At 70.8% G+C, this 226117-nt stretch carries 209 protein-coding genes, 1 tRNA gene, 3 rRNA genes and 4 pseudogenes (2 of these 217 cut by a window edge); 94 read left to right on the top strand and 123 right to left on the bottom strand.

Going from position 1 to position 226117, the window contains the following annotated elements; translation table 11 throughout:
- From CFW40_RS20760 to CFW40_RS20750, 3 genes are all read right to left on the bottom strand, one after another.
- Positions 1-272, bottom strand: partial view of an Lsr2 family protein gene (locus CFW40_RS20760; RefSeq protein ID WP_088799303.1) — the 5' portion only. 52 nt of this gene lie to the left of the window's left edge; 272 of the gene's 324 nt are visible here — the first part of the coding sequence; it begins with the start codon at positions 270-272; its stop codon lies beyond the left edge, outside the window.
- A gap of 266 nt (positions 273-538) precedes the next feature.
- Positions 539-832, bottom strand: coding sequence for a DUF6087 family protein (locus CFW40_RS38190; protein ID WP_088799302.1), 294 nt, complete (start codon positions 830-832; stop codon positions 539-541).
- 391 nt (positions 833-1223) lie between these two features.
- Positions 1224-1415 carry a hypothetical protein gene (locus tag CFW40_RS20750; RefSeq protein ID WP_088799301.1) on the bottom strand — a complete coding sequence of 64 codons (192 nt, stop codon included), beginning with the start codon at positions 1413-1415 and terminating at the stop codon, positions 1224-1226.
- A gap of 346 nt (positions 1416-1761) precedes the next feature.
- Between CFW40_RS20750 and CFW40_RS20745 the strand changes: the two genes are divergently transcribed.
- The 3 genes from CFW40_RS20745 (at position 1762) to CFW40_RS20735 (ending at position 4325) form a co-directional block, all read left to right on the top strand.
- Complete coding sequence (locus tag CFW40_RS20745) at positions 1762-2598, top strand: helix-turn-helix transcriptional regulator (RefSeq protein WP_088799300.1); 837 nt, start codon at positions 1762-1764, stop codon at positions 2596-2598.
- The gene (locus CFW40_RS20740) at positions 2595-2792 is read left to right on the top strand and encodes a DUF397 domain-containing protein (RefSeq protein WP_088799299.1); all 198 of its coding nucleotides are present in this window, start codon (positions 2595-2597) and stop codon (positions 2790-2792) included. Before CFW40_RS20745 ends, CFW40_RS20740 begins: the two co-directional genes overlap by 4 nt.
- A gap of 276 nt (positions 2793-3068) precedes the next feature.
- A complete protein-coding gene (locus CFW40_RS20735; protein ID WP_176956433.1) occupies positions 3069-4325 on the top strand; it encodes a hypothetical protein in 1257 nt (418 codons plus the stop codon).
- A gap of 171 nt (positions 4326-4496) precedes the next feature.
- On the opposite strand, the gene CFW40_RS20730 is transcribed toward CFW40_RS20735, so the two are convergent.
- From CFW40_RS20730 to CFW40_RS20710, 5 genes are all read right to left on the bottom strand, one after another.
- Positions 4497-4916 (bottom strand): NUDIX hydrolase, encoded by a 420-nt coding sequence (locus CFW40_RS20730; RefSeq protein WP_088799297.1) that lies wholly within the window; start codon positions 4914-4916, stop codon positions 4497-4499.
- 66 nt (positions 4917-4982) lie between these two features.
- Positions 4983-6506 (bottom strand): CHAD domain-containing protein, encoded by a 1524-nt coding sequence (locus CFW40_RS20725; RefSeq protein ID WP_088802252.1) that lies wholly within the window; start codon positions 6504-6506, stop codon positions 4983-4985.
- A complete protein-coding gene (locus CFW40_RS20720) occupies positions 6433-8715 on the bottom strand; it encodes an RNA degradosome polyphosphate kinase (RefSeq protein ID WP_176956436.1) in 2283 nt (760 codons plus the stop codon). The genes CFW40_RS20725 and CFW40_RS20720 overlap by 74 nt, the downstream gene beginning before the upstream one ends.
- Before the next feature lie 405 nt (positions 8716-9120).
- Complete coding sequence (locus CFW40_RS20715) at positions 9121-10161, bottom strand: ABC transporter permease subunit (protein ID WP_088799295.1); 1041 nt, start codon at positions 10159-10161, stop codon at positions 9121-9123.
- Complete coding sequence (locus tag CFW40_RS20710) at positions 10158-11333, bottom strand: ATP-binding cassette domain-containing protein (RefSeq protein WP_088799294.1); 1176 nt, start codon at positions 11331-11333, stop codon at positions 10158-10160. The genes CFW40_RS20715 and CFW40_RS20710 overlap by 4 nt, the downstream gene beginning before the upstream one ends.
- A gap of 94 nt (positions 11334-11427) precedes the next feature.
- Between CFW40_RS20710 and CFW40_RS20705 the strand changes: the two genes are divergently transcribed.
- Positions 11428-12045, top strand: coding sequence for a GNAT family N-acetyltransferase (locus CFW40_RS20705; protein WP_088799293.1), 618 nt, complete (start codon positions 11428-11430; stop codon positions 12043-12045).
- Between the two features lie 180 nt (positions 12046-12225).
- On the opposite strand, the gene mshD is transcribed toward CFW40_RS20705, so the two are convergent.
- Entirely contained in the window at positions 12226-13164 is a 939-nt protein-coding gene (gene mshD / locus CFW40_RS20700; protein WP_256331356.1) for a mycothiol synthase, read from the bottom strand.
- Positions 13165-13410: 246 nt separating this feature from the next.
- On the opposite strand from mshD, the gene CFW40_RS20695 reads away from it, so the two are divergent.
- Positions 13411-15228, top strand: a complete 1818-nt coding sequence (locus CFW40_RS20695; RefSeq protein ID WP_088799291.1) for a bifunctional UDP-sugar hydrolase/5'-nucleotidase — start codon at positions 13411-13413, stop codon at positions 15226-15228.
- 87 nt (positions 15229-15315) lie between these two features.
- Here the strand turns inward: CFW40_RS20695 and CFW40_RS20690 are convergent, their stop codons facing one another.
- Entirely contained in the window at positions 15316-16074 is a 759-nt protein-coding gene (locus CFW40_RS20690) for a MerR family transcriptional regulator (RefSeq protein WP_088799290.1), read from the bottom strand.
- A gap of 402 nt (positions 16075-16476) precedes the next feature.
- Between CFW40_RS20690 and CFW40_RS20685 the strand changes: the two genes are divergently transcribed.
- A complete protein-coding gene (locus CFW40_RS20685; protein WP_088799289.1) occupies positions 16477-17871 on the top strand; it encodes a DUF2993 domain-containing protein in 1395 nt (464 codons plus the stop codon).
- Positions 17872-18006: 135 nt separating this feature from the next.
- On the opposite strand, the gene CFW40_RS20680 is transcribed toward CFW40_RS20685, so the two are convergent.
- The 7 genes from CFW40_RS20680 to CFW40_RS20650 form a co-directional block, all read right to left on the bottom strand.
- Positions 18007-19518 (bottom strand): HAMP domain-containing sensor histidine kinase, encoded by a 1512-nt coding sequence (locus tag CFW40_RS20680; protein ID WP_088799288.1) that lies wholly within the window; start codon positions 19516-19518, stop codon positions 18007-18009.
- Entirely contained in the window at positions 19515-20252 is a 738-nt protein-coding gene (locus tag CFW40_RS20675) for a response regulator transcription factor (RefSeq protein ID WP_088799287.1), read from the bottom strand. Before CFW40_RS20675 ends, CFW40_RS20680 begins: the two co-directional genes overlap by 4 nt.
- Before the next feature lie 211 nt (positions 20253-20463).
- A complete protein-coding gene (locus CFW40_RS20670) occupies positions 20464-21573 on the bottom strand; it encodes a S1C family serine protease (protein ID WP_088802251.1) in 1110 nt (369 codons plus the stop codon).
- A gap of 115 nt (positions 21574-21688) precedes the next feature.
- Entirely contained in the window at positions 21689-22714 is a 1026-nt protein-coding gene (locus tag CFW40_RS20665) for a LacI family DNA-binding transcriptional regulator (protein WP_088799286.1), read from the bottom strand.
- A 79-nt stretch (positions 22715-22793) separates the two neighbouring features.
- A complete protein-coding gene (locus CFW40_RS20660; RefSeq protein ID WP_088799285.1) occupies positions 22794-23648 on the bottom strand; it encodes a response regulator transcription factor in 855 nt (284 codons plus the stop codon).
- 1030 nt (positions 23649-24678) lie between these two features.
- The gene (locus CFW40_RS20655; protein WP_176956668.1) at positions 24679-26580 is read right to left on the bottom strand and encodes an ABC transporter ATP-binding protein; all 1902 of its coding nucleotides are present in this window, start codon (positions 26578-26580) and stop codon (positions 24679-24681) included.
- A gap of 113 nt (positions 26581-26693) precedes the next feature.
- Complete coding sequence (locus tag CFW40_RS20650; protein ID WP_088799283.1) at positions 26694-28427, bottom strand: ABC transporter ATP-binding protein; 1734 nt, start codon at positions 28425-28427, stop codon at positions 26694-26696.
- 207 nt (positions 28428-28634) lie between these two features.
- Here CFW40_RS20650 and CFW40_RS20645 point away from each other — a divergent pair, with 207 nt between their 5' ends.
- The 7 genes from CFW40_RS20645 to CFW40_RS20615 all read left to right on the top strand — a co-directional run bounded on the left by CFW40_RS20645 (position 28635) and on the right by CFW40_RS20615 (position 33437).
- A complete protein-coding gene (locus CFW40_RS20645) occupies positions 28635-28880 on the top strand; it encodes a MoaD/ThiS family protein (RefSeq protein WP_088799282.1) in 246 nt (81 codons plus the stop codon).
- 10 nt (positions 28881-28890) lie between these two features.
- On the top strand, positions 28891-30321 hold the full coding sequence (locus CFW40_RS20640) for a hypothetical protein (protein WP_088799281.1): 1431 nt from the start codon (positions 28891-28893) through the stop codon (positions 30319-30321).
- A 199-nt stretch (positions 30322-30520) separates the two neighbouring features.
- Entirely contained in the window at positions 30521-31222 is a 702-nt protein-coding gene (locus CFW40_RS20635; protein WP_176956437.1) for a DUF2993 domain-containing protein, read from the top strand.
- Between the two features lie 251 nt (positions 31223-31473).
- Positions 31474-31581 carry a putative leader peptide gene (locus CFW40_RS38970; RefSeq protein ID WP_350252853.1) on the top strand — a complete coding sequence of 36 codons (108 nt, stop codon included), beginning with the start codon at positions 31474-31476 and terminating at the stop codon, positions 31579-31581.
- 191 nt (positions 31582-31772) lie between these two features.
- On the top strand, positions 31773-32618 hold the full coding sequence (locus CFW40_RS20625; protein WP_088799279.1) for a sulfurtransferase: 846 nt from the start codon (positions 31773-31775) through the stop codon (positions 32616-32618).
- Between the two features lie 38 nt (positions 32619-32656).
- The gene (locus tag CFW40_RS20620) at positions 32657-32944 is read left to right on the top strand and encodes a DUF1416 domain-containing protein (RefSeq protein ID WP_030085405.1); all 288 of its coding nucleotides are present in this window, start codon (positions 32657-32659) and stop codon (positions 32942-32944) included.
- A 205-nt stretch (positions 32945-33149) separates the two neighbouring features.
- Positions 33150-33437, top strand: coding sequence for a DUF3099 domain-containing protein (locus CFW40_RS20615; RefSeq protein WP_086718475.1), 288 nt, complete (start codon positions 33150-33152; stop codon positions 33435-33437).
- A 22-nt stretch (positions 33438-33459) separates the two neighbouring features.
- Here CFW40_RS20615 and CFW40_RS20610 read toward each other — a convergent pair whose 3' ends face one another.
- Positions 33460-33825 carry a DsrE family protein gene (locus CFW40_RS20610; protein WP_086718474.1) on the bottom strand — a complete coding sequence of 122 codons (366 nt, stop codon included), beginning with the start codon at positions 33823-33825 and terminating at the stop codon, positions 33460-33462.
- A 314-nt stretch (positions 33826-34139) separates the two neighbouring features.
- Here CFW40_RS20610 and CFW40_RS20605 point away from each other — a divergent pair, with 314 nt between their 5' ends.
- The 3 genes from CFW40_RS20605 to CFW40_RS20595 all read left to right on the top strand — a co-directional run bounded on the left by CFW40_RS20605 (position 34140) and on the right by CFW40_RS20595 (position 36372).
- Positions 34140-34727 (top strand): FABP family protein, encoded by a 588-nt coding sequence (locus CFW40_RS20605; protein ID WP_088799278.1) that lies wholly within the window; start codon positions 34140-34142, stop codon positions 34725-34727.
- Positions 34728-34922: 195 nt separating this feature from the next.
- A complete protein-coding gene (locus CFW40_RS20600; RefSeq protein WP_088799277.1) occupies positions 34923-35360 on the top strand; it encodes a Fur family transcriptional regulator in 438 nt (145 codons plus the stop codon).
- A 31-nt stretch (positions 35361-35391) separates the two neighbouring features.
- Positions 35392-36372 carry a folate-binding protein YgfZ gene (locus tag CFW40_RS20595; RefSeq protein ID WP_088799276.1) on the top strand — a complete coding sequence of 327 codons (981 nt, stop codon included), beginning with the start codon at positions 35392-35394 and terminating at the stop codon, positions 36370-36372.
- Positions 36373-36426: 54 nt separating this feature from the next.
- Here CFW40_RS20595 and dtd read toward each other — a convergent pair whose 3' ends face one another.
- Positions 36427-36852 carry a D-aminoacyl-tRNA deacylase gene (dtd, locus tag CFW40_RS20590; protein ID WP_088799275.1) on the bottom strand — a complete coding sequence of 142 codons (426 nt, stop codon included), beginning with the start codon at positions 36850-36852 and terminating at the stop codon, positions 36427-36429.
- A gap of 175 nt (positions 36853-37027) precedes the next feature.
- On the opposite strand from dtd, the gene CFW40_RS20585 reads away from it, so the two are divergent.
- The 4 genes from CFW40_RS20585 (at position 37028) to CFW40_RS20570 (ending at position 40113) form a co-directional block, all read left to right on the top strand.
- Entirely contained in the window at positions 37028-37765 is a 738-nt protein-coding gene (locus tag CFW40_RS20585) for an ABC transporter substrate-binding protein (RefSeq protein ID WP_088799274.1), read from the top strand.
- Positions 37766-37815: 50 nt separating this feature from the next.
- Positions 37816-38835 (top strand): asparaginase, encoded by a 1020-nt coding sequence (locus tag CFW40_RS20580; RefSeq protein WP_256331359.1) that lies wholly within the window; start codon positions 37816-37818, stop codon positions 38833-38835.
- Positions 38836-38988: 153 nt separating this feature from the next.
- Entirely contained in the window at positions 38989-39420 is a 432-nt protein-coding gene (locus tag CFW40_RS20575) for an ankyrin repeat domain-containing protein (protein WP_088799273.1), read from the top strand.
- A gap of 126 nt (positions 39421-39546) precedes the next feature.
- The gene (locus CFW40_RS20570) at positions 39547-40113 is read left to right on the top strand and encodes an NADPH-dependent FMN reductase (protein WP_088799272.1); all 567 of its coding nucleotides are present in this window, start codon (positions 39547-39549) and stop codon (positions 40111-40113) included.
- Positions 40114-40303: 190 nt separating this feature from the next.
- On the opposite strand, the gene CFW40_RS20560 is transcribed toward CFW40_RS20570, so the two are convergent.
- Both CFW40_RS20560 and CFW40_RS20555 read right to left on the bottom strand, forming a co-directional pair.
- Positions 40304-40714 carry a VOC family protein gene (locus CFW40_RS20560; RefSeq protein ID WP_088799270.1) on the bottom strand — a complete coding sequence of 137 codons (411 nt, stop codon included), beginning with the start codon at positions 40712-40714 and terminating at the stop codon, positions 40304-40306.
- Between the two features lie 111 nt (positions 40715-40825).
- Complete coding sequence (locus tag CFW40_RS20555; protein ID WP_088799269.1) at positions 40826-41278, bottom strand: Lrp/AsnC family transcriptional regulator; 453 nt, start codon at positions 41276-41278, stop codon at positions 40826-40828.
- A 120-nt stretch (positions 41279-41398) separates the two neighbouring features.
- On the opposite strand from CFW40_RS20555, the gene CFW40_RS20550 reads away from it, so the two are divergent.
- Positions 41399-42016, top strand: a complete 618-nt coding sequence (locus tag CFW40_RS20550; RefSeq protein WP_088799268.1) for a LysE family translocator — start codon at positions 41399-41401, stop codon at positions 42014-42016.
- 127 nt (positions 42017-42143) lie between these two features.
- Here the strand turns inward: CFW40_RS20550 and CFW40_RS20545 are convergent, their stop codons facing one another.
- From CFW40_RS20545 to CFW40_RS20535, 3 genes are all read right to left on the bottom strand, one after another.
- Positions 42144-43136: an aldo/keto reductase gene (locus tag CFW40_RS20545; protein ID WP_088799267.1), complete on the bottom strand. Its 993-nt coding sequence runs from the start codon at positions 43134-43136 to the stop codon at positions 42144-42146.
- A 236-nt stretch (positions 43137-43372) separates the two neighbouring features.
- Positions 43373-43690 (bottom strand): transcriptional regulator, encoded by a 318-nt coding sequence (locus CFW40_RS20540; protein ID WP_088799266.1) that lies wholly within the window; start codon positions 43688-43690, stop codon positions 43373-43375.
- The gene (locus CFW40_RS20535) at positions 43687-44106 is read right to left on the bottom strand and encodes a hypothetical protein (RefSeq protein WP_088799265.1); all 420 of its coding nucleotides are present in this window, start codon (positions 44104-44106) and stop codon (positions 43687-43689) included. The genes CFW40_RS20540 and CFW40_RS20535 overlap by 4 nt, the downstream gene beginning before the upstream one ends.
- 362 nt (positions 44107-44468) lie before the next feature.
- Here CFW40_RS20535 and CFW40_RS20530 point away from each other — a divergent pair, with 362 nt between their 5' ends.
- Entirely contained in the window at positions 44469-45404 is a 936-nt protein-coding gene (locus CFW40_RS20530; protein ID WP_176956438.1) for a putative protein N(5)-glutamine methyltransferase, read from the top strand.
- Here the strand turns inward: CFW40_RS20530 and CFW40_RS20525 are convergent.
- Both CFW40_RS20525 and CFW40_RS38185 read right to left on the bottom strand, forming a co-directional pair.
- A complete protein-coding gene (locus tag CFW40_RS20525) occupies positions 45344-46297 on the bottom strand; it encodes an NAD(P)-dependent alcohol dehydrogenase (protein WP_088799264.1) in 954 nt (317 codons plus the stop codon). The two genes, CFW40_RS20530 and CFW40_RS20525, sit on opposite strands and share 61 nt — an antisense overlap.
- An 8-nt stretch (positions 46298-46305) precedes the next feature.
- On the bottom strand, positions 46306-46434 hold the full coding sequence (locus tag CFW40_RS38185) for a hypothetical protein (protein WP_256331360.1): 129 nt from the start codon (positions 46432-46434) through the stop codon (positions 46306-46308).
- A gap of 118 nt (positions 46435-46552) precedes the next feature.
- Here CFW40_RS38185 and CFW40_RS20520 point away from each other — a divergent pair, with 118 nt between their 5' ends.
- A complete protein-coding gene (locus CFW40_RS20520; RefSeq protein ID WP_088799263.1) occupies positions 46553-47155 on the top strand; it encodes a TetR/AcrR family transcriptional regulator in 603 nt (200 codons plus the stop codon).
- A 341-nt stretch (positions 47156-47496) separates the two neighbouring features.
- Positions 47497-47796, top strand: coding sequence for a DUF6342 family protein (locus CFW40_RS20515; protein ID WP_088799262.1), 300 nt, complete (start codon positions 47497-47499; stop codon positions 47794-47796).
- A 282-nt stretch (positions 47797-48078) separates the two neighbouring features.
- Here the strand turns inward: CFW40_RS20515 and CFW40_RS20510 are convergent, their stop codons facing one another.
- Positions 48079-48489: a RidA family protein gene (locus tag CFW40_RS20510; protein ID WP_088799261.1), complete on the bottom strand. Its 411-nt coding sequence runs from the start codon at positions 48487-48489 to the stop codon at positions 48079-48081.
- 216 nt (positions 48490-48705) lie between these two features.
- Entirely contained in the window at positions 48706-49935 is a 1230-nt protein-coding gene (locus CFW40_RS20505; RefSeq protein WP_176956439.1) for an MFS transporter, read from the bottom strand.
- 68 nt (positions 49936-50003) lie between these two features.
- Here CFW40_RS20505 and CFW40_RS20500 point away from each other — a divergent pair, with 68 nt between their 5' ends.
- From CFW40_RS20500 to CFW40_RS20485, 4 genes are all read left to right on the top strand, one after another.
- Complete coding sequence (locus tag CFW40_RS20500; protein ID WP_088799260.1) at positions 50004-51065, top strand: helix-turn-helix transcriptional regulator; 1062 nt, start codon at positions 50004-50006, stop codon at positions 51063-51065.
- 135 nt (positions 51066-51200) lie between these two features.
- Positions 51201-51647 (top strand): helix-turn-helix domain-containing protein, encoded by a 447-nt coding sequence (locus tag CFW40_RS20495; RefSeq protein ID WP_088799259.1) that lies wholly within the window; start codon positions 51201-51203, stop codon positions 51645-51647.
- A 32-nt stretch (positions 51648-51679) separates the two neighbouring features.
- The gene (locus CFW40_RS20490; protein ID WP_088799258.1) at positions 51680-52354 is read left to right on the top strand and encodes a hypothetical protein; all 675 of its coding nucleotides are present in this window, start codon (positions 51680-51682) and stop codon (positions 52352-52354) included.
- A 187-nt stretch (positions 52355-52541) separates the two neighbouring features.
- Positions 52542-52886, top strand: coding sequence for a DUF2516 family protein (locus CFW40_RS20485; protein WP_088799257.1), 345 nt, complete (start codon positions 52542-52544; stop codon positions 52884-52886).
- Positions 52887-53010: 124 nt separating this feature from the next.
- Here the strand turns inward: CFW40_RS20485 and CFW40_RS20480 are convergent, their stop codons facing one another.
- Both CFW40_RS20480 and CFW40_RS20475 read right to left on the bottom strand, forming a co-directional pair.
- Positions 53011-54450: a PP2C family protein-serine/threonine phosphatase gene (locus CFW40_RS20480; protein ID WP_088799256.1), complete on the bottom strand. Its 1440-nt coding sequence runs from the start codon at positions 54448-54450 to the stop codon at positions 53011-53013.
- Positions 54451-54777: 327 nt separating this feature from the next.
- Positions 54778-55863, bottom strand: a complete 1086-nt coding sequence (locus CFW40_RS20475) for a C40 family peptidase (RefSeq protein ID WP_256331361.1) — start codon at positions 55861-55863, stop codon at positions 54778-54780.
- 444 nt (positions 55864-56307) lie between these two features.
- Between CFW40_RS20475 and pstS the strand changes: the two genes are divergently transcribed.
- The 4 genes from pstS to pstB all read left to right on the top strand — a co-directional run bounded on the left by pstS (position 56308) and on the right by pstB (position 60444).
- Positions 56308-57429 (top strand): phosphate ABC transporter substrate-binding protein PstS, encoded by a 1122-nt coding sequence (pstS, locus tag CFW40_RS20470; protein WP_088799255.1) that lies wholly within the window; start codon positions 56308-56310, stop codon positions 57427-57429.
- Between the two features lie 130 nt (positions 57430-57559).
- Positions 57560-58558, top strand: coding sequence for a phosphate ABC transporter permease subunit PstC (gene pstC / locus CFW40_RS20465; RefSeq protein WP_088799254.1), 999 nt, complete (start codon positions 57560-57562; stop codon positions 58556-58558).
- Positions 58555-59634: a phosphate ABC transporter permease PstA gene (pstA, locus tag CFW40_RS20460; protein ID WP_088799253.1), complete on the top strand. Its 1080-nt coding sequence runs from the start codon at positions 58555-58557 to the stop codon at positions 59632-59634. The genes pstC and pstA overlap by 4 nt, the downstream gene beginning before the upstream one ends.
- A 33-nt stretch (positions 59635-59667) precedes the next feature.
- Entirely contained in the window at positions 59668-60444 is a 777-nt protein-coding gene (pstB, locus tag CFW40_RS20455) for a phosphate ABC transporter ATP-binding protein PstB (protein WP_088799252.1), read from the top strand.
- Positions 60445-60619: 175 nt separating this feature from the next.
- On the opposite strand, the gene CFW40_RS20450 is transcribed toward pstB, so the two are convergent.
- A complete protein-coding gene (locus tag CFW40_RS20450; protein WP_088799251.1) occupies positions 60620-61618 on the bottom strand; it encodes an inorganic phosphate transporter in 999 nt (332 codons plus the stop codon).
- A 9-nt stretch (positions 61619-61627) separates the two neighbouring features.
- Positions 61628-62248 carry a DUF47 domain-containing protein gene (locus CFW40_RS20445; RefSeq protein ID WP_042162406.1) on the bottom strand — a complete coding sequence of 207 codons (621 nt, stop codon included), beginning with the start codon at positions 62246-62248 and terminating at the stop codon, positions 61628-61630.
- Positions 62249-62442: 194 nt separating this feature from the next.
- On the opposite strand from CFW40_RS20445, the gene CFW40_RS38180 reads away from it, so the two are divergent.
- Positions 62443-62859 (top strand): metal-sensitive transcriptional regulator, encoded by a 417-nt coding sequence (locus tag CFW40_RS38180; RefSeq protein WP_088799250.1) that lies wholly within the window; start codon positions 62443-62445, stop codon positions 62857-62859.
- 11 nt (positions 62860-62870) lie between these two features.
- Here the strand turns inward: CFW40_RS38180 and CFW40_RS20435 are convergent, their stop codons facing one another.
- Both CFW40_RS20435 and CFW40_RS20430 read right to left on the bottom strand, forming a co-directional pair.
- A complete protein-coding gene (locus tag CFW40_RS20435; protein ID WP_371127189.1) occupies positions 62871-63092 on the bottom strand; it encodes a hypothetical protein in 222 nt (73 codons plus the stop codon).
- A gap of 146 nt (positions 63093-63238) precedes the next feature.
- On the bottom strand, positions 63239-64099 hold the full coding sequence (locus tag CFW40_RS20430; protein WP_088799249.1) for a hypothetical protein: 861 nt from the start codon (positions 64097-64099) through the stop codon (positions 63239-63241).
- 173 nt (positions 64100-64272) lie between these two features.
- Here CFW40_RS20430 and CFW40_RS20425 point away from each other — a divergent pair, with 173 nt between their 5' ends.
- Positions 64273-64464 (top strand): hypothetical protein, encoded by a 192-nt coding sequence (locus CFW40_RS20425; protein ID WP_088799248.1) that lies wholly within the window; start codon positions 64273-64275, stop codon positions 64462-64464.
- Between the two features lie 254 nt (positions 64465-64718).
- Positions 64719-66341 carry an FAD-binding oxidoreductase gene (locus CFW40_RS20420; protein ID WP_088799247.1) on the top strand — a complete coding sequence of 541 codons (1623 nt, stop codon included), beginning with the start codon at positions 64719-64721 and terminating at the stop codon, positions 66339-66341.
- Positions 66342-66470: 129 nt separating this feature from the next.
- Here the strand turns inward: CFW40_RS20420 and CFW40_RS20415 are convergent, their stop codons facing one another.
- Both CFW40_RS20415 and CFW40_RS20410 read right to left on the bottom strand, forming a co-directional pair.
- The gene (locus CFW40_RS20415; protein ID WP_088799246.1) at positions 66471-67190 is read right to left on the bottom strand and encodes a phosphatase PAP2 family protein; all 720 of its coding nucleotides are present in this window, start codon (positions 67188-67190) and stop codon (positions 66471-66473) included.
- Between the two features lie 208 nt (positions 67191-67398).
- Positions 67399-68403 carry a bifunctional lytic transglycosylase/C40 family peptidase gene (locus tag CFW40_RS20410; protein ID WP_088799245.1) on the bottom strand — a complete coding sequence of 335 codons (1005 nt, stop codon included), beginning with the start codon at positions 68401-68403 and terminating at the stop codon, positions 67399-67401.
- A gap of 507 nt (positions 68404-68910) precedes the next feature.
- Between CFW40_RS20410 and CFW40_RS20405 the strand changes: the two genes are divergently transcribed.
- The 6 genes from CFW40_RS20405 (at position 68911) to CFW40_RS20380 (ending at position 76627) form a co-directional block, all read left to right on the top strand.
- The gene (locus tag CFW40_RS20405) at positions 68911-69219 is read left to right on the top strand and encodes a hypothetical protein (RefSeq protein ID WP_031067282.1); all 309 of its coding nucleotides are present in this window, start codon (positions 68911-68913) and stop codon (positions 69217-69219) included.
- Positions 69220-69711: 492 nt separating this feature from the next.
- Positions 69712-70563 (top strand): hypothetical protein, encoded by an 852-nt coding sequence (locus tag CFW40_RS20400; protein ID WP_088799244.1) that lies wholly within the window; start codon positions 69712-69714, stop codon positions 70561-70563.
- Complete coding sequence (locus CFW40_RS20395) at positions 70553-71872, top strand: hypothetical protein (RefSeq protein ID WP_088799243.1); 1320 nt, start codon at positions 70553-70555, stop codon at positions 71870-71872. Before CFW40_RS20400 ends, CFW40_RS20395 begins: the two co-directional genes overlap by 11 nt.
- Positions 71869-73431 (top strand): SCO6880 family protein, encoded by a 1563-nt coding sequence (locus CFW40_RS20390; RefSeq protein WP_088799242.1) that lies wholly within the window; start codon positions 71869-71871, stop codon positions 73429-73431. Before CFW40_RS20395 ends, CFW40_RS20390 begins: the two co-directional genes overlap by 4 nt.
- Positions 73432-73460: 29 nt before the next feature.
- Positions 73461-74903, top strand: a complete 1443-nt coding sequence (locus tag CFW40_RS20385; RefSeq protein WP_088802245.1) for an ATP-binding protein — start codon at positions 73461-73463, stop codon at positions 74901-74903.
- Complete coding sequence (locus CFW40_RS20380; protein ID WP_107446795.1) at positions 74900-76627, top strand: TraM recognition domain-containing protein; 1728 nt, start codon at positions 74900-74902, stop codon at positions 76625-76627. The genes CFW40_RS20385 and CFW40_RS20380 overlap by 4 nt, the downstream gene beginning before the upstream one ends.
- A gap of 233 nt (positions 76628-76860) precedes the next feature.
- On the opposite strand, the gene CFW40_RS20375 is transcribed toward CFW40_RS20380, so the two are convergent.
- The 6 genes from CFW40_RS20375 to CFW40_RS20350 form a co-directional block, all read right to left on the bottom strand.
- The gene (locus tag CFW40_RS20375) at positions 76861-77382 is read right to left on the bottom strand and encodes a TetR family transcriptional regulator C-terminal domain-containing protein (protein WP_256992062.1); all 522 of its coding nucleotides are present in this window, start codon (positions 77380-77382) and stop codon (positions 76861-76863) included.
- Between the two features lie 178 nt (positions 77383-77560).
- Entirely contained in the window at positions 77561-78622 is a 1062-nt protein-coding gene (locus CFW40_RS20370; protein ID WP_256331363.1) for a saccharopine dehydrogenase, read from the bottom strand.
- 108 nt (positions 78623-78730) lie between these two features.
- Complete coding sequence (locus CFW40_RS20365; RefSeq protein WP_088802242.1) at positions 78731-79261, bottom strand: GNAT family N-acetyltransferase; 531 nt, start codon at positions 79259-79261, stop codon at positions 78731-78733.
- A 108-nt stretch (positions 79262-79369) separates the two neighbouring features.
- Positions 79370-79486 (bottom strand): 5S ribosomal RNA (rrf, locus tag CFW40_RS20360).
- Between the two features lie 73 nt (positions 79487-79559).
- Positions 79560-82680: ribosomal RNA gene (locus tag CFW40_RS20355) — 23S ribosomal RNA — on the bottom strand.
- A 299-nt stretch (positions 82681-82979) separates the two neighbouring features.
- Positions 82980-84508 (bottom strand): 16S ribosomal RNA (locus CFW40_RS20350).
- Together the 16S, 23S and 5S rRNA genes form the textbook arrangement of a ribosomal RNA operon.
- Before the next feature lie 949 nt (positions 84509-85457).
- Here CFW40_RS20350 and trpS point away from each other — a divergent pair.
- On the top strand, positions 85458-86489 hold the full coding sequence (trpS, locus tag CFW40_RS20340; protein ID WP_256331364.1) for a tryptophan--tRNA ligase: 1032 nt from the start codon (positions 85458-85460) through the stop codon (positions 86487-86489).
- 252 nt (positions 86490-86741) lie between these two features.
- Here trpS and proC read toward each other — a convergent pair whose 3' ends face one another.
- The 3 genes from proC to CFW40_RS20325 form a co-directional block, all read right to left on the bottom strand.
- Positions 86742-87551, bottom strand: a complete 810-nt coding sequence (gene proC / locus CFW40_RS20335; RefSeq protein ID WP_088799240.1) for a pyrroline-5-carboxylate reductase — start codon at positions 87549-87551, stop codon at positions 86742-86744.
- 145 nt (positions 87552-87696) lie between these two features.
- On the bottom strand, positions 87697-88557 hold the full coding sequence (locus tag CFW40_RS20330) for an ABC transporter permease (RefSeq protein ID WP_088799239.1): 861 nt from the start codon (positions 88555-88557) through the stop codon (positions 87697-87699).
- Positions 88554-89384: an ABC transporter ATP-binding protein gene (locus CFW40_RS20325; RefSeq protein ID WP_088799238.1), complete on the bottom strand. Its 831-nt coding sequence runs from the start codon at positions 89382-89384 to the stop codon at positions 88554-88556. The genes CFW40_RS20330 and CFW40_RS20325 overlap by 4 nt, the downstream gene beginning before the upstream one ends.
- Positions 89385-89741: 357 nt before the next feature.
- Here CFW40_RS20325 and CFW40_RS20320 point away from each other — a divergent pair, with 357 nt between their 5' ends.
- From CFW40_RS20320 to CFW40_RS20310, 3 genes are all read left to right on the top strand, one after another.
- Entirely contained in the window at positions 89742-90155 is a 414-nt protein-coding gene (locus CFW40_RS20320; protein ID WP_088799237.1) for a hypothetical protein, read from the top strand.
- A 368-nt stretch (positions 90156-90523) separates the two neighbouring features.
- Positions 90524-92164 (top strand): SulP family inorganic anion transporter, encoded by a 1641-nt coding sequence (locus CFW40_RS20315; protein ID WP_256331365.1) that lies wholly within the window; start codon positions 90524-90526, stop codon positions 92162-92164.
- A gap of 176 nt (positions 92165-92340) precedes the next feature.
- The gene (locus CFW40_RS20310; RefSeq protein WP_256331366.1) at positions 92341-93747 is read left to right on the top strand and encodes a M1 family metallopeptidase; all 1407 of its coding nucleotides are present in this window, start codon (positions 92341-92343) and stop codon (positions 93745-93747) included.
- A gap of 31 nt (positions 93748-93778) precedes the next feature.
- Here CFW40_RS20310 and CFW40_RS20305 read toward each other — a convergent pair whose 3' ends face one another.
- From CFW40_RS20305 to CFW40_RS20290, 4 genes are all read right to left on the bottom strand, one after another.
- On the bottom strand, positions 93779-94978 hold the full coding sequence (locus tag CFW40_RS20305) for an NAD(P)/FAD-dependent oxidoreductase (RefSeq protein WP_088799235.1): 1200 nt from the start codon (positions 94976-94978) through the stop codon (positions 93779-93781).
- A 149-nt stretch (positions 94979-95127) separates the two neighbouring features.
- Positions 95128-96261, bottom strand: a complete 1134-nt coding sequence (gene sigJ, locus CFW40_RS20300) for an RNA polymerase sigma factor SigJ (RefSeq protein WP_088799234.1) — start codon at positions 96259-96261, stop codon at positions 95128-95130.
- 114 nt (positions 96262-96375) lie between these two features.
- Positions 96376-96966 (bottom strand): hypothetical protein, encoded by a 591-nt coding sequence (locus tag CFW40_RS20295; RefSeq protein WP_088799233.1) that lies wholly within the window; start codon positions 96964-96966, stop codon positions 96376-96378.
- 183 nt (positions 96967-97149) lie between these two features.
- Positions 97150-97473, bottom strand: a complete 324-nt coding sequence (locus CFW40_RS20290) for a peptidase (protein ID WP_088799232.1) — start codon at positions 97471-97473, stop codon at positions 97150-97152.
- A 179-nt stretch (positions 97474-97652) separates the two neighbouring features.
- Here CFW40_RS20290 and CFW40_RS37170 point away from each other — a divergent pair, with 179 nt between their 5' ends.
- Positions 97653-100208, top strand: coding sequence for a serine/threonine-protein kinase (locus CFW40_RS37170; RefSeq protein ID WP_176956441.1), 2556 nt, complete (start codon positions 97653-97655; stop codon positions 100206-100208).
- Between the two features lie 157 nt (positions 100209-100365).
- Here the strand turns inward: CFW40_RS37170 and CFW40_RS20275 are convergent, their stop codons facing one another.
- Complete coding sequence (locus tag CFW40_RS20275) at positions 100366-100590, bottom strand: hypothetical protein (RefSeq protein ID WP_088799231.1); 225 nt, start codon at positions 100588-100590, stop codon at positions 100366-100368.
- A gap of 170 nt (positions 100591-100760) precedes the next feature.
- Between CFW40_RS20275 and CFW40_RS20270 the strand changes: the two genes are divergently transcribed.
- Complete coding sequence (locus tag CFW40_RS20270; protein WP_088799230.1) at positions 100761-101603, top strand: helix-turn-helix transcriptional regulator; 843 nt, start codon at positions 100761-100763, stop codon at positions 101601-101603.
- Entirely contained in the window at positions 101585-101875 is a 291-nt protein-coding gene (locus tag CFW40_RS20265; RefSeq protein WP_088799229.1) for a DUF397 domain-containing protein, read from the top strand. The genes CFW40_RS20270 and CFW40_RS20265 overlap by 19 nt, the downstream gene beginning before the upstream one ends.
- A 97-nt stretch (positions 101876-101972) precedes the next feature.
- Here CFW40_RS20265 and CFW40_RS20260 read toward each other — a convergent pair whose 3' ends face one another.
- The 6 genes from CFW40_RS20260 to CFW40_RS20235 form a co-directional block, all read right to left on the bottom strand.
- On the bottom strand, positions 101973-102707 hold the full coding sequence (locus tag CFW40_RS20260; RefSeq protein ID WP_088799228.1) for a hypothetical protein: 735 nt from the start codon (positions 102705-102707) through the stop codon (positions 101973-101975).
- Between the two features lie 28 nt (positions 102708-102735).
- Entirely contained in the window at positions 102736-103323 is a 588-nt protein-coding gene (locus CFW40_RS20255) for a hypothetical protein (protein ID WP_143034549.1), read from the bottom strand.
- Positions 103324-103792: 469 nt separating this feature from the next.
- Positions 103793-105643: a dihydroxy-acid dehydratase gene (gene ilvD, locus CFW40_RS20250; protein ID WP_088802238.1), complete on the bottom strand. Its 1851-nt coding sequence runs from the start codon at positions 105641-105643 to the stop codon at positions 103793-103795.
- 345 nt (positions 105644-105988) lie between these two features.
- A complete protein-coding gene (locus CFW40_RS20245) occupies positions 105989-106645 on the bottom strand; it encodes a TetR family transcriptional regulator (protein ID WP_088799226.1) in 657 nt (218 codons plus the stop codon).
- Positions 106642-107466: a sugar phosphate isomerase/epimerase gene (locus tag CFW40_RS20240; RefSeq protein WP_176956442.1), complete on the bottom strand. Its 825-nt coding sequence runs from the start codon at positions 107464-107466 to the stop codon at positions 106642-106644. The genes CFW40_RS20245 and CFW40_RS20240 overlap by 4 nt, the downstream gene beginning before the upstream one ends.
- Before the next feature lie 208 nt (positions 107467-107674).
- Positions 107675-108601 carry a Ppx/GppA phosphatase family protein gene (locus CFW40_RS20235; RefSeq protein WP_088799224.1) on the bottom strand — a complete coding sequence of 309 codons (927 nt, stop codon included), beginning with the start codon at positions 108599-108601 and terminating at the stop codon, positions 107675-107677.
- Between the two features lie 75 nt (positions 108602-108676).
- Here CFW40_RS20235 and CFW40_RS20230 point away from each other — a divergent pair, with 75 nt between their 5' ends.
- Positions 108677-109609, top strand: a complete 933-nt coding sequence (locus tag CFW40_RS20230) for a hypothetical protein (protein WP_088799223.1) — start codon at positions 108677-108679, stop codon at positions 109607-109609.
- 84 nt (positions 109610-109693) lie between these two features.
- On the opposite strand, the gene CFW40_RS20225 is transcribed toward CFW40_RS20230, so the two are convergent.
- Positions 109694-111514 carry a sigma-70 family RNA polymerase sigma factor gene (locus CFW40_RS20225; RefSeq protein WP_088799222.1) on the bottom strand — a complete coding sequence of 607 codons (1821 nt, stop codon included), beginning with the start codon at positions 111512-111514 and terminating at the stop codon, positions 109694-109696.
- A gap of 268 nt (positions 111515-111782) precedes the next feature.
- Here CFW40_RS20225 and radA point away from each other — a divergent pair, with 268 nt between their 5' ends.
- Positions 111783-113195: a DNA repair protein RadA gene (radA, locus tag CFW40_RS20220; protein WP_088799221.1), complete on the top strand. Its 1413-nt coding sequence runs from the start codon at positions 111783-111785 to the stop codon at positions 113193-113195.
- Between the two features lie 124 nt (positions 113196-113319).
- On the top strand, positions 113320-114444 hold the full coding sequence (disA, locus tag CFW40_RS20215) for a DNA integrity scanning diadenylate cyclase DisA (RefSeq protein ID WP_088799220.1): 1125 nt from the start codon (positions 113320-113322) through the stop codon (positions 114442-114444).
- A gap of 106 nt (positions 114445-114550) precedes the next feature.
- Here the strand turns inward: disA and CFW40_RS20210 are convergent, their stop codons facing one another.
- The 3 genes and pseudogenes from CFW40_RS20210 to CFW40_RS20200 form a co-directional block, all read right to left on the bottom strand.
- The gene (locus tag CFW40_RS20210) at positions 114551-115543 is read right to left on the bottom strand and encodes an NAD-dependent epimerase/dehydratase family protein (RefSeq protein ID WP_088799219.1); all 993 of its coding nucleotides are present in this window, start codon (positions 115541-115543) and stop codon (positions 114551-114553) included.
- Between the two features lie 130 nt (positions 115544-115673).
- Positions 115674-116500 (bottom strand): annotated as a pseudogene (locus CFW40_RS20205) (hypothetical protein).
- 190 nt (positions 116501-116690) lie between these two features.
- Positions 116691-117224, bottom strand: coding sequence for a pyridoxamine 5'-phosphate oxidase family protein (locus CFW40_RS20200; protein ID WP_088799218.1), 534 nt, complete (start codon positions 117222-117224; stop codon positions 116691-116693).
- Positions 117225-117415: 191 nt separating this feature from the next.
- Between CFW40_RS20200 and CFW40_RS20195 the strand changes: the two genes are divergently transcribed.
- The 5 genes from CFW40_RS20195 to cseC all read left to right on the top strand — a co-directional run bounded on the left by CFW40_RS20195 (position 117416) and on the right by cseC (position 122259).
- Positions 117416-118375: an A/G-specific adenine glycosylase gene (locus CFW40_RS20195; RefSeq protein ID WP_088799217.1), complete on the top strand. Its 960-nt coding sequence runs from the start codon at positions 117416-117418 to the stop codon at positions 118373-118375.
- Between the two features lie 375 nt (positions 118376-118750).
- A complete protein-coding gene (locus CFW40_RS20190; protein ID WP_371127190.1) occupies positions 118751-119356 on the top strand; it encodes a SigE family RNA polymerase sigma factor in 606 nt (201 codons plus the stop codon).
- 258 nt (positions 119357-119614) lie between these two features.
- Positions 119615-120226, top strand: a complete 612-nt coding sequence (locus tag CFW40_RS20185; RefSeq protein WP_256331367.1) for an LppP/LprE family lipoprotein — start codon at positions 119615-119617, stop codon at positions 120224-120226.
- Positions 120227-120235: 9 nt separating this feature from the next.
- Complete coding sequence (cseB, locus tag CFW40_RS20180) at positions 120236-120946, top strand: two-component system response regulator CseB (RefSeq protein WP_088799215.1); 711 nt, start codon at positions 120236-120238, stop codon at positions 120944-120946.
- Between the two features lie 8 nt (positions 120947-120954).
- A complete protein-coding gene (gene cseC / locus CFW40_RS20175) occupies positions 120955-122259 on the top strand; it encodes a two-component system sensor histidine kinase CseC (protein ID WP_088799214.1) in 1305 nt (434 codons plus the stop codon).
- A gap of 278 nt (positions 122260-122537) precedes the next feature.
- Here cseC and CFW40_RS20170 read toward each other — a convergent pair whose 3' ends face one another.
- The gene (locus CFW40_RS20170; protein WP_256331368.1) at positions 122538-124178 is read right to left on the bottom strand and encodes an MDR family MFS transporter; all 1641 of its coding nucleotides are present in this window, start codon (positions 124176-124178) and stop codon (positions 122538-122540) included.
- Between the two features lie 141 nt (positions 124179-124319).
- Here CFW40_RS20170 and CFW40_RS20165 point away from each other — a divergent pair, with 141 nt between their 5' ends.
- Entirely contained in the window at positions 124320-124931 is a 612-nt protein-coding gene (locus CFW40_RS20165; RefSeq protein WP_088799213.1) for a TetR/AcrR family transcriptional regulator, read from the top strand.
- Here the strand turns inward: CFW40_RS20165 and CFW40_RS20160 are convergent.
- Positions 124913-125584 (bottom strand): M23 family metallopeptidase, encoded by a 672-nt coding sequence (locus CFW40_RS20160; RefSeq protein WP_088799212.1) that lies wholly within the window; start codon positions 125582-125584, stop codon positions 124913-124915. The genes CFW40_RS20165 and CFW40_RS20160 overlap by 19 nt on opposite strands.
- 650 nt (positions 125585-126234) lie before the next feature.
- On the opposite strand from CFW40_RS20160, the gene CFW40_RS20155 reads away from it, so the two are divergent.
- Positions 126235-128643, top strand: coding sequence for an NACHT domain-containing NTPase (locus tag CFW40_RS20155; protein ID WP_306427440.1), 2409 nt, complete (start codon positions 126235-126237; stop codon positions 128641-128643).
- A gap of 297 nt (positions 128644-128940) precedes the next feature.
- Here CFW40_RS20155 and CFW40_RS20150 read toward each other — a convergent pair whose 3' ends face one another.
- The gene (locus tag CFW40_RS20150; RefSeq protein ID WP_088799211.1) at positions 128941-131466 is read right to left on the bottom strand and encodes an ATP-dependent Clp protease ATP-binding subunit; all 2526 of its coding nucleotides are present in this window, start codon (positions 131464-131466) and stop codon (positions 128941-128943) included.
- Positions 131467-131965: 499 nt separating this feature from the next.
- On the opposite strand from CFW40_RS20150, the gene CFW40_RS38175 reads away from it, so the two are divergent.
- The gene (locus tag CFW40_RS38175; RefSeq protein WP_088799210.1) at positions 131966-132655 is read left to right on the top strand and encodes an SCO3374 family protein; all 690 of its coding nucleotides are present in this window, start codon (positions 131966-131968) and stop codon (positions 132653-132655) included.
- Here CFW40_RS38175 and CFW40_RS20135 read toward each other — a convergent pair.
- The 10 genes from CFW40_RS20135 to CFW40_RS20090 all read right to left on the bottom strand — a co-directional run bounded on the left by CFW40_RS20135 (position 132586) and on the right by CFW40_RS20090 (position 141439).
- The gene (locus CFW40_RS20135) at positions 132586-132924 is read right to left on the bottom strand and encodes an Lsr2 family protein (RefSeq protein WP_088799209.1); all 339 of its coding nucleotides are present in this window, start codon (positions 132922-132924) and stop codon (positions 132586-132588) included. The genes CFW40_RS38175 and CFW40_RS20135 overlap by 70 nt on opposite strands.
- Positions 132925-133080: 156 nt before the next feature.
- Positions 133081-133599 (bottom strand): amino-acid N-acetyltransferase, encoded by a 519-nt coding sequence (locus CFW40_RS20130; protein WP_088799208.1) that lies wholly within the window; start codon positions 133597-133599, stop codon positions 133081-133083.
- Between the two features lie 9 nt (positions 133600-133608).
- Positions 133609-134103, bottom strand: coding sequence for a BlaI/MecI/CopY family transcriptional regulator (locus tag CFW40_RS20125; protein ID WP_371127324.1), 495 nt, complete (start codon positions 134101-134103; stop codon positions 133609-133611).
- A 171-nt stretch (positions 134104-134274) separates the two neighbouring features.
- Positions 134275-134454 (bottom strand): hypothetical protein, encoded by a 180-nt coding sequence (locus tag CFW40_RS20120; protein WP_088799206.1) that lies wholly within the window; start codon positions 134452-134454, stop codon positions 134275-134277.
- Between the two features lie 45 nt (positions 134455-134499).
- A complete protein-coding gene (locus CFW40_RS20115) occupies positions 134500-135123 on the bottom strand; it encodes a hypothetical protein (protein ID WP_088799205.1) in 624 nt (207 codons plus the stop codon).
- A gap of 213 nt (positions 135124-135336) precedes the next feature.
- Positions 135337-136134, bottom strand: coding sequence for a type III pantothenate kinase (locus CFW40_RS20110; protein WP_030081646.1), 798 nt, complete (start codon positions 136132-136134; stop codon positions 135337-135339).
- 109 nt (positions 136135-136243) lie between these two features.
- Complete coding sequence (nadC, locus tag CFW40_RS20105; RefSeq protein WP_088799204.1) at positions 136244-137338, bottom strand: carboxylating nicotinate-nucleotide diphosphorylase; 1095 nt, start codon at positions 137336-137338, stop codon at positions 136244-136246.
- 65 nt (positions 137339-137403) lie between these two features.
- A complete protein-coding gene (locus CFW40_RS20100; protein ID WP_256331370.1) occupies positions 137404-139206 on the bottom strand; it encodes an L-aspartate oxidase in 1803 nt (600 codons plus the stop codon).
- On the bottom strand, positions 139203-140501 hold the full coding sequence (gene panC, locus CFW40_RS20095) for a pantoate--beta-alanine ligase (protein WP_256331371.1): 1299 nt from the start codon (positions 140499-140501) through the stop codon (positions 139203-139205). Before panC ends, CFW40_RS20100 begins: the two co-directional genes overlap by 4 nt.
- The gene (locus tag CFW40_RS20090) at positions 140498-141439 is read right to left on the bottom strand and encodes a Rossmann-like and DUF2520 domain-containing protein (RefSeq protein ID WP_088799203.1); all 942 of its coding nucleotides are present in this window, start codon (positions 141437-141439) and stop codon (positions 140498-140500) included. The genes panC and CFW40_RS20090 overlap by 4 nt, the downstream gene beginning before the upstream one ends.
- 443 nt (positions 141440-141882) lie before the next feature.
- On the opposite strand from CFW40_RS20090, the gene CFW40_RS20085 reads away from it, so the two are divergent.
- Entirely contained in the window at positions 141883-142983 is a 1101-nt protein-coding gene (locus CFW40_RS20085; protein WP_088802233.1) for a low specificity L-threonine aldolase, read from the top strand.
- Here CFW40_RS20085 and CFW40_RS20080 read toward each other — a convergent pair.
- Complete coding sequence (locus tag CFW40_RS20080; protein WP_143034550.1) at positions 142943-143197, bottom strand: hypothetical protein; 255 nt, start codon at positions 143195-143197, stop codon at positions 142943-142945. The two genes, CFW40_RS20085 and CFW40_RS20080, sit on opposite strands and share 41 nt — an antisense overlap.
- Before the next feature lie 100 nt (positions 143198-143297).
- On the opposite strand from CFW40_RS20080, the gene CFW40_RS20075 reads away from it, so the two are divergent.
- Positions 143298-144407 carry a DUF5937 family protein gene (locus CFW40_RS20075; RefSeq protein ID WP_088799201.1) on the top strand — a complete coding sequence of 370 codons (1110 nt, stop codon included), beginning with the start codon at positions 143298-143300 and terminating at the stop codon, positions 144405-144407.
- Positions 144408-144517: 110 nt separating this feature from the next.
- On the opposite strand, the gene CFW40_RS20070 is transcribed toward CFW40_RS20075, so the two are convergent.
- On the bottom strand, positions 144518-145201 hold the full coding sequence (locus CFW40_RS20070; protein ID WP_088799200.1) for a response regulator transcription factor: 684 nt from the start codon (positions 145199-145201) through the stop codon (positions 144518-144520).
- A 121-nt stretch (positions 145202-145322) separates the two neighbouring features.
- Entirely contained in the window at positions 145323-146525 is a 1203-nt protein-coding gene (locus tag CFW40_RS20065; RefSeq protein ID WP_088802232.1) for a sensor histidine kinase, read from the bottom strand.
- 173 nt (positions 146526-146698) lie between these two features.
- Between CFW40_RS20065 and CFW40_RS20060 the strand changes: the two genes are divergently transcribed.
- Both CFW40_RS20060 and CFW40_RS20055 read left to right on the top strand, forming a co-directional pair.
- Complete coding sequence (locus CFW40_RS20060) at positions 146699-147745, top strand: SAM-dependent methyltransferase (protein WP_088799199.1); 1047 nt, start codon at positions 146699-146701, stop codon at positions 147743-147745.
- 44 nt (positions 147746-147789) lie between these two features.
- On the top strand, positions 147790-148932 hold the full coding sequence (locus CFW40_RS20055) for an NADH-quinone oxidoreductase subunit D (protein ID WP_088799198.1): 1143 nt from the start codon (positions 147790-147792) through the stop codon (positions 148930-148932).
- Positions 148933-149043: 111 nt separating this feature from the next.
- Here CFW40_RS20055 and CFW40_RS20050 read toward each other — a convergent pair whose 3' ends face one another.
- The 7 genes from CFW40_RS20050 to CFW40_RS20020 form a co-directional block, all read right to left on the bottom strand.
- Positions 149044-150366, bottom strand: a complete 1323-nt coding sequence (locus CFW40_RS20050) for a hypothetical protein (RefSeq protein WP_256331372.1) — start codon at positions 150364-150366, stop codon at positions 149044-149046.
- Positions 150367-150811: 445 nt separating this feature from the next.
- On the bottom strand, positions 150812-151303 hold the full coding sequence (locus CFW40_RS20045; protein WP_088799196.1) for a DUF3180 domain-containing protein: 492 nt from the start codon (positions 151301-151303) through the stop codon (positions 150812-150814).
- 122 nt (positions 151304-151425) lie between these two features.
- On the bottom strand, positions 151426-152073 hold the full coding sequence (gene folK / locus CFW40_RS20040; RefSeq protein ID WP_256331373.1) for a 2-amino-4-hydroxy-6-hydroxymethyldihydropteridine diphosphokinase: 648 nt from the start codon (positions 152071-152073) through the stop codon (positions 151426-151428).
- Positions 152070-152429, bottom strand: a complete 360-nt coding sequence (gene folB / locus CFW40_RS20035; RefSeq protein WP_088799195.1) for a dihydroneopterin aldolase — start codon at positions 152427-152429, stop codon at positions 152070-152072. The genes folK and folB overlap by 4 nt, the downstream gene beginning before the upstream one ends.
- A gap of 418 nt (positions 152430-152847) precedes the next feature.
- Positions 152848-153321 (bottom strand): nuclear transport factor 2 family protein, encoded by a 474-nt coding sequence (locus tag CFW40_RS20030; protein ID WP_088802230.1) that lies wholly within the window; start codon positions 153319-153321, stop codon positions 152848-152850.
- A 5-nt stretch (positions 153322-153326) separates the two neighbouring features.
- Complete coding sequence (gene folP, locus CFW40_RS20025) at positions 153327-154265, bottom strand: dihydropteroate synthase (RefSeq protein ID WP_256331374.1); 939 nt, start codon at positions 154263-154265, stop codon at positions 153327-153329.
- A gap of 123 nt (positions 154266-154388) precedes the next feature.
- Positions 154389-156236, bottom strand: coding sequence for a phosphatidylglycerol lysyltransferase domain-containing protein (locus CFW40_RS20020; RefSeq protein WP_088799193.1), 1848 nt, complete (start codon positions 156234-156236; stop codon positions 154389-154391).
- A gap of 141 nt (positions 156237-156377) precedes the next feature.
- On the opposite strand from CFW40_RS20020, the gene CFW40_RS20015 reads away from it, so the two are divergent.
- Entirely contained in the window at positions 156378-157493 is a 1116-nt protein-coding gene (locus tag CFW40_RS20015) for an esterase family protein (RefSeq protein ID WP_088799192.1), read from the top strand.
- Between the two features lie 175 nt (positions 157494-157668).
- On the opposite strand, the gene folE is transcribed toward CFW40_RS20015, so the two are convergent.
- The 6 genes from folE to dacB form a co-directional block, all read right to left on the bottom strand.
- The gene (folE, locus tag CFW40_RS20010; RefSeq protein WP_088799191.1) at positions 157669-158274 is read right to left on the bottom strand and encodes a GTP cyclohydrolase I FolE; all 606 of its coding nucleotides are present in this window, start codon (positions 158272-158274) and stop codon (positions 157669-157671) included.
- Positions 158275-158390: 116 nt separating this feature from the next.
- Positions 158391-160403 (bottom strand): ATP-dependent zinc metalloprotease FtsH, encoded by a 2013-nt coding sequence (ftsH, locus tag CFW40_RS20005; protein WP_088799190.1) that lies wholly within the window; start codon positions 160401-160403, stop codon positions 158391-158393.
- Positions 160404-160685: 282 nt separating this feature from the next.
- Positions 160686-161225, bottom strand: a complete 540-nt coding sequence (hpt, locus tag CFW40_RS20000) for a hypoxanthine phosphoribosyltransferase (protein WP_030077134.1) — start codon at positions 161223-161225, stop codon at positions 160686-160688.
- Between the two features lie 86 nt (positions 161226-161311).
- On the bottom strand, positions 161312-162370 hold the full coding sequence (gene tilS, locus CFW40_RS19995; protein ID WP_088799189.1) for a tRNA lysidine(34) synthetase TilS: 1059 nt from the start codon (positions 162368-162370) through the stop codon (positions 161312-161314).
- 188 nt (positions 162371-162558) lie between these two features.
- Positions 162559-163707 (bottom strand): zinc-dependent metalloprotease, encoded by a 1149-nt coding sequence (locus CFW40_RS19990; RefSeq protein WP_088799188.1) that lies wholly within the window; start codon positions 163705-163707, stop codon positions 162559-162561.
- A gap of 181 nt (positions 163708-163888) precedes the next feature.
- Positions 163889-165484: a D-alanyl-D-alanine carboxypeptidase/D-alanyl-D-alanine-endopeptidase gene (dacB, locus tag CFW40_RS19985; RefSeq protein WP_088799187.1), complete on the bottom strand. Its 1596-nt coding sequence runs from the start codon at positions 165482-165484 to the stop codon at positions 163889-163891.
- Between the two features lie 86 nt (positions 165485-165570).
- Here dacB and CFW40_RS19980 point away from each other — a divergent pair, with 86 nt between their 5' ends.
- Positions 165571-166065 (top strand): inorganic diphosphatase, encoded by a 495-nt coding sequence (locus CFW40_RS19980; RefSeq protein ID WP_088799186.1) that lies wholly within the window; start codon positions 165571-165573, stop codon positions 166063-166065.
- Between the two features lie 156 nt (positions 166066-166221).
- Here the strand turns inward: CFW40_RS19980 and CFW40_RS19975 are convergent, their stop codons facing one another.
- Both CFW40_RS19975 and CFW40_RS19970 read right to left on the bottom strand, forming a co-directional pair.
- Positions 166222-167964, bottom strand: coding sequence for a threonine/serine exporter family protein (locus tag CFW40_RS19975; RefSeq protein ID WP_088799185.1), 1743 nt, complete (start codon positions 167962-167964; stop codon positions 166222-166224).
- Positions 167965-168200: 236 nt separating this feature from the next.
- Positions 168201-168908 carry a DedA family protein gene (locus CFW40_RS19970; RefSeq protein ID WP_088799184.1) on the bottom strand — a complete coding sequence of 236 codons (708 nt, stop codon included), beginning with the start codon at positions 168906-168908 and terminating at the stop codon, positions 168201-168203.
- Between the two features lie 209 nt (positions 168909-169117).
- On the opposite strand from CFW40_RS19970, the gene CFW40_RS19965 reads away from it, so the two are divergent.
- Positions 169118-169486 carry a YbjQ family protein gene (locus tag CFW40_RS19965; RefSeq protein WP_088799183.1) on the top strand — a complete coding sequence of 123 codons (369 nt, stop codon included), beginning with the start codon at positions 169118-169120 and terminating at the stop codon, positions 169484-169486.
- A gap of 96 nt (positions 169487-169582) precedes the next feature.
- Here CFW40_RS19965 and CFW40_RS19960 read toward each other — a convergent pair whose 3' ends face one another.
- A complete protein-coding gene (locus CFW40_RS19960) occupies positions 169583-170341 on the bottom strand; it encodes a MerR family transcriptional regulator (RefSeq protein WP_088799182.1) in 759 nt (252 codons plus the stop codon).
- Positions 170342-170456: 115 nt separating this feature from the next.
- On the opposite strand from CFW40_RS19960, the gene leuE reads away from it, so the two are divergent.
- The 3 genes from leuE to CFW40_RS19945 all read left to right on the top strand — a co-directional run bounded on the left by leuE (position 170457) and on the right by CFW40_RS19945 (position 173336).
- Positions 170457-171122 carry a leucine efflux protein LeuE gene (gene leuE, locus CFW40_RS19955; RefSeq protein ID WP_088799181.1) on the top strand — a complete coding sequence of 222 codons (666 nt, stop codon included), beginning with the start codon at positions 170457-170459 and terminating at the stop codon, positions 171120-171122.
- 158 nt (positions 171123-171280) lie between these two features.
- On the top strand, positions 171281-171904 hold the full coding sequence (gene wrbA / locus CFW40_RS19950) for an NAD(P)H:quinone oxidoreductase (RefSeq protein WP_088799180.1): 624 nt from the start codon (positions 171281-171283) through the stop codon (positions 171902-171904).
- Positions 171905-171920: 16 nt separating this feature from the next.
- Positions 171921-173336: a glutamate decarboxylase gene (locus CFW40_RS19945; RefSeq protein ID WP_088799179.1), complete on the top strand. Its 1416-nt coding sequence runs from the start codon at positions 171921-171923 to the stop codon at positions 173334-173336.
- Positions 173337-173355: 19 nt separating this feature from the next.
- On the opposite strand, the pseudogene CFW40_RS19940 reads toward CFW40_RS19945, so the two are convergent.
- From CFW40_RS19940 to CFW40_RS19915, 6 genes and pseudogenes are all read right to left on the bottom strand, one after another.
- Positions 173356-173760 (bottom strand): annotated as a pseudogene (locus CFW40_RS19940) (transposase); the annotation flags it as partial.
- A 4-nt stretch (positions 173761-173764) separates the two neighbouring features.
- Positions 173765-174106, bottom strand: a pseudogene (locus CFW40_RS19935) (ATP-binding cassette domain-containing protein); the annotation flags it as partial.
- An 84-nt stretch (positions 174107-174190) separates the two neighbouring features.
- Entirely contained in the window at positions 174191-174910 is a 720-nt protein-coding gene (locus CFW40_RS19930; RefSeq protein ID WP_088799178.1) for a PadR family transcriptional regulator, read from the bottom strand.
- Between the two features lie 63 nt (positions 174911-174973).
- Positions 174974-175522 (bottom strand): DinB family protein, encoded by a 549-nt coding sequence (locus CFW40_RS19925; protein WP_088799177.1) that lies wholly within the window; start codon positions 175520-175522, stop codon positions 174974-174976.
- Positions 175523-175674: 152 nt separating this feature from the next.
- A complete protein-coding gene (locus tag CFW40_RS19920; protein WP_088799176.1) occupies positions 175675-177132 on the bottom strand; it encodes an aldehyde dehydrogenase family protein in 1458 nt (485 codons plus the stop codon).
- An 84-nt stretch (positions 177133-177216) separates the two neighbouring features.
- Positions 177217-178080, bottom strand: coding sequence for a helix-turn-helix transcriptional regulator (locus tag CFW40_RS19915; protein ID WP_088799175.1), 864 nt, complete (start codon positions 178078-178080; stop codon positions 177217-177219).
- 313 nt (positions 178081-178393) lie between these two features.
- On the opposite strand from CFW40_RS19915, the gene CFW40_RS19910 reads away from it, so the two are divergent.
- Positions 178394-178876: an ATP-binding protein gene (locus CFW40_RS19910; protein ID WP_088799174.1), complete on the top strand. Its 483-nt coding sequence runs from the start codon at positions 178394-178396 to the stop codon at positions 178874-178876.
- A 95-nt stretch (positions 178877-178971) separates the two neighbouring features.
- On the opposite strand, the gene CFW40_RS19905 is transcribed toward CFW40_RS19910, so the two are convergent.
- From CFW40_RS19905 to rpmG, 3 genes are all read right to left on the bottom strand, one after another.
- Entirely contained in the window at positions 178972-179211 is a 240-nt protein-coding gene (locus CFW40_RS19905; RefSeq protein WP_086718280.1) for a DUF397 domain-containing protein, read from the bottom strand.
- 604 nt (positions 179212-179815) lie between these two features.
- Complete coding sequence (locus CFW40_RS19900; protein WP_088799173.1) at positions 179816-180070, bottom strand: type B 50S ribosomal protein L31; 255 nt, start codon at positions 180068-180070, stop codon at positions 179816-179818.
- Between the two features lie 5 nt (positions 180071-180075).
- On the bottom strand, positions 180076-180240 hold the full coding sequence (rpmG, locus tag CFW40_RS19895) for a 50S ribosomal protein L33 (protein ID WP_088799172.1): 165 nt from the start codon (positions 180238-180240) through the stop codon (positions 180076-180078).
- 73 nt (positions 180241-180313) lie between these two features.
- Between rpmG and rpmB the strand changes: the two genes are divergently transcribed.
- The 3 genes from rpmB (at position 180314) to tatA (ending at position 181164) form a co-directional block, all read left to right on the top strand.
- Positions 180314-180550 carry a 50S ribosomal protein L28 gene (gene rpmB / locus CFW40_RS19890; RefSeq protein WP_088799171.1) on the top strand — a complete coding sequence of 79 codons (237 nt, stop codon included), beginning with the start codon at positions 180314-180316 and terminating at the stop codon, positions 180548-180550.
- Positions 180550-180855 (top strand): 30S ribosomal protein S14, encoded by a 306-nt coding sequence (gene rpsN / locus CFW40_RS19885; protein ID WP_088799170.1) that lies wholly within the window; start codon positions 180550-180552, stop codon positions 180853-180855. The genes rpmB and rpsN overlap by 1 nt, the downstream gene beginning before the upstream one ends.
- A 111-nt stretch (positions 180856-180966) precedes the next feature.
- Positions 180967-181164 carry a Sec-independent protein translocase subunit TatA gene (gene tatA / locus CFW40_RS19880; protein WP_088799169.1) on the top strand — a complete coding sequence of 66 codons (198 nt, stop codon included), beginning with the start codon at positions 180967-180969 and terminating at the stop codon, positions 181162-181164.
- A 90-nt stretch (positions 181165-181254) separates the two neighbouring features.
- Here tatA and CFW40_RS19875 read toward each other — a convergent pair whose 3' ends face one another.
- The 7 genes from CFW40_RS19875 to CFW40_RS19845 all read right to left on the bottom strand — a co-directional run bounded on the left by CFW40_RS19875 (position 181255) and on the right by CFW40_RS19845 (position 186323).
- On the bottom strand, positions 181255-182100 hold the full coding sequence (locus tag CFW40_RS19875; RefSeq protein ID WP_088799168.1) for a nitrilase-related carbon-nitrogen hydrolase: 846 nt from the start codon (positions 182098-182100) through the stop codon (positions 181255-181257).
- A gap of 198 nt (positions 182101-182298) precedes the next feature.
- Positions 182299-182913, bottom strand: a complete 615-nt coding sequence (locus CFW40_RS38720) for a chaplin (protein ID WP_088799167.1) — start codon at positions 182911-182913, stop codon at positions 182299-182301.
- 141 nt (positions 182914-183054) lie between these two features.
- Entirely contained in the window at positions 183055-183450 is a 396-nt protein-coding gene (locus CFW40_RS19865) for a rodlin (RefSeq protein ID WP_088799166.1), read from the bottom strand.
- A gap of 516 nt (positions 183451-183966) precedes the next feature.
- On the bottom strand, positions 183967-184365 hold the full coding sequence (locus tag CFW40_RS19860) for a rodlin (protein ID WP_088799165.1): 399 nt from the start codon (positions 184363-184365) through the stop codon (positions 183967-183969).
- Between the two features lie 398 nt (positions 184366-184763).
- Positions 184764-184958, bottom strand: coding sequence for a hypothetical protein (locus CFW40_RS19855; protein WP_371127105.1), 195 nt, complete (start codon positions 184956-184958; stop codon positions 184764-184766).
- Positions 184959-185324: 366 nt separating this feature from the next.
- The gene (locus tag CFW40_RS19850) at positions 185325-185558 is read right to left on the bottom strand and encodes a chaplin (protein WP_088799163.1); all 234 of its coding nucleotides are present in this window, start codon (positions 185556-185558) and stop codon (positions 185325-185327) included.
- A 363-nt stretch (positions 185559-185921) separates the two neighbouring features.
- On the bottom strand, positions 185922-186323 hold the full coding sequence (locus tag CFW40_RS19845; protein WP_088799162.1) for a rodlin: 402 nt from the start codon (positions 186321-186323) through the stop codon (positions 185922-185924).
- A gap of 481 nt (positions 186324-186804) precedes the next feature.
- Here CFW40_RS19845 and CFW40_RS19840 point away from each other — a divergent pair, with 481 nt between their 5' ends.
- On the top strand, positions 186805-188487 hold the full coding sequence (locus CFW40_RS19840) for a bifunctional 3'-5' exonuclease/DNA polymerase (RefSeq protein ID WP_088799161.1): 1683 nt from the start codon (positions 186805-186807) through the stop codon (positions 188485-188487).
- A gap of 188 nt (positions 188488-188675) precedes the next feature.
- Entirely contained in the window at positions 188676-189761 is a 1086-nt protein-coding gene (locus tag CFW40_RS19835; RefSeq protein WP_088799160.1) for an alpha/beta hydrolase, read from the top strand.
- Between the two features lie 6 nt (positions 189762-189767).
- On the opposite strand, the gene CFW40_RS19830 is transcribed toward CFW40_RS19835, so the two are convergent.
- On the bottom strand, positions 189768-190460 hold the full coding sequence (locus CFW40_RS19830) for a TetR/AcrR family transcriptional regulator (RefSeq protein ID WP_256331376.1): 693 nt from the start codon (positions 190458-190460) through the stop codon (positions 189768-189770).
- A 192-nt stretch (positions 190461-190652) separates the two neighbouring features.
- On the opposite strand from CFW40_RS19830, the gene CFW40_RS19825 reads away from it, so the two are divergent.
- Complete coding sequence (locus CFW40_RS19825; protein WP_088799159.1) at positions 190653-191354, top strand: spheroidene monooxygenase; 702 nt, start codon at positions 190653-190655, stop codon at positions 191352-191354.
- 2 nt (positions 191355-191356) lie between these two features.
- Positions 191357-191836, top strand: coding sequence for a RidA family protein (locus CFW40_RS19820; RefSeq protein WP_256331377.1), 480 nt, complete (start codon positions 191357-191359; stop codon positions 191834-191836).
- A 211-nt stretch (positions 191837-192047) separates the two neighbouring features.
- On the opposite strand, the gene CFW40_RS19815 is transcribed toward CFW40_RS19820, so the two are convergent.
- Together CFW40_RS19815 and CFW40_RS19810 are read right to left on the bottom strand one after the other, a co-directional pair.
- Positions 192048-193316: an acyltransferase family protein gene (locus CFW40_RS19815; RefSeq protein WP_176956444.1), complete on the bottom strand. Its 1269-nt coding sequence runs from the start codon at positions 193314-193316 to the stop codon at positions 192048-192050.
- A 374-nt stretch (positions 193317-193690) separates the two neighbouring features.
- On the bottom strand, positions 193691-194575 hold the full coding sequence (locus CFW40_RS19810; RefSeq protein ID WP_088799158.1) for a glycerophosphodiester phosphodiesterase family protein: 885 nt from the start codon (positions 194573-194575) through the stop codon (positions 193691-193693).
- A gap of 398 nt (positions 194576-194973) precedes the next feature.
- Between CFW40_RS19810 and CFW40_RS19805 the strand changes: the two genes are divergently transcribed.
- The 5 genes from CFW40_RS19805 to CFW40_RS19785 all read left to right on the top strand — a co-directional run bounded on the left by CFW40_RS19805 (position 194974) and on the right by CFW40_RS19785 (position 201649).
- Complete coding sequence (locus CFW40_RS19805) at positions 194974-195492, top strand: hypothetical protein (protein ID WP_088799157.1); 519 nt, start codon at positions 194974-194976, stop codon at positions 195490-195492.
- 15 nt (positions 195493-195507) lie between these two features.
- Complete coding sequence (locus CFW40_RS19800; RefSeq protein ID WP_088799156.1) at positions 195508-195960, top strand: hypothetical protein; 453 nt, start codon at positions 195508-195510, stop codon at positions 195958-195960.
- Positions 195961-195971: 11 nt separating this feature from the next.
- Positions 195972-196649: a two-component system response regulator CseB gene (gene cseB, locus CFW40_RS19795; protein ID WP_088799155.1), complete on the top strand. Its 678-nt coding sequence runs from the start codon at positions 195972-195974 to the stop codon at positions 196647-196649.
- Between the two features lie 5 nt (positions 196650-196654).
- Positions 196655-197863, top strand: coding sequence for a HAMP domain-containing sensor histidine kinase (locus tag CFW40_RS19790; RefSeq protein ID WP_088799154.1), 1209 nt, complete (start codon positions 196655-196657; stop codon positions 197861-197863).
- Between the two features lie 756 nt (positions 197864-198619).
- Positions 198620-201649, top strand: coding sequence for a BTAD domain-containing putative transcriptional regulator (locus CFW40_RS19785; protein ID WP_176956445.1), 3030 nt, complete (start codon positions 198620-198622; stop codon positions 201647-201649).
- A gap of 43 nt (positions 201650-201692) precedes the next feature.
- Here the strand turns inward: CFW40_RS19785 and CFW40_RS19780 are convergent, their stop codons facing one another.
- Both CFW40_RS19780 and CFW40_RS19775 read right to left on the bottom strand, forming a co-directional pair.
- Positions 201693-202121 carry a hypothetical protein gene (locus CFW40_RS19780; RefSeq protein WP_088799152.1) on the bottom strand — a complete coding sequence of 143 codons (429 nt, stop codon included), beginning with the start codon at positions 202119-202121 and terminating at the stop codon, positions 201693-201695.
- 47 nt (positions 202122-202168) lie between these two features.
- The gene (locus CFW40_RS19775; RefSeq protein ID WP_088799151.1) at positions 202169-203659 is read right to left on the bottom strand and encodes an amino acid adenylation domain-containing protein; all 1491 of its coding nucleotides are present in this window, start codon (positions 203657-203659) and stop codon (positions 202169-202171) included.
- Between the two features lie 205 nt (positions 203660-203864).
- Between CFW40_RS19775 and CFW40_RS19770 the strand changes: the two genes are divergently transcribed.
- The 10 genes from CFW40_RS19770 (at position 203865) to CFW40_RS19725 (ending at position 213834) form a co-directional block, all read left to right on the top strand.
- Positions 203865-204677 carry an alpha/beta fold hydrolase gene (locus CFW40_RS19770; protein WP_176956446.1) on the top strand — a complete coding sequence of 271 codons (813 nt, stop codon included), beginning with the start codon at positions 203865-203867 and terminating at the stop codon, positions 204675-204677.
- Entirely contained in the window at positions 204674-205903 is a 1230-nt protein-coding gene (locus tag CFW40_RS19765) for an MFS transporter (RefSeq protein ID WP_088799149.1), read from the top strand. The genes CFW40_RS19770 and CFW40_RS19765 overlap by 4 nt, the downstream gene beginning before the upstream one ends.
- Positions 205904-205950: 47 nt before the next feature.
- Positions 205951-207027, top strand: a complete 1077-nt coding sequence (locus CFW40_RS19760) for a thioesterase domain-containing protein (RefSeq protein ID WP_088799148.1) — start codon at positions 205951-205953, stop codon at positions 207025-207027.
- 44 nt (positions 207028-207071) lie between these two features.
- A complete protein-coding gene (locus CFW40_RS19755; RefSeq protein WP_088799147.1) occupies positions 207072-207566 on the top strand; it encodes an SAM-dependent methyltransferase in 495 nt (164 codons plus the stop codon).
- Positions 207567-207646: 80 nt separating this feature from the next.
- Positions 207647-209116: a radical SAM protein gene (locus CFW40_RS19750; protein WP_088799146.1), complete on the top strand. Its 1470-nt coding sequence runs from the start codon at positions 207647-207649 to the stop codon at positions 209114-209116.
- Entirely contained in the window at positions 209113-210162 is a 1050-nt protein-coding gene (locus CFW40_RS19745; RefSeq protein ID WP_176956447.1) for a PLP-dependent transferase, read from the top strand. Before CFW40_RS19750 ends, CFW40_RS19745 begins: the two co-directional genes overlap by 4 nt.
- Positions 210159-211217: a hypothetical protein gene (locus tag CFW40_RS19740; RefSeq protein ID WP_088799144.1), complete on the top strand. Its 1059-nt coding sequence runs from the start codon at positions 210159-210161 to the stop codon at positions 211215-211217. Before CFW40_RS19745 ends, CFW40_RS19740 begins: the two co-directional genes overlap by 4 nt.
- Positions 211207-211968: a trans-aconitate 2-methyltransferase gene (locus CFW40_RS19735; protein ID WP_088799143.1), complete on the top strand. Its 762-nt coding sequence runs from the start codon at positions 211207-211209 to the stop codon at positions 211966-211968. Before CFW40_RS19740 ends, CFW40_RS19735 begins: the two co-directional genes overlap by 11 nt.
- Positions 211969-211979: 11 nt before the next feature.
- Positions 211980-213323 carry an acetyl-CoA carboxylase biotin carboxylase subunit family protein gene (locus tag CFW40_RS19730; protein WP_088799142.1) on the top strand — a complete coding sequence of 448 codons (1344 nt, stop codon included), beginning with the start codon at positions 211980-211982 and terminating at the stop codon, positions 213321-213323.
- 28 nt (positions 213324-213351) lie between these two features.
- Positions 213352-213834, top strand: a complete 483-nt coding sequence (locus tag CFW40_RS19725; RefSeq protein WP_088799141.1) for an SAM-dependent methyltransferase — start codon at positions 213352-213354, stop codon at positions 213832-213834.
- Positions 213835-213912: 78 nt separating this feature from the next.
- Here the strand turns inward: CFW40_RS19725 and CFW40_RS19720 are convergent, their stop codons facing one another.
- From CFW40_RS19720 to CFW40_RS19710, 3 genes are all read right to left on the bottom strand, one after another.
- Positions 213913-214482 (bottom strand): response regulator transcription factor, encoded by a 570-nt coding sequence (locus CFW40_RS19720; RefSeq protein WP_176956448.1) that lies wholly within the window; start codon positions 214480-214482, stop codon positions 213913-213915.
- The gene (locus CFW40_RS19715; RefSeq protein WP_088799140.1) at positions 214472-215641 is read right to left on the bottom strand and encodes a pyridoxal phosphate-dependent aminotransferase; all 1170 of its coding nucleotides are present in this window, start codon (positions 215639-215641) and stop codon (positions 214472-214474) included. The genes CFW40_RS19720 and CFW40_RS19715 overlap by 11 nt, the downstream gene beginning before the upstream one ends.
- 186 nt (positions 215642-215827) lie before the next feature.
- Positions 215828-216031: a hypothetical protein gene (locus CFW40_RS19710; protein ID WP_088799139.1), complete on the bottom strand. Its 204-nt coding sequence runs from the start codon at positions 216029-216031 to the stop codon at positions 215828-215830.
- A gap of 183 nt (positions 216032-216214) precedes the next feature.
- Here CFW40_RS19710 and CFW40_RS19705 point away from each other — a divergent pair.
- Positions 216215-216924: pseudogene (locus CFW40_RS19705) on the top strand (hypothetical protein).
- Between the two features lie 146 nt (positions 216925-217070).
- On the opposite strand, the gene CFW40_RS19700 reads toward CFW40_RS19705, so the two are convergent.
- From CFW40_RS19700 to CFW40_RS38160, 3 genes are read right to left on the bottom strand one after another with little or no spacing between them, the layout of a single operon-like run.
- Entirely contained in the window at positions 217071-217721 is a 651-nt protein-coding gene (locus tag CFW40_RS19700; RefSeq protein WP_088799138.1) for a response regulator transcription factor, read from the bottom strand.
- The gene (locus tag CFW40_RS19695; RefSeq protein WP_256992061.1) at positions 217718-218716 is read right to left on the bottom strand and encodes a sensor histidine kinase; all 999 of its coding nucleotides are present in this window, start codon (positions 218714-218716) and stop codon (positions 217718-217720) included. The genes CFW40_RS19700 and CFW40_RS19695 overlap by 4 nt, the downstream gene beginning before the upstream one ends.
- Positions 218710-218853 carry a hypothetical protein gene (locus CFW40_RS38160; protein ID WP_256992060.1) on the bottom strand — a complete coding sequence of 48 codons (144 nt, stop codon included), beginning with the start codon at positions 218851-218853 and terminating at the stop codon, positions 218710-218712. The genes CFW40_RS19695 and CFW40_RS38160 overlap by 7 nt, the downstream gene beginning before the upstream one ends.
- A 132-nt stretch (positions 218854-218985) precedes the next feature.
- On the opposite strand from CFW40_RS38160, the gene CFW40_RS19690 reads away from it, so the two are divergent.
- Positions 218986-219741, top strand: coding sequence for a class I SAM-dependent methyltransferase (locus CFW40_RS19690; protein WP_088799137.1), 756 nt, complete (start codon positions 218986-218988; stop codon positions 219739-219741).
- Positions 219742-219847: 106 nt separating this feature from the next.
- On the opposite strand, the gene CFW40_RS19685 is transcribed toward CFW40_RS19690, so the two are convergent.
- The 4 genes from CFW40_RS19685 to tmk all read right to left on the bottom strand — a co-directional run.
- A tRNA-Thr gene (locus tag CFW40_RS19685) sits at positions 219848-219921 on the bottom strand.
- Between the two features lie 103 nt (positions 219922-220024).
- Positions 220025-221611: an alpha/beta hydrolase gene (locus CFW40_RS19680; RefSeq protein WP_088799136.1), complete on the bottom strand. Its 1587-nt coding sequence runs from the start codon at positions 221609-221611 to the stop codon at positions 220025-220027.
- Positions 221612-221926: 315 nt separating this feature from the next.
- The gene (locus CFW40_RS19675; protein WP_088799135.1) at positions 221927-223219 is read right to left on the bottom strand and encodes a DNA polymerase III subunit delta'; all 1293 of its coding nucleotides are present in this window, start codon (positions 223217-223219) and stop codon (positions 221927-221929) included.
- A 286-nt stretch (positions 223220-223505) separates the two neighbouring features.
- Positions 223506-226117, bottom strand: partial view of a dTMP kinase gene (gene tmk / locus CFW40_RS19670; protein ID WP_088799134.1) — the 3' portion only. 808 nt of this gene lie beyond the right edge of the window; only the last 2612 of its 3420 coding nucleotides appear in the window; its start codon lies beyond the right edge, outside the window; its stop codon occupies positions 223506-223508.

The following is a 226117-nucleotide window of genomic DNA, read 5'->3' as shown; positions in this document are numbered from 1 at the left end:
TCGCTGACGTTGTAGCCGCTCGACTTGGCCCAGGCCCGGATCGCGGCAGTGTCCTCAGTGGCGGCCGCCGCCTTGCGCGGCTTACGGCCCTTCCCGGTCTTGCGACCGGCCTTCAAGAACGGCCCAACGGCTTCCAGCAGCTGGTCGTAGCTGTCCGGACTCAGATCGATCTCGTAAGTCACACCGTCAAGAGAAAGCGTGTGCGTGGCGGCCTCGGTGGACTCTTCGCCCGTGAGGTCGTCCGTGTAGATGGTGATTACTTTCTGTGCCATGCAGGCAGTGTAAACCCCTGAAATTGGGGGTCGCCCCTTTCCCTCGGCCTGCTGGTGCGACGAACTGGTTGACGGGAAAAAATCGTGCTCAAGCGGTCTTCGTTCGACGGGTGGCGCTTCAAGCAACCGGTCCTCGCCGGAGGAAAGGCGCCAAGCGCGCGGGCGCTGGAGATCCCGGCGCGGTCGTCCGGGAACCGGCCCCACGCCACGCCTCACAGGGCTCTTCGACGTGGCGCGTGACCCACGGTTTCAGGGATTCAGTTCATTCACCGCGGCGGCTTGCGGTGCTTGCCCCTGCCAGGGCGGAGCGGCTGGCGTGCCGGCACAGCGGCCGGGGGTGCAGCGGCCTCGGGATACAGGATGCGCCCGGCCGCTGCGAAGTCGGCCGCGATCCCGTGGGCCTCCCAAATGTGTCCGTTCCATTGCTGGATTGCACGGGGTGCGTCCGGGGCCAGGTGTGCGCCCCGGTGCCCCTCGCCGGGGACGAGGGGCACGGCACGAAGCCGACCGATCTTCGCGTCACGGCGCTTTGCCCATGCGGACAGCGGTTCGTCGTCCATCGTGCTTCCCTGCGCTTCGGCGGAGTTTCCAGGAGGGTAGTGCGCCCATCGCTCCCATGGGCGCGATCGCGGAGTTGTCACTCAGGCGAGGTGGTGTTGCCAGTGGTTGAGGACTCCGACCTTCTCCAGTCGATCGGCGAAGGCGCCGGGCGGGTGCGGTATCGGTCATGGGGTTTCTCCTTGCGTCAACACGTCGGCGCAGGCTGCGCCCGCACGGCCCGTCGGCGCCGATGGCGGAGGGGCCTGTCGTCCGGATCGAGGGCGCCGGGGCGGGGGACGTAGACCACGCCGGACCTCGGGTCCAGCGCGCCCCCGTACCGCGTCCATGGCCCCTCGGGGCTGTTCTCGTACGGCGTGCCCGCGAACGGGTCGGCAGCAGCGGTAGTGGTCTCTACGGCCGGGGTGCCCACGGCTCCCCCTCGCTCTCCACGCTCTCCACCGGCACCTTGCTCTCCACCGGCCCGCCGTCATGCTGGGGATGGCGCCGCAGCAGCACACGGCAGTCGACGGCCTTCGTCTTGTCGCCGCGCCGCACCGCATCCGCCAGTTCCGCTTCCAGCGTCCGGCACTTCTCACAGTTCACAGCGACCGCCCCAGCGGTCCGTACTGCTGTCGCCGCGCGTAGTCCTGATGCACCCGTGCGCGAAGGCGCGTCAACGCCTCACTGTCGTTGTCGGCGGCGCGCTCATGCGCCGGATCGACTTCATCGTCAGGGGTGTTGAGTGCAGGCCCGTTCACCGGCTCCAGCCCGTCTGTCGGCTCGTCCGCGTCGTTGCGGCCCTGAGCGGTGGGGCGTTCGGGGGAGTGTGCTTCCGGGGCAACGTCCGCTCCTCTCTGTAGTGATTCCACTACCGGGGCGGCACAGCGTGACCTAGAGTCGGAAGCCCCTTCAACCTGTCAGAGCGGGAGGAAGCTTTGGTGAAAGCCCGTTGAATCGCAAGGAGTTGACGCCGGAGAGTAGCCCTCGGGAAGCCTTTGGAGCGCGTTTACGCAGCTCGCGGGAAGCCCGTGGTTGGACCCAAGATGAGCTTGCCGTGCGCATGGGGTATTCCAGCACCCACGTGTCGGCGGTCGAAACTGGTCGGAAGCCCCCGACCTTGCGCTTTTCGCGCAGTGCCGACCGCACGTTCGGCATCGAAGGAACCGTGGACACGTTCGAGCGCGACTGGCGCGAGATCCGGCAGGGCAGCCTGCTGGAGGGCTTCCCGGAATACGTCGGGCACGAGGGCCGGGCAGCGGAGATCCGGTTGTACGAAGTGGGCGTCATTCCTGGTCTGCTCCAGACCTCGGACTACGCGTCCGTGATCGTCGATAGTGCCGTCAAGCGCGGAGCCATCACGCCCGAGCAGGCGGACGAACGGATGTCGCTGGTCGCGGAACGGCAAGCGGCGCTCGTCCGTACTCCCCCACCGCTGGTGTTCGTGGTGCTGGACGAAAGCTGCATCCGTCGGCCCATCGGCGGACTGGCCGTCATGGAAGCCCAGTTGGTGCGGCTGATCGAGTTCGCCGAGCTGCCGAACACGGTGCTCCACGTCGCCCCGTTCGACATGGGGGAGCGTCGTCCGTTCAGCCTGCCGATCACGGTGCTGACGCTGCCGGACCGCTCACTCATGTCGTACGCCGAGTCCGCCCAACGGGGCCATCTTGAGCGAGAAAGTACCTCGGTGCTGCCCATACTGACGGCCTACCATCAACTACAGGCCGACGCCCTCTCTCAAGCGGCGTCCGTGGCCATGATCAATGACTTTCGAAAGGGCACCCCGTGACCGCATCCCTCCGATGGATCAAATCCTCGTACAGCGAAAACGGCGGACAGTGCATCGAATGGGCACCGGAGCACGCGCACACCCACGGTGTCGTGCCGGTTCGGGACAGCAAGGACCCGCACGGCCCGGCTCTCGCCTTCCCTGCCCCTCAGTGGGCCCACTTCGTCGAGTACGCCAAGGGCCAGTCCCGCTGATTTCCGGACGCACAGCCGAGGGCCCTCCCACATCCCGGGAGGGCCTTCGTCGCGTCTGCAACAAACTCAGCCTGGACCCGTGCTGAACGCATACGGTCCGGCACCGAAACCGGAAACCATCTCCCTCAGTTGATGGATGTACCTCCGGCTGCCCACGCCTACGTTGATGCCGCCACGGTGGCCCCGGCGCACGTCACTGTGCCGGAGACGTGCAGAAAAGGCGAAGGGAAATGCCTCGTGCCCACTGAACAAGTGCCACGAAATGCGGCGCGAAGAATGTCTTCGTTCCTTACGGTCGCGCTCGCCGTACCGCTGTCGCTGCTGGCCACCACGCCGGCTCATGCAGAAGACCCCTCGTGTGACAAGAGTTCCAACATCGGATGCATGACCATCGCCGCCGTGCAGCACGATGTCTCCGGAATGGCGATCACCGCGAACCCGAATGGCAGCGTTGACCTGCTCAATGACGACTCATCGGACAGCAATGACGTCGTCCTGCGGCCCACGGACAAGGGCACGGTGCCGAGCGATCAGTGGAGCTTCAAGCCCAACCCCAACAACGACGGCAGCTTCCAGATCGCCAACAACGTCCCCAGCAAGAGCGGCTGCGTCGAAATCGACGACAACGGCTACCTCACCATGGACGTCACCTGCGATGTCACAAACCAGAAGCAGCTGTTCTACGCCCAACCGGTCACCAACGGCCCGGCCAGTACCTACCTGATCCGGCGCGTCGACAACGACGAATGCCTCACGTCGCACTGGGACCAGTACGCTACCCCCTTCGCGGGCGGTGCCGCCCTCCAGATGAACTCCGTTGGGTGCGCCGATGGAGCGGGCACCGCCGGGGGAGCCACCGATGAGCAGTGGACCGCGACCGCGGCCCCCGGTGACGGTGCGAGCGGCCCGACCGTCGACGATCTGGCGACGCAGTACGCGCTGTCCCAGCGCAACAAGGGATCCGGCGTCATCACGGCGAGTTCGTACACCATCACCGACGACTCCCAGCCCGCCCACCTCGGGGACTACCAACTCGTTTCCACATCAAGTGACCAGGGTGGCCCCTCCCCCGTCTGCAAGAACTCCAGCGGACCCAGCGGCGGCAATTTGAGCTGCGCCTTGAACTGGTCGCAGTCCACAGCGGACACCATCACCGACACCAGCACCCTCGGCGTCAGCCTCACGCTCGGCCCGGGCAAAACCGACAGTGGCGATCTGAGCCCGCTGAAGTCCGACGTCCAGATTGGATATCAGCACACCTGGACCAAGACTCAGACCAGCACGGAGACAACGGGCGCCAGCCAGACCATCGATGTTCCGCCCGGCCAGACGGCGTGGCTGGCGCGAGCTTTGGCGATCAAGACGACCACCGGCGACTGGACATTCACCACCGACACCGGGTCGACGTGGACGCACCACACGACCGTCAGTCTGCCGGTGGAGGGCATCGACGGTGTTTACAGCGTCTTCGCGAAATGCACCACGGACTCCACGGACGCCGGGTGCATAGCCTCCAAGCCCGGTGGGGTGTAGTCAGCCGGAGCACGTCGCCTGTGTCTGCGCGGGCTGATTGATCCCGGCTGCCTCGGATATCCGAGGCAGCCGGGATCGGTGTTTGCGAGCGGCCTCCCCGAAACCCAGACGGTACCGGCCGCGTGGCCCTGCCGAGGCCTGCCGAAGAGTTGGGGCTCCGGCTCTCGGGCATCACGCCAGATGCAGCGCCGCGAGCAAGGCGTCCACCAGGGGACGGTCCCGTTCCTGGGTGAGGCGGAGGCGGGCGTCGGCGGGCGAGAGCCAGACCATGCGGTCGACCTCGCTGTTCGGGGTGAAGGCTCCGGCGACCGCTTCCGCCGCCCAGTAGCGGACCTGCTTGGGGCGGCCGCCCGCGAGGTAGCAGGAGGTGGGCAGCGGGGCTCCGGGGCGGCACTCCATGCCCGTCTCCTCCGCCACCTCGCGCACCGCGCCGGCCAGGGCGTCCTCGCCGCTCTTCAGCTTGCCTTTGGGGTGGGACCAGTCGTCGTACTTGGGGCGGTGGACGAGCGCGATCTCCAGCCCGTCCTCGGAGGCCGCGCGACGCCAGAGGACGCATCCCGCCGCTCGAATGGGCTTCTGAGGCACAGTCACATCATCGCTCCCTCTCCGCCTGCCGGGCCTTCAGCCGGCCCGTGTCCCTGGCGCTTCCCTCCGATCTCAGTTCGCCCGCTCCGGTGTCCTGGGCAGCCACACGCGACCGAAGGCGAAGCGGGCCGCCTCCACTTCGTGTCGCTGATCGGCGTGCAGCACTCCGAGGGCGTATGCCGTGGCCGGGGCGATCCGGGGGGTGCGGGCCGCGGCGGCGGCAGCGGCGGCGGCCTCCGCGGCGTCGCGGTGCCACTCCAGCGCCCGGCCGGCCTCCGCCAGCCGGAAGTCGGCGTACTCCGGCGCCAGCACCTCCCGGGCGTAGCGGCTCAGTCGCACCAGCAGCCGGACCTGGTGCCAGGGCGCGTCCTGGCGCTGGTCTGCGGCGAGCGCGGCGGCGTTGTACGGGTACCCGGCGCGGGACAACGGCAGTGCGGCGGCCGCCTCCGCGAGCCGGCGGTGGGCCTGTTCGGCGAGTGGCGGCAGCGCCTCGGCGGCGGGCAGCTCGGTGGTCGTACGGGCGAGCGGCGCCTCGGAGGCGAGTACCGCCACGGAGTCGGCGACGGCGTGGAAGCGGGAGGAGCCCAGGGCCTGCAGCGCGGCGGTGTGGGCGCGGGTGCGGGCGAGGGTGAGCTGGCGGTCGAGCAGGGCTCCGGCCCGCGCCGCACCGGCCGCCAGGGCGCCGTCGGGATCCGGGTCGGTGGCGGAAGTCGCGGCGGCAGTGGTGGCGGAAGTGGTGGCCGAGGTTGCGGCGGAAGCCGCGGCCGACGCGGTGGGCAGGGCGCCGCGGCCGGTGGCGGGTCCCGTGGCAGTGGCCCTGGCCGAGCCCGTAGCGGAGCCCGTGGTCGTCCGGGCTCCCCGTTTGCTGCGGTCCGGCCGGCCCTGGCGGTCGCCTCGGTCATCCCGGTCGGCGCGGCCCTTCCGATCGCCCCGGTCGTTCCGGTCCGCGCGGCCATCCCGGTCGGCGCGGTCGTTCCGTTCCGTGCGGCCGGTCAGGCGTTGCAGTGCGGTCATCAGCCGTTCGCGGCGTGCGGCGCAGGCCTGTTCGCGGGCCAGGGCGCCGGACAGCCAGCCCAGTTCGGCGGTGAGCTGGTCGGCCCAGACCTCCTCGGTCAGCGGACGGAAGGTGTGCAGGGTGGCGCTGATCCGGCGGGCGGCGCGGCGCAGCTGACGGGCGGCCTCGCCGGCGCCCTCCGCGTCCGAACCGCTCTCCCGGTGCAGGCGCAGGCTGCGCAGGAATTCCGCCGACTGCTGGTGCAGATAGCCGGCGAGGACTTCCTCGGCCGTACGCCCGGCGAGGGCGGCGCCGATGTCGGCGAGGTCGTCCGTCATAAGCGGCCGGTACGCGGCGCCGTGCCGGCCGCGGCCGGCGTCATCATCCGGCCGTGGTGTGCCGTCGGCTCCTGGGTACGAGCCGTCCGCTCCTGGGTACGGGCCGTCCACCACTGCCGCACGGGCTCCGGGCGCTGGGCCGGGCTCGTATCCGGTGCCGAGGAGACCCGCGGGCCCTCCGGTCGGCTGGTCATGTCGCTGGGCCACGCCGGCGCCTCCGGGCGTCGATGAGCATTTCCTGAATGTTGCGCAGCGGCGCGCCATCGGCGTCCGCCGCATGCCGGGTCCAGTCGCCGTCCTGGTCGAGGTGCCAGGAGGACGTGGTGTCCGACATCCCCGTCTCCAGCATCCGGTTGAGGGAGGCGCGGTGCGCCGGGTCGGTGACCCGTACCAGCGCCTCGATCCGGCGGTCGAGGTTGCGGTGCATCATGTCGGCGCTGCCCAGCCAGACTTCGGGTTCGCCGCCATTGCCGAAGATGAAGACCCGGGAGTGTTCCAGGAAGCGGCCGAGGATGCTGCGGACCCGGATGTTCTCGCTGAGGCCGGTGACCCCCGGGCGCAGCGCGCAGATGCCGCGTACCCAGATGTCGACCGGGACGCCGGCCTGGGAGGCGCGGTAGAGCGCGTCGATGACGGCCTCGTCGACCATCGAGTTGACCTTGATGCGGACGTAGGCGGGACCGCCCGCCCGCTGGTGCGCGATCTCCTTGCTGATGCGCTGTATCAGGCCGTCCCGCAGGGACTTGGGGGCGACCAGGAGACGGCGGTAGGTCTCGCGGCGTGAGTAGCCGGAGAGCCGGTTGAAGAGGTCGGAGAGGTCGGCGCCGACCTGCGGGTCGGCGGTCAGCAGGCCCAGGTCCTCGTAGAGCCGGGCCGTCTTGGGGTGGTAGTTGCCGGTCCCCACATGGGAGTAGCGGCGCAGCATCTCGCCTTCCTGGCGGACGACGAGCGAGAGCTTGGAGTGCGTCTTGAGGCCGACCAGCCCGTAGACGACATGGCAGCCGGACTCCTCCAGCTTGCGGGCCCACTTGATGTTGGCCTGTTCGTCGAACCGGGCCTTGATCTCGACGAGGACGAGCACCTGCTTGCCGGATTCCGCGGCGTCTATCAGGGCGTCCACGATCGGCGAGTCGCCGGAGGTGCGGTAGAGCGTCTGCTTGATGGCGAGGACGTCCGGGTCGGCGGCGGCCTGCTCCAGGAACGCCTGCACGGAGGTGGAGAAGGAGTCGTAAGGGTGGTGGAGGAGCACGTCACGGGCGCGCAGGGCGGCGAAGATGTCCGGTGCGGACGCCGATTCCACCTCGGCGAGGTCACGGTGGGTGCCGGCGACGAACTTGGGGTACTTGAGCTCGGGACGGTCCAGAGCGCCGATCCCGAAGAGGCCGGTCAGGTCCAGCGGGCCGGGCAGCGGGTAGACCTCGGCGTCGGAGATCTTCAGCTCCTGGACGAGCAGGTCGAGCACGGCCGGGTCGATGGACTCCTCGACCTCCAGGCGGACCGGCGGCCCGAAGCGGCGCCGCATCAGCTCCTTCTCCAGGGCCTGGAGAAGGTTCTCCGCGTCGTCCTCCTCGACCTCCAGGTCTTCGTTGCGGGTCACCCGGAACATGTGGTGCGCCCGCACCTCCATGCCCGGGAACAGCTCCTCCAGGTGGGCGGCGATGACGTCCTCGATGGGGACGTAGCGCTGCGGGGAGGCCTCCAGGAAGCGGGAGAGCAGCGGTGGCACCTTGACCCGGGCGAAGTGGTCGTGGCCGCTGACCGGATTGCGTACGACGACGGCCAGGTTCAGCGAGAGGCCGGAGATGTACGGGAAGGGGTGCGCCGGGTCCACCGCCAGGGGCGTGAGCACCGGGAAGATCTGCTGGCGGAAGAGGGTGAACAGGCGGGCCTGTTCCTTCTCGGTCAGCTCGGGCCAGCGGATCAGATGAATGCCCTGGTCGGCGAGCTCGGGGGCGATGTCCTGCTGGAAGCAGGCGGCGTGCCGGGCCATGAGTTCGCGCGAGCGGGTCCAGATCAGGTCCAGCACCTCGCGGGGCTGGAGGCCGGACGCGGAGCGGGTGGCGACGCCGGTGGCTATCCGCCGCTTGAGTCCGGCCACCCGGACCATGAAGAACTCGTCGAGGTTGCTGGCGAAAATCGCCAGGAAGTTAGCCCGTTCGAGGAGAGGGGTGGCCGGGTCCTCGGCCAGTTCGAGCACCCGCTCGTTGAAGGCCAGCCAGCTGCGCTCACGGTCCAGGAACCGGCCGCTGGGCAGCTCCGCACCGTCCGCGCCGACCACGCCCTCGTCCTCGTAGGCGTCGGGGTCGGCGTCCAGGTCGGGCTCCAGGCCGGGCACGGTGCCCCGGACCGCCTGCGGGCGGTGCGCGGCGATGGAGCCCACGGACGGCTGGGCCGAGGGCGCCGCGGCGCGCGGAGGCTGCGGAGTGGGCACCTCGGGCTGGGCCTGTGCCTGAGCGCTGGGCTGCTGGTTCATGAACCTATTCTTCCGCGTCCGGGGGGTTCCAGGCGCGTCAGACGGAGGCGGCGGCGCGAGATGGAGCCTCGGGTGGGGGCCGTTCGGCACAGCGGGCTGCATTCACCGATGCTCGCAAGCGACGTTGAATCGCCGGTAACGCGGATATGTCGGCCAGGCAAGCGGGGTGCTACTCCCCGGCGTTGGGCGTGGTGCGTGGTCCCGGGCGGGCGGGGCCGTTGCCGGGCCGGGCCCAGGAACCTCGGCCGGGCGGCTCCTGCGGCGATGTGCCCCGGAAGCCGGGCCCGGGGGCCGCCGCCGGGGCGCGTCCCCCTGTGACTCCCCCGGGGCAGCCTTTGTCACACGCATGGTGCCGCCCGGGTTGCGGGCCGCCGCGAAGGGCCCCCGTGCGCCCGTGCGCCCGGTTCAGCCGTGGCGGCGCCGCATCACCCGGAAGGCGATCACCGTCAGCACCGCCGCCACCGCCAGCACGATGCCGGCCTCGATCCACGCCAGCGGCCAGTGGTGCGACGCCGGGTGGTGGTCCATGTACTGGCCGGCCACATCGTGCTGCCGCAGACAGGTCTGGTAGCTGGGGGCCGGATCGCAGGGGACGTCGGGCAGCCGCTCGCCGGAGCGGGTGTAGTTGCCCTGGCCGACGAGCCAGGCGTCGTCCGGCAGCTGGGCCGGGCGGCCGCTGGGGAACTTGGCCGTCTCGACCGGCAGCAGGTAGGGCCTGAGCTGGCTCAGCACCACCTGCAGCGCCACCACGGCGGCGAGCGTGACGCCCATCGACAGCACCGTGCGGCGCAGCAGCAGACCGGCGAGTGCGCCGACCGCCAGGGCCAGCAGGGAGTAGGCGACCGGCACCGGGCCGAGCGCGTGGAAGCCGAGGGTCGAGTACCAGTAGAAGCCGGAGACCTCGTCGCCGGCGACCTGCCAGAGCCAGCTGTAGGCCAGCGAGAGCCCCGTGGCGGCGGTCAGGACGACCAGCGCGGGCAGGCTGATCTTCGCCGCCAGCCAGCGCAGCGGGCCGACCGACTGGGTCAGGACGAGCTTGTGGGTGCCGGCCTCCAGCTCGCGGGCGATCAGCGGGGCGCCGAGGAACAGCCCGACCAGGGCGGGCAGCAGCACCAGGCCCATTTCGGCGAGCCTCAGGGACGGGCCGTAGGTGTCGCGGAAGGTGGTGACCGCCTCCTGAGTGTGGGCGCAGCGCGGATCGAGGGAAATCTGCGAGCAGCCGGCGATGTGGTGGGCGTCGATGAATCCGGCCAGCTGGCCGCGCAGCACCGCGCACCAGACCGCGCCGCCGGCCGCCGCGGCCAGCAGCACGCCGAACACCAGCCGGTGCTGGCGCCACACCAGCCAGGCGAGACCGCGCAGCGGTGCCAGGCCCGCTTCCCGGGTCCCGCCCGGATCGCCCGCTGTGCCGCGCCCGTTCGTGCCGGGGTGTGCCGTGGTGGTCATGCTGCCGCTCCCTTGCCGCTGTGGTGGTCGTGCCGTGTGCCCGGCGGGTCGTGCCGGGTGCCCGGGTCGTGCCGGGTGCCCGCCGCGCCGCCCGGCGGGCTGTTCCATCCGCTCCAGCCGCTCCGTCCGCTCCGTCCGCCCGTACGGCCTGCCGGGCGGGGCGGTCCGTTGCGCGGCATCCCGGGGATTCCCGGATTGCTGCCGGGCCTGCGGCGCCGCCGCGCCGGGACCGGCTCCGCGCCCGGCGCGATCAGCGGGGGCGCGTCGGGCGCGTCGGGCGCGCGCAGATAAGCCAGCAGAAGTTCCTCCAGGGACGGTTCCGCGGTCTCCCAGGGCCCGGCGGCGACCGTGCCCTTCCGCCGTACGACGGTGGTGAAATGACGCCCTGACGTCTGGGTCTCGACGACCGTGTGCGCGGCGATCGCGGGCGGCAGCGCGCCGTCCCGGTGCGCCCCCATCACCAGGGCGTGCGCCCCGATGACGTCATCGACCTCGCCCGCGAGCCGCACCCGGCCGCCGCCCAGGAGCAGCAGGTAGTCGCAGACCCCGTCGAGCTCGGCGAGCAGGTCCGACGACAGCACGACGGTGGTGCCGTGCTCGGCGGCCTGGGCCAGCAGCAGTGCGGTGAACCGGTGCCGGGCGATCGGGTCGAGCCCGGCCAACGGCTCGTCGAGGAGGAGGAGTTCGGGGCTCCTGGCGAAGGCCAGGGCGAGCCCGAGGCGGGTGCGCTGCCCGCCGGAGAGGGCGCCGGCCCGGGCGTCGAGGGGCAGCCGGCCCTCCCGGACGATCCGTTCGGCGCACGCCCCGTTCCAGCGGCCGGGGTTGAGCGCGCGGCCCATCCGCAGCGTCTCGGCGACCGTCAGCCGCGGATAGAGCGGCTTGCCCTGGGTGACATGGGCGGTCCGGGCGCGGGCCGCGGCGCCGGCCGGGTCCTCGCCACCGATCCGTACGGCCCCCTCGCTGGGGCGGGTCAGGCCGGAGAGGAGCGAGAGCAGGGTGCTCTTTCCGGCGCCGCTGGGCCCGACCAGTGCGCAGATACGGCCGGCCGGCAGCCGGAAGGTGCCCTCGCGCAGGGCCCAGCGGCGGCGGTGGCGCCTGCCGAGGCCGATCGCCTCGACGGCGGTACGCCCCGAGGCCCGGCCGGCCACCTCATCCGTACCCACTGGCCGCATCACTCGCCCCCCCTGAGCCATTCCACTAATTAAGTAGTGAAAGGGTGGGGGAAATGGGCTGCACCTGTCAACCTCCGCTGCCTACGCTGCCGGCGTGCCCCCGCTTCCCACGCCCGTGACGCCGCCGCTGCCGTACACCCCCGACTACCCGATACGCACCGAACGCCTGGATCTGCGCCCGGTCATCCACGACGATTTCGCCGCGATCCACGCCTACCAGCGCCGCCCCGAGGTCTGCCGCTACCTCTACTGGGGCCCCCTCGACGAGGCCGGGTCCCGGGCCTCCGTCACCGCCAAGACCACCCGCACCGCGCTGCGCGAGTCCGGCGACGTCCTCCAGCTCGCCGTCGTCGTCCGCGAGAGCGGCACCCTGGTCGGCGACGTCACCTTCTTCTGGAAGAGCCGCACCCACCGCCAGGGCGGCATCGGTTACGTCTTCCACCCGGACCACGCCGGCCACGGCTACGCCACGGAGGCGGGCCGGGCGCTGCTGAAGCTGGGTTTCGAGGAGCTGCACCTGCACCGCATCCAGGCCGAGTTGGACGGGCGCAACACCGCTTCGGCCCGGGTGCTGGAACGGCTGGGCATGCGCCGGGAAGGCCAGCTGCGGGAGAACGAATTCCTCGACGGGGAATGGTCCGACGAGGTCGTCTACGCGATGCTGGCGCGCGAGTGGCGGGCGCAGCAGGAAGAGCGCGCGCAGCAGCAATGACACAGCGGGGGCGGACCCCGGTGGGCCCGCCCCCGCTGCAGGTTCGTGCGGGTGAGCGGTCATACGCCGCGCGCGCTCGTACGCCACTCGCTCATCCGCCGCCCGGTCGCACCTCTCCGAGCGGTCTCGCCGCTCCGTCCGGTCGCACGCCTCCGAGCGGTCGCGCCTCTGCGCCCCGTCTCACGTCTCCGAGCGGTACATCAGGTCCGTCTCGTGCGTGGCGAAACCCATCCGCTCGTACACGCTCACCGCCGCCGAGTTGTCCGCGTCCACGTACAGCATCGCCGTCGGCAGGCCCTGGCCGGCCAGATGCCGCAGCCCCACCGAGGTCAGCGCCTTGCCCAGGCCGCCGCCCTGGGCGCCCGGCCGCACCCCGAGCACATAGACCTCACCCAGGCCCTCGTCGGCGTGCACCTTGGTCCAGTGGAAGCCGACCAGCCGGCCGTCCTTCTCCGCCAGGAAGAAGCCCTTGGGGTCGAACCACGCCTCGCCCTTGCGGTCGTCCAGATCGCGCTGGATCAGCGAGCCCTGCTCCGGGTGGTGCGCAAAGGCCTCCGCGTTCACCTCCAGCCAGGCCTCGTCATCGGTGCCCGGCTGGAAGGTCCGCAGGGACACCCCCTCGGGGAGCACCGGCTCCGGCAGCTCCAGGTCCGTCAGCGAGCGCCGCATCTGGCGCAGCTCCCGGAACATCGTCAGCCCCAGGGTCTGGGCGAGATGCCGGGCGGCCGGATGCCCGCCGTGGGCCCAGACCCGCAGCCGGCGCCCGGACTGCTCCAGCAGCTCGCTGCCCAGGGCCCGGCCGTGCCCGCGGCCGCGGTAGCCCGGGTGCACCACCAGCTCGGCGGCCGGTGCCTCCACCGGATCGGTGTCCTCCAGCTGCCCGTACGCGACCAGCTCCTCGGCCTCGTCGCCAGGCAGGTACAGCAGCACATGGCGTACGCCGGGGCGCGCGCCCCCGCGCAGCTGCAGCCGCCCCTGCTCGGACACGGCGGGCTGCCCGTCCGTACGGGCCGCCCGCTCGATCAGCTCGGCGACGGCCGTGGCCTCTTCCGGCGCGAGCTCGTCGACCACCTGGATCCGGCGGCCGGCCCGGCCCATCTCCTGTGCAGCGTCAGTCATGTGTGAAGCGTACGACCCAGTCGGGTTCCCGGAGGGGCACCACCCACGTTCCCGGAGGGGTACCACCCATGTTCCCGGAGGGGCACCACCCGCGTTCCCGGAGGGGCACCACCCGCGTTCCCCACCCTTCGCGACAACCGGCTCGCCACCCGCCCGGCAACCAGCTCGTCACCCGGTAACCCCTGTTGCACTACGCGCGTCGACAATAAGCTGCCGTCCGCTCAGGACCATCCAGGAGGGGAACACATGCCAGCGACACCGCAACGGGGCCGCGCCCTGCGAAGATTGACGATCGGCGCCGCCGTACTGGCCGCCGCCGGGCTCACCGCCACCGCCCTGCCGGCCGGGGCCGACACCGGAGACGCCGGCCACTCCGCCCGCGCCGGCCGCACCGTCGATGTGCAGCTGCTCTCCTTCAACGACTTCCACGGCAATCTCGAACCGCCGCAGGGCTCCTCCGGCACGGTCGAGGAGGCCCAGCCGGACGGCAGCAAGAAGAGCATCCCGGCGGGCGGCGCGGAGTACCTGGCGCAGTCCCTGCGGACGGCCCGTAAGGGCCACCCCTACTCGGTCACCGCCGCGGCCGGCGACCTGGTCGGGGCCAGCCCGCTGCTGTCCGGGCTGTTCCACGACGAGCCGACCATCGAGGCGATGAACAAGCTGGGCCTCGACGTCACCTCGGTCGGCAACCACGAATTCGACGAGGGCCGGGCCGAGTTGACCCGCCTTCAGAAGGGCGGCTGCCACCCCAAGGACGGCTGCTACGAGAAGGGCGAGACGTTCCGGGGCGCGGACTTCCCGTACCTCGCCGCCAATGTCACGGACGAGAAGACCGGCAAGCCGCTGCTCAAGCCGTACACCGTCTGGAAGCACAAGGGCGTCAGGATCGGCTTCATCGGGGTGACGCTGGAGGGCACCCCCAACATCGTCAGCGCCAACGGCGTCAAGGGCCTGAAGTTCCACGACGAGGTCGAGACGATCAACAAGTACGCCAAGGTGCTGAACAAGCAGGGCGTGAAGTCGATCGTCGCCCTCATCCACGAGGGCGGTCTGCCCGCCTCCACCTCGTACAACTACCGGTGCGACAGCCCCGGCCCCGGCGACGGCATCTCCGGCCCGATCACCGACATCGCCAAGCACGTCACCCCGGCGGTCGACGCGCTGGTCACCGGCCACACCCACCAGGCCTACGCCTGCACCATCCCGGACCCGTCCGGCCGGCCGCGCACCGTCACCTCCGCCGCGTCCTACGGCAAGCTCTACACCGACACCACGCTGACCTACGACCGCCGCACCCGCGACATCGTGCGGACCAGCGTCAAGGCGCCCGGCGCGGTCAACCACGTCGTCGACCGCACCCAGCCCAAGGCCGCGGACATGACGTCGCTGATCACCCGCTGGAACAAGCTGGCCGCACCGGTCGCGGCCCGTCCCGTCGGCCACATCTCCGCCGATATCGCGGGCCGCGGCGCCGCTGCCCCCGAGTCACCGCTCGGCGATGTCATCGCCGACGCCCAGCTGGAGGCCACCAAGGCGGGCGACAAGGGCGGCGCCCAGCTCGCCCTGATGAACCCCGGCGGGGTGCGCTCCGACCTCGCCTTCAAGGCGTCCGGCTCGGAGGGCGACGGGGTGGTCACCTACGGGGAGGCGTTCACCGTACAGCCCTTCACCAACATGATGAACGTCGTCGACCTCACCGGCGCCCAGCTCCTCACCGCACTTCAGCAGCAGGTCAGCGGCCCCAACGAGGCCTCCCCGAAGATCCTTCAGATCTCCAAGGGCCTCACCTACACCCTCGACATGACCAAGTCGGGCGCCGCCCGCATCGTCAAGGACTCGGTGAAGCTCGACGGCACCGCCCTCGACCCCGCCAAGACCTACCGCGTCGCGATGAACGAATTCCTGGCCGGCGGCGGTGACGGCTTCACCGCCTTCAAGGACGGCAAGAACAAGTACGTCGGCCCCTCCGACCTGGACGCCTTCACCGGCTACCTGACCGCCCACTCCTCGGCCGACAGCCCCCTCACCCCGCCGAAGGCGGACCGGATCACGGTCGTGAAGTAGACCGCGGCGGCCGGCCGGCGCACACCGCAGGGCCGCCACCGCAGGGCCGCCGCCGCAGGCCGTTCCCGTGGCGGCGGCCCGGTTTTCTCAGCTCAGCCGGGTCGTGGCGTACGCCAGGATGGCGTCCCGCTGGTAGGCGGCCAGGCCCGGCGCGATCGCCTCGTACGCCGCGCGCCACGGCTCGTTCTCCACGCAGGCACGCCCGAGCGCGCGGTACTCCTCGGTGGAGACGGGGCGGATTCCGGTGAGCGCCCGGTACTGGGCGTCGATCTCGGCCTGCACGGGTGCGGCGTCGACCGGGGTGCCTGCGGCCATCAGCTCGGCCAGCCGGACCATCTGGGCCGTGCGCTCACGCTGTCCGGCCTCGATCTGGTCGTCGCTCATCGTCGCGGTGTGTCGGTCGATCGCCTCGGCCAGCTCCGGGAAGCCGTGCAAGGTCGCCTGGTACTGGGCGGGCTGGATCCCCTCGAAGAGGTTCTCCGGTCGGTTGATGGTCATGGGTCTGCCGTCCCTCCTGGCATGCTCCAGTTCGGTGATCGTGCGGGCGACGGTGCCGGCCAGGCCGTCGAGCCGGTCGCGCTCGGCGAGCAGGCGACGGTGGTGGCCCCGCAGGGCCTCCACCTCGTCGACCTGCGCGGACAGAACCTCGCCGATCGCGGGCAGCCCCAGCCCCAGCGCCCGCAGGACGAGGATCTGCTGCAATCGCAGCAGCTCGCCTTCCTCGTAGTAGCGGTGGCCGTTGGTACCGGTCCAGGCGGGCGGCAGCAGACCGATCTCGTCGTAGTGCCGCAGCGTACGAGCCGTCACGCCCGACATCCGGGCGACCTCCGCAGTCGGCCAGGCCATCGCCGCCTCCCCTCACGAACGCTTCACCGGGCCGGTGTTTCCGGCCCTGGTCAGGACGGTAGGAGCTTCCGCTGCGGCAGCTTCAAGTCCCCGCACCCAGAATCCCGGCGCACCACCGTCGCGCCCCTCTTGCCGGTTGCCCGGTCAATGACGATCATGGAACGGCCTTCGTGCGACGTCATGGGATGACTGCGCTCTTCGGTTTGCGGGCCGGATGGCCCGGACGGATCTGATCCCCTGCAAGGCGCATGTCGGCTTGGTCACCAAGAGGTGTGACGGTCGTTCAGGTCACCCCACAAGCGCGGCAAATTTTTATCAAGACCGGCGGGACAACCCTCGCGTATCCGACTTACTGCCGGTACAACTTGCATTCAAGGGTCCCGCCCGTGGTCAGATGTACGAATGCGAACCCCCACACGCATATCTTCACCTTCGCCCACGCCCGTCAGCAGGCCGCACTCCGACACCGCCGCGACGGGCGAACCGGACGGCCCCACGGGCGACACCAGAAAGCTTGGCATGGTCAACCCGTACGCGGATCTGGCGGCCCTCGCCGACCCAGAGCCGGAGCTTGAACCGGAGTGGGGATCCGGCTCGTTGGACGCCGCCGACGCTCCCCGCCGCCGCACATACCTCAATGAGCGTGATGACAGCGACGACCCGCTGGGGCTCGGCCTGCGCTCGGACGACGAGACGGACGGCGAGGCCTGGAAGCGGCCGAACCACCGCCGCAAGAAGCGCGGCCTCAGCCGGTTCGCCGCCATACCGTTCGCCCTGAAGCTGCTGGTCACCGCCCTCGTCGGCGTCTCCTTCCTCGGGCTCTTCGACCGGTTCGCGGTGCTGTACGCACAGAACGCTGCCGCAAAAAAGGTGAAGGATGCCCTGCATCTGAACGCCACTCCCGAGGTCGATATCGAGGGATTCCCGTTCCTCACCCAGGTCTTGGACAAGCGCGTCGACCAGGTGAAGGTCACCATTCCCGACCTGGCCGCCGACCGGGTTTCGCTGGCGAAATTCGAGGCCACCGCCAACGACGTACGTCTCGACGGCGATCTGCCCAGCTCCATCAAGGGCGCCACGATCGGGAAAATGCACGGCAGCGTGCTGCTGGCCTTCGACGACATGAACCGCGAACTGGGCGCCTCGCAGGTGAAATTCAGCGAAATGGGCCCGAATTCCGTGCGCGCGGTCGGTCAACTGCCGATCGCCGGCCACGATTTGCGGGTACGGGCCGAGGCGCGCATTCAGCGGGCCGGCGACCGCGGCATCTCCACCGACATCAGCCGTATGCGCCTGGACATCGGTGACATCGCCGTCTACCGCCCCGGCACCGGCAAGGAAGAGGGCCTGCGGCTGACCCGCAAGACCGCCGCCGAGCTCAGCCGGCAGGCCGCCAAGGTCAAGGCGATGCTGAGCATCCCGGCGATCGTCGACCGGATCGGCATTCCCAAGCCGTACATCCAGGAAGCGCTGCAGAGCGAGGAGAAGCTGCACGAGCTGACCGGTTCACCGCGCTTCGTCCAGCACCTGATGAAGGTCAATCTCGTCGATGTGGTCGCGGACCACCCCTGGCTGCTGCAGAAGGTGGGCATCGACCCGAAGATCCTCGGCACGCTGACCGGCCTCACCAAGCCGCAGCTCGCGGACCGGCTGTCGCTGTCCTTCCAGCTCCCCAAGACGCCCGGAGACGTCCGGCTGCGGCACATCTCCGTGGAACGGGACGGCATCCGCGCCGACCTTTCGGGGTCGAACCTGCCGTTCGGGGACGCGGCGAAGAAGCCGGCGGAGAAGAAGTAGAGACGCAGGGAAGCAGAGAAGTCAGGGCTCGACCCCGGCAGGGGCGGGCCGTAGGGGCGGCGTCTTGGGGGACGCCGCCCCTACGGCGCTCCCGGGGCGCCGCCCTTGCTCCGTTCCGTTCCCGGGACTTGGCCCTTACTGCGCCTCCGGCGGCGGGCCCTGGGGCCTCGGCGGCTCCGGCATCCCCGGCTCCGGTATCCCCGGCGGCGGCGTCGCGGCGCCCGGCAGCGTCAGTACCGCCTCCGTGCCGCCGAGGTCCGCTGACCGCAGCCGTACGGCGCCGCCCGCCTGTTCCGCCGTACGCGCCACGATCGACAGCCCCAGGCCGCTGCCCGGCAGGCTGCGGGCGGACGGCGAGCGCCAGAACCGCTCGAAGACATGCGGCAGTTCGTCCTGCGGAATGCCCGGCCCGTGATCGCGCACGGTCAGCTCGCCACCCGCCAGCCGGACCTCGACGGTGCCGCCGGGCGGGCTGAACTTCACCGCGTTGTCCAGCAGGTTCACCACCGCCCGCTCCAGCGCGGCCGGCTCGGCCCGTACGTACCAGGGGGCGAGGTCCGCCGCGATGGTCAGGGACGGGCCGCGCAGCCGGGCCCGCTGCAGCCCGGAGCCGACGATCTCGTGCAGCGCCACGACCTCGATGGCGCTCTGCCCCGGCGCCGGGGGCCGCGACAGCTCCTGCAGATCGCCGATCAGCGCCGCCAACTCCCCCATCTGCGCCTTCACCGAGGCCAGCAGTGCCGCCTTGTCCGCCGCCGGGATCGGCCGGCCGGCCTGCTCGCTGCGCACCAGCAGGTCGATGTTGGTACGCAGCGAGGTCAGCGGCGTACGCAGCTCATGGCCCGCGTCCGCGATCAGCTGCTGCTGGAGATCGCGGGAGGCGGCCAGCGCGGCGGTCATGGCGTTGAAGGAGCGGGAGAGCCGGGCGATCTCGTCCTCGCCGTCGGCCGGGATGCGGATGGTCAGGTCCTGGGTCCGGGCGACATGTTCGACGGCGCCGGTCAGCCGGTCCACCGGTTTGAGGCCGGAGCGCGCGATGACCAGTCCCGCCGTGCCCGCGCCGATGACGCCCAGCCCCGCGACGGCCGCCAGCAGCAGCGCCAGGCGGTTCAGCGCGCTGTCGACCTCGGTCAGCGGACGGGAGATGGACACCGCGAACTGCACTCCCTGGACGCCGATGTGCTTGGTCAGCACCCGGACGTCCGTGCCGTCGGGGGTGACCGCGTCGTGCAGGGTGTCGCGCTGTACGCCCTGCGCCACGGCGACGTCCGAGCGCTGCACCTGCACGGGCTGGGAGTTGGGCCCGATGCAGCGTGAGCCGTCGACCTGGACGATCTGGACGTTGAAGTACGAGGGCGGAGCGTTCTTGCTCTCGGTCGGGTCGGTGGGCCGGCATTCGGTGTAGGTCTCCTGCAGATATCCCGCGGCGATGCCGACGTTCTGCAGCGAGTTGTCCACCTCGTCGCGCAGCTGGGCCCGGGTGAGCAGCCAGCAGGCCAGGGCGGAGACGGCCACCGCCACCGCCACCGCCACCGCGGTGAGCAGGGTCAGCCGCGAGCGCAACGGCAGCCGCGCGATCCGGGCGCCGAGCCGGCTGTGGGCAAAGCCCGTGCCGTGTGCGCCGTGCGCGGGGGCCGGGCCGGTCATTCCGCGCCGCCCTCCGCGCGCAGGACGTAGCCGACCCCCCGCACGGTGTGCACCAGCCGCGGCTCGCCGCCCGCTTCCGTCTTGCGGCGCAGATACATCACGTATACGTCGAGGGAGTTGGAGGTGGGCTCGAAGTCGAAGCCCCATACGGCCTTCAGGATCTGCTCACGGGTGAGGACCTGCCGAGGATGCGCGAGGAACATCTCCAGCAGGGTGAATTCGGTACGGGTCAGCTCGACCTGCCGGCTGCCCCGGGTCACCTCGCGGGTCGCCAGGTCCATCCGCAGATCGCCCAGGCTCAGCGTCTCGCCCTCCTCGGGCGGAGCACCGGCCTGTGCCGCATACGAGCTGCGGCGCAGCAGCGCGCGGATCCGGGCCAGCAGCTCGTCCAGCTCGAAGGGCTTGACGAGGTAGTCGTCGGCGCCGGCGTCCAGTCCCGTGACGCGGTCGCCGACCGTGTCACGGGCGGTCAGCATCAGGATCGGCACCCGCGTCCCGTTCGCCCGCAGCCTGCGGGCGGCGGTCAGCCCGTCCATCCGGGGCATCAGGACGTCCAGCACGATCAGTTCGGGGTCAAATGCCGCGACCTTCTCGACCGCGTCGAGACCGTCCACGGCCTGCTCGGTGATGTACCCCTCGAAGACCAGTGAGCGCTGCAGTGCCTCCCGGACCGCGGGCTCGTCGTCGACGATCAGGATGCGGGCGGGATGATCACCGTGCTCGGCGGGGCTCATGCGTGACTACCTCGGGTGGGAAACGGAACGGCTGGTGCTCAGCCTTGCACGGCGCGGGCCGTCTGACAGGGGGAGACGCGAGAGGGGCGCCGCGGACGGCATCCGGGGAGTCCCGCACGGGGACCGGGGCGGAGCCGGGGCGCGCCGGCGGCACGCGCCGGCGGTCGCCGGGGTACGTCCCGGCGACCGCTGGGGGAAAGGGAGGGGGCGGTCAGACGCCGCTGTTGCTGCCACCGCTCCCGCCGTCACGCAGTGCGTCCAGGTCGTCCTTGACGGTGTTGATCGGGATGGCGAAGCCGAGGCCGATGCTGCCGGCCGTGCTGCTGCTCGCCGAACTCGGCGAGTACATCGCCGAGTTGATGCCGATGATCTGCCCCTGCATATTGATCAGGGCGCCACCGGAGTTGCCCGGGTTGAGCGAGGCGTCGGTCTGTATCGCCTTGTACGAGGTCTTCGAGGAGCCGGTGTCGCCGTTGTAGTGGTTGCCGCCGAACTCGAACGGCCAGCCACCGCCGTCATCCGGCCCGCCCTGCCCCTGGTCCTGCCCCTGGCCCTCCTCCTTGGGGACGGTGACATCCCGGTTGAGGGCGGAGACGATTCCGCTGGTCACGGACCCGGTCAGGCCCTCGGGCGAGCCGATCGCCACCACCTGGTCGCCAACCGTGATCTTGTCGGAGTCGCCGAGCGAGGCCGCGGTCAGGCCCTTGGCGCCGCGCACCTTGATCAGCGCCAGGTCCTTGCCGGGGTCGGTGCCGACGACCTCGGCCGTCTTCCGGCTGCCGTCACTGAAGGTGACCGCGGCCGTGCGCGCCCCCGCCACCACATGGTTATTGGTGACGATCTCCCCGCCGCTGGTGACGACCACACCGGAGCCGGTGGACTCGCCGCTGCCGGTCCGCGCCTTGATCTCCACGATCGCCGGGCTGACCGCCTTGGCCACCCCCGAGACGCCGCTGCCGCTGGGCTTGCCCGCGTTGACGAGCGGGGTGGAGGGACCGCTCTGTACCGCCTGGGTGGTGGCACCGGCGATCAGCGCCGCGCTGCCGCCCCCGATGAGACCGGAGACGAGTGCCACCGCCGCGATCAGCGCGACCGGCCGGCGGGCCCGCCGCCGCGGCTCGGGTGCGTACGGAGGCGGCGGCGGAAACGCCTGCTCCCCGGCGCCCCCGGCGCCCGGCACCCCCTGGCCCGCCCCGTGGCCGTACGGACGGCCGTAGTCATGGCCATGGTCGCCGCCATGGCCGTCACCGAAATCGTTGCCGTACGCGTACGGCCGGTCCTGTGGCACCTCATCGCCGCTTCGGCGGTAGCTCTCGGTCATGGAGATCACTCTGCCGCCGGTCCATGAGAACGACCTGAGAATGCCCTGAGAGACCCGACAGAAGAGGGTATGACCGATATAAAGACGCCCGGATCAGTGGTAGGTCCCGGCCCGTTCAGCCGCCACAGCCACAGGACCGCCGGACCACCAGCCGCGACGGGAACTGCCGCAGCCGCTCCCGCCGGGAACCGACGATCCGCAGCCCGTCGTCGAGCACCAGATCCACCGCCGCGCGCGCCATCGCCTGGCGGTCCGAGGCGACCGTGGTCAGCGGCGGATCGGTCAGCCCGGCTTCCTTCACATCGTCGAAGCCCGCGACCGCCAGCTCGCCGGGCACATCGATCCGCAGCTCGCGGGCGGCCCGCAGCACCCCGATCGCCTGGTCGTCCGTCGCGCACATGATGGCCGGCGGCCGGTCCGGACCCGCCAGCAGCTTCAGCGCGACCTGGTAGGCGTCGTAGCGGTTGTACGGCGCCTGGAAGTAGCGGCCGTCCGTGGACTTCCCGGACTCCAGCATGGCCCGCCGCCAGCCCTCGACGTGGTCGGTGACCGGGTCGCCGGACTTCGGGGTCTCCTCGGTGCCGCCGAGGAAGGCGACGTAGGGATGGCCGTGCTCCAGCAGATGCCGGGTCGCCAGCTGCGCGCCCCACACGTCGTCGGTCATCACCGCGACGTCGTCGATGGCGTCCGGCCGGCGGTGCAGCAGCACCACCCGGGCGTCCCAGGCGTCGATCTCGGCGGCGGCGTGCTCACTGGGCCCCTGGCTGATCAGGATCAGCCCGGACACCCGCATCCCGAGGAAGGCGCGCAGATAGTGCACCTCGCGCTCGTCGAGATAGTTGGCGTTGCCGACCAGGACCATCTTTCCGCGCTCGGCGGCGGCCTGTTCGACGGCGTGCGCCATCTCCGCGAAGAACGGCTGCCGGGTGTCCGGCACGATCAGGCCTATGAGGTCGGTACGGCGGGACGCCATCGCCTGCGCGACACGGTCCGGCCGGTAGCCGAGCTCCTGGATGGCGGCGAGCACCCGCTCGCGCGTGGCCGGAGCGACCGGCCGTGGTCCGTTGTTGATGACGTAACTGACAACAGCGGTCGAGGTACCCGCCAGTCTTGCCACATCATCCCGCGTCACCTTGGCCACGCGCGGCAGTCTACGCGGGTGGTGCAAGGGCGTGTGCGGCAGTTCTCCGCGGGTTCACGGGCCTGCCGCACCACTCCCGCTACCTGCGCCCGGCCCGTACGTCGGGCGAGTCCGCGCCGGCGGCGACCGCCTTACCGGAGCCGTCACCGCTCTCCGGCGCCCGGCGCTCGGCCGGCGCCGCGTCCGGCGCGGGCTTCGCCGCCTTCACCGCGTCGTCCTTGGCCTTGGCCTCCTTGGCCTTGGCCTCCGCCGCCCGCTCCACCTTCTCCGGCGTCACGAAGCGGTAGCCGACGTTACGGACCGTGCCGATCAGCGACTCGTGTTCGGGGCCTAGCTTGGCCCGCAGCCGCCGGACGTGCACATCGACCGTCCGCGTACCGCCGAAGTAGTCGTAGCCCCACACCTCCTGCAGGAGCTGGGCCCGGGTGAACACCCGGCCCGGGTGCTGCGCCAGGTACTTCAGCAGCTCGAACTCCTTGAAGGTCAGGTCCAGGACCCGCCCCTTCAGCTTCGCGCTGTAGGTCGCCTCGTCCACCGAGAGATCGCCGTTACGGATCTCCATCGGACTGTCGTCGGTGGTGATCTGCTGGCGGCCCATCGCCAGCCGCAGCCGCGCCTCGACCTCGGCGGGGCCCGCGGTGTCCAGCAGTACGTCGTCGATCCCCCAGTCCGCGCTGACGGCGGCGAGTCCGCCCTCCGTCACGACCAGGACCAGCGGGCAGCCGGGCCCCGTGGACCGCAGCAGCTGGCACAGCGACCGAACGTGCGGGAGGTCACGGCGGCCGTCGATCAGTATGACGTCGGCGCCTGGGGTGTCGATGAGAGCCGGGCCCTCGGCGGGAGCCACCCGGACGCTGTGCAGCAACAGGCCGAGCGCGGGAAGCACCTCCGTCGACGGCTGGAGTGCGTTGGTCAGCAGCAGAAGTGAACTCACCTCCGACCACCTACCCGCATCTCGGGGTGTTCCATCCTCTGCGTGCGGTCCTGCCTGCTTCGCTCGCCCATGACGTCTGGTTCCTCCTCGGTCCCTGCGACGGGGCTCCCGGCCTCGGCCGGGGGAGTCTGCGGCACTGCTTCGTACGGTTCCCTCAGCCACGCGACGGGGGCGGCTGAAAGCACAAAAGGATCCGGGGGCAACGCTGCCCGGATCCTTCTTGCCCAGCAGAATAGCTCACCTGGCCTCCCGACCGGAGGCGGAGTTTGCAGCTTTTTGTGTTTCTCCGGTCACTTCGGGTGGTCGGCGGGCCGCTGTGTTGACCGCCGCCGGCGATCGTTTCCGGGGCTCCCGTACCCCCGGCAGGGCCCCATCTGAAGGGGATCCGGCCTCCTCGGCCGTGTTGCACGGACCGACCCGCACGGGGCCTCGCCGACGCGTCGAGGGGCCACGCAATTCTCCTGGGCGCCGTCCCACGATGTGGACTGGCTTCCCACGTTTTCGGCTGCCCCGCCGTGGGGGTGCTCGCCGTTTTTCGCCCGCTGCGCGGTGCGCCCGCCGTTTCGCCTGGCGGCGGGCGGGTCCGCTGCGCGGGGCGGGGTCCGCTGCGCGGGGCTGTCGGGGTGCGGTGACGGGCCTGCGCGGGTGGGTGTCCGGACTGCTTCGCTTTACGTCCGGACACCCACCCGCTCCGGCCCGTCCCCTCCCGTTGGGGGTGGGAAGAAGGCCGGTGGGGGTGGGCCTGGGTGGTCCGGTGCGCCTTGTCGGTACGAGGAAATCGGCTACCACCGTGGCCAGCCCCCACCGACGTTTACCTACTCCTCCACGGGAGGGGACGGGCCGGAGGGGCAGGGGTGTGGGACGTAAAGCGAAGCAGTCCCACACCCCTGCCCCGGAGGTCCGTCACCGCACCCACAGCCCCGCGCAGCGGACCCGGCCCGCCGCAGGCGCAACGGCGGGCGCACCGCGCAGCGGGCGAAAAACGGCGAGCAACCCCCACGGCGGGAAAGCCAAAAACGTGGGAGGGGCCTCACCCCGTCTCCGCCACCGCCTCCGCGAACTGCGCCGCATACAGGCGCGCATACGCGCCGTTCGCGGCCAACAGGGCCTCGTGGGAGCCCTGTTCGACGATGTTGCCGTTCTCCATGACGAGGATGACGTCCGCGTCGCGGATCGTGGAGAGGCGGTGGGCGATGACGAAGCTGGTGCGGCCGGTGCGGAGTTGGGCCATGGCGTGCTGGATGAGGACTTCGGTGCGGGTGTCGACCGAGCTGGTGGCCTCGTCGAGGACGAGGATCGCGGGTTCGGCGAGGAAGGCGCGGGCGATGGTGATCAGCTGCTTCTCGCCGACGGAGACATTGCTGCCCTCGTCGTCGAGGACCGTGTCGTAACCGTCCGGCAGGGTGCGTACGAAGCGGTCGACGTGGGTGGCGCGGGCGGCGGCCACGATCTTGTCCATCGGGGTGCCCGCGGGGGCGCCGTAGGCGATGTTCTCGGCGATCGTGCCGCCGAAGAGCCAGGTGTCCTGGAGGACCATGCCGATGTGCGCGCGCAGTTCCTCGCGCGACATCGCGGCGATGTCGGTGCCGTCGAGGGTGATCCGGCCGCCGCGTACCTCGTAGAAGCGCATCAGGAGGTTGACGAGGGTGGTCTTGCCGGCGCCCGTCGGACCGACGATCGCCACCGTCTGGCCGGGGTGGACGGCCAGCGACAGGTTCTCGATGAGCGGCTTTTCCTCCGCGTAGCGGAAGGAGACGTCCTCGAACGCGACCCGGCCCTCGATGCGGTCGGGCCGGGCCGGCCGCTCGGGGTCGGGGCCCTGCTCCTCGGCGTCGAGGAGTTCGAAGACCCGCTCGGCGGAGGCGACACCGGACTGGACGAGGTTGGCCATCGAGGCGACCTGGGTGAGCGGCTGGCTGAACTGCCGGGAGTACTGGATGAAGGCCTGGACGTCGCCGATGGACAGGGCGCCGGAGGCGACGCGGAGGCCACCGACCACGGCCACCAGGACGTAGTTGAGGTTGCCGATGAACATCATCGCGGGCTGGATGATCCCGGAGATGAACTGGGCCTTGAAACCGGCGGCGTACAGGGCCTCGTTCTGTTCGCTGAACAGCTCGGCGGACTCCCGCTGGCGGCCGAAGACCTTCACCAGGCTGTGGCCGGTGTACATCTCCTCGATGTGCGCATTGAGCTTGCCGGTGGTCTTCCACTGCTGGACGAACTGCGGCTGGGCGCGCTTGCCGACCTTGGTGGCGACGACGACGGAGACCGGGACCGTGACCAGGGCGACCAGCGCCAGCAGCCACGAGATCCAGAACATCACGCCCAGCACCCCGACGATGGTCAGCAGCGAGGCCACGATCTGGCTGAGGGTCTGCTGCAGCGTCTGCTGGATGTTGTCGATGTCGTTGGTCGCCCGGGAGAGGACTTCACCGCGCTGCTGCCGGTCGAAGTAGCTCAGCGGCAGCCGCGCCAGCTTCTCCTCGACCTGTTCGCGCAGGCGGAAGACCGTGCGCTGGACGACGCGGGTGGCGATCCTGGCCTGGACGAAGCCGAACAGCGAGGCGCCCACGTAGATCAGGGTGACCCAGAGCAGGATCCGGCCGACGGCGCCGAAGTCGATGCCGTGGCCGGGGACGACCGGCATCGCGGCGATCATGTCGGCGAGACCGCCCTGGCCGTGGGCGCGCAGCTGATCCGCCGCCTGGGCCTTGGTGAGGCCGTCGGGCAGCTGGCGGCCGATGATGCCGGACATGATCAGGTCGGTGGCGTGGCCGAGGACCTTGGGTCCCACGACCGTGAGCGCCACGCTCAGGACGCCCAGCGCCAGCGCGACGGACATGACGGCGCGCTCGGGCCGCATCTGGGCCAGCAGCCGTTTGCCGGAGCCCTTGAAGTCCATCGACTTCTCGGTGGGCTGGCCGCCCATCATCCGGGCGGGCCCGACCGCGGGGGCCGGGCCTCGTCTCGGGGCCGCCTGAGGTGTCTCCCCGGTGGCCGCCGGGGTCTCGGCACGGGGGGCCGCCCCCTTGTCCGCGGTGGTCACGCCGCCTCCTGCTCGGTGAGCTGGGAGAGCACGATCTCCCGGTAGGTCTCGTTGCCGGCCATCAGCTCGGTGTGGGTGCCGGTGCCGACGACCCGGCCTTCGTCGAGGACGACGATCCGGTCGGCGCCGCGGATGGTGGCGACGCGCTGGGCGACGATCACCACCGTCGCGCGGTCGGTCTCGCGGGAGAGCGCGGCCCGCAGCGCGGCGTCCGTCGCGTAGTCCAGCGCGGAGAAGGAGTCGTCGAAGAGGTAGATCTCGGGGCGGCGCACCAGGGCGCGGGCGATCGCCAGCCGCTGGCGCTGGCCGCCGGAGACATTGCCGCCGCCCTGCGCGATGGGCGCGTCCAGGCCGCCTTCCATCCGCTCGACGAAGTCCCGCGCCTGGGCGGTCTCCAGGGCGTGCCACAGCTCGTCGTCGGTGGCGTCCGGGTTGCCGTAGCGCAGGTTGGTGGCGACGGTACCGGAGAAGAGGTACGGCTTCTGCGGGACCAGGCCGATGGCCCTGGCCAGCGTCTCCTGGTCGAGGGTGCGGACGTCCTCGCCGTCGACCAGGACCGTGCCGCCGGTCGCGTCGAACAGCCGCGGGACGAGCCCCAGGAGGGTCGATTTGCCGGAGCCCGTGGAGCCGATGACGGCGGTGGTCTCACCGGGGCGGGCGATCAGCGAGATGTCCTTGAGGACCGGCTGTTCGGCGCCGGGGAAGCGGAACTCGACGCCGCGCAGCTCCAGTTCGCCGTGGCGGCGGAGTTCGGTGACGGGGTGCTGGGGCGGAGTGACGCTGGAGTCGGTCCCCAGCACCTCCTGGATGCGCTCGGCGCAGACCTCGGCGCGCGGCAGCATCATCACCATGAACGTCGCCATCATGATCGACATCAGGATGTACATCAGGTAGCTGAGGAACGCCGTCAGCGCGCCGATCTGCATGGACCCGCTGTCGATCCGCAGCCCGCCGAACCAGACGACGGCCACGCTGGAGAGGTTCCCGATCAGCATGACCAGCGGGAACATCATCGACATCAGCCGGCCGGCCCGGAGCGACACCTCGTAGAGATCGGTGCTGGCCCCGGCGAACCGCTCGCGCTCGTGCCGGTCGCGGACGAAGGCGCGGATGACCCGGATGCCGGTGATCTGCTCCCGCAGCACGCGGTTGACGGTGTCGATGCGCTCCTGCACCCCGCGGAACAGCGGCCGCATCCGGCGCACGATCAGTGAGACGAGAATCCCGAGGACCGGGACGATGGCCAACAGGAGGCCGGAGAGCGGCACGTCCTGGTTGAGCGCCATGATGACGCCGCCGACGCACATGATCGGCGCCGAGACCATCATCGTGAACGTCATCAGCACCAGCATCTGGACCTGCTGGACGTCATTGGTGGTGCGGGTGATCAGCGACGGCGCGCCGAAGGTGGCCATCTCGCGGGCGGAGAAGGACTGCACCCGGTCGAAGACCGCGGCACGGATGTCCCGGCCGAGCGCCATGGCCGTACGGGCACCGAAATAGACGGCACCGATCGCGCAGATGATCTGCAGCAGGGTGACGGTGACCATGAAACCGCCGACGCCGAGGATGTAGCCCGTGTCCCCCTTCACGACACCGTTGTCGATGATGTCGGCGTTGAGGGTGGGCAGATAGAGGGTTGCCAGGGTCTGGATCAGCTGAAGCAGCACGATCACGGATATCGAGCGCCGGTGGGGCCGCAAATGCGCCCGTGCGAGTCGGACCAACACGACATGAGCCTAGGCGAACACTTGCCCACGGCAATCGAATTTCCGGCGTACGTCCTGCACGGCCGTGGAGCCTTTGCCAGAACTTGCCCGGAGCCGGATCACCCGCCGCGTAGGCCATCATGGAGGCGGCAACGACGGGGTCCCTCCAAGACGGGGGCGTCCCCCGACCGACACGACGAAGAGGCCGCCGTGACAACAACTGGCACCGTGCGCTACTGGGCCGCGGCCAAGGCCGCCGCCGGCACGGCAGAGGAGCCGTATGCGGCCGCGACGCTCGCCGAAGCGCTCGACGCGGCGCGCACGGCGCATGCCGCGAACCCCGAGTTCGCGCGCGTCCTGCTGCGCTGCTCATTCCTGGTGGACGGCGATCCGGTCGGCACCCGTGACCACCGGGCGGTGCCGCTGGCCGAGGGCGGCACCGTCGAGGTCCTGCCGCCGTTCGCGGGAGGGTGAACACACGACCATGAGCGACAACCAGCCGCAGCAGCACCGGCAGCCGTACGAGCCGCACGACCCCTACGCCCAGCAGGCCCCTTACGGGCAGCAGACTCCCTACGGGCAGCAGGCACCTCAGTCCGCGCAGGCCCCCTACGGGCAGCAGGCGCCGTACGAGCGACAGGCTTCCTACGGACAGCAGCAGCCGCACGGGCAGCAGGCGGCGCACGGGCAGCAGGCGGCGCACGGGCAGCCGTCCCCCTACGGGCAGGGTCAGCAGGCCTACGACCCCTATGCGCAGCAGCAGCCGAGGCCCGAGCAGTACGGGCAGGGCACGCACGGGCGCGGCCGGCCGGGGTCCGACCCCTACGGACGTGACCCGTACGGGCGCGGCCAGTACGGGTACGACGCCTACGGACAGCAGCAGCCGCAGCAGCACCGGCAGCCGCAGCAACCACACCAGCCGCAGCCGCAGCGGCCGGCCCACGGTCAGGACGGCTACGGCGCCCCGCACCCGGCGGAGACCGCGCCGCTGCCCCTCCAGCACCAGACCGCCCGCCCGGCGGACGAGCCGTACGCCCGCCGGCACCCGCAACACCCCCAGCAGGCCCAGCAGGCCCGGCCGGCGGCCGCCCCCGCACCGGCCGCGAGCGCGCCGGTCTCCACCGCCCCGGTCTCCACCGCGTCGGTCTCCTCCGCGCCACTCGCCCCCAACCAGCGCGCCCGCGCCGAGGGCCGCTCGCCGATCATCCCGCCCGGGATCCAGCCGGCCGCGCTGACCGCCGGGCTCGCCCTGCTGCTGGCCCTGACCGCGTCGCTGGGCCGCCCGGTGCTCGCCGTACCGGTGGCGCTGCTGCAGGCCGTCACCGCCGCCGGCTGGTTCCGGCTCAACGGCATGTGGCCGGCCCGCCAGGGCATCGCGCTCGCCTTCCTGGGCGGCCTGACCACCGATGTCGCGCTGCTCGCCACCGACCGCGCGAGCGCGCCGCTGGTCGGCATCGGCACGCTCGGGGTGTGGTGCCTGCTCGTCCTCGTCCTGCAACTGCGCAATCGCAGCAGCGCCGACGAGCGGATGTACGCGCTGACCGCCGGTCTGACCTCGTCCGCGCTCGCGGTGTTGGCCGCCGGCCACCTCGCGGCGAGCCCGCAGGCGGTGGTGGCAGGCGCCTGCGCGGTCGCGGTGGCCACCCTCGCCCGTGCGCTGCCGCTGCCCTCCGCGGCCTCGATCGCCATCTGCCTGGTGGCCGCCGCGGGCGCCGGTATCGCGGCCGGGCAGCTGACCGGCCTCGGCGCGTCCGGTGCGCTGCTGGGCCTGGCGGCCGGCGGCTGTGCCCTGATCGGCCTGCGGGTGGCCAGCTACGACTACCCGTCCCGCTTCGTCCACCTGACGGCGGGCGTGGCCCTGCCGCTGGCGCTGGCCGCGCCCGCGGTGTACGTCCTGGGGCGGGCGCTGGGTTAGGGGGTGTCTCCCCCTGACCCCCGGACCCCCTCGATGCCGTGAGCGGCACCGGGCGGCGGCCGCCGGAAGCGTCCCTGGCGCGTTCCGGCGGCCGCCGCTGCCGTTTCCCGGACCACGTCGTCTAGGCTCCCCGGAGCGCAGGCAGGGGGCCTGCACGGACACGGCCGGAATCCGGCCCAGGTGTGGGGGAAGTGGTTCGATGCGTGCACTACGTGTGCTGTTGGTCGTCCTCGTCATATTCGGCGGCCTGTTCGTCGCCGCCGACCGGGTGGCGGTGAACCTGGTCGAGGACAAGGCCGCGGACAAGATCCGCAGCAGCCAGGGGCTCGACAAGACCCCGGAGGTCTCGATCAAGGGCTTCCCGTTCCTGACCCAGGTCGCCGGCCGCAGCCTCGACGAGGTGGACGCCGAGCTCGGGGGGATCGAGGCCCGCGCCCAGGGGCATGCGCTGCGCATCGACCGGCTCTCGGCGCAGTTCCACGAGGTCGGGCTGACCAGCGACTACACCTCGATCGAGAGCGCCGCCACGGCGACCGGCAACGCCCGGATCAACTACGCCGACCTGACCCAGGCGGCGGGCGGCGGCGTCACGATCGGCTACGGCGGGCAGAAGGGCGGCCGCGGCCAGGTCAAGATCTCGCCGAAGATCCCGGTCCTCAGCTCGCTGGACGTGACCGGCTCCATCACGATCGTGGGCGGCAACACCGTCCGGCTGCGCGCCGACGGGCTCCCGGCGGTGTGCCGGGCCCTGCCGGGCTGTGAGAGCAAGGTGCGCTCCCAGACCGACCACGACTGGAAGCTGGACCAGCTGCCCGGCAACCTGAAGCTGGAGAAGGTCGTGACCACGCCCGAGGGGCTGTCGATCTCCGCTGCCGGCAAGGACGTCAAGCTTCCCGGCTGACCGGACGTCCGCGGCGGGCCGCCCCACCGGCCCACCGGCACCGATCCGCCGGCCGATCCACCGGCCGATCCACCCCTCGTCCACTTCCTGAGACGACCGAGTCCGTACGCCAGACCCCCCACCGGCGTACGGACGCCCGGGGCTCGTGAGCCCTAGGTGGCGACACCACCGATCCCACATTGCGGACAAACGCGTCTCGCCATTCGACACGCCGGTGACACGCCCCGCTCCGCGTCCCTACGATCGGTGCCATGCAGAGCTCATTGAGCGGTCTCCGTCCGCGGGGACGTGCGGTACTGACGAAGCGGCGGGCAGTAGACCTGTGCCGCGTCGCCGCCATGCTCTGTCGCCCTGTCTGACGGGCTCTTCGACCCTCTCCCGGCTCCTGCCGGCAGGTGTCCCCAGCCCGGCCGGCCACTGCGGCCGCACCCTCACGCGTCCCGGCGCAGCGCCGCCCCGGAACCCCGTCCGGAAGTCACCGGCGCCCGCCCGGCCTACCCGCGTGCCCTCTCTGCCACCGCCCCCCGTAACTGCCCCGGAGGAGAAGAACATGAGCCGTAGCGACGTCCTCGTAGACGCCGACTGGGTCGAGGCCCACCTCGAGGACCCGAAGGTCGTCCTCGTCGAGGTTGACGAGGACACCTCGGCCTACGACAAGAACCACATCAAGAACGCCGTGCGGATCGACTGGAAGCAGGACCTCCAGGACCCGGTCCGCCGCGACTTCGTCGACCAGGAGGGCTTCGAGAAGCTGCTCTCCGCCAAGGGCATCGCCAACGACGACACCGTGGTCCTCTACGGCGGCAACAACAACTGGTTCGCCTCCTACGCCTACTGGTACTTCAAGCTCTACGGACACGACAGCGTCAAGCTGCTCGACGGCGGCCGCAAGAAGTGGGAGCTGGACTCGCGCGACCTGGTCGACGGCTCCGAGGTTCCCCAGCGTCCGGCCACCGACTACAAGGCCAAGGCCCAGAACACCGCCATCCGCGCCTTCCGGGACGATGTCGTCGCCGCGATCGACAACCTCAACCTGGTCGACGTGCGTTCCCCCGACGAGTTCAGCGGCAAGCTGCTCGCCCCGGCGCACCTCCCGCAGGAGCAGTCGCAGCGCCCCGGCCACGTGCCCAGCGCCCGCAACATCCCGTGGTCGAAGAACGCCAACGACGACGGCACCTTCAAGTCGGACGACGAGCTCAAGGCCCTCTACGAGGGTGAGTCGGTGGACCTGGCCAAGGACACCATCGCCTACTGCCGCATCGGCGAGCGCTCCGCGCTGACCTGGTTCGTCCTGCACGAGCTGCTCGGCCAGACCAACGTCAAGAACTACGACGGCTCCTGGACCGAGTACGGCTCGCTGGTCGGCGTCCCGATCGAGCTCGGCGCCAACAAGTAAGCAAGCAGCTTCTCCCTCACCCTCAAGGAAGTACCCCTATGTGTGGAGCACAGGCAGGCGGCCCGGACGCCTCGACCATCAAGCCCGGTGAGACCACGATCCAGGGCAGCGTGACCCGCGACGGCGAGCCCGTCACCGGTTACGTCCGCCTCCTGGACAGCACCGGTGAGTTCACCGCCGAGGTTCCCACCTCCGCGACCGGACAGTTCCGCTTCTACGCGGCCGAGGGCACCTGGACGCTGCGTGCGCTCGTCCCGGGCGGCACCGCCGACCGCACCGTCGTCGCCCAGCAGGGCGGCCTGGCGGAGGTCGCCATCGCTGTCTGACGGTCGCCGTGGCCGCGCTCCGTAGCACAGGGGCCCTCGCCACGATCCGTACGGCCGGAAGGGCCGCACTCCGGAGGTTTGGACGCCTTGGCCGGGGTGCGGCCCTTTTGTGCCATGCGGGGTGCCGTCCGGCGTGCCGTCCGGGCGCGAACGGCGTCTCCCCCGCCGACTTCTGTCCTGCCCCGCGCGGACTTACCGTGGATTTATGGACGCGCACCGCCGGTCGCCCGTACAGCGCCGCCATCGCAGGTACTTCGTCCTGATGGGCGTGTGCCTGGTGCTGTTCGTCCTGGCCTGGGGCGTGGTGCGGCTGTGGTCGGTGCCGGCCGCGGTGGGCATGTGTGTGGTCGCCATGGTCATTCCGCCGGTCGCGGCGATCATCGGCAACCGCCGGGAGCCCGGGGAGCGCTGGTGGGACGAGTCCGGTGACCCGGAGTCCGACCGCTGGTGGCGCGAGCTGGACGACCGGGGCGACGACAAGCACACGCAGTAGCCGCCCCGGGACGCCGCGGACCTCAGTACACCAGCGCCTGGACGTCGTCCGGCATGATCTCGCTGACGAACAGCTGGGAACCGGCGATCCCGGCACCCTCGATCAGGTCCTTCTGCTCGATGTCCCGCCGCGCCGCGCACTGGGTGCAGACGGTGATCGCGCCGCCACCGGCCCGGATCCCGTCGATCAGCTCCGGCAGGGGGGCCGCATGCGGCAGCTCGAACTCCGCCGCCCGCCCCGGGAGCGCGAACCACACCGATTCCCCGGTCAGCCACAGCGACACCTCGACACCGCTGGCCACCGCCACCGCCGCCACCGTGAACGCCTGCGAGCACCGCTCGGGCGCATCCGCACCCGCCGTCACCTTGATCACGAGCTTCTTCGCCATGAGCCAAGAGTAGGGGCGGCGGACCTCACAGCGCCGTTGTCACCGCCGCCGACTAGACTCTCAGGCGGTCCGTTACACCCTCACTCCGTTCAGGGAGCGCGCTCGTGCTTGAGGCATTCTTCACCACCCTGCTGGTTCTGGTCGCCATCGGCGTGATCTCGTTCGCCGGTCTGACCTGGAAGAAGCTGTACCAGGGCCAGCGCTGAGCGTTCGCTCCCCCAGCCCCCGGCGGGTGGCAGCCCCACCCACCAGCCTCCACGGAGCGCCGTGCGCGCCCCTGTCGGTTCCCCTCCACATAGATCGCCTGAGCTCTCATGATCGAGATCCCGTCCGACCTGAACCCGGCCCTGGTGCCGCTCGCCTTCCTCCTCGGCAACTGGGAGGGCGCCGGCGTCGCCGAATTCCCGGGCACCGAGAAGTGCAACTTCGGGCAGGAGGTCAGCTTCAGCCACGACGGCCGTGACTTCCTGGAGTACACCTCGCACAGCTGGGTGCTCGACGCCGAGGGCAAGAAGGTGCGCCCGCTGGAGAGCGAGAGCGGCTACTGGCGCATCGACGCGGACCGCAAGGTCGAGATCGTGATGTGCCGCGACCAGGGCGTGGTGGAGGTCTGGTACGGCGAGCTGGCCGACCAGAAGCCGCAGATCGACCTGGCCACCGACGCCATCGCCCGCACCGCCGCCTCCGGCCCGTACAGCGGCGGCAAGCGACTCTACGGCTACGTCAACAGCGACCTGATGTGGGTCGGCGAGAAGTCCACCCCGGACGTGCCGCTGCGGCCGTACATGTCGGCGCATCTGAAGAAGGTCGCCGACCTCAAGGAGTGGGCGGAAAGCCTCCCCGAGGACACACCGGACGGGGTCTCCTTCTTCCGTCCTGACGGCACGCCCTACAACCCGTAAGCACGACGGGAGAGCCCCGCTCTCCTCGCCGGCGCCCCACTCCTGGACGACGGTCGGCCGGGAGACCGTCGTCCTGACGCCGCATATGGGCGGGGGCTGACGCGGCGTACGGACGGTGGCTGACACCGCACCCGGCAGGCGCCCTGACGCGGCCAGCCCACGGCCGCCCGCCGTCCGTCCTCCTACACTGGCTGTGTGGTGACCACCGACTGGCAGAGCGACCTCCGCAGGCGCGGATACCGCCTGACCCCCCAGCGTCAGCTCGTACTGGAGGCTGTGGACAGGCTGGAGCACGCCACCCCTGACGACATCCTCACCGAGGTGCGCAAGACCGCGGGCGGGGTGAACATCTCCACGGTCTACCGGACCCTGGAACTCCTCGAAGAGCTGGGCCTGGTCAGCCATGCCCACCTCGGCCACGGCGCCCCCACCTACCACCTCGCCGACCGCCACCACCACATCCACCTGGTCTGCCGGGACTGCTCGGACGTCATCGAGGCGGATCTGTCGGTGGCCGAGCCGTTCACGGCCCAGCTGCGCGGACAGTTCGGCTTCGAGACGGACATGAAGCACTTCGCCATCTTCGGACGCTGTGCCGCCTGCCGTGAGAAGGCCGCCGAGGGCGACGGCTGAGACAGTCGCGAGCGGGTCGTAGGCTGGCCTCATGCTGCGACCATCACCCGCCAGCCCCCTGCTGTCGCTGCCCGGCGCCGTCCCCGCCGAGGCTCCGGACGAAGGCGTCGCCGCGCACTACGGAGACCTCTTCCGTGAGCAGCGCGCCCTCGCCGACGGCTCCGGCTTCGTGGACCTCTCCCACCGCGGCGTGGTCACCGTCACCGGCCCCGAACGACTGAGCTGGCTGCACCTGCTGCTCACCCAGCACGTCAGCGAACTCGCGCCCGGCCATGCCACCGAGGCGCTGATCCTCTCCGCGCACGGCCACATCGAGCATGCGGTCTACCTCGTCGACGACGGCGAGACGACCTGGATGCACACCGAACCGGGCCACCAGGAGGCGCTGATCGCCTACCTGGAGAGCATGAAGTTCTTCTACCGGGTCGAGGTCGCCGACCGCACGGACGAGATCGCCGTCGTCCACCTGCCGGCCGGCTCCATCGCCGAGGCGCCCGGCAGCGCCGTGGTCCGCGAGACCGCGCACGGCCGCGATCTGTTCCTGCCGCGCGCCGAGCTGGAGCCGTTCGCCGCTGGAAATGGCCCGGCGGCCGGTGTCCTGGCGCTGGAGGCGCTGCGCGTCGAGGCCCACCGCCCCCGGCTGGGCCTGGAGACCGACCACCGCACCATCCCGCACGAGCTGGGCTGGATCGGCACCGCCGTACACCTCCAGAAGGGCTGCTACCGCGGCCAGGAGACCGTCGCCCGGGTCCACAACCTGGGGAAGCCGCCGCGCCGGCTGGTCTTCTTGCACCTGGACGGCAGCGAGGTCCATCTGCCGCCGCACGGTGCCCCCATCCGTCTCGCCTCGGACGGCGAGGAGGGCCGGCAGCTCGGCTTCGTCACCACCTCGGCCCGCCATCACGAGCTCGGCCCGATCGCGCTCGCCCTGGTCAAGCGGAATGTGCCGCCGGCCGCGCAGTTGACGGCGGGCGGCACGGCGGCGGCGCAGGAGATCGTGGTCGAGCCGTAGGACGCCCCGTCCGGCGCGGGGCCGCCCCGCGCCGGATTCCGCCCCCGGCCCGGCCTACACCTCCACCAGCACCGTGAACGGCCCGTCGTTCGTCAGCGACACCTTCATGTCCGCGCCGAAGCGGCCGGTCTCCACCTGGGCGCCCAGCGCCCGCAGCTGCGCCACGACCTCGTCGACCAGCGGCTCGGCGACCGGCCCCGGGGCAGCGGCGTTCCAGGTGGGGCGGCGCCCCTTGCGGGCGTCACCGTAGAGAGTGAACTGGCTGATCACCAACAGCGGCGCGGCGGTGTCCGAGCAGGACTTCTCGCCCTGCAGAATCCGCACCGACCACAGCTTGCGGGCCAGCTGCGCCGCCTTCTCCGGGGTGTCCTCGTGCGTGACCCCCACCAGCACGCACAGCCCCTCACCGACGATCTCCCCGACCGTCTCGCCCGCCACCTCGACGCGTGCGCCGTCAACCCTTTGCACCACAGCTCGCATACCCGCCATCATGCCCGGCGGCCCACCGTCTTCGGACAGCCGTGCCCCTCCGGGGGCCGTTCGGGTGCCATGGCCCTGCAGAAGGACCGCCCAGAGTGGCACGATGCGTGCACGTGGTGCGTTTCATGGACAACATGCCCAGGAAGCGGCACCGGACGAGGGGACGGAACGACCCATGAGCACTCTCGGCGCCGGACAGACACCCGGTCCCGTACCAACCACCCGTACGACACCGACCGGCCGGACGACGTCCACCGCCCCCACGCCAGACACCGCACGTCCGCCCGGCACGCCACCACCCCCCACCGCCCTGACGACGACCACGGCAGCGGCTCGCGTCGAGCCCCCCGGCACCGAGGACGGTCCCATGCCCAAGGCAGGCCAGGCGCAGCACCCCCGCCCCCCGCAGCAGCGCGACCGCTGCCGTCCGGCCGCGGCGCCCGAGCTGTCCGGCCTGGGGCTGCCCGAGCTGCGGGTGGTACGGCGCGACTCACAGCAGGAAGAGGCCGATCTCAGCTATCTGCGACGGCTGTTGCAGGGCCGGATCGACATTCTGCGTGCCGAGATCGCCCGCCGGTCCGCGCAGCACTCCCCGCTGCTCGACCGGCTGCCGGAGATCCTGACGGACCTGCCGTCCCGGCACCGCTCCTCGGCACGGCATGTGACCGTCGGCACGCCGCACAGCGAGGAGAACCGCAGGCTCGCCGAGGAAATCCTCGGTGAGGTCGAGCTGTCCGACCTCACCGCGCGCACCGACCAGGAACTGCAGGAGGCCATGGGCCGGCTGATCCGCTACGAGCAGCAGGTGTCGCGTCGCCGTCAGTCACTGCAGCGCACCGCCGACGATTGCAGCGCCGAAATTGCCCGCAGGTACCGTGAAGGCGAAGCGCAAGTAGACGACCTGCTGTCCTGACCGGGCCACAAGCCTTCGGGGGCGACGGGTCACTCCCCGGAAGGCCGCCGATGACCTCGCCCACTCCGATATCCGCACCGACCCCGGAAGCCGGCGCAGAAGCCGGCGCGGCAGCCGGCCTGTCGTCGCCGGTGTCCCCCGTGCTCGCCGAGGTCGTCCGCTCCGGCTTCGTCGAGGGCCGGCACCGCGGGTCCCTGGTGGTGCTCGCGGCGGACGGCAGCGTGGAGTGGTCGCTGGGCGAGGTGACCGCTCCCGTCTTCCCCCGCTCCACGAACAAGCCGATGCAGGCCGCGGCGGTGCTGCGGGCGGGGCTGGACCTCTCCGGCGAGCGGCTGGCGCTGGCCGCCGCGAGCCATTCCGGCGAGCCGTTCCACCTTGACCTGGTGCGGTCCATGCTGGCCGAGCACGGGCTGACCGCCGGGCAGCTGCAGACGCCGGCGGACCTGCCCCTGGACCCGGAGGAGGCGGAGGCGTACCTCGCCGCCGGACGGGTCCGTGACCGCCTCACGATGAACTGCTCGGGCAAGCACACCGCGATGCTGGCCGCCTGTGCGCGCAACGGCTGGCCGCTCGGCTCGTACCTCGACCAGGCGCACCCGCTGCAGCAGCTGGTGGCCGAGGGGGTGCGGGCCGCGAGCGGCGAGGACGTCGCGCACATCGGCACGGACGGCTGCGGCGCGCCGCTGCTCTCGCTCTCCCTGACCGGCCTGGCCCGCGCCTTCCGGTACTTCGTGCTCGCCGAGCCCGGCAGTCCTGAGCGGCGGGTCGCGGATGCGATGCGCGCCCACCCGGAGTACGTCGCGGGCACTCGGCGGCCGGACACCTGGCTGATGCAAGCCCTGCCGGGCACGCTCGCCAAGATGGGGGCCGAGGCGGTCCAGGCCCTGGCCCTCCCGGACGGCCGCGCCCTCGCCTTCAAGATCGACGATGGGGCGGGCCGCACCCTGGGGCCGGTTCTCGCCCGGACGCTGCGCCTGATGGGGGTCGACGCTGCCGTGCTGTCCCGGCTGGAGGACGCCCCGCTCTTCGGTGGAGCGGCACGGGTGGGGGCGATCCGCGCGACGTTCTGAGGCCGGGGCTTGCCCGGCACGACCTGGGGTAAGCGGGGCGTGAGCCACCGTGCGGCGCGCCCCGCGCCCGCTGCCCCATGGGCGATGGCCTGCATAAGGTGGCGCTACACAGTGCAGGCACGCACCACCCACCACAGCAGGAGGCCGGCGACCATGAGCGACGCGAATTCCGAGCCGCAGGGGCCCGAGGCGATCGAGCACGCGCACGACCCCGAGGTGCTGCAGCTCGCGGCGAAGGTGTTCGACCTGGCACGGCACGGCGACACCGACACCGTCGCCGCATACGTGGACGCGGGTGTCCCCGCCAATCTGACGAACGACAAGGGCGACTCGCTGGTGATGCTGGCGGCGTACCACGGTCATCCCGCCACCGTGGAGGCCCTGTTGCAGCGCGGCGCCGACGCCGACCGCCCCAACGACCGTGGCCAGACCCCGCTCGCCGGCGCGGTCTTCAAGGCCGAGGACGAGGTCATCAAGGTCCTGATGGCACACGGTGCGGACCCCTCGGCGGGCAGCCCCTCGGCCGTCGAGACGGCGCGGATGTTCGAGAAGCCGGAGCTGCTGAAGCTGTTCGGGGCGGAGTGACCCGAGGGCTGCTCGCCCGTGGACGAGGCCCAGGCGTGGCCTGCGCGCTTGACCTCAAGCTCACTTGAGGTCCTAGCGTCGGTGGTCGGCGGCGCTTTGCCGCTCACACGCCACGAAAGGCCCCGCATGTCCGCGCACCCCTACCGTCTCGCAGTGATCATCGCCAGCACCCGGGAGGGCCGGTTCGCCCCCGTCATCGCGAACTGGTTCTCCCGGCACGCCGGGACCCACGCGCATATCGACCTCGACGTCATCGACCTCGACACCGTCCGCCCCTACGAACTCCGTTACGGCAGCGAGGAGTTCGAGTCGTTCGCCAAGCGCATCGACGAGGCCGACGCCTTCGTCGTGATCACCCCGGAGTACAACCACTCGTTCCCGGCCCCGCTCAAGCACGCCATCGACCTGCTGCACCGCCAGTGGCAGGCCAAGCCGGTCGGCTTCGTCTCGTACGGCGGGATCTCCGGCGGTCTGCGCGCCGTCGAGCAACTGCGGTTGGTTTTCGCGGAGTTGCACGCCACCACGGTCCGCGAAACGGTGAGCTTCGCGCTCTGTGGCAACCTCTTCGACGAGGCGGGCAGCCTGCACGACCCGGCCCCCGCCACACAGGCCGCCGACACCCTGCTCAACCAGCTGACCTGGTGGGCGGTGACCCTCCGCGAGGCCCGCGCGACCCGCCCGTACGGCGGCTGAGGCTCGTAGCCAGAGCGCCGCTGCCGGATCGCCGCCGCACCGCCGTCGCGAGATGTACGTTCATCGCGCACGGAATGCTGCCGTCCGGCAGCGCTGCCGTCGCCGACTCCGCCTCGAAGCGGGCCCGTAGATCCGCGTGCCCTGCCGACGCGGAGGTCCGCACGCACGCCCCTCAGCCCTGTCCGCCCTGTCAGCCGTCGGAAGGCCGCTCCTGGAGTGCCCAGCCGTTGCCGTCCGGGTCGCTGAAGTAGACGAACGAATTCCACGCACCGCCGGGGCCGTCGGCCATCGCCCCGTCCTCCACATGCTGCACGGGACCGGCCGCCACACCCCGTTCGAGCAGTTGCGCACGGGCCGCGGCGATATCGGAGACCACCAGCTGGAGCCCCTGCACGGAACCGGGCTCCCCCTCCGTGACCCCGTCGCCCGCGCCGATCACGATCGAGCAGCCCGACCCCGGCGGCGTCAGCTGCACGACGCGCACCGCGTCCCCGACGCACATGTCGTGATCGACGGCAAAGCCCATCTGCTCGCCGTAGAAATGCTTGGCCCGCTCCACATCGGCGACCGGCACCGGCACCAATTCGAGCTTCCAGCCCATGGCGCGCCGCCCTTCCGTACGGCCAACGGCCGCGGCAGCGACCGCCGACACCGGCCCCCTCACGCTGCGAAAAGTCTAAAGCAGCCTCCTGCGGCAGTGCTCGCGGTGGGGCTACTCGGGCAGCGGGCGGTCGTCGACGACGTGCTTCATGACGAGGGTGGAGGTCAGGCGTTGGACGCCCGGCAGTCTGGCCAGGCGCTGGTCGTAGAGCTGCTGGAAGGCGGACAGGTCGGTGGTGGCGATGCGCAGGAGGTAGTCGGGTTCGCCGAACAGGCGTTGGGCCTGGAGCACGTGGGGGACGGCGGCCACTGCCTCCTCGAAGGCGGTGACGGTGTCACGGTCCTCCCAGCGCAGCGTGGCGAAGACGAGGGCTTCGAAGTCGAGGCCGACGGCGGCCGGGTCCACGACGGCGCGGTAGCCGCGGATCGCGCCTGCTCGTTCGAGGTCGCGCAGGCGGCGGTGGCAGGGCGACACGCTCAGCTGCACCCGGGCGGCGAGCTCGGTGACCGTGAGACGGCCGTCCAACTGCAGCTCGGTAAGAATCTTCCGATCCAAGGCGTCCATGAAGAAGATTCTCCCTCAGTGCACGCGATCATGAGGTAAATGCGGAAACATTTTCGGGCAGATCAGACCTAACCTTCCCCTCGTAGCGCAGAACGCGGAACGCAAGAGAAGGACCGGCCCATGGACACGACGACGCTGGCGGCTTTCCTGGCGGTGGATCTCCTGCTGGTGTTCACCCCTGGCGCGGACTGGGCCTATGCGATCGGGGCGGGGCTGCGGGACCGGTCGGTCGTTCCGGCGGTCGCGGGGCTGATAGCCGGGTACGCGGGATACACGCTGCTCGCCGTCGCGGGCCTGGTGGTGATCGTGGCGAGCTCGACGACCCTGCTCACCGCGCTGACCGTCGCGGGGGCGGGCTACCTGGTGTGGCTCGGCTGCAGCGTGCTGAGGCAGCCGGCCACGTTGACGGCCTCCGGTGCGGCCATGGGCTCCTCCCGCTTGCAGATCATGCTCAAGGGGGCCGGGACCAGCGGCCTCAACCCGAAGGCGTTGCTGCTGTACTTCTCGCTGTTCCCGCAGTTCATCGACCCGGCGACGGGCTGGCCCATCGCCGCGCAGACGGGACTGCTCGGCACGCTCCACATGACCGCATGCGCCGTCGTCTACCTCGGCGTCGCCGTGCTCGCCCGGACCGTCCTGAAGACCCGGCCGTCCGCGGCCCGGGCGGTCACCCGGTGCTCCGGCGCCATGATGATCGTCATCGGCGGGCTCCTGCTGGTGGAAAGCCTGACAGGCTGACGGACCCGCTCCTCGCTTCGAGCGGAGGGGGCGGCCTTGTTGTTACCCTCCCCCTCTTCCTCCCCTCCCCCTCGCCTCACTCCTCATGCGGGCATGGCACTTTGGCGACAGTTGCCCGCCTGGCCGGTCAGCGGTTGACGAAGGTCATGCTGGCCTCGTCGTACCGCGTACCGGCGACCCGGGCGGCCGGCGCCGCGGCGTCGATCGCGGCGAGTTCTTCGGTGGTCAGCTCCACGGCGAGCGCCCCGAGGTTTTCCTCCAGGTACTTCACCCGGCGGGTTCCGGGGATCGGCACGACGTCATCCCCACGGTGCTGCACCCAGGCCAGCGCGAGCTGTCCGGCGCTGACGCCCTTCTGTGCGGCGAGCGCGTCCAGCTGCTCGACGATGGCCAGGTTCTGCTCCAGGTTGCCGTCGGCGAAGCGCGGCTGGCTGCGGCGCAGATCGGACTTGGGCAGGCCCTCCACCGAGGTGTAGCGGCCGGTCAGGAAGCCGCGTCCGAGCGGCGAGAACGGCACCAGGCCGATACCGAGTTCACGGCACACCGGCGCGATCTCCTGCTCCAGATCACGGGTCCACAGCGACCACTCGCTCTGCAGCGCGGCGATCGGATGCACCGCATGCGCCCGCCGCAGGGTCGCCGCGCTCGCCTCGGACAGCCCGAGGTGCCGCACCTTGCCCGCCGAGACGAGTTCGGCCATCGCACCGACGGTCTCCTCGATCGGTACGTCGGGGTCGACGCGGTGCTGGTAGTAGAGGTCGATGTGATCGACCCCGAGCCGGCGCAGCGATGCGTCGCAGGCCTCCCGTACGTAGGCGGCGTCGCCGCGGATCGCGGTCGGCTCACCGAGCCGGTTGGCGAACCCGAACTTCGTCGCCAGCACCACCTCGTCCCGCCGGCCGGCAATCGCCCGGCCTATCAGCTCCTCGTTGTGCCCCGCCCCGTAGAAGTCGGAGGTGTCCAGCAGGCTGACACCGAGGTCGAGCGCCCGGTTGATGGTCGCGATCGACTGCGTGTCGTCCGACGCCCCGTACCCATGGCTCATCCCCATGCAGCCGAGCCCCTGCGCGGAAACCACCAGATCGCCGAGGCGACGCGACGGGATGCTCATCGTGGTCATGCTGCTGCTACCTCCTGAACGTACGGTGGACGGACCCGGGGCGCCGAGCCTCTGAGTCGCCGAGCCTCTGCCTCTGATCCCGTCCTGATTGCTGAACTCCGGCCCCTCGTAGCGGGCTTGTGCCGGAGTCACGTCCCGGACGGTATGAGTTGGAGCGCACTTCAAGTCAACACGGCGTCGCAATGGCGCTGGCGGGGCTGTCCTCCCTGAGCCGTCGGCCGTCGTCGGTCTCGGTTTCAGCCGCCGTCGCCCGCTATGGCCCGCAGGGCCTGACAGTGTGCGGCGAAGGCGGTGCGGCCGGCGGGCGTCAGGGCGAGCCAGGTGCGCGGGCGCTTGCCGACATATCCCTTCTTGACGGCGACATAGCCAGCCTTCTCCAGGGTGGCCACCTGCCGCGACAGGACCGAATCGCTCACCTCGACGGTGTCGCGGACAAAGGCGAATTCGGCCTTTGCGGCAGCCGCGAGGGTCGCCACGATGGAGAAGCGGACCGGTGCGTGTATCACGTCGTCGAGCGCGTGTCGCGGATGTGCCCCGTGAAGCGGGTCGGTCACCGCCGGGCCTCCAAGTAAGCGCCTATCAGCCCGGGAAGGGCAACCACCAGTGCGCCGGGCACCCACCATGCCAGGGCCCCCGGGAACCACATGGTGCCAGGGAACAGCACCGCGCCGTAGAGCAGACCCCAGGACGCGATCATGATGCCGTGCCTCCATCCGAACCCGCGCCGGGCCACGCGCTGCCGGGCCGCATAGACCGACAACCCGGTGATCGTGGCGCACCACAAACCGCCGCCGATCGCCGAACCGTAAGGCCGGCCCAGCAGTCCGATGCAGAGCACCAGGACCGCGGAAGCGCAGCCGTAGATCAGCTGGTACCCGACGTACCACCTCGTGCCGTCCCGCACCGTCGAGCTCAGCTTCCGCGCACGGTCCAGTGCGGCAGCTGCTTCCTGCGAGGCGTACTCCGCCATGTCGTCCCCCCGACAACTGGTGCTGCTCCGGCTTCCTGCGTTCAGCGTGACAAGTACTTTCCGATATGACAAGTACTTTCCGGCCATTCGCTGCCCACGCGAAGTGCCCGCCGTCCGCGAGCCGTTGCCCCGTCGCCCCGCCGCGGCGCTCCGTCGCGCTGCCACAGCCGCCCACCTGCGCGTCGCGGTCCAGGTCAGGTAATGTTGCGCCCTCAGCAGTGGACCGACCCAGGAGGTGAGACCGATTCCCCGCCAGATCAGGCAGGCGCTCCCGGCTCACGCCTCTGCGGTCCCTCCGATGCAGGTGACCGTCCGACACACGTGAACCCCGGGAAGCGCCGTCGGCGCCCCGAAAGGCTCACATGTCGTCGTTTCAGATGTCGCCCCGTCCCTCACCGTTTTCCTCTTCCTTCCCGGCCCCCGCCTCCGCGCCGCTCTCCCGTTCCGCCGTCGTCGCCACGCTGCGCGCCGCCGGCTGCGTCTTCGCCGAGGACGAGGCGGAACTGCTCCTGTCCACCGCCCATACGGCGGACGAACTCACCGCCATGGTGGAGCGGCGCGCCTTCGGTCTGCCGCTGGAACATGTCGTCGGCTGGGCGGAGTTCCACGGGCGACGGATCACCGTCGATCCCGGGGTCTTCGTACCGCGCCGCCGCACCGAGTTCCTGGTGGGCCAAGCCGTCGCCCTCGGTCGGCGGACCGCCGAGCGCACCGGGCGGCCCACGGTCGTCGTCGACCTGTGCTGCGGATCGGGCGCGGTGGCCGCGGTACTGGCCGCGACCCTTCACCGGGTCGAGCTGTACGCCGCCGACATCGAACCCGCCGCGGTGCGCTGCGCCCGCCGCAACATCACCGACGCCGGGGGCCGGGTCTACGAGGGCGACCTCTTCGATGCGCTCCCCGTCGGCCTCCGGGGCCGTATCGACATCCTGGTGGCCAACGTTCCCTACGTACCGACCGAGGAGGTCGGGCTGTTGCCGCCCGAGGCCCGCGAGTTCGAGCCGCTGGTGGCGCTCGACGGCGGCGCGGACGGGCTCGAGGTCCTGCGGCGGGTGACCGCGGCGGCCCCGCAGTGGCTGGCGCCGGGGGGCCATCTCCTGGTCGAGACAAGCGAACACCAGGCACCGCAGGCCGTCGAGGCCTTCACCCGCAACGGGCTGCTCCCCCGGGTGGCCGAGTCCGACGAGCTCTACGCCACGGTCGTCATAGGAACCCGGGCGCCTGAGCCTGGTGCCTCCTACCTCCCGGACACCGACACCACCTGCTTGCCCACCACACCGCCCCGCTCGAAGGCCTGATGCGCCGAGGCGATGTCCGCCAGCGGGTACACGCTGTCGACGACGGGCCGCAGTGCGCCAGAGGTCACGTAGTCGGCCAGGTTACGCAGCACAGCGGTGTCGGGGTTGGAGCTCAAGGTGCGGATGCGGCGGGCGCCGTGCACGCTCGACGCGGCGATGGCCGCCATGGAGGATGCCGACAGCGCGATGGTGGCCATCCTGCCGTCGTGGGTCAGCCGGCGCCGGTAGGAGTTCAGTTCCGAGCCGACGGTGTCCAAGACGACGTCGAACGGTCCGATCCGGTCCGGGGTAGTGGTGCCGTAGTCGAAGACCTCGTCGGCGCCCAGCTCTCGCAGCGCCCCGGCATGGCGGCCCCGGGACAGCGCGGTGACGTGCCCACCCATGGCCTGGGCGAGTTGTACGGCGGCCGTGCCGACTCCGCCGGCGGCGCCACGCACCAGGAGGCGTTCACCGCTCGCGAGGTGCAGGGTCTCCCGCAGTGCGGCCAACGCCGTCGTTCCCGCCACGACCAGGGAGGCCGCCTCCACCGACGAGAGGTCTGCCGGTGCGGGGCCGACGCGGCTTGCGGGGACCAGCACGTATTCGGCGGCTGCGCCGACGGCGTTCCGCTTGAGCGGGGGCACCGTGCCCCACACCCGGTCTCCCACCTGGTACTGCGGGACGCCGGCGCCGGCTGCCGCGACGACACCGGCGAAGTCCAGTCCCACACCGATCGGGAACCGGCGTCCGGACACGATCCGCAATCCCCCGGCGCGCACGATCGTGTCGAGCCCGTTCACGCTCGACGCCTCGATCGAGACCAGGACCTCGCCCGCACCGGGGGCGGGACGGTCAACTTCGTTGACCCTGAGGACATCCGGGGTGCCGTAGCCGGTGATCTGAGCGGCCTTCATCTCATTTCCTATCGGTAGGTGCTGGTCAGGGCTGCGGGGGTGAGGGGGACGGTGATCGGGATGCGGGAGCGCAAAGACAACGGCATCGACATCACCATCGGCATCGGCATCGGCATCGGGAGAGCGATACCCACCATCAATCATCCATTGCGTGTGATTCTTTGTATCATACGCCCCGGATGATTGATGGTTTACGGACGGATCCCTGTGACCAGAATCACACGACTCGTATGATTCGTGGTTAGGATGGGGCGCATGCAGCAGCCCCTCCACCGCCGCCGGCCGACCCCGAGCAACCCGCGCGTCCAGCGCACCCGCAACCGCGTACTGACCGTCGCCCGTGAACTGCTGCCCCAGGTCGGACCGACCGGGCTGACGTACGCCCTGCTGGCCGAGCACGCCGACGTCACCCGCCAGACCCTCTACCGCCACTGGCCCAACCGGGCCGCGCTGCTCTTCGACCTGATCCTGGAAGGCCCCGACCTCGGCAACTACCCCGAGCCGGGCAGCGACGTACGCACCGTTGCGGTCGGCTGGCTGACGAGCCTGCGCGACGGCATCAGCGAACCGGCCATCCGCACGGCAGTACTGGCCATCACCGTCCAAGCCGACCACGACCCCGACAGCGCCCAGGCCCTGGTACGCATCGGCCAGGACCGCCGCGCGGCCCTGAACACACTCCTGGATCCCTCAGGCGTCCAGATCGACGACACCGAACACACCCTGCTCTACGGGCCGGTGCTCGCCAGACTCTTCCTCGACCGCGGCCAGGTGACCGACGAGTTCATCGACACCGTCGTCACCCAATGGCTCACCACGCTCGAAAGACTGCGCGGCCGGAAGCTCAGCGAGAGGTAGAGCCAGTTGCGAAGTGAATCGTGCTCGTCGGCCCTTGCCCGTTCGGCCCTCGCGGCCTGCGGGGCGAGGCCGGGCGGGACAGGTAGCCCGACAGGCGGTCAACGGGGCAGATCGGAACTATCACGCCAACTTCATAAGAACCAGTCATATTAACGGAGTTCAACACCACCGGGTGACCGAGTTGTATAGGTTCTGGCTCGGCTCAGGTGATGCCGCACGTCACCCGTCCCACGCATTTCTTTCACTGGAGAGCGGGCACGTCCTGTCGGCTTCACGCACGGAACGACGCGGCTGAAGCCCTACAGGAAGGGGACGGCCCGCCGGACTGGAGAGGAAGCCTCATGACAGAAATCGATCTCGGACTGGCGTCGGACTGGGATGAGGGCGACACCCACGGCCGCATCAAGCTGCGGCAGAACCAGGTCTATCCCACGTCACCCAAGAAGGACGTGCTGATCAGCTCACCGGTGAGCATCGAACTGTCGGTGAACACGAACTGCTCCTCCTCCCAGGAGGCGGACAAGATCTACTTCACGACCCACCACGGCTCCACGAAGAAGATCATCGCGGTGCTCGACTCCGACGGCAATCTGCACATCGCCGGCCGCCTGATCACGGAGCAGAAGGACCTGTCGTACTAGAAGCGGACGCCCGCCCCGTCTAGAAGCGGACGTCCGTCCCCTCCCTCCTGACCGGCAGACACCGAGGTGGTCCGGAAGGAACGCCCAGCGTTCAGAGCAAGGCACGAATTTTGAGAACCTGCTGTAAAAGTGCTGGTCACAGCCGTTCACCAAGGGCTGTGACCAGCACGCTCGCGGCATGGCGGACGGCGAACCCGCCATAACGGGTGGCGACGTCCGGGCGACGCTTGAGGCAGTCGATCCCTCCAGAGCTGTTCGCCCTTGCAGGGATGTTCCGTCGGTTCAGGAATCGAGCACGGCGGCGATGGCCTCGATCTCTACGAGCTGGCCGTCGTAGCCGAGCACGGTGACACCCATCAACGTGCTGGGCACGTCGTGGTCGCCGAACGCAGTCCGGACAACCCCCCACGCCGTCACCAGGTCCTCCCGCCGCTGGGAGGCAACGAGAACGCGGGTGCTGATGACATCGTGGAGTGACGCGCCGGAGTCTGCCAGAGCGGTCCGCATGTTCTCCACGGCCTTGGCCGCCTGCCCCGCGACGTCTCCGATTGCCGCAGTGGAACCGTCCTCATTCAGCGGACATGCTCCGGCCAGGAAGATCAGCCGCGACTCGGCCGGGGCCGTGGCAGCGTAGGAGTACTCGGCAACATCGGACAGGGATGCAGAACGAATCAACGTGACAGCACGCGGCACGGGCTTCCTTTCGCCGTAGACCCGGTAGACCCGGGACGCTCACGACCTTCTCAAAGATCGACTCCGCGTTCGACGCAATTTCCTGTCCGCCAACTCCCGCGATGGGCCGCTGCCGTCGGCCTCCGAATCGCTCTGCCATGGTCAGCCCGTCAGCACCCATCGCATACTGATCCCCGTACCCAAACTCGACGAATCACCTGATCGAAGAGACACGGTCTAGTCCACGTAGTCCACCGCGGCCGGCTCCGGCACAGCCCCCGGACGCGTATCGGGAACGACCCGCCCTCGTCCCTCGTGCCGGCCCAGCGCCGCGAGGGTCAGGGTCACCGTGACCGAGCCGGCCGCCAGCAGCGTCATCGCCGTGGCCGGGGAGGTCAGTTGGGCCAGAGTGCCCGCCAAAGCGGCGCCGACGCCCTGCAGGGTGGACATACCGACGAAGTGCAGGCCGAGGGCCTGGCCCGCGAGGTCGTCGGGGGTGAGGGACATCAGGCGCTCCTGCAGGACCAGACTCGCGGCAAAGCCGACCGCGGCGACGGCGACGGCCACGGCCGACAGCGCCACCCCCGGCCGGAGGGCGAAACACAGGTACGGCGTCGCCAACAGCAGGCGCAGCGGGACCGCGAGGCGGGGACGCCACGCCGGTGGCACCAGGCGGCCCACCGTCACATCACCCGCGAACATGCCCAGCGCCCCGCACGCGAACAACGTCCCGGCCGCCTCGGGGGCGTAGGAGACGAAGAGCGAATCGCAGCCCACCACCAGGCCGTTGGGGATCCACAGGCCCAGGTACGTCAGACGGCGGGGGCGCGAGGACCACAGGAGGGCGTTGGTGCGCCAGGTCGCCGAGACGGACGGGCGGCCGGAGGAGCGCGGCGGGCGGGCCGTGAGGCCCAGACGGGTGCCGAGGGCCGCCAGCACATACAGCGCCGCCGCCAGGAGCAGGCACCTCCCCGGGGTCAGGAGCGCCAGCAGCGCGCCGCCCGTGGCGAAACCGGCCACCTGCATCAAGCCCCAGAGCATGTTGAACACGGAACGGCCCAGGACATAGCCGTCCTTGGGCAGGATGTCGTTCAGCAGTCCCGCGCGCACGCCCCCGCCCAGGGACGCGATCAGGCCCTGCGCCAGTACGACGGCGAAGACCGCCCCGACCGGCAGGCCGGGCAGCGCGAGCACCGCCGTACCGGCCGCGAAGGCGAGGGCGAGGCCGGTGAGGGCCGCGCGCGGGGGCAGGCGGTCGGCGCCCGAGAGCAGGAAGGTGGCTCCCAGCACCTGTGCCAGCTGCGGGCCGAACATGCTCACCGCCAACAGGAGCGGGGATCCGGTGGCCCGGAAGACCAGGGTGCCGAGGGCCAGGCCGCCGATCGTCTGGGCCGCGGCGTGGGCGGCGAAGGAGAGCAGGAACGGGGTGAACTCCGGGGTGCGGATCAAGGTGCGATAGCTGCGCATGCACCGGAGTCTCGGAGCGGCCCGGGGACCGTGTTTACTGTTTCGCCGACGCGCGAAAGGTCGTACGCATGGGCTTATGGCAGATCGACACCGACACCCTCGCCCGCAGTCGGTTCGTGCTCTCGCCGTTCGCCGAGACCTTCGCGAGCCTGAAACTGCTGCACGCGGGGACCGGCGCCCATCCCGGCGAGGAGGCCTGGCTGCGCGCGCACCTGCCCGGCTACCGCGCACGCCTCGCGGCCGACCCGGTGACCGCGCTGCTGGTGCGGGCGGCCGTCGGCACGTCCTGGATCGCCGACTTCCTCTGTCCCACCTCATGCGTCGGGGAGCGCTTCGAGGAGAGCGTGGCCCGGGTGCAGGCGGCCGGGGCGGAGCAGGCGCGCGCCGACCTGCGGGTGTCCCTCCGGGGTCCGCTGCCCGCCGCCCTGGAGCGGGACGACCTGCCCGAGCGGGGGGCCGCGCTCCTGACGTACCTCTGGGACGAGACCGTACGGCCGTACTGGGAGCGTCGGCGGCGCGTCCTGGAGGCCGACATGGTCGCCCGGACCACACAGGTGAGTCAGGGCGGCTGGGCGGCCGTGCTGGATTCCCTGCGGCCGGGCACGCGGTGGCTCGGGGAGAGCCGGTTCCAGGTCAACCTGCACGCATATCCGCCGCGGGAGATCGCCACCGGGGCCGAGCTGTTGTTCATGCCGGTGACACCGAGGACCGGGTGGGTGTCGTGGGAGGGGCGCGAGCGGTACGCCGTCGTCTACCCGTGTCTCGGGGTACTCGCCGAGGACCACGACCGGCGGCCCGTCCCGGGCGGCCTCGGAGCGCTCATCGGGACGGCCCGGGCCCGGTTGCTGGTGCTGCTGGGGACTCCCCTGAGTACGACCCAGCTGGTCGCCGTGACCGGGCAGGGGCTGGGGTCGGTGGGACGGCATCTGCGGGTGCTGCTGGACGCGGGGCTGGTGGGCCGGCGGCGGGCCGGGCGGTCGGTGCTGTACCTGCGGACGGCGGCCGGGGAGGGGCTGGTGGAGGCTTCGGGGGCCGGGGTGGGCGACCGGGAGCCGGAACCGGGGAGCCACCCGCAACCGGGGGGCCATCGGTCAGGTGCGTTGTGCGGCCGTCGAAAGGGCACACGCTGAGAGGCGCCCGAACGGCGGCCGTTGGCCGGTGACCGGTGGCACCTCGCGCGCCCGGCCCCCTCGCCCACGCCCCTCCACACCACTCCTGCTAGCGCTGCGCTTGCAATAGTTAGCACTTCCCGGCACCATCGAGGTATGGCATCACTCAACGTCGGCAATCTCGGCGAGTTTTTGCGGGAGCAGCGGCGCACCGCGCAGCTGAGTCTGCGGCAGCTCGCGGATGCCGCCGGGGTGTCCAACCCGTACCTCAGCCAGATCGAGCGCGGCCTGCGCAAGCCGAGCGCGGAGATTCTGCAGCAGCTCGCCAAGGCGCTGCGGATATCCGCCGAGACGCTGTACGTCCAGGCCGGGATTCTGGACGAACGGCAGGGTCTGGACGGGGTCGAGGTACAGACCGCGATACTCACCGACCCGGCGCTGAACGAGAGACAGAAGCAGGTCCTGCTGCAGATCTACGAGTCCTTCCGCAAGGAGAACGGGCTCGGGAGCGGCGGCAAGGACACCGCTGTGAGCGGACCTGAGGACGGGCGCGACACGGACTCCCTTGAGACAGAGGCCGACGGCGGCCCGCACGCCACCTGAGCAACCGATTCGTTTCCAGGAGGAATAACGTCATGGCCATCACCACCGATGACCTCCGCAAGGCCCTGACCGATGCGACCCCGCTGTACGCCCTGGCCGGCACCGTCGACCTGGCTGCCGAGAAGCTCGGCGAGGTGCCGCAGTTCGTCGAGAAGATCCGGGTCGAGGCGCCCAAGCGCTTCGAGTCCGTCCGCAGCACCGACCCCAAGGACGTCCAGGCCCTGGTCACCAAGCAGGCCAAGGACGCCAAGGAGAAGCTGACCGAGCTGCTGGGCTCGCTGGACGGCGACATCAAGAAGGTCCGCGACCAGGCGCAGGAGCTGGCGCTGCAGGGCGTGGGCCGCGCGGCCGAGGCCGTCGTGAAGACCCGTGAGGGGTACGAGGAGCTGGCCGAGCGCGGTCGTGGCGCGGTGGCGACCTGGCGCGGCGAGGCCGCCGACCAGGTCGAGGACCTCGCGGTGGCGATCGAGCCGGAGCCGGCGCCGAAGCAGGCCGGCAAGAGCGGGGCGAAGGCCCAGGCCACCACGGGGACGAAGAACCAGACCACGAACGGCGCCAAGGCGGAGACCAAGGCGACCCCCTCGGCGCAGCCCAAGCAGGCCGCCACGAAGAAGCCCGTCGCGCAGCGCAAGCCGACCCCCGCGCCGCCGCAGCGCAAGCCGGCCGCGGCGCCGGCGAAGAAGGGCACCCCGCCGTCCGCCAAGTGAGGACGCCGGGCGCACCCCACGAGGCGAAGTGAGCCCGCTCACTCTTCGCCGAGGCCCCCGTTTCACGGGCCGGGCCGGGCACACTTCGGGTGCCCGGCCCGTTGTCCGGGTACGGTGGGGCCGCACGGGCGGCAGTCGGGCCGCCGCAGACCGAGACGACACGACTGGCGAACGGGCGGTGTAAGGCGTGCTGATTTACGGGTTCCAGAGCATTCTGAGCTGGGTGCAGCTCGCCCTGGGCGTCTATGCCGCCGTGATGCTGATCGACGCCGCCGTGCGCCGTGAGGATGCCTATCGCGCCGCGAGCAAGCAGACCAAGGGCATGTGGCTGATCTTCCTCGCCCTGGCCACGGCGCTGCTGTTCATTCTCCCGCTCATGTCGTTCCTGCCGGTCATCGGCGTGATCGCAGTGATCGTCTACACCGTCGACGTACGCCCGGCGCTCCGGGAGGTCACCGGCGGCAGCCGCGGGCCCCGGCGCGGGGGCTCCAGCTCGGACGGGCCGTACGGGCCGTACAACGGCGGGCGCTGAGCGGGAGCGGGAAGCGTAAGGGCCGAGAGAGGCCCGGAGAACGCCGGAGACGGCCGAATACGGCCGGAGGAGAGTCCGGCACATGCCCCGGCCTTCCCTGCCGCCGGTCCGGCAGCAGTAGGCCCTACCGCCGGTCCAGCAGCAATACGGCCACGTCGTCCGTCAGCTCGCCGCCGTTCAGATCGCGTACCTCTCTGACCGAGGCTTCCAGCAGCTCCTCGCCCGTGAGGCCGGCGGCCATCTGCCGGCTCACCAGCTCGGTCATGCCTTCCTGGCCGAGGCGCTGGTTCCCCTGGCCGATCCGGCCCTCGATCAGGCCGTCGGTGTACATCATCAGGCTCCACGAGCCGCCCAGCTCCACCTGCCGGCGCGGCCAGCGGGCGTGCGGCAGCAGGCCGAGCGCCGGGCCGCCGAATTCGTACGGCAGCAGCTGCGGAGGCCGGCCGGCCTGGGCCAGCAGCGGTGCGGGGTGGCCGGCCAGGCACAGACCGGCGCGGCGGCCGTCCGCGGAGATGTCGACGGTGCACAGCGTCGCGAAGATCTCGTCGTCCGCCCGCTCGTGCTCCAGGACCTTCTGGAGCGTGGCGAGCAGCTCGTCGCCGGAGAGACCGGCGAAGGTCAGCGCGCGCCAGGCGATGCGCAGCTCGACGCCGAGGGCGGCCTCGTCGGGGCCGTGGCCGCAGACGTCGCCGATCATCGCGTGGACGGTGCCGTCCGGGGTGCGGACGGTGTCGTAGAAGTCGCCGCCGAGCAGCGCACGGCTGCGGCCGGGGCGGTAGCAGGCGGCGAAGCGCAGATTGGAGCCGTCGAGCAGGGGCGTGGGCAGCAGGCCGCGCTCCAGGCGGGCGTTCTCCTGGGCGAGCATCCGCGACTCGGTGAGCTGGCGCTGCGCGAGGTCGGCGCGTTTGCGTTCGACGGCGTAGCGGACCGCGCGGCTGAGCACCGCGCCGTCCAGCTCGTCGCGGAAGAGGTAGTCCTGGGCGCCGACGCGGACGGCGTCGGCGGCGCGCTCGGCGTCCGTCTCGTAGGTGAGGACGAGGACGGCGTGCGAGGTGGCCATCCGCAGCACGTCGCGCAGCATGCCCAGCTCGTCGTCGGGGGCGTCGCCGCGGCTCGGGTCGCGTTCCGTGCGGTCGCCGGGCGCCCGCGGGGGAAGGTCGAGCAGGATGCAGTGCACATCGTCGGTGAGCAGCCGCCCGGCCTCGGTGAGGTTGCGGGCGGTCCGCAGACGCACTTTGCGGCCCGCCCAGTCCCACATATCGGGGACATGGCTGTTGGGGTCCTCGCCGATGAGGAGCAGGGTCAGACCCTGGTGCGCGGGCGGGTGGTCGGCCGGAACCGGCTGTGCGGCCGGCTGCGGCTGCTCGGGCTTCTGGAAGCCGTGGGAGCCCAGAGGGGCCGACGGCCGGCCCACGGCGGTCGCCGGGGCGCTCAGGCCCTGGGCCGTCGTGTCCCCCGCGCCCGGCGCGTCGGCGACCCGCGCAGTGTCCGCGCAGGCGTCGTCCACCGGTCCTGCCTGGTGCGGCAGCACGACCGCCCGCTGGTGCGGTACGGGTACGGGCATGGGTCTGCTTCCTTCCCTCCCCCCGAGGGGTGCGGCGGAGCGCCGACCGGCGCACCACCGTGCCCGGCTTCCCGCCACTCGTCGGTCAGCGGAGCGGGGCACACCGGGCACTGCCAGGCGACCATAGCGCCAGTACGGAGTGGGATGGAATGCCCGGCGGCAATCGGCCATCGTCATATGCCGCATCCGATAAGCCATTTGACCTGGGGAGGGCGGAATGCGGAATGACGAACATCACCCCGCCCGGGTGCTTTCCGCTACGCGACGACAACTCTCGGACAGGAAACGATCCGGTCATTTATCGCGCGTGTGATCCGCGCCATCGTGTCAGCCGTCACCGTCCGGGCGGACGACACCGAGGATCGGCATCGAGCCGGCGCCGGTGATCGTGACCTGCCGGCCGGGCCGCGGTGCATGCACAATCGCGCCGTCACCGAGATACATCCCGACATGGCTGGCATCGGAGAAATAAATGATCAGATCGCCCGGCCGCATGTCCTTGAGCGCGACCCGGGGCAGTTGGCGCCACTGCTCCTGCGAGGTCCGCGGAATGGTCCGGCCGCCGGCCTGCCACGCCCGCAGGGTCAGCCCGGAGCAGTCGAAGGTGTCCGGCCCTTCCGCGCCCCAGACATAGTCCTTGCCGATCTGCGCGGTGGCGTACGAAATCGCCTTCTTGCCGAGCGCCGAGGCCTTGTTGCTGATGTCTTTCAGTACGCCCGAGTCCAGCCACTTCTGCTGCTGCTTGAAGGCCAGCTCGTCCTCCAGCTTCTTCAGCCGGTCCTTTTCCCTGGCGGCCAGCCGGGATTCCAGCTCCTTTGCCTCGTCGATCTTTTTCTTGATGTCCCGCTGGGCGCTTTCCTTCTTCTTGCGGTTCGCCTCCAGCTTCTCCCAGCGGTCCGTGGCCGCGTCCGAATAGCCCTCCAAGTCGCCTTCCAGGTGCGACAGTTGGCTGATCATTCGCTTGGCCGCCAGCTGCCCCTTGCGCGCCAGGGTGGCATTGTCGAGAAAGCCCCCGGGGTCGACGTTGAGCATCAGCTTCGCCTCGGCCGGCATTCCGCCGCCGCGGTACTGGGCGCTGGCCAGCGCGCCCGCCCGCCGCTTGAGGTTGGCCAGCTGCCGCTGAGTGCTGTCGATGCTCCGCGCCAGCTTGACGATCTCCTTCTGCTGGAGATCGACCTGTTCCTTGGCGGCGTTATAGGCATCGGTGGCCTGCTCGGCCTTGCGGTAGAGGGCGTCGATCTTTTTGCGGACCTCGTCGAGGCGCCGGGCGTCGGCGTCGGTGTCCGCGGCCTTTCCGGCGCCGGTGGCCCGTCCCGCGTCCGCGGGCGGGTTCTTCGGATCATCGGCGTAGGCGGCCGTCGCCGTGCCGCCGAGCAGCCCCATCACGCACAGGACGACGGCGGTGCACGCCACGAGCCGGCCGCCCCGTGCACCCCATGGCCCCCCTGCACCCCACGGCCCCCGCCCGGCCTTCCCACCCCGTACGTCCCGAACGCCCTGCCGTGCCCCCTGGCTCCCCACCAGCCACCTCCGGTCGTTCCGCACCGATTCGCGTATTCCTACAGGCGCGGATGCTGCCATACCGGCTGGTAATTCAACAGGGCGACGGGCCGTTTCGTACGGGCTGGCGAGCACTTCTCCCCCGCACCCACCCGATGGCCGAGGTTCACCGTGCGTTCACTCCCCTCCATCGGCCGCTTCACCTGATCTGCCTACTTTCAGCCGTACCGAGTGCGCGCCTCGCCTGATGCGCAAGCGCGACACGGCCCTCCGGCATCGCGGACCGCGATAGCCCTCAGATCACTCTCCACCTCGCACGCCGACGAAGCGGCGCGCCCCAGGAAGGAACTTTCGACAGTGAAGCTTCAGCGCAAGAACCGGGTTCGCGCCCTCGCCGTTGGCGCTCTCGCCGTCTCGGGTGCCCTGGCCCTGACGGCGTGCGGCTCCGACGACACCTCCGGCGCCGGCGGCGGTGCCGCCGCCAAGCCGTCGAACATCAAGTGCGAGGGCAAGGGCAAGCTGCTCGCGTCCGGCTCCTCCGCGCAGAAGAACGCCATGGACGTCTGGGTACAGGCCTACTCGGGCGCCTGCAAGGGCACCGAGATCAACTACCAGCCGACCGGCTCCGGCGCGGGTGTCACCACCTTCCTGCAGGGCCAGACCGCCTTCGCGGGCTCCGACTCCCCGCTCAAGCCCGACGAGATCACCAAGTCGAAGCAGGTCTGCAAGGGCGGCCAGGCCATCGACCTGCCGATGGTCGGCGGTCCGGTCGCGATCGGCTACAACGTGCCCGGTGTGGACAACCTCGTGCTGGACGCCCCGACCCTGGCGAAGATCTTCGACTCGAAGATCACCAAGTGGAACGACCCCGCGATCAAGAAGCTGAACCCGGGCGCGAAGCTCCCGGACCTCAAGATCCAGGCGTTCCACCGCTCGGACGACTCGGGCACCACCGACAACTTCACCAAGTACCTCAAGGGCGCGGCCCCCGGTGACTGGAAGCACGAGCCGGCGAAGAAGTGGGAGGGCACGGGCGGCCAGGCGGCCTCCGGCTCGGCCGGCGTCTCCTCGCAGGTCAAGCAGACCAGCGGCGCGATCTCGTACTTCGAGCTGTCGTACGCCACGGCCGGCAAGATCCCGACGGTCAAGCTGAACACCGGCGCCAAGGCCCCCGTCGACGCCACCGTCGACAACGCCTCCAAGGCCATCTCCGAGGCCACGCCGGCCGGCAAGGGCAACGACCTGGCCCTGAAGCTCAACTACACCACCAAGGCCGAGGGCGCCTACCCGATCACCCTGGTGACCAACGAGATCGCCTGCGACAAGGGCAACAAGCCCGCGACGCTGGCCGCCACCAAGTCCTTCCTGACCTACATCGCCAGCAAGGACGGCCAGAGCGCGCTCAAGCAGCTCGGCTACGCCCCGCTGCCCCCCGAGATCGCCGACAAGGTCCGCAAGACCGTCACCACGCTCTCCTGACCCACCGGGCGGCGGCCCGCAGACCGCCAGGCCAAAGGGGCCCCTTCACCAGGGCCCCTTTCGGGCCGCCGCCCGTCCGGTGCACCGCCGCGCCGTGAGCCCCCGCCGGGCTCCGCAGACCGGAGAATCCATGAATTCAGCTACCTCACCCACCGATACCCCGCCCCTGCCAGGGAACGACGGCCGCTCCGCGGTCTCCGGCAAGGCGGTCCGCCCCGGTGACCGGATCTTCCTCGGGCTCTCCCGGGGCTCCGGGATCGCCCTCCTGGTGATCATGGCCGCCATCGCGGTCTTCCTCACCTACCGCTCCGTGCTCGCCATCTCGGGCGACAAGGCCAACTTCTTCACCACCCTGGACTGGAACGCCACCGGGACCGACCCGAAGTTCGGCATCGCGGTCCTCGCCTTCGGCACCGTCGTCAGCTCGGTGGTCGCGATGGTCATCGCGGTCCCGGTCGCGGTCGGCATCGCGCTGTTCATCTCGCACTACGCCCCGCGCAAGCTGTCCGCACCGCTCGGCTACGTCATCGACCTGCTCGCCGCGGTGCCCAGCATCATCTACGGCCTGTGGGGCGCGCTCTTCCTCGTCCCGCAGCTGACCGGCCTCTACACCTGGCTGGACGACTACCTCGGCTGGACCGGCATCTTCTCCTACGACGGCGGCGCGGCCCGTTCGCTGTTCACCGTCGGCATCCTGCTCGCGATCATGGTCCTGCCGATCGTGACCAGCGTCAGCCGCGAGGTGTTCCTGCAGGCCCCGAAGATGCACGAGGAGGCCGCGCTGGCGCTCGGCGCCACCCGCTGGGAAGTCATCCGGATGTCGGTGCTCCCCTTCGGCCGCTCCGGCATCATCAGCGCCTCCATGCTGGGCCTGGGCCGTGCGCTCGGCGAGACGATGGCCGTCGCCACGGTCCTCTCGCCCAGCTTCCTCATCAACACCAGCCTGCTGGACCCGGGCGGCGGCACCTTCGCCCAGAACATCGCCAGCAAGTTCAGCGAGGCCGACACCTTCGGCCAGGACGCCCTGATCGCCTCCGGCCTCGTCCTCTTCGTGATCACGCTGCTCGTCAACGGCGCGGCCCGCCTGATCATCGCCCGCCGCAAGGAGTACTCGGGAGCCGCCGCATGAGTATCACGACCGACCGTCCCGCGGTCTCCCACGGCGACACCCCGCTGCCCGTCTCGCTCAAGCAGGCCCGGCTCCCCCGCTGGACCCCGCCGGTCCTCGCACTGGTCGCGGCCGGTGCGGGCTGCGGCATCGGGCTGGGCGCCGGCCTGGACAGCACCGTCCAGTGGGGCCTGATCGCCGCCCTGCTCTTCGTCCTCGGCACCTTCGCGCTGGCCGCGGCCGTCGAGGGCGGCCGGCAGGCCAAGGACCGGCTGGCCACCTGCCTGGTCTGGATCGCCTTCCTGATCGCCGTCGTACCGCTGGCCTCCCTCCTGTGGGAGACCGTCGCCCGCGGCACCAAGGTCCTCAACGGCTACTTCCTGTCCCACTCCATGGGCACCACCCCGGACGCGCTGCCCGGCGGCGGCATCAACCACGCGATCATCGGCACCCTGGAGCAGGTCGGCCTGGCCACCCTGATCGCCGCGCCGATCGGTCTGCTCACCGCGATCTACCTCGTCGAATACGGCCGCGGCCGGCTCGCCCGCGCCGTCACCTTCTTCGTCGACGTCATGACCGGCATCCCGTCGATCGTGGCCGGCCTGTTCATCCTCTCCGTGTGGATCCTGATCCTCGGCTTCGGCCCGTCCGGCTTCGCCGGCGCGATGTCCCTGGCGATCCTGATGATGCCGGTCGTGGTCCGCTCCACCGAGGAAATGCTCAAGCTCGTCCCGAACGAGCTGCGCGAGGCCTCACTCGCCCTCGGCGTGCCCAAGTGGCGCACCATCCTCAAGGTCGTCCTGCCGACGTCGATCGGCGGCATCACCACTGGCGTGATGCTCTCCATCGCCCGGATCACCGGTGAGACGGCGCCCGTGCTGCTCCTGGTGTGGGGCGCGAAGACGATCAACAACAACCCCTTCGAAGACGCCCAGCAGTCGCTGCCGCTCTACGTTTTCCAGCAGTGGCAGCAGGGTTCCGAGGCCTCGTACGACCGCGCATGGGCCGCGGCGCTGGTCCTCATCGCCTTCGTCATGATCCTCAACCTGGTGGCCCGCGGAATTGCCCGCTGGAAGGCCCCCAAAACCGGCCGCTGACCCACCCGGCGACAGAAAGAAGCAGTGATTTCCATGGCCAAGCGAATCGACGTCAGCGGCCTCTCCGCGTACTACGGCGGCCACAAGGCCATCGACGACATCTCGATGACCGTCGAGCCGCGCTCCGTGACGGCCTTCATCGGCCCGTCCGGCTGCGGCAAGTCGACCTTCCTGCGCACCCTGAACCGGATGCACGAGGTCACCCCCGGCGGCCGCGTCGAGGGCAAGGTGATGCTGGACGACGAGAACCTCTACGGCTCCGGGGTCGACCCGGTCGCCGTCCGCCGCACCGTCGGCATGGTCTTCCAGCGTCCCAACCCGTTCCCCACGATGTCGATCTTCGACAATGTCGCGGCCGGTCTGCGGCTGAACGGCTCGTACAAGAAGAGCGAGCTCAAGGACATCGTCGAGAAGTCCCTCAAGGGCGCCAACCTCTGGAACGAGGTCAAGGACCGCCTCAACAAGCCCGGCTCGGGCCTGTCCGGCGGCCAGCAGCAGCGGCTGTGCATCGCCCGCGCCATAGCCGTCGAGCCGCAGGTGCTGCTGATGGACGAGCCCTGCTCGGCGCTCGACCCGATCTCCACCCTCGCCATCGAGGACCTGATCGGCGAGCTCAAGGCGCGCTTCACGATCGTCATCGTGACGCACAACATGCAGCAGGCGGCGCGCGTCTCGGACCGTACGGCGTTCTTCAACCTCGCCGCCGTCGGGCAGCCCGGCAAGCTGGTCGAGATCGACGAGACCGAGCGGATCTTCTCCAACCCGTCGGTCCAGGCCACGGAGGACTACATCTCCGGCCGCTTCGGCTGAGCGCCGAGCGCGGCCCGGCCGCTCGGTCCGGGCCGCCCCCACCACGTCCTGCGGTGCTGCATGGCGGTGCCACCGCAAGGCGAAGGGCCCGCCCCTCTTCCCGGGGGCGGGCCCATTCTGTGTGCTCCGAGTGCTGCCGGATGCGCTGTTTTCCTGCGCCCGGCGGCCGGGCCGGTCAGCCGAAGGCCAGCCGGATCAGCCAGAACGCGAGCGCCGCGACCAGCGCCGCCGCCGGCATGGTGATGAACCAGCCCATCACGATGTTCTTGGCGACGCCCCAGCGCACCGCGCGCGAGCCCTTGGTCGAGCCCACACCCATGATCGCGGAGGTGATGACATGGGTCGTGGAGATCGGCGCCTGGAACATGAACGACGCGGTGTACATGACCGAGGCCGCGGTGGTCTCCGCGGCGAAGCCCTGCGGCGGGTCCAGCTCGATGATGCGGCGGCCCAGGGTGCGCATGATGCGCCAGCCACCCGCGTACGTGCCCAGCGACAGGGTGAGCGCACAGGCCAGCTTGACCCAGATCGGGATGGCGTCGTTCGCGTCCTCGACATCGGCGATGACCAGGGCCATCACCACGACACCCATGGTCTTCTGGGCGTCCTGCAGACCGTGTCCGAGCGCCATACCGGCGGCCGAGACGGTCTGGGCTATGCGGAAGCCGCGCTTGGCCTTGTGCGGGTTGGACTTACGGAACATCCACAGGATGACGACCATCACCAGATAGCCGAGCACCAGGCCGATCACCGGCGAGATGAACATCGGCAGGACGACCTTCTCGATCACGCCGCCCCAGATGACCTTGGTGCCACCGGCGAGCGCCGCACCGACCATGCCGCCGAACAAGGCGTGCGAGGACGAGGACGGCAGGCCGAAGTACCAGGTGACGAGGTTCCAGACCACCGCGCCGAGCAGCGCGGCAAAGAGAATGCCCATCCCCTGGTTGCCCTGGGGAGTGGCGATCAGCCCTTCGCTGACCGTCTTGGCGACCCCGCTGCCGAGAAACGCACCGGCGAGGTTCATCACGGCGGCCATCGCCAGCGCCGCGCGCGGGGTCAGTGCCCGCGTCGAGACCGAGGTCGCGATGGCGTTCGCGGAGTCGTGGAAGCCGTTGGTATAGGTGAATCCGAGCGCGACCGCAATGGTCACGACGAGCGCGAAGGTCTCCATGGGCGGCGCTCAGGACTCCTTGACCGCGATGGTCTCGACCGTGTTGGCGACATGCTCGAACGCGTCCGCCGCCTCTTCCAGGATGTCCACGATCTGCTTGAGCTTGAGGACCTCGATGGCGTCGTACTTGCCGTTGAAGAGGTGCGCAAGCAGCTTGCGGTGGATCTGGTCGGCCTGGTTCTCCAGGCGGTTGACCTCGATCCAGTACTCGGTGAGGTTGGTCATGGTCCGCAGATGCGGCATGGCCTCGGCGGTCAGCTCGGCCGCCCGCGCCAGCACCTCGATCTGCTGGTCGATGCCCTTGGGCAGCTCCTCGACCTTGTAGAGGACGACCAGGTCGACCGCCTCTTCCATGAAGTCCATGATGTCGTCGAGCGACGAGGCGAGGTTGTAGATGTCCTCGCGGTCGAACGGCGTGATGAACGAGGAGTTCAGCTGGTGGAAGATCGCGTGGGTCGCGTCGTCACCCGCGTGCTCCGCCGCCCGCATCCGCTCGGCGATCTCTGCACGAGCGGAGGCGTCCGCCCCGAGCAGTTCCATCAGGAGCTTGGAGCCCGTGACGATGTTGTCCGCGGAGGCGGCGAACATGTCGTAGAAGCTCGTCTCCCTGGGGGTCAGACGAAAGCGCACGTGAAATCCTCGGGGTGCATCGGATTCGGTCGAGTTGATGCTAGGCGCATCATCCAGCCACAGCTAACCGGCATTCCTTCAGTGTCGCCCATCGTGCAGCATGCTCTGCACGGGGTACCACAGGTGCCCGCAAAGTTCGGTACCATATACCCACCAGGGGTATATAGATCGCCTAGATACCACGGGAGACGGCCATGACGACCACGGACGCCGACACCACCGGCAGCGCCGCAGCCGCCGCGGCCTGCCACCCCCGGCAGCCGGACACCGACCCCCGGGGCGCAGCTCAAACCGTGACCGATAACGCAGAGACTTCGGCGACATCCGGCCCCCACGGCTACGCACAGCAGAAGGATGCACACATCAAGCGACTGCGCCGGATCGAGGGCCAGATCCGCGGACTGCAGCGGATGCTCGAAGAAGACGTCTACTGCATCGACATACTCACCCAGGTCTCGGCGAGCACGAAGGGCCTGCAGTCCTTCGGCCTCCAGCTGCTGGAGGAACATCTGCGGCACTGCGTCGCCGACGCAGCGGTCAAGGGCCCCGAGGCCATCGACGCCAAGGTCCAGGAGGCCACCAAGGCCATCGAGCGGATGCTGCGCACCTGAGCCGGCCCGCACTAGCCGGGAGGGCATCCCGCGGGCCCGAGCCGGTGGCACGCCCGGTCCGTGCCGTCGCCGCCCTCCCCGTCGACCTCCAGCACCTCGTCGATGCGGTCCGGGCTGAGCCGGTCCTCACTTGCGGCCGCGGCCGCGATCATCAACTCACCGGCCAGGTCGATCTCGACGAGGGCTACGTAGTCCTGGACCGTCGTAGGGCGGTGTCCGGCCACGTACAACACCTCCTCCTTCGAGCGCCTTCCCACGCCTTGGGTGGTTACCGTCAGCGTAAGGACGGGCGCACGCTCCGGGCATGGCACGGATGGACCATTTCCGCCATCCGGCAAGCGCCCCCGTCACATGCCCTGCCGCACCGCCGCACCCGGCCCTACGGCGCGGGCGAAGCGATCTTCCCCGCGTAGATGTCGCGTTCGTCCGGCAGGCGGACCACGACCCTTGTCCCGAAATCCGAAAGCTCCGTGGTGGACGTCACCGCGGCCCCCTTCGGCGCACCGTTGGCATAGCGGAACCACTGGCGCACCTTGCGCAGCCGCCCGTCCTCGTCCAGATACACCTCGAACGGCACCGCGTCGGTGGTGAACCCCTGCTCCGCGGCGACCAGCGCGGGCCTCGTACGCGGTGACGCCTGCTGGGCGGCCGCCTGGATGTCCGTCGTCCCGCGGTAGTGCCGCACCCGCACGCCGTCCAGCCGCTCCTCGCCCTGGTACGTCACCTCCCGTGCGCCGCGCAGAAGTTCCGCCGCGGCCAGCGGATCGGTCGCCCCGCCGGTGACCAGATTCCCGTCGCTCAAGGCGGCGGTGGCCACCCGCACCCACTTGTCGGCGGGCACCCCGGCCCCGCGGTTCTTCATGAACAGCGCACCGGGCGCAAGGATCTCGGTGACCGGCTGATGGCCGCCGCCGGTCCGGCCCGCGGGATCGGGCAGGACGACCCGCAGCCGGCCCGTGCTCGTGGCGAAGTCGTAGCCGCCGGTGCCCCGGATGGCGACCCGGGTACCGCCGCTGACCGTCTCCATGGACGTACGGAGCCTGGCGGAGCCGGCTCGCAGCAGGGCGGCGGCGCTGCCTTTGACCTCCGCGGCGGCAGCGGACCGGCCGGACGGCTCCTGGTCGTCGGCCGCGGCTCCGTCCGGCGAACAGCCCGTCGTCAGCAGCCCGACCGCCAGACCCGTCCCGCACGCCACGGCCACGACGACCACGCCGCCGCCTCGCCACTCCTGCACCACCATCGCGTACGAGCCCCCTCGGCCGCTGTCTTCGGGAACGGCCTGGGCCGGCCGGTCCGCTCGGGAGGGTCACCCGGTCCGCCACCGCCGCATCTGACGTTCCGTCGACCGCCCGGTTCAACGACCGTCAAGGGGGCTCGTCACGCAAGGGCACCTGGCACGCGTAGCGTGACGGGGTGCCCCACCGAGCTCCCCATACGACCTTCACCACCGAGAGCGGTTCCTTCTGCACGGCCCGCTGCACCTGCGGCTGGCGGGGTCCGGCCCGTCGTGCCCGCTCTCAGGCGCGTACGGACGCCGAGCGCCATCTGGCCGACGTGGCCGCCGGACCGGGTGCGGGCACCGACCCCGAGCGCCCCTCGGAATGAGAGAGTCCGTTCCGGGAACCCCCAACGCCCTTACGGCATCTGCCTAGTGAGGGGAGTACGCGCACCGCACCGGTAACGGACGGCACGGACGACACCGGACAGTGCGGAGCAATCCCGGGCACAGCGGAACGCGAGGGCAGACGCCGCCGCGGCCGTCCGGTGCGGCCTTCCCTGCACGCGCCCCGTGACCTGCGGCCGGGCCGACGGCAGGCGGGGCAGGACCGTATCCACGACATCGAGGGGGATTCATCCCAGTGAAGCGGCGCACACTCCTGCAGGCGGGCGGCGGACTGGCGGCGGCCTCGGCGGCCCTGGCCACCGGCTGCGACAACAAGACCGGCAAGGCGGGTGCGGCGTCCTCCGCCTCGGACACCGGCGCCGCGACCGGCACCGCTGCGGCACAGACCAATGCGGCCTCCTCCGCGGGGGCCGCCGTCCACAGCCGGGCCTCCCAGGCCTCCTGGACCGCGCTGGGCAAGAGCCTGGACGGCAAGCTGGTGCGGGCCTCCGACGCCGCCTACGCGACCGCCCGCCGCCTGTACAACACCCGCTACGACACGCTGAAGCCGGCAGCCATCGCCTACGTCGAGCACCCAGCGGACATCGCCGAATGCCTCGCCTTCGCCCGGCGCAACGACACCCCGGTCGCCATCCGCAGCGGCGGCCACTCCTACGCCGGCTGGTCCAGCGGCAACGGCAAGCTCGTCATCGACGTCTCCGCGCTCTCCAAGGTCGGCGCGCCGTCCGGCGGCACCACCGCCATCGGCGCCGGCGCCAAGCTCATCGACGTCTACGAAGGCCTCGGGGCGCACGGCGTGACGATACCCGGGGGCTCCTGCCCCACCGTCGGCATATCCGGCCTCACCCTCGGCGGCGGCCATGGCGTGGTCTCCCGTGCGTACGGGCTGACCTGCGACAGCCTCGTCGGCGCCACCCTGGTCACGGCCGACGGCAAGACCGTCGACTGCGACAAGAGCCGCCATTCCGACCTGTTCTGGGCGCTGCGCGGCGCCGGCAACGGCAACTTCGGCGTGGTGACCGAACTCCGCTTCCGTACGCATCCGGCGCCCCGCGCGGTGATGGCGTACCTCACCTGGCCGTGGTCCAAGGCGGCGAAGGTCGTGGCGTCCTGGCAGAAGTGGGGGCCGGTGCAGGCCGACGAGATCTGGTCCGCCTGCCATCTCGACGCCCGCCCCGGCAACACCCCGTCGGTCTCCGTCGCGGCCTTCTCCCTGGGCAGCTACGGCGACCTGAAGAACGCCCTCGACAAGCTCGCCGACCAGCCGGGCGGCCCCGGCCCCGCCAAGAGCGTCCACCTCACGCCGACCGGCTACCTGGACGCGATGGAGTCGTACGCGGGCTGCTCCTCCAAGTCCACCGCCCAGTGCCATATGCCGGGTTCGCTGCCCGGCCACACCGGCGCCGGGCAGCTGGGCCGCGAGACCTACGCGGCCCGCTCGCACTTCTTCGACCGCTCGCTGTCCACGGCCGGCATCCGCACGCTGATGGACCAGATCGAGGCGGGCGGCCGCAAGGGCGTGGCCGGCAACGTGGCGCTGACGGCGCTGGGCGGCGCGGTCAACCGCGTCGGGCGCACCGACACCGCCTTCGTCCACCGCGGCTCGCGGTTCCTCGCCCAGTACTTGACGTCCTGGCCGGCTGGGGGAGGGTCGTCCGCCACCCGCACAGCGTGGCTGAATTCCTTCCATGACGCGATGCGCCGTTACTCCTCGGGCGCCGCCTACCAGAACTACACCGACCCCGGCCTGACCGACTGGAAGTCCGCCTACTACGGCGCCGCCGCCACCCGGCTCGCCCAGGTCAAGCGCACCTACGACCCGCAGCGGCTGTTCAGCACCTTCCCGCAGGCGCTCTGACACCGCCCGGCACACCGGCGGACACACGGACGGCCCGGCCCCCGCGAGGGGTCCGGGCCGTCCGCATCCGCCAGGTCATCGCTCCCTGGGGCCGCCGGACCGGTGCGTGCCACCCGGTCCGGCGCTCCCTCAGGCCGCCAGGTCCTTGTCCCGCTCCTTCTGTCCCCGCCCCATCGCCGAGCCGGTGGCCACCACCCGGCCGCCCTCGGCGTCCGGCCCCGCGGAGCCGTCCGCACCCGGTGCCCGCACCAGCCAGGCCAGCTTCGACCGGGCGATCGCCGTCGTCAGCGGCACCAGCAGCGCCTGCGCGAGCGGCGCGAGCAGCAGCGCGACGGCGGTGCCCAGCGCGAAGCCGCCGATCACATCGGTCGGGTAGTGCACGCCCATGTAGACGCGGCAGAAGCCCTCCGCGAGCGCCAGCGCGATCCCGATCAGGCCGTATTTGCGGTGGGCGAGGAACAGGCCGACGCCGACCGCCATGGTGAGCGTCGCGTGATCGCTCACGAACGAGAAGTCGCTCTTGCCGGGGATCAGCACTTCCAGCCCGGCGTGGTCCTTGAACGGCCGGGGCCGCTCGACGAAGTTCCGGATCGGGATGTTGGCCAGCAGCGCGAGGCCCGCGGCCAGCGGCGCCCACATCAGGCCCGCGACGGCCGACGGTGCGCCCGGCCGGCGGCGCGCGGACCACCAGGCGATCAGACACAGCACCCCGAGGCCGGCGATGATGCCGTACTCGCCGATGTACTCCATGGCCTTGTTGACCCAGTGGGGGGCGTCCTTCGCGAGACCGTTGATGCCGTCGAGCACGTCGACATCGGGGTTCGGCCCCTCGAGTGCGAGTCCAGCCATCTGCCGCGGCCCCTTATCTTTCGCGCGCGCGAGCGCCGTCGTGTGCTGCCTGCCCCCGTGGTCGTCGAGCGTGTGCCGTGTCGAACTGCTCCGCTACGTCCCCACGCCAAGGAAACGCGATGTCCACCCCAGCCGTTCCACTCTCTACCGGATGATCACCAGGACGTTATCGAAGCTTGATTCATCACTGCAGTTCAGGGCCCTATGTTCACGCAGCGTTCGCACCGGGCAGCGCTTTTGCGCCATCGGACGTGACGCGGGTGGCACCGATGTAGTCCGGCGTATCGATCTTGTCGAACCGGATCACGGCCCCGGTGTACGGCGCATTGATCATGTACCCACCACCCACATAGAGCCCCACATGGTGGATCGACCGCGGGTCCTTGAGGTTGTAGGCGAAGAACACCAGGTCCCCCGGCAGCAGCTCGTCCCGCTTCGGATGCGGTCCGGCGTTCCACTGGTCGTTCGCCACCCGCGGCAGCTCGATGCCCACGGAGCGGTACGCCGCCTGGGTCAGCCCCGAACAGTCGAACCGCCCGCCCTGCGCCGCCGTTCCCGTACCACCCCACAGATAGCGCGTGCCGAGCTTCTCCTGCGCGAAGTAGATCGCCCCCGCGGCCTGCTTCGACGGCGCCACCGGACCCGAGGGCGCCTCGAAGCTCTTCGCGAGCGTCGTGATCGTCTTCACGTAGTTCCGGGTCTCGCGGTACGGCGGCACCCCGTTGTACTGGATCACGCGGTACGCCCCCGCGTTGTACGCCGCGAGCATGTTGTGCGTGGCGTTGCCCGGCGCGCTCTTCACATAGCCGGCCAGCTCGCAGTCGTACGAGGCCGCCGACGCGATCGCGTCCTGCGGGTCCCACACGTCCTTCTTGCCGTCGCCGTTCCCGTCGACGCCGTGCGTCTGCCAGGTCCCCGGGATGAACTGCGCCATGCCCTGAGCGGCCGCCGGGCTCTGCGCCCGCGGGTTCCACCCGCTCTCCTGGTAGAGCTGCGCCGCCAGCAGCGCGGGACTTATCGCCGGACAGAGCGTCCCCCACTTCTGCACCAGGGGCTGGTACTCGGCCGGCACCGCCCCCTTCGCCAGCCCGAGCGCCCGCCCGCCGGCCCCGGCCAGCCGGGCCGCCACCGTGTACGTACCGATCACAAGCAGCCCGAGCAAGCAGAGCACCAGCCCTGTCCCGAGCCCTCCGGCCACCCAGAATTTCCGCACGCCCCAACCCTCCCCCATTCAGCCCCGGTTCACTGCCTTTTTCCGGCCGCTCCGCGCGCGCCGTGCCGCTCCGGCGCGGCACGGCGGCGCATGACCCGGCGCAGGGGGCGCTCCGGCCCGGGGGCGGACGCTGCTCCCGACGGCCCCCGGAACACCGCCGGATGAGCGACACTCATCAAGAGCGCCGCGGCGGAACGAGGTCCGCCGACCGGCACCATGACAGCAGATGACCGCCACCCGAACGGCCCCGGCCGCAACGGCACGCCGGACCGGCCACCACTCTTTCCGATGATCATTGCCCAGGGGTGACCCCCGTGATACACACGGTGATACCGGTCGGTTCAATGGACGGCGTGCGCCCACACGTCCACGCGACTCCCACGGGATCCGTCAAAGAAAGCCGCCAAGACGACAGCTGACGGCCCGTTCGTCAGCGAAGATAGAGAGCGACCCGCGCCGCGTCGGCACGGGCACACAACTACCCACCAAGGGGCGGTGAGTTCACACATGTTCATTGCGGCCGAAAAAGGCGACATCACCACCATCATCGGCGGAATCGCCCCGGACTGGGGACCGTTCGGGAGCCTGGGCAACGAGGCCCGCGTGATGGTCGAAGTGGTCATGGCGGTGGCGATCCTGCTCTGCCTCGGCATCGCGATCTGGGGCGCCGCCAAACAGCGCATCGGCGCCACCGCGCTGCGCGACACCTTCAGCGCCGAGCAGGGCAAGGGCCTGATCGTGGCCGGCCTGACCGGCGTCTTCATCATCGGCTCCCTGGGGACACTGTTCACCATCGTCTACGGCATGGCGGTCTAGCGCACCCACACCCGAGGGCCTGCCGGGGCCGGCCGAGCGGTGCACACCCCCGTCCGCACCCGGCCCCGGGCCGCTCCCCCTGCGCCCCCGCCCGCCATCCCTCCGCCGCCCCGTGCCCCCACTCGCTCCCACCGGCCCCACCTTCCTGCCGAGGCCCCATGCTGACGCCCCATCACGCCCGGCCCGACGGCCCCGTCTCCCGCGCCCGGGCCACCCCCGCCACCAGCGGACCGATTGGGCGGGCCGCTGCGCGGGGACAGGTGGACCCGGAAGCAACAAGGCGCAAGAAGGCGACGGCAACCGGGGAGCGGGCGATGAGCACAAATACCCCAGAGTCCCCCATTCGCCGCTGTCGTACCGCATCTGAGGACCCGTCACGGTGAGATGTACTCGTACCGCTGCACCCGAGCCGCCGCCCGCGCGGCTACGGTCATATGAGGGCGGCACAACTACGGCATGCACGGCGACGGCGGCAGAGGGGGCACAGGCGCGATGAGTCTCAGTGACGACGGCGGCTACGGCGGCGACGGCCACCGCGGTCCCGAGACGGGCCAGACACGGACCAGACTTCCCGACAGCGACGGTGACATCTACGGCTCGGGACGGCGGCCTCGCGCCGGCATGTCCAGCCGCAACCTCGTCACCATCGTCGGCGTGATCGTCCTGCTGCTCGCGGCCATCGCCTTCGCCAACCGCGGCGGAAGCGGCAACAGCGAAACCCCCTCCGGCGACTCCCCCAAGGACACCGACCAGTCCCAGCCCACCGCCCCCACCGGCACCAAGCCGGTGACGGGCAAGAACGGGGGGATCGCGTCGGGCTTCGCCAAGACGGAGCAGGGGGCGCAGTCGGCGGCGGCTAATTATGCGGTGGCGCTGGTTTCCGCCAACATCCTGAAGCTCAACGAACGCCACGCGATCGTCAAGCAGGCCTTCGCCCCCGCCAAGGTCAACGAGATGCAGGGCAAACTCGACGCCGCGTACTCGACCGCCTTCCTCAAGAAGCTCGGTCTCGACGCGAACGGCAACGCAGCCCAGGGCATGACCTACATCTCACGCACGGTTCCCGTCGGCACCAAGCTCGTGAAACTCACGGGTGACACCGCGAACCTCGAAGTGTGGTGCACGGGCTTGTTCGGTACAGCCGGCGCGAAGTCGACCACGCCGGTGACAAGTGACTGGTTCACCATGCGGCTCCAGCTGACGTGGGCAAGTGGCGACTGGAAGGTCGAGGGCTTCTCCCAGCAGGACGGCCCCGCCCCGGTCAACGGTGACAACAAGACGTCCGGTGCCGACCAGATCGCCAAGGCAGTCGAGCAGTACGGAGGGTTCACCTATGCGCGGTAACCGAAGGCGTGCCCTCACCGTCACCGCTGCGCTGGCGTCCGTACAAACCACTGTGTTCCTGCTGGCCACGCGCGTCCTGGCGGCACCCAACCCCAGCCCGTCCCCCAAGGACAACTGCGACCTGATCGTCGGCCCCGCCAAGAACTACTGCCAATCCGGCGACAAAGCCGGCTCCGGCGCCCCCAAGCCCCCCGGCGGCCTCACCGACAACAACCCCCTCGACCCCCTCGACTCCCTCGCCAAGGGCTGTGCCAAAGCCGCCGCCTGGATCGTCACCAAGCTCTCCGACGCGGTGAAGGCCACCTCCCAGGTCGACTTCACCAACACCGCCTTCCTGCGGCAGTACGCGGTCGTCTTCGCCGCCTCCACCATCCTCACCCTGGTCCTGTGGCTCCTGGCGGTCGCCAAGCGCGCGGTGCGCGGGGTGCGGCTCACGGAGGCGATCAGTGAGGCGGTCGGGTTCCTCTGGCTGACCGTGCTCGCCTCCGCGTTCACCCCGCTGATCCTCTACACGATCGTCTCGGCGACCGACGGGGTCACCGAGATCATCGCGAAGGGGACCGGGGCCCAGACCGACACCTTCTTCGGGGCGTTCTCGCAGGCGCTCACGAAGGGCACGGACATCGGCGGCGGCCCGATCATGCTGATCGTGGTCTCGCTGGTCTCCGTGCTCGCCGCCGGTGTGCTGTGGCTGGAGCTGGTCATCCGGGCCGCGCTGCTGTACGTCGGGGCGCTGCTCGGCACCGTCGTCTACGCCGGGCTGGTCGACAAGAACATGTGGGGGCACGTACGCCGCTGGGCGGGCATCATGATCGCGGTGATCATGGTGAAGCCGGTCATCGTCATCGTGCTCGGCATCGCCGGTGCGCTCTCCCACGACAAGGGCCCGAACGCCTTCTCCGCCGTCGTCTCCGGCCTCGCGATCATCGTCCTCGCCATCTTCGCCAGTGCGGTGATCTACCGCTTCGTCCCCGGCTTCGGCGACGAGATGGTCTCGGCCCGTACGAACAAGGGCCGGGCCACCGACGGCAGCCAGGCCGCCGCGATGATCTCCTCGCCCGCCGCGCTGGTGTCCCAGGGCATCAAGACCCACAGCTCCCGCCGGTCCGGCGGCGACGGCGGCGGGCAGCAGGGCGCGCAGGGCGGCCAGTCCCGGCCGGCCGACGCGGTGGCCGGCGGTGTCGCCGCGCACAGCTCCCGCACCGGCGGCGGCCGCTCCTCGGCCCCCGCCACCCCCGCCCCCCGTACGAACCCCGGCCCGGGCAGCAGCTCCCGCACCGGCAAATCAGCAGGAGGTGAGGGGCGTTGAGCACGCAGTCCCACCCGATCGCGCCACGTCGCACATACCTGATCGGCCGCGCCCGGCCCAACGCGATCGTCGGCAAGAACCGCGAGACCGGTGAGATCGCGCTGATCATCGCGGGGGCGTTCCTCGGCATGATGTGCGGGCTGCTGGTGCCCATGCTGCCGCTGCGGATCGTGTCCCTCACCGGCTTCCCCGTGCTGGCGCTCGCCCTCGTCTACGTGCCGTACAAGGGCCGTACGTTCTACAAGTGGTTCGAGATCCGGCGCAGCTTCCGCCGGACGGTCCGCCGCGGCGCCACCTACCGCTCCGGCGCCGCCGAGGCGGGCGTCCGGCTGGACGGCCGGGAGATCGAGATCGGCCCGCCGCCCGGCATCGGCCGGATCAACTGGCTCTCCGCCCCGTTCGGCCCGGACGAGATCGCGGTGCTGCTGCACGCCGACCGCAAGACGGTGACGGCGGCCATCGAGATCGAGGGGCCGGGCGTCGGCCTGCGCGACAGCGAGGACCAGGAGGCGCTGGTCGACCGCTTCGGGACGCTGCTCAAGCATGTGGCCAACGGCGACGGCTTCGTGACCCGGCTGCAGATGCTGGCCCGGACGCTGCCGGCCGACCCGGACGCCCATGCCAAGGACGTCGCCCAGCGCGGCGACAAGAACTCCCCCGACTGGCTGCAGGACTCCTACGACCAGCTCCAGTCGATGGTCTCCACCTCCTCCGAGCAGCACCGCGCCTACCTCGTCGCCTGTATGCACTACACCCGCGAGCTGGCCGCCGAGGCACACACCATGGCGCGCGCCGCCCATATGCACCAGGGCGGACTGCTGCGCAAGAAGCTGGACCGCGACGCCGGCCTCGCCGTCGTCATGGCCCGCGAGCTGACCGACATTTGCGCCCGGCTCGCCGAGGCCGACATCCGCGTCCGCCAGCCCCTCGGGCAGGCCCGCCTCGCCTCCCTCGTGCACTCCATGTACGACCCGGACCACCCCATCGACCACATCCAGGCGATGAGCAAGCGCAACGCCTGGCCGGCCGAGCTGGACGCGATGGAGCCGACGTATCTGCAGGCCAAGACGCGGGAGTCGACGACCCGCGCGCCGTGGTGCCACGCCACCGCCTGGGTCAAGGAGTGGCCGCTGACCCCGGTGGGCGTCAACTTCCTCGCGCCCCTCCTGGTGCACACCCCGGACGTGATCCGTACGGTCGCGGTCTGCATGGACCTGGAGCCCACCGAGATCGCCATCGAGCGGATGCTCACGGAGAAGACGAACGACGACGCCGAGGCCAGCCGCGCCGCGAAGATGAACCGGGTCGTCGACCCGCGGGACGTCGCCCACCACGGCCGCGTCGACCAGCGCGGCGAGGACCTGGCCTCCGGCGCCGCCGGCGTCAACCTCGTCGGCTACCTCACGGTCTCCTCCCGCTCGCCCGAGGCGCTCGCCCGTGACAAGCGGACCATCCGCGCCTCGGCCGGCAAGTCCTACCTCAAGCTGGAGTGGTGCGACCGCGAGCACCACCGGGCGTTCGTCAACACCCTGCCGTTCGCGACCGGAATCCGCCGCTAAAGCCGCTGGGAGGCGCGTACGTCATGGCCATGCTCGATCCGCTCGGAGCGCTCACCGACGCGTTCACCAGCTTCCTGTTCGGGAAGGTGGAGACGACCCGGCTGCCCGTACGCACCTCCACCGGCCAGGCACAGGCGGTCTACCTGCCCACCGCAGCCCCCGGCCTCGGCGACTCCGGCGTGATCATCGGCCGTGAGGTCTACAGCGGCAAGGGATACATCTACGACCCCTTCCAGCTGTACGGACAGCAGCTGCCGGCCCCGCACTGGCTGGTCCTCGGCGAGTCCGGCAACGGCAAGTCCGCGCTGGAGAAGACCTACGTCCTGCGCCAGCTGCGGTTCCGCGACCGGCAGGTCGTCGTCCTGGACGCGCAGGGCGAGGACGGCGTCGGCGAGTGGAACCTCATCGCCCAGGAGCTGGGGATAACCCCCATCCGCCTGGACCCGACCGCCGCCCTCAACGGCGGCATCCGCCTCAACCCCCTCGACCCGTCGATCACCACCACCGGCCAGCTGGCCCTGCTGCGCACGATCATCGAGGTCGCGATGGGCCACGGCCTGGACGAACGCTCCGGCTTCGCCCTCAAGGTCGCGCACGCCTACGTGAACGACACCATCACCAACCGCCAGCCCGTCCTGACCGACATCGTCGAGCAGCTGCGGCACCCGGAGGCGGAGTCGGCCGAGGCGATGAATGTCGACATAGACGACGTCCGGGCCTGGGGCCTGGACGTGGCGCTGGTCCTCGACCGGCTCGTCGACGGTGACCTGCGCGGGATGTTCGACGGGCCGACTTCGGCGGGCATCGACCTCGACGCACCGCTGATCGTCTTCGACCTCTCGCACATCGACCGCAACTCCATCGCGATGCCGATCCTGATGGCGATCGTCGGCGTCTGGCTGGAGCACACCTGGATCCGCCCCGACCGCAAGAAGCGCATCTTCCTGGTCGAAGAGGCCTGGCACATCATCAACTCGCCCTTCGTCGCCCAGCTCTTCCAGCGGCTGCTGAAGTTCGGCCGGCGGCTCGGCCTGTCGTTCGTGGCCGTCGTCCACCACCTCAGCGATGTGGTCGACGGCGCCGCCGCACGGGAGGCCGCGGCGATCCTCAAAATGGCCTCGACCCGCACCATCTACGCCCAGAAGGCCGACGAGGCACGGGCCACGGGACGGGTCCTCGGCCTGCCACGCTGGGCCGTCGAGATCATCCCGACCCTCACCCCCGGCATCGCGGTCTGGGACGTCAACGGCAATGTGCAGGTCGTCAAGCACCTCATCACCGAGGCCGAACGCCCGCTCGTCTACACCGACCGGGCGATGACCGAGGCCTCCGCGATGTCCGAGGCGTCCGCGATGCCGACGGATGAGGCGCGCGCCCTCCAGGCGGCGGCGGACGCCGAGGCCGAGGCACGCGCCGAAGCCATGGCGATGGAGCGGCAGTGGAGAGACGAGTCGAGCGAGACGGTGGCGTGACGCGCGGATACGACGACGAACGAGGCGCCGACCGGGGCTACTACCGCGATGCCGCCCGTGGCCGGGGACGCGGCATCCCCGACTCCCTGCTGGTCGGACTGCTCGCCTTCCTGCTGGGCCTGACCCTGCTGGTGTGGACCGCAACCGGCCTGGCCGGCCTGTTCACCCACGGCGCCTGGCCCGACGGCGTCACCTACCCCGGTACGCCGATGGCACTGCGGCACCTCGTCTCGGCACCGCACGACATGGCCGCCGCCTGGCCCGACACCCCCAAGGACCAGCTCTCCGGCTACGGCCTGTTCTGGGGCATCCTCATCGGCGAACTGATGGTGCTGCTGGTCCTGACGATCTTCACGCTGGGGACCGTCACCCGCTATCGCGCCGTACGGGCGGCACGGCGGGCGAAGACCAGGGAGGCCCGGGGGCTCCGGGATTCGGCGATCGGCGCCGACCAGACGGGATGGAACCCGCGGCGGGCCGGGGAGGCACAGCAGGCCGGGGAGACGCGGCCGGCCGGCGGGGCACCGGACGCCCCTCGCAGCGCGGTCCGCGAAACGCCCCCCACCACTCCGGGAACCCCGGAGCCCCCGCCGCACAGCGAACACGCACCGACCGGCCCGGCCGTACCGACCACACCCGCCACACAGGCCACACCCGCCGCACCGCCCCCTCCGCCCCTCGACACCGCGAACGCGGCCGCCGCCACCGGCCCCGTCCCCGAACAACGCACCGCTCCCCCGGCCGCCCCAGCACTCCCGGGCACCGAGCTCCCCGACGCCCGCACCGAACCCGCCCTCCCCCGCCTCCAGTTCGCCACCGACCGCGCCGTCACCCTCGCGGCCTCCCTCACCACCGCGGCCGCCGCCCCGGGCCCTCTGATCGTCGCCACGACGGACCCCACCCTCTGGTCCGAGACCAAGGACACCCGCGCCAAGCTCGGCCCCCTGCTGACCTACGACCCCACGCACCGCCTCGACACCCCGGCCCGGCTGCGCTGGTCACCGACCTCCGGCTGTACGGACCTCGCCACCGCCGCCGCCCGTGCCGCCGCCCTGCTGGCCCCCGTACGTCCTTCCGGGGCACTGGACTCGGCCGTCGCGGACGCCGCCCAGACCCTGCTGCGCTGCTGGCTGCACGCCGCCGCGGTGGACGGCCGCCCGTTCCGCCAGCTCCACCGCTGGGCGCACACCACCGGCGCCGCCCAGGAGCCCGTACGCATCCTGCGCACCAGCACCAAGGCTTCCGGAGGCCAGGCCGGCGAGCTGGAGTCGGTGCTCACCGCCCACCCCGAACGCCGCGAAGTGGCCCAGCAGTTGGTGGGGCGGGCACTGGCCTCCCTCTCCTCCATCCACATCCGGGACGCCTGCAATCCACTTCGAACGGATTCGGCCATCCTCGAATCATTTATCGATGAGGGGGGAACGCTTTACGTGGTAGGCGACCCCATCGAGGATCCGCGTACCGACCCGGGTGCGATGCCCTTGCTCACCGCACTCCTCTCGCACGTGGTCGAGCACGGCCGCCGCATGGCCGAACGGTCATCTGACGGTCGGCTCGACCCACCACTCACCCTCGTCCTGGACGACATCGCGGCCCTCGCCCCCCTGCCCGCGCTCCCCACCCTCCTCCGGACGGGCCGCAGCCGCGGACTGCTCACCCTGGCCACCATGCGCTCCCAGGAACAGGCCCGCGCCCGCTGGCCACATCACTCCCTGCCGGCCTGACAGCCGCCCGAGGCCGGACGCCCGCGCGCCGGCCTTGCGCCGGATCCGTCCGGTGCACGATGAGGCGGTAGTGCCCGATACCCGATGACGCGGAAGTGTCTGCTGGGGCGAAGTGCCTGCTGGGGCGGAAGTGCCCGCACCGCACCCCCACAGGCCCGGGCGGCCCCCTTCGCCGCCCTGCCCCTTCCCCACCGGGACCTCAGTCCCGCCCGGAGCTCAGTAGCGCCCGGAGCTCAGTCCCGCAGCAACCGCGACGCACACCACGCCAGTTGCTCATCCATCGCGGCCGACCGGCTGCCGGCGATACCCGACCGCAGCAAGGCCGCCCCTTCCACCAGCGCGACAAAGGTCTCCGCCCGAGCCCGGCAGAACTCACCCGGCCAGTCCGGCCGCCCCTGCCGGACGAACGCCTCCACGTGCGCGACGTACTTCCGGTAGAACTCCCGGACCACCGCGGCGATGTCCTCGTCCCGTGCCGCCAGCGCCCAGACCTCGACATAGAGCCGCACCAACTGCGGATCCTCCTGCTCGGCGAGGAGCACCGCCACCACCTCGCCGGGGTTCGCCGCCCCCTCAGGGCTTTCGAGGGCCGACGGATCGTCGCGCACCGTCCGCAGCCCCGTCGCCTCGGCCAGCCTCTCCAGGGAACGGTCCAGCGCCCGCTCCAGCACCGCCTTGATCAAATCGGCCCGGGCCGGGAAGTAGTGCTGCAGATGCCCGACCCGCACCCCCGCCGCACCGGCAATGGCCCGCAACGAGGCATCCGCCCCTTGGCCACCAGCACGGCCTCGGCGGCATCGAGCAGATGCGTACGCCGCACACTCCCCTGCCGCGTCAACGCCGAAGCCTTCCCCTCACCCAAGCCCTGCCCCTCCATCCCTTTCCACTCCTCCCTCTCCTTGCTTCACCCTTTTCCTCTCCTCCCTTCCTCCCTCACGACACCTCGACCTGCACGCCCGCCTTCTCCAGGGCGGGGATGACGTCCTGTGGCCTCGGCACCATCTCGGGAAAGGCCACCCCACGAGGTGCCGCGGCACCGTCCGCTCCCACCACCCGGCGCAGTCCCAGCAGCCCGCCCAACGCCGTCAGATGGGCCTGTCCGGCCGGATCGGCGACCGTCGCCGTACGCCGCTCACCGCTCCGGCCGTGCACATCGATCCGCAACAGTGCGCTCCCGCCCTCACCCGGCGCATACAGCATCGACCGCCGCACCGACTCGAACCGGTCGCCACGCCCCCACCGAAAGAACCCAGTCCGCTTGAGCGCCAGCAGCACGGACGTCGAGGAGTTGGCGCTGAAGCCGATCCGGGTGACGGCGGTGTCCACGCCGAGCACCAGCGGCAGCGTGAACTGCTCCGGCGTATCGATCCGCGCCACCTTGGTCCGGTGCCCGCCCACCACGACATGCCCCACACCACTGAGCGGCATGATCATCCGCCGCCGCCCGCCCTCGGTCACCTCGTAATCAAGACCGAGCCGGTCCATGAACTCCACCGAGTCGGCACCCGCCCGGTCCTTGAGGTCGTAGCGAATCGCGATCTCGACCGCCGAGGCCCCGCCGAGCTCCGCCGCCAGCGCCGCGGAGACCAGCCCGCTCACCCCGCCCATCCAGCCGGACGACAACAGCACCGGAGCCCGGGGCCCCTCCACGGCCGCCACCGCGACGGCCCGCTGGAGCCGCGTCGTCCACCGCGTGAGGTCCGCATATGGCACACCACCCCGGGTCGCCGCCAACAGCACCCGGTCCTCGGGGTCGTTCACCGCGCTGATCACGGCCCGCACCTTCGCCGAGAAGGGCGTCGGGTCACTCAGGTCCCACCGTCGCACCTTGGCCCCGACCTCCTCGGCGAGCGCACGACCGCGCTCCGGGGTACGCCCGGTCAGCACCAGCGGCCAGTAAGGCGCCGCAAGCCGGGCCAACTCTCCCCCCACGGTGCCGTATCCGCCCACCACTAGCACCGGGCCCGTCAGCTCTAACTGGATGTCATCGTCCACGACGCCGAGATTAGGTCACGTGACCTAGAAACTCAATGACACCAAGCGCCCAGGCCACCACCGAAGCCGGCCCACCGCTCGCTACGGGGCAGCTGCTACGGGACGGCCCTACGCCCTGCCCCTGGTCAGCGCCATCTCCCGCTCCAAAGCACCGGCATCCTTCGGATCGGCAAGAGTCCGCCCGGTCGCCACAAACCCCACCGCTCGATAGAACGCCTCGGCCCGCAGGTTCTCCTCGTGCACCCACAGCCGTACGCGCTCCACCACCGGCTCGCCGAGCCCCCACGACCACTCGATCGCCGCCCGGAACAACTCCCGGGCCAGCCCCGTCCCTCGGTGTTCGGGCCGCACATACGCCCCCACCACATGCGTCTGCGGCACCTCCTCGCCCTCCTCGACCAGGACCACCACCATGCCGCCCCAACTACCGTCCGCCGCCTGCCCGACGAACGTCACCGCCGCACCGCCCTCGTCGGGGGACGATGCCTGCCGCTGCCAGAACGCATCCGGCCGGCCGGCCGCGGCCTCCAGGGTCTCGTTGAACGCCACACGAGCGACCGGGTCACCCAACGCCGCCAGCCGCAGCTCCTTGAGCTTCTTCCACTCATCCGCCGTCACCGGCCTGATCACATGCGCCATGCTTCCCAGCATCCCAGCCCGTGATCCCGCCGGGCCAGATTTCCGTTTACGGCCCCGGAACGCAGAAAAGCCCCGCACCATAAGGTGCGGGGCCTTCCCACAAAGATTGTTCGGCGGCGTCCTACTCTCCCACAGGGTCCCCCCTGCAGTACCATCGGCGCTGAAAGGCTTAGCTTCCGGGTTCGGAATGTAACCGGGCGTTTCCCTAACGCAATGACCACCGAAACACTATGAAGATATCAACCCGGACATGACACAGGTCGTTACTTCAGAACCTACACAGTGGACGCGAGCAACTGAGGACAAGCCCTCGGCCTATTAGTACCAGTCAACTCCACCCGTTACCGGGCTTCCATATCTGGCCTATCAACCCAGTCGTCTACTGGGAGCCTTAACCCCTCAAAGGGGGTGGGAGTCCTCATCTCGAAGCAGGCTTCCCGCTTAGATGCTTTCAGCGGTTATCCTTTCCGAACGTAGCCAACCAGCCATGCCCTTGGCAGGACAACTGGCACACCAGAGGTTCGTCCGTCCCGGTCCTCTCGTACTAGGGACAGCCCTTCTCAAGACTCCTACGCGCACAGCGGATAGGGACCGAACTGTCTCACGACGTTCTAAACCCAGCTCGCGTACCGCTTTAATGGGCGAACAGCCCAACCCTTGGGACCGACTCCAGCCCCAGGATGCGACGAGCCGACATCGAGGTGCCAAACCATCCCGTCGATATGGACTCTTGGGGAAGATCAGCCTGTTATCCCCGGGGTACCTTTTATCCGTTGAGCGACGGCGCTTCCACAAGCCACCGCCGGATCACTAGTCCCTACTTTCGTACCTGCTCGACCCGTCAGTCTCACAGTCAAGCTCCCTTGTGCACTTACACTCAACACCTGATTGCCAACCAGGCTGAGGGAACCTTTGGGCGCCTCCGTTACCCTTTAGGAGGCAACCGCCCCAGTTAAACTACCCACCAGACACTGTCCCTGATCCGGATCACGGACCCAGGTTAGACATCCAGCACGACCAGAGTGGTATTTCAACAATGACTCCACCCTAACTGGCGTTAGAGTTTCACAGTCTCCCACCTATCCTACACAAGCCGAACCGAACACCAATATCAAGCTATAGTAAAGGTCCCGGGGTCTTTCCGTCCTGCTGCGCGAAACGAGCATCTTTACTCGTAATGCAATTTCACCGGGCCTATGGTTGAGACAGTCGAGAAGTCGTTACGCCATTCGTGCAGGTCGGAACTTACCCGACAAGGAATTTCGCTACCTTAGGATGGTTATAGTTACCACCGCCGTTTACTGGCGCTTAAGTTCTCAGCTTCGCCGACCCGAAGGTCGACTAACCGGTCCCCTTAACGTTCCAGCACCGGGCAGGCGTCAGTCCGTATACATCGCCTTACGGCTTCGCACGGACCTGTGTTTTTAGTAAACAGTCGCTTCTCGCTGGTCTCTGCGGCCACCACCAGCTCACCGAGTAAATCGGATCACCAGCAATGGCCCCCCTTCTCCCGAAGTTACGGGGGCATTTTGCCGAGTTCCTTAACCATAGTTCACCCGAACGCCTCGGTATTCTCTACCTGACCACCTGAGTCGGTTTAGGGTACGGGCCGCCATGAAACTCGCTAGAGGCTTTTCTCGACAGCATAGGATCATCCACTTCACCACAATCGGCTCGGCATCAGGTCTCAGGCTTCATGCTGTCCGGATTTACCTGGACAACGCCCTACACCCTTACCCCGGGACAACCACCGCCCGGGCTGGACTACCTTCCTGCGTCACCCCATCACTTACCTACTACCACCTTGGGTCAGCGGCTCCACCACTCCCCTTCACCCGAAGGATCCAGGGCGGCTTCACGGCCTTAGCATTAATGGATTCGATATTGGGCGCTTCAAAGCGGGTACCGGAATATCAACCGGTTGTCCATCGACTACGCCTGTCGGCCTCGCCTTAGGTCCCGACTTACCCTGGGCAGATCAGCTTGACCCAGGAACCCTTAGTCAATCGGCGCACACGTTTCCCACGTGTGTATCGCTACTCATGCCTGCATTCTCACTCGTGAACCGTCCACAACTCGTTTCCACGGCTGCTTCACCCGGCACACGACGCTCCCCTACCCATCACAACGGACGTTGGTCCTCATGTTGCAATGACACGACTTCGGCGGTGTGCTTGAGCCCCGCTACATTGTCGGCGCGGAATCACTTGACCAGTGAGCTATTACGCACTCTTTCAAGGATGGCTGCTTCTAAGCCAACCTCCTGGTTGTCTCTGCGACTCCACATCCTTTCCCACTTAGCACACGCTTAGGGGCCTTAGTCGATGCTCTGGGCTGTTTCCCTCTCGACCATGGAGCTTATCCCCCACAGTCTCACTGCCGCGCTCTCACTTACCGGCATTCGGAGTTTGGCTAAGGTCAGTAACCCGGTAGGGCCCATCGCCTATCCAGTGCTCTACCTCCGGCAAGAAACACACGACGCTGCACCTAAATGCATTTCGGGGAGAACCAGCTATCACGGAGTTTGATTGGCCTTTCACCCCTAACCACAGGTCATCCCCCAGGTTTTCAACCCTGGTGGGTTCGGTCCTCCACGAAGTCTTACCTCCGCTTCAACCTGCCCATGGCTAGATCACTCCGCTTCGGGTCTTGGGCACGCTACTCAACGCCCTCTTCGGACTCGCTTTCGCTACGGCTTCCCCACACGGGTTAACCTCGCAACATACCGCAAACTCGCAGGCTCATTCTTCAAAAGGCACGCAGTCACGACACAAGGACAAGTCCTTGTGCGACGCTCCCACGGCTTGTAGGCACACGGTTTCAGGTACTATTTCACTCCGCTCCCGCGGTACTTTTCACCATTCCCTCACGGTACTATCCGCTATCGGTCACCAGGGAATATTTAGGCTTAACGGGTGGTCCCGCCAGATTCACACGGGATTTCTCGGGCCCCGTGCTACTTGGGTGTCTCTCAAACGAGCCGCTAATGTTTCAGCTACGGGGGTCTTACCCTCTACGCCGGACCTTTCGCATGTCCTTCGCCTACATCAACGGTTTCTGACTCGTCTCACAGCCGGCAGACTGTGAAAGAGAGATCCCACAACCCCAACCACGCAACCCCTGCCGGGTATCACACGTGACTGGTTTGGCCTCATCCGGTTTCGCTCGCCACTACTCCCGGAATCACGGTTGTTTTCTCTTCCTGCGGGTACTGAGATGTTTCACTTCCCCGCGTTCCCTCCACACTGCCTATGTGTTCAGCAGCGGGTGACAGCCCATGACGACTGCCGGGTTTCCCCATTCGGACACCCCCGGATCAAAGCTCGGTTGACAGCTCCCCGGGGCCTATCGCGGCCTCCCACGTCCTTCATCGGTTCCTGGTGCCAAGGCATCCACCGTGCGCCCTTAAAAACTTGGCCACAGATGCTCGCGTCCACTGTGCAGTTCTCAAGCAACGACCAGCCACCCACCACCCCAACCCGAAGGCTGAGTTCACTGGGGCCGGCATCGCGAAGGTCCAGACCACAGTCCGTACCCTCAGATACCCAACAACGTGCCCGACACGACCAGCCGACTCCTGTGTTCCACGCCGAAGCAGTACTAACAGTCCTCATCTGACCGTGCCGAATAGTCAACGTTCCACCCATGAGCTGACCACCGTCGGACGTTTGCCGACGTAGTGGCTCTGGATCTCTTGCGAGATCTAGATGCTCCTTAGAAAGGAGGTGATCCAGCCGCACCTTCCGGTACGGCTACCTTGTTACGACTTCGTCCCAATCGCCAGTCCCACCTTCGACGATTCCCTCCCACAAGGGGTTGGGCCACCGGCTTCGGGTGTTACCGACTTTCGTGACGTGACGGGCGGTGTGTACAAGGCCCGGGAACGTATTCACCGCAGCAATGCTGATCTGCGATTACTAGCAACTCCGACTTCATGGGGTCGAGTTGCAGACCCCAATCCGAACTGAGACCGGCTTTTTGAGATTCGCTCCACCTCGCGGTATCGCAGCTCATTGTACCGGCCATTGTAGCACGTGTGCAGCCCAAGACATAAGGGGCATGATGACTTGACGTCGTCCCCACCTTCCTCCGAGTTGACCCCGGCAGTCTCCTGTGAGTCCCCATCACCCCGAAGGGCATGCTGGCAACACAGAACAAGGGTTGCGCTCGTTGCGGGACTTAACCCAACATCTCACGACACGAGCTGACGACAGCCATGCACCACCTGTACACCGACCACAAGGGGGACCCTGTCTCCAGGGTTTTCCGGTGTATGTCAAGCCTTGGTAAGGTTCTTCGCGTTGCGTCGAATTAAGCCACATGCTCCGCTGCTTGTGCGGGCCCCCGTCAATTCCTTTGAGTTTTAGCCTTGCGGCCGTACTCCCCAGGCGGGGAACTTAATGCGTTAGCTGCGGCACGGACGACGTGGAATGTCGCCCACACCTAGTTCCCAACGTTTACGGCGTGGACTACCAGGGTATCTAATCCTGTTCGCTCCCCACGCTTTCGCTCCTCAGCGTCAGTATCGGCCCAGAGATCCGCCTTCGCCACCGGTGTTCCTCCTGATATCTGCGCATTTCACCGCTACACCAGGAATTCCGATCTCCCCTACCGAACTCTAGCCTGCCCGTATCGAATGCAGACCCGGGGTTAAGCCCCGGGCTTTCACATCCGACGTGACAAGCCGCCTACGAGCTCTTTACGCCCAATAATTCCGGACAACGCTTGCGCCCTACGTATTACCGCGGCTGCTGGCACGTAGTTAGCCGGCGCTTCTTCTGCAGGTACCGTCACTCTCGCTTCTTCCCTGCTGAAAGAGGTTTACAACCCGAAGGCCGTCATCCCTCACGCGGCGTCGCTGCATCAGGCTTTCGCCCATTGTGCAATATTCCCCACTGCTGCCTCCCGTAGGAGTCTGGGCCGTGTCTCAGTCCCAGTGTGGCCGGTCGCCCTCTCAGGCCGGCTACCCGTCGTCGCCTTGGTAGGCCATCACCCCACCAACAAGCTGATAGGCCGCGGGCTCATCCTTCACCGCCGGAGCTTTCCACCACCAGACCATGCGGTCGGAGGTCGTATCCGGTATTAGACCCCGTTTCCAGGGCTTGTCCCAGAGTGAAGGGCAGATTGCCCACGTGTTACTCACCCGTTCGCCACTAATCCCCTCCCGAAGGAGGTTCATCGTTCGACTTGCATGTGTTAAGCACGCCGCCAGCGTTCGTCCTGAGCCAGGATCAAACTCTCCGTGAATGTTTACCGGTAATCCGGTGAACACACACGAGAGCGGAACGAGCGGACGGAATAGGTCCGGTCGTTCACAGCGTCCTCGCTGTGTGTGCCACCCCGACCGCTCGGGCCGTGGTGGACTTTCAAAGGAACCTCATCTCCATGATGGAGACGGGGTATCAACATATCTGGCGTTGACTTTTGGCACGCTGTTGAGTTCTCAAGGAACGGACGCTTCCTTTGTTCCTGTTTCACCAGGATCTCCGGGCGCTTCCCTTCGGTCTTGCGTTTCCGACTCTATCAGATCCTTGCGGTCCCGATTTTCGCCGGTGCGTTTCCGCCTTTCGGCTTCTTCGCGCTTTCCAACCGTACCAGATCCGTTTCCGTGTCCGGCGCCCTGTTGGAGCGGGTCGGCCGTTCGGCTTTCGCTTTCCGGCCTTTCCGACTCTAGCAGACCCGATTTCGATCCGTTGCCGGTCCGAATTCGTTTCCGATTCCCCGTCGGAGGGGTTTGCCTGGGGTGCGGCTTCTTGCGTTGCCGCGCCTTTCGGCGTGATCACTACTTTAGCGGAATTCCTCGTTGCCGCATAATCACGTCACGGTCGAATTTCGGCATGCCGAAATTGGTCCCGGTGAGGGGCCGTGCAGTAGTGGTGTGCCGCTGTTGCGGCGGGATGGCTGCCCGGCGCCTGTCGGCTCCGTGGCAACTCGGAGGACACTACACGAGGGGTTGGGGTTGTTCAAACCCGTGACCGGGGAGGGTTTGCCGGGTACTTTGGGTGCATGACTACGCATGCGCTCGTACAGCTGTGGTGGCTCGCCTGACGGCGGCCGACCAGCAGCGCATGCATGACCACGGCCGCCGCTTCGGCGGCCGTTTGCGTATCTCCTTCTCGTAGCCGGCCGGCGAGGTCGGCGGTCTCGGCACGCACTTTGCGGAGTGCGGGAGCTCGGGAGACGAAGGATGAACGAGATGGCGACGGCCACGGCGATGGCGACCGGTGCGCGTACGCGGATCTTCAGTGGGGTGCAGCCGACGGGGCATCTGACGCTGGGGAACTACCTCGGGGCGATGCGGCGGTGGGCCGAGGTGGACCAGCATCGTGCAAAGGCGCTGTTCTGCGTGGTGGATCTGCATGCGCTGACCGTGGAGCACGATCCGGCGCGGGTGCGGCGGCTCAGCCGGCAGGCCGCGACGTTGCTGCTGGCCTCGGGGCTGGATCCGGAGCTCTGCACGGTGTTTGTGCAGAGTCAGGTGGAGGAGCATCTGCGGTTGTCGTATCTGATGGAGTGCACGGCCTCCGACGGGGAGATGCGGCGCATGATCCAGTACAAGGAGAAGGCGGCGCGGGAGCAGGCGCGGGGCGGGAGTGTGCGGCTGTCGTTGCTGACGTATCCGGCGCTGATGGCGGCGGACATCCTGGCGTACGGGACCGATGAGGTGCCGGTCGGGGAGGACCAGGCGCAGCATGTGGAACTGACGCGGGATCTCGCGGTGCGGTTCAACCAGCGGTACGGGGCGACGTTCGTGGTGCCGAGGACCGTGCATCCGCCCGTGGCGGCGCGGGTGAAGGATCTGCAGGAGCCGACGGCGAAGATGGGGAAGTCGCACGCCCGGACCGCGGGGGTCGTCTATGTGCTGGACGAGCCGGAGGCGGTGCGGAAGAAGGTGATGCGGGCGGTGACGGATTCGGAGCGGGACGTCTCGTACGAGCCGGAGCGGCGGCCCGGGGTGGCGAATCTGCTGGAGGTGCTGGCCGCGTGTGCGGGGGGTGAGCCGGAGCGGTTGGCCGACGAGTACGACTCGTGCGGCGCGTTGAAGAAGGACGTCGCGGAGGCCGTGGTGGAGATGCTCCGGCCGGTGCGGGCACGGCATGCGGAGCTGGCGGCGGAGCCGGGGCTGGTCGATGCGGTGCTGCGGGCCGGGGCCGAGCGGGCACGGGGGCTGGCCAGGCCGCGGGTGGACGCCGCGTTCGAGGCGGTGGGGTTGCTGCCCGGGAGGTGAGGGGGCGTGGGGAGGCGTGGGGGGGCGGGCGGCGGCCCGTCGGGGCGGCCCCGCCCCTTCCTCCCCCAGTTGCCGGTCTCGTGAGGGGAGGGGGCTCTGCTGCGTGGGCGGTTTCCTTCTCCCGTCGGGAGCTCCGGCGGGAGCTCCGTCGGTTGTTCCGGCGGAGCTCCCTCTTCTGTCGGGTTCCCCCGCCGGTTTTCCCGCCCGTGCCTTCCGTCGGGTCCCCCGCCGGTTCCGGTGTCCGCGTTCGCGTCAGCCGTTGCCGGAAGCGAGTTCGCGGCTGCGGTCGCGGGCGGCCTCCAGGGCGGCGATCAGGGCGGCGCGTACGCCGTGGTTTTCGAGTTCGCGGATGGCGTTGATGGTGGTGCCGGCCGGGGAGGTGACGTTCTCGCGGAGCTTGACGGGGTGTTCGCCGCTGTCGCGGAGCATCACCGCGGCGCCGATGGCGGCCTGGACGATGAGGTCGTGGGCCTTGTCGCGGGGCAGCCCGAGGAGGATGCCGGCGTCGGTCATGGCCTCGACGAGGAAGTAGAAGTACGCCGGGCCCGAGCCGGAGAGTGCGGTGCAGGCGTCCTGCTGGGACTCCGGGACGCGGAGGGTCTTGCCGACGCCGGAGAAGATTTCCTCGGCGCGGGTGAGGTGGGCGCCGGTGGCGTGGGTGCCGGCGGAGATGACGGACATCGCCTCGTCGACGAGGGCGGGGGTGTTCGTCATGACCCGTACGACCGGGGTGCCGGCGGCCAGGCGTTCCTCGAAGTAGGAGGTGGGGATGCCGGCGGCGCCGCTGATGACCAGGCGGTTGGTGGGGACGTGCGGGGCCAGCTCGGTCATCAGGGCGCCCATGTCCTGGGGCTTGACGGTGAGGATGAGGGTGTCGGCGGACTTGGCGGCCTCGGCGTTGCTGACCGCTTCGACGCCGTAACGGGCGTGCAGCTGCTCGGCGCGTTCCCGGCGGCGGGCGGTGACCAGGAGGTCGGAGGGTGCCCAGCCGCCTCGGATCATTCCGCTGAGCAGGGCTTCGCCGATCTTTCCGGTGCCGAGTACTGCGACCTTCTGGGTCATCGTGCGGGTTCACCTTTCCGCTGCGCTGGGCGTTTCCCGGCCATCCTCGCACCGTGGGGGTTCCGCTTCGGGTTCCGCATGGGGTCCGGCATCGGGTTCGGCTGCCTCGCCGTGGGGTGCCGCCTCGCCCACCCGCCGGGCGGGGTCATGTCGTACGGCGGCGGAGGGTGGCGGCGCCGAGGGCGAGGACGAGGAGGGCGCAGCCGCTGACGACGAGGACGTCGCGGAGGAAGTCGCCGGTGAGGTCAGGGTGGGTGAGGACCTGGTTCATCCCGTCGACGGCGTAGGACATCGGGAGGAGGTCGGAGAGCTTTTCCAGGGCAGGCTGCATGGTGTCGCGCGGGGTGAACAGGCCGCAGAGCAGTAGTTGGGGCATCAGGACGGCGGGCATGAACTGGACGGCCTGGAATTCGGAGGCGGCGAAGGCCGAGACGAACAGGCCGAGAGCGGTGCCGAGGAGGGCGTCCAGGACGGCGACGAGCAGGAGCAGCCAGGCGGAGCCGGTGATGTCGAGGCCGAGGCCCCAGACGGACAGGGCCGTGGCCAGGGCCGACTGGACGATCGCCAGCAGGCCGAAGGCCAGGGCGTAGCCGCTGATCAGGTCGGCCTTGCCGAGGGGCAGGGCGAGCAGGCGTTCCAGGGTTCCCGAGGTGCGTTCGCGGAGGGTGGCGATGGAGGTCACCAGGAACATCGTGATCATCGGGAAGATGCCGAGGAGCGAGGCGCCGATGTTGTCGAACGTCTCGGGGCGGGCGTCGAAGACGTAGCGGAGCAGGGCGATCATCACGCACGGGACGACGAGCATCAGCGCGATGGTGCGGGGGTCGTGGCGGAGCTGGCGCAGGACCCGGGCGGCGGTGGCCAGGGCGCGGGACGGGGAGAAGGGGGCGGGGCGCGGCGCGGGGGCGGAGCTCGGCGGCCCGGCGGGGAGGGGCCCGGTGGCGAGGAGGGGCCCGGTGGCGGGGAGAGGTTCGGGGCGTGGTTCGGGCAGAGGTGCGCTGGTCATCGTGCTGATTCCTTGGGGGTGGCGATGTCGGGCGCCGAGGGGGCGGCCGCGGTCCTGGCCTCGTCGACCAGGTGGAGGAAGGCGGCCTCGACGGTCGGGGAGCCGGTGCGGTCGCGGAGTGCGTCGGGTGCACCGTCGGCGAGGATGCGGCCCTCGCGCATCAGGAGCAGCCGGTGGCAGCGCTCGGCCTCGTCCATGACGTGCGAGGAGACGAGGAGGGTGGCGCCGCGGTCGGTGGCGAGGGTGTGGAAGAGGTGCCACAGGTCACGGCGGAGGACGGGGTCCAGGCCGACGGTGGGTTCGTCGAGGACGAGGAGTTCGGGGGCGCCCAGCAGGGCCACCGCGAGGGAGACCCGGCTGCGCTGGCCGCCGGAGAGGTTGCCGGCGAGGGCGTCGGCACGGCCGGTGAGGTCGACGTCCTCGATGACGCGGGTGACGCTGTCGCGGCGCCGGGCGCGGGCCGCCCGGCCGGGGTGCAGGACGGCGGCGAAGTAGTCGAGGTTCTGCCGGACGGTGAGGTCGTCGTAGACGGACGGGTCCTGGGTGACATAGCCGATGCGGGGGCGCAGCCCGGGGTCGCCGGCGGGCCGGCCGAGGACGTCGAGGGTGCCGGTGACGTTGGCCTGGGTGCCGACGATGGCGCGCATCAGGGTGGATTTGCCGCATCCGGAGGGGCCGAGGAGGCCGGTGACGCGGCCGCGGGGGACGTCGAAGGCGAGGGCGTCGAGGACGGTGCGGCCACCTCGGATGACGGTGAGGTCGTGGGCGTGGATGGCGGGGTCGGCGGGGTCGGCGGGGTCGGCGGGGTCGCGGCCATAATTCATCATGCGATGAATAATGCTCCGGGTGGGGTGGAGCGTCAAGGGCTCGGACAGGGTGGTGGGTGCGGCAGGACGAGGGGGGTGTGGGCGTGCCGAGGGGCCGGAGGAGCGGCGTGAGCGGCGTGCTCAGGAAGGAGGGCGAGGAATGGCCGAGGCATGGGGGTGGTGATGCGGCCGGGTGTGGTGCAAGGGCGGCGCATGGCGAGGAACTGTGCACACCGGCGGGCGCCGTAGTGAAGAGAACCGGCCGTTCGTGGTCCATAACTCCGCGTTTACAGGGTGGTTACAAATCGGCCTGTGGTCCTGCGCGTTGGCTTGGACACAATGGGGGTGACCTGTCCAGCCGCGCCGGGAGGGGCGACGATGGCGAAGATCCGGGTCCGCGGCCTCGGCCGGCTCCTGTTGATCGTCGTGACCGTGGTGCTGGCCCTGTCCCTCGGCGCGGAGGCCGTGTACGGAGAACACGCGTCGGCCGCACCGGCCATGAACGGCGCCGGCCGTACCGCGCCCTCGGGCACCGACCCCCGGGCGTCCGACACCTCGGCCTCGGAGCATCCGGAATCCGGCAGTGACCGCTGCCCGCCGCGCCGCGACGGGCGTTCCGCCGCCTCGGTGAGCGCGCCGACGCCACCGGTCACCACCGTCTCGACCGCCGGACGGGGACGGGACCGGACCGAGGGCGGGCTGGGCCTGACCGCCCCGTTGACCGGACGGCAGGCCGTACCGCTGACGAGATCCGGCGAACTGCCGCTCCAACACGCCGTCTTCCGCTGCTGAGAGCGGAGAGGGCGGAGCGGGCGGAGCGGGCGGAGCGGGCGGAGCGCTAAGAGCCGAGAGCCACTCCTAAGACGCCGTCCAAGGGTCTCCTCTGCCGCGCATCCGGAGGGCCTTCCCGGTCCTCGTATCCGACGGATCCAGCCCTCGCCATCGCCATCGCCCGGCGTCTGCTCGTGCGCATCCGTGCGCGTCCACTCGTGCGCGTCCATCGTGCGCGTCAGTTCGTGCGCGTCAGTTCGTGCGCGTCAATTCGTGTCCGTTCGCGGTCGTTTCGCGGTCGTTTCGCGCTCGGCCTCGGCCGTGCGTACCCGTGCGTACCCGTGTGTATCCGTGCGTCACCGCATCTCACACTCGTTGGAGGCATCCCCATGCGTAGGTCCCGTGTTGCCCGTCAACGTCAGTTCCGGCCATCCATACCGTCACGGCAGGCGCTGTCGGTCTGGCGCGCCGATGTCACCGCTTCGCTCGTCGTCTTTCTCGTCGCCGTCCCGCTGTGTGTCGGGGTGGCCGTCGCGTCCGGGGTGCCGGCCGAACTGGGGCTGGTCACCGGGATCGTCGGCGGGCTCCTCACCGGATTGCTGCCCGGCAGCAGTCTGCAGGTCAGCGGCCCGGCCGCGGGGCTGACGGTGCTGGTCTACGAGGCCGTGCAGGAGTACGGGCTCGGCACGCTGGGTGCGCTGGTGCTGATCGCCGGGGTGCTGCAGCTGGCCATGGGGGCGCTGCGGCTCGGGCGCTGGTTCCGGGCCATCTCCGTGGCGGTCGTCCAGGGGATGCTCGCGGGCATCGGGCTGGTGCTGATCGCCGGGCAGTTGTACGCCCTGGTGGACGCCAAGGCGCCGGGCGGCGGGCCGGCGAATCTGGGCGGGCTGCCGAAACTGGCGGCGGACACCGCCGGGTCCGGCGCCTCGCTCACGGCGCTGGCGGTGGGCGCGGGGACCATTGTGCTGCTGGTGCTGTGGCCGAAGTGGCGGCGCGCGGCGCGGGTGGTGCCGGCGCCGCTGGTGGCCGTGGCGCTGGCGACGGTCGTGGTGTGGATGCTGGATCTGCCGGTGGCCCGGGTCGAGGTGGCGGGGCTGCTGGAAGTCGTCCAGCCGCCGGGCGGCGCGGATTTCCTGCGGCTGACGGAGGCGGGGGCGGTGGCCGGTGCGCTGGGCACCGTGCTGGCGTTCACCCTGATCGCGTCGGCGGAGTCGCTGTTCTCCGCGGCCGCGGTGGACCGGCTGCACGACGGGCCGAAGACCGATTACGACAAGGAGCTGATGGCCCAGGGCGCGGGCAACACGGTGTGCGGCCTGCTGGGGGCGCTGCCGATGACCGCGGTGATCGTCCGCAGCGCCGCGAATGTGCACGCCGGGGCCCGTACCAAGGCCTCGCGGGTGATGCACGGGGCGTGGCTGCTGCTCTTCGCGGTGGCCCTCCCGGCGGCACTGGGCGTGGTGCCGCTCGCGGCACTGGCCGGGGTACTGGTGCATGCGGGCGGCAAGTTGCTGCCGGTGAAGCAGTGGCGTCCGCTGTGGCGTGAGCACCGGGGTGAGGCCGTGGTGCTCGGCGCGACGGCGGTGGCGATCGTGGCCACCAACATGTTCGAGGGGGTGCTGCTGGGGCTGCTGATGGCGGTGGCCAAGTCGGCGTGGGAGACCTCGCACGTCCACCTGGAGATCGTGGGGCTGGACGAGCCGGTGGCACCGGCCTCCGGAGGCGTGAAGGCCGGCGTTGTCGCGGCCGGTCCCGGGGCGGACGGGTGCGGGACGGACGGACACGGGCCGGACGGCTCCGGCCCCCGGCGCCCCATCCTCGTACGGGCCTTGGGCCATGCCACCTTCCTGCGGCTGCCGAAGCTGCTGGACCAGTTGGAGGCGCTGCCCAAGGACCGGGAGATCCAGCTCGATCTGTCGGGGCTGCGGCATCTCGACCATGCGTGTGCGGCGGCGCTCGGCAACTGGGAGGAGCAGCAGCGGCGCGGACCGGACGGGACCACCCGGCAGAAGACACCGTCCGTCGCCCCGTAGGGAGCCCAGGCCCCGTAAGACAACGCAGCCCCGTCGGGCAACGCAGGCCCGTAAGGCAACGCAGGCCCCCTGACGCAACCCGGGCCCCGTAACGCAACCCAGCGGGAATGGCCCGGCGTTGCGGCGGAAATGACCGTAGGGTCGGCATGCTCGTGACCGCCGACCCTTGGAGCGCTGTGATTCGCCGGCCTTTCCGCTACTGCGGTGCGACCGCCGCCCTGTCCGTCGCCTTGCTGCTCTCCTCGTGCACGAACGGCGCCGGGGGCGTCCGGGGAGCGGCGGGCAGCGGCGGGGTGGGCGATCCGCTCTTCCCGGCGCTCGGCAACGGCGGCTATCAGGTGCGCCATTACGGGCTCGATCTCGACTACGACGTGAAGAAGAAACGGCTGGACGCGACCGCCCAGATCACCTCCGAGGCCACCGAGAACCTGCGGTCCTTCCAGCTCGATCTGCAGGGGCTGCGGGTGTCGGACGTACGGGTCGACGGCAAGGACGCCGCGTTCTCCCGTAAGGGGCACAAGCTGATCGTCCGGCCGGCCGAGGGCCTGAGGAAGGGCGCGCAGTTCCGTACGACCGTCGACTACGGCGGCACACCGCAGGAGCTCAAGGACCCGGACGGGACGACGGAGGGGTGGGTCAAGACCGCCGACGGGGCGTTCGTCTCGGGTGAGCCCGCCGGGTCCATGACCTGGTTCCCCGGCAACAACCACCCCGAGGACAAGGCGGCCTACGACTTCACGATCACCGTGCCGAAGGGCTATACCGCCGTCGCCAACGGGGATCTGCGGTCGGAGCGAACGGCCGGCGGCCGGACCACCTTCCGGTGGCACAACGGGCAGCCCATGGCCAGTTACCTCGCCACCGCCACCATCGGCCGCTTCGACGTCCACCGGTCCCGTACGGCCGACGGGCTGCCGCTGTACGTCGCGGTGGACCCGGCGGAGGCCAAGGCGAGCAAGGGACCGCTGGAGCAACTGCCGGAGATCCTGAAGTGGGAGAGCGGGCTGTTCGGCCGCTACCCCTTCTCCTCCGCGGGCGCGATCGTCGATGACACCCCGGCCCGGATCACGTGGATGGCGCTGGAGACCCAGACCAAGCCGGTCTATGCCGGGGCGCCGGACACCGTGACCGTGGTGCACGAGATGGCCCACCAGTGGTTCGGCGACTCGGTGACCCCGAAGACCTGGAAGGACACCTGGCTCAACGAGGCCTTCGCGACCTACGCCGAGTGGCTGTGGGAGGAGCACAAGGGCGGCAAGACCCCGCAGCAGCAGTTCGACGCGCTCTACAAGGACAAGACGGACCCGCAGCGCTGGGCCTTCCCGCCGGGCAATCCGGGCGAGGCGAAGAATGTGACCGGGGTGCCCGTCTACGAGCGGGGCGCGATGCTGCTCCAGGAGCTGCGGAACGCGGTCGGCGACAAGACCTTCTTCCGGATCCTCAAGGAGTGGCCCGCCAAGTACCGCTACTCCACCGCCGACGCGAAGGAATTCATCGCCTTCTGCCAGGAGCGCACGGAGGTGGATCTGACCGGGCTGTTCGACAAGTGGCTGTACCGCAAGGGGAAGCCGGAGCGGGAGTAGCGCCCACAAGCACCAGCCCCCGGCCCACCACTCACCGGCCGATGCCCGGGATGAGGCCGACGACGTCCGGGCGGCGGGCCGCCAGCCGCAGGACGCGGACGGCGTTGCGGACCACCTGCTCCTTGACGCGGGCGGCCGGACGGCCCGTCAGCACCCGCTCGCGCGGGGTGTCGTCGGCCCGTAGCGACTGGATCAGACCGTCGTGCCGTCCCAGGCTCACGCACTGCACGAAGAACGTGTACGACAGCGGGCGGGGCACGGCGCCGCGCGACTCGGCGATGATCGCGCCGGCCACGTGTGAGCCCGTCGGCAGCGCGGTGGCACAGGCCATCCGCAGGGCCCCGGCGCGGGGTGTGCGGGCCGCGGCCGCGTCGCCCGCGGCGTAGACGTCGGGGTGACTGGCCGAGCGCAGTGCACCGTCGACCAGGATCCGGCCGGTGACCGGGTCGGTGTCCAGCCCCGCGTCCCGCGCGAGCCCCCCGGCGGCGGTCATGGCGCCGGTCCACAGCACTGCGTCGGCGTCGGTATCGTCCCCGTCGGCGACCCGGCGGCCCTCCTCGACGCGGACGTGCAGGCGGTCGAGGACGGTACGGACATGCTCCCGGCCGCGGGCCGACAGCCCTGCGCCGATCACGCCGCCGGTCAGCAGCCGGACCTGCCACCCGGGGTGGGATTCGGCGATCTCGGCGGCCATCTCGATGCCGGTCAGGCCGCCGCCGACCACGGCCAGCGTGCCCGGACCGTCCCGCAGCCGCTTGTGCAGGGCGACGGCGCTCTCGGCGGTGAAGGCCCGCTCCCACGGCCCTCGGGCGGGGGCGCCCGAGGGGCCGGTGCCCCGCAGGTCGGCGCCCCGCACGTCGGCGCTCCGCACGTCGGTGCCCCGCAGGTCGGCGCTCCGCAGGTCGGTGTGGCTGCCGAGGGTGTAGACGAGCCGGTCGTAGAGGAGGGTGCGGCCGCAGTCGGTGTGCACGGCGCGGGCGTCCGGGTCCAGCGCGGTGGCGCGGGCGGCCAGATGCTCGATGCCGGTGCCGTGCAGCATCGCGGCCCGGGAGTGGTCCACCACGGGGCGCCCGGCGGCCAGTTCGTGCAGGCGCACCCGTTCGGTGAAACGGTCGCTGGGGTCGACCAGGGTCACCTGCGCATACGGGGCGAGCCGGAGCGCGGCCATGGTGCCCGCGTAGCCACCCCCGAGAACCACGACCCGCAGCCGCTGCCGTGCCACGCTCTTCATGCTGCCTCCTGCTCGTGCGTGCCCTGTTCCTGCTCGTGCCCTGCTCGTGCCCTGCTCGTGCCCTGCTCGTGCTCCTGGGGCACGGGGCGCCGCGCCGGGTCGTGCGGCGCCGGAAGGGGGACGACGCAGGGTGGCGCGGTGTGACACCCCTAGAACCGGTCGGAGTTGGGGCCAGGGCCAGGGCCGGAGTCGAGAGGGAGGTGGAGGCCGAGGTCGAGGTGGCCGAGTTTGTCGGGGTTGATGACGGCGTCCACCTCCGTGATCCGCCCGGCGTGGACGGTGAAGGCGAACACCCCGGCCTGCTCGCCCACCGGGTCGACGAAGACCAGCCCGGTGGCTCCGTTGACCTCCGCCAACGCGACCCGCAGTCCCTGCCGTTGGGCGCCACGGGTGACCAGGCCCCGCACATAGCGGGCCACCTTCTCGCGGCCCAGTACCGGCCGGCGGGCGCTACTGACCTTGCCTCCGCCGTCCGAACGCCAGACGATCTCCGGGTCGAGGACGGACAGCAGCGCATCGAAATCGCCGCCCATGACGGCGGACAGGAAGGCCTCGACGGTGCGGCGGTGCTCCGCGCGGTCGACGGTGCGGCGCGGCGCCTCGGCCCGTACCCGCTTGCGGGCGCGGGAGGCCAACTGCCGTACGGACTCCGGGGTGCGGCCGACCGCCTCGGCGATCTCCGGGAAGGGGACCGCGAAGACGTCGTGGAGGATGAAGGCGGTGCGTTCGGCCGGCGTCAGCCGCTCCATGACGGTGAGCAGCGCCATCCCCACGGATTCGTCGAGCGTCACCCGGTCCTCGGGGCCGCCGGGGCTCCCAGGGCTCCCGGCGCCTGCCGCGACGAGGGGCAGCCGGCCACCGGTGCCGTCGAGCAGCGGCTCCGGCAGCCAGGGCCCGACATAAGTCTCGCGGCGGGCGCGGGCCGAGCCCAGCAGGTCGTAACAGATGCGGCTCACCACGGTGGTGAGGAAGCCGCGCGGGCTGGCCACCGGCTGATCGTCGGGCAGCGCCTGCCAGCGCAGCCACGCCTCCTGCACGGCGTCGTCGGCATCGGTGACCGTCCCCATGATCCGGTAGGCGATGGCCCACAGCCGCCCGCGCTGCTCCTCGAACTGCGCGAGCCGGTCGGTGTTCGGCGCGGGCCGGTCAGCTTCCTGCGCGAGCCGGACGGCGTCCCGCTCCGGCCGGTCGGCGTCCCGCGCGCCCCTCGCTCCGTCCGGCCCCGTCCCCGTCTCCGTCTCCGTCCCCGTCTCCGGCTCCGGCTCCCGCCCCGGCTGCGTCATCGTCCGTTCCTCCGCTTCCGTTCCGGCCCTTCGGCATCCGCCCCTTACGACGAGGCAGGCGGTCGGAGTGTGACAGTCAGGTCGAGCGCGTAGGCCTCCGGAACAGGTTCTTCTTCAGCGGCGCTTCTTGGGCCGGGACTTCTTGGCGGCCGGATTGCCGGTACGGGCGCCGCGGCGGCGTTCGTACCGCTCACGGGCCGCGGTGTACTCGGCGCGGCGCAGCTTCTCCCCCGGGGCCTCGACGAGACTGCGGCAGAAATAGGCGAGCAGCGAGCCGATGAAGCCGATCAGCATCAGGCCCTGGGACGACGTGTCGGCCGCGCTCCGGGCGGCCGGAGCGCGGCGGCGGACGAAGCCGTCCCAAGTACGGCGGAAGGCCAGGGCGCTGCAGATGGCGAAGCCCGCGACGACGAGAATGCCGACGAACGGGCCGACGGCGGCGATCTCCAGGCCCTGGAACGCGAAGCGCAGCACGACCGCCCCGGCGGCGGCGAGCGCGAGCGAGCCCACCGCGACACCGGCCCGGCGCAGGCCGTAGCCGCCGTCGTGGTGGACCCAGGTGGTGCCGAAGAACCGGATCTCCGCCGGCTCGGGGACGCCACGCTCGGGCGCCCCACGCTCGGGGCCGTCACGCTCGGGCGCCCTGCTCCCGCTCCCGGGACCGCCGGGCTCCGAGCTTGCGGCAGGCGTCTGGTCCTCGCTCATGGCAGTGATTATCTACGGCGGGTCCGGTTCCAGCGGTGCGGTGGTGGTGGCGGCGGTGCGGTGGTGGCGGCGGTGTGCTGAGTGGCGGCGGTGTGCTGGGTGGCGGTATGGCAGTGGTGCCGCGACGTGCGCGGCCGCGAGCCTGTGTGCCCCCGCCGCCGCGTGGCGCTCCGGTCCCGCGCCTCAGCTCGTGCAGCGCGGCGCGACCATGCCGCTGCTGCCCGTCCGGACGTAGGCGTCGGAGACGTACTGGCCGGCCCCGATGCTGTCCCAGATGTCCGAGGTGCCGTACGGGCCGCTGACCGACTGCCCGTGCCGCTGGCAGCGGATCTGGACCCGCGCCCCCTCCGCCAGCTGGCGGACGACCGGGTAGTTGGTGCCGGGCCCCTGGCGGACCTTGAGGCGGTAGCCGGGTGCGACCGGATAGGTGGAGCCGCCGGCCTCGGCGGCGGCGAGCATCTGCTCCCCGGCCGGTTCCACGGAGCCGAGATCGTCCTGAGTCGTCATGCTGTTCTCCCCCGTTCACGAAGCGCGTGACGGCGCTCCTGATGATGCCCGCGCCAAGCGGCGGCGCGGTTCTGCCACGGCACGCTAGCAAGCCTCACTCCTTTCGTACGCGCCATCGACTAGGCTCCGCGCGTCGCGTCTGCGACCGAATGGCAAGGGCACAACACGGGGGTGGAACCATGCCATCGCTGCGCAGTTCCGGGGTCGGCCCGGAAGCGGAGCATCCGGAATACGCCGGCCAGTACCGCCTGGAGGCGCGGCTCGGCTCCGGCGGCATGGGCGTGGTCCACCTTGCGCGCTCGGCGTCCGGACTGCTGCTCGCGGTCAAGGTCGTCCATGCCGAATTCGCCCAGGACCCCGAGTTCCGCGGGCGGTTCCGGCAGGAGGTGGCCGCCGCCCGGCGGGTCAGCGGGGCCTTCACGGCACCCGTCGTGGACGCCGATCCGGACGCCGAGCGCCCCTGGATGGCGACCCTCCACATTCCCGGTCCGACCCTCTCCGATCATGTGAAGCGGAATGGTCCGCTGGCGGTCGACGAGGTGCGGCGGCTGGCCGCGGGGCTCGCCGAGGCGCTGCGCGACATCCATCGCGCGGGAGTGGTGCACCGCGATCTCAAGCCCGGAAATGTGCTGCTGGCCACCGACGGGCCGAAAGTCATCGACTTCGGCATCTCCCGGCCGTCCGACAGCGAAATGCACACCGAGACGGGCAAGTTGATCGGTACGCCGCCGTTCATGGCGCCCGAACAGTTCCAGCGGCCGCGCGAGGTGGGACCGGCGGCGGATGTCTTCGCACTGGGCTCGGTACTGGTCCATGCCGCCACCGGCCGCGGCCCGTTCGACTCGGAAAGCCCGTATCTCGTCGCGTATCAGGTGGTGCATGACGAGGCCGATCTGGTGGGGGTGCCGGCCGAGTTGGTGCCGCTGATCGAGAGCTGCCTGGCGAAGGACCCGGCGGACCGGCCGACGCCGGGCGCATTGATGGAGCTGCTGCGGACGGATGCGCCGCGGAGTGCGCCGCCGGGTGCGCCGCCGGGGACACCACTGGGCGTCGCGCTGCCGACGGGCACGCTGTCCGGGGGATCGGTGCCGGACGGCTTGCTGCCGGGCGGACTCGTGCCGGACGCGGCGGTAGCGGACGCGGCAACAGCCGGTGTGGCGGCGGACGGTGCGGCAGGCGCGAACGGTGCGGCAGGCGCAGACGGTAGGGCAGGCGCGAACGACGCGGCAGGCGCGGACGACGCGATGCCGGACGGCGCTGTGCCGGCGGTCCGGATACCGGAACAGCGGCAGCCAGAGCAGCGCAAGCAGGCACCTCCCGGGGCCGAGCGGCCCGTGTCCGTGCCCGCACCTGCTCCCGGCCCCGCGCCCGCACCGGCCTCTCCCGTACCCGCTCCCGCTCCCGCTCCCATCGAGAGCCCGGCCGATGCCGGCCCCGTGGCCTCGGAGGGACACCGTCCCACCACCACCGACCGCCCCACCCGTCCCCATTCCCCTTCTTCCCGGCGCTGGCCCCTCTGGGCGGCACTCGCCCTGGTCGTGACCGGCGCCGGGGCGTTCGCGGGCGTCCGCGCACTGGCAACGGGCGAGCAGGGGGCGGACCCCGCCCTGCAGACCCGTCCGTCGCACCCCGACCGCACCGCCTTCCACCCGTGGCGGACCACGCTCGTCGAGCGCGCCCCGGGCCACGACTCCGAAATGCCGTTCTGCACCACCGGATCCGGTGCGCTCTTCTGCGGCCAGTCCGGCCTCCAGGCCGCCCGGCTCGATCCGGACACCGGCCGGCCGGCCTGGCAGCGCACGGAGCGTCGCCCCCAGGGCAAGAACGCCGCGCAGTTCGCCGCCTCCCCCACCCCACCGGTGCTCTCCGGCGGGCTGCTGTACGTCTTCTCCGCCGACAGCAAGCGGCTGAGCGCCCTCAACCCGTCGGCCGACGGCAAGGGCGCCACCCGCTGGACGAAGGACGTCTCCGGATACGAGGGCCAGACCAGGATCGTCGGGAACCGCATCCTGCTGACCGCGGCGGACGGCACGGTCACCGCGCTGGACAGCGCGACCCACCGCCAACGCTGGCACAAACGCTTCCCCGGCCACCACCTGCCGATCTTCTCCTCCTTCGGCGACCCGCACACCGCCTACGCTGCCGAGGGCACTCCCGACGGGACCGGCACCCAGGTCACCGCCATCGACCCGGCGGACGGCAAGGTCCACTGGACGCGGCGGCTGCCCGGGACGCTCACGGCGGCCGGTACCGGAACGTCCGGGGCGCTCTATCTGACCGCCACCGACCCGACGTTCACGAACCGCACCACCGCCGTCCTCCGCTACGAACCGGCCACCGGGCACACCCGGCGCCTCCCGCTGGTCACGCCGCTCGACCAGGTGGCCGCCGTGGTGCACGGCGAGTCGGTGTATCTGCTCGCCGAGGGCGGCGCGCTGCAGGCCGTCGGGGAGCGGAAGTGGGACACCGAGACCTCGGTCAGCCGGGGCTCGGCGCCGGTGGTGAGCGGCGACCGGCTGTATTTCACCGCGGCGGACGGCCGGCTGCTGGCGATCGACACCCGCAACGGCGGCCTGCTCGGCCAGACCCCGCCACGGCTCGACGGCCGCCGCCACAACGGCTATCTGCAGATGCTGCCCGCCCCGCAGGTGGACGCGCCCCACGACCGGATCTACGCGGCCGCCCCGAACGGCACGGTCTTCGCCGTCGCGTCCCGGGACCCGGCCGCCTGGTGACCCCCGGGCCGCGCACCGCCCGGGGCATGGCAACTACAGGCACAGGCTTCCCGTCGGACACCCGGCACGGCGACGGCCTCCGGCACCGGGCTGCCCTTGTTGCACCTCGCGTGCCTGCCGACATGGCACGCCGGGGACACGTACGGGACGCGCGCGGTCACCGGGCCGCCCGGTCGAGCACGGCGATGAGCCGGTGCGTCGTCTCCAGGTTGCAGCGCCCCAGCTCGATCAGCGGGCGCGGCTGCGTGTAGCCGTACGACACGGTGTCCACGCCGAGTGACGGCAGCACGATCCCCTTCCGCTTGAGCGCGGCCGCCAGCTCGGCGCAGGCCGTTTCGGCCTCTTCCCTCTTGTCGCCCGCCGCCCGTCGTTCCGCCGTCATCCTTTGCCGCTCCCGTCTGCCGTTTTCCTGCCTGGAGGACCGGAGCGCAACTACTGTGTGTGTTCCGGCCCTTACGAGAATGGGCCAGAAAAAGGGCGCGAATGCCGCGTGCAGGCCGCATTCCGCGACCACGCACCGTTAGTTCCACACCTTCCACGGAGGAGGTCGCGATGCCGCCGAGGCGAGCGGTCACCGGTCGCAGTCAGGAGCCACGCCAACGATTCATCGAAGAGCTGCGATTACTGCGCGCACAGAAGGGCGTCAGCCTGCGGCAGCTCGGCGAGGCCCTGGGCTGGGATTGGTCCCTGTTCGGCAAGATGGAGAGCGGCCAGACGATCGGCAGCCCGGAGGTCGCGCAGGCGCTGGACCAGTACTACGGGACGAAGGATCTGCTGCTGACGTTGTGGGAGTTGGCGGCGGGGGACCCGAAGCAGTTCAAGGAGCGGTATCGGCGGTATATGGCCTTGGAAGCAGAGGCCGTGAGCCTCTGGCACTTCGGAGTCAGTACCGTTCATGGGCTCATGCAGACAGATGAGTACGCCCATGCCCTGCTCGTGGTGGGCGGAATCAAAGGTGACGAGCTGACGCGGCAGGTTCAAGCACGCGCAGGACGCCGCGAGTTGCTGGTGGGCGAAGATGCACCGCCCTTTCGCACCATCCTGTCCGAAGCCGTATTACGGACAGCGCTGGAGGACCCTGCGCAGTGGCGGAAGCAGCTGGAGAGCCTGAACAAGGCGGCGGAGCGGCCGAACATCACGCTTCAGGTCCTCCCCCATGGATCACGGCTGCATGGCTTGGTGAGCACCGACGTGATGTTCCTGCGGCTGCCGGACGGTCGCACGGCGGCTTACACGGAGAACGCCCATCATGGCGAACTCATCGAGGAAATCGCCTCGGTTGAGCGTCTGCAACACGCGTACGATGCGGTTCGTGACCTGGCGTTGAGCCCGGTCGAATCGCGGAAGTTCGTCATGCGGATGTTGGAGGAAGTGCCGTGCGATCCATCGACCTGAGCAACATCACCTGGCGCAAGAGCACCCACAGCAACCCAGACGGTGGCGCCTGCCTCGAAGTCTCCGACGACCTCCTGACCGCCGCCACGTGGCGCAAGTCCAGCTACAGCAACCCGGACGGCGGCAACTGCCTCGAGGTAGCCGACAACCTCCCCGCCCTCGTCCCCGTCCGTGACAGCAAGGCCCCCCAAGGCCCCGCCCTCCTCTTCGAGGCGTCCGCCTGGTCGTCCTTCGTCACCGCCGTGAAGAGCGGGGCGCTGCCCGGCGCCTGACGCCGCCGCGCCCCCGCACCCCACAGACCGGCCCCCGTCGCTCGCCCGCGACGGGGGCCGTCGCCGTAGCGCCGGCATCGGCAGCCGCCGACGGGAGTCAGCACCAGGCAGTGAGGTCGTATACGACCTGACAGCGGATATCGGAGACCGGGCGCCGGAAACGTTCGAGGTCGTGTGACGACACCAGTGCCGGGAAGATCATGTTGACGGTCCCACCGCGTGAGTCGACCTTCCCCGCCTCGTCGCGCATACAGAAGTCGAGCCCCCAGACCGCGCCGGTTTCCGTCCATCTGACGTAGTACCGGGCGTACCGCTCGTCGACGAGCATGAAGCCGAGCAGGCGCCACTCCCCCTCACCCGCTTCCTCTTCCCCGTCTTCGGAAAGGTGCACCGGGTCGTTCGCCGAACCGAGGGAGAGCAGCGGTAGGTACACAGCGTCCGCCAAGGCGAGGGGCGGATCATCGACGGTACGGAGGAAGTGACGTCGGGCGTCGCGTACCGGCACCGCGAACCCCTCGTCGGGGAAGGGCGGACCGAGAGACTCGCGCCGGGCGACGCACGCACGTAGTGCGGCGATGAAGTAATCGTGGGGGATTTCCTCGCCGTCATCGTCGAGCAGCGGGATCTCCAGGGCATACGAGGTGCCGAGGTCTTGGCCGTCCCACAGGACGACTCTCGCCCCGCGATCGATTTCTGTCGGCGGGAGAAACCCCCGCAGCACCTGCGAACCCGGCGTCAGAGGGGAGGCCACGAACTCTCGCAGCCTCCCCAACAGGCTCTCCAGGAGAACGTCGCGCGGGGGCCGGTCGGCGGTGGGGTCGTCCTCAACCACGGTGATCGTTTCTCCCTGGGATCGCGAATCAGACGGTGTTCACGACGTCAGGGCAGCGGTTGACGCCCTGGCAGAAGGCGGTGATCGTACCGATCTTGCCCTTGCGTCCCGGCAGCTTGTAACGGCCGTCCTCGGTCTGCCAGTGCCACCAGGAAATCACCCTGATCTTGGCAACCGTGTGCCCGTCCTTGAGTACCACGGCCCCGAACTCCTTACGGTAGCCCTTGCCGGCCTCGGGGTGCTCGTTGTATGCCGCCTTGACGACCTTCTCGTTATGGATGTTGTGAGGGCCGGAGAAGTGATTCCAGCCGAGCTTGCTGTTCCCCCATCGGGTCGGGATCTCTCGCCCATGAACGTCGCGACTGTTGAATTTATTGGTGTGCCACGCGTGAGCCGTGACGGATTCGGACGTGGTCGCCGCCCGGCCCCGCAGTGGGCTGACGGCTGCTCCAATCGGCTTCGTCAGCGCCTTCGTCCCGTACAGGCGAGCGAACTCGGCGTTGGAGAGAACGACGGCTTTGGAAGGTCCCGTCTCCGCTGTCGCAGCCTGGGCGGTGAGAGGCATCAGAACTGTCGCGGCAAGAGCAATCCCCATGGCCTGACGAGCAAACGTCATGCAGTCCCCCTGGACGTCTTTGCGGCACTCTCAGTGGTCGACGAAACAAGCGGAGGAGTGCCAGGTCCACCGTTCCGCAGGGCCATTGGAACATCACAGGGCCCTCACCCTTCAACCCCAATTCCCGTGCGTGTCATGGTGGTTGGGTGGCCGATAAACGGAACGGGCCGCATGAATGCAGATGGGTAGCCATCGCTGTTCTGATGCCAGTACGGCTCATGGGAAATGATGCGCCCTTTATGGCGGGAATGTGCGCACCGCATCGTGCCAAGCATCAGTCCTTCGTGGCGCAGTGGGCGGCCCGCCTCCTCCAGCGAACTGCTGACAGCCACCTCGTAGGCCCTTCACTGGCCGGGCCGTGGCAGCCGACAGAGCGAAGCACGGTGCCGGCGGTCGTATCCCGCGACCGCCGGCACCGTGCGGTGTCCTGCGTCTTGCCCTGCCGTGCCGGGTGCGCCCCGGGCCCGGGTCAGCCCAGCTTGCTCACATCGCGCACCGCGCCCTTGTCGGCGCTGGTGGCCATGGCCGCGTACGCGCGCAGCGCCTGGGAGACCTTGCGCTCGCGGTTCTTCGGCGCGTAGACGCCTTCGAGGGCCAGCCGGCGGGACTCCAGCTCGACCTCACCGACGAGGAGTTCGATGGTGCGGTTCGGGATGTCGATCTTGATGCGGTCGCCGTCCTCGACGAGGGCGATGGTGCCGCCGGAGGCCGCCTCGGGGGAGGCGTGGCCGATGGAGAGGCCGGAGGTGCCGCCGGAGAAGCGGCCGTCGGTGACCAGGGCGCAGGTCTTGCCCAGGCCGCGGCCCTTGAGGAAGGACGTCGGGTAGAGCATTTCCTGCATGCCGGGGCCGCCCTTGGGGCCCTCGTAGCGGATGACGACGACGTCGCCCTCCTTGACCTGCTTCTTGAGGATCTTGTCGACGGCCTCTTCCTGCGATTCGCAGACCACGGCCGGGCCCTCGAAGGTCCAGATGGACTCGTCGACGCCGGCGGTCTTCACGACGCAGCCGTCCTCGGCGAGGTTGCCCTTGAGGACCGCCAGGCCGCCGTCGACGGAGTAGGCGTGTGCCAGGTCGCGGATGCAGCCGCCCTCGGCGTCCACGTCGAGGCTGTCCCAGCGCTCGGACTGGGAGAAGGCGGTCGCCGAGCGCTTGCAGCCGGGGGCCGCGTGCCACAGCTCGACGGCCACGTCGGACGGGGAACCGCCGCGCACGTCCCAGGTCTTGAGCCATTCCTCGATCGAGGCGCTGTGCACGGTGTGCACGTCCTCGTTGAGGAGTCCGGCGCGCCACAGCTCGCCGAGGATGGCGGGGATGCCGCCGGCCCGGTGCACGTCCTCCATGTAGTACGTGCCGCCCGGCGCGACGTTCGGGGCGACCTTGGCCAGGCAGGGCACCCGGCGGGAGACCGCGTTGATGTCCTCCAGGTCGAAGTCGAGACCGGCTTCCTGGGCCGCGGCGAGCAGGTGCAGGATCGTGTTCGTCGAGCCGCCCATGGCGATGTCCAGGGCCATGGCGTTCTCGAAGGCGGCGCGGGTGCCGATGTTGCGCGGCAGGACGGTGTGGTCGTCCTCGTCGTAGTGCCGCTTGGTGATCTCGACGACGGTGCGGCCGGCGGTCTCGTACAGCGCCTTGCGGGCGGTGTGGGTGGCCAGCGTCGAGCCGTTGCCGGGCAGCGAGAGGCCGATGGCCTCGGTCAGGCAGTTCATGGAGTTGGCGGTGAACATGCCGGAACAGGAGCCGCAGGTCGGACAGGCGTTCTCCTCGATGCGGAGGATGTCCTCGTCCGAGATCTTGTCGTTGACGGCGTCCGAGATCGCGTCGACCAGGTCGAGGGTGCGGACCGTGCCGTCGACGAGGGTCGCCTTGCCGGACTCCATCGGGCCGCCGGAGACGAAGACCGTCGGGATGTTGAGCCGCATCGCGGCCATCAGCATGCCCGGGGTGATCTTGTCGCAGTTGGAGATGCAGATCAGCGCGTCGGCGCAGTGCGCCTCGACCATGTACTCGACGGAGTCGGCGATCAGGTCGCGGGAGGGCAGGCTGTAGAGCATGCCGCCGTGGCCCATGGCGATGCCGTCGTCGACCGCGATGGTGTTGAACTCGCGGGCGATGCCGCCGGCCTCGTGGATCGCCTCGGAGACGATCCGGCCGACCGGCTGGAGGTGGGTGTGGCCGGGCACGAACTCGGTGAAGCTGTTGGCGACGGCGATGATCGGCTTGCCGAAGTCCTCCCGCGCTACGCCGGAGGCCTGCATAAGGGCTCGGGCGCCGGCCATGTTGCGGCCATGGGTAACGGTGCGGGACCTCAGCTCGGGCACGATGGTCACTCCCTCGGGATTACGTCCGTACGACCGCCGGTGCCGGTACCCGGGCCCTGCCGTGCGGCGGTGCCTCGTACCGGGCGGCGTCATATATCAGCTCCCGTCGAGATTACGCCTCTGATCCAAGATCTGGACAGTCTCTCCGGGATGTGAGACGGCTGACCGTAGTACGGACAGTGGGGTGCGCGCCGTTTCTCCAGGTGAGGGGTGGCGTTCGGGCACCTGGGGCCGCCCCCGAGCCGGTTGTCAGGGACGCGTCGGGGCCGTATCGGGTCCGGGGGGCACGCCCGGTCGCCGGAGCCGCCCCCGGCCTCGCCTGCCGGGGCTGCGTCAGATCGGCCGTCAGGGCTGCGTCAGATACCGCTGGAGCGTCGGTGCGACCATGGCGATGATCTCCTCCGGGTCCGCCGACGCGACCGGGTCCATCTTGATCACATAGCGCAGCATGGCGATCCCGATGAGGTGCCCGGCGGCCAGTTGCACCCGGAACTGCGGGTCGGGGACGTGCAGTTCGCCCGCCACCCGCTGCAGCATCCGCCGCTCGATGAGCCCGCGCAGCACCGCCGCGGCCTTTTCGTTGGTCAGCGCCGAACGCATGATCGCCAGCAGGGCCGGCCGGCTGACCGGGTTCTCCCAGATGCCGAACATGAAGCGGGCCATCCGCTCGCCCACCGCTTCACCGCCGCCCGCGATGGCCTCCGGCATGGTCAGCGCGGGCGCGAAGGTCAGCTCGATGGCGGCCTCGAAGACCTGTTCCTTGGTGCCGAAGTAGTGATGCACCAGCGCCGCGTCCACCCCGGCCGCCTTGGCGATGCCCCGGACCGAGGTCGTGTCGTAGCCGCGCTCGGCGAACTGCGTACGGGCCGCGGCCAGAATCCGTTCCCGGGCGCCGGGACCGGCCTCGGCGGCGGCGCGGGCCGGGCGGCCCCGGCGGCGGGCCGGTGCGGGCGGCGGGCCGGGCGCGAGGGCGTCGTCCGGCCCCTGCCCGCTGCCGCTCACGAGCCCGGGACCCAGGTCGGCGAGGCGAGATGCAGCCGGGTGAAGGCCAGCGCCTCGGCCAGGTCGGCCTCGCGTTCGGCCGCGGACATCGCCCGCCGGGTGTTGACCTCGACGACCACATGGCCCTCGAAGCCGGTGGCCGCCAGCCGCTCCAGCATCGCGGCGCAGGGCTGGCTGCCGCGCCCCGGCACCAGGTGCTCGTCCTTGGCGGAGCCGTTGCCGTCGGCGAGATGGACGTGGGCCAGCCGGTCGCCCATCCGCTCCACCATCTCCAGGGCGTCATTGCGGGCGGTGGCGGTGTGCGACAGATCGACCGTGAAGTGCCGGTAGTCGTCGTTGGTGGGGTCCCAGTCCGGGGCGTACGCGAGCATTTCGCGGTCGCGGTAGCGCCACGGGTACATGTTCTCGACGGCGAACTTCACGTCCGTCTCGTGCTCCATCCGCCACACCCCGCGGACGAACTCCCGCGCATAGCTGCGCTGCCAGCGGAACGGCGGGTGCACGACCACCGTCGAGGCGCCCAGCTTCTCCGCGGCGGTGCGGGCGCGCTGGAGCTTGACCCAGGGGTCGGTGGACCAGACCCGCTGGGTGATCAGCAGACACGGGGCGTGGACGGCCAGCACCGGCACACCGTGGTAGTCCGAGAGCCGGCGCAGGGCCTCGATGTCCTGGCTGACCGGGTCGGTCCACACCATGACCTCGACGCCGTCGTAGCCGAGGCGCGCGGCGATCTCGAAGGCCGTCGCCGTCGACTCCGGATACACCGAGGCCGTGGACAGCGCGACCTTCGCATCCGGGATGCGCACCACTGGCTCTGTCACGAAGGACAGCGTACGGGCCGAGGCCGGGCGCGGGGCAGGAGGTCCGGCGACCGCGGCCCCCGGTCGGAGGAGGCGGGGGACGGTGCGACAGGGGACAACGGCTGTGGCGGGCCCCGCCGGGGCGTGACGAGTCTCACGAAGGCCGGCGCGGCCGGCCTTACGGGCGGCGGCCCGGCATGCCGTGGCGGCCGGCCCGTAAGGCAGCCCCCTACGGCAAGTGGTCCAGCCGCCGCAGAATGACGCCCTCACGCAGCGCCCACGGGCAGATCTCCAGCGTCTCGACCCCGAACAGGTCCATCGCCGCCTCGGCGACCAGCGCCCCGGCGAGCAGCTGCCGCGAGCGCCCCTCGGACACCCCGGGCAGCGTGCCCCGCTCCGCCGCGGACATCCCGGCCAGCCGCGGCACCCACTCCTCCAGCTTCTTCCGGGTCAGCTCCCGCTGGACGTACAGCCCCTCCGCCGAGCGCGCGGCGCCCGCGATCCGGGCCAGCTGCCGGAAGGTCTTGGACGTGCCGACGACCCGGTCGGGAGTGCCGTGGCGGCTGAATTCGCTCACCACCTTGGCGATCTCGGCGCGCACCCGGCGGCGCAGCGTCCGGACGTCCTCGGCCTCCGGCGGGTCGCCGGGCAGGTCGCCCGCGGTCAGCCGGCCGGCGCCCAGCGGCAGCGAGACCGCCACGTCCGGGTCCTCGTCCAGGCCGTAGGCGACCTCCAGCGAGCCGCCGCCGATGTCCAGCACCAGCAGCCGGCCGGCCGACCAGCCCAGCCACCGGCGGGCGGCGAGGAAGGTCAGCCGCGCCTCGTCCTCACCGGACAGCACCTGCAGCTCGACCTCGGTCTCCAGGGCGACCCGGCGCAGCACGTCCTCGCCGTTGGTGGCCTCGCGGATCGCCGAGGTGGCGAACGGCAGCACGCTCTCGACACCCTTGTCCTCGGCCACCTGGAGCGCTTCGTGGATGGTGGCGACCAGCCGCTCCACCCCCGCATCGCTTATCGCGCCCGCCTGGTCGAGGAGTTCGGCGAGGCGCAGCTCCGCCTTGTGCGAATAGGCGGGCAGCGGGCGCGCGCCCGGGTGTGCGTCCACCACGAGCAGATGGACCGTATTCGAACCCACATCGAGGACACCGAGTCTCATACGGGGAAACCTACTGCGCGCACCCCGCACTCCTGTCGGCACGGTCCGCACCGCGACGCGCCTTAGGCTGGAGTCGTGGCAAAGACGAAAAAGGCGAAGCACGAAAAAGCGCGCACCAAGGAAGAAAAGCGGCGCTCTCAGGCGACTGAGGGGGCGCGGTCCCCGAAGGAGGCCCCGGCCGACGAGGTCGGCCTCGACTTCGCCCGCGCCTGGGTCACCTTCCCGGACCCGGCCGACGACGAACAAATCTTCCGCTGCGACCTGACCTGGCTGACCTCCCGCTGGACCTGCATCTTCGGCAGCGGCTGCCAGGGCATCCAGGCCGGCCGGGCGGACGACGGCTGCTGCACGCTCGGCGCGCACTTCTCGGACGAGGAGGACGAGGAGCGGGTGGCCCAGCACGTGGCACGGCTCACGCCCGAGGTGTGGCAGCACCACGACGTCGGCACCACGACCGGCTGGACCCAGGAGGACGAGGACGGCGAGCGGCAGACCCGGCGCTGGGAGGGCTCCTGCATCTTCCAGAACCGCCCCGGTTTCCCGGCCGGCGCGGGCTGCTCCCTGCACATCCTCGCGCTGCGCGAGGGCCGCGAGCCCCTGGAGACCAAGCCGGACGTCTGCTGGCAGCTGCCGGTCCGGCGCACCTACGACTGGATCGACCGGCCGGACGACACCCGCGTCCTGCAGGTGACGATCGGCGAGTACGACCGGCGCGGCTGGGGCCCCGGCGGCCACGACCTGCACTGGTGGTGCACCTCCGCGACCTCGGCGCACGGCGCGGGCGACCCGGTGTACGTCTCGTACAAGCCGGAGCTGACCGAGCTGATGGGCAAGAAGGGCTACGCCAAGCTCGCCGCGCTGTGCGAGGAGCGGCTGGCGGCGACGCTGCCGATGGCGCCGCACCCGGCGGACCCGAAGCCCCCGAAGCCCTCCAAGCAGTCGAAGAAGTCGGAGCAGTCGGAGAAGTCGGAGAAGTCGGAGAAGTCGGAGAAGTCGGGGCAGAAGTAGCAGCAGAAGCGGGCGCGTGTCGGGGCCGTGCGGGCCGACGCGGCCCCGGTGTGTCAGGCCCCGGTGCGCTCAGGCCCGGTGCGCTCAGTGCCCGGGGGCGTCGCGGGCGGGGCGGGTCGTGTTCGACGGGGTCGAGGACGGGTCGGGGCCGGTCGGCTTGGGGGTCGGCGACGGAGGCGTGGGGGTGGGCGCCGGGGACGTCGGGGCCGGCGTGGGGGTCGGCGCCGGGTGCGACGGGCGCGGCTTCGGCTTCGGCTTCGCCGGCGTCGGGCGCTGCGGGCCGGGGACCGGACCGGTCACGCCGTGGCCCTTCATCGTCACGGCGGTGCCGCCCGGCTCGATGGCGATCCTGGCGCGCCAGGGGCCCGCGGGCTCCCGGTCGTGGTCGATGTCGACCGTGATCGTGGTGGACTCGCCCGGCCGCAGCGAGCCCGCCGTATGGCTCAGCTGCAGCCAGGCCGCGCCCGCCGAAGCCCGCCAGCGCACCGGCGCCCGGCCCGCGGCGGCGAGCGTGATCACCGTGGTCCGGCCGCTGGGCTGCGCGGCGACCGTCAGCCGGCCGGAGCCCGACTCCGCGCGGCTGCCCGGCTCGCCCGGCCGCTGCGGGGTGCCGTCCGCGCTGGTCACCTCGACGGACACATCGGGCGTCCCGTCGCCGGCCCGGAAGCCGGGATCGGGCGTCGTCCGGGCATTGCCGGCGTTCTCGTACGGGCGGCCGCCCAGCCGCTCCCCGGTCTGCGTGTCGCTGGCCGTCACCGAGGGCGAGACGTCCGCCGCCTCATCGGTGACGGGGCTGCCGTGGTACGCCGCCCACAGGGCCAGCAACGGCGCGGCGATCACCGTGGCGACCACGGTGGTGGTCAGCGCGCGGCCGCGGAGCCTGCGCCGGCGGGCCACCCGGTCCGTCGGGGGGCCGACGGGAAATCCGTTGCGGTCATAGCGAGGAGAACCGTTTGCCCCACCGGTCCGGCCGCCGTGTGCCGCACCGGCCACGCCCTCCGCGCGGCCCGATTTGGTGCGCCGGGCCGCCGCCAGCGCGCCGAGCACGGCCTCGCGGGGCGCGGCGACCAGCGGCAGCGCCCCCCGGGGCACCGGCGCGGTGCCCGGCCAGGTCCCCGGGGCGGTGGCCCGCTCGGCGGTCCGCCGGCACTCGGCGCAGTCGTCGACATGGCGCACCAGCTCCCGGCTCAGGGCCGCGCCCAGCAGCATCTGGGTGTCCCCCGCCAGCTGTGCCACCTCGCGGCAGCGGCCGGACTCGACGACGGCCAGGGCCGCCCGGGTCCGCTCCACCTCGCAGGAGGCGGTGGCCAGCAGCGCGCGGGTGGGCACCGGGTCGGCGCCGAGCACCGCGGCGACCTCGTCGGCGGACAGCTGATGGCGCACCGAGAGCTCCAGCGCCTCGCGCTGCTCGGGAGTGGTGCCGGCGGCCTCCGGCCAGGCCAGCGCGGCGAGTTCACGCTGCCGGCGGTCGGCTTCGCCAGTCGCCGGGCCCGGGGCTTCGGCCGTGGCCGCGGCCGGGCCGGTGGCTGCGGCCGCCGGGTCCGTCGCCTTGGCGGCCGGGCCGGTCCGTTCGGCGAGCCGGCGCAGACAGGCCCAGCGGGCCAGCGCGTAGAGCCAGGAGCGGTGGCGGCCCCGGTCGGCGGGCCGCCTGCCGTGGTGCCGCTCGGCGAGCGCCAGCATCTCGCCGAGCACCGCGGTCGCCTCGTCGTGGTCGCACAGCACCGACAGGCAGTAGGTGAACAGCCCGTCCAGGTAAGGCTCGTAGGGGTCGGGGCGCTGGTCCGGGGGGCGTGCGGCGTTGGGTCCTGGCCGCTCGGACGGCTCCGGCCGGCTCCGGCGCCGGCCGTCGCCGCGCGACCGGTGTGCGCCGGTGGAGTGCGTGGGGTGCTCGGGCCTGCTGCTCATCACCCGGCGACGGTAGGCGGATGATGCAGCCGGTCTTGCTCGCGTTGGACACTTTTAACCCTTACGGGTGACCTTCTCCCTCAAAAGAGGACACGAATGGCCCTTTACACCGCGGGCGCGCTCCGTCTGCGCCACTCGGGCGGCGCAACTGCCGGCGAGGGAGCCGCCCCTGCCGCAACCGGCATCTCCCGTCCGAGGACCCCGCTCCTGAAGGGCTCGGGCGAGGGCTCGGGCGGGCGTTGTCGGACCCCGCCGCTACGGTGACCCCATGGCAACGCGTAAATCCTCGGGCAAGGAGCGCCCCTCCTACCGCTGTACGGAGTGCGGCTGGACCACCGCGAAGTGGCTCGGCCGCTGCCCCGAATGCCAGGCGTGGGGCACGGTCGAGGAGTTCGGCGGCGCCCCCGCGGTGCGCACGACCGCACCAGGCCGGGTCACCACCGCGGCCCTGCCCATCGGCCAGATCGACGGCACGCAGGCCACCGCCCGCTCGACGGGCGTGCCCGAGCTGGACCGCGTCCTGGGCGGCGGGCTGGTCCCCGGCGCGGTCGTGCTGCTGGCCGGCGAGCCCGGCGTCGGCAAGTCCACCCTGCTGCTGGACGCCGCCGCCAAGTCCGCCTCCGACGCCCACCGCACCCTGTATGTGACGGGCGAGGAGTCCGCCAGCCAGGTCCGGCTGCGCGCCGACCGCATCGGCGCGCTCGACGACCATCTGTATCTGGCCGCCGAAACCGACCTCTCCGCCGTCCTCGGCCACCTCGACACGGTCAAGCCCTCGCTGCTGATCCTCGACTCCGTGCAGACCGTCGCCTCCCCCGAGATCGAGGGCGCCCCCGGCGGTATGGCCCAGGTCCGCGAGGTGGCCGGCGCACTGATCCGGGCGTCCAAGGAACGCGGTATGTCCACCCTCCTGGTCGGCCACGTCACCAAGGACGGCGCCATCGCCGGTCCGCGCCTGCTGGAACATCTCGTCGATGTCGTCCTGCACTTCGAGGGCGACCGGCATGCCCGGCTGCGCCTGGTCCGCGGCGTCAAGAACCGCTACGGCACCACCGACGAGGTCGGCTGCTTCGAGCTGCACGACGAGGGCATCACCGGTCTCGCCGACCCCTCCGGCCTCTTCCTCACCCGCCGCGCCGAACCCGTGCCCGGTACCTGCCTGACGGTGACCCTGGAGGGCCGCCGCCCCCTGGTCGCCGAGGTTCAGGCGCTCACCGTCGACTCCCAGATCCCCTCCCCCCGGCGCACCACCTCCGGCCTGGAGACCTCCCGGGTCTCGATGATGCTCGCCGTACTGGAACAGCGCGGCCGGATCAGCGCCCTGGGCAAGCGCGACATCTACAGCGCGACGGTCGGCGGGGTGAAGCTGACCGAGCCCGCCGCCGACCTCGCCGTCGCCCTCGCCCTCGCCAGCGCCGCCAGCGACACCCCCCTCCCCAAGAACCTCGTCGCCATCGGCGAGGTGGGCCTCGCGGGCGAGGTCAGGCGGGTCACCGGCGTCCAGCGGCGGCTGTCCGAAGCGGCCCGCCTCGGCTTCACCCACGCCCTGGTCCCCTCCGACCCCGGCAAGATCCCCGACGGAATGCGGGTGCTGGAGGTCGCCGACGTCGGAGCGGCCCTCAGCGTCCTGCCCAAGCGAGTGCGCCGGGAGGCCCCACAGGAAGAGGGCGCACGCCGGTAGACTTTGCCCTGGTCTCGCCCGTCACCGCAGAATTGCCTGTCGGCCACGTACGCTCCGCTGGTACGTCAACACAGCATGGGCCGGGCGGCCTGCGGACCGACAGACCTTGCGACGGAGGAGTGCAGTGGCAGCCAACGACCGGGCATCGACTTCCGGCAGGTCCGGTGGAAGCTCCGGCACCGAGAGCCTGATGCGCGCCACGCTGAGCGCCGTCGCGCCCGGTACCGCCCTGCGTGACGGCCTGGAGCGCATCCTCCGCGGCAATACGGGCGGGCTGATCGTGCTGGGCTTCGACAAGACCGTCGAATCCATGTGTACCGGTGGATTCGTCCTGGATGTCGAGTTCACCGCCACGCGGCTGCGCGAACTGTGCAAGCTCGACGGGGCGCTGGTCCTCGACAAGGACATCACCAAGATCCTGCGGGCCGGCGTCCAGCTGGTCCCGGACGCCTCCATCCCCACGGAGGAGACCGGCACCCGCCACCGCACCGCCCAGCGCGTCTCGATCCAGGCCGGCTTCCCGGTGGTCTCCGTCAGCCAGTCGATGCGCCTGATCGCCCTCTACGTGGACGGCGAGCGCCGCGTCCTGGAGGAGTCGGCCGCGATCCTCTCCCGCGCCAACCAGGCACTGGCGACCCTGGAACGCTACAAGCTCCGCCTGGACGAGGTCGCCGGCACGCTCTCCGCCCTGGAAATCGAGGACTTGGTGACGGTCCGCGATCTCACCGCGGTCGCCCAGCGCCTGGAGATGGTCCGCCGGATCGCCACGGAAATCGCCGAGTACGTCGTCGAGCTCGGCACGGACGGCCGGCTGCTCGCCCTCCAGCTGGAGGAACTGATCGCCGGCGTGGAGCCGGAGCGGGAGCTGGTCGTCCGCGACTACGTCCCCCAGCCGACCGCCAAGCGCTCCCGCACGGTCGTCGAAGCGCTCGCCGAGCTGGACGCCCTCAGCCACACCGAACTCCTCGAACTCCCCACCGTGGCCCGTGCATTGGGCTACAGCGGAGCCCCCGAGACGCTGGACTCCGCGGTCTCCCCGCGCGGCTTCCGCCTGCTGGCGAAGGTCCCCCGGCTGCCCGGCACGGTCATCGAGCGCCTCGTCGACCACTTCGGCGGGCTGCAGAAGCTGCTCGCCGCCAGCGTCGACGACCTGCAGACGGTCGACGGCGTCGGCGAGGCCCGCGCCCGCTCGGTCCGCGAGGGCCTGTCGCGGCTGGCGGAGTCGTCGATCCTGGAGCGGTACGTCTAAGAGCGGTACGGCTGAAGGGCGGTACGGCTGAAGGGCGGTACGGCTGAAGGGCGGTACGGCTGCCCCGTACCGGGGCCGGTCTGCGCCGTCCCTCACCGGCCAGGGGTCAGCCGGCCCGCCGTAGCGCCACCGCCTCCTTCGCCGGGTCCAGGCCGAGTACGGGCCGGTCCGGGCGCTGCGGTGCCACCCCGCCGACGGCCTGCAGCCAGGCCCAGGTATCGGCGACGGTCTCCGCGACGGGACGGCAACGCAGCCCGGACGCCAGCGCCTTGGACACCTCGACACCGAAGACCGCGTCCCTCAGTTCACCGGGCGCCAGCCAGCCCGGGAGCTCGATCCACGGCTCGATACCGGCGGCGAGGACGTCCTCCGGAGCGGTCCAGCGCAGCTGTGCGTCCGCGCCGGTGACCTTCGCGCAACTCTCCAGCAGCTCGCCCATGGTGGCGTGCCCGGCCTCGCTCACCAGGTTGTACGGCCCGCCGAGCCCGGCCCGCAACGCGTCGGCCGTCCACTCGGCCAGGTCACGGACATCGATGTACTGCAGCGCCATCCCCCGCGGCCCCGGTGCCAGGACCGTGCCGCCACGGGCGATCCGCCCCAGCCACCACGGCAGCCGCCCCACGTTCTCGTAGGGCCCGAGAATCAGCCCCGCACGCACCAGCAGCGCCCGCTCCCCGAACGCCTCGACCGCGGCCAGCTCACCGCCCCGCTTGGCCTGTGCGTAGTCCGCGGCATCGGTGGCACCGGCGGATCCCGTCACCAGCGGCGCCCGCTCATCGAGCCGGGCCGTGGGCGGGAAGGCGTACACCGAGCTGCTGGAGACATACGCATACGTCCCCGCCCGCCCGGCCAGCAGCCGCGCACTGTCCCGTACCGCCGACGGCGCACCGCTCCAAGTATCGACGACGGCGTCCCACTCCCCCTTTTCCAGGGCCGCGAGCCCCGCCGCGTCCGCACGGTCGCCGTGCAGCACCGTCACGCCCTGTGGCGGCGCGTGATTCCCCCGGTGGAACACCGTGACCTCCCAGCCACGCGCCAGCGCCGCCTCGGTGACCGCCCGCCCCACGAACTCCGTCCCGCCCAGCATCAGTAGCTTCATGGCGGCAACTGTGCCGGACGGCACCGCGGGCCACACCGACGCTCGCTCCCGGCGAAATCGCCACGGGCGGAATGCGCGGAGGCGCGCGGGCGGCTCTCCCCGGCCTCAGCGCCTGGCCGAGCCCCTGGCCTCAGTCCTCGGCCAGCACGAACGACGTATGGACCGCTTCCAGCCCCGGCACCTTGGCCTCGATCAGGTACTTGCCGGCCGGCACCGTGGCCGGGCTCAGCGTTTCGCACTGCGGACCGCTGGCCCGGCGGTCCCACACGATGGTGCGCTTCACCGATCCCTTGGCCGGGACCTCCAGCAGCGCGGGCCGGGTGCCCGACGGGCAGTCGTTCGAGGCCCACACCCGGTCGTCGCCCGCGGTGTCGGTGATGGTGAGGACCGCGGCCTTCTGCCCGAGATCCACCTTGCAGGCGTCACCGGACCCGTTCTTGACCGTCAGCTCGAACTTCGGCCTGGCGTCCGGCGCGTAGGACTTCTTGACGCTGTGCAGCACCAACTCCGCCTTGCCGGATACACAGTTGGGAAGCGAGGAGCCGGCCTCGACGGCGTTCTTGCCGGAGCCCTGGCCGATCGGCCCATTGGGAACGGAACCCGAACCGCCGCTGCCGGCACCGGAGTCACCGTTGGACGCGTCACCGTCGCCGCCCGCGGAGCCCGAGCCACCGCCGGAGCCCGACCCCGAGCCCGCGCCGCTGCCCGACTCATCGCGCCCGCCCGGCTTCTGGCCGTTCACCGGTCCGCTGGGGAAGGTCCCGGCGTGATGGACGTCGCGGGCCCGTTTCCGTGGGGCCCCTTGCCCTCGTCGTCGCTCTTGCCGCCGATGCCGCCCCAGTTGAGGGCCCACACGACGAGCACGGCGAGCAGTACGACGATGGCCAGCGCAACGGCCCTCCGCCGCCAGTAGATGGAGGACGGAAGCGGCCCGATCGGATTGCGCAGTGATCCCACGCGGAAACTCTACGAGAGATCGGCCGCCGCACAGGCCAGTACCCGCCGCTTCCTGCTGCAACTTTTCGCATGATCGGCCCGGAGGCGGCTCGGATCGGCCCGGATCGGCCCGGATCGGTCAGGAAACGCTTCCGGGGCGACGGAGTGGAGGTGACACGGGGGGGCCGGCACCCCCCGCGTCACCCCGACCTCAGGAACCCGGACGCCACTCCTCCTTGTGCCCGAAGCCCTGCCCGTTGTCGATCAGCCGCAGCCAGTCGGGGCGCAGCTCCCACAGGGTGGTCCGCTCCAGGGCGTGGCGCAACCGCTCGCTCTCGGCGACGAAGGGGAAGCGGGACAGGTAGACCCGCCAGCCCGCGGCCCGCTCGGCGCCGGTCAGGGGGCGGCAGCCGCCCCGGCCCTGAAGCCCCGTCAGTCCGCTCCACTCCTGGCCGTCCCGCTGCGCCGTGAAGGCGGCGCGGGCGCCGGGCGCCGCCAGCGCCCGGCCGTGCCGCGTCGTGGTCGCGGTGACGAAATACAGCACGGGCCCGGCGCCGCCCGCCCCGCCCGTCCCCCCGCCGCTCTCCGGGTCCGTCGCGTAGAGCACCGCGCAGGCGCCCGGCCCGTCCTCGTCCGCGTACGCCAGCGTCATCGTCGTGTGCGCGGCGAGCGCCCGCCGGATCGTCTCCGGGCAGGGCGACCCGCCCGTACCGCCGCTGTCCTGTGCACCGCTCGTCTCCGCCATGACCGCATCCTCGCCCGCCCCGGCCGGCCGGCGCGCGCCGGGCCCCCGCTCCGGTCGCCGCCGGGACGTCTCATACCGCCGGTAACCGCCACCTGTGCGCCCCCGGCCGTCCTGCGTGCGGGTGGGCGCGCGGCGGGGCGGGCCCGGTGCGTTTCCCGGGCGACCCCGGACGTGCCAGGATCGGCAGTGCCATGACTTCGACGCCTGTCACCACCACTGCCACGACCGCCGCCACCGAGAACGCTTCCGCCGCCGACGCGGCCGCGGGAGCCGCCGACGGGACCGCGCTGCACGGCCCGGTCACCGACTGGTTCGACGAGCACGCCCGCGATCTGCCCTGGCGCCGCCCCGAGGCGGGCGCCTGGGGTGTGATGGTGAGCGAGTTCATGCTGCAGCAGACCCCGGTCAGCAGAGTGCTGCCGGTCTACGAGCAGTGGCTGGCCCGCTGGCCGCGCCCCGCCGACCTGGCCGCCGAGGCGCCGGGCGAGGCGGTCCGGGCCTGGGGCCGGCTCGGTTATCCGCGCCGCGCCCTGCGGCTGCACGCCGCCGCCTCCGCCATACAGGAGCGGCACGGCGGCGACGTACCGCGCGAGCACAGCCAGTTGCTGGCGCTGCCCGGCGTCGGCGAGTACACCGCCGCCGCGGTCGCCTCGTTCGCGTACGGACAGCGGCACGCCGTGCTGGACACCAATGTGCGCCGGGTGTTCGCCCGCGCGGTGGCCGGCCGCCAGTTCCCGCCGAACGCCACCACCGCGGCGGAGCGCAAACTCGCCCGCCAGCTGCTGCCCGAGGACGAGAACCTGGCGGCGCGCTGGGCGGCGGCCACGATGGAGCTGGGTGCGCTGCTGTGCACGGCGCGTGCTCCGGAGTGCGGGCGCTGCCCGATCGCCGCGCAGTGCACCTGGCGCCTGGCCGGGTCCCCGGCGCACGACGGCCCGGCGCGTCGCACCCAGACGTACGCCGGTACCGACCGCCAGGTGCGCGGCAAGCTGCTCGCCGTCCTGCGCGAGGCGGTCACGCCGGTGCCGCAGCAGGCGCTGGACGCGGTGTGGGACGAGCCGGTGCAGCGGGCCCGGGCACTGGACGGCCTGGTCTCGGACGGTCTGGTGGAGCCGCTGGGCGGTGGCCGCTATCGGTTGCCGCTCACGTAGCGCTGCCGTCATCCGTACGGGAGAACCTGTAAGAGAGAAGAAGGGCGCGGTCACTTCGGCGGCCGCGCCCTTCCGCGTCCCCGACGGTGTGACGTCTGACCCCGTGTCACCTTTCGCGCCGGATGACCGGAAAGTGCCCCTGATCCGACCGGAAGGAGACCCACCGCCTTCTCGATGGCCGCCGTGTCACGGCCGATAGACCTTGCGGCGGGGGTGCTCCTCCCCCGGGAGTATGACGGTCAGCGGGCCGCCGTCCGTCCGAGGTATGACCCCTGGCGGGCTGTTACACAACCGAGGGTTTTCCGTGCACTCCTTGTGGGGCCCACGCACATTACGTCGCAACACCCCCTCCGTAGCGTCTTCCTCGTGCTGGAGATGACCGCCAGCACGGTCAACGTGGGGAAACGCAAGCGGATCGGAGGCGTCGGAATGGCGACCAGCGGCGGCAAGGTACTGGACTTCGAAGAGTACGTTCGTACGCGGCAGGAGGCCCTGCTGCGGAGCGCCCGGCGCCTGGTGCCCGACCCGGTCGACGCACAGGACCTGCTGCAGACCGCACTGGTGCGCACCTACGGCCGCTGGGACGGCATCGCGGACAAGTCGCTGGCCGACGCCTACCTCCGCCGCGTCATGATCAACACGCGGACCGAGTGGTGGCGGGCCCGCAAGCTCGAAGAGGTGCCCACCGAGCAGCTTCCCGACGCGAGCGTGGACGACGGCACCGAGCAGCGCGCCGACCGCGCCCTGCTGATGGACATCCTCGGGGTGCTGGCTCCCAAGCAGCGCAGCGTCGTCGTGCTGCGGCACTGGGAGCAGATGAGCACGGAGGAGACCGCGGCGGCGCTCGGTATGTCCACAGGAACGGTCAAGAGCACGCTGCACCGTGCGCTGGCCCGGCTGCGCCAGGAGCTGCAGATGCGTGACATCGACGCGCGGATGCTGGAGCGTGGCGAGCGGGGGCGGGAGCGGTGCGCGGCCTGAACGGCGGCACACGGCACACCGTGGGCCCCCGAGCAGCGGACCCGGCATCACCCCCCGCACAAGACGAAGCGTGCCTTTACCGATGAATACGGACACAACGCCGGCCGCCTTACGGCTCACAGCCCGACGCGCGACAATCACCCCAGGAACAGCAGCGGCATCGGCAGCTGTGCGAGCAGCACGGTGAGCGGGAGCGGATTGACCAGGAACAGGTTGACCAGGGTCGGGTTGACCAGAGGCGGCGCGGCCACGGCGGGAGTGGCCGCCGTCGGCCTTTTGCTGGCCGGGTGCAATCCAGGGGGCGAAGGCGTACGCAGCGAGGGATCGGCCGGCACCACCCCCGTGCCCAAGGGCGCCGTGCACACCACGCCCACCTCGTCCCCGACCGCCCGCTACAAGAAGGTCGACGCGGTCAAGCTGCTCAAGGACGCCCCGAAGGTCGGCTCCGACGTGAAGAAGTCGCTGGCCAAGCCGTGTGCCGGGGACGAGTACCCGGTCGAGGTGACCTATGCGACGCTCACCGGCGGCACCTCCCCCGATGTCATCGTCAATGTCATGACCTGTGCGGACTCCGTCGGCATCGGCGCGTATGTTTTCCACAAGCGCGACGGCGCGCCGGACGGGTATGACACCGTGTACAGCAACGAACAGCCGTCGGTCTACGCCGGGGTGAACAAGGGAGATCTGGAGGTCTCCAAGCAGACCTACGCCGCGGGCGACAAGGTGTGCTGCCCCTCCGGTGAGGATGTGATGACCTACCACTGGACGAACGGGCGCTTCAGTGAGCGTGGCCGTCCGTATCACACCGACTACAGCAAGACCACCGCCGACGGCGCCACGCCGGACGACGGCACGGGAACGGAGGGTTGAGACAACCGCATGGCCGAGACCCATGTGCTCTTCGTCGAGGACGACGACGTGATCCGCGAGGCCACCCAGCTCGCCCTGGAACGGGACGGATTCGTGGTCACCGCGATGCCCGACGGGCTGGCGGGCCTGGAGGCGTTCCGCGCCGACCGCCCCGATATCGCCCTGCTCGATGTGATGGTGCCGGGACTCGACGGCGTCAGCCTGTGCCGGCGGATCCGCGATGAGTCGACGGTCCCCGTGATCATGCTGTCGGCGCGCGCCGACTCGATCGACGTGGTGCTCGGCCTGGAGGCCGGTGCGGACGACTACGTCACCAAGCCGTTCGACGGTGCGGTGCTGGTCGCCCGGATCCGCGCCGTCCTGCGCCGCTTCGGCCACGCCAGCGGCCCGGACCGGGCCGGCGGCTCGTCGGCGGACCAGGCCGACATCGCCGAGCCGGTGCTGCGCTTCGGCGACCTGGAGGTCGACACGGAGGGCATGGAGGTCCGCAAGGGCGGTGCGAACGTCGCCCTGACGCCGACCGAGATGCGGCTGCTGCTGGAGTTCTCCAACGCGCCCGGTACGGTCCTCTCACGCGACCGGCTGCTGGAGCGGGTCTGGGACTACGGCTGGGGTGGTGACACCCGGGTGGTGGACGTCCATGTCCAGCGGCTGCGCGGCAAAATCGGTCAGGACCGGATCGAGACGGTCCGCGGCTTCGGATACAAGCTGAGAGGCTGACACCGCCGGTGGTCAGGCTGGCCCTGCGCACGGGGCTGAGATGGAAGCTCAGCGCCGCGATCGCACTCGTCGGAGCGCTGGTCGCGATCGCGCTGAGCCTTGTCGTGCACAACGCCGCCCGCCACTCCATGCTCGACAACAGCCGGGATGTGCAGATCGAGCGGCTCAACTTCACGCAGAAGATCTTCCTCTCCACCAACCGGCTGCAGTTCGGCGCGAAGATCGACGACCCGGAGCTGCCGGAGGCGCTGCGCGACGAGGTCGCCAAGAACAAGCGCGCCACCTACCTCCAGGACACCGGGCAGACCGCCCCCGACGTATGGGCCGCCTCACCGCTCAGCAACAACCGGGTGCTGTCCATGCACGACCGTTTCCCCGACCGCTTCGCCGTCCTCGACGACCTCGACCAGGCCTTGGTCATCGGGTCGACCGCGGTGGTGGTCGGCGGCTGTGCGCTGGGGGTGCTGGTCGGCGGACGGCTCTCCAAGCGGCTGCGCAAGGCGGCCGCGGCGGCCGGAAAACTCGCCGACGGCGACACCGCGGTCCGGATCCGCGACGAGGTCGGCAGCGGACGGGTACGCGACGAGACCGACGATCTGGCCTTCGCCGTGGACGCCATGTCGGACGCCCTCCAGGAGCGCATCGAGGCCGAGCGACGGGTCACCGCCGACATCGCCCACGAGCTGCGCACCCCGGTCACCGGCCTGCTGACCGCCGCCGAACTGCTGCCGCCCGGCCGCCCCTCGGAACTCGTCCGCGACCGTGCGCAGGCGCTGCGCACCCTCGTCGAGGACGTCCTGGAAGTGGCCCGGCTCGACGGCCATGCGGAGCGCGCCGAGCTGCAGGACGTCGTGCTCGGCGAGTTCGTCTCCCGGCGGGTGCGGGCCCTCGACCCGGGGATCACCGTCGAGGTCGTACGGGAGGCCGAGGTCACCACCGACCCGCGCCGGCTGGAGCGGATCCTCGGCAATCTGATCGCCAACGCCGCCCGGCACGGCAAGCCGCCGGTCGAGGTCACCGTCGAGGGCCGGGTCCTACGGGTCCGCGACCACGGCACGGGCTTCCCCGGGGCCTTGCTGCGCGAGGGCCCCAGCCGCTTCCGCACCGGCAGCAGCGACCGGGCCGGCCGCGGCCACGGCCTGGGCCTGACCATCGCGGCCGGCCAGGCCCGCGTCCTGGGCGCCCGCCTCACGTTCCGCAACGCGGAGGAACTCACCGACGGCTCGACGGGCGCCGTCGCCGTCCTCTGGCTACCGGAGAATGCGCCTACCAATACGGGGAGCTTTCCGGTGCTGCATCTGCCGGAGCGGTAGTTTCTTCGGCGGTTCCGGCGTTCCCAGTGTTCCCGGCGTCCCGGTGTCCCGGTGTTCCCGGCGTCCCGGTGTTCCCGGCGTCCCGGTGTTCCCGGCGTCCCGGTGTTCCCGGTGTCCCGGCGTTCCCGGCGTGGGGGTTGTGCCTGGGGGCGGAGCCCCACGGTGTCGCTCGTCCCGCCACAGGCGCGACGGCGAGCGACAACCACGGCGGGAAGGAAAAACCGTGGGGGCCCGCCACCAGGCGTGCCCCCACGGCCGCAAAGCCGAAAACCCAGGAATCAGACCGTCTCGGCGACCGGTACCCGATCACCCGCAGTCGAGCCCTCCGGGCTCTCAGCGGCCGGCTTCGTCGGCCCACCGCGGAGCGGCACCTCCTTGAGGAACCAAGCCGCGGCGAAGCCGATGACGCTGATCGCCGCGCCCCACAGAAAGACGTGGTGGGTGCCGGAGGCAACCGCATGGTCATACGCGTCCTTGACCATCGGCGGCAGCTTGGCGAGCCCCTTCGGGTCCATCTGGGCTCCGCCGCCGGTCATCTTCTCGCCGGCCTTGCCGATCCGCTCGGCCATGGTCGTCTGCACCTGGTGGGTGAAGATCGCACCGAAGATCGCGACGCCGAAGGAGCCGCCGATCGTGCGGAAGAGGGTGGCCGAGGACGAGCCGACGCCCATGTCCTTCATCTCGACGCTGTTCTGTGCGATCAGCATCGTGGTCTGCATCAGGAAGCCCATGCCGGCGCCGAGCACCGCCATGTAGGCACCCGAGGTGAAGCGGGTGGTGTCGGTGTCCATGGTGGACAGCAGGGCCAGGCCCACGGTGAGCAGCGCGCCTCCGGCGACCACGAAGAACTTGTACTTGCCGGTCTTGGTGGTCACCCGGCCCGCGATCATCGAGACCACCAGCATGCCGCCCATCAGCGGCAGGAGCAGGAGTCCGGAGTTGGTGGCCGAGGCACCCTGGACGGTCTGCTGGAACAGCGGCAGGAACGTCATCGACCCGAACATCACAAAGCCGACCAGGAAGCCGACGAGCGTGACCAGGGAGAAGTTGCGGTTGCGGAAGATGTGCAGCGGCAGCACCGGCTCGCTGACCCTGCGCTCGACCACCAGGAAGAGCGCGAGCGCGACCACGCCGAGGATGCCGAGCCCGATGATCTGGCCGGACAGCCAGTCGTACTCGGTGCCGCCCCAGGTGGTGATCAGCACCAGCGAGGTGATGCCGAGGGTGAGCAGCGCGGCGCCGACGTAGTCGATCCGGGTCTGCGAGCGCTTCTTCGGCAGGTGCAGCACCGCGGTGACCATGGCCAGTGCGATCACGCCGAGCGGCAGGTTGATGTAGAAGGTCCAGCGCCAGCCGAGGTGGTCGGTGATGGTGCCGCCGACGAGCGGGCCGCCGACCATCGCAATGGCCATGACACCGGCCATCATGCCCTGGTACTTGCCGCGCTCCCGCGGCGGAATCAGATCGCCGATGATCGCCATGACGCCGACCATCAGACCGCCCGCGCCCAGACCCTGGACGGCGCGGAAGCCGATCAGCTGTCCCATGTCCTGTGCCATGCCGGACAGCGCTGAGCCGATCAGGAAGAGCACGATGGACGACAGGAAGACGCCCTTGCGCCCGTACATGTCGCCGAGCTTGCCCCAGATCGGGGTCGAGGCCGCGGTGGCGAGCGTGTAGGCGGTGACGACCCAGGACAGGTGGTCCATCCCGCCCAGTTCACCGACGATGGTCGGCATCGCGGTGCCGACGATCATGTTGTCCAGCATCGCGAGCAGCATCGCGATCATCAGCGCGAAGAGCACCACTCGTACGCCGGCCGGCCGCTTGGCCGAACCCGGGTCCGGTGCCGCGTCCGGTCTCCCGGTGCTCGATATCCGTCCGTCCCCCGTCGGGGTCGCATGTTGCGACTTCCCCATCACTCACTCCTACTTACTTGCCGCCCGGCTAGTTCAGTACAGTGAGGAAGGTAGGCGGCCAACTAGCCGGGCGTCAAGTAAGTTTCTCTGGCGCTCCCTGGGGCAGCCCTCTGACCAGTACCGACGATGCAGGAGAGCAGCATGAGCACACAGGCGCGCAGGGGAAACACCCGCCAGCGCATCCAGGACGTCGCTCTGGAGCTGTTCTCCGAACAGGGCTACGACAAGACGTCCCTGCGCGAGATCGCCGAAAAGCTGGAGGTCACGAAAGCGGCGCTGTACTACCACTTCAAGACCAAGGAAGACATCGTCATCAGCCTGTTCCAGGACCTGGGCAGACCCATCGACGAGCTGATCGCCTGGGCCGAGAAGCAGCCGCGCACCCTGGAGACCAAGCAGGAGCTGATCCGCCGCTACAGCGAGTCGCTGCGCTCGGGCGAGCCCCTTTTCCGGTTCATGCAGGAGAACCAGGCGACGGTGCGCGATCTGAGCATCGGCGAGACGTTCAAATCGCGCATGCTGACCCTCTTCGACCTCCTCAAGGAGCCCGAATCGGAGCTGACGGATCAGGTGCGCTGCATCACCGCACTGTTCTCCATGCATGCGGGCATGTTCGCGATGCAGCACGTGGAGGGCGACCCCGAGGAGAAGCGCAGGGCCATCCTCGAGGTCGCCACAGAACTGGTCACGGCGGCAAACCCGCCGAACCGCCGGCCAGCCCGGCCGGACTCAGCTCAGACGGCGTCGCCGTGAGCCCGCAGGAATCCGGTCGGCTCGATGCCCGTCCCGTAGTTGGGGCCGGTGCGGACCTCGAAGTGCAGGTGGGGACCGGTGGAGTTACCCGTGCTGCCGGACAGGCCGATCTGCTGGCCGGCGCCGACCTGCTGGCCGACCCGGACCTGTATCTGTGACAGGTGCGCGTACTGGGTGTACGTGCCGTTGTCGTGCTGGATCACGATGGCGTTGCCGTAGGCCGGGCCGTCGCCGCCACCCCAGGGACCGGCCTTGACGACGGTGCCCTTGTGGACGGCCTTGACGGCGGTACCGGTCGGCACGACGAAGTCCTGACCACTGTGCTTGTGCGCCCAGTGGCTGCCGGCGATGCCGAAGGGCTCACCCAGGGTGTAGTTGTCGACCGGCTTGACCCAGGCGTCGACCGCCTTGGCCGCGTCCTGCTTGGCCTTGACGGCGGCGGCCTTCGCGGCGGCCGCGGACTTGGCCTGCGCGTCGGCCTGCGCGGTCACGGCCGAACCGACACCCGAGGTGAGGTTCTGCAGACCCGTGTCGGCGGCGGTCGCAATACCGGCACCCAGTGCGGCGGTCACACCGACACCGGCGGCGACAACGGCGACGCGATTGCGCACGGCGAACTTCTTCGAATTGCGGAGAGCGGCAAACTTGGACATGCGGGTTTTCCTCCAGTGAATCGATTGGTTACCCGGCTGCGGACCGGGATCGCCATTCCTTGGTAACCCGCCTTCGCCGCCCCGCCAAGGTGCCTTTCTACTAACCCGGCCCGTATCAGGAGCCGAGTGAACGAGGCCCTTGCACGCCCTCCCCAGCTCCGCACGAAAACCCCAAATTTGGACATACCGCATTGCCTGGCGGGCCCGCTGCACACCCCTTGAACAGGCATTTTCGCCATATGTCGCACGGGTGGCGCGCAGTTCGCCCCATCCGCCCCCCGCAGCCCTCACCCCTCGGGGCTCCCGCCCCGGTTTCTCCGCCGCGCGCTACCCCTAATCCTTTTAGTAGGCCTCAATTCGGCTGTGCGCCATGTCACCGATAATCAAGATCCAATCCCTTTTCGCACCCCCGCCGGACCCCCGATTCACCCCCCGGAGCCTTTGCGAACCGCGCCACCCGGCCCTTTGTGACGCCGGTTACCCAGAATGTGTGACCGGGATTACCCGGCCTTTGTGATGCGAGTTACCCAGCCTTTGTGACCCGCGTTACGCAACATTGGCGACCCGGATTACTCACGTCCACCAAATGTCCGAATTGAAGGGAAATGGAGTGCCGATTTCCGTGACCGCCACCACACCGCTCCCCCTTCGTGCGCACCTGGCCGATCCGCACCCACTGCCCCTCCGGCCGCTCTAGCCTGGCCCGACGGCAGCAAGCCCCCCGGCGAGACGGCCCTCCCCCACCTCTACGGCCGGATTCCCTTCGTCCTCCCGCTGCGCACCCTCACCCGCGACGGGGCGCCCCTGCCCACCCCCGGCCGCTTCCTCGCCGCCGTCGGCTGCCCCGTGTCCGGCTCGCAGCCGACGGCTGGGCCGAGCGCGTACTGGCCGGCGGGCGGGCGCTCCTCCTGGTCGACGGCCTGGACGAGATCCCCGAGCGGGAACGCGAGCCGACCCGCCGCTGGCTGCGCGATCTGTCCGACGCCTTCCCGGACAACCTGTGGCTGGTCACCTCACGCCCCTCCGCCGTGCGCGACGACTGGCTCGCCGCCGACGGCTTCGGCGAGCTCACGCTCTCCGCCATGAGCCGCACCGAGGTCGCCGCCTTCATCGGCCGCTGGCACGCCGCGGCCCGCTGTGACGCCGAGGACCCCGAACGCCTCGACGCCTACGAGCAGTCCCTCCTCACCGCCGTCCACACCACACAGGACCTCGCCCGGCTCGCCACCAACCCCCTCATGTGCGGCCTGATCTGCGCCCTGCACCGGGACCGCCGCGGCTATCTGCCCACCGGCCGCAAGGAGCTCTACGACGCCGCCCTGGGCATGCTGCTCTCCCGCCGCGACCGGGAGCGCGATATGGCCGCCCCCACGGGCATCGAGCTGAGCGACGAGCCGCAGATCCAGCTCCTCCAGCGGCTCGCGTACTGGCTCATCCGCAACGGCCGCAACGAACTCGACCGCGAACGGGCCGAGCGCATCGTCGGCGAGGCCCTGCCCGCCGTGCCCTCGGCCGCGCAGCAGGGCGGCGCGACGGCCATTTTCCGCCATCTCCTGCTGCGCAGCGGCCTGCTCCGCGAACCGGCCCCCGACTCGGTCGACTTCGTCCACCGGACGTTCCAGGACTACCTCGGCGCCAAGGCCGCCGTGGAGGACGGCGATTTCGGGCTGCTGGTGGCGCAGGCGGAGGACTCCCAGTGGGAGGACGTGATCCGGATGGCGGTGGCTCACGCACGACCGCGCGAACGGGCCGAGATCCTGCGGGGGTTGCTCGCCCGCGGTGACGCCATCGGGGACTACCCCGCCCGCCTGCGCGTCCATCTCCTCGCCATGGCGTGCCTGGAACACGCCACGGAGCTCGATCCTCGGGTGCGCGAGGAGGTGAACGAGCGGGCGCGGGCGATCCTGCCGCCCCGGTGTCGTGAGGAGGCCACGCTCCTGGCCGGGGTGGGGCACCTCGCTCTGGAGCTGCTGCCGGGGCCGGAGGGGCTGGAGGACGATGAGGCGCAGGAGGTGATCGCCACCGCCGCGCTCATCGGATCGGACGCGGCGATGGAGGTGATCAGGCGGTTCCGCCATCACCCCGCCACGGGCGCCAGGTATCAACTGGCCCGCTCCTGGCAGGCGTTCGACACCGAGCGCTATATGGAGGAGATCATCCGGCAGCTCGACCCCGCGACGTTCCTGCCGGTCGTCGACGCCGCCGGACTCCGTGCCCTGAAGGCCCTGGGAGGACGGCCGTGCATCGAGGTGGCCGGCCCGTTCACCTCCCGCGAACTCCTCGACTCTTTGCACCCCCGCCAGATCACCCACCTGGCACTGACCGAGAACGACGAGATCGGCAGCCTTGACTTCCTCACGGAGTTCCCCGCCCTGCGCTCCCTGATGCTGGTGGACTGCCCGGGGGTCAGCAGCCTCGCCCCACTCGCCGGAATGCCGTTGACCGCGCTCTCGGTGACGGCACGGGACCGCGCCGGGGTGCGCTGCCCGGACGGACTGCACCTGCTGAAGCACCTCCGCCATCTGAGCCTCACCGTTCCCCTCCCGCCGGCGGGGCTGCGGGCGCTGCCGGCGGATGCCCCGCTGACCTCACTGATTCTCGGCCACCCGGTCGAGGCCGGGTTCTCCGCGCTGCGCCACTGGCAGCAGCTCAGCGCCCTGCAGCTGCGAAGCCTCACCGGAGCCTTCACCGACGGTGCCTGGGACACCCTGGCGCACCTGCCCGGCCTGGAGGACTTCTCGTTCGGCCTGGCGGCCGGGGAGACCGCGCTGCGCATCCCGACGGCCCTCCGGCTGCCGCAGGTGACGACGCTGAGCGCCATCAACACCGCGCACGGCCCGCTCGCCGAGCTGAGCCATTCCGTGGCCGCCGCCCTCCCGGCGTTCCCCGCCCTCCGCAAACTCCGGCTCTACGGCCTCACCGGCGGCACCATCGCGCTGCCGCCACTGACCGGCCTGCCCGAACTGCGGGAGGTCTTCCTCTCCTACCTGCGCTCCGAGCCCGCCCCCGAACTCCCGCCGCACATCGAACTCACCCGCTTCCCCCGCCCCCGCACATAGGCCGGGGCTCTCCGCCTTTCCGGAACTGGACACACTGCGCACCGGCCACCGTCGTATTCCACCGGTGCGGGGTGTTCCCGCGGGAATACGCGCCGTGCAGATGTGCAGCCGTAAGGGGCGGGCGTCGGTGGCGTTGTCCAGAAACGGCTGAAAATGACCTAGCAATTACGGAGCTGAATTTATCCGCCACATGCGGCGTCGCTTACGGCACGGCATACGGCGTCACATACGGCACTGCCCCGGAACCGTAAGAAACGATTCCGGGGCAGTGCCGTATGCGGATATCCGCGGTGCCGCTCAGACGTCCTTGCTCAGGTTCGGGCCCGAACCGCCGGTCGCGGACTCGATCGGCGGGGCGTCGGGCAGTGCCGACTTCTCCTCGCCGCGGAAGGTGAACTTGGCGGTCTCACCCTCGCCCTCGACATCGACGACCACGATGTGGCCCGGACGCAGCTCGCTGAAGAGGATCTTCTCCGAGAGGGCGTCCTCGATCTCGCGCTGGATCGTGCGGCGCAGCGGACGGGCGCCGAGCACCGGGTCGTACCCGCGCTTGGCCAGCAGCGACTTGGCCTCGCCGCTGAGCTCGATGCCCATGTCGCGGTCCTTCAGCCGCTCGTCCACCTTGGCGATCATGAGGTCGACGATCTGGATGATGTCTTCCTCGGTCAGCTGGTGGAAGACGACCGTGTCGTCCACACGGTTGAGGAACTCGGGGCGGAAGTGCTGCTTGAGCTCTTCGTTGACCTTGTTCTTCATCCGCTCGTAGCTGGACTTGGTGTCGCCCTGGGCCGCGAAGCCCAGGTTGAAGCCCTTGGAGATGTCCCGGGTGCCGAGGTTGGTCGTCATGATGATGACCGTGTTCTTGAAGTCCACGACCCGGCCCTGGGAGTCGGTCAGGCGACCGTCCTCCAGGATCTGCAGCAGCGAGTTGAAGATGTCCGGGTGGGCCTTCTCGACCTCGTCGAAGAGCACCACGGAGAACGGCTTGCGGCGCACCTTCTCGGTGAGCTGACCGCCCTCTTCGTAGCCGACGTAGCCGGGAGGCGAACCGAACAGCCGCGAGACGGTGTGCTTCTCGCTGAACTCCGACATGTCGAGGGAGATCAGCGCGTCCTCGTCGCCGAACAGGAACTCCGCCAGCGTCTTGGAGAGCTCGGTCTTACCCACACCGGACGGACCGGCGAAGATGAACGAGCCACCCGGACGCTTGGGGTCCTTCAGGCCGGCACGGGTACGGCGGATGGCCTGGGAGAGCGCCTTGATGGCGTCCTTCTGGCCGATGACGCGCTTGTGCAGCTCGTCTTCCATCCGCAGCAGCCGGGAGGACTCCTCCTCGGTGAGCTTGAAGACCGGGATGCCGGTGGCCGTCGCCAGGACCTCGGCGATCAGCTCCTCGTCCACCTCGGCGACGACGTCCATGTCGCCGGCCTTCCACTCCTTCTCCCGCTTCGCCTTCGCGGCCAGGAGCTGCTTCTCCTTGTCGCGCAGGCCCGCGGCCATCTCGAAGTCCTGCGAGTCGATCGCGGACTCCTTCTCCCGGCGCACATCGGCGATCTTCTCGTCGAATTCGCGCAGGTCCGGCGGCGCGGTCATCCGGCGGATCCGCATCCGGGAGCCGGCCTCGTCGATCAGGTCGATCGCCTTGTCCGGCAGGAAGCGGTCGGAGATGTAGCGGTCGGCGAGGGTGGCCGCCGCGACCAGCGCGGAGTCCGTGATGGACACGCGGTGGTGCGCCTCGTAGCGGTCCCGCAGACCCTTGAGGATCTCGATGGTGTGCGGCAGCGACGGCTCCGCGACCTGGATCGGCTGGAAGCGGCGCTCCAGGGCCGCGTCCTTCTCCAGGTGCTTGCGGTACTCGTCGAGCGTGGTGGCACCGATGGTCTGCAGCTCGCCTCGCGCCAGCATGGGCTTGAGGATGCTCGCGGCGTCGATCGCGCCCTCGGCGGCGCCCGCACCCACCAGGGTGTGGAGCTCGTCGATGAACAGGATGATGTCGCCGCGGGTGCGGATCTCCTTGAGCACCTTCTTCAGGCGCTCCTCGAAGTCACCGCGGTAGCGGGAGCCGGCGACCAGGGCACCGAGGTCGAGGGTGTAGAGGTGCTTGTCCTTGAGGGTTTCGGGCACCTCGCCCTTGACGATGGCCTGCGCCAGGCCCTCGACGACCGCCGTCTTGCCGACGCCGGGCTCGCCGATGAGGACCGGGTTGTTCTTGGTACGGCGGGACAGGACCTGCATGACCCGCTCGATTTCCTTCTCGCGCCCGATGACCGGGTCGAGCTTGGTCTCGCGAGCGGCCTGCGTCAGGTTGCGGCCGAACTGGTCCAGGACGAGGGAGGTCGAGGGGGTGCCCTCGGCGGGGCCGCCGGCCGTGGCGGCTTCCTTGCCCTGGTAGCCGGACAGCAGCTGGATGACCTGCTGCCGCACGCGGTTGAGATCGGCGCCCAGCTTCACCAGGACCTGGGCGGCGACGCCCTCGCCCTCGCGGATCAGGCCGAGCAGGATGTGCTCCGTACCGATGTAGTTGTGGCCGAGCTGGAGGGCCTCGCGGAGCGAGAGCTCCAGGACCTTCTTGGCACGGGGGGTGAAGGGGATGTGCCCGGACGGGGCCTGCTGGCCCTGACCGATGATCTCCTCCACCTGCTGGCGGACCGCCTCGAGCGAAATCCCGAGGCTCTCCAGGGCCTTAGCGGCGACACCCTCACCCTCATGGATCAGGCCCAGGAGGATGTGCTCGGTGCCGATGTAGTTGTGGTTGAGCATCCGGGCTTCTTCCTGAGCCAGGACGACAACCCGCCGCGCACGGTCGGTGAACCTCTCGAACATCGTTAATCGCTCCTCAGAGCGGTCAGGCAGTTAGGGGTCGGTCCCCTCCCTGTCCTTCCGCATGCTAGTCCCGCGGGGCGGGACAGCTCATTCCAACTGCCGACACCCGTCCGGATCACCCCCGCTCCGGCGGGGAAATTTACTGCCGAACAGCTGACATCTGCTCCAACTCGATGGTGCGAGACGATGTTCCCGCAGGCCAGGCATATACGCCCTCTGCCACTACGCCCGTGGCGAACGCGCCCTGTACCGACACGCCGTCCGCCGCCGGCCGTCAGCCGGGGAGAAGCGCCTCGGGCGCCGGTCACACCGTCTCTTCCCACTGAGACTGTCTTACCCGCAGGCACGGACACTCCATGCGGCGCGGGGCCCTTCCATCCGCTACGGGCGAACATCCGCACGCCACCGGACGCCCCCTCGCGCCCCCTCGCCCGGGCACGGTGCGTATCCGCACTTCCACCCAGCGTAACTTCCCGGGGTTCCGGGAGTTGCACCGGGCATGGCTCGCGTGCTTCCGCGCCCTCGCGCTCCCCTCGCCCCCCGCGCCTCGGTGCGCCGCCGGTACGAGGAGGAGCTGGGCTGGCCGACCACCGGCACGGAGCCGGTGGAACTGCTGACGGGGCTGCGCTTCGATGTTCTGGAGATGCCGGCCGATGCGGGAAGTGCGGTATTGCGGCGGCTGCCGCTCACCGGCCCCGTGGCGCTCCTGCGGGCCCGATGCGGCGGGAAACAACCGGGTGATCGGCCGAAATTGCTCATGCTCATCGCGGCCGGTGGCGCGGAAGAACTTCCGGGAATCCTGGAATGGCTGGAGTGGGGCACACTCGCAGCGGATCTCACGACCCGGGGGACCGGCGACCGGATGCCCGCGCCGGCGTTCCCGGGCGGCACGGCACCGTCATACGGATTTGGCTCCTGGGAGGCCGCGACTTGGGTGCGGCCTCCCCGGCCCGGGTACGAGGCGGAGAATTCCCTGCCCACCACGGGGTCGGGAGCAGGAATCGGGGACGTCGGGGACGCCCCCGACCTCGTACGGCTCGTGAGCGCGGCTGCGACCGAGTGCCACCGTGCCCGGTTGTGGCGTGCTCGTAATGCCCAATCGGACCGCGAGTGCGGCGATCAGCCGTTGGCCTTCTCGAATGCCTCGCGAATGTCGGCGGGGACGCGGCCACGGTCATTGACGTTGTAGCCGTTCTCCTTGGCCCAGGCGCGGATCTTCGCAGTGTCCTGGCCGCCGCCGGAAGCCGCCGCACGCGACTTGCCACGACCCGAAGAAGCGCGGCCACCGGTACGGCGACCCGCCTTCACGAAGTCGGCAAGCGAGTCGCGCAGCTTCTGCGCGTTGCTGTCGGAGAGGTCGATCTCGTAGGACTTGCCGTCGAGAGCGAACGTCACCGTCTCGTCCGCCTCGCCACCGTTGAGGTCATCGACAAGAAGAACCTGAACCTTCTGTGCCACCGGTTTCCCTTTCATCGAATGCGGATTACGACGGAAAGCAAACCGCTTTTCCGGGAAAAACACAAACCCTTGGGTAGGGTTCACTTGCCCGCAGACCGGGGAACGCATGCTTCCGTAGCCATGAGATAGGGGAGCGATTCGGACATAGAACACTCATCACAGGTGCAGAAGCATCCGACTGTTACCCAGGGTGTTGGGCTTCACTCGTTCGAGACCCAGGAACTCCGCAACGCCCTCGTCATAGGAACGCAGCAGCTCGCTGTAGACATCACCGTCTACCGGAGCTTCGCCGATCTCCACGAAGCCGTGCTTGGTGAAGAAGTCGACTTCGAAGGTGAGACAGAAAATGCGCCGCACTCCGAGCCAGCTCGCAGTGCGCAGCAGCTTGTCCAGCACTTGGTGGCCGACGCCCGATCCCTTCATCCTCGGGTCCACGGCCAGGGTGCGGACCTCCGCGAGGTCTTCCCACATGACGTGGAGCGCTCCGCAGCCCACGACCTCGGCGTCTTCGTCGCGCTCCGCCACCCAGAACTCCTGGATGTCCTCGTAAAGCGTGACGGTGGCTTTGTCGAGCAGGATCCCGTCGCGTGAGTAGGCGTCGATGAGGCGGCGTACGGCCGGTACATCGGCGGTCCTGGCACGGCGGACGGTGAGGCCTTTTGAATGCGGAGGCATGCCGGGACGCTATCGCCCGTTGCCGGTGGCACTCGCCCCGGGTTCATCCCCTTCGGCCGGTCCGGCTTCGCCGGCGCCTTCCGGTGCCGCTTGTGCTCCGGCTTCTTGCGCTCCGGCTTCTTCCGCGGGCGCGGTCCCTTCCGGCTGCGGTGTCTGTTGTGCCGTGCCTTCCGCCGGTGCGTCGACTTGCACCATCCGTACGGCATCCCGCAGGGCATGCCGCTGTTCCGGGGACATCATGCCGAAGAAGGCCACAAGAGCGGCCGCGGGGTTGTCACTGGCGGACCATGCTTCGTTCATCAGTGCGGCCGCGTAGGCGGCGCGAGTGGAGACCGCCTCATATCGATAGGCGCGGCCTTCGGCTTCGCGGCGCACCCAGCCCTTCTGGTGGAGGTTGTCCAATACGGTCATGACCGTGGTGTAGGCGATCGACCGTTCCTTCTGCAGATCTTCCAGGACTTCTCGAACGGTGACCGGGCGGTTCCACTCCCAGACCCGCGTCATGACCGCGTCTTCCAGATCTCCCAAGCGTCTCGGCACACAAGAACAATAGTGGGAGATGTCGCGAATGCCCGTTGATCTTGTTGCGTTTGGACCGGAAAAGGGGGCACGGCCCGGGAGAATCCCTCCCGGGCCGTGCGGTGTGTGCGGGCCGCCGAACGGGCGGCGGGCGGCTCAGGCGCCGTGCGCCGTGGGCTCCTGGCCGGCGGACTCGGCGCGGGCCAGCGCGGCGTCCGCGGCGGCGTCCTCCTTGGCCTTGTTCGCCCCGCCCTGGCTCTTGACGATCGTCACGATCAGGGCGGTGAAGGCCACGGCCATCACTACGGGCGGGAGCAGCGCTGCGACGTAATCCATGGCTTTCGGCCTCCTTTGGGGCGGGGAGTCCAGAGTACGCAGCCCTCAGGCGGTGCGGCTCTCGGGGGGCCGGGCGGGCCTGCGGCGGGGCGGGAACACTTCGCCCGGCGTGGGGATCGGCCGGTCCCGCCGCGGAGTCTTCGGCCGCGGCGACGGCGCGGGCTCCGGTTTGCGCTCCGGCTCGGGCTCCCGCTCGGGCTCCGGCTCCGGCTCCCGCCCGCCGCGCACTGCCGACCGGCCGCCCGGCAGTGCGCGGAGCCGGGTCCGCACGGACCGTTCGGCCAGTTGCTCGCAGTGCCGCAGGAGGGCGCCGCGGCGTTCGCGCTCGGCCGGGCCGGCGGGCCGTGCCCGCAGCGAGCGCAGGGCGGCGAGGTCGTCGGGACCGGGGACATGGCCGGCTGCCAGCGCCTCGGTCAGCTGCGCGAGGTAGCCGGCGGCCGAGCCGGGCAGGGCTTCGCGGTACCGGGCGAGGTCGGCGAGCAGGAAGGCACGCAGCCGGCCGCCTTCGCGGACCGCCTCGTCGACCGCCTCGGCCAGCCGGAGATATTCCTGGATGTCCTGTGACCACTCGGGGCCGAGGGCGCCGAGCGGAGCGGGGTGGGACGTCGTCTGCAGGGCATGGGCGAGGGCGCGACGGAGCACACGCAACTCATCGGCGCTGAACGCCATGCCGCCGCGGGTTCCGTTTGGCATTGGCATGTGGCGACTTTACGACCGTTTTCGACAAAAGCCGCTTAATTCGTGAACGGTGGCGCGGCAGCGAGCCGCACCACCGCGCACCCGGCGCCGGGAGGGGTTGCGCGGACCCGGCAGGCAGGTCCGCATCCGCGCCGGGCGCGTCCACGACCGGGCCGGGCGCACCCACGACCGGGCCGGCCGCGGCTACGACCGGGCGATGTTCCGCTCGTAGACCAGCCGCAGGCCGATGAGGGTGAGCCACGGCTCGTGCGCGTCGATCACCGACGACTCGCCGAGCACCATCGGCGCCAGCCCGCCGGTGGCGATCACGGTCACCTCGTCCGGGTCCTCCGCCAGCTCGCGCGCCATCCGCTGCACCACACCGTCGACCTGGCCCGTGAAGCCGTAGAGGATGCCGGACTGCATGGCCTCCACGGTGTTCTTGCCGATGACGCTGCGCGGCCGGGCGAGTTCGATCTTGCGGAGCTGGGCGCCCTTGACGCCCAGCGCGTCCACGGAGATCTCGATGCCCGGGGCGATCACGCCGCCGACGTACTCGCCGCGCGCGCTGACCGCGTCGAAGGTGGTGGCCGTGCCGAAGTCGACGACCACCGCCGGGCCGCCGTAGAGCTCGACGGCCGCCAGGGCGTTGATGATCCGGTCGGCGCCGACCTCCTTCGGGTTGTCCATCAGGATCGGCACGCCCGTCTTGACGCCCGGCTCCACCAGGACGGCGGGTACGTCGCCGTAGTAGCGGCGGGTCACCTCGCGCAGCTCGTGCAGCACGGAGGGGACCGTGGAGCAGATCGAGATGCCCTCGATGCCGTCACCCAGGTCGTCGCCGAGCAGCGGGTGCATGCCCATCAGGCCCTGGAGAAGGACGGCGAGCTCGTCAGCGGTGCGCCGGGCGTCGGTGGAGATCCGCCAGTGCTCGACGATCTCCTCGCCGTCGAAGAGGCCGAGGACCGTGTGGGTGTTGCCTACGTCGATGGTCAGGAGCATGCTCCGCACCGCCTCCGGTTCACGTCATGCACGAAGGGCTCGCCCGGGGTGGCGGGTGGGGCGACGGGTGGGCGGGTGTTTCCTACGTCGATGGTCAGGAGCATGGCCGTCAGCTGCTCTCACGCGCGTCGTCGTCCGCGTCCTTGCCACCCTGCCCGTCGTCCTCGCGCAGGTCGAGGCCGATGTCGAGGATCGGGGAGGAGTGCGTGAGCGCACCCACCGCGAGGTAGTCGACGCCGGTCTCGGCATAGGTGCGGGCGTTGCCCAGGGTCAGCCGGCCCGACGACTCCAGCATGGCGCGCCCGGCCACCAGCTCCACGGCCGCGCGGGTCTGCTCCGGGGTGAAGTTGTCCAGCAGGATCAGATCGGCGCCCTCGGCGAGGATCGGCGGGATCTGGTCGATCCGGTCGACCTCCACCTCGATCGGCACCCCGGGGAACTCGGCCCGTACGGCCGTGAACGCCGCGGCGACGCCGCCCGCCGCGACCACGTGGTTGTCCTTGATCAGCGCCGCGTCCGACAGGGACATCCGGTGGTTGACGCCGCCGCCGCAGCGCACCGCGAACTTCTCCAGGGCGCGCAGCCCCGGCGTCGTCTTACGGGTGTCGCGGACCTTGGTCTTCGTCCCGTCGAGCGCGTCGGCCCAGGCCCGGGTGGCGGTCGCGATGCCCGACAGGCGGCACAGGATGTTCAGCGCGCTGCGCTCGGCGGTGAGCAGGTCGCGGGTGCGGGTGGTGACGCTCAGCAGCGGGGTGCCGGCCGCGACCCGGTCGCCGTCCTCGACGTGCCGCTCGACCGCGAACTCGTCGGTGCACACGATGGACAGCACCGCCTCGGCGATCCGCAGCCCGGCGACCGTGCCGGCCTCACGGGCCGTGAAGTCGCCGGTGGCGACCGCGCCCTCGGGGACGGTGGCCACGGTCGTGACGTCCACGCCCTGGTCGAGGTCCTCCTCGACGGCGAGGTGCGCGATGTCCTCGACCTGTACGGGGTCGAGCCCGGCGGCCACCAGGAGGGCGGCCAGGTCGGGGTCGAGGCCGCAGGTCAGCGGGTCGAGCTCGTACGCGCCCTCGTCGCCGCCGCAGCCGCAGGCGTCACCGCAGCCGCCGGCCGAGGCGCCGCCGTTGGGCCCGCCGATCTGGAGGAGGGGGAGGTCGTCGCGGGTGCTGCTCACGGGCTGGGCTCCGTCTTCGTGGAAAGTCATCGGTGAGTCGGCGGGATCGGTGGATCGGCGGAATCAGTGGGATCGATGGTTCGGTGGATCGGTGGTCAGGAGGCCGTGGTCGGCGGGAAAGCGGCGGTCTCCGTCGTATGGAGGGTCAGCGCGCGGTCCGCGTCCAGGGTGATGCGGAAGTGCCGGCGCCAGGAGGCATCGTCCCGGTCCGGGTGGTCCTCGCGCCAATGGCAGCCGCGGGTCTCCGTACGGCGCTGTGCCGCGGCGACCAGCACCCGGGCGACGCACAGGAGGTTGGTGGCCTCCCAGGCCTCCACGCCGGGCTCGGGGGACTTGTGGGTGGTGCCGGCGCTCGCCTCCGTCGCCTCGCGGTGGAGGCGGTCCAGTTCGGCGGCGGCGTGGGCGAGGCTCCCGGCGCTGCGCAGCACGCCGGCGCCGGCGGTCATGATCCGCTGCACGGCGGTGCGGGTTTCGGGGGCGAGGAGCGGGAGGGTGGTGCGCGGCGCGGACGCCGGGGCGGGGTCCGCGGCGGGCGCCGGGGTGAGCGCCGGATCGGGGTGCGTGGCGGACGCCGGCGCGGGGCCTTCGGCGATGTCGGCGGCGATCCGCTCCGCGAAGACCAGGCCCTCCAGGAGGGAGTTGGAGGCGAGCCGGTTGGCGCCGTGGACGCCGGTGCAGGCGACCTCGCCGCAGGCGTAGAGACCCGGGACCGTGGTGCGTCCGCGCAGGTCGGTGCGTACGCCGCCGGAGGCGTAGTGGGCGGCCGGGGCGACCGGTATCGGCTCGGTGACCGGGTCGATGCCGTGGCTGCGGCAGGCGGCGAGGATGGTCGGGAAACGCGTCTCCCACATCTGCGCGCCGAAGTGCCGGCCGTCCAGATACATGTGCTCGACGCCCTGTTCGTGCGCCCGTCGCATGATCGCCTTGGCGACGATGTCGCGCGGCGCCAGCTCGGCGAGTTCATGCTGCCCGACCATGAAGCGGGTGCCGTCGGCGTCGACGAGGTGTGCGCCCTCGCCCCGTACGGCCTCGGAGATCAGCGGCTGCTGGCCTTCCGCGTCCGGCCCCAAATACAGGGGGGTGGGGTGGAATTGGACGAATTCCAGGTCGGAGACCTCCGCGCCGGCGCGCAGCGCCAGAGCCACCCCGTCACCGGTGGAGACCGCCGGGTTGGTGGTCGCGGAGAAGACCTGTCCCATGCCCCCGGTGGCGAGCACCACCGCCGGGGCGCGTACGGCGCCGACGCCGTCGTGCTGGCCCTCCCCCATGACGTGCAGGGTGACGCCGGACGTGTGGCCGTCGGCGTCCGTGAGCAGGTCGAGGACGAGTGCGTTCTCGATGGTGCGCAGCCCGGCGGCGCGGACCGCCCCGACGAGCGCGCGGGAGATCTCGGCCCCGGTGGCGTCACCGCCGGCGTGCGCGATACGGCGGCGGTGGTGGCCGCCTTCGCGGGTGAGCGCTATCTCGTCGCTGTCCGGCGCGGTGTCGAAGCGGGCGCCGGTGCGGATCAGCCGGTGGACGGCGTCCGGGCCCTCGGTGACCAGGGTCCGTACGGCCGCCTCGTCGCACAGTCCGGCGCCTGCCACGAGGGTGTCGGCCAGATGCTGCTCGGGGGTGTCGCCGTCGCCCAGAGCCGCCGCGATACCGCCCTGCGCCCAGCGCGTGGAGCCGTCGTCCAGGCGGGCCTTGGTGACGACGACGGTACGGCGGCCGGCCGCGGCACAGCGCAGCGCGGCGGTCAGCCCCGCCACTCCCGAGCCCACGACCACGACGTCCGCTTCGATGGACCAGCCGGGGGCGGGGGCCTTCAGGCGTATGCCGGTGCCTGATACGGGGCCGGGCCCTGCTCCGCTGTCGGGGCCGGTGCCAGTTCCGGTACCTGTTCCGGTGGCGGTCATCGGGTCGCTCCGAGGGGGCCTTGGGGGGTGGTGGGGGGTGCGGCGGGTGTAACGGGTGCGGCGGAAGTGGCCGCGTCCGTGGTGGCGCCGTCGTGCCTGGTGGCGTCACTACGGTGGGCGGCCGTTGCCTCCGGGCGTCCGGCTCCGAAGACGAGACGGATGTTGTCGATGAGCCGCGTGCTGCCGACCTTGGCGGCGACCGCGAGGATGGCCTCGCCCTCGTAGGCATCGGGGACCTCGGTGAAATCGGACGGGTCGACCAGAGCCAGGTAGTCCAGTGTGAGCGGCGGGTCGAGCCGGGCGGCGTCTTCCAGCACCGCGCGGGCCGCGGCTCGCGCCACGGAGGGGCCGTGCAGGGGGCCTGCGGCGGCGTAGGCGACGGCGTGCGCGTCGGCGGCTGCCCGGTCCTCGCCGAGGGCGGCAAGGGCGGCAGAACGGCGCTGGGCCGCGTGGCCCACGGAGGCGGCGCGGACCCGCAGCACCTCCTCGGCGGCGAGCCGGTCGCGGGCCGCGAACAGCGCCGCCGACAGCGCGAGCGCGGTGCTCCGCTCCGGGGCCGAGAGGTAGCGGTTGCGGCTGGAGAGGGCGAGGCCGTCCTCCTCGCGCACCGTGGGGACGCCGACGATCTCGACGGGGAAGTTGAGGTCGGCGGCCATCCGGGTGATGACCGCGAGCTGCTGGGCGTCCTTCTGGCCGTAGAAGGCGAGGTCCGGCGCGGTCAGGTGCAGCAGCTTGGCGACCACGGTCAGTACGCCGTCGAAGTGGCCCGGGCGGCTGGCGCCCTCCAGGAGGGTGCCCATGGGGCCCGCGGCGATCCGGACCTGCGGTTCTCCGCCGGGGTAGACCTCGTCGACGGACGGGGCGAAGACCGCGTCCGCGCCGGCCGCTGCGGCCAGCTCGACATCCGCGTCGAGGGTGCGCGGATAGCGGTCCAGGTCCTCCCCGGCGCCGAACTGCAGCGGGTTGACGAAGACCGTGACGACGACCTGGCCGCGGGGGCCGACCCGGCGACGGGCGGCGCGGATCAAGGTGGCGTGGCCCTCGTGCAGCGCGCCCATGGTCATGACGACGGCGCGCGCGCCGGCGCGGCGGGGCACGTCACGCAGGGCGGCGGCGGTGTGGACGAGGTGAACGGGGTGGCCTGCGTCCACGGGCGAGGCAGGGTGGCCGGCGTCGGCGGGCGAGGCGGAGTGGGCGGCGTCGGCGGGCGAGGCGGAGTGGGCGGCGTCGGCGGCGCGGGCCCGGCCCCCGTCCATGGGCTGCTCCGGATCCGGAATCTGCGGCGCGGCGGTCATCGGTCGCCTCCCTCGGGGCCGTGGTCGGGGGCGTCAGGGCCTTGGGCGAGCACATCGAGGAGGTCCGCGGCCAGTTCCGGCTTCAGCAGGCCGTGGTCCAGGGCCCGGTCCGCGGTCGTACGGGCCATGGCGACGTACCCGGCAACGCTCTGCGGCGCATGCCGGCGCAGCTCCGCGATATGGGCGGCCACCGTGCCGGCGTCCCCCCGGGCGACCGGGCCGGTCAGCGCCGCGTCACCGGAGCGCAGCGCATTGTCCAGGGCGGCGCCGAGCAGGGGTCCCAGCATCCGGTCCGGGGCCTGCACCCCCGCGTCGTGCAGCAGCTCCATCGACTGGGCCACCAGCGTGACCAGGTGGTTCGCGCCGATGGCGAGCGCCGCGTGGTAGAGCGGACGCGCCGATTCCGTGATCCACTCGGGCTCCCCGCCCATCTCGATCACCAGCGCCTCGGCGGCCATCCGCAGCTCGTCGGGCGAGGTCACCCCGAACGAGCAGCCGGCCAGCCGCTGGACGTCCACGGTGGTGCCGGTGAACGTCATGGCCGGATGCAGGGCGAGGGGCAGGGCGCCGGCGCGGGTGGCCGGGTCCAGCACCGCGGTTCCGTACCGGCCCGAGGTGTGCACCAGCAGCTGGCCGGGCCGTACGGCCCCGGTCTCGGCGAGGCCGCTCACCAGGTCGGCCAGGGCGTCGTCGGGGACGGTCAGCAGCACGAGGTCGGCGCGGGCCAGCACCTCGGCCGGGGTGACCAGCGGGACGTCGGGCAGCAGCTCGGCGGCGCGCCGTACGGAGGCGTCGGAGACGCCCGACACGGCAACCGGACGATGCCCTGCGAGCTGCAGCGCAGCGGCGAGGGCGGGCCCGACACGGCCCGCGCCGACGACTCCGACGGTCAGCCGGGCGGGGCGGTCCTGGGCCTCGGTGGGTGGCATTGCATTCACGCGGCGACGGCCTTCCGTTCCAGTCCGCGGGGGGTACCGGACGATTCCTCGCCATGCTACGCGAGTGTTTCCGGCGGCCTTCAGAGCTGTACGGAAGGTGAGACCGGGGTCTCTCACGAGGTTATCCACAGGGGTCGCGGCTTCGCGCGGCTCTGAGCGATGCTCGGTGCAGTGCTCGCGCGAAGGAGTGGCCAAGGCGTGGCGGAGGCATGGCCACGGGCGGCCGCGGGCCGGAAGAGAAACAGCAGCCAGGGGGGCGTATGGAACACACGAGGCACAAGAAGGAAGCGGGCGCGGGCGGCACGAGCGCGGACAGCGCAGGCTCAGGCATCACGAACCCAGGCACCTCAGTCCCAGGCGTCACGAGCGACGCTCCCGGCGAGGAGGAGACCGCAGCGGCCGGGCTCGCGCGGAGGCTGGCCGCCTTCCGCGGCGCGGAGCGGATGCTGACGGGAAACGCGTTCCTGGAGACGGTCCGCGAGCGGCTGGACCGCCTGGTGGCCGAAGCTCCGGCCGGCTACGACCTGGACAGCCGGCCCGATTTCTACGGCGACGAGGACAGCATCGTCGGCGAGCTGGAACGCCGGACCGCCGACGCCCTGGGTACCGAGGCCGCCGCCTTCTTCCCGAGCGGCACGATGGCCCAGCAGGTGGCGCTGCGCTGCTGGGCGGGGCGTACGGGCAACGCCACGGTCGCCGGACATCCTCTGTCGCATCTGGAGATGCATGAGCGCGACGCCTATGCGGTGGTCAGCGGGCTGCGCATGGTGCATCCGACGGACGCGCCGCGGCTGCCGGCCGCCGCGGAGGTGGCCAGTCTGGCGGAGCCCTTCGGGGCCCTTGCGCTCGAACTCCCGCTCCGCGATGCCGGATTCGTCCTGCCGTCGTGGGACGAGCTGACCGCGGTGGTGGCGGCGGCCCGGGAGCGGGATGCGGTGGTGCACTTCGACGGCGCGCGACTGTGGGAGTGCGGCCCGCACTTCGGCCGTACGCTCCCGGAGATCGCGGCCCTCGCGGACAGCGTGTATGTCTCCTTCTACAAGACGCTGGGCGGGATATCGGGCGCCGCGCTCGCGGGCAGCGAGGACTTCATCGAGGAGGCACGGACCTGGCGGCACCGGTACGGCGGCCGGCTCTTCCAGCAGTGGCCGGCCGCGCTGGCCGCCCTGACCGGCCTGGAGCGTGAGCTGCCGCGCCTGCCCCAGTACGTGGCCCAGGCAAAGGTCGTGGCCCGCGCGCTGGGCGAGGGCCTGGACGGGGCAGGTGTCCCGTGGTTCAGGGTGCACCCAAAGGTGCCGCACACCCATCAGTTCCAGGTATGGCTGCCGCACCCGCCCGCGCTGCTCGACGAGGCCGTCGTACGCCAGGCGGAGAAGACCGGGACGGCGCTGTTCCAGAGGTGGTTCGAGCCGGCCCCGGGCGGACCGCCCGGGGTGGCGCTGACCGAGGTGACCGTTGCCGCCTCCGCCCTGGGCTGGACGGCAGGTGAGGTGCGGGCGGCCGTCAGGGAGTTCGTGGGGTTCGTGGGCCGGGTCGGGGGGTGAGGCGGCGCAGCCAGGCCGTGAGGCCCGGCAGCCCGCCCCGCCGGACGCGTCCTCGAAGGCGGCTGCCGGGGGCCGTGACGACGGCCTGGAAGCGGCGCCACTGCTGGATCTCGCGCGCGGTGCGGGCGGTGTGGGTGTCCGGGGCGGGTGGGGCTGCTTCACCTCGCCGGGCGGCCCGGTAGGTGTCGAGGAGGTGCTGCTGAGCGGCGTTCATGTCCTTCACTGTGGGGCGGTTCCATAGCCGGTGGCCCGTCGATTGACGGGAGCCGTCAATCGACGTCCGTGCAGGTGGTGGCCTCGCGCATGATGGGCGCATGGCCAACGTCATCGACATCACCGGGCTGCCGCCGGAGCGCGTCGTCTTCTCCCCCTCGCCGCTGGCGGAGCTGGGCGCCGCGCTGCATGCGCTCTCCGAGCCGGGCCACCACCCCGGGCTGCACGGCTGGGTCACCGCCACCAACGCGGCGCTGAAGACCGACCTGGCCGACCGGCTGTGCGAGGCGGACTTCCTGTGGCGGTCCTCCCGTGCCGACATCCTGCTGCCGGCCCGTCCCGGGGCGACCCTGGCCGCGGAGCTGGACGAGCTGGACACGATCGACGACGAGCGGTTCGTGGCCGCCGCGTTCGAGATCACCTGCTCGGCGAGCTACACCTCCCGCACGCCCTCGCCCCTCGTCGATGCGGGCGAGCGGGCGCGGGTACGGGAGATGGCCGCCGCGCGCGGTCCGCGGCAGGCGGCCTTCACCGACCGGATGCTCACCGACCCCGACGGCCTGCGGGTATGGCTGCGCCGCCTGTTCGAGGACTGCGAGGAGGCGTTCTTCGGGGACATCTGGCGGCGGGTGGGCATCCAGCTGGCGGCGGATGCCCGGCACAAGACCGAACTGCTGCGCCACAAGGGCCTGGCCGAGACGCTGTCCGCGACGTCGAAGGCGCTGTCCCTGGAGAGTGCGCAGGACGGCAGCGGCGGTACCCGCATCCTGGTGGACAAGCTGGCCCGGGGGCGTACGACGGCCTTCGCCAGGCCCGAGGATCCGGGCGTCACCTTCCTGCCGACGTCGTTCGGCTGGCCGCATCTGGTGTTCGGCCACGCCCCGGGCTGGCGGCCCGTGCTCCAGTACCCGGTCGCCGACCGGGAGTTGCCGGCGCCGGCCGCGCTGGAACTCGTCCAGCAGCGGCTGGAGGCGCTGGCCCACCCGATGCGGATGCAACTGTGCCGGACGCTGTCACGGGGGCCGCATACGACGGGAGAGCTGGCGCACGCGTTCGGGATCACCTCGCCGGAGGTCTCGCGGCATATCGCCACCCTGAAGAAGGCCGGGCTGATCCAGACGCGGCGTCGCGGGCGTTATGTGCTGCACCAGCTGGACCTCCAGTTGGTGGCCCGGCTGGGCAGCGACTTCCTTGAAGGCGTGCTGCGTTGACGGCGGCCCGGCCGGCGGAGGGCAGCGCCCGCTGCGGCCCCTGCGACGCTCCCGCGCCGCACGCTCCCGCGCCGCACGCTCCCGCCACGCTTCCCCGCCGCGCGCTCCTGCTACGCCCCCGCTCCCCCCGCCCGCACCAGCCCCGTCTCATAGGCGAGTACCACCGCCTGGACCCGGTCCCGCAGGCCCAGCTTGGCGAGGATGCGGCCCACATGGGTTTTGACGGTGGCCTCCGAGAGCACCAGCCGTGCCGCGATCTCGCCGTTGGACAGGCCCTGGGCGACCAGCATCAGCACCTCCCGCTCGCGGTCCGTCAGCCGCTCCAGCTCGGGCCGGGCCGACTCGGCGGAGGTGGCGGGCAGCATGGGGGTGAAGCGGTCGAGGAGCCGGCGGGTGGTGGACGGGGCGACGACCGCGTCGCCGCTCTCCACCGCCCGGATCGCGGCGAGCAGATCACCGGGCGGAACGTCCTTGAGCATAAAGCCGCTGGCCCCGGCCTTCAGCGCGGAGAAGGCGTATTCGTCGAGGTCGAAGGTGGTCAGGATGAGGACCTTCGGAGCCTCCTCCTTCTGCCCGCCCTCGCAGATCCGGCGGGTGGCCTCCACGCCGTCCAGGTGCGGCATCCGTACGTCCATGAGGATCACGTCGACCTGGGTGGCGCGCAGCACCTCCAGGGCTTCCACGCCGTTTCCCGCCTCCGCGACGACCTCCATGTCGGGCTGTGCGGCCAGCACCATCCGGAAACCGGTGCGCAGCAGCACCTGGTCGTCGACGAGCATCACACGGATGGTCATGGGCAGGGGGTCCTTTCGTGCAGGAGTGGGGCAGAGCGTACGGGGTGAAGTGCGGCGGGCCGGATGCCCGGGTGAGCGTCGCCGGGCCGGCTGGCCGCGGCAACCGGCCCGGTCATCCCGCTCACCGCACCGGTTTGAGCGGCAGGACGGCGCTGACTCGGAAGCCGCCCCCCGGCCGCGGTCCGGCAGCCAGGGTGCCGCCGACCATGCCGACCCGCTCGCGCATCCCGATCAGGCCGTGGCCGAGGCCGTCCGCCCCGCCCTCTTCGTAGAGCTCGCGCTGTGCGCCCCGTCCGTCGTCCTCGATGAGCAGATCGAGATCGTCGTCCTGGTAGGAGAGGCGGACGGTCGCGCCGACGGAGGGGCCGCCGTGTTTGCGGGTGTTGGTGAGCGCTTCCTGGACGATGCGGTAGGCGGTGAGTTCGACGCTGCTGGGCAGCTCCCGCGGCTCGCCCTCGACCTGGAAGTCGACCGGCAGCCCCGCGCCGCGGACCTGCTCCATGAGATCGCTGAGCTGGTCCACGCCCGGCTGGGGGACGTATTCGCCGCTCTCGGGCTGTTCGCCGGTGCGCAGGACACCCAGCAGCCGGCGCATCTCGGCCAGCGCCTGGCGCCCGGTGCCGGAGATCGTCTCGAGGGCCTGCCGGGTCTGCTCGGGCGCGGCATCGAGGACGTATGCGGCGCCGTCGGCCTGGACGACCATCACCGAGACGTTGTGGGCGACGACATCGTGGAGTTCCCGGGCGATACGGGCGCGCTCGGCCGCGACCGCGATCCGGGACTGTGCCTCGCGCTCCTTCTCCAGCCGGGCGGCCTTCTCCTCCAGTTGCGCCCAGTAGGCGCGGCGGGTGCGCATGGAGTCGCCGAGCACCCAGGCCAGGACGAAGGGCACGGTGAACAGCACGGTGCCGAACAGCTTCTGTCCTATCGTCCGCCCGCCGAAGGCGTCATCGAAGCGAATGGTGGAGAGGGCGGGACCGACGAGTGCGCCGACGAGGGCGCAGCGGGAGGCCCAGCGGGGAACGGCGGGTGCCGACGCCACGGTGTAGGCGATCACGAACATCGCGAAGTCGCCGGGAAGGAACTGGACAGCGGTGATCAGTTGGCCGCCGCCGATGGCCGCCGTCAGCAGCAGCATTTTCACCGGGGCCTTGCGGCGCAGCGCGATGACGAGGCACAGGCCGGCCGAGAAGACCGCGCCGAAGATCTGCTGGCTACCGGACTCGGTCATTGCCGACAGGCCGCTGACCCCGAGCAGGAGGACGGCCCAGAAGGTGTCCACTCCCGTCGGGTGCCTGCGGAGGAAGTCATAGAGGCGCTGCACGTAACCCAGCGTAGGCACCACGCATACGTGTACGAGTCAACCGGAGGAGCGATCCTGCGCGCCGGGCCTACTCCCCAAGGTGGAGGCTCCATGCGCCGAATGTGTGGGAAGGGGGGACGGCCCGTGTACCACCCCGTCCGCGCGGGGCGCCGCCCGCCCGTACCGTGGGCCGGGTGACGAACGAGTGGTGCGGGTGGCGCGAGGCCACGGAACGGGCGCTGTACGGCCCCGGTGACGGCTTCTACACGCGCCCCGGGGGCCCCGGTCCGGCCGGCCATTTCCGTACCTCCGTGCACGCCTCCCCCCTGTACGCCGAAGCCGTCGCCACCCTCCTGTGCCGGGTGGACACCGCGCTGGGCCGTCCGGACGAGCTGGCGCTGGTCGATGTGGGCGCGGGGCGCGGCGAGCTGCTGACCGGTGTGCTGGCCGCGCTGCCCGACGAGGTGGCCGCGCGGCTGCGCCCGTGCGCGGTCGAGCGCGCCGCGCGCCCCCGGGGCCTCGATCCGCGGATCGCCTGGCGCAGCGAGCTGCCGGCCCCGGGCTCGGTCACCGGCCTGCTGTTCGCGAACGAATGGCTCGACAATGTGCCGGTGGATGTCGTCGAGACGGACGCGGACGGGGTGCCGCGCCGGGTTCTCGTACGCGCCGACGGCACGGAGCGGCTGGGCGATCCTGTGGACGGCGCGGACGCACAGTGGCTGGGCCGGTGGTGGGCGCTCCCGCCCGCGGGCGGCGCCGGGAGCGCCCCGGATGCCGCCTCCCCGGGGCTGCGTGCCGAGATCGGCCGGCCCCGGGACGAGGCCTGGGCGCAGGCCGTCCGTACGCTGCGCGCCGGGCTCGCGGTCGCCGTCGACTATGCGCACGAGCGGGACGACCGGCCGCTCTTCGGCACGCTCACCGGCTTCCGCGACGGCCGCGAAGTGGCGCCCGTACCGGACGGGAGCTGCGACATCACGGCGCATGTGGCGCTGGACGCCTGCGCCGGCCCGTCGGCGCAGCGGCTCACCCAGCGCGCGGCGCTGCGCGCCCTGGGGGTGGACGGCCGCCGTCCGCCGCTGGCCATGGCCGCCACCGACCCCGCCGGCTACGTACGGGCCCTGAGCGCGGCCGGGGACGCGGCGGAGCTGACCGATCCGGCGGGCCTCGGCGGCTTCGGCTGGCTCCTGGAGCCGGTGGGCGGGGCGTGCGCGGGCCTGCTCGGGCCGGCGGACGCCGCCTGAGGGCCAGGGCGGCTCCCGCGCCGGGGTGCTGCAAGACTGTTCCCATGACGGAGACGACGGTCGGCATCGGCGGCGCGGCGGAGAGCACCGACATGGTGCTGAACATCGGCCCGCAGCATCCCTCGACGCACGGCGTGCTGCGGCTGCGCCTCGTCCTGGACGGCGAGCGCATCCAGCACGCCGAGCCGGTGATCGGCTATATGCACCGCGGCGCCGAAAAGCTCTTCGAGGCACGCGACTACCGCCAGATCATCATGCTCGCCAACCGGCACGACTGGCTGTCGGCGTTCTCCAACGAGCTGGGCGTGGTGCTGGCCGTCGAGCGGATGCTCGGCATGGAGGTGCCGGAGCGCGCCGTATGGCTGCGGACGCTGCTCGCCGAGCTGAACCGGGTGCTGAACCACCTGATGTTCCTGGGCTCGTACCCCCTGGAGCTCGGCGGGATCACCCCCGTCTTCCACGCCTTCCGCGAGCGGGAAGAGCTCCAGTCCGTGATGGAGGAGATCTCCGGCGGCCGGATGCACTACATGTTCAACCGCGTCGGCGGCCTCAAGGAGGACCTGCCGGCGGGCTGGCTCGGCCGGGCGCGGCACGCCGTCGCCGAGGTGCGCTCCCGGATGGACGTCTTCGACAACCTGGTCCTGGGCAACGAGATCTTCCGCGGCCGGACCCGCGGGGTCGGGGTGCTCGCGCCGGAGACGGTGCACGGCTACGGCGTCTCCGGGCCGATCGCGCGGGCGTCCGGTGTGGACTTCGACCTGCGGCGCGACGAGCCGTATCTGGCGTACGGGGAGCTGCAGTCCACGCTCAAGGTGGTCACCCGCGAGGAGGGCGACTGCCTGGCCCGCTTCGAATGCCTGCTGGAGCAGAGCCACAACGCGCTCGATCTCGCCGATGCCTGCATGGACCGGATCGCACAGCTGCCGCCCGGGCCGGTCAATCAGCGGCTGCCGAAGGTGCTGAAGGCCCCCGAGGGCGCGACGTACGCCTGGACCGAGAACCCCCTCGGCATCAACGGCTACTACCTCGTCTCCAAGGGCGACAAGACCCCCTACCGCCTCAAGCTGCGCTCGGCGTCGTTCAACAACATCCAGGCGCTGGTGGAGCTGCTGCCGGGCACGCTGGTCGCCGACATGGTCGCCATTCTCGGCTCGTTCTTCTTCGTCGTCGGGGACATCGACAAGTAGCCGGGACGGTCGCCTGGCCGCCCTGCTCGTCACGGCCGCCTCGGCCTGCCGAAAGCCGCCCGGCCCCGGAGCCGGTGAACGCTCCGGGGCCGGGCGGCCGTCAGCGCGGGGTCAGGAGATGGCGCTGCGCAGGGCGCCGAACTCGAACTGCTCGGTCTCGTCGTGCGCGGTCAGGTCGATGACTTCGCCGGTGCCCGCGGTCGTGGCGCCGTCGGTCCGCTCGTCCGGGCGCTCGCCGTCCGCCTGCTGCTCGTCGCGGGGCTGCCCCTCGCGGGCGTTCCCGTCACGGGAGTGTTCGCCGTCCGCCGCGTCGTCCGCCGTGGACGGCTGCGGACGCGCGTCCGTGCGGGCCGCGCGGGCCGTACGCGCCCGTGCACGGGCCGACTGTTCGGCAAGCGCCTCGTCGCCGACGACATCCGCCAGGTCGTCCTCCAGCGGCCTGTTCAGCTCCCGGGAGCCGGCAGCGGTCGCGTTGCCGAAGAAGTCGAAGCCGCCCTGTGCGCGGGAGGTGGCGGGGCGGGGCGGGGCGAGGGCGGTGGCGGTGGCCGGGACCGGGCGGAGCGCGGGTCCGGAGGCGGCGGCCGTACGGGCTGGTGCGTCGCCCGTGCGCTGTGCGGTGGCCGCCGACGGGTTCCCCCGGCCGTTCTCACCGTCCTGGCCCTCCCCGGCATCGCGGGCCGCGGGCGGCCCGGACGGGGTGGTCCCTTCGGCCCCGGAACCGGCGCCGTCCCGTGCCAGGCGTGCGGCCTTCTGGGCGGTGCGCTGCCGGGCGGCGTTGCGGGCCAGCTGACGCAGGGCCCGGTCGGCCTGGGCGAAGGTCGCGGTGGCCCGGGCCGGGGATGCGGCCGGAGCCTGGCCGTCGCCGTTCGCGGTGGGGTCGCGCCGGACCGGGACCGAAGCCGTCGAGGACTTCCCTGCGCGGACGAAGTCGAGCGCGCGGGGCAGAGCGGCGGCGGCCGGCAGCGCCTTGGCCGGGGCGGCGGCCTCGATGGCGAGCAGCCGGCGGCCCTCCAGGGCGCTGGCCCGCTCGGTCTCGGCGGTGGCGTAACGGCGCAGCAGGGCGGCGTGTTCGCTGCGCAGCCGGGCCAACTCGGCGCGCTTGGCACGGAGTTTGGCTTCCATGGCGGCGCGGCGCTCGCGGGATTCCTCCAGATCCGTTTCGAGCTCGGCTATCCGCTCCTCGGTGCGCCACTCGTCGCGCACCCGGGCGCGGTCCAGTTCGGCGACCCGTCGGCCGGCCGCACGGTCCCAGGTCCGCAGAAGGACGGCGCCGGTGAGGGCGGCGGCCGCCGCGCCCGCGGCGAGCACCCGTTGCACCAGATCGTCGCCGGTAAACCACGCGCCCGCGGCGCAGGCTATCGACGCACCGGCGACCGTCGCGGGAGGAAGCAGCCGGTGGAGGGGTGGTGATTGGCGGTGGCGTCCTCGTGGCATGGCCAGAAACTTACCGTGCGTGCGGGATCTATGGGGCCTCACACACCAATCCGTTTCCCGCTGGTTACTTCGTGACCAGTCCCCCGGACTCCGCACAAGCCCGTGCGACATCCGCGGGGTTGAGCCGTTCGGCATCGACGGTGCGATTCGAGGTGATCGGGAAGAAACACCCGCCGGAGGCGACGGGCTTCGCCTTGGTGCCGTTCTTCTTCGCCTCGGGGAATTCGGCGAGGGGTGGAGGCGCATTCCGGACGACATCGATTCGGACCTTCTCCAGGGCCGGTTCATACCGCGATGGCCGTCATCGCCACCCTTCAGGCCGTGGTGACCCGTGGCCCGGCCGCCAACGCGGGCAGCGCGAGCGGGAGTCCACCTCATACAGCTGCCGCGCCGGGCCGTACGCCATTCCCTGGGGCCTCAAGCCACCCCGCCGACCGCCCCGGCCTCACACCGACACGTCGGCCCCGCCGTTCCCGTTGCCGTCGTCCTCCGGGAGCTTGCACACCCGCTCCAGGAAGATCGCCGCGGCGACCACCGCCACCCCGGCGGCCACCGACAGACCCGCGTAGATCGCCTGGTCCCGGCGCGCCACGGCATCAAGGCCGGTGGTCAGCAAAAACACGCCGACGCCGCCGTACAGCCCCGCGACCAGCGACGCCACCAGCGCGCTCGCCTGGCCGAAGACCACCGCACGGGCGGCCACCAGCGGATCGACGCCCTTGGCGCCCGGCCGGCGCTCGCGCTGTGCCCGCAGCCGCGCCCGGAGCGCGAGCGCGGTGGCGGCGAGCACCGCGGCGATCAGTGCCAGCACGATCGGCGCGGCCACCGGAACGCTGGGGAGGGTGCCGAGGGAGTCCCACAGCCGGGCGCCTCCCCATGCCAGCACCCCGGCCGCCAGAAACAGCCCGACCAGCACCTTGATGTGTAGCTGCTTCACCGAGCGATCGCCCCTCGCGCCGTCATGACCATCCCTGCACGGCGACCATTCTTGCCGTTATGGCCGCCTTGTCCGTCCCGTACGCATGCATCCCGCAGGGAACCGACCCGCAACCCTAACGGCTACTCCGGCAGTCGCAGTTCCAGGTCCGCCCGCGGCGCCACCCCGTCGCGGCCGACGGCCGACAGCAGCGCGGCCACCGCACCGTGCCCCGGAACCTCCGCCTCCGGGTCGATGTCGTGCCAGGGCGCCAGCACGAACGCCCGCTCATGGGCGCGCGGGTGCGGCAGCGTCAGCCGCGGGTCGTCGGAGAGCACATCCTGGTACGCCACGATGTCGACGTCGATCGTGCGCGGACCCCACTGCTCGTCGCGGACCCGCTCGAAGGCCTCCTCGATGGCGTGCCCGCGCTCCAGGAGGGAGGCCGGCGGCAGCGTCGTCTTGATCAGCACCACGGCGTTGAAGTACGTCGGCTGGGAACCCGGGGCCACACCCCACGGCTCGGTCTCGTAGACCGGGGAGACCGCCTTGACCCGCAGACCGGGGGTGTCCTCCAGCGCGTCGACGGCGCCCTGCAGCGTCTCCAGGCGGTTGCCGAGGTTGCTGCCGAGCGAGATCACCGCGCGTTTGGGGTTGGAGAGCGTCACATCCGCGGCGTCCACCTGCTCCACGACGGAGGCGGGCACCGGCTGTACGGTCGGGTCACCGGGCTGGGGGCGCCGCACGGCGCTGCCCTCAGTGGTGGTGGTCGGCTGACGGGCGGAATTCATACTCGGCTCCGAGTGATGGTGATGGTCACGTCATCGAAGGGGACGGTGATGGGCGCGTCCGGCTTGTGCACCACCACCTCCACCTCCTGCACGCCCTCGTGCTTGAGGCACTGGCCGGCGATGCGCTCCGCCAGGGTCTCGATGAGGTCAACGGGCTCGCCCTGCACGACGGCCACCACCTCTTCGGCCACAACGCCGTAGTGCACGGTCTTCGCGAGATCGTCGGCGGCCGCTGCCGGGCGGGTGTCCAGGCCGAGCACCAGGTCGACGATGAAGGTCTGCCCTTCCTCGCGCTCCCGGGGAAACACCCCGTGGTGGCCCCGGGCCTTCAGCCCACGCAGCGCGACACGATCCACGCGAATCACTCCCACTGGTCCACGGGCACCTCTGGCGCCACTGTTCGTCGGATTCCGGGCAGCCGCCGGAGCGATCCGGCAACACTGCCCCGGCGTCGAATCTACCTTCGAGGAACGACACTCCTCGCCTACGGGGGCTATGGACAAGACCCCGTCCTGCTGCTAGAGGCCGCCCTTCGGGACCGCATCCGGCAAACCGGGAGATCGTCCGCGCGGCCTCTTACCCCCCTGCCCACGCCCCACCCCTACCCGTGCCGCACTTGGCTCGAACGGGTGCGCCCTCGCCCGGATGGCTGACCCCCGCCACTGACGACGGAGCAGGCGGCGCCCCGGACGCAAGGGCGGGCGGCATGGCGAGGCTCACACCCCGGTCCGCGCCCCGGTCGCGCCCCGGGGCGTACCGCGCCGGGCAGCGGGCTCAGAGGGCGTCCTCGTCGCCGTCGCCCCCGGCCTCGTCGTCCTCGTCCTCCTCGTCACGGTCCGCCAGCACCGGCGAGCCGTGGTGCGACCACACCCGCCAGCCGTCCTCCGTACGCCGGAAGACATTGGTCGCCACGACCAGCTGGCCGATCAGCGGCCCCACCGAGCCGTCGTCCTCCGCGGGCCCGCCGCTGAGGATGTTCTCGGTGCAGGTCACCAGCGCGGTGTCACCGACGACATCGATCTCCACATCGGTGAGGAAGAACTGGATGTACTCGGTGTTCGCCATGATCAGGGCGTACGAGCGCAGCACCTCGCCGCGCCCCCGCAGCACCGGCCACCCGGGGTGGACCACACTCACCTGTCCGTCCAGCCACAGTTCGGACAGCGCCTCGTGATCGCCGCGCTCGATGGTCTCGTACAGCGTGGTGTTCGCCTGCTCGACCAGCTCGATGTCCGTCCGTGGGCCCAAGCCGCTCACACCGTTCCCGTCGTGTTCGCCGTCGTGTCGCTCATCTCACCCGCACCGGCCGCACCGGCCGTTTCGCCACGCCGGGCCGCCGCCGCGTCCTCCACGGCACGGGCCACCCGTACCGCGTCCGCGCTCGCCCTGACCTCGTGCACCCGCACCGCCCAGGCCCCCTCTCGCGCCACGATCGCCGACACCGCCGCCGTCGCCGCGTCCCGCTCCCGGGCCGGCGGCGGGGCAGCTCCCTCGCCCCCTGCCAGCACCCTGCCCAGGAACCGTTTCCTCGATGCCGCCACCAGCAACGGACGGCCCAGCGCCCGCAGCCGCGCCAGCCCGGCGACCAGCGCGAGATCGTGCTCCGCCTTCTTGGCGAAGCCCAGGCCGGGGTCGATGACGATCCGGTCCGGGTCGATCCCGCCGGCCACCGCACGCTCCACGCTCCGGGCGAGTTCGTCGACGACCTCGGCGACCACGTCCTCGTAGACGGCGCGGTTGTTCATGTCGATGGACTGGCCCCGCCAGTGCATCACCACGAACGGGACGTGGTGGGTGGCCACCACGGACACCATCGCCGGGTCGGCGGCGCCTGCGCTGACGTCGTTGACCAGGCGCGCCCCGGCCTCCACGGCCTGTTCGGCGACCGAGGCGCGCATGGTGTCGACGGAGACCACGACACCGGCGGCGGCAAGCTCCCGGACGACCGGGACGACCCGGCGCAGCTCCTCGGCCTCGTCCACCCGCGCCGCGCCCGGCCGGGTCGACTCACCGCCCACGTCCACCATGTCGGCGCCCTGCGCCACCAGGTCGAGACCGTGTTTGACGGCGAGTTCGGTATCGAACCAGTCACCGCCGTCGGAGAACGAATCAGGCGTCACATTGACGACGCCCATCACCGCGCAGCGTCCCCAGTCCGGCAGTCCGGCCACCCGGCCACGCAAGGTACTCATGGCACCAGCCTAGGCCGTGTGCCGACCGGCCGGATTGCTGCCGTCGGCTGCGGGACCGCCCGGACGGCGGCACCCTCCGGGCGACGCGGAACGGCGCCCTCCGGCGCCTGGTCCGGCAGCCGGTCAGGCCGCCCGCTCGACCGCGCCCGCCGCCCTGACCGGCTCCGGCGTGTGCACGCACGGCCGCGGCTCGGCGGGCTTCCGGCGCCGGAAGATGCGCGGCAGGTTCAGCTCCAGATAGCCCTCGGCCTGCATCGCCGCCAGACCGATCCGGGGGATGTCACGGCTGTTGCGGAAGACCACGAAGCGGGGCTCCCAGCGTGGCCGGAACTTGTCGTTGAACTTGTACAGGGACTCGATCTGGTACCAGCGGGACAGGAAGACCAGCAGCCCGCGCCAGACCCGGATGACCGGCCCGGCGCCCAGCTTCTCGCCGCGCTCCAGAGAGGAGCGGAAGACCGCGAAGTTCAGCGACATCTGCTTGATCTTGAGGTCCGGGGCGGCCTGCAGCGTGGCGACGATCAGCAGCTCGTTCATGCCGGGGTCGGCGCTGCGGTCGCGCCGCATCCGCTCCAGGGAGATCCCGCTGTCGCCCCACGGCACGAAGTACTGCATCGCCTTCAGGTCCCCGTACGGGCCGGGCGCCTCGCCCTCGGCGACCGGCAGGTGGGCGGTCGCGATCACCCCGTCGCCGTCGGCCACCGCATCGATCCGGCCCAGCGCCATGGAGAAGCCGCGCTCGGTGTCGGTGTCCCGCCAGGCGTCCGCGGCCTGCTGGATCCGCGCCAGCTCGGCCGGGTCCAGATCGCGCACCCGCCGCACCCGGGTCTCGTAACCGTTGCGCTCGATGCGCTTGACCATCTGCCGTACGTTGCGCATCGCGCGGCCGGCCAGGGTGAAGTCGGCCACCTCCACGATCGCCTCGTCGCCGAGCTCCAGCGCGTCCATCCCGGTCTCCCGGGTCCACACCTGGCCGCCGGTCTCGCTGCAGCCGGTGACCGCCGGGGTCCAGGAGTGCGCCTTGGCCTCCGCCATGAAGCGCTCGATGGCGCCCGGCCAGGCCTCGACATCGCCTATCGGGTCGCCGCTGGCGAGCATCACCCCGGAGATCACCCGGTAGCAGACCGCGGCCTTGCCGGTCGGGGAGAAGACCACGCCCTTGTCGCGGCGCAGCGCGAAGTAGCCGAGCGAGTCACGGGCACCGTGCCGGGCGAGCAGTTCACGCAGTTGCTGCTCGTCGTCGTCGGTCAGCCGGGCCGCCGGGTGCTCGGGGCGGAAGGCGAGGTAGGCGGTGGTGGCGACGGTCAGCAGGCCGAGCGCGCCGAGGGAGTAGCCGACGGTGTAGTCCACCTGCTGGGTGTAGCCGATCGGGCCCTCGAAGCCGCACAGGCCCCACAGGACGTGCTGGACGCGGTCCCAGACGGAGGGCGAACCGATGATCTTGTTGGGGTGGGAACTGACGATGATCATGCCGATGCCGAAAGCGGCACCGCCGAGCACGACGAAGTTGGCCAGCGCCTTCCAGCGGCTGCGCGGGTCGGGCAGCGCCGCGAACTCCCTGCGGTGCCACACCAGGAACGCCAGCAGGGCCAGCGAGAGCACCGCGCCGAACACGGAGTGGCGGTAGACCAGCTGAGCGGCGATCCCCACCGGGAGCAGCGCCACGGCCGCTCCCCAGGCCCGCCGCTTACGCCGTTTGAGCCCGTGGGCCAAAAGGAGCAGCAGGATGCCCACGACGAGGGAGGCGGCGGCCGCCAGCGGGCTCACCGCGCCCGGCAGCACCTCCGCGAGGGCGTGCACCCGGCTGTGCCGGAACCGCGGGAACATCCCGGCGGCGAGGTTCAACAGGCCGACGACCACACCGGCCGTACCGACGCACCCCGGCACCGCTTCGGGCCGCGGACCGCGGAGCCAGCGTGGCGGACGCCACGCAACCTTCTCCGACTTCTCGCCATCTAGCCTGTCAGACATCACTTTCCCGTCGCCCCGGTCGAGAGAACGTGCGAGCCTTGTCGCAGCATCTGGACTTTATGCGCCCTGTATGACGGCGTTTCAGGGCTCGGGGTTCCACCAGCGGTACGGATGGCCCGGCCGCCCGGAAGAAAGCACCACATGGGTCTCACCAGCAAGAAAGTGCTGCTTCTTGCCGTCCTCGTTGCGGTGGCACTGTTCGTCCTCACCGTTTGGCTCTGGCCTCGCCTGGCCAAGGGGAACTGGCGCGCTGTCCTCGGCCGTGTCGGACTCCTGCTGGCGACCCAGCTTTCGCTTTTCGCCGTGATCGGCCTGTCCGCCAACAACTCGTTCGGGTTCTACGCGTCCTGGGCCGACCTCTTCGGCCAGGAGCAGGAGCCGGGTGTGGTCACCAATTACCAAACCGGGCCGAACGGCACCAAGCTGCAGATGCTGGGCACCGAGCGGGTCAGCGTCCGGAACGGGGCACGCCCGGCGGTCGGCGGCCGCATCGACAAGGTGCTGATCCAGGGCGAACACTCCCGTATCGCCAGCCCTGCCTTTGTCTATCTGCCCCCGCAGTACTTCCAGAAGGAATACGCGCACAAGAATTTCCCGGCGGCGCTGGTGCTCACCGGGTATCCGGGCACCGCCCAGGCGCTCTACAAAAAGCTGCATTTCCCGCAGACCCAGCACGCACTGCTCAAGAAACACAAGATGCAGCCGACCGTCCTGGTGATGATGCGTCCGACGGTCGCGCCGCCCCGCGACACCGAGTGCATGGACATACCGCGCGGCCCGCAGACCGAGACCTTTTTCACCAAGGACCTGCGCGCGGATATCGCCGGGCACTACCGAATAGGGCGCGAGGCCAAGAGCTGGGGTGTCATCGGTGACTCCACCGGCGGCTACTGCGCGCTGAAGATGACCATGCGCCACCCCGACGCGTACTCCAGCGCCGTCGCCCTCTCCGGCGCCTACAAGGCCCCCCTCGACGCCACCACCGGCGACCTCTTCGGCGGCAACCCGCAGCTGCAGCGCGAGAACAACCTGCTCTGGCGTCAGCAGCACCTGCCGGCCCCCGAGGTGAACCTGCTGGTCACCAGCAGCAAACAGGGGGAGGGCAACTACCACCAGACGCTGCGGTTCATCCAGCAGACGAAGTCACCGAGCCGGGTCTCGTCGATCATCCTCGACAGCGGCGGCCACAACTTCAACACCTGGCGCCGCGAGATCCCGGCCGCCCTGGAGTGGCTGGGCAATCACCTCAAGGCCTGACGGGGCGGTGCGCGTCCCGTACGGCCTGCCCGCGGCCGGGTTCCTCAGCAGCGTCTGAGGGGCCCGGCCGCGGGCAGGCCGAGGCATACGCCATGGCGGGCGAGTACCGGGCACGCGCCTCGGCGAACGAGTACCGGGCACGCGCCCCAAGGGGCGGAGCAGCAGGCTCCTCGCCTCAGCGGGCGAGTATCAGGCTCATCGCCTCGGCGCGCGTGGCGGCGTCGCGCAGCTGGCCGCGGACGGCCGACGTCGTCGTCTTGGCTCCCGGCTTGCGTACGCCGCGCATGGTCATGCACATGTGCTCGCACTCGATGACGACGATCACGCCGCGCGGCTCCAGGATCTCCATCAGCGAGTCCGCGATCTGCGTGGTCAGACGCTCCTGGACCTGCGGGCGCCGGGCGTAGACATCGACCAGCCGGGCCAGCTTGGACAGGCCGGTGATCTTGCCGTCGGCGGACGGGATGTATCCCACATGCGCCACACCGACGAACGGCACCAGGTGGTGCTCACAGCTCGATACCAGCTCGATGTCCTTGACCAGCACCATTTCGTCATGACCGAGGTCGAACGTCGTGGTGAGCACGTCCTCCGGCTTCTGCCACAGCCCGGCGAAGATCTCCTTGTACGCCCGCGCCACCCGGGCCGGCGTCTCCAGCAGTCCCTCTCGGTCCGGGTCCTCGCCCACCGCGATGAGCAGCTCGCGAACGGCGTTCTCGGCGCGCTTCTCGTCGAATGTGCCGATCTTGCCGTCGACGCCCAGCGTCACAGGGTCGGTCATGTGGTGCCTCGTTCCTTCTGCGCCCGCTCGTGATCGCGGTGGAATCGCGGAATGCCGCGCCCCCCAGATTAAGCCTGGGGGGCGCGGCATTTATTCCGGGGCCGTGGGCCCGGGGATCAGCTCTCGGGACGCTGCTCCTCGGGAGCCTCCGCCTTCTCCGTGGAAACGGTGGCGGTCGTGGTCACCGAGCCGTTGGCCGGGGCCAGCTCCCGCGGCGAGAGCACCGGCGGGCGGCTGGAGGGCGTACGGCGCGAGGAGCCGGTCCAGGCCGGGCGGGCCGGGCGCTTGACCACGTGCTTGAAGAGCTCGGCGATCTCCTCCTTGTTGAGGGTCTCCTTCTCCAGCAGCGTCAGCACCAGGTTGTCCAGCACATCGCGGTTCTCGACCAGGATCTCCCACGCCTCGTTGTGCGCGGTCTCGATGAGCCTCTTGACTTCCTCATCGACCAGCGCGGCGACCTCTTCCGAGTAGTCGCGCTGGTGACCCATCTCACGGCCCAGGAAGGGCTCGGAGTTGTCGGTCCCGAACTTGATCGCGCCGAGCCGTTCGGTCATGCCGTACTGCGTGACCATCGCGCGGGCCGTTGCGGTGGCCTTCTCGATGTCGTTGGCGGCACCCGTGGTCGGGTCGTGGAAGACCAGCTCCTCGGCCGCGCGGCCGCCCAGCATGTACGCCAGCTGGTCCAGCATCTCGTTGCGGGTCGTGGAGTACTTGTCCTCGTCGGGCAGGACCATGGTGTAGCCCAGGGCCCGGCCGCGGGACAGGATCGTGATCTTGTGCACCGGGTCGGAGTTCGGTGAGGCCGCCGCGACCAGGGCGTGTCCGCCCTCGTGGTACGCGGTGATCTTCTTCTCCTTCTCGGACATGATCCGGGTCCGCTTCTGCGGGCCGGCCACGACGCGGTCGATCGCCTCGTCCAGGAAGTGGTTGTTGATCAGCTTCTCGTCGCTCCGGGCCGTCAGCAGCGCGGCCTCGTTGAGGACGTTCGACAGATCGGCACCGGTGAAGCCGGGGGTGCGCTTGGCGACGGCCGAGAGGTCGACGTCCGGGGCGACCGGCTTGCCCTTCTGGTGGACCTTGAGGATTTCGAGGCGGCCCTGCAGGTCCGGACGGTCGACGGCGATCTGCCGGTCGAAACGGCCGGGGCGCAGCAGCGCCGGGTCGAGGATGTCCGGACGGTTCGTGGCGGCGATCAGGATCACGCCGCCCTTGACGTCGAAGCCGTCCATCTCGACCAGGAGCTGGTTGAGGGTCTGCTCGCGCTCGTCGTGGCCACCGCCCAGCCCCGCACCACGGTGCCGGCCGACGGCGTCGATCTCGTCGACGAAGACGATCGCCGGGGCGTTCGTCTTGGCCTGCTCGAAGAGGTCACGGACACGGGAGGCACCGACACCGACGAACATCTCGACGAAGTCGGAGCCAGAGATCGAGTAGAACGGGACACCCGCCTCGCCGGCGACGGCACGCGCCAGCAGCGTCTTGCCCGTTCCGGGCGGGCCGTACAGCAGCACACCCTTGGGGATCTTGGCGCCGACGGCCTGGAACTTCGCCGGCTCCTGCAGGAACTCCTTGATCTCGTGGAGCTCTTCGACCGCCTCGTCCGACCCCGCGACGTCCGAGAACGTCGTCTTGGGGGTGTCCTTGGTGATCAGCTTCGCCTTCGACTTCCCGAAGTTCATCACCCGGGAGCCGCCGCCCTGCATCTGGTTCATCAGGAACAGGAAGACGACCACGATGAGGACGAAGGGGAGCAGCGACAGCAGCACCGAGACGAAGGGGTTCTGCTTCGACGGGGAGACGGTGTACCCGTCCTTGATCTCGCCGGTCTGGTACTTGGCCTGCAGGTTCTTGGCCACATCGACGCCCTGGTCGCCGATGTAGCTCGCCTGGAGCTTGTTGGAGCCGTCGATCTTGTAGGAGCCCGACAGCTCGACCTTGATCTTGTTCTCGTCACCGGTCGTCAGCTCGGCGGATTTCACCTTGTTGTCAGCGATCGCCTTGACGACCTGACCGGTGTCCACCGTCTTGTAGCCGCCGGACGAGCCGACGACCTGCATCAACACGACCACGGCGAGGACGGCCAGCACGATCCACATGACCGGCCCACGGAAGTATCGCTTCACGTCCATCCATACGGAGCCGCTGAGGCCCCGTCCCTCCTGCCACAGTGAGGCACAACGCCCTTGGGAGGGCTGGTCGTGCGTACGGTGTATTACTGGCCCGAAAAAGAACTGCCTTCGGACGGTACCCCAGCATTGTCACCCGGCGCCTGCGCCGAGGGTGAACACGAAGCCGGGGATTCCGCTCTCCCTGCTCCAACGGCGGGCGGCCCCGAAGGGTTCCCGCCGCCCCGCGGCAGCCGGGCCGGGCCCCGTCCGGCCACGCCGGCCGGACGGGCACACGGAGCGCCCTCAGCCGCCGTAGACGTGCGGCGCGAGAGTACCGACGAACGGCAGATTGCGGTACTTCTCCGCGAAATCGAGGCCGTACCCCACCACGAACTCGTTGGGGATGTCGAAGCCGATCCACTTCACGTCGATGGCGACCTTGGCCGCGTCCGGCTTGCGCAGCAGCGTGCAGACCTCCAGCGAGGCCGGCTCCCGCGAGCCGAGGTTCGACAGCAGCCACGACAGCGTCAGGCCGGAGTCGATGATGTCCTCGACGATCAGGACGTGCTTGCCCTTGATGTCGGTGTCGAGGTCCTTGAGGATGCGGACCACACCGGAGGACTGGGTGCCCGCGCCGTACGACGACACGGCCATCCAGTCCATCGTGACGGGGGTGGACAGCGCGCGCGCCAGGTCCGCCATGACCATCACGGCGCCCTTGAGGACACCGACGATGAGCAGGTCCTTGCCCGCGTACTCCGCGTCGATCTTCGCGGCCAGCTCAGCCAGCTTCGCGTCGATCTCTTCCTTGCTGATGAGAACCGACTGAAGGTCGGAGCCCATGTCCTTGTCGTCCACCCGTGCCACTCTCGCTCTGTTCGGTGTTCGCGTCAGTCGTGAGACTTCGGATGCGGGGCAGCGTCTGCGGCTCAGCCCTGCCGGATCACCAGTCTGCCACCCTGCCGTCGCACACCCACTCGCCCGGGGAGGTTGATGGCTCCCTGCCCCCGCCAGGCCGTGATCAGCCGGTCCACTTCTTCGATGTGGCGGGCGAAGAGCGAACCGGCCGGTGCGCCGGCGGCGATGACTGCCCGGCGCAGCACCCGGCGGCGCACCGCGGGGGGCAGGGCGAAGAGAGCGGCGATGTCGAGGGTGCCGGTGTCGTCGAGGACCGTGCCCTCCGCGTCGGCGGCCCAGGCATCCAGCGCATCGGCATCGTCACGGGAGAGCTGGGCGGTACGGGCCAGCGCCTCGACGACGCCCTTGCCGAGCGCCTTCTCCAGGGCGGGCAGGCCCTCGTGGCGGAGGCGTGAGCGGGTGTAGGCGGGGTCGGTGTTGTGCGGGTCGTCCCAGACGGGCAGCGACTGGATCAGGCAGGCCTTGCGGGCGGTCTGGCGGTCCACGTCGAGGAAGGGCCGGCGGTAGCGGCCGTCCCTGCCGCTGGTCGCCGCCATACCGGAGAGCGAGCGGGTCCCGGAACCCCGGGCGAGACCGAGCAGCACCGTTTCCGCCTGGTCGTCGCGGGTGTGGCCGAGGAGGACCGCGGTGGCGCCGTGGCGCTCGGCGGTGGCGTCCAGGGCGGCGTAACGAGCGTCACGGGCGGCGGCTTCCGGTCCGCCCGCCCCTCGCCCGCCACCACCCCGGTACGCGGTGCCGTGCGCCACCCTGTTCGGCTGGTCCACATCGACGGCGACGACCTCGACGGGGTCCAGTCGCAGGCCCCGCAGCCGCAGGGCGACCTCGGCGGCGCGGAGGTCCGAGCCCTCCTGGAGGCCGTGGTCGATGGTGACGCCCCCGGCGCGGACCCCGAGCTTGGGGGCCTCGAAGGCGAGGGCGGAGGCGAGCGCCATCGAATCGGCGCCGCCGGAGCAGGCGACGAGCACGAGCGGGGGCTCGTGCCGGTCCTGCGCGCAGTGGTGGGTGAGGACGTCGTGGAGTACGCGGCGGACCGCCAGGCGTATCGCGGCGACCGCTGGATGGGGACCCATGTCCGTTTCCAATCGTTCAGCTGGGAGCCCGCCGGTGAGGGCATCTTGGTCACACAGAGTGCCTAGATGGTGACAGAGGCGAGCGGTTCCCCGAGCATTGCACGCCTATCCATCCGTATCGGTCCCTCAGACGGGTGATTGAAGGGGCGCGCTACTGCCACCCGGTGTGCCCAGCTCACGTCGTTCGATTACGGTGCCCCGTCCGCTTTGCGGTGCACCCGCGCGACCCAGTCCGCCGGTTTGGCGATCTCTTGTTTGGTCGGGAGGGTGTTCGGCGACGTCCAGACGCGGTTGAAGCCGTCCATCCCGACCTCCTCGACGACCGCGCTGACGAACCGCTCGCCGTCGCGGTACTGCCGCAGCTTGGCGTCCAGGCCGAGCAGCTTGCGCAGCGCCTGGTCCAGCCGCCCGGCGCCGCTGGCCCGGCGCTTCTGGAACTTCTCACGGATCTCGGCGACCGACGGCACGACATCGGGGCCCACGCCGTCCATCACGTAGTCGGCGTGGCCCTCCAGCAGGGACATCACCGCCGTCAGCCGGCCCAGGATCTCGCGCTGCGCGGGCGTCTGGACGAGATCGACGAGGGAGCGGCTGCTCTCCTCCTCGCCCTCCTCACCCTCGGGCTTGGCGCCGGCCAGCGACTGGGCGGCCTCGCGCAGCCGCTCCAGGAGAGTGCCCGGATCGATGTCCGTCTCGCCCAGGAACGCCTGGATCTCGCCCTCGATGTGGTCCCGCAGCCAGGGCACGGCGGTGAACTGGGTGCGGTGGGTCTCCTCGTGGAGGCACACCCACAGCCGGAAGTCGTGCGGTTCCACCTCCAGCTCGCGCTCCACGTGCACGATGTTGGGCGCGACGAGCAGCAGCCGGCCGCCCTGTGCCCCCGCCGGCAGGTCCCGGGAGGCCGGGGCGAAGGTCTCGTACTGGCCGAGGACCCGCGAGGCCAGGAACGACAGCAGCATGCCCAGCTCCACGCCGGTCACCTTGCCGCCCACCGCGCCGAGCACCGCGCCGCCGGGGAGCGCCGAGCGGCGGTCCTCCATCTTGGCCAGCAGCGGCTTGAGCACGGCCCGGAAACCGGCGACGTTCGCCTTGATCCAGCCGGGCCGGTCCACGACGAGGACCGGCGTGTCATGCGGCGCCTCGCCCGTCGCGTCGGGCTGTGCCATCCGCGTGAAGGCCCGGACGTGCGCCTCGGAGGACTTGGCGTGCTTGCGCAGCTCGGCGACGATCGCGCGCGCCTCGTCCCGGCTCACCTCTGGCCCCGGCCGTACGAACCGGGTCGCGGTCGCGACCGCGAGGTTCCAGTCGACCATCTCGGTCCCACCGATGCTCGTCATGAGTTCACCGTACGTGGGCGCATGGCGTGGGGGTAGCGGACTGCGGACCTCCGCCGCACCGAACCACCCACGAGCACCCGCACCAACCGGACAACACCCCACCCACGGGAGGTGACGGGCCCGCGCAGCGGGCGAAGAACGGCGACAGACCCCCACGGCGGGAGAGCCACCCTCGCGGGACTCAGCGGCAGCCGCAATTCGCTACCGCCGAGGCGAGTTTGTCGAGGGCGTTCTGGGCGCCTTGGGGGTCGGTGGTGCCGGTGGTCATGAAGGAGAAGACCAGGAGCCGGCCGTCGGCGTCGACGACGGTGCCGGCCAGGGTGTTCACGCCGGTGAGGGTGCCGGTCTTGGCGCGTACGGCGCCGGCGCCGGCGCTCTGGCCCCGGTAGCGGTTGCTGAGGGTGCCGGTGAAGGCGGCCACCGGGAGGCCGGTGAGGACGGGGCGCAGTGCGGGCCGGTCGGGCGACGAGGCCTGCAGCAGGAGGTGGGAGAGCAGGGCGGCAGTGACCTTGTCGTCGCGGTCCAGGCCGCTGCCGTCCTCGAAGACCGCGCCGGACAGGGGCAGGTGCTGCCGGGCGAGCGCGGTGCGGACGGCCTTTCCGGCGCCGGCGAAGCCGGGCGGCTGCCGCAGGGCGAGGGCGGTCTGGCGGGCCAGTGCCTCGGCGATGTCGTTGTCGCTGTAGGTGAGCATCCGCTCGACGAGCGCGGACAGCGGCAGCGAGCGGACGGTGGCGATCCGGTCGGGCTTCTTGGGGGCCTTGGCGTATGACGGGCCGCCGTCGACCGTGATGCCGCGCTCGTGGAGCAGTCCGGCGAAGGTGCGGGCCGCGTCGCGGGCCGGGTCGGTGCTGCGGGGAGCGGTGCCGTGGTCGCTGTCGTCGAGACGTCCCTCGTCGGTCATCAGGGCGGTGACGGGGGCGATGTTCTCGTTCGGGCCGATGGGGTGCAGGGCGGGACCCGTGTACGCGTCGGTGTCGTAGCCGAGGCCGACCTTGGTGAGGTGGCGCTTCTTGAGGGCGCGGGCGGTGGCGTCGGCGAGGGTGCGCAGATTCGCGGGCTGTTCCTCGGCGCCGTGTTGCGGGGCGCGGGCGGTGAGCGTGGGGTCGCCGCCGCCTACCAGGACGATGCGGTTCTTGCCGCCCATGACGACGGTGGTGTCGATGCGGTGGTCGGGGCCGAGCGCGGAGAGCGCGGCGACGGCGGTGGCGAGCTTGACGGTGGAGGCGGGGGTGGCGGCCGTGCCCTGGCCCTCGCCGAAGACCTCGCGGCCCGCGGCGACGTCCAGGACGGAGGCGGTACGCAGCGGGCCGAGCGCGGGGTCCTTCAGCAGCGGGGAGAGCGCGTCGGCCAGTCCCGCCGCGGTGGGCACGGGGGCCGCGCCGCGGCCCGCGGAGCCGGGCGCCGCGTCGCCGAGCGCGGGCAGGACGGGCGGGGCGCTGGGTGCCCGTCCGGGGTCGGCGGCGTGATGCTCACCACTGGCACCGTCCATGGAGCCCGCCTGTGCGCGCTCGGCCGTACGCTGACCCGAGTCCCACGGCCCCGCCGCTGCCACCGCGGCGAGCGCGACCGCCAGGCCGGTGGCTGCGGAGACCGCCGTCAGCCGCCAGGTTTGCCGGGTATGGCGCGGTGTGGCCTCCCAGGCATGCCGCGCGGCCTCGGCCGTACGGCGCGCCGCGTCCGCCGCGCGCTCGGCCGCACGGACCGCCGCGCGCGTCGCCGCCCGCCCGGACCGCTGCGCCGACTGCCATCTGACCTGCCACTTTCCGGTCTCCGGCACCTCGGACCAGCCCCTTTCGCCACCACACACCTGCGTGGGGGACACTTAATCACCAGACGTATGTGTTGATCATGGAGGAGCCACCCGTGGAGTTCGACGTCACCATCGAGATCCCGAAGGGTTCGCGGAACAAGTACGAGGTGGACCACGAGACCGGTCGGATCCGCCTGGACCGTCGACTCTTCACCTCGACCAGCTACCCGGCCGACTACGGCTTCGTCGAGGACACCCTGGGCGAGGACGGCGACCCGCTGGACGCGCTGGTCATCCTGGACGAGCCGACCTTCCCCGGCTGCCTCATCAAGTGCCGCGCCATCGGCATGTTCCGGATGACGGACGAGGCCGGCGGCGACGACAAGCTGCTGTGCGTGCCGGCGTCCGACCCGCGGGTGGAGCACCTGCGGGACATCCACCACGTGTCGGAGTTCGACCGCCTGGAGATCCAGCACTTCTTCGAGGTCTACAAGGACCTGGAGCCCGGCAAGTCCGTCGAGGGCGCCAACTGGGTCGGCCGCACCGAGGCCGAGGCCGAGATCGAGGCCTCGTACAAGCGCCTCGAGGCGCAGGGCGGCAAGCACTGACACAGCCGTACGGTCCCGGCGCGCGGCGGGGTTTTCGTGACCGCGACGCGCCGGGGTCCGCGGACTGATTTTCTTACGCGAACGGGCGGCACCCGGTTGGGTTGCCGCCCGTTGTGCGTGTCGCGGGCGGTGCACCGCCCGCCGGGGGTGCGCCGGCTAGAAGCCGCGGGTGCGCTTGGCGGCGCGGCGGCCGCCGGCCTCCTCGATGCCGGGCGCCCGCAGGAACAGCCGGGCGACCTCGGCGCCGAGGTTGACCCCCACCGCGATGGCCAGCGCCAGCGAGGCGGCCTGGACCAGTGACGTCAGGCCCTGCGGCAGATGTCCCTGGGCGAAGTTGAGCAGGCCGAAGTACGTGGCGCTACCGGGCAGCAGCGGGCCGATGGCCGCGGTCACGTACGGCAGCGCGGACGCATAGCGGTAGCGGGAGAGCAACTGGCCGAACAGGCCGACCAGTCCGGCCGCGATCGCGGTGGCGGGCACGGCGTTTATCTTGGCGACGTAGGTGAGCGCGCCGTACACGACCCAGGCGACGCCGCCGTTCAGGGTCGCAAACGCCACGGTGTGACGTTCCTGCTGGAGCAGCACACAGAACGCCAGCGCCAGCAGCATGGCCGCCACGATCTGCACCACCGGCACGTTGTACTCCCCCAGCGACTGCTCGGGGTTGAGCCGCCGCAGGCCGGGATTCAGCTGCAGACCGATGTAGAGCACGCTGAGCACGCCGACGACGATGCCGACGATGAGGTAGCCGACCTCCAGCAGACGGGCGGCGGCGGTGATGTAGTAGCCGGTCAGCCCGTCGTGGACACCGGCGACCAGCGCCCGCCCCGGGATCAGCGCGAACAGCCCACCGGTGATCACCGCGGACGCCTGCACATTGGCGTGCGCCAGACCGAACGCGACGCCCACCGCGGCGGGCGGCATCGCGGCGACCACGAACTGGTAGAACTCCGGAAGCCCGCGCGCGGACGCCAGCCAGGCCAGCCGGTCGCCGAGCATGGAGCCCACCGCGGCCGCGACGAACACCAGCAGCTCACCGCCGACCAGCATGGAGGCGGCACCGGACAGCAGCCCGGAGGCCACCGTCAGCGCCCAGCTCGGGTAGGGGTGGCGGTTACGGCGGATCTCGGCGAGGCCGCGGTAGGCCTCTTCGAGGGTGATGCCCTCGGACGCGATCTCGTCGACGAGCCGGAAGACCGCGGACAGCCGGTTGTAGTCGACGCCGCGGCGCCGCACCGTCCGGCTCGCCGTGACCGGATCGTCGACCAGCGACGGCTGGTAGGAGATCGACAGCAGGGTGAAGGTGACCGTCGGCTCGACGCGCTCCAGCCCGTAGGCGTGCGCCACACCGAACATCGCGGCCTCGACGTCCTCGGCGCCCTCGCCGCCGGCGAGCAGGATCTCCCCGATACGCAGCGTCAGGTCGAGTACGCGGGGTACGGCCGGGCCGGTCTCGTCGTCGGCCCGCTCGACGCGTTCGGGGACCGGCCGCTCCCCCACCGGCATCCGCAGCATGGTGCGCATACGGTCCTGCCAGGGCGCCTCCTTGGTGAGGCGGACGGCGGGGATGCCGTGCGGCGGGGTGAAGGCGTAGCTGAGGGCGGTGGAGCCGGCGGGCATCGGGGTCTGGCCGGTGGTGCCGCTGGGCCGCGCGAACGCCGAACCCTCCTGCTCCGCGGGAGCCTCCGGGCGCAGGCCGGAGGGCAGCGCGAACTCGGAGGTGGGGTGCTCGTCCTCGGGCAGCGGCGGATACGGCACGCCCAGCGGCGGGGTGAAGGCGCTGTGCACCTCGTCCGGCTGGGGCTTGCGCTCCTCGGAATCTGCCGAGTCCGGGCCGCCGCCGCTGCTGCTGCCACTTCCGCTCGCGCCGCGCTGGCCGCGTTGAGGGTCCGACGCCACGGTTCTTCGCTCTCCTCGTAAGCCTCCTGACGGATACGAAGGACACGATGCCTGATAGGGGTGGACGGCGCGTGCGCGGGGGCGACGTTTCGGCTACCGGTCCGGTGCGCTTTGCCGGCGGCGCGGCGGTTTTCGGCTGTCCCGCCGTGGCTCCCCCACTGCCTGAAGGGCGTGGGAGGCACCCCCAGCGGCGAGCGGTCTGCCGCTGCGCGGGTCCGGTGACCGGTGGCTGGTGGTCAGCGCTTGGCGTGGCGGCCGCGGCGGGTGTCCTGGGCGGGGCCGTGAGCGCGGTCCGCCGGGTGGGGCGGGGCGGGCTGCTCGTTCTTGGCCTTGCCGCGGGCGCGGAGGTACTCGATGGCGATCGGTACGACGGAGACCAGGACGATCGCGACCAGGATCAGCTCGATGTGCTGGTGGACGAACGCGATGTTCCCCAGCGAGGCGCCGAGCAGCGTGACGCCGGCGCCCCACAGGGCGCCGCCGATCAGGTTGAAGGTGATGAAGGAGCGGTAGTTCATCCGGCTCACACCGGCGATGATCGGCGTGAAGGTCCGCACGATCGGTACGAAGCGCGCCAGGATCAGCGACTTGGGGCCGTGCTTCTCGAAGAACGTATGCGCTTTCTCGACGTTCTCCTGCTTGAAGAGGCGGGAGTCGGGGCGCTTGAAGAGCGAGGGGCCGACCTTGCGGCCGAAAAGGTAGCCCGCCTGGTCGCCGAGGACGGCGGCCAGCACCACCAGGGAACACACCAGCCACAGCGGCCGGTCCAGCTTGTTCGTCGTCACCAGCAGTCCGGTGGTGAACAGCAGCGAGTCGCCCGGCAGGAAGAAGCCGATCAGCAGGCCGGACTCCGCGAAGACGATGACCAGGACGCCGACCAGGCCGAAGGTCGCGATCAGATAGTCCGGGTCCAGCCACTGAGGGCCGAGCGCGAGAGTATTCACGGGGTGAAGGCTCCTGGGTCGAGGGCGCCGGATCGTGCGGTGCGACGAGCGAAGCGACGAGGGTGCAGGCGCGTGTGCGGCCCAAAACTATCAACGCCACACGGCCTCCCTTGGTTCCAGGCGGGCCCCGGGGGCCCCACCCGAGCGCCCCCCGACCGCTGGCCGCGCCCGACGGACCGGGGGATGCTGGCCGCAAGGAGGTGCGCGCCATGGGCATCGAGGAGTACGGCGGCGGGCAGCATGCGCAGTCCGATGTGCTGGTGGTCACGACCAACGACGTCCCGGGGTTTCACGTGGAACGTGTCATCGGCGAGGTCTTCGGCCTGACCGTGCGCTCGCGCCACCTCGGCAGCCAGATCGGCGCGGGCCTGAAGTCGATGATCGGCGGCGAGCTGCGGGGCCTGACCAAGACCCTGGTCGAGACCCGTAACCAGGCGATGGAACGGCTGGTGGAGCAGGCCCGCTCGCGCGGTGCCAATGCGGTGCTGATGTTCCGCTTCGATGTCACGGAGGCCGCGGACGTGGGCACCGAGGTGTGCGCCTACGGGACGGCCGTGGTGCTCTCCCCGCAGGGCTGAGCGCCGGACCGGGGTGTGCGGCGGGTGGCGCACCGCCCCCGCCGCACACGGCGGAAGCGAGCCGTACGGGCCGGGTGCGCTCCCGGCCCGAACGGATCACAGGTGGCGGACGGCGTTGGCCAGCATCGCGTCCCGCATATAGACGGCGAGGCCGGGCCTGATGGCCTCGTAGGTGGCGGTGAACCGCTCGTCCGCGACATACATCTCGCCGAGTCCGCTGTGAGCCTCGTGGGTGCAGTCGTAGTACGCACCGCTGATGAACCGCCGGTGCTCCTCCGCGACGTCCATGGCCGCCTCGGAGTCCGCCGGCACGTCCCGCGCGAGCAGGTCCGCCATCGTGCGGTGCAGGGCGTCGAACTCGGCGGTCAGCCGCTGCCAGTCGTCCTTGGTGTACGCGGCCGTCCTGCGCTGCAACTCCTGGTAGGCGTCCGTGCCGCCCCAGCGTTCCTCGGCCTCCGCGGCGTAGTCATCGGGGTCGAAGTCCCCGAAGACCTCGAACTTCTCCTCCGGTGTGAGCCGTACCTTCATCCTGCGTGCCTCCATCGCGTGTTCGACGGCCGCGGCCATCTCCTGGAGTCTGGCGATTTGCCCGGTCAGCAGGCCGTGCTGGCGCCGCAGATGGTCCTGCGGATCCGTGTGCGGGTCGTCCAGGAGGGCCGCGACCTCGTCGAGCGGAAAGCCGAGCTCCCGGTAGAACAGGATCTGCTGCAGCCGGTCCAGATCGTCCTCGCCGTAGCGCCGGTGACCCGCAGGGTTGCGTTCGCCGGGCAGCAGCAGCCCGATCTCGTCGTAGTGGTGCAAGGTGCGCACCGTCACACCGGCGAAGGCGGCGACCTGTCCTACCGAATAGCTCACTTCCGCTCCCCTCTCGGTACGCGCTCCACGATGTGTCCTCACGTCGCGTGAGGCGCAAGTCCGCATCATGAAAAGCCGGTGAGGCGGCGGACAGGGGGATGAGATCCTGCCGCACATGCTGGGGATAACGGATCTGTCCACGTATCTGGTGGGTCTCGCGCTGATCATTCTGCTGCCGGGGCCGAATTCGCTGTACGTCGTGTCGGTGGCGGCCCGGCGCGGCCCGCGGGTGGCCTACCGGGCGGCAGCCGGGGTGCTGTGCGGTGACACGGTGCTGATGACGCTGTCGGCCGGCGGGGTGGCCTCGCTGCTGCAGACCAGCCCGGTGCTGTTCGCCGTCGTGAAGTTCGCCGGCGCGGGCTATCTGACGTGGCTGGCGGTCGGGATGCTGCGCGGCGCCTGGGCGCTGTGGCGCGGCCGGGAGGCGCGCCGGGCCGAGCTGCGGGGCGGGGCGTCCGAGGCGCCGAAGGAGACCGTGGAGCGGCCGTACCGCAGGGCGCTGGTGGTCAGCCTGCTCAACCCGAAGGCGATCCTGTTCTTCATCTCCTTCTTCGTGCAGTTCGTCGACCCGTCCTATGCCCATCCGGTGCTGTCTTTCCTGGCGCTCGGGGCCTGGGCGCAGCTGTTCAGCGTCACGTACCTGTCGGTCCTGATCTTCAGCGGGACGTTTCTGGCGGCGACCTTCCGCCGCCGCAAGCGGCTGACCGCCGGGCTGTCCGCGGGTGCGGGTGCGGCGTTCCTCGGCTTCGCCGCGAAGCTGTCGCTGGCGAGCGCGAGCTGAGCCGGCGCCGGGCGGGCGAGCCCGGCGCCTTGTGAAGACGGATACGGGCGGGTGGCGGTCCCTCGGGAGGGCCACCCGCCCGTTGCGCTTCCACTGGGTGAACCCTGGAGGCCACTTACCCCCTATGCCCTTATGGTCGGGTTCCAGGAGGTACGCCGATGCCCGTGCACGATGTGAAGGTCGCCGTCATCTACTACTCGTCGACCGGCACCATCGCCGAGCTCGCCCAGCGGATCGCGGACGCCGCCGAGCACGCGGGGGCCGACGTACGACTGCGCCGGACCGCGGAACTCGCCCCGCAGACCGCGATCGACGCCAACCCGGCATGGGCGGCGAACGCCACGGCCACCGCCGACATCATGGAGGCCACCCACGAGGACATGCTCTGGGCGGACGCGGTGATCTTCGGGACCCCCACCCGCTTCGGGAACGTCTCCTCGCAGCTCAAGCAGTACCTCGACACCCTGGGCGGCCTCTGGCAGCAGGGCAGACTGGCGGACAAGATCTACAGCGGCTTCACCGCGAGCGCCACCCGGCACGGCGGCCAGGAGTCCACCCTGCTCGCGCTCTACCACACCGTCCACCATTTCGGCGGGATCCTCGTGACGCCGGGCTACACCGACCCGGCGAAGTTCAGCGACGGCAATCCCTACGGCACCTCTCACGTCGGCGGCCCGGACACCCCGCTCGACGACGACGCGCGCACCGCCGCCCGCATCCAGGCGGAGCGCGTAGTGAAGTTCACCAAGGCTGTCAAACACGGCCTTTCCTTGGCCAGTTGACGGGTAGGGGCGAGAGATGACTCTGCACAAAGGCGCATCGGCATCCGACCGCAAGCACATCGGACACCCGGTCAACCCGTTCTACGGGGAGGCCGACCCGGTCGCCGGTATGGAGTCCGCGCCACCGCGGCACACCCTGCCCGACGGCCCGGTCTCCCCGCGCACCGCCTACCAGTTCGTGCACGACGAGCTGATGCTGGACGGCAACTCCCGGCTGAATCTGGCGACGTTCGTCACCACCTGGATGGAGCCGCAGGCCGGGGTGCTGATGGCGGAGTGCCGGGACAAGAACATGATCGACAAGGACGAGTACCCGCGCACCGCCGAACTGGAGAAGCGGTGTGTGGCGATGCTCGCCGACCTGTGGCACGCCCCCGTCCCGTCCGAGGCCGTCGGCTGCTCCACCACCGGGTCGAGCGAGGCCTGCATGCTCGCCGGCATGGCGCTCAAGCGGCGCTGGATGCAGCGCAACAAGGACCGGTATCCGGGTCAGGCCCGGCCCAACCTCGTCATGGGCGTCAACGTCCAGGTCTGCTGGGAGAAGTTCTGCAACTTCTGGGAGGTCGAGGCGCGCACGGTCCCGATGGAGGGCGACCGCTTCCATCTGGACGCGGACTCCGCCGCCGGGCTCTGCGACGAGAACACCATCGGCGTGGTGGCGATCCTCGGCTCGACCTTCGACGGGTCGTACGAGCCGGTGGCCGAGATCTGCGCGGCGCTCGACGAGGTCCAGAAGCAGAAGGGCTGGGACATCCCGGTCCATGTGGACGGTGCGTCCGGCGCCATGATCGCGCCGTTCCTCGACCCGGACGTGGTCTGGGACTTCCGGCTGCCGCGGGTCGCCTCCATCAACACCTCGGGGCACAAGTACGGCCTGGTCTACCCGGGCGTCGGCTGGGCGCTGTGGCGCAATACGGAGGCGCTGCCCGAGGAGCTGGTCTTCCGCGTCAACTACCTGGGCGGCGATATGCCGACCTTCGCGCTCAACTTCTCCCGGCCCGGCGCCCAGGTCGCCGCGCAGTACTACACCTTCCTCCGGCTCGGCCGGGCCGGCTTCCGCGCCGTCCAGCAGGCGACCCGCGACGTGGCCCGGTCGATGGCCGAACGGATCGGCGCCCTGGGCGACTTCCGACTGCTCACCCAGGGCGACCAGCTGCCCGTCTTCGCCTTCACCACCGCGGACGACGTCACCGCCTTCGACGTCTTCGACGTCTCCCGTCGGATGAAGGAACGCGGCTGGCTGCTCCCCGCCTACACCTTCCCCCCGAAGCGCGAGGACCTGTCCGTCCTGCGGGTGGTCTGCCGCAACGGCTTCTCCCTGGACCTCTCCGACCTGTTCATCGCGGACCTGGAAGAGCTGCTGACCGAACTCCGCCGACAGCCCGGACCACTGCAACGCCCGGAGAACGTGGCGACGGCGTTTCACCACTAGATGATTGAGTCCGATGTTCTCAATGATCGTAGACGATCAGGGAGCGTTTGATCTTGGCGCCGGTGGTCCAGTTGTGCCAGATGCAGGCTGCCAAGGCGAGGAGTCGTTGGCCGGTTCGGGCGAACACTCCCTCCAGGGTTCTGCCACCGTGTTGTTCCAAGCCGAGCTGGCCTTTGAGGGTGTCGAATACAGCCTCGATCCACTGACGGACCCGGGCGAGGCGGCCGTGCCTGGCAGGCTCGTCCTTCCGGTCCGGCCGCACCAGGTGAACACCCAGCTGCTCGGTCAGGAACGCCTCGAATTCCCGCCCGGCGAAGCCCTTGTCCGCCAGGATCACCTGGCCGGCGCGGACGAGGTGGTGGTCGCGTTCCAGCAGAGCGGTCATCACCTCCCGTTCGCCGAGTTTCGGGTTGGCCAGGCACCAGGGGTCGGCATGCCCCGAGGTGGCAGAGCCGCCCGAACATCTCCAGGTTCTGCCGCCCGCCGAGCTCTTCGTCGACCGCCGCGTGCTGGCCGAGCAGCCCGATCCGCAGCCGCACCTCGTCCGGCTGCCGCAGCACCTCGAAGCCGGCCACCTCGGCCCGGCCACCGTCGTGCCGCAGCAGCGTGGACAGGATCCGTACGAGGGTGGTCTTGCCTGCGCCGTTGGGGCCGAGGACACCGTGCACCACTCCCTGTGCCACGGTGAGGTCCAGCCCGTCCAGGGCCGCTGTGGTGCCGTAGCGCTTGCGCAGTGCCTCGACGACGATCGCCTGATCGCGGTCCGTCACGACATCTCCTCCCAGGTGTAGTCAATCTTGACTACACGGCCCGCGCGGAAAAATGACGCCTGCCCAGCGGTTAGTCAAACTTGATTAATCAGCTTTCGCGGCGACGCCCTCGTCGCCCTCCCCGTCGCCGCCCTCGCGCCCGGCGGCCCCGCCGTCCTCGGCCTCCGCGTCCTCCCCGGAGTGGGCGTCCTTCGTCGCGTACGGGTTCTCCTGCCCCTCGGCGAGCACGCCGACGAACGGTTCACCCTCGCCGGCGAAGACATACGCGCCGCCCTCGATCCGCTCGATCAGCCCCCGCGTCCACACCGCGCCACTGTCCGCAGAGTGCACCCACATGTTCATGATCTCGCCGATGTGGCCGAGCTGTCCGGGTCCTTCCTCGGGGGTGTAGTGGCTGGTGACGGTGGTGCGCCAGTTCTCCAGCGCCCGCACCCGCTCCTTGAGCAGCGCCACCGCCTCGGCCCGCGGCAAGTCGACGACGAAGCCGATGCCCGCGCTGAGCACGTCGACCTTCTGGTCGTGCTGAGCGAGCGCCGCGCGCAGCAGCGCGAAATACTCCGCCTCGCCCGCCGCGGTCAGCTCGTACTCGGTACGCGGCGGGCCGCCGACGGTGCTGGGCGCGATGTCATGGGCGTGCAGCAGCCCTTGCCTGGCCATCTGCTTGAGCGCGTGGTAGATCGAGCCGGGCTTGGCGTTGGACCACTCGTGGGCGCCCCAGTACTCCAGGTCGTTGCGCACCTGATAGCCGTGCGCCCGGCCGTGCTGCCGCACGGCGCCCAATACCAACAGCCGGATCGCCGACATCGTCTCCTCATATCCTTACGCGCCCCTGCCGTCAGCCTAGAACGCCCCGGCAGGGCCCCGCGCTCACCCCTGCGTCGCCGTGCGTTCCTCGTCCACCAGGGCGAAGGCCGTCTTGCCGTCCAGGGACTCGCGGAGGATGTCGGCGTGACCGGCGTGCCGGGCCGTCTCCTCGATCAGGTGCAGCAGCAGCCAGCGCATCGACTGCCGGGCCTGCGGGGGGAACCACGGCGCCTCGGGCAGCGGGAAGGTGTCGTTCAGACTCGGCAGCGCGCGGATGAAGTCCTCCGTGCGCCGTGCGACCTTGTCCCAGAACGCCAGCATCTCCGCCAGGCTCTCGTCGCCCTCGAGCTGGAAGCTCAGGTGCCAGGTCTCGGGGGTCCGCTCGATGGAGTGCGGCCGTTCCTGGGCGGTCTCGATCCAGGTCTGCTCGGTCTGCGCGACATGCTTGACCAGCCCGACCAGCGACAGCTCACTGGCGCTCGGCCGCCGGGCCGCCTCGGCGTCGGTCAGCCCCAGGACCGCCCGCCGCAGCCCGCCGCGCTGGGCCTCCAGGAAGGCCAGCAGTGCGCCGGCCTCGTCGCCGTGGGCCTCGGCAAGTACGTGAGTGGGCATGAGATCCGCCTTTCCTGACGCCTTGTGACGTCTCGTGACATCCCCCGGCGGCCGGCTCGTCACCGCCCGCCTTCGACATCACTCAAGGTAGGAACCCATGCGGTCAGCTTCTGTCCGCAACCCACGGCCGATGCCCCGGATCACCCCGTCGCTCAGAACGGGAACTGCGACCGCCCGTGCTGGATGGAGATCCACTTGGTGGTGGTGAAGGCCTCCACCATCGCATCGCCGTTCAGCCGTCCCACGCCGGAGCTCTTCGCGCCGCCGAACGGCACGATCGGCTCGTCGTGCACCGTGGCGTCGTTGACGTGGAACATCCCGGTCTCGATCCGCTTGGCGAACCGCACACCCCGCTCGATGTCGGCGGTGTGCACGGCGCCGCTGAGCCCGTACGGCGTGGTGTTGGTGAGCCGCACCGCCTCGTCGTCACCGTCGAACGGCACCAGCACCACCACGGGCCCGAAAATCTCCTGCTGCAGCAGCGGGGAGTCCTCCGGCAGACCGCTCAGCACGCTGGGTGCCACCAGCGTGCCCCGGGTCTCGCCGTGCAGGAGTGCCGAGGCGCCGTCGGCGACCGCGCGGTCCACCAGCGAGGTGATCGCCTCGGCCTGCCCCTCGTTGATCAGCGGACCGATGTGGGTCTGCGGGTCGGTGGGGTCGCCCACCTTCAGGGCCGCGACCCTGGCCACGAACTTCTCGGTGAACTCCTGCTCCACGGCGCGGTCCACGAGCACGCGGTTGGCGGCCATGCAGACCTGGCCCTGGTGGACGAAGCGGCTGAAGACGGCCGCGTCCACCGCGTAGTCGACATCGGCGTCGTCGAGCACGACCAGTGCGCTGTTGCCGCCCAGCTCCAGCACGGAGTGCTTGAAGTGGGACGCGGCGACCGTGGCGACATGCCGTCCGACCTTCTCGGAGCCGGTGAAGGAGATGGTCTTGGGCACCGGGTGCTCGATGAGCGCATCGCCGATCTCGGCGATATCGGTGACCACGACGTTGAGCACCCCCGCCGGCAGCCCCGCCTCCTCGAAGATCTTGGCGACCAGACCGCCACCGCACACCGGGGTGTTCTGGTGCGGCTTGAGGACGACCGCATTGCCGAGCGCAAGGGCCGGCGCGACGGACTTGAGGGAGAGCAGGAAGGGGAAGTTGAAGGGGCTGATGACGCCGACGACACCGACCGGCAGCCGGTAGAGGCGGTTCTCCTTGCCGTCGATCGGCGAGGCCAGGATGCGACCCTCGGCGCGCAGTGCCAGCTGGATCGCCTCGCGCAGGAACTCCCTGGCCAGATGCAGCTCGAAGCCCACCTTGACGAGCGTGCCGCCGACCTCAGCGGCGATCGTCTCGGCCAGCTCCGCCTCACGGTCGTCGATGATCCGCAGCACCCGCTCGAAGACGGTCCGCCGGGTGTACGGATTGGTGGCGCCCCACTCCCGCTGTGCGCGCTCGGCGGCACGGTAGGCCTGGTCGATCTCCTCGACCGTGGCGACGGGTATGGAGGTCAGCTTCTCCCCGTTATAGGGATTGAAGTCGACGATGTCCCACGAACCGCTGCCGGCCCGCCACTCGCCGTCGATGAACTGATACGCCAACTCGTCGAAGTAGGACATGCCATCCCGATCTGGAGAACAGGGCGCTCAGGGCGCCGCATTGGGGGGTGCTGACTCCTGATGGTGCGCCATCCTACCGACGCGTCACATCAGTTGGAGCAGCCCGCGCAGCAGGTCCCGGGTCTCGGCCGGATTCGGCCCCTCCTCCTGGAGGCGGTCCATCACCCTGGCGTATTGGGCCACCTCTTCGGGCTTGTCCACATAGAGCGCACTCGTCAGCTGCTCCAGATAGACGACGTCCGGCAGACCGGACTCCTGGAAGCCGAGCATCGTGAAAGCGCCGCTCTCGCCCGCATGCCCTCCCAGACTGAAGGGCATCACCTGGAGCCGCACATTCGGTCTCTCGGACACCTCGATCAGATGCTTCACCTGCTCGCGCATCACGGACCGTTCGCCGTACGGGCGGCGCAGCGCGGCCTCGTCCAGGACACAGTGGAACTGCGCCGACCGCTCGGTCACCAGCAGCTTCTGCCGCTCCATGCGCAGCGCGACCCGGCGCTCGATCTCGGCGGGCCCGGCATCCGGCATGCCCCGTCTGACGACGGCCTGCGCATAGCTCTCCGTCTGCAACAGCCCGTGCACGAACTGGACTTCGTAGACCCTGAGGAGCGAAGTGGCGCCTTCCAGACCCACATACGTCTGGAACCAGCCGGGCAGCACATCGGTGTAGCTGTGCCACCAGCCGGCCACATTCGCCTCGCGCGCCAGGGACAGCAGCGACTCGCGCTCCTGGGCGTCACCGACCCCGTACAGCGTGAGCAGGTCCTCCACATCCCGTGCCTTGAAGCTCACGCGGCCCAACTCCATGCGGCTGATCTTCGATTCGGACGCACGGATCGAGTAGCCGGCCGCCTCACGGGTTATCCCGCGCGATTCACGCAGCCGACGGAGCTGCGACCCGAGCAGGATCCGCCGCACCACCGACCCGCTCGACTCACTTGCGGACACCTCTCAGACCCTCCTGTGACCCCACCCCGTCCAACAGTGGGCCGCAGTCTGCCACGTTCGGGCTTCGTTGAGTGCTCATCCGGTTACTGATGTGTGAGGCCCCCGCAACCCCTCCACACGAACTGACGGGAAGAATCCGGAGGAAAACCATCCGGGATGGCGCAATCACGGCACGTGCACGTGCATCTGCCCTTGCATCTGTCCCGCGCATTGGGAACCATAGGCGTCGCACGCATGCACGCTCGTGAAAGATCCGCCAGATCCGGCTGACCGGCCAGGGTCATGACGTCCGCGAACGCCAGGAGTGCCTCGCATGGGGACCAAGGTTTTGACCATGCTCGAGCCGTTATGGCAGGGCTTTCCTCCCGTCGACCCCATGGCTGTCTCCGGATCGGCGTCCCGCACGCTCCCGCCGCGCTATGAATCGGTGCGCAGTGCACGTGCGTTCACTCGCGAGACCCTGCAGGGCTGGGATCTGGACGATCTCTTCGACTCGGTCGCCCTCGTGGTCTCCGAACTCGTCACCAATGCCCTGCGGCACGCGATCCTGGCCGCCCCGGAGCACCACGACGCCACCCCGCCCGCCCGGCTGCATCTGATGCGCTGGTCCTCCCGGCTGATCTGTGCCGTACGGGACCCGAGCGATGACTCACCGGTCGCCGGGGAAGCGGATTCCGCCGCGGAGTCGGGTCGCGGGCTGTATCTCGTGGACTCCTTCAGCGACAGCTGGGGCTGGCATCCGCTGGCCGGTGCCGCGCACGGCAAGATCGTGTGGGCTCTCTTCCGGCTGCCGTAGCCGCTTCCCGCACACCGGGCGCACCGTCACGTACGGGCGCCCGGTTGCCGTGTGCGGGGAGAGACCCCCTGCGACCGCCGGGACCCCACGGGCGCTCAGTCCCGTACGAGATGGTCGAACTCCCCGTCCTTGATGCCGAGGAGCATCGCCCGGACCTCGGCCGGCGTGTAGACGAGCGCGGGACCGTCCGGGAAGCGGGAGTTGCGTACGGCGATGTCACCCCCGGGCAGCTTGGCGAACTCCACGCAGGAGCCCTGGGAGTTGCTGTGCCTGCTCTTCTGCCATGCCACATCACGGAGATCTGTGGCGGCCATGCCGTTGTATGCGTGGAGCACAGGGGTCTCCCGGTGATAAATGGTGTCAACTGCCCGGGAGCATAGCCGCGTTCTCATGCGGATGCATGCGCAGATGCACGTGCACGACAGCCGGTGCAGAGGCCGTCACAGCTCGTCGAGCACCCGGGCCGGCCGCTCTCCCGCGACCGGCTTCCGCTCGTCGCCCCTGCTCAGGTGCGCCCCTTACCTGGTACGGATCACAGGCCCGAAGCCTTCACGGCCGGGGAAGAGACGTGCGCCACGCTCTGTGGGTTCCGGGGGGCGAGCGTCCGGCCGACGCGCGGGCGCCGGGGAGGGCGCCCCGCCCCGTACACACCAGGAGGTCCCCTGCGCGTCATCCGCAGGGGACCTCCTCCCGCCCTCGCCGGACGGCACCCGGCACCGGACGGCACCCGTCACCAGGAGGCGGCCGTCACCGTGACGCATACGGGAGCAGCGCCATCTCCCGGGCGTTCTTGATCCGCCCGGGAGAGCTGCCGCTGTTGCTGCGCGCTGACCCGGGTGACCCGGCGATGGTGCGTACGAGGTGCGGGTGGTGCGCTGACGGCTGCCTGCCGCGCCTCCGTGTGCAGGCCGCCCACCGGGACGACGTGGAGCGGTTCTCTCAGCGGGCCCCGCGGGTGCCGTAGCGGCGCTCGAACCGCTCGACGCGACCGGCGGTGTCCATCACCCGGGCGGTGCCCGTGTAGAAGGGGTGGCTCGCCGAGGAGATCTCGACGTCGATGACGGGGTAGGTGCGGCCGTCCTCGCACTCAACTGTCTTCTCGCTGGTGGCGGTTGACCGGGTCAGAAAGGCGACGTCAGCGGCCCGGTCGCGGAAGACGACCGGCCCGTGGGCGGGGTGGATTCCAGGCTTCACGGCGCTCAGCGCTCCTCTCGGAAAGCCACATGGCGGCCGGCCACCGGGTCGTACTTGCGCAGTTCCAGGCGGTCGGGGTCGCTACGGCGGTTCTTGCGGGTCACGTACACGTAGCCGGTGCCGGCGGTGGACCGGAGCTTGACGACCGGGCGTAGTTCGGTACGGGCCATGTGGATAGTATACGGAAATGATTTCCATTTTCAATAGGCTCTCACCAGGGGCCCCGGCCGAAGGGACCGCACCATGTCCGCCCACTGCCAGCTGACCGGCCGCACGCCGGGCTTCGGCAACTCCGTCTCCCATTCGCACCGGCGCACCCCGCGCCGCTTCGACCCCAACATCCAGCGCAAGCGCTACTGGCTGGAGAGCGAGGGCCGCCACATCCGGCTCACGCTGAGCGCCAAGGGCATCAAGACCGTGGACACGATCGGGATCGAGGCGGCCGTGGCCCGGATCCGCGCACGAGGGGAGAAGGCCTGATGGCCAAGCAGAGCAAGATCGCCAAGAACGAGAAGCGCCGGCTGACCGTCGCCCGCTACGCGGCCCGGCGCGCGGTCCTCAAGGCCGTCATCCGCAGCTCGCACACCCCCGAGGAGGAGCGCACCGCCGCCCGGCGCGAGCTCTCCCGGCAGCCGCGGGACGCCAGTGCCACCCGGGTGCGCAACCGCGACAGCATCGACGGGCGCCCGCGCGGCCACTTCCGCGCCTTCGGCCTGTCCCGCGTACGGCTGCGCGAACAGGCGCACGCGGGCCACCTGCCGGGGGTCCGCAAGGCGAGCTGGTAGGCACGCCGGGGGCCGTCCGGCCCCGGGGGGCCCCGGGACCGGACGGCCGGACCGTTGGGGTGATACTGGACAGAACGTCCGCCGCCCCTCCCGACGAAAGCGAGCGCGCGCATGCTCCGCAACGCCTTCGAACCCTGGCATCTGATCCTGATCATCGCGGTACTCGTGCTGCTCTTCGGCTCGAAGAAGCTGCCCGACATGGCGCGCGGCCTGGGCCGCTCGATGCGCATCCTCAAGGCCGAGGCCAAGACGCTCAAGGCCGACGAGCCGGACGCGACGCCCCGCCCGGAGGCCGCCGCCCGCCACTGAGGCCGGGCCGCCGGCCGTTCCGTCATCTCCGGCCGTTCAGCGATCGTCTGCCGTTCAGCGATCTTTACCCCCTCTGTGATCTCCGGCCGCTCAGTGATCGCCGCCCTCGTCGATCAGCCGCCGCACCTCGCGGTCGATCAGCCCCAGCCGGGCCTCGGCGACCAGCGGCACCGCCCGGCGCTGGCGCCGTGCCTCGGCGAGATCGATCTCGACGGTGACCAGCGAGGTCTCCCACTTGGGCGCCTGCGCCACCACCGCGCCCCGTGGGTCCACCACCCGCGAGCCGCCCCAGAACGCCGCGCCGTGCTCATTGCCCACCCGGTTCACGAAGACCACCCAGCACTGCAGCATCTTCGCCGTATAGGACAGCAGGGTGTCCCAGTAGAGCCCGGTGTCCATCGCCTCCGGATCCAGGCTCGCCGCACTGTTCGTCGGGACGAACAGCACCTCGGCACCGTCCTGCACCGCCAGCCAGGGCAGGGCCGGCTGCCAGGCGTCATTGCACACCAGCGTCGCGCCCCGGCCCCCGCTCTTGTCCCGCTTCAGCTCGTACGCGCGCAGTGACTGTCCCGGGCTGACGTGCTTGCGCTCCTCCCAGGCCAGATAGTTGGGGAGGTACAGCTTGCGGTGGGCATGCACCAGTTCACCGGCCGCGTAGTGGGCCGCGGTGTTGTAGGCCCGCAGACTGGTGTGCTCGTGGAAACCGACCAGCACATCGGGGCCGAGGGTGCTCAGCTCCAGCAGCCTCGGATCGCTCGCCGCGAGCGACGCGTCACGCTCCAGCGCGCCCAAGTGGTAGCCGTGCAGGCTCAGTTCGGGAAAGACGACAAGATCCGCACCCTGCGCCGCCGCCTGCTCGATCTGCTCACGGGCGACATCGAGGTTCTCCGCCACCCCGCCCAGCACACAGTCCGTCTGCGCCAGCGCAACGAGCATGGCCCCACCTCATCGACCCATCGCTTTTGCGGCTTTCACCCCAATTTTGCCAGAGGGTGCAGCACGCGGCACGGTCCCGCGGCGATGCCGACGGCCGGCTCGACCGGGCGGACCGGGCCGAGCGGCCCGCCGGACCCGCTCGGCCGGCGGTCGAGCCCCCGACGCCCCGGGCCTCGGCCGCCGCGTACGGAGCCTCGCTCACCTGCGTCGCGTACCGGCCCGGCGCAGCAGCAGCGCCCCGCCCACCAGCAGCCCGCCGCCTGTACCGGCCAGCATGGCCAGCTCGCCGGGCCCGGTGGAGGCCAGCAGTACGGAGCCCGCCGACGCCCCGGACCGCGCCCCCGCTCGCGCCTCCCGCGCGGACTGTGCCGCGGGCCCGGCCGCGGGACCGCCCGTGGACTTCCTGGCGTGCTGCGGCGCCGTCCCGGCCGGGTGCTCCGCCTGCGGCCGCACCCGCTGCGGCGCCGACTCCGGGGCCGCATGCTTCGGGGCGGCCCCCGGGGCCCGCCGGTGTGCCACCGGAGGTGGCGGAGCGGCGGGCCCCGGGGGCCACTGGGCGGCCGCCACGGGTGCCGCACCGTTTCCGCACGCGTTGCCCATGGCCGGGTTGAGCGCCGCGCCCCCGTCGACCGAGTTGCCACACACATTGACCGGGGTGTCCACGGACACCTGGATGTTGTTCCCGGACAGCACCCCGGCAGAGTTCGTCGCACCGCCCCCGGCACCGGCATCCGCGTACGCCACGCCGCCGCCGGCGCCCAGCACCCCCGACGCCGCCGCCACGAACACACACGTCTTCAGGCTCTGTCGCATCTCTCATCCCTCCTTCACAGTCGTTGACCACGGACCGCCGCCCGCCCCGCGATCCCCTCGCACGACCGGGCGGCCGGCAGCCCATACGCGGCGCCGGCCGCCCGGAGACACAAGCGGGGGAACGGCCGAGGCCGCCTGCGGTCACCCGTTGCCGACACCGTTCCCGGAGAGGATCGGAATGTCGTCGATGATGTGCGACAGCGCCTCGTCGCCCTTGGCCTGCGTCGAGTTGTGGACGCACTGCTGGTTCTGCGGCGACGACAGGATGTTGATGTCCTGCGCCTGGATCGCGGAGACGCCCTGGAGGTTCAACTTGCCCAGAGCCAGGCACAGGTCGTTCAGCGAGCCTTGGACGAGCCCGAGCTGGGGGCTCAGGTTGCCGCGCGTGGTGGAGTTGCCGTAGACCGACGCCGCCCCGTTTCCGTTGACCGTGCTGGTGCCCGTCTGGTCACCGATCGCCATGGCGTCGGGAGCGGCCGCAGCGGACATACCGATCAGCGACGCCGCCACAGCCGCGCCCGCCATCATCTTCTTCATCACGCAAACCCTTCAGGAGAAGAAACTCCCGACACGGGAGCCCTGTTTGAACAACCCGCCATATGGGCTTGAGTTCTGCACCGTCACCCGAATAGCAGGCACAGTTCTTCCGCATGGGCATCAGCTGCCGCTGCCGCCGACACCCCGCCCCAATTCGCGCACCGAATATGCGACTTGTCACCCTCGGGGCGTCCCCGTGAACATCCCCGATCGCCCCTGAGCGGCCCGGACCGGCCCGAGCGCAATGACCTTCTGCCTTCGTACGACGCAGGGCCCGCGAAACCGCTGAACGGATTCGCGGGCCCTGCACTCGTTACGGCCGGCATGCCAATACCCTCGCGGCCCCATCAATCTCGCAAGGGCATTGGCATGCTTCCCTCCACACATCATTCCTAACGATCCGGCGCAGCGGAGTTCAGTCACGAGCGAATAACATTTCCGCCCCGGCGCCGGACGTCGGGAACCCGGGCCGCCCGGAAGAAGGAGGACCGGGCGGCCCGGGTGCTCATCAGCCGATCAGTGGTTGCCGGCGCCGTTGCCGGAAAGGATCGGGATGTTGTCCAGGATGTGCGACAGCGGCTCGTCGCCCTTGGCCTGGGTGGAATTCTCGGTGCACTGCTGGTTCTGCGGCGACGACAGGACGTTGATGTCCTGCAGCTGGAGAGCGCTCGCACCCTGGAGGTTCAGCTTGCCCAGAGCCAGGCAGGGCTTGTTGAGCGAGCCCTGGATCAGGCCGATCTGCGGGCTCATGTAGCCGTACGTGGTGGAGTTTCCGAAATACTGCTGCGCGCCGTTGCCGTTGACGGAAGACGTTCCGTGCTGGTTACCGATCGCCATCGCCTGGGGGGCGGCAGCGGCGGCCACGCCGACAATGGACGCAGCCGCGGCTGCGGTGGCCAAAGCCTTCTTGATCATTTTGATCCTTCGTGTTTCGGGATGCCCTTGGGCCGGGCAATCTGCCCAACTCACAGGGATGTTTTTGGTTGTTCTCATTCACTCAAATGAGCTGACCGCCGGAGCGACTCTCCGAGCCGGCCACCGGAGCGATTTTCCGAGCCGCTTTCCGGAGTCACTTTTACGGACCGGCATCGTGGCCGGCGCTCCGGGGCCGGACCGGGCCGGGACCCGAGGGCGAGAAAGCGGGGGTAAAGCTTCGAGCACTGCATGTCAGCAGTCGGGCCACGCGAATTCCGCTACCGCGTCGCACTCACCGGGCACAGCCGAAGACAGTGAAATCCGCGCCCGCGTCGCAAGCCCGGGACGGACAGCTCCGCTGCCCACCCCCGCGGCGGCCCACGTCGGGCGCCCGGGAATTACTTGAGCGGCAGACCGCCGAGCAGCGGAGTCTTCTTGGCCGCCGCCCCGGTGACACCACGGAGCAGCTTCTTCGCATTGGTCGACCTGACGTTGCCCCCCGCGGTCTTGACCGTTTTGACCAGCGGTGTGAGCTGGTGGCCGTCCAGCTGCTTGCTGCTCAGCGCGTCGGTCAGCCCGCCGTTGAGGCTCATGGTCGGGGCTCCTGGCGGGGCGGCGAAGGCGGGTGCAGCGACCCCCAGCGCCATGACGGAACCGGCAACAACCGCGGCAGACTTTGCGTACTTCACTTCAACTGTCCCTTCTCGGGCGGTGCTTGGCGGTCCGGCGGCAGCAACACCACATGAGCAATCATTTCGCTGCTCGGATGACCGATCTCAGCGTGACTAACGAGTGCCTACGTCCTGAGAAACCCTGAAGTTACATTCTTCTCGGACAAGCCGCCCGAAAATTACGGGTGTTGTGTATCCACCTGCACCATGCGAATGGCGACCGGCCCCGGTGCGCAGGGACCGCGCACCGGGGCCAGGTCACATCGACATGGCTCGAATTCCTTCGAGTCAGGCGTTCACGCAGGTGTTGCCGAACGCCGGGTTCAGCAGCGCGACGATGTTGACGGTGTTGCCGCAGATGTTGATCGGGATGTGCACCGGAACCTGGATGGCGTTGCCGGAGATCACACCGGGCGAGTTCTTGGCGCCACCCGCGATACCCGCGTCGGCGAACGCCGGCGTAGCCGAGCCCACCGCCATGATGGTTCCGGCAGTGATCGCTGCGACCTTTGCGTACTTCACTTTCAGCCCTTCCTTGCAGCGGGTCCGTGGCGAACACGACCGTCGTGTCGCACGGGCGGTTTTCTGCTCGCCCGTAACACCGCTGCGATATTGGTAACGATTTCCCCTCGTGCGCGAAACTCTTGCCGGGAGGTTTTCGGAGGAATCGCCCGAACGATGCAACACCGCTTCAGGAGATTGTCACCGCGCATACGACGCGGAAAAAACACCGGAGTTCGAACAGGCGAGGTACCCGCCGAATACGAATTCCTACCGAAAGGGGGATCGAGAATTCCGTCCCTACGGTTCATCACGGGGCGCCACTGGCCCCGGACCGCTCCGGAAGCGAGAGCCGGCGGTCCGGACCTGCGACCGATGGCCGGCTCAGCGGTTACCGACGCCGTTCCCGGACAGGATCGGGATGTCGCTGAGGATGTGCGACAGCGCCTCGTCGCCCTTGGCCTGGGTGGAGTTCTCCGTGCACTGCTGGTTCTGCGGCGACGACAGGACGTTGACGTCCTGCACATTGGCCAGAACCGCGGCGACCTGAGCGTCGACCTTGCCGATGCCGAGGCAGGGCTTGTTCAGCGAGCCCTGAATGAGCTCCAGCTGGGGGCTCATCTTGCCCACGGTGGTGGAGTTGCCGAACGCGCTCTTGGCACCGTTGCCGTTGACCGTCGACGTGCCGTTGTGGTTGCCGATCGCCATCGCCTGGGGGGCGACCGTTGCCGAGATGCCGACGACGGACGCGGCTACAGCCGTCGTGGCCAGGACCTTCTTGATCACGATTTACCCTTCTCGAAGCGGAGTGCCCGTTTCCGGAGCGCACTGGTCAACTCGCTTCTGGGGGTGCGGTTTCGCCGTTTCACCCGAATGCCACGAAACCATAGATACATATCACTGCACCCCGGCCGAGTTCGCCTTTCGGGTACCGTTTTGGCATTTCAAAGGCCGGTACGAAGAATTTGCACCGGCCTTTGCCGGCGGGCGGCCGGACCACTGGATTCCGTCCTCAAATACCCCGGCAGAGCCCTGAGTTGACGTGGCTGTTTGCCGAACGCCGGATCCGGCCGGGCGGCGGCATGGAGGGTGGTGCGCACACCGCATGGTGCGCGGAACGTCAACCTGCCTGAGATCGCGTCCGGTTGGGGCCGGCGCCGAGGGCAAGGGCGTCAGGGGGTGATCGTCGCCGGTGTGAGGGGTGCCGGGGTCGTGTCGTCTGCGCTGGTCAGGGCGAATGTCAGACCCTGGTGGAAGACTCACAGGCATGAGATGGGCGGTGGTGGAGACGGGCGACGGGGGTGCGCGTCTCTGCCCGCTCGACCGGGACGGGCGGGCCGCCGGACCGGTGTTGCGGGAGCCCTCGCTCGCCGAGGCCGTGCGCAGTCGGCCCGAGGTCGAGCGGTGGGTGTGGCGGTCCACCGCGGAGATCTACCGGCGGCTGGCGGCGGCGGGGGTGCGGGTCGAGCGGTGCTATGACGTGGAGGCCGCCGAGGCGCTGCTGATCGGCCATGAGGAGGGCCAGTCGGGCCAGCCGCATTCACTGGCCGCCGCCTGGGCGCGGCTCCACGGCCGGCCCGTCCCGCAGGACGCGCCGGTCCGTACGGCTCAGGCCCAGCCGTCCCTGTTCGAGCCGGGCCCGGTGCCGCTGCCGCCCGGCACGGACGAGCTCACGGCGCTGCTGGAGGTCTATGCGGGACACCTGGCGCGTACCAGGAGGGCGGAACATCCGGACCGGATGCGGCTGCTGCTCGCCGCCGAATCCGCGGGCATGCTGGTCGCCACGGAAATGGGGCGGGCCGGAGTGCCCTGGCGCGCCGACGTGCACCGCAAGCTGCTCGACGAGCTGCTGGGAGAGCGCTATCCGGGCGGCGGGGAGCCGCGCCGGATGGCGGAGCTGGCCGACGAGGTGTCCCGGGCCTTCGGGGCGGGCCGGCGGGTGCGCCCCGATCTGCCCCAGGACATCATCAAGGCCTTTGCCGGTGCCGGGATTTCCCTCGCCTCGACCCGTAAATGGGAGCTGCAGCAGATCGATCACCCCGCGGTTGCGCCGCTGCTGCGGTACAAGACGCTCTACCGCCTCTACACCGCCCATGGGTGGACATGGCTCCAGCAGTGGGTGCACGACGGCCGCTTCCGCCCCGAGTATCTGCCCGGTGGCACGGTCTCCGGCCGCTGGACCACCAACGGCGGTGGTGCCCTGCAGATCCCCAAGGTGATCCGGCAGGCCGTACGCGCCGACCCGGGATGGCGCCTGGTGGTCGCCGACGCCGCCCAGATGGAACCCCGGGTACTGGCGGCCGTCTCCCGCGACCGGGGCCTGATGGAGCTGGCCGGCCGCGGCGAGGATCTGTACGCGGATCTGGCCGCCCGCGCGTTCGGGGGTGACCGCGACCGGGCCAAGCTCGGTCTGCTGGGCGCCATTTACGGCCAGACGTCCGGCGACGCCCTCAAGCACATGGCCGATCTACGCCGCCGCTATCCGGCCGCGGTGGCGTATGTGGACGAGGCGGCGCGCGCGGGCGAGGAAGGACGGCTGGTGCGCACCTGGCTGGGCCGCACCTGCCCGCCCGCTTCCGTGGCACCCCCCGACGAGGCGGGCCTGCCCCAGGACGAGGAACCGTCCCCGGCCTACGGCAGCGGCTCGGCGGCCGCCCGCGCGCGCGGCCGGTTCACCCGCAATTTCGTCGTCCAGGGCAGCGCTGCCGACTGGGCCCTGCTGCTACTGGCCGCGCTGCGCCGCTCGCTGTCGGAGGGCGGGCTCCGCGCCGAACTGGTCTTCTTCCAGCATGACGAGGTGATCGTCCACTGCCCCGCGGCGGAGGCGGCGACGGTCGCCGGGGCGATCACGGCGGCCGCCGCGACGGCCGGGCGGATCGCGTTCGGGGAGACGCCGGTCCGCTTTCCGTTCACCACGGCGGTGGTCGAGTGTTATGCGGAGGCGAAGTGAGCGGGCGCGGCGGGGCGGGGCGGCGGAGAGGGTGGGGCGGCGGGCGCGGCGGGGCCGGTGCAGGCTGTGCGTGGGCGCATGCAGGCTGTGCGTGGGCGCGTACAGCTTGTCGGTGGGCGTGGGCGCGTGCGGGCGGAGATCGTGAGCAGAAGCTGTGGCATGTCCGTTCTGAACGAGGAGCACTCCGTATGAGCGTCCAGCCCGAGATGAATGACCGGACCGCGGCGCGGGTGCACCCCGAACTCGTGCCGGCCTATGAGGCGTTGCCGCGGGTCGCCGATCCGTATGAGGACATCGAGGCCGCGCGCGCCGCATTCCACGACATGCTGGCCGCCTTCCCGGCGGACCGTACGGGCGTGTGCAGTGAGCGTTTCGACATCCCGCGAACGGTCGGCGGCGCGCCGGCGGACGGCGGCACGCTGACGGATGGCGGCGCGTTGACGGTCGAGGTCTACCGTCCGGAGGGGGCGGTGGGTACCGCCGCCGAGGACACCGGGATCGCCAGTGGCGCCGGGAACGGGCTGCCCGCCGTACTGCACTTCCACGGGGGCGGGTTCGCCCTGGGGCGGGCGCTGCCGGGGCAGGACCGGGTGGCCATCGAGCTCTGCCGCGAACTGCCCGCCGTGATCGTCACCGTCGAATACCGCCTGGCCCCGGAGCACCGCTATCCGGCCGCGGTGGAGGACTGCTATCTCGCGCTGGAATGGGTGGCCGGGCGGGCCGCGGAGCTGGGCATCGATCCTGCGCGGATCGCGGTGGCCGGCAAGTCGGCGGGCGGTGGACTCAGTGCCGCGGTCGCCCTGATGGCCCGCGACCGCGGCGGGCCGGAGCTGGCCTGTCAGTCGCTGTGCGTCCCGGATCTGGATGACCGGGTCGGGGCGGACGCGGCGGCCGGCACGGCAGCGGACACGGAGGGAGCCCTGGACGCGCGGGTGCTCAACGGTCGCGGCGTCCAGTCGTCGTGGAGGCACTATCTTCCGGAAGGGACGACGGTGGCCGAGGCGTATGCCGCGCCCGCTCGCGCCACCGAGCTGTCGGGGCTGCCACCGGCCCATGTCCTGGTCTGCGATCTCGATCCGATGCGCGAGGCGGGGCTGGCCTACGCCCGGCGCCTGATGGACGCGGGCGTGCCGGTCACGGTCCGCAATGTGCCCGGTGCCTGGCACGGCTTCGAGCTGTACGCCCCGGACACCCGGGTGGCGAAGGAGATGACGGCCCACTGGACGGGGCAGTTGCGGGCGGCGCTCCACCCGGCGTCCCCGGCGGTGGTGTGAGGCCGCTCAGTCCGTCCCTCCCGGCGGGCCGGGAGTGCCCTTCCCCGCCGATGCACCGGCGGCCTCGGCGGCCTGCCCGTCGTCCCCGTGCCCGCCGCTCGGGGCCTCGACGGTGGAGATCAGGCCACGGGTGATCCGTACCATCGTCGCGACCAGCAGCTCGCGGGGGCGGTCGGGCCGCTCCAGCCACCACAGCGCGAGCCCGTAGAGCGAACTGCGGATCGCCTCGCCGAGGGGTTCCAGCTCGGCCTCGGGGATGCCGGGCACGAACTCGCGCAGCAGCGCCACGTCCGTCTCCCGCTGTCTGCGCTGCAGTTCACGGTGGAAGGCCGCGACCTGCGCGTCGCCCGTGGTGTCCCGGAACATCATGCGCCAGGTGTACGGATGGCTCTGCACATAGCCGAACCAGGCGTCGTACATCGCCGTCATCCTCGTGGCCAGATCGCCGTCGCCGTGGAGGAGTTCGCGGATCGGGGCGGCCGCCAGCTCATCGCGGTGCCGCTCCAGCAGGGCGAGGTGCAGCTCCTGCTTGGAGTCGAAGTGCCGGTAGAGCATCGGCTTGCTCAGGCCCGCTTCGGCGGCGATCTCCCCGATGGTGGTGCCCGCGAAGCCGCGCTCCGCGAACAGCCGGGCCGCCGTGTCCTCGATACGCGTCCTGGCCTCGGCCCGCGCGGCGCGGCTCCGGTCGATCTCGCTCATGCGCTCCCCCCTGCAATCTGGCTTGTTCCGGCTGGTGATTTCGGCTCGCCTTGGCCGCTGTGATGAAGGATACTGGAGCGTGTACCGCTTGGTATACGCATCAGTAGCTTCGTCAGGATCAGCGGAGCCGGCAGGATCCGGTGGAACTGCCGCGGCAGGACCGTCCCACAGGACCAGGTACGGGGGCTCATCGTGATCGTTTCCCTTCATTTCGCCGACATCGGTGTCCGCAACGTCCGCGCCGTCCTCCGCGAGCGTCCACGGCCGGACTCCACCCCGGGCCTCCGGTACGCCCAGACCACCCTCACCGGTGCCATCGCCTCCGGTCCGCCCGTGCTGCGCCCCGGCCGGGCCGCGCTGCTCGCCGCGTGGGAGGACGATGCCGCGCTCGACCGTTTCCTCGCCGAGGACCCGCTGCCGCGGCGACTGGCCGGAGGCTGGCACGTGCGGCTCCAGCCGCTGCGGATAGCCGGTTCCTGGCCCGCGATGCCGGTCGAAACCGACCCCGGCGCCGCGCCGGACGCGGAGGACGGGCCGGTCGTCGTCCTCACCCTCGGGCAACTGCGGCTGCGTCGCGCACTGCCGTTCCTGCGGGCCAATTCCCGGGCCGCCGGCCGGGCCGCGGCCGATCCTTCGATGGTCGCTTCGGCCGCCCTGGCCAGGCCGCCCCGCTTCGTCGGCACGTTCTCCCTCTGGCAGAGCATGACGGCGATGTGCCACTACGCCTACGGCACCGGCCGCCCCGCGCACCGGGAAGCGGTCAGGGAACACGCGGCGCAGCCCTTCCATCACGAGGCAGCGTTTTTGCGCTGTCGTCCCTATGGCGCCCAGGGCACACTGGACGGCCACGAGCCGATGGCAGCGGCCGCGAGGGCGGCGGAGGGGAGCCGGTGAGGATGCGCGAGAGCGGGACGGACGCGGAGGCGGGAAGGGGTGCCGGGAGCGGTGACCACGGGGCTGCCACGGGGGCACGCGGCGGCGAGCCGGAGCGCATCAACCCACCGCATCTCGCGCCGCCGACCGGATTCAGCCATGCCGTGCGCGCCACCCCGGGAACCATGGTCTTCCTCGCCGGGCAGACCGCTCTCGACGGTTCGGGCCGGATCGTCGGGGACGGCATCGTCGAGCAGTTCGAGCGGGCGCTGACGAACCTCCTGGACGTCGCGGCGGCCGCCGGCGCCCGCCCGTCCGACCTCGCCAAGCTCACCGTCTTCGCCGTCGATGTCGCCGACTACCGCCGCCATGCCCGTGACCTCGGCGCGGTGTGGAAGCGCCTGGTCGGCAGCGACTACCCGGCGATGGCCGTGATCGGCGCCACCCGTCTGTGGGACGAGACGGCCCTGGTCGAGATCGAGGGCATCGCCGTCGTCCGCTGACGGGACGACGCCGGTGCCCGGCCACCGCGCCTTGTCGCACACCCCACGGCGCCCGCGCACCGGGGCTCGCCCGGCCGCTGCGCCTCCCCTACGCGCGAGGGGCGCCCGCCTCGCCGGTCTCCCGGCGGGGCGGGCGCCCCTCGCGCTGTTCCTGGACGTACGCTGCGGTCGCCCCCTCGCTGACACGTCACCGCGCACAGCGCCCGGCCGCTCAGTTCCGGCCGCGGGCCATCCCCACCGGGTCCTTCTTGAAGGCCCAGGTCATCTTGGGCTCCATGGCGAAGCGGAAGATCCGCTGCACAGGTGGTGTGCACAGCAGCGTGATGACGGTGCCCGCGATGAGCGTCAGCAGTACCGCGCCCCACGGGGTCTGCATCCAGTCCGCGTCGTACCAGTTCCAAAAGCGCGACCCCTTGGCGAGGAAGCCGTGCAGCAGATAGCCGTAGAGCGTGCCCGCGCCCAGCGCCGTGCACCACATCGTGCGCCCCGGAATCCAGGCGAAGAAGCAGGCCACCAGAACGAGTGAGCAGCCGAACATCGCCAGCGTCATCACCGCACCGCTCCACCACGGGGCGGCCAGCTCCTGTGCGGCGTCGCGGTGGTAGAACCACGCGGCGTTCATCCGCGGCGCCGCCCAGTACGCGAAGACCAGCGCGGCCGCGAAGACCGGTACGGCCAGGATCCGCGCCTTCCTGCGGCGTACGAGCTTGAAGTGTTCCGGCCGCAGCGACAGCCCGATCACGAAGAACGGGAGGAACTGCAGCACCCGCTGGAGGTCCAGGTCGTCGCCGATGTCCGGCGAGAGGGACGCGAGCACGGCGATGGACAGGGCGAGCGGGACCGGCCAGCGCACGATCTTCCACAGCGGAGTGGTCAGCCGCCAGATGAACAAGGCGGCCAGGAACCACGTCAGATACCAGGGGTCCATCAGGCTGATCGGATAACCCGGATCGTCATCCGCCCACCTCTTGAAGAGCGTGTAGGCGACTTCGAAGAGGATGTAGGGAACCGCGACGCCGGTAATCAGCCGCTGCAGCCGGTCCTTGCGCATATCGAAACTGCGCGAGAAATAGCCGGAGATGATGATGAACGCCGGCATATGGAAGGCGTAGACGGTGATGTAGAGCGCGGCTGCCGTCCGGCTGCCGTCGCGCAGCGGTTCCCAGGAGTGGCCCATCGCCACGAGCACGATGGCCAGGTACTTCGCATTGTCGAAGAACGCGTCGCGCGGCTTCGCCTTGGCGTCGGCCGCCGCGGCCTTCCCGTCGCGGCCCGTACCCCGGCGCTTGGCGTGACTGCGGGGTCCGGCAGCCGAAGTACCGGCGGCGGGCGCGGATTGACGGTCCGTCGCCGAACCGGGGGCGGTCGTCGCCGCCGATCCGGATGCGGTAGCCGTCCCGGTCGCCGTCGCCGGTGCCATCGTTGCCGTCGCACCGGCGGCCGCGGCAGCGCCCGCCGGACTCAGCTCGTCATGCGGCATCTGCCGAGGCGGGGGAAGCGGCACCCGCCGTTCGCCGTACGCCGGAAAATTGTCTTTCAAGGAGCCTCCCGGAACGATCCCAGAGGAGGAGCTGGACGCTGGCCCGCACCGGGCCGCAAATCGGAACCCAAAAGCCAAATCCTGCGTCTTAGTTCTTTTACGGGGAGTGTGGCGGCGTCGAACATCTCAGGCACCTTAGCCTCGCGGCGGGAATCACGTAAATCCCCCTCTGCGGCGGCCACACGCGCCGCAGCCGCCCTCCACAGCTCCTTCACGCACCACGGGCGGCGGCGCGGCCCGGAACACCGCCCGGACGACCGCGAGACCGGGGCCGAGATCCGGACAATGCCCCGTCAATCCCCGCCCCTTGCCCATTATTCAATAACACCTTCGGCCCCTCGGGCCCTCACCGACCGGGCGCTGGTGTTCTTCGCCACGTCCCACACATAGACCTGGAGCCGGCGGCCGTGCGGGCCGCGCAGCCGGTGCACGGCCGCCAGCCAGCGTGAACTGAGCGCGGACGCACGGGGGTTGATCTGATCGGCGAACCGCGCATAGCGCGCCAGTTCGTCCACCCCGGGCGCCCCGAGAATCCCCGTACGGATCTCGGGCGCCACCTCGTGCACGGCCTTGACGCACGGCACGGAGAAGCTCTGGACGACCAGCCGGCTCCGGACATGGGCCCGATCCAGCCACCCCCGTGCCCGCAGTTCGCGGATGACCTGCGCCTCGATTCCGGGATATTTCTCCGGGGCCTTGATCTCCAGCAGAAGGCGCTGCCCGTTGTGGTCCAGACGGCGTAGATAGTCGGCGAGCGTCGGCACCCGCTCCCCGGCGAACCGCCTGCCGAACCAGCTGCCGGCATCGAGCCGCGCGAGCTCGGCGGCCGTGAAGTCCCCCACCCGCCACGGCGCCCGTCCGGGGAACACCTTCGCGGCGTCGGTCGTCCGCCGCAGGGTGGCGTCATGCATCACCACCAGCCGGCCGTCCTTGCTGCGCTGCACATCGTTCTCGACCCATATGAGCCCGCGGCGGTGTGCGGCATCGACAGCGGCGAGGGTGTTCTCGGGGGCGTAACGGGAGGCGCCGCGGTGGGCGATCACCAGCGTGGCCGCGGTGCCGGGGCCGGCCCGTGTGCCGCTGCTCACCGCGACATCCGCGTACTCCTGCGGTCCGGAGGACATCGCGGACGACGACACCGCGGCCGCCACCAGGTAGGCGACCCCGGCGGCGGGGAGCCGCAGCGATCTTCGCAGCATGCGGGAGCCTCCTGGTCCGCTCACCCGCGGACGGCCCCGTCCGCGTCAGGTTTGCCCCCTGAGGCCCTTCCCTCCGTATAACTCCGTCCAGGAATGCGGCTGTCTCCTCAACATGCCCGCATCCCCCGTCGCCCGCCACGCGAGCAGTGCTGCGGCTGCTGGGCACCACCTGTCCCATCGGTCGCCTTTTCCCAGGTCAGTGGGGTTGGGCAGACGGGCGGAGCGGACGGGCGGCGGCCTTTGGGACGGCCCGCCATCCGTGTTGCGGCCCTCCCCACCTGTATGTAGATCACGTAACAACCGCCGATGGACGGCTGTTACACAGCTGACAGTCCACCGAAAAACGTCACTCATAGCTTCATTCGCGCCGACCGATCCAACGAACCGGAGCGAGAGCCATGAAGCGCACCACGAACATGACCCGACGCCACAAGACGGCCCTCGGCGCCGCACTGTCCTGTGTCGCCGTCCTCGGCACCTTCGCCACCGCAGGCGCGGCGACCGCCGCCACCGCCTCGGCTCACACCGCTCACACCGCTCACACCGCTCACACCGCGAGCGTCACCCGCGCCGCCAACACCCCCTACGTCATGAACCACTCCGGCGAGGAGCACGCCGACAAGGGCAAGGCCGAGCGCCGCCCCGAGAACCTGGTGCTCTCCGAGTTCACCGCGGCCGGGGACCTCAACTGGAAGCAGTGGGACGCCAAGAAGGCCGTCGCCACCGGCGAGGTCTCCGGCCTCTGGTGCGGCCAGGCCTGCCTCGACAAGCCGCTGAAGGGCACCCTGACGCTCTCCGACCCCAAGACCGTGAACGGCAAGAAGGTCTTCTCCTCCTTCACCCTGAAGCTGGCCGGGGGCTCGGGTGCGTACGATTCCGAAGACCTCCAGGGCAAGCGTCACCTCGCCACCACCTGACGGGAAAGGCCCCCGATGAACAGGCCCACGGCCACCGGCACCACCGTCAGCGCGCTGGTGCTGGCGGCCGTGGGCCTCACCGGGTGCGGCAACCCCGGAACGCCCCATGTCGAGGGCCCCGCACCCAGTCCCACCCAGGTCCGCGGACCGGTCTATGTCTCCGACACCCTGGGCCATCCGCTGACCCGCCCCACGGGGTTCGCCCTCACCGAGTTCTCCTCGGTCTCCCGGCTCAGCTGGCGCTCGTGGGGAAAGCCGGAAGCCGTCGCCACCGGGCGGTTGACCGGCATGTGGTGCATCCCCCACTGCCCCGCGCACGGATACCGGGCCACCATCGAACTCAGCCGCCTGCAGCGCCAGGAGAACGTCTCCTACTACAGCCGCGCCGTCGTACGGTCCGCCCGTCCCCTCCGTTACGACCAGGCAGACCAGCTGCGCGACGTCCGGCTGCCCGTCCCCGAGCCCTAGGAACGCAAGCGATGACCGATGTGCTGCTCGTGGAGGACGACCCGCTGTTGCGCGAGGCCACCCAACTGTCCCTGGAGCGCTACGGGTACCGGGTGCGCACGGCCGGCGACGGCCACGCCGGGCTGGCGCAGTTCCGGGAGTGTGCGCCCGATGTCGCCCTCCTGGACGTGATGCTGCCCCGCCTCGACGGGGTCAGCGTGGTGCGGCGCATCCGTGAGGTGAGCCGGCTGCCGGTGCTGATGCTGTCCGCCCGCACCGACCCGGTGGACGTCGTCCTCGGCCTCGAAGCCGGCGCCGACGACTACCTCACCAAGCCGTACGACATACCGGTGCTCGTCGCCCGGATACGCGCCGCGCTGCGCCGCACCACGGACTTCTCCGAGCCCGGTCCGCCCGAGGACAGCACACTGCTGCGGTTCGGCGACCTCACGGTGGACACCGCCTCCATGGACATCCACCGGGCCGGCCAACTGCTCGACCTCACCCCCACCGAGCGCAAGCTGATCCTCGAATTCGCGGCCGAACCCGGCGTCGTGCTCTCGCGCACCACACTGCTGGAACGCGTATGGGACTACGCGTGCGGCGGCGACCACCGCGTCGTCGACGTCCATGTGCTCCGGCTGCGCGCCAAGATCGGGCACAGCCGCATCGTCACCGTCCGCGGCTTCGGCTACAAGCTCGCACCCTGACCCTCATGGGACTGCGCACCAAGACCGCCCTGGTCATCGCCGGAACGGCCGCGATCGTCGCCACGCTCATCGGGCTGCTGGTGCACCAGCTCACCGCGGAGGACCAGCGCAAGAACGCGGCCCATGGGCTCGACGCCCGGCTCGTCGAGGCGGTCAGCGCCTACGCCTCGGGGATCGACAGCGGCGCCCTGGTCAACCCACCGGAGCTGCCCGCCGCACTCCGCAAGACCGTCACCGACCGCCCCGTGCGGGCCACCTGCCTCCAGAGCGGGGGCGGCTCCGGGGCTCCGGTGCTGTGGGCCGCCACCCGCAGCGGCCGCGACGTCCTCGCCGTCCGGCGCTCCTACGCCCCGCAGGCCCGTGCCCTTGCCGATCTCGACCGGGTGCTGGTCGGCTCCGGCGCGTCCGTCACCGCGCTCGGCTGTGTGCTGGGCATCGTCGCGGCGGCCGGCACGGGACGGCGTATCACCGCCTCCGCGGACACCGCGCAGCGGATCGCGGACGGCGATCTGACGGACCGGGTCCGGCCGACGGGCAAGGACGAGATCGCCCGGCTCGGCGCCGCCGTCAACACCATGGCCGATGCCCTGAGCGCCCGCCTGGAGGCCGAACGGCAGGTCACCGCCGATATCGCCCATGAGCTGCGCACCCCCGTGGCCGGCCTGGTGACCGCCGTCGGACTCCTGCCGCCCGGCCGCCCGGCCGAGCTGGTCAGCGGGGGCGTGGACACCCTGCGCACCCTGGTGGAGAACGTCCTGGAAGTCGCCCGGCTCGATGTCCCGGGCGTCGAGCAGGCCCAGCACGAGAAGATCCTCCCGAGCACCCTGGCGCACCGGGCCGCCACCCTGGCCGGCGGGGACGTCGAGGTCACCGTGGAGCACGAAGCACCCGTGAGGACCGACCCCCGGCGCGTCGAACGGATCCTCGCCAACCTGATCACCAACGCCCAGGTCCACGGCGCGCCACCCGTGACCATGGAAGTCGACGCCACGGCAATCCGCATACGCGACCACGGCTCCGGCTTCCCCGCCGAACTCCTCGCCCACGGCCCCCAGCGCTTCCGCACCGGCGCCCGCGAACGCGGCGCCGGCATCGGCCTGGGCCTCACCATCGTCACCGGCCAGGCCCGCGTGCTGAACGCCCGGGTGACCTACGAAAACCCCCCGGACGGGGGCGCGCTGGCCACGGTCCATCTCACTCCGCACGGCTCGTGAAGCGCCGGGAGGCCACGGCCCACCCGGGGGCTACGCGTGACGCTCCTCCGCAGGTGTGCGGTGAGTCGGCTCGGTTGCAGGTCACGGCACTCCGCGACCGCGGCCGGCGCCCGGCAACAGCGCTCTTCCGGTACGTCCCCACGATGCCGCCCTGGAAGGTGACGGCACCGAGGCCATCCCCCCGCGGGGCAGCCCTTGCGCCCTGCGCGCAGTTGTACGTATGTGCAATTATGGCCATGCGTTCGGTCCGGCTGGTATTTCCTGACCACACGCGCCGGCCGGCGTGCGCTTGAGTTTGCGTGGATGCGGCATCGCCCGCGCAGGGCTGAACGGGGGCAGACATGGGAAGTTGCAGTTCGGGGCGCGATCAAGCCCCATATCTGGCTACACCGCACCCGGATCCGTCGGCTTCCCCGGGCGGCGCCGCGCGGCACCGTCCGGCATGACGACCTGCCCCCACCCGCGGGGGTACCTGTTCATCCTGCTTGCCCGACGGCGCTTCGACGGGGTTTGTCCAAGGCCGGCCTGAAGGGCTGGGCGGGCGGCCCTTCACGGGCTTCTGATGACCGCCCTGACCTGATGCTCTGGGTCGATCCTGTCTCGACACGGCTTGTCCCGCTCAGCCGGAGAAAAAGCGGGCACCGGGCCACCCATGTGCCATTTATCGGGAAACTCCTGGCAATCATCCGGATCTCAGCTCCGGCCGAGGGCTACGGTGCCGATCCTTGATCGCGATGCATGTACGGGGAGGGGAGAGTGGACGACATAGTTCTTCGGCTGCTGGGGCCGGTTGAGCTGGTCCACGAAGGCCGTTCGCTCGACCTCGGCGGGCCGCGTCAGCGAGTGGTCCTGGCGATGCTGGGACTGAACATCAACCGCACCGCATCCACGGAACAGCTCATCGATGCGGTGTGGGGCGACTCGCCTCCCACCACCGCACGCGGCCAGATCCAGGTGGCCATCTCGACGCTCCGGAAGCAGTTCGCCCGGGCCGGCCGGCCCGGAGCGATCACCACCCGTGCCCCCGGCTACGTGCTCGGCATGGACACGGGCAGCGTGGACAGCCTGGAGTTCGACAGGCTGGTCGCCCGAGCGCGGGAAGACACCCGGGCGGACCGGATCGCGGAGGCGGCGGCCACCCTGCACCAGGCTCTGGAGCTCTGGCGCGGCCCTGCTCTGGACGGCCTGCCCAACGGCCCCTTACAGCACACTGCCGCCCATCTCAATGTCACGCGCCTGACCGTTCTCGAGGAGCGTGTCCGTCTCGACCTCATGCTCGCCAGGCACGAGGAGGTCTGTGCCGAACTGACGGCTCTGATCGGTCAGCATCCCCTTCGGGAACGCCTCTATGAGCTGCTCATTCTGGCGCTGTACCGCTCGGGGCGGCAGGCCGAGGCGCTGGAGGCGTTCCAGCGTGCGCGCAAGGCCCTCGCCGAGGAGCTGGGCATCGAGCCGGGGCCGGAGCTCCGCGACCTGGCGCAGGCGGTTCTGAGGCAGTCTCCGGCACTCGATCTTCCTGCCTCTTCCCCGGACCGGGGCGCCGCCCCTCTCCCCTCAGTCCGGTCCGACGCCCCGGTCGTCCAAGACGGCGGGTTCCGCCTCATTCCACGTCAACTGCCCGCGAGCATCGGCGACTTCACCGGACGGCACAGTGAGCTCGACAAGATCAAGGATCTGCTCGAGCCCTGCTCCCGGACAAAGACCCCGGATTACGCCGTGCCGATCGTGGACATCTCCGGCCCCGGGGGCGTGGGCAAGTCGGCCCTGGCCGTACGCGCCGCCTACGAGGTGAGCAAGCACTTTCCCGACGGTCTCCTCTACGCCGACCTGCACACCGCGTCCGGCGACGGACAGATCGCGGCGCTGCTGGCACGGTTCCTGCGCGCGCTGGAGATTCCGGCCAAGGCCATTCCCGACGATGCCCAGGAACGGGCCGAGATGTATCGCAGCAGGCTGGCGGAGAGCCGTGTGCTGGTGGTCCTGGACGGAGTGACCAGCCCGGAGCAGGTGACACCGCTCCTGCCGGGAAGCGCGACCTGCGCGGTGATCATCACGAGCCGGGCCCGGCTGGCGGGCGTGCCCGGCGTCCGCAGCATCGATCTCACGGTGTTCGACATGGCCAACGCCCTCGAACTGCTGGCCGGCATCATCGGCCGTGAGCGGGTGCAGGCGGAACTCGACACCGCCGTGGAACTGGTGAACCTCTGCGACGCACTGCCCCTGGCGCTGCGGATCGCCGGCGCCCGGCTGGCCTCCCACCCCCACTGGCGGATCGAGTGGCTGGTCCAGCGCCTGCGGGACGAGTGCCGGCGCCTGGACGAGCTGAGCTACCGCGGCCTGGAACTGCGCTCGACCATCAGCCTGACGTACCGGGCGCTTCCGCCGTCGGCGCAGCGGCTGTTCCGACTGTTCTCCCTGGTGCAGGCGCCCGCCTCACCGGCCTGGGTCGCGGCGGCCTTGCTGGACTGCGACTTCGCGTCGGCGGAGGACATCCTTGACCTCCTGGTCGAAGCCCAGGTCATGGACACCGTTCAGTACCCCGGCTCGCCCCGGCCGTGCTACCGCTTCCACGATCTGGTGCGTGCCTACGCGCGCGAGGAACTGTGTGCGGCCGAACCGCCGGAGGAACAGGACGCCGCCCTGGCAAGGGTGCTGGGAGGGTGGCTCTCGCTGGTCGAGGAGGCCCACCGGGAAGAGTACGGCGGGGATTACACCATCATCCACGGCAGCGCGAAGCGCTGGCGGCTGCCCGAGAGCACGGACGTGGAACCCGTACCGCAGCCGATGACCTGGCGCAGCGGCGAGCGGCAGGCGCTGGTGACGGCGGTGCGGCAGGCAGCCGCCGCCGGGATGCACGAGCTGTGCTGGGACCTTGCCCTCTCCGCCGTCACGCTGTTCGAGGCGAAGGGGTACTTCGACGACTGGGAGGAGACCACGCGCCTGGCGCACGAGGCATCGGCGCGGGCCGGTAACCGTATCGGCCAGGCCGCGATGCTCTACTCCCTGGGGACCCTGCACATGTTCCAGACCCGCATGGAGCAGGCGGAGGAGTGCTTCGGCACGGCGCGGCAGCTGTTCGAGGCGGAAGGACACGATCACGGGCGCGCCCTGGTGCTGCGCAACGCCGCCCACCTGGACAGTGTGCGCGGCGACGACACCGCCATGCGCGAGAAGTACGACGAGGCACTGGCGATCACCAGGCTGGTCGGCGACCGGATCGGCGAAGCCCACATCATGCGCAGCCTGGCCGGCTGTTGGCTGGCCTCGGGGAACGTCGAGCGGGCACGCACCCTCCTGGAACAGGCCCTCACCATCTCCCGGGAAGAAAAGTGCCGTCGCGTCCAGGCCCAGGTGCTGCAGCGGTTCGCCGAGCTCCACCTCGCGGTCGAACAGCCGCGACAGGCCCAGGAGGCGCTGCAGGAGGTGCTGCGGATCGTACGGAGCAGCGGGGACCGGATCGGTGAGGCGTATGCGCTGTACGGCCTCGGCGCGGTCCGCCGGCAGGAGAAGCGGCTCGACAGCGCCGCCGACACGCTGGCCCGTGCGCTGATCCTGTCGCGGCAGGTGGGCGAGCGGGTCATCGAGGCCAAGTCGCGCTACGCGCTGGCCGAGATCGCACTGACGCGGGGCGACTACGAGCTGACCGCCACGCATCTTGAGGCGGCACGGGACCTGTTCGCCGAGCTCGGCTCCACGTCCTGGCTGGAACGCACCGAGGACCTGATGGTCGAGGCCGGGTGCCCGAGCGCCGCGCGGAGCGACGGCGCTCAGCCGCATCGCTGCTGAACCGCCCGTGCGGCGGGACACGGGACGTGGCCGGCAAGGCCGGTCAGTGGTGGTGGCCCATGGTGGAGGCCGGCTCGTCCCCGGTCCACACCTCCCCCCTGACCAGCAGTTCGCCCGGCACAGCCCGGCGCACCGCGAGATAGACCTCGTCCCCCGGCACTCCCAGCACGGCCTCCAGCTCGTCGCGCAGCAGCCGCAGAAGGCTGCCCACCGTCTCCCGCGAGTAGGTTTCCTTGCAGGTGACGAAGCCGATCGGGGCACGCGGGCGGGCGGCGGCGCGCTGCCCGGTCGCGGTCGGCAGGGTGGCGCGATTCCATTCGGGGCGGTGCGCCGCATCGGCGTCGAGCCGCTGCCAGGTCACCCAGCAGTGCTGCGAGGGAATGCCCAGCAGCCCGGTGACCGCCTCGGCGATCTGTGCCAGGACGGGAGTGCCGGGGCTCGGGTCGGGGGACAGCAGGGTGATGACGGGCATGGAAGGGTGCCTTTCTCGGCGTGGGATACGGGGGACCGGCGGGGCGCTCAGCCGGTGAGGGTGGCGAGCAGTTCCGACCGGTCGACCTTGCCGTTGGCCGTCACCGGCAGCCGGTGCACGCGCCGTACGACGTCCGGTACCGCGTGCGCGGGCAGCCGCAGGCCCAGGGCACGGCGCAGCAGCACCGGGTCGTCGGCGGCCTCGCCGGAGGAGGTGTAGAACAGCGCGAGGCGGTCGTAGTTGCCCAGTTGGCCGGGCACGGGGACGGCCACACAGTGCGTGATCCCGGGCAGCCGGGCCGCGTGGGCCTCGATCTCCTCCGGCTCGATGCGATAGCCGCGGATCTTGACCTGACGGTCGGTGCGCCCGGTGAAGTGGAAGACGCCGTCGGCGTCCCTCAGGCCCTGGTCGCCGGTCCGGTAGAGGCGGGTGCCGCCCGGCCCGCTCTCGTGAAAGCGGGCGACCGTCAGGGCCGGGTCGCCGAGGTAGCCGTGTGCCAGGCCGGCGCCGCTGACGCACAGCTCGCCCACGGCTCCGGGCGGGCACTCCCGCCCGTTCTCGTCCAGGACGTGCACTGCGGTACCGGGTACCGGGCGGCCGATGGGGACGCCGCGCTCCGCCCGGCAGTCCTGTGCGGTGACGGGGTGCACGGTGGCGAACACGCAACTCTCCACCGGGCCGTAGCCGTTGACCAGCCGCACGCCGGGGTGGGCGGCGAGGAACCGGTCCACGTGCGCGGTCGACAGCCGCTCCCCGCCGATGTGGAGGCTCCGAAGGCCCTGGAAGCAGTCCAGGTCGATCTCGGTGAACAGGTTGAACAGGGAGGCGGTGAGCCAGGCGTTGTCGACCGCGCAGGCAGCGATCAGGTGTCGCAGGGTGTCCGGGAGGAGGTAGTCCTCCGCGGCGGTGACACAGGTACCGCCGGTGGTGAGCATCCCCCACAGCTCCAGGGAGAAGGCGTCCCAGGCCGACGGTGCCGCCTGCAGCATGACGGAGCCGGGGCCGAAGGCGAGGGGCCCGTCCGCGGTGAACAGGCGTGTGGTGGCCGCGTGCGGGGACACCACGCCTTTCGGTGTGCCGCTGGTGCCGGACGTGAAGAAGACCGTGGCGGGAGCGTCGGACGGCCCGTCGTACGCGCGGAACGCACCCGCGCCGCCCAGGTCGGCGAAGTCGCCCGGGGGCCGCCACACGGGCCACCCGGACAGGTCGTCGAGGTCGGTCACCAGCACGGGGCCGCCCAGCTGCCGGAGCACGGCGTCGATCCGTTCCCGCGGCCACCTGGGGTCGAGGGCGGCATACCCGGCACCGCACTTGAGGACCGCGAGCAGCGCGACGTACAACCGGGCCGAGCGCGGCAGCAGGACGGGGACCAGCGTGTCCGGCGCCGCGCCGGCCGCCGCCAGCCGGGCCGCCCAGGCGTCCGCCGCCGCGTCGAGGGTGGCGTAGTCGAGCCGTATGGTGCCGTCCACCACCGCCGGTGCTTCCGGCTCCGTCCTGGCCCGGTGCGCGACGGCCTGGTGGATGAGTCCGGCTCCCATGGAAATCCCTCCCGTTCTCCCGGCGGAATGAAGACCGGGCCGACCGGAATTCCGGCCACCCACCACAGATATTCGATCCCCTTCACTCCCGTTGTCACGTACCCGAATCCGGGGACAGTGACCGGCATTGACCTTTCCCACGGCCGGACTGGAATCTGGTGAGGCCGGGCAGCCACCTCGGCTTTCCTCAAGGGGGTTGATGTCCATGAGCTTTGCCGGACCGGAAGACCGCATTCTGCCCGCGCCGGCCCTGTCGGGACACGACAGCGGCGTCGAACTGCTGGACTACGACGCCGTTCCCGGGCTCTCCCGGGCCGGCGGAGCCCCGGGCGACATGCTCCTGCTGCACGGATTCGGCGGCGACAAAAGCCAGCTGCGGCCCGTCGGCGACGCCCTGTGCCCGGCCGGTTCGGTAGCCGTCCACCCCTCGCTGCGTTCCCACGGCGACAGCCACAAGCCGGACTGGGGCTACTCGGTACTCGACTTCTCCGCCGACCTCCATCGCATCGCCGACATCCTGCCGGACGAGGTGCACCTGGTCGGCTACTCGTACGGCGGGCTGGTGGCGGCCGTCTCCGCGGTCACCTGGGGCGCGTCCCGGGTACGCAGCCTGGTGGTGATCGACCAGTCCTTCGACGCGCACCCCGCGCTGCACGTGGCCGACGAGTGGGCCGAGGGCAGCCTGCTGCGCTGGACCTACGACTTCGGGCACCTGCCGGACCTGCTGGAACGGCTCGGTATCCCGGTGCTGGTGCTGGCCGGCACCGACAGTGGCAACATCCTGGCCGGTGAACGCGAGCGCCTTTCCGGCCGGAGCGGCGGAATGCTCCGGCTGGAAACCATCCGGGGATCGCATGCCGACTGCTACCACAATACGGAAGAGATCGCGTCCGTGATGCGCGCATTCTATCGGGACCACTTCGCCGGGCTTTCCGGCCCTCCCGGTCTTTCCGGTCCTCCCGGGCTTTCCGGAAACGGAAGCGGCAACGGAAACGGCGAGAAGGAAAAATCCGCATGAAGTCCCGGCTCATCGAAGACGGCCCCGGCCGCACCCTCATTCTCGGAACACTCGTCAATTCCCTGGGAAACGGCGCCTTCCTGACCTGTTCCGCCCTTTACTTCACCCGGATCGTGGGCTTCAGCCCGTCCCGGCTCGGCCTCGGCCTGACCATCGCCGGCATCGCGGGCCTGTTCGCGGGCGTCCCCTTCGGCCACCTCGCCGACCGCAGGGGCCCGCGCGGCACCGCGGCGGCGCTCCTCGCCCTCGCGGGTCTCGCCACCAGCGCCTATCTGACGACCTCCGCCTTCCCCGTGTTCGTCGTGATCGCCTTCCTGTACGCCCTGTTCGAGCGCGGTGCCCACGCGGCCCGGCAGGCGCTGATCCCGGCCGTACTGAACGCCGACAACCTCGTCCGCGTCCGCGCCAAGATCCGCGTCGTCACCAATGTGGGCGTCTCGGCCGGTGCCGGGCTGGGCGGTCTGGCCCTGCTGTGGGACACCGGCACGGCGTACCGGCTCACCTTTCTTCTCAACGCGGTGAGCTTCCTGGGCTGCGGCCTGCTGTTCCTGCGGCTGCCCGCCGTACCGCCCGCACCCCGGCGCGCACCGGGTGAGCCGCGGCTTGCGGTGCTGCGCGACACCCCGTACGCACTGCTCGCCGTGCTGAACATGGTGATGCTGCTGCACATCCCGATCCTCGAAGTGATCCTCCCGCTGTGGATCGCGCTCCACACCGGCGCACCGCCCGCGCTCACCGCCGTACTGCTGCTCCTCAACACCCTCGCCGTCGTCGGCCTGCAGGTCCCCCTCACCAAGAAGATCGAGGGACTGCGCTCCGCCGTCCGCGCTTTCCGCATCGCCGGAGTGGCCCTGCTCGGGTGCTGTGCGGCCTTCGCCCTGTCGGCCGGGCGTGGCCCGGTGGCGGCGACGGCGGCGCTGGCGGTGGCCGCGGCGCTCCATGTGTACGGCGAAATGGTCCAGTCGGCCGGCTCCTGGGTGATCGGCTACGAACTCGCCCCGGCGGACAAACAGGGCCAGTACCAGGGCCTGTTCAACACCGGGATCGCGGCCGTCCAGATGTTCGGCCCGGTCTCGCTGACCCTGCTCCTCATCGACTGGGGCACGCCCGGCTGGATGGTCCTGGGCGCGGTGTTCCTGGCCGGCGGGCTGGCGATGGCACCGGCGGTGCGCTGGGCCGAGGGCCGCCTGGCCGGGGCCCGTTCAGCCGCCGCGACCGCCGTCTGAACGGCCCGTGCCGCCCACCCCCTACGACATGTCAGACGAGGGAGACGATGACCCACCCCGAAACCACCAGCGTCCTCGGCCGCGACGGCGTGGAACTCCAGCTGACCGACATCTGGCGCCGGTTGCTGGGCCGCGACGACGTCGGCATCCACGATGACTTCTTTTCGCTCGGCGGCCACTCGCTGCTCGCCATCAAGCTGACGGTGGAAGTGCGCAGGCTCTTCCAGGTCGACCTGACCGCCGCGGACCTGCTCTCCGCGGCCACGGTCGCCGAACTCGCGGAGATCGTCCGGGGTGGCACGGCCGAGCGGCAGGGCCAGCTGGTCCGCGTCCAGCAAGGCTCGGGCGACAGCCCGGTATACGCCCTGCCGCCCGTGTCGGGAACCGTGCTGCTCTACCCGCCCATCGCCCGTGCCATGGGCCTCGACCAGCCCTTCTGGGCCCTGCAGTCGCTCGGTCTGCTGCCCGGCGAGGAACCCCTCTCCTCGCTCGAGGAGATCGCCGAGCACTTCATCGAGCAGCTGCGGACCGTCCACCCCGACGGCGCCCCGTGGAACCTGATCGGCTACTCGATGGGCGGACTGCTCGCCTACGAGATCGCCCGCCGGCTCCAAGAGCGCGGTGAGCGCGTCGGACTCGTCGGCCTGCTGGACACCCGCATCACGGTCGAGCCCAGCGGAGACCCGGACTTCGCGCTGCGCGCCCTGCTGTGGCGCGGGCTCAGACTGGAGCTGGACGTCGACTGGCTGCGCGGGCTGGACCCCGGCACCCGGGCGCAGGTCCTGGTGGAGCGGGCGGTCGCGGCCGGCACCATGCCCGCCGACTTCGACGCCGACCGGCTGCGCCGCATGATCGATATGTATCAGCACAACCTGGGCGCCCTGACGGCCTACAAGATCAAGCCGTACGACGGCCCCGTCACCGTCTTCCGCGTCACCGACCGCTCCCTGGAGGACGGCACGCTCCCCGACGACCTGGGCTGGAGCGAGGTCGCGGAGCAAGCCGTCGTCATCGACGTCCCGGGCGACCACTTCACGATGGTCGAGCCCGGCCAGGTCGAGGTCCTGGGCCGCCGGCTGCGCGAACAGCTCGACACGGTGTCCGCGGCCGCCCCGGCCTCCTGACGGCCGGCACCCGGATGACCGCCGCCCCACGGAACGGAGTACCCATGCAGGAGACCCACGGGACCTCGCCCTCGTACGTCGTCCGCCCCATCGGCGTCGTCCGCTCGCCCCGCAGCGTGCCCGAACACGACCGCTGGGGCGGTGTCAGCTCGGTCATCGAGCTGGACCCCGAGCGGCTGCGGCCCGAGGCCGTGCGGGGCCTGGAGCAGTTCTCGCACCTCGAAATCGTCTTCCACTTCCATCTGGTCCCCGAGACCGCGGCCGTCACCGGCGACTGCCACCCCCGGGACCGCACCGACCTGCCCCGCCTCGGCATCCTCGCCCAACGGCTCAAGGAACGCCCCAACCGGCTCGGCGTCTCGCGCTGCGAGCTGGTCCGCGTCGACGGCCTGACCCTGCACGTACGGGCACTCGACGCGCTGGACGGCACGCCGGTCCTCGACATCAAGCCGTACCAGCGGCTCTTCCAGCCGGCGGCGGAGACCGTCCGCGAGCCGGCCTGGCTGCACGCGGCGATGTCCCGCTACTACAGCCTCTGAACGCCACACCGTCCGCGTGCCACTCCTCCCACCCGGTCCGGCCACAAGCCACCCCGGGCCCTCCACAACCAAGGAGTCACATGTCCGTCCACACCACCACCGGCGGCACCACGGCCGATCTCGAACTCAACCTCGGCCGTCTCCTCGACCGCAACCCGCAGCTCCAGATCCCGCGCGACGAGTACAACATCAACGTCACCTCGAACGAGGGCGACCGGCTCGGCAGTGACGAACTCGCCGCGGAGTACGGCGCGTTCCCGGGCGCGGGCCACCCGGCACACCTGTACTTCCACCTCCCGCTCTGCAACTACATCTGTCATTTCTGCAACTACGTCAAACGGCTGGTGCCCCGCGGCAAGGAGGACGGCGCCCTGCGCCTGTGGTCCGACCTGCTGATCGAGGAGTCCCGCCGCTACCTGGACCGCTACGACTGGATACCCCGGGCCCGCATCGAGTCCTTCTACATCGGCGGCGGCACCGCGGCCCTGCTGCTCAACAGCCCCGACTTCATCAAGCCGCTGGTCGAGCACGTCCGGGAGAACTACGAGCTGGCCGACGGCATCGAGTTCAACATCGAGGGCAACCCGGAGAACTTCCAGCGCCACCACCTGGAGACCGCACGTGAGCTGGGCTTCAACCGGTTCAGTCTCGGGGTGCAGTCCCTGCAGGACGAGGTGAACGACTTCACCAAGCGCCGCCACTCCGCGGCCCAGTCGATCGAGGCGGTCGAGAACCTGCTCGCCACCGGCTGCCCCTTCAACGTCGACATGATGTTCGGCCTGCCGTACCAGACCCCGGAGTCGGTACGCCGCGACATGGAGATCCTGACCGGCCTCGGCGTTCCCACCATCACCATCTACCGGCTGCGCAACGCCGACCGGGAGGAGATGGGCATCGGCAACCGCGCGGTCTGGAACAACCCCGCGGTGCGCGAACGGCTCATCCGCGAGGGCCGCTTCCCGGACCTGGACTCGACGTACGCGATGCGTCAGGAGGCCGTCGAGGTCCTGCTGGAGCAGGGCTACTACCCCAGCCCCTGCGGCTGGTGGAGCCGGCCCGGCACCTACGAGGGCGGCAACATCCCGCAGACCTCGAAGAACAAGTGGGAGCACTACAACACCATGATCGCCTACGGTCCCGGGGCCTACGGCTGGCTCACCGGTGCCGAGGAGGAGTTCCTGCAGACGCACAACATCACCGACATCAGCAAGTACGTGTCGTTCATGCAGAACAACGAGGGCCTGCCGCTCAACTTCGGCCGCCGGCTCAGTGGCCACAAGGCCATCGGCACCGCGCTCGGCTTCAACTTCAAGGCCAACCAGCCGATCGTCCTGGAACGCTACAAGGAGCGCTTCGGCGCCGACCTGCTGGAGATGGAGCCCTTCGCCTCCGCGTTCGCCGAGCTGCTGGAGCGCGGACTGGTCGAGAAGGTCGACCACGGCACCGCCCTCCGCCCGACCCTGGACGGCGAGGCCCTGCACGAGGAGATCATCTTCCACTACTTCCACCAGCGCATCGGCCTGTCCGACGCGCCCGTGTGCCGGCGGTGACCGTGCAGCAGACCGCACCCACGACCGCCCCCGCGTCCCCGGCCCACGGGCCGGTCCGCCGGGTCGAGGACGCCTTCGCCGCCCTGCACGGCGCCGACCGTGCGCTGCTCGTGCCCGGAGCGGTGGCCGCCACCACGGGCACGCTGCTCGCCCTGACCAACCCGGGCGGTCACCTCATCGCCTCCGACCAGATCTGCGACCCGCTGCGCGGCGTCCTGACCCGCGAACTCAGCGGCCTGGGACGCACGGTGACCTTCGTCGACTGCACCGACGTGGACGCCGTCATCGCCGCCGTACGGCCCGAAACCCAGGTCGTGTACACGCAGTCCCTGAGCGACCCGCTGATGCGGCCGGCCCCGCTCAACGAGATCGCCATCCATGCCCAGATGAACGACCTCCTGCTGGTCGTGGACAACACCGCACTGTCACCCGCCGAGCTGCGGCCCCTGGAGACCGGCGCCGTGGTCGTCATCGAGGACACGGCCCCCTATCTCGACGGCTGGGGGGACGTCGGCGCCGCCCTGGTCACCGGCCTGGACCGGTATCTGCCACGCATCGCCGAACAGTGCGCGCGGCTCGGCGGCGAGGTGCACGGCTGGGCCGCCCACCTGCTGGAACGCTCCCTGGCCACCCTGCAACTGCGGCTGTCCGCCCAGCGGGACGGCGCCGAGCGGGTCGCCGCGGCACTGCGCGCGCACCCCGCCGTACGGGCGGTACACCGACCGTCCTTCGACGAGGCACCGTGGGCCCTGGAAACCCACGAGGGCTTCGGCGGACTGCTGTCCTTCGAGGTCGTACCGGAGATCCGTGACCTGTCCGGCATCCTGGCCGCCGGCAACGGCGACGGCACACCGCTCGCCGGCTCCGCCCGGCTGCCCGCCCACACCAGCCACGCCCACCTGAGCGAGCGGGTCCGCCGGGAAGCGGGCATCACGCGGCAACTGGTGCGCCTGGAGGTGGGCATCACCGGCAGTGACGCCCTGACGACCCGGCTGAGGCGGGCCCTGGACGCGGCCCTCGAGCAGAGCAACGGAGCTGACACGTGATGCTGAACGGCGTCGATCTACGAGCCCGGCAGTCGCTGGCCGAGCAGATCGGGGAGGACTCCTGGGAGGCACAGCTGAGCGTCGGCGTGACGGCCCGGCCCGTGGCGGCCGGCCACTGCCGGGTACACACCGAACCGATGCGGCTCGGATCCACCCGGGTGGCCCGGGCCTTCGGCATCGACCAGCGGTGCGGGTCCGGCACCGGCGACCACCTCGATCCGGTCGGGTCGCTGCTGGTGGCCCTGGGGGCGTCCGTGGCGGACAGCGTGGTCACCGAGCTGTCCGGTGCGGGGTGTGGCCCGGAGCTCCTGGAGGTGCTGCCCTGCGCCGAGTTCGCAGCGGACGGCTCCGTCAGGCTCTCGTACGGGATACGTCTCGACGGCGGGATCTGTGCCGGGCAGGCCCGGCGGGCGGTCGCGGCGGCCCGTGCGCGGGACAGCGCGCACCGCACCCTGGAGGAACCGGGCGTCATCAAGGCCGTGGTGCAGACCGCCCAGGACGTGCACCTCCTCAGCCGTCCCGGCCCGGCCGGCGCGGAGGAGTTCACGGCCGTCAGGCGGCGTACCGCCCAGGTGAGGTGGGAGGTCGGCACCCACGTCATCGCCGAGGCCGACGGCGTGCACGCCGAGTCCGACCAGCCCAAGCAGCTGTTCGGCGCCGACCTCGCCCCGAGTGCCCAGGAGTACGTCCTGGCCGCGCTGGCGGCGGAAGCCCTCGGCTTCGCCGACCCGCGGGCCGCCGCCCCCGGCGAGGCGTCCGCGTCCGTGCACGCCTCGGGCCGTATCGACCTGCGCGGCCCTTACTCCTCCTCCCCCGACGCACCCGCAGGGCTGCGCAACGTCCTCGTCCAGCTGCTGCCCGCCGACCCGACGGAGGAGGGCGGCACGGCGGCCGGCGCCATACGCCGCTGGCTCGACGAGGGAGACGCCCTGCGGCTGGTCAGGGACGCCCACCCGATCGAGGTCCGGCTGGTCCTGGACGGCACCCCGGTCCCCGTACCGCACACCGAGAACGACCGCATGAACGACACCAAGGAGCACCACCGTGCCTCGTGAATGGGACGCCAAGACGTACGACTCGCTTCCCCTGCCGCACCAGCAGTGGGGCAAGCGCACCCTGGGCCGGCTGCAGCTGACGGGTGGCGAAACCGTCCTGGACGCCGGCTGCGGCACGGGCCGCGACACCGCCGCGTTGCTCGACCTGGTCCCGGACGGCCGGGTGATCGGCGTCGACGGCTCCCGTCGCATGCTCGACCAGCTGCGCACCAAGCTGGCCGACCGGATCGACCGGCTCGAGGTCGTCCACGCCGACCTGACCAAGCCCCTGCCGGTATCCGGCCAGGTCGACGCGATCACCAGCGTGGCCACCTTCCACTGGATCACCGATCACGCGGCGCTCTTCACCAACCTGGCCCGGCACCTGCGACCGGGCGGCCAGTTCGTCGCCGAGTGCGGCGGCCAGGGCAATGTCGCGCGGATCAACGCAGCCGTGGACGAGGTACTGGGCAAGAAGACCGACGGGACCGATGACAAGGACAGGGTCTGGTACTTCGCCGGTGTCGAGGAGACCACCGAGCGTCTGAAGGACGCCGGGTTCACCGGCATCGAGGTCAGCCTGCTGCCCGACCCGGCCCGGCTGGAGCCGGGCGAGCAGCTGTGGAGCTACCTGGCCACCGTGGTCCTCGGCTCCCACCTCGACAAGCTCCCCGAGTCCGACCACGAGCGCTTCGTCCGCGACGTCGCCGCCCGCCTCCCCGAGCCGGTCGTCGACTACGTACGGCTCAACATCACCGCCCGCCGGGCCTGACGGAGGCTGTCATGGCACACCCCGCCCTGCCCACCCTCCTGGTCGTCCATGACCGGGGCTCCGCCAGTTGGCTGCGCATCCTCTCGGCGGCGCGCGGCCTGTGCCGGGTGATCTTCCTGCACGAGGCGGAACACCCGGCGCCGTCCGCCGAGTTGGCGCAGGTTGCGGAGCACGCCGAGGTCGTCGACATCACCGGACTCGGCGAGGCGGAGGTGTGCCGGCTGGCCGGAAGCCTGCACCCCGCGGGCGTCCTCACCTTCAGTGAGTACCGGCTGCGCCTGACAGCGGCGGTGGCCGCGTACTGCGGGGTGCGTTTCCACTCCCGCGCCACCGCGGAGGCCCTGACCGACAAGTACCGGCAACGACAGGCGCTGGCGGAAGCGGGCGTCCAGCGCACCGGGTGCGTCCCGCTCCGCCACCCGGACGAGGCCGCCGCCGCCCTCGCCCGGGTCGGGACGCCCGCCGTGCTCAAGCCCCGGCACAGCGCGGGCAGCGTGGACACCTGCCTGGTGGCCTCGGCCGACGAGTGCCGCGCGCGGCTGGCGGAGTTCGCCGGGGGTGACCGGCGTGACTTCGTCCTGGAGGAGTTCCTGCCCGGCGACCCCGCGCGGACCGGCCCCGGCTGGGCCGACTACGTCTCCGTGGAGTCGCTGGTCGTCGACGGCGAGCCGCGGACCGCGGCACTCAACGGAAAGCCGCCGCTGGTCCCGCCGTTCCGGGAGACCGGCCATGTGCTGCCGGCCCCCGTCCCGCCTGCCCTCGCCGCCGAGATCGTGCGCCTGGAACAGGCGGCGGTGCGGGCCCTCGGCATCCGGCACGGCATCACCCACACCGAGGTCAAGCTCACCCCGGACGGGCCGCGGATCATCGAGGTCAACGGGCGGCTGGGCGGATTCATCGCCGAGATCGTGCAGCGCCGCACCGGCTACGACATGGTGGCGGCCGCGCTCCGCATGGCGCTGGGCCTGCCCGTCACCTCCCCGGACCCCGCCCGGTTGTACGGGGACCGGGTGACCTTCCAGTACCTGATCGTCCCGCCCATCGGCCCGCTCCGGCCCGGCCCGCCCTCGCTCCTCGACGGCCTCGGGAACCTGCCCGGCATCGACCTCGTCGACGTCTCCCCTCCCTCCCGCTGGCACACCGACTGGCGCCGGGGCACGACCGGCGCGATCGGCACGGTCTACGGCTCCGCCGCCGACCACACCGAGCTGCGGGCACTGCTGGACCAGGTCCGCGCGCGGCTGGACCGCTTCTGGCGCGGTACGCACGGACCGCACACCGACGTACCGCATACCGACATACCGCACACCGACGTACCGCAGGCCTCGGTACGGTGGGCCAACTCGACCGACTGACCGACCCTTTGAGCGAAAGGCACTGCGCATGCCCGAGAACAGCACTCCTGCCGAGGTGGTTTCGGTGCCGGTGGGCCGGGTGGTCGGCGGCCGGACGGAGGTCCGCGACGACGACTGGGGCAAGGAGACCGCGATCATCCGCCTAGACGCCGGCCAGTACGGTCCGGAGGCGGTGGCGGGCCTGGACACCTTCTCCCACCTGGAGGTCGTCTACCACTTCGACCGCGTCCCCACCGACAAGATCCAGACCGGGGCCCGGCACCCGCGCGGCAACACCGACTGGCCCCTGGTCGGCATCTTCGCCCAGCGCGGCAAGAACCGCCCCAACCGGCTCGGTGTCTCCCGCTGCCGCCTCCTCAAGGCCGACGGCCTCGACCTGCACGTCCAGGGCCTGGACGCCGTCGACGGCACCCCCGTCCTCGACATCAAGCCCTACATGGCCGAGTTCGGCCCCCAGGGCCACACCACCCAGCCCGACTGGGCCACCGAGATCATGCGCCACTACCACTGACCGGCCCTGTGCGCGGGCAGCCCCGTTATGCCGGCCCCGGCAGACAGCGTGCCGGGGCCGGCGTAACGGGGCCGGGCTTCACAGGGGCTGGAGGCCGAGGGCGACGCGGGTGAGTTCCGCCTTGTTGCCGATGCCGAACTTGGAGCGCACCCGCTTGACGTACGTGTCGACGGTGTGCGGGCTGATGCCGATGCGCCGGGCCACCTGGCCGTGGGTCATCCCGGACGCGATGAACCGCAGCACCTGCTGCTCGCGCGGCGACAGACCGGGCGCCGCCCGGTCGGCAACGGGCACCGGCGTGCGGCGCTCCACGGCCTCGTACACCTGCCGTAGCACCTGGTCCGGGGTCGCCTCGGCCCGCACCACGACGACATCCGGCGCGCTCCCGCACCACGCGGGCCCGTCCGGCACGGCCTTGGCCAAGGCGTCCTCCACGAGCAGCACGTCGATCCCGGCCCCGGGCCCGGGAAAGGAATCGGCCGAGGTGAAGACGACCTCGCAGGGCGACTGGGTGGTCAGCAGGTGCGTCAGACCCATCAGGACGAGCGGCCGGCCGTCACAGATGGCCGTGCGCATCCCGCCGACGTCGGCGCGGGCGGCCGGCGGACCGGCTTCCGGGCGTTCGAGGGTGATCGTCTCAGTGCTCATCGATGCCTTCCCCGTAGATCTTGTTGATGCGTTCGATCGCCTCGGCCACTCGCTGCCACGGCGCGGCGGTGAAGCAGAGGCGGGCCCGGTTGCCGCAGTGCGCCCCGAAGACCCGGCCCGGGGCCAGGCCGACACCGGCCTGGGCGCACCGGTGAACGAACCGCCCGTCGTCCCCCCAGGCGCTCAGATCGAGGAAGGTGTACAGCCCGCCGGACGCCTTGGTGTGCGGAACCTCCAGCGTCGAATCGGCGAGCCACCCCGCCGCGGCGGCGTGGTCCCGGCGTCGGTCGAGCTCCTCGCGCGGCGTGCGCAGCGCCTCGTACACGGCGCACTGCGCCGCGGTGGAGACGGAACGGCGCGGGTACCGCGCCCACTTGGCCAGCGGCTCCGTCAGCACCGGCGGTGAGATCAGGCAGCCCGCCCTGGCGTCCGGCATCGCATACGTCGTGCTGAAGCTGTGCAGGGAGAGGGTGCGCGCCGCCGTCGCACCGACAGCCGCGATGTCGAGGAAGCCCTCCCGGGTGAAGTCGTAGCTCTCGTAGGAGTTGTCGGCGATCAGCCAGAGGTCGTGCCGCTCGGCCAGGTCCGCGAGCGCACCGAGCCGGCTGCCGTCGAGCCGGTAACCGGTGGGGTTGTTGGGGCTGTTGAAGTAGATCGCGCGGGTCCTGGGTGCCACCGCCCTCTCCACGGCCCCGGCGAAGTCGAATCCGCGGGCCGCGCCGAGCTCCAGGAAGACCGGTACCTCGCGGGGCACTCCGCCAGCCGCCCGGATCAGGCCGGTGGCGAACAGCCACTGCGGTGAGAGCACCAGGACCTCATCGCCTTCCCGCAGGATCGCGTGCAGGGCGGCGGCGAGGGCGTGCGTGGCACCACGGGTGACCAGGACCTGTTCGGGGCCCACGGCACTGCGCCGCCGGGCGGTGGCGGCCCGGGCGAGTGCCGCGCGCAGCGCCGGGACGCCGCCGGGAGGAGCCTGCTCGTCAGGGGCGAAACCGAACTCCCCACTGCCCCGGGTGCGGGACCGGACACCGGGCCCGAAGACGGTCCTGCCCCGGTGCAAGCCGATCGGATCCGCGTGCCCGGAGCCGCGCAGCAGCTCTTCCACGCGATCGAGAGGGCAGTCAGGGACGCCACCGAGAGCTCGGGCGTAAGACGGCATGGCGGGTGCTCCTGCCGGAGGAAACCATCGGGGGTGAACGTGCGTTACGCCTGACTCCGCCGTGCGACGGCCCGGTGGGAGGGCGGCGCCGGGCCCCACACGGCCCGCTGTCGCCCGAAACCGGTTCTCCTTCTCACAGTGGGTGCCGCCTCACCAGCGGGTGCCGCCTCACCAGCGGGTGCCTTCTCACCAGTGGGTGTCGTCCGAGGAGAGGGACGTGCCCCCGTGGAGGTCACCGACGCCCGCGCCGGTGACGGTCAGGGTCACGTCCCCGTGGGTGTCATCGGGAGCCGAGGTGGCGGCCTGGGCCGGCCCGACCGCCGTCAGCACCGCCACCGCCCCGACGGCCAGGCCGAGCACCGAGCGGGTCACGATCCGGGCCTTCATCATCGCTCTCTCCTTCATCCGCGGCTCTGCGCTTCACCGGGGTCGCCCCCGTGACAGGAACAGTTCAACCCCGGCCGCTTTCGAACGTCCTTCCGTCGGCTCAGTGCGCACCCGCCCTGAGCCGAAAGCCGATCAGAAGGAGATGAGAAGGATGGCCCGCGAGCCACCGACTCCTACGATCAGAAGATGACGGCTCCTCTCTATCCCGCCAAACCTCGCCCCGGAGACCGCGTCGCGGTGCTCTCCCCTTCGTCAGGCCTGCCCGGCCTCTTCCCGCTGCCCTACGAACTGGGGCTGCGCAGGCTGCGGGACGACTTCGGCCTGGAGGCGTGGAATACGAGCTCACCCCCGCAAGCGCCTACCGGGACGTCGACCGCCCCTGGGAGGAACCGCGCACCTTCGAGACCGAACCCGACATGGAACCCGCCGAAGGCTGGAGTTGGCACAACGCCGACCGTGTGGTCGAAGGTGCCGGCTGGGGCGGCAGTCTGGAGACCCTGTCGTGGCTGCTGATGGCTGACCGCACCGTTCAACCAGCCGTCAGCTACTCCGGCAACGTCCTCTTCCTGGAGACTTCGGAGGAAATGCCGGGTGCTCAGGAGGTCTACCGGATCCTCCGGAGCATGGGCGAACGCGGATTGCTGCAAGAGTTCCCCGCGCTGCTGATGGGCAGGGCGAAATGCTGGTCGTTCGACAACCCATTGAGCGCCCCTGAAAAGGCGCACTTCCGCTCACAGCAGCGAGAAGCCGTCCTGCGTGCCCTCCATGAGTACGCCCCCGACACGATGGCAGTGTTCGACATCGAACTCGGCTACACCGATCCCCAGGTGGTGATCCCCGTCGGAGGGCGTATTCGGGTGGACGGCCCGGCGCGCCGAGTCGTCGTCACCTACTGAGGCGGCACCGAGGTGCGGCCGAAGGTGAGCGGACCACCGGGTGACGGCCGCTCGCCTTCTTGCCATCCGAAGCGGTCCTCGCCGGCCTGCTGCCCGCCTCGCGCATGGCGGATCAGCAGGCGCCATGGGCGCGGGAAGGCCGGCCTTCACCGCACCAGCCCGGCATCCTTGGCGCACAGCGCGGCCTGCACCCGGTTGTCCACCTCGAGGGCGGCCAGAATGCGGCTGACGTGCGCCTTCACCGTGCTCTCCCGCATCCCCAGACCGGTGGCGATCTCAGCGTTGGACGCGCCGCCGGCCAGGAGCCCGAGCACGTCGGTCTCGCGCGGCGTCAAGCGCTCCATCCGGGCCCGGGCAGCGGCCGGGGCGCCGTGCGCCGTGTGGTGATGGTGCGCGATGAGTCGCCGGGCAGCAGAGGGGTGCAGCATCGCCTGCCCGTCGGCGACGACCTCGACGGCCCGGATGATCTCCGCGGGGTCGGTGTCCTTCAGCAGGAAGCCGACCGCGCCGGCGGCCAGCCCGTCGTAGACGTACTGGTCCAGGTCGAACGTTGTGAGCATCACGACCTTGGGCGGCTCGGACAGCGCGCTCAGCCGCCTGGTGGCCTCGATACCGTCCATGTGGGGCATCCGCACGTCCATCAGCACGACGTCCAGGCACTGCGCGGTGGCCCGTTCGAGGGCTTCCCGGCCGTCGGAGGCCTGTGCGGCGACGGTGATGCCGGGAGCGTCCTGAAGGATGTCGGCGAGCGCCAGCCGCACCAGGCCGTCGTCGTCGACGATCATCGTCCGGATCACGCCGCCCCCCTGCCGCGCTGGTCGTCGAGCGGGATGGCGGCGGCCACCCGCCAGCCTCCCGATCCCGTAGGACCGTACTCCAGCCGGCCGTTGAGCGCGGCGACCCGCTCGGCCAGTCCGACCAGGCCGTAGCCGGATCCCTCGGTCGCGGCCTCGGACGGGGCTCCGGCCGGGTTGCGGATCACCACGGTGGACTGCGGCGGGCCGTAGCGCACCTCGAGCCGTGCGGTCGCTCCGGCGGCGTGCTTACGGGCGTTGGTCAGGGCTTCTTGCGCAAGCCGGTGAATGGCGAGCCGATGGCTGGCCGGTACGGAGTCGGGGGCGCCCTCGATGACCGTTTCGATCGGCTGTCCCGCCGCCCGCGCCTCGTCGATCACCGTCGAGAGTTCCGGCAGACCGGGCACCCGTGAGGCCGGTGTCTCCTTGGTGTCGTGGCCGCGCAGCACACCCAGTACGTCCCGCAGATCGCCGAGCGCGTCGGTGGACGCGGTGCGCAGCAGGCCGATCCGGTTCGCCACCGGCCCGGGCAGGTCGGCGGCCCGCTGCTTGAGGGCGCCGGTGTGCAGGGCGATGACCGTGAGCCGGTGGGCGAGCACATCGTGCATCTCGCCGGCGATCCGGGTGCGCTCCTCCAACCGGGCCTGCACCGCGCGGAGTTCGCGCTCCATCCGCAGACGGCTGACCTGTTCGGCCAGCGAGGCGACGTGCCGACGGCGATTGCCCGTCCACAGCCCGATGACCAGCGCGAGCAGCAGCACTGCCGGCGGCCCGTATGTGCGGGTCATCCACAGGCTGTTCCCCGGATGCGCCAGCGAACTGCCGACCATCGCGGCCACCACGCACAGCCCCTCGAAGACGAACCGGCCCCGGGAGGCGCGGTAGAAGAGCACGACCAGCAGGGGGAAGAACGATCCCAGCAGCACCGCGCCGGCCGTGGTGCTCACTACGGCGAGCACCGGCTTGCGGCGTCGCAGCAGGATCGGGAGGGTCAGCACCGCGGCCGCCCCGACGCGGGGGCTGAACAGCGTGCCCCCGCGGCCACATACGCCTGCTGCACCGCTCCCGCTCCGACGACGCAGATCATCAGCGCCTCGGCCCACCACGGCCAGGCCCGGCCCCTCACCTTGTTCACCAGGTCAGCATAGTGAGACAACACCCTTGCGGCCTTGGCCAGTTGGCGACCGTCACCCCCTACTTTCGTACGGGGTGGCCGCGGCGTAACGGCCGATGGCGCAGGGCCGCCCGCTTCCTAGCGTTGATGCGCATGAACCAGACACCGGCTACTGCCGCCACCGCTCCCGGGATCACCGCCCTCACCGGCCCGCGACAGCGCAACACCGCCGTCGCGTTCTTCCGGGAGTCCGTCCGTTCCCGGCAGACCACCGGCGCCGTCGCCCCCAGCGGCTCCCCGCTCGCCCAGCGGCTCGCCGCGCCACTGCCCGCCCCCGGCGGCCGCAGCCCCCTGCGTGTCCTGGAGGTCGGCGCGGGTACCGGCACGGTCACCCGTGCGCTGGCCGAGCGCATCGGCCCTGGCGACCGGCTGGACACCGTGGAGGTCAACCCCCGGTTCGTACAGCTGCTGACCGGGGCGCTGCGCACGGACCCGGTGCTGGCCGCCGCGTCCGGACAGATCCGGATCATCCCGGAGTCGATCAGCCACACGCCGCTGCCCCCGAAAAGCTACGACGTGATCGTCTCCTGTCTGCCCTTCATGAACTTCGCCCCCGACATGGTGCGTTCCCTGCTGGAGCGGTACATGGCCGCCCTGGTCCCCGGCGGGCATCTGACCTTCTTCAGCTATCTCGGCACGCTGCCCCTGCGGACCCTGTTCGCCCGGCCCACCGAGGCCGCCCGCTACCGCGCGGTGGCGGCCGTACTGGCCGACTTCTCCACTCGCCACAGCCACGGGGGCGGCGTCGGCGTCGCCTGGCGCAACCTGCCGCCCGCCCGGGTAACGCACCTGAGGACACCCCAGCCGACCGCAGACGTCACGGCCCCGGATTCTCCCGTCCGGCGATGACGATGACGCCCGGCGACCTGCGCACGGAGCGCTCCCGGCGTCGTCGCCGCATCCGGTGAAAGCAAAAGCCCCAGGTCACGGCGAGTGAGTCCTGGGGCTTCCACGGAGCCGCCTTCGGGATTCGAACCCGAGACCTACGCATTACGAGTGCGTTGCTCTGGCCAACTGAGCTAAGGCGGCGTGGTGCGCGGCCCAGTCTACACATCGCGGAGGGGTGCTCTGTAACCGGTTTAGGAGCTGGTCAGGGGTGAGCGGGGAGTGGGGCGTGGAGGTGTGAGGCGGGTCACTTGCAGTGCTTGTTCTTGGGGGGGACGGTGCCGTCCAGGAGGTAGGTGTCGATCGTGGAGTCGATGCACTTGCTGCCGCGGCCGTAGGCGGTGTGGCCGTCGCCCTCGTAGGTGAGGAGGGTGGCGCTGGAGAGCTGGGAGGCGAGGGCCTGGGCCCAGCTGTAGGGGGTGGCCGGGTCGCGGGTGGTGCCGACGACGAGGATCGGGGCGGCGCCCTTGGCCTCGATGCGGTGGGCGGTGCCGGTGGGCTTGACCGGCCAGTAGGAGCAGTTCAGGGCGGCCCAGGCGAAGGCGTCGCCGAAGACCGGGGAGGCCTTGCGGAAGCTGGGAAGGGCGGCGCGGGCCTGGCCGGGGCCGGTGAAGGCGGGTGGGAGGTCGATGCAGTTGACGGCGGGGTTGGCGTACATCTGATTGCTGTAGGAGCCGTTCGGGCTGCGCTCGTAGTAGCTGTCGGAGAAGGCGAGCAGCCCGCGGCCGTTGCCGGCCTTGGCCTGGGCGAGGTATTCGCGCAGGAGGGGCCAGGCGCGCTGGTCGTACATGGCGGCGATGACGCCGGTGGTGGCGAGGGATTCGGTGAGCTTCCGGTCCTCGCCCGTGGCCGCCGGGTGGGCATCCAGCTTTTTGAAGAGGGCGGAGATCTGCTTGGCGGCGTCCTCGGTGCTCTTGGTGCCCAGGGGGCAGTTCTTGTGCTTGATGCAGTCCACGGCGAACGCCGTGAAGGCGGTGTTGAAGCCGGCGGTCTGCTGGACGTTGGTGGCGCGGGCGTCGAGCTCCGGGTTCATCGCGCCGTCGAGGACCATGCGGCCGACGCGGGAGGGGTAGAGGCCGGCGTAGGTCGTGCCGAGGAAGGTGCCGTAGGAAGCACCGAAGTAGTTGAGCTTCTTGTCGCCCAGGACAGCGCGCAGCACGTCCATGTCACGCGCGGCCTCGACGGTGGAGATATGCGCGAGCAGCTTGCCGGAGCGGGACACGCAGCCCTTGGCGAAGTCGCGGTAGGCGGTGGCGAGCTTGTTGACCTCGGCGGGTGAGTCCGGGGTCTGGTCCGTCTGGGTGTAGCGGTCCATCTGCTGGTTGGTGAGGCACTCGACCGGCTGGCTGTGGGCCACGCCGCGCGGGTCCATCGCCACCATGTCGTAACGCGCACGGACCGCGGCGGGCTGGGGCGCGTACTTCTCGAGGTATTCGATCGCCGCGCCGCCGGGGCCGCCCGGATTGACCAAGAGGGAGCCGAGCCGGTGGCCGGCGCCGGTGGCCTTCTTGCGGGCGATCGCGAGCTTGATGTCGCCCCCGCCGGGGTGGGAGTAGTCCAGGGGCGCCTTCATCGTGGCGCATTCGAAGCCGCTGCTCGCGCAGGAATGCCAGCTCAGCTTCTGGTCGTAGTACGACCGGAGGCTTGTGGGGGTCGAGGCCGGGAGGGGCGCGAGGGTCGGTTCGCCGGCGGGGCGCTGGGCGCCGGCCTCCGTGGTGCGGCCCGGGGACGCCTCGTCGTCGGGGGAAGAACTCCCCGAGGAGCAGCCGGAGATCAGCAGAGCGGTGGCCGCGAGGAGAGCGGCGGAGGTGCGGAGCAGTCGGCTGGTGGCCATGGACGGTCCCTTGGTCTCGGTCCCTGGGATAGGGGGTGAGGTGAGTGCGGCGTCGGTCTCTGGAGGTCCCTGGTGGGTGGAGTGCGGCGGGGGCGGAGGAGTGCCGGGAGGGGCTGAGTGGGGTGGTGCTGGGGGCGGTGGCAGTCGTGAGGGTGAGGGTGGGCGCGTGACGGATGTCGGGGGCGGGAGAGCACTGGCGCGTTCGGACGGAGAGTATCCGGGCGGGGACGTTGTGTGTGCGTTTCCTTGAAGGGGCGAGCCGGGTGTGCGGCGGGGGTAGGTGGGCTGCGGTGGGTGGGCTGCGGCGGGTGGTGGTCAGCCGGCGCGGAGGGCTGCCGTCATTGCCTCGACCGCGAGGAGGGGGGCCACATTGCGGTCCAGGGCCTCGCGGCAGGCGATCACGGCTTCTATACGGCGGAGGGTTCGTTCGGGGGACGAGGCGGTGGCGATGCGGTGGATGCTGTCGCGCACCTCGTCGTTGGCGAGGGGCACCGAGGCGCCCATCTGGAGGGCGAGGACATCGCGGTAGAAACCGGTGAGGTCGACCAGGGCCAGGTCGAGGCTGTCGCGCTGGGTACGCGTCGAGCGGCGCTTCTGCTTGTCCTGGAGCTCCTTCATGGCGCCGGCCGTGCCGCGCGGCAGGCGTCCGCCGGTGCCGGCGGCGGCGCCGAGCGCGGCGCGCAGCTCCTCGGTCTCCTTGGTGTCGACGTCCTCGGCGACCTGCTTGGCGTCCTCCCCCGCGGCGTCGATCAGCTCCTGGGCGGCCTTGAGGCAGCCGCCGATGTCGTCGACGCGGAGGGGGAGTTTGAGTACGGCCGCCCGGCGGGCGCGGGCACGCTCGTCGGTGGCGAGACGGCGGGCCCGGCCGATGTGGCCCTGGGTGGCACGGGCGGCGCGGTCGGCGGCCTCCGGCTCGATGCCGTCCCGCCGGACGAGGACGTCGGCCACCGCGCCGACCGGCGGGGTCCGCAGGGAGAGATGGCGGCAGCGCGAACGAATGGTGGGGAGGACGTCCTCCACGGAGGGGGCGCACAGCAGCCAGACCGTACGGGGCGCGGGCTCCTCGACGGCCTTGAGGAGGACATTGCCGGCGCCCTCGGTGAGGCGGTCGGCGTCCTCCAGGACGATCACCTGCCAGCGGCCGCCGGCCGGCGAGAGGGAGGACCGGCGGACCAGGTCGCGGGTCTCCTTGACGCCGATGGAGAGCAGGTCCGTACGGACGATCTCGACGTCGGCGTGCGTGCCGACCAGGGACGTATGGCAGCCGTCGCAGAAACCGCAGCCGGGGGCGCCCCCGAGGGCGCGGTCCGGGCTGACGCACTGCAGGGCGGCGGCGAAGGCGCGGGCCGCGGTGGCGCGGCCGGAACCGGGCGGACCCGTGAACAGCCAGGCGTGGGTCATCTGGGAGGCGCTGCCGCGGTCGCCGGACGGCCGCGGTTCCGACTGCGACTGCGGTTCCGGCTGCGGTGCCTGCTCACCGGGCCCGGGGCCCGCCTCCGCTCCCGCCCTCTCGCGCTCCGCGGTGACGTAGGCGTCCGCATCGCGCGCGGCCGCGGCCAGCTGTGCCGTCACCCGGTCCTGGCCGACCACGTCGTCCCATACCGCCATCGCTGTCCGCCGTTCCTGTCCGTGCCGTCCTGCTCGTGCCATGCGAGGTGGGTGGGTGCCCGGCCGCACACCGCGCAGTGCTCCACACCTGACCCATTGTGGTGCAACCCACTGACAAACGAATCCGGAAGCCGGGGCCGGTCGGCCGAAGGAGGACCGGAGCGGGGCCGAAGGGGGACCGCAGCGGCCGAAGCAAGCCCGTCCGGAAGCCGGAACCGGCCGTGGCCGCAGCTGTTGCGCTGCGGCCACGGCCGGTTCGTCCGGGCTTCTTCCGGGCTGCGCGAGGTCAGCCGCGCCGTCCCCGGCCGCCGCGACGGCCGTTGTCGTCCACACCGTCGTCCGCCTCGTCGTCGCCGCGCGGGCCGAGCAGTTCGTCGGCGAGCGTCGGCAGATCGTCCAGCGGGGTCTCCTCCGCCCATTCGGGGCGGGGGCGGCTGCGTTGCGGGGGCTCCACGGGGTGGCCGGTCGCCGGGTCGATCTGCGGGAGTTCGCGGGTGCGCTCGACGTGCGACTCGGCAGGGGCGGCGGAGTGTCCCGAGGCCGGACCGCTGCCCCCGTGCGCACCGTGACCGCCGTGCGCGGCGGGGGGCGTCTCCTTGCGGAACATCCACGGCGGGACGCGGTCGGCAGGGGCGTCGCCCCGGCCGTCCTCGCCCCGCGCGCCTTCGCCCCGCACGGGCGGCAGCACGGCGGTCTCCTCCGCGTCCGAACCGGCGCCACGGCCGCTCCAGGCGTCGCGCGTGTCGCGCACCGACGGCAGCACCGCCGTCTCGTCCGCCGCGCCGGCCTGCGGCGTCCCGGACTGCTGCGTCCCGGACTGCGGCCTCCCGGGCTGCGGCAGCGACTCCTCGGTCCGCTCCCCGTCCGGAACGGAAGCACCCGATCCGGAACCGGACGCACCAGAACCCGAAGAGTCCGAGTCGTCAGCCGCATCCTGCCCCAGCCGCTTCCGCAGATCCGCGACGTACGTCTCCGCGGTGGGCGCCTCGGCCGCCTCGGCCTCCTCAGCCGTCGCCCTGGCCTCCGCCGCGGCCGCCGCCTCGGCCGCCGCGATCCGGGCCTTTTCGGCGCGCAGCAGAGCGTCCTCGGCCTTGCGCTGCTTCTCCAGGCGGCGCTCCTCGGCCTCCTTGCGCAGCCGCGCCTCCTCCTCGTGCTGCTTGCGCAGCCGCTCCTGTTCGGCCTGGCGGGCCCGCTCCTCGGCCTCGCGCCGCTGCCGCTCCATCTCCGCGGCCTGGCGGGCCTCCTCAGCGCGCTTGCGGGCCTCTTCCGCCTGGCGGGCCTCCTCGCGCGCCCTGGCCTCCTCGGCCTCGCGGCGCTTGCGCTCCTCTTCCTCGGCGCGCAGCCTGGCAAGCTGCTCCTGGCGCTCGCGCTCCAGGCGCTCCTCCTCCGCCTTGCGCGCGGCCTCCTCCTCGGCCTTGCGGCGGGCCTCTTCCTCGGCCGCCTTACGGGCCTCGGCCTGCGCCGTGATCTCGGCCTCGGACAGCGGGAGCACCTGGTCGAGGCGGTGCCGTACGGCGGTGGTGACGGCTTCGGGCTCCTGCCCGGCGTCGACGACCAGATAGCGCGCGGGGTCGGCGGCGGCCAGGGTCAGGAAGCCGGCCCGCACCCGCTGGTGGAATTCGGCGGGCTCGGACTCCAGCCGGTCCGGTGCCTCGGTGAAGCGTTCCCGTGCGGTCTCCGGGGAGATGTCGAGCAGGACCGTCAGATGAGGGACGAGGCCGTCGGTGGCCCAGCGCGAGATCCGGGCGATCTCCGTGGGCGCGAGGTTGCGTCCGGCGCCCTGGTAGGCGACCGAGGAGTCGATGTACCGGTCGGTGATGACGATCGCGCCGCGCTCCAGGGCGGGGCGGATGACGCTGTCGACGTGCTCGGCCCGGTCGGCGGCGAACATCAGCGCCTCCGCACGGTCCGAGAGCCCGGAGGTCGAGACGTCGAGAATGATCGAGCGCAGTCGCTTGCCGATGGCGGTGGCGCCCGGCTCACGGGTCACCACGACCTCGTGGCCCTTGTGGCGGATCCACTCCGCAAGCGCCTCGACCTGGGTGGACTTGCCGGCCCCGTCGCCGCCTTCGAGGGCGAGGAAGAAGCCGGTGGGGGCGGGCGCCTGGGCCGGGTCGCCGCCGCGCAGCGCCTCGCGCAGATCACGCCGCAGCGGTACGCCCTGCCGGTCGTCGACCTTGCCGAGCACCAGGGCGGCGACCGGCAGCAGCAGCGCGCCGGCCAGCATCAGGGTGTAGGCGGCGCCGCCGTAGGCGAAGTTGAAGGTGCCGTCGCCGAGCTGATGCGGGCCGATGATCGCCGCGAGCAGCGGCGCGAGGATGGCGGCCAGCGCAACCGTCAGCCGTACGACGGCGTGCAGATGCTCGGTCGTACGGGCGGCACGGGATTCCTCGGTCTCCTGCTCCAGCAGCACATGGCCCGTATTGGCGGCGATACCGGCGCTGACGCCGGACAGCAGCGCGAGCACCAGCACCGTCGTCGGGTCCGGGACCAGCCCCATGGCCAGCAGCCCCAGGCCGGTGGCGGCCACCGCAAGAGCGAGCAGCCGGCGCCGGGAAAGGGCGGGCAGCACCCGGTGGGCGGCACGGATGCCGACGGCCGTACCGCCGGTCAGCGCGAGCACCAGCAGCGCGAAGGTGGCCGGGCCGCCGGCCAGGTCGTAGCCGTGCAGGACGGCGAGCGAGACGGCCGCGGCGATCGCCCCGGCCACCGCGGCGCAGGACGCCACCAGCAGCGGGAGCGCGCCCGTACGGCCCTTGTCGGCGCCCGCGCGGGCCGCGCCGTTCTCCGGCTTGTCGCCCTCGCCCGTCGCTCCGGCCTTCGTCCCCGTCGCCTTCGGGCGGCGCAGCCCCTCCAGAGGGGAGCGCGGCCGCGGCGTCGGCACTCCGGGGAGCTCGA

This window comes from Streptomyces sp. 2114.4, from assembly GCF_900187385.1.
GTDB lineage: Bacteria > Actinomycetota > Actinomycetes > Streptomycetales > Streptomycetaceae > Streptomyces > Streptomyces mooreae.
The sequence above is the reverse complement of the archived record's forward strand: the minus strand, read 5'-3'. Positions and strand labels throughout refer to the sequence as shown.

Coding starts and splice junctions, on each gene's coding strand:
- CFW40_RS38720 (WP_088799167.1), bottom strand. CDS start 182,913: ATGCGACAGAGCCTGAAGACGTGTGTGTTCGTGGCGGCGGCGTCGGGG.
- CFW40_RS19965 (WP_088799183.1), top strand. CDS start 169,118: ATGGGCATCGAGGAGTACGGCGGCGGGCAGCATGCGCAGTCCGATGTG.
- CFW40_RS38180 (WP_088799250.1), top strand. CDS start 62,443: ATGACGACCACGGACGCCGACACCACCGGCAGCGCCGCAGCCGCCGCG.
- CFW40_RS20055 (WP_088799198.1), top strand. CDS start 147,790: ATGACGGAGACGACGGTCGGCATCGGCGGCGCGGCGGAGAGCACCGAC.
- tilS (WP_088799189.1), bottom strand. CDS start 162,370: ATGGGTCCCCATCCAGCGGTCGCCGCGATACGCCTGGCGGTCCGCCGC.
- CFW40_RS20710 (WP_088799294.1), bottom strand. CDS start 11,333: ATGCGGCCAGTGGGTACGGATGAGGTGGCCGGCCGGGCCTCGGGGCGT.
- CFW40_RS20275 (WP_088799231.1), bottom strand. CDS start 100,590: ATGACGGCGGAACGACGGGCGGCGGGCGACAAGAGGGAAGAGGCCGAA.
- CFW40_RS19810 (WP_088799158.1), bottom strand. CDS start 194,575: ATGCTGCGAAGATCGCTGCGGCTCCCCGCCGCCGGGGTCGCCTACCTG.
- CFW40_RS20675 (WP_088799287.1), bottom strand. CDS start 20,252: ATGAGCCCCGCCGAGCACGGTGATCATCCCGCCCGCATCCTGATCGTC.
- CFW40_RS20110 (WP_030081646.1), bottom strand. CDS start 136,134: ATGCTCCTGACCATCGACGTAGGCAACACCCACACGGTCCTCGGCCTC.
- CFW40_RS20560 (WP_088799270.1), bottom strand. CDS start 40,714: ATGGGCTGGAAGCTCGAATTGGTGCCGGTGCCGGTCGCCGATGTGGAG.
- CFW40_RS38175 (WP_088799210.1), top strand. CDS start 131,966: ATGGCTCGCGTGCTTCCGCGCCCTCGCGCTCCCCTCGCCCCCCGCGCC.
- CFW40_RS20125 (WP_371127324.1), bottom strand. CDS start 134,103: ATGACGCGGGTCTGGGAGTGGAACCGCCCGGTCACCGTTCGAGAAGTC.
- CFW40_RS19690 (WP_088799137.1), top strand. CDS start 218,986: ATGAACCAGACACCGGCTACTGCCGCCACCGCTCCCGGGATCACCGCC.
- CFW40_RS20640 (WP_088799281.1), top strand. CDS start 28,891: ATGAGCGACAACCAGCCGCAGCAGCACCGGCAGCCGTACGAGCCGCAC.
- CFW40_RS19765 (WP_088799149.1), top strand. CDS start 204,674: ATGAAGTCCCGGCTCATCGAAGACGGCCCCGGCCGCACCCTCATTCTC.
- CFW40_RS20690 (WP_088799290.1), bottom strand. CDS start 16,074: ATGGCCTGGCCGACTGCGGAGGTCGCCCGGATGTCGGGCGTGACGGCT.
- CFW40_RS20500 (WP_088799260.1), top strand. CDS start 50,004: ATGGGCTTATGGCAGATCGACACCGACACCCTCGCCCGCAGTCGGTTC.
- CFW40_RS20400 (WP_088799244.1), top strand. CDS start 69,712: ATGAGTCTCAGTGACGACGGCGGCTACGGCGGCGACGGCCACCGCGGT.
- radA (WP_088799221.1), top strand. CDS start 111,783: ATGGCAACGCGTAAATCCTCGGGCAAGGAGCGCCCCTCCTACCGCTGT.
- CFW40_RS20115 (WP_088799205.1), bottom strand. CDS start 135,123: ATGGCGTTCAGCGCCGATGAGTTGCGTGTGCTCCGTCGCGCCCTCGCC.
- cseB (WP_088799155.1), top strand. CDS start 195,972: ATGACCGATGTGCTGCTCGTGGAGGACGACCCGCTGTTGCGCGAGGCC.
- CFW40_RS20595 (WP_088799276.1), top strand. CDS start 35,392: ATGCTGCGACCATCACCCGCCAGCCCCCTGCTGTCGCTGCCCGGCGCC.
- CFW40_RS20270 (WP_088799230.1), top strand. CDS start 100,761: ATGCCGCCGAGGCGAGCGGTCACCGGTCGCAGTCAGGAGCCACGCCAA.
- mshD (WP_256331356.1), bottom strand. CDS start 13,164: ATGACTGACGCTGCACAGGAGATGGGCCGGGCCGGCCGCCGGATCCAG.
- CFW40_RS37170 (WP_176956441.1), top strand. CDS start 97,653: ATGCCATCGCTGCGCAGTTCCGGGGTCGGCCCGGAAGCGGAGCATCCG.
- CFW40_RS20575 (WP_088799273.1), top strand. CDS start 38,989: ATGAGCGACGCGAATTCCGAGCCGCAGGGGCCCGAGGCGATCGAGCAC.
- rpsN (WP_088799170.1), top strand. CDS start 180,550: ATGGCCAAGCAGAGCAAGATCGCCAAGAACGAGAAGCGCCGGCTGACC.
- ftsH (WP_088799190.1), bottom strand. CDS start 160,403: ATGGACGTGAAGCGATACTTCCGTGGGCCGGTCATGTGGATCGTGCTG.
- CFW40_RS19790 (WP_088799154.1), top strand. CDS start 196,655: ATGGGACTGCGCACCAAGACCGCCCTGGTCATCGCCGGAACGGCCGCG.
- CFW40_RS20075 (WP_088799201.1), top strand. CDS start 143,298: ATGGCCAACGTCATCGACATCACCGGGCTGCCGCCGGAGCGCGTCGTC.
- CFW40_RS20130 (WP_088799208.1), bottom strand. CDS start 133,599: ATGCCTCCGCATTCAAAAGGCCTCACCGTCCGCCGTGCCAGGACCGCC.
- CFW40_RS19770 (WP_176956446.1), top strand. CDS start 203,865: ATGAGCTTTGCCGGACCGGAAGACCGCATTCTGCCCGCGCCGGCCCTG.
- rpmB (WP_088799171.1), top strand. CDS start 180,314: ATGTCCGCCCACTGCCAGCTGACCGGCCGCACGCCGGGCTTCGGCAAC.
- CFW40_RS20635 (WP_176956437.1), top strand. CDS start 30,521: ATGCGTGCACTACGTGTGCTGTTGGTCGTCCTCGTCATATTCGGCGGC.
- CFW40_RS19920 (WP_088799176.1), bottom strand. CDS start 177,132: ATGTCCTACTTCGACGAGTTGGCGTATCAGTTCATCGACGGCGAGTGG.
- CFW40_RS20315 (WP_256331365.1), top strand. CDS start 90,524: ATGCGTAGGTCCCGTGTTGCCCGTCAACGTCAGTTCCGGCCATCCATA.
- CFW40_RS20085 (WP_088802233.1), top strand. CDS start 141,883: ATGCTGACGGGAAACGCGTTCCTGGAGACGGTCCGCGAGCGGCTGGAC.
- CFW40_RS20605 (WP_088799278.1), top strand. CDS start 34,140: ATGATCGAGATCCCGTCCGACCTGAACCCGGCCCTGGTGCCGCTCGCC.
- CFW40_RS20395 (WP_088799243.1), top strand. CDS start 70,553: ATGCGCGGTAACCGAAGGCGTGCCCTCACCGTCACCGCTGCGCTGGCG.
- CFW40_RS20290 (WP_088799232.1), bottom strand. CDS start 97,473: ATGACGACTCAGGACGATCTCGGCTCCGTGGAACCGGCCGGGGAGCAG.
- CFW40_RS19775 (WP_088799151.1), bottom strand. CDS start 203,659: ATGGGAGCCGGACTCATCCACCAGGCCGTCGCGCACCGGGCCAGGACG.
- CFW40_RS20570 (WP_088799272.1), top strand. CDS start 39,547: ATGTCCGCGCACCCCTACCGTCTCGCAGTGATCATCGCCAGCACCCGG.
- CFW40_RS20490 (WP_088799258.1), top strand. CDS start 51,680: ATGGCCATCACCACCGATGACCTCCGCAAGGCCCTGACCGATGCGACC.
- CFW40_RS19710 (WP_088799139.1), bottom strand. CDS start 216,031: ATGATGAAGGCCCGGATCGTGACCCGCTCGGTGCTCGGCCTGGCCGTC.
- CFW40_RS19930 (WP_088799178.1), bottom strand. CDS start 174,910: ATGTCGGCGATCCGGCTGTTGGTATTGGGCGCCGTGCGGCAGCACGGC.
- CFW40_RS20305 (WP_088799235.1), bottom strand. CDS start 94,978: ATGAAGAGCGTGGCACGGCAGCGGCTGCGGGTCGTGGTTCTCGGGGGT.
- CFW40_RS20685 (WP_088799289.1), top strand. CDS start 16,477: ATGCGAACCCCCACACGCATATCTTCACCTTCGCCCACGCCCGTCAGC.
- CFW40_RS20530 (WP_176956438.1), top strand. CDS start 44,469: ATGTCGTCGTTTCAGATGTCGCCCCGTCCCTCACCGTTTTCCTCTTCC.
- CFW40_RS20480 (WP_088799256.1), bottom strand. CDS start 54,450: ATGCCCGTACCCGTACCGCACCAGCGGGCGGTCGTGCTGCCGCACCAG.
- CFW40_RS20295 (WP_088799233.1), bottom strand. CDS start 96,966: ATGAGCGAGGACCAGACGCCTGCCGCAAGCTCGGAGCCCGGCGGTCCC.
- CFW40_RS19720 (WP_176956448.1), bottom strand. CDS start 214,482: ATGAGCACTGAGACGATCACCCTCGAACGCCCGGAAGCCGGTCCGCCG.
- CFW40_RS20050 (WP_256331372.1), bottom strand. CDS start 150,366: ATGCCACGAGGACGCCACCGCCAATCACCACCCCTCCACCGGCTGCTT.
- CFW40_RS20165 (WP_088799213.1), top strand. CDS start 124,320: ATGAGCACACAGGCGCGCAGGGGAAACACCCGCCAGCGCATCCAGGAC.
- CFW40_RS19800 (WP_088799156.1), top strand. CDS start 195,508: ATGAACAGGCCCACGGCCACCGGCACCACCGTCAGCGCGCTGGTGCTG.
- CFW40_RS20555 (WP_088799269.1), bottom strand. CDS start 41,278: ATGGACGCCTTGGATCGGAAGATTCTTACCGAGCTGCAGTTGGACGGC.
- CFW40_RS20325 (WP_088799238.1), bottom strand. CDS start 89,384: ATGATGAATTATGGCCGCGACCCCGCCGACCCCGCCGACCCCGCCGAC.
- dtd (WP_088799275.1), bottom strand. CDS start 36,852: ATGCGAGCTGTGGTGCAAAGGGTTGACGGCGCACGCGTCGAGGTGGCG.
- CFW40_RS20720 (WP_176956436.1), bottom strand. CDS start 8,715: ATGAACCAGCAGCCCAGCGCTCAGGCACAGGCCCAGCCCGAGGTGCCC.
- hpt (WP_030077134.1), bottom strand. CDS start 161,225: ATGGGCTCCGACCTTCAGTCGGTTCTCATCAGCAAGGAAGAGATCGAC.
- CFW40_RS20015 (WP_088799192.1), top strand. CDS start 156,378: ATGGGTCTCACCAGCAAGAAAGTGCTGCTTCTTGCCGTCCTCGTTGCG.
- CFW40_RS19860 (WP_088799165.1), bottom strand. CDS start 184,365: ATGATCAAGAAGGCTTTGGCCACCGCAGCCGCGGCTGCGTCCATTGTC.
- CFW40_RS20520 (WP_088799263.1), top strand. CDS start 46,553: ATGCAGCAGCCCCTCCACCGCCGCCGGCCGACCCCGAGCAACCCGCGC.
- CFW40_RS20625 (WP_088799279.1), top strand. CDS start 31,773: ATGAGCCGTAGCGACGTCCTCGTAGACGCCGACTGGGTCGAGGCCCAC.
- CFW40_RS20210 (WP_088799219.1), bottom strand. CDS start 115,543: ATGAAGCTACTGATGCTGGGCGGGACGGAGTTCGTGGGGCGGGCGGTC.
- CFW40_RS20405 (WP_031067282.1), top strand. CDS start 68,911: ATGTTCATTGCGGCCGAAAAAGGCGACATCACCACCATCATCGGCGGA.
- CFW40_RS20735 (WP_176956433.1), top strand. CDS start 3,069: ATGTCTTCGTTCCTTACGGTCGCGCTCGCCGTACCGCTGTCGCTGCTG.
- CFW40_RS20255 (WP_143034549.1), bottom strand. CDS start 103,323: ATGACGTTTGCTCGTCAGGCCATGGGGATTGCTCTTGCCGCGACAGTT.
- CFW40_RS20495 (WP_088799259.1), top strand. CDS start 51,201: ATGGCATCACTCAACGTCGGCAATCTCGGCGAGTTTTTGCGGGAGCAG.
- CFW40_RS19830 (WP_256331376.1), bottom strand. CDS start 190,460: ATGAGCGAGATCGACCGGAGCCGCGCCGCGCGGGCCGAGGCCAGGACG.
- CFW40_RS20365 (WP_088802242.1), bottom strand. CDS start 79,261: ATGGCGCATGTGATCAGGCCGGTGACGGCGGATGAGTGGAAGAAGCTC.
- CFW40_RS19780 (WP_088799152.1), bottom strand. CDS start 202,121: ATGCCCGTCATCACCCTGCTGTCCCCCGACCCGAGCCCCGGCACTCCC.
- CFW40_RS19755 (WP_088799147.1), top strand. CDS start 207,072: ATGCAGGAGACCCACGGGACCTCGCCCTCGTACGTCGTCCGCCCCATC.
- CFW40_RS19990 (WP_088799188.1), bottom strand. CDS start 163,707: ATGACGAGCATCGGTGGGACCGAGATGGTCGACTGGAACCTCGCGGTC.
- CFW40_RS20715 (WP_088799295.1), bottom strand. CDS start 10,161: ATGACCACCACGGCACACCCCGGCACGAACGGGCGCGGCACAGCGGGC.
- CFW40_RS19840 (WP_088799161.1), top strand. CDS start 186,805: ATGAGATGGGCGGTGGTGGAGACGGGCGACGGGGGTGCGCGTCTCTGC.
- pstA (WP_088799253.1), top strand. CDS start 58,555: ATGAGTATCACGACCGACCGTCCCGCGGTCTCCCACGGCGACACCCCG.
- CFW40_RS19715 (WP_088799140.1), bottom strand. CDS start 215,641: ATGCCGTCTTACGCCCGAGCTCTCGGTGGCGTCCCTGACTGCCCTCTC.
- CFW40_RS20225 (WP_088799222.1), bottom strand. CDS start 111,514: ATGAGCAGCAGGCCCGAGCACCCCACGCACTCCACCGGCGCACACCGG.
- CFW40_RS38970 (WP_350252853.1), top strand. CDS start 31,474: ATGCAGAGCTCATTGAGCGGTCTCCGTCCGCGGGGACGTGCGGTACTG.
- CFW40_RS19815 (WP_176956444.1), bottom strand. CDS start 193,316: ATGCCGCATGACGAGCTGAGTCCGGCGGGCGCTGCCGCGGCCGCCGGT.
- CFW40_RS20550 (WP_088799268.1), top strand. CDS start 41,399: ATGGACACGACGACGCTGGCGGCTTTCCTGGCGGTGGATCTCCTGCTG.
- CFW40_RS20320 (WP_088799237.1), top strand. CDS start 89,742: ATGGCGAAGATCCGGGTCCGCGGCCTCGGCCGGCTCCTGTTGATCGTC.
- sigJ (WP_088799234.1), bottom strand. CDS start 96,261: ATGACGCAGCCGGGGCGGGAGCCGGAGCCGGAGACGGGGACGGAGACG.
- CFW40_RS20190 (WP_371127190.1), top strand. CDS start 118,751: ATGACCGCCAGCACGGTCAACGTGGGGAAACGCAAGCGGATCGGAGGC.
- CFW40_RS20615 (WP_086718475.1), top strand. CDS start 33,150: ATGGACGCGCACCGCCGGTCGCCCGTACAGCGCCGCCATCGCAGGTAC.
- folP (WP_256331374.1), bottom strand. CDS start 154,265: ATGAGTACCTTGCGTGGCCGGGTGGCCGGACTGCCGGACTGGGGACGC.
- CFW40_RS20170 (WP_256331368.1), bottom strand. CDS start 124,178: ATGGGGAAGTCGCAACATGCGACCCCGACGGGGGACGGACGGATATCG.
- wrbA (WP_088799180.1), top strand. CDS start 171,281: ATGCCCGTGCACGATGTGAAGGTCGCCGTCATCTACTACTCGTCGACC.
- tatA (WP_088799169.1), top strand. CDS start 180,967: ATGCTCCGCAACGCCTTCGAACCCTGGCATCTGATCCTGATCATCGCG.
- CFW40_RS20450 (WP_088799251.1), bottom strand. CDS start 61,618: ATGGAGACCTTCGCGCTCGTCGTGACCATTGCGGTCGCGCTCGGATTC.
- CFW40_RS20200 (WP_088799218.1), bottom strand. CDS start 117,224: ATGGCGGAGACGAGCGGTGCACAGGACAGCGGCGGTACGGGCGGGTCG.
- CFW40_RS19855 (WP_371127105.1), bottom strand. CDS start 184,958: ATGAGCCTCAACGGCGGGCTGACCGACGCGCTGAGCAGCAAGCAGCTG.
- CFW40_RS20100 (WP_256331370.1), bottom strand. CDS start 139,206: ATGACCGCCACCGGAACAGGTACCGGAACTGGCACCGGCCCCGACAGC.
- CFW40_RS20330 (WP_088799239.1), bottom strand. CDS start 88,557: ATGACCAGCGCACCTCTGCCCGAACCACGCCCCGAACCTCTCCCCGCC.
- CFW40_RS19875 (WP_088799168.1), bottom strand. CDS start 182,100: ATGCTCGTTGCGCTGGCGCAGACGGACTGTGTGCTGGGCGGGGTGGCG.
- CFW40_RS20235 (WP_088799224.1), bottom strand. CDS start 108,601: ATGAGACTCGGTGTCCTCGATGTGGGTTCGAATACGGTCCATCTGCTC.
- CFW40_RS20725 (WP_088802252.1), bottom strand. CDS start 6,506: ATGGCGCGCCGCTGCGCAACATTCAGGAAATGCTCATCGACGCCCGGA.
- folE (WP_088799191.1), bottom strand. CDS start 158,274: ATGACCGACCCTGTGACGCTGGGCGTCGACGGCAAGATCGGCACATTC.
- nadC (WP_088799204.1), bottom strand. CDS start 137,338: ATGACTTTCCACGAAGACGGAGCCCAGCCCGTGAGCAGCACCCGCGAC.
- CFW40_RS20415 (WP_088799246.1), bottom strand. CDS start 67,190: ATGGCTGGACTCGCACTCGAGGGGCCGAACCCCGATGTCGACGTGCTC.
- CFW40_RS19910 (WP_088799174.1), top strand. CDS start 178,394: ATGGGGACCAAGGTTTTGACCATGCTCGAGCCGTTATGGCAGGGCTTT.
- CFW40_RS20160 (WP_088799212.1), bottom strand. CDS start 125,584: ATGTCCAAGTTTGCCGCTCTCCGCAATTCGAAGAAGTTCGCCGTGCGC.
- CFW40_RS20385 (WP_088802245.1), top strand. CDS start 73,461: ATGCTCGATCCGCTCGGAGCGCTCACCGACGCGTTCACCAGCTTCCTG.
- CFW40_RS20585 (WP_088799274.1), top strand. CDS start 37,028: ATGAGCACTCTCGGCGCCGGACAGACACCCGGTCCCGTACCAACCACC.
- CFW40_RS38185 (WP_256331360.1), bottom strand. CDS start 46,434: ATGGTGGGTATCGCTCTCCCGATGCCGATGCCGATGCCGATGGTGATG.
- CFW40_RS19750 (WP_088799146.1), top strand. CDS start 207,647: ATGTCCGTCCACACCACCACCGGCGGCACCACGGCCGATCTCGAACTC.
- CFW40_RS19730 (WP_088799142.1), top strand. CDS start 211,980: ATGGCACACCCCGCCCTGCCCACCCTCCTGGTCGTCCATGACCGGGGC.
- leuE (WP_088799181.1), top strand. CDS start 170,457: ATGCTGGGGATAACGGATCTGTCCACGTATCTGGTGGGTCTCGCGCTG.
- CFW40_RS20525 (WP_088799264.1), bottom strand. CDS start 46,297: ATGAAGGCCGCTCAGATCACCGGCTACGGCACCCCGGATGTCCTCAGG.
- rpmG (WP_088799172.1), bottom strand. CDS start 180,240: ATGGCCCGTACCGAACTACGCCCGGTCGTCAAGCTCCGGTCCACCGCC.
- cseB (WP_088799215.1), top strand. CDS start 120,236: ATGGCCGAGACCCATGTGCTCTTCGTCGAGGACGACGACGTGATCCGC.
- pstB (WP_088799252.1), top strand. CDS start 59,668: ATGGCCAAGCGAATCGACGTCAGCGGCCTCTCCGCGTACTACGGCGGC.
- CFW40_RS19945 (WP_088799179.1), top strand. CDS start 171,921: ATGACTCTGCACAAAGGCGCATCGGCATCCGACCGCAAGCACATCGGA.
- CFW40_RS20150 (WP_088799211.1), bottom strand. CDS start 131,466: ATGTTCGAGAGGTTCACCGACCGTGCGCGGCGGGTTGTCGTCCTGGCT.
- CFW40_RS19680 (WP_088799136.1), bottom strand. CDS start 221,611: ATGGCCACCAGCCGACTGCTCCGCACCTCCGCCGCTCTCCTCGCGGCC.
- CFW40_RS20580 (WP_256331359.1), top strand. CDS start 37,816: ATGACCTCGCCCACTCCGATATCCGCACCGACCCCGGAAGCCGGCGCA.
- pstC (WP_088799254.1), top strand. CDS start 57,560: ATGAATTCAGCTACCTCACCCACCGATACCCCGCCCCTGCCAGGGAAC.
- folK (WP_256331373.1), bottom strand. CDS start 152,073: ATGAATTCCGCCCGTCAGCCGACCACCACCACTGAGGGCAGCGCCGTG.
- CFW40_RS19865 (WP_088799166.1), bottom strand. CDS start 183,450: ATGAAGAAGATGATGGCGGGCGCGGCTGTGGCGGCGTCGCTGATCGGT.
- CFW40_RS19725 (WP_088799141.1), top strand. CDS start 213,352: ATGCCCGAGAACAGCACTCCTGCCGAGGTGGTTTCGGTGCCGGTGGGC.
- CFW40_RS19820 (WP_256331377.1), top strand. CDS start 191,357: ATGCGCGAGAGCGGGACGGACGCGGAGGCGGGAAGGGGTGCCGGGAGC.
- panC (WP_256331371.1), bottom strand. CDS start 140,501: ATGACCGCCGCGCCGCAGATTCCGGATCCGGAGCAGCCCATGGACGGG.
- CFW40_RS20545 (WP_088799267.1), bottom strand. CDS start 43,136: ATGACCACGATGAGCATCCCGTCGCGTCGCCTCGGCGATCTGGTGGTT.
- CFW40_RS20020 (WP_088799193.1), bottom strand. CDS start 156,236: ATGTCTGACAGGCTAGATGGCGAGAAGTCGGAGAAGGTTGCGTGGCGT.
- CFW40_RS20680 (WP_088799288.1), bottom strand. CDS start 19,518: ATGACCGGCCCGGCCCCCGCGCACGGCGCACACGGCACGGGCTTTGCC.
- CFW40_RS20505 (WP_176956439.1), bottom strand. CDS start 49,935: ATGCGCAGCTATCGCACCTTGATCCGCACCCCGGAGTTCACCCCGTTC.
- trpS (WP_256331364.1), top strand. CDS start 85,458: ATGGCGACGGCCACGGCGATGGCGACCGGTGCGCGTACGCGGATCTTC.
- CFW40_RS20430 (WP_088799249.1), bottom strand. CDS start 64,099: ATGGTGGTGCAGGAGTGGCGAGGCGGCGGCGTGGTCGTCGTGGCCGTG.
- CFW40_RS20695 (WP_088799291.1), top strand. CDS start 13,411: ATGCCAGCGACACCGCAACGGGGCCGCGCCCTGCGAAGATTGACGATC.
- CFW40_RS19835 (WP_088799160.1), top strand. CDS start 188,676: ATGAGCGTCCAGCCCGAGATGAATGACCGGACCGCGGCGCGGGTGCAC.
- CFW40_RS20620 (WP_030085405.1), top strand. CDS start 32,657: ATGTGTGGAGCACAGGCAGGCGGCCCGGACGCCTCGACCATCAAGCCC.
- proC (WP_088799240.1), bottom strand. CDS start 87,551: ATGACCCAGAAGGTCGCAGTACTCGGCACCGGAAAGATCGGCGAAGCC.
- CFW40_RS19925 (WP_088799177.1), bottom strand. CDS start 175,522: ATGCCCACTCACGTACTTGCCGAGGCCCACGGCGACGAGGCCGGCGCA.
- CFW40_RS20070 (WP_088799200.1), bottom strand. CDS start 145,201: ATGACCATCCGTGTGATGCTCGTCGACGACCAGGTGCTGCTGCGCACC.
- CFW40_RS20195 (WP_088799217.1), top strand. CDS start 117,416: ATGACTTCGACGCCTGTCACCACCACTGCCACGACCGCCGCCACCGAG.
- CFW40_RS19760 (WP_088799148.1), top strand. CDS start 205,951: ATGACCCACCCCGAAACCACCAGCGTCCTCGGCCGCGACGGCGTGGAA.
- CFW40_RS19675 (WP_088799135.1), bottom strand. CDS start 223,219: ATGGCGGTATGGGACGACGTGGTCGGCCAGGACCGGGTGACGGCACAG.
- CFW40_RS20080 (WP_143034550.1), bottom strand. CDS start 143,197: ATGAACGCCGCTCAGCAGCACCTCCTCGACACCTACCGGGCCGCCCGG.
- CFW40_RS20670 (WP_088802251.1), bottom strand. CDS start 21,573: ATGACCGAGAGCTACCGCCGAAGCGGCGATGAGGTGCCACAGGACCGG.
- CFW40_RS20655 (WP_176956668.1), bottom strand. CDS start 26,580: ATGGGCGGCCAGCCCACCGAGAAGTCGATGGACTTCAAGGGCTCCGGC.
- CFW40_RS20515 (WP_088799262.1), top strand. CDS start 47,497: ATGACAGAAATCGATCTCGGACTGGCGTCGGACTGGGATGAGGGCGAC.
- CFW40_RS20120 (WP_088799206.1), bottom strand. CDS start 134,454: ATGGATTACGTCGCAGCGCTGCTCCCGCCCGTAGTGATGGCCGTGGCC.
- CFW40_RS20535 (WP_088799265.1), bottom strand. CDS start 44,106: ATGGCGGAGTACGCCTCGCAGGAAGCAGCTGCCGCACTGGACCGTGCG.
- CFW40_RS38190 (WP_088799302.1), bottom strand. CDS start 832: ATGGACGACGAACCGCTGTCCGCATGGGCAAAGCGCCGTGACGCGAAG.
- CFW40_RS20610 (WP_086718474.1), bottom strand. CDS start 33,825: ATGGCGAAGAAGCTCGTGATCAAGGTGACGGCGGGTGCGGATGCGCCC.
- CFW40_RS19805 (WP_088799157.1), top strand. CDS start 194,974: ATGAAGCGCACCACGAACATGACCCGACGCCACAAGACGGCCCTCGGC.